The 191,814-nt window shown below is 58.4% G+C and carries 184 protein-coding genes, 2 tRNA genes and 1 other annotated feature (1 of these 187 running past the window's edge); of the genes, 107 read left to right on the top strand and 79 right to left on the bottom strand.

The features are described from left to right. Positions 1-772 (bottom strand): IS5 family transposase gene (locus D6858_RS11975; protein WP_120106682.1). Its coding sequence is split into 2 segments (ribosomal slippage), with 773 coding nucleotides annotated over them: positions 1-454 and positions 454-772; the frame shifts between segments, so codons are not numbered across the junction. This gene is flagged as partial in the annotation. 90 nt (positions 773-862) lie between these two features. Between D6858_RS11975 and D6858_RS11970 the strand changes: the two genes are divergently transcribed. Continuing rightward, positions 863-1,591 carry a hypothetical protein gene (locus tag D6858_RS11970; protein WP_120110640.1) on the top strand — a complete coding sequence of 243 codons (729 nt, stop codon included), beginning with the start codon at positions 863-865 and terminating at the stop codon, positions 1,589-1,591. On the opposite strand, the gene D6858_RS11965 is transcribed toward D6858_RS11970, so the two are convergent. Next, positions 1,555-2,783, bottom strand: a protein-coding gene (locus D6858_RS11965) for an IS3 family transposase (RefSeq protein WP_120110636.1) whose coding sequence is annotated in 2 segments (ribosomal slippage) — positions 1,555-2,495 and positions 2,495-2,783 — 1,230 coding nt in all. Because the reading frame shifts where the segments join, the coding sequence is not laid out codon by codon here. The genes D6858_RS11970 and D6858_RS11965 overlap by 37 nt on opposite strands. Next, positions 2,386-2,502: a sequence feature (AL1L pseudoknot), on the bottom strand. It overlaps the preceding gene by 117 nt. Before the next feature lie 82 nt (positions 2,784-2,865). Between D6858_RS11965 and D6858_RS11960 the strand changes: the two genes are divergently transcribed. Then, on the top strand, positions 2,866-3,366 hold the full coding sequence (locus D6858_RS11960) for a hypothetical protein (RefSeq protein WP_120110633.1): 501 nt from the start codon (positions 2,866-2,868) through the stop codon (positions 3,364-3,366). An 8-nt stretch (positions 3,367-3,374) separates the two neighbouring features. Here D6858_RS11960 and D6858_RS11955 read toward each other — a convergent pair whose 3' ends face one another. The 6 genes from D6858_RS11955 to D6858_RS11930 all read right to left on the bottom strand — a co-directional run bounded on the left by D6858_RS11955 (position 3,375) and on the right by D6858_RS11930 (position 8,971). Continuing rightward, complete coding sequence (locus D6858_RS11955; RefSeq protein WP_120110631.1) at positions 3,375-3,839, bottom strand: MaoC family dehydratase; 465 nt, start codon at positions 3,837-3,839, stop codon at positions 3,375-3,377. A gap of 17 nt (positions 3,840-3,856) precedes the next feature. Continuing rightward, positions 3,857-4,615 carry a MauE/DoxX family redox-associated membrane protein gene (locus tag D6858_RS11950; protein ID WP_120110628.1) on the bottom strand — a complete coding sequence of 253 codons (759 nt, stop codon included), beginning with the start codon at positions 4,613-4,615 and terminating at the stop codon, positions 3,857-3,859. A 49-nt stretch (positions 4,616-4,664) separates the two neighbouring features. Next, complete coding sequence (locus D6858_RS11945; RefSeq protein ID WP_120110626.1) at positions 4,665-5,468, bottom strand: DUF1206 domain-containing protein; 804 nt, start codon at positions 5,466-5,468, stop codon at positions 4,665-4,667. Between the two features lie 63 nt (positions 5,469-5,531). Continuing rightward, complete coding sequence (locus tag D6858_RS11940; RefSeq protein WP_120110623.1) at positions 5,532-6,806, bottom strand: alkaline phosphatase family protein; 1,275 nt, start codon at positions 6,804-6,806, stop codon at positions 5,532-5,534. Between the two features lie 62 nt (positions 6,807-6,868). Then, entirely contained in the window at positions 6,869-7,969 is a 1,101-nt protein-coding gene (gene ychF / locus D6858_RS11935) for a redox-regulated ATPase YchF (protein ID WP_120110620.1), read from the bottom strand. 108 nt (positions 7,970-8,077) lie between these two features. Further along, positions 8,078-8,971 (bottom strand): LysR family transcriptional regulator, encoded by an 894-nt coding sequence (locus tag D6858_RS11930; protein ID WP_120110618.1) that lies wholly within the window; start codon positions 8,969-8,971, stop codon positions 8,078-8,080. 112 nt (positions 8,972-9,083) lie between these two features. On the opposite strand from D6858_RS11930, the gene D6858_RS11925 reads away from it, so the two are divergent. Continuing rightward, positions 9,084-10,172: a YeiH family protein gene (locus D6858_RS11925; protein ID WP_240623824.1), complete on the top strand. Its 1,089-nt coding sequence runs from the start codon at positions 9,084-9,086 to the stop codon at positions 10,170-10,172. Between the two features lie 100 nt (positions 10,173-10,272). Here the strand turns inward: D6858_RS11925 and D6858_RS11920 are convergent, their stop codons facing one another. From D6858_RS11920 to D6858_RS11890, 7 genes are all read right to left on the bottom strand, one after another. Next, positions 10,273-10,491, bottom strand: coding sequence for a PEP-CTERM sorting domain-containing protein (locus D6858_RS11920; RefSeq protein WP_120110613.1), 219 nt, complete (start codon positions 10,489-10,491; stop codon positions 10,273-10,275). 241 nt (positions 10,492-10,732) lie between these two features. After that, complete coding sequence (gene pth / locus D6858_RS11915; RefSeq protein ID WP_120110610.1) at positions 10,733-11,302, bottom strand: aminoacyl-tRNA hydrolase; 570 nt, start codon at positions 11,300-11,302, stop codon at positions 10,733-10,735. Positions 11,303-11,450: 148 nt separating this feature from the next. Continuing rightward, positions 11,451-12,113 (bottom strand): 50S ribosomal protein L25/general stress protein Ctc, encoded by a 663-nt coding sequence (locus D6858_RS11910; RefSeq protein WP_120110606.1) that lies wholly within the window; start codon positions 12,111-12,113, stop codon positions 11,451-11,453. Positions 12,114-12,260: 147 nt separating this feature from the next. Next, positions 12,261-13,148 carry a TraB/GumN family protein gene (locus D6858_RS11905; RefSeq protein WP_120110603.1) on the bottom strand — a complete coding sequence of 296 codons (888 nt, stop codon included), beginning with the start codon at positions 13,146-13,148 and terminating at the stop codon, positions 12,261-12,263. Next, entirely contained in the window at positions 13,145-14,107 is a 963-nt protein-coding gene (locus D6858_RS11900) for a TraB/GumN family protein (RefSeq protein WP_165859701.1), read from the bottom strand. Before D6858_RS11900 ends, D6858_RS11905 begins: the two co-directional genes overlap by 4 nt. A 28-nt stretch (positions 14,108-14,135) precedes the next feature. Continuing rightward, entirely contained in the window at positions 14,136-14,564 is a 429-nt protein-coding gene (locus D6858_RS11895) for a hypothetical protein (RefSeq protein ID WP_120110597.1), read from the bottom strand. Beyond that, complete coding sequence (locus tag D6858_RS11890) at positions 14,548-14,745, bottom strand: helix-turn-helix transcriptional regulator (RefSeq protein WP_102153937.1); 198 nt, start codon at positions 14,743-14,745, stop codon at positions 14,548-14,550. Before D6858_RS11890 ends, D6858_RS11895 begins: the two co-directional genes overlap by 17 nt. Before the next feature lie 177 nt (positions 14,746-14,922). Here D6858_RS11890 and D6858_RS11885 point away from each other — a divergent pair, with 177 nt between their 5' ends. Genes D6858_RS11885 through ppdK form a run of 3 tightly spaced genes read left to right on the top strand, consistent with a single transcriptional unit; the run spans position 14,923 to position 20,921 of the window. Further along, positions 14,923-15,834 carry a glycine--tRNA ligase subunit alpha gene (locus tag D6858_RS11885; RefSeq protein WP_120110595.1) on the top strand — a complete coding sequence of 304 codons (912 nt, stop codon included), beginning with the start codon at positions 14,923-14,925 and terminating at the stop codon, positions 15,832-15,834. Then, the gene (gene glyS, locus D6858_RS11880; protein WP_120110592.1) at positions 15,831-18,188 is read left to right on the top strand and encodes a glycine--tRNA ligase subunit beta; all 2,358 of its coding nucleotides are present in this window, start codon (positions 15,831-15,833) and stop codon (positions 18,186-18,188) included. The genes D6858_RS11885 and glyS overlap by 4 nt, the downstream gene beginning before the upstream one ends. 60 nt (positions 18,189-18,248) lie before the next feature. Next, positions 18,249-20,921, top strand: coding sequence for a pyruvate, phosphate dikinase (gene ppdK / locus D6858_RS11875; RefSeq protein WP_120110589.1), 2,673 nt, complete (start codon positions 18,249-18,251; stop codon positions 20,919-20,921). Here ppdK and D6858_RS11870 read toward each other — a convergent pair. Then, a complete protein-coding gene (locus D6858_RS11870; RefSeq protein ID WP_120110782.1) occupies positions 20,918-21,673 on the bottom strand; it encodes a methyltransferase domain-containing protein in 756 nt (251 codons plus the stop codon). The two genes, ppdK and D6858_RS11870, sit on opposite strands and share 4 nt — an antisense overlap. Positions 21,674-21,727: 54 nt before the next feature. Here D6858_RS11870 and D6858_RS11865 point away from each other — a divergent pair, with 54 nt between their 5' ends. The 4 genes from D6858_RS11865 to D6858_RS11850 all read left to right on the top strand — a co-directional run bounded on the left by D6858_RS11865 (position 21,728) and on the right by D6858_RS11850 (position 25,562). Next, the gene (locus D6858_RS11865) at positions 21,728-22,471 is read left to right on the top strand and encodes a ComF family protein (protein ID WP_120110587.1); all 744 of its coding nucleotides are present in this window, start codon (positions 21,728-21,730) and stop codon (positions 22,469-22,471) included. Between the two features lie 382 nt (positions 22,472-22,853). Further along, positions 22,854-23,231: a phosphoribosyl-AMP cyclohydrolase gene (gene hisI / locus D6858_RS11860; protein ID WP_120110584.1), complete on the top strand. Its 378-nt coding sequence runs from the start codon at positions 22,854-22,856 to the stop codon at positions 23,229-23,231. Positions 23,232-23,263: 32 nt separating this feature from the next. Beyond that, complete coding sequence (locus D6858_RS11855; RefSeq protein WP_120110581.1) at positions 23,264-23,707, top strand: MerR family transcriptional regulator; 444 nt, start codon at positions 23,264-23,266, stop codon at positions 23,705-23,707. A gap of 49 nt (positions 23,708-23,756) precedes the next feature. Beyond that, entirely contained in the window at positions 23,757-25,562 is a 1,806-nt protein-coding gene (locus D6858_RS11850; protein ID WP_120110579.1) for an acyl-CoA dehydrogenase C-terminal domain-containing protein, read from the top strand. Between the two features lie 87 nt (positions 25,563-25,649). Here D6858_RS11850 and D6858_RS11845 read toward each other — a convergent pair whose 3' ends face one another. The 4 genes from D6858_RS11845 to D6858_RS11830 all read right to left on the bottom strand — a co-directional run bounded on the left by D6858_RS11845 (position 25,650) and on the right by D6858_RS11830 (position 29,914). Then, complete coding sequence (locus D6858_RS11845) at positions 25,650-26,747, bottom strand: PA0069 family radical SAM protein (RefSeq protein WP_120110780.1); 1,098 nt, start codon at positions 26,745-26,747, stop codon at positions 25,650-25,652. Between the two features lie 64 nt (positions 26,748-26,811). Continuing rightward, positions 26,812-27,339, bottom strand: coding sequence for a molybdenum cofactor biosynthesis protein B (moaB, locus tag D6858_RS11840; protein WP_120110577.1), 528 nt, complete (start codon positions 27,337-27,339; stop codon positions 26,812-26,814). Between the two features lies 1 nt (position 27,340). Next, on the bottom strand, positions 27,341-29,146 hold the full coding sequence (locus D6858_RS11835; protein WP_120110575.1) for a lytic transglycosylase domain-containing protein: 1,806 nt from the start codon (positions 29,144-29,146) through the stop codon (positions 27,341-27,343). A 6-nt stretch (positions 29,147-29,152) separates the two neighbouring features. Beyond that, positions 29,153-29,914 (bottom strand): uracil-DNA glycosylase family protein, encoded by a 762-nt coding sequence (locus tag D6858_RS11830; protein ID WP_120110572.1) that lies wholly within the window; start codon positions 29,912-29,914, stop codon positions 29,153-29,155. A 93-nt stretch (positions 29,915-30,007) separates the two neighbouring features. Between D6858_RS11830 and D6858_RS11825 the strand changes: the two genes are divergently transcribed. From D6858_RS11825 to D6858_RS11795, 7 genes are all read left to right on the top strand, one after another. Further along, the gene (locus tag D6858_RS11825; protein ID WP_120110777.1) at positions 30,008-31,657 is read left to right on the top strand and encodes an electron transfer flavoprotein-ubiquinone oxidoreductase; all 1,650 of its coding nucleotides are present in this window, start codon (positions 30,008-30,010) and stop codon (positions 31,655-31,657) included. A 33-nt stretch (positions 31,658-31,690) separates the two neighbouring features. Next, the gene (locus D6858_RS11820; RefSeq protein WP_120110569.1) at positions 31,691-32,500 is read left to right on the top strand and encodes a 4-(cytidine 5'-diphospho)-2-C-methyl-D-erythritol kinase; all 810 of its coding nucleotides are present in this window, start codon (positions 31,691-31,693) and stop codon (positions 32,498-32,500) included. Beyond that, positions 32,497-33,240, top strand: a complete 744-nt coding sequence (locus tag D6858_RS11815; protein ID WP_120110567.1) for an N-formylglutamate amidohydrolase — start codon at positions 32,497-32,499, stop codon at positions 33,238-33,240. The genes D6858_RS11820 and D6858_RS11815 overlap by 4 nt, the downstream gene beginning before the upstream one ends. A gap of 140 nt (positions 33,241-33,380) precedes the next feature. Continuing rightward, positions 33,381-35,237, top strand: coding sequence for a dihydroxy-acid dehydratase (gene ilvD / locus D6858_RS11810; RefSeq protein WP_120110564.1), 1,857 nt, complete (start codon positions 33,381-33,383; stop codon positions 35,235-35,237). Beyond that, positions 35,234-35,596, top strand: a complete 363-nt coding sequence (locus D6858_RS11805) for a hypothetical protein (protein ID WP_120110560.1) — start codon at positions 35,234-35,236, stop codon at positions 35,594-35,596. The genes ilvD and D6858_RS11805 overlap by 4 nt, the downstream gene beginning before the upstream one ends. Then, positions 35,583-36,983, top strand: a complete 1,401-nt coding sequence (locus D6858_RS11800; protein WP_120110557.1) for an NAD(P)H-hydrate dehydratase — start codon at positions 35,583-35,585, stop codon at positions 36,981-36,983. Before D6858_RS11805 ends, D6858_RS11800 begins: the two co-directional genes overlap by 14 nt. Continuing rightward, the gene (locus D6858_RS11795) at positions 36,980-38,170 is read left to right on the top strand and encodes a class I SAM-dependent RNA methyltransferase (protein ID WP_120110555.1); all 1,191 of its coding nucleotides are present in this window, start codon (positions 36,980-36,982) and stop codon (positions 38,168-38,170) included. The genes D6858_RS11800 and D6858_RS11795 overlap by 4 nt, the downstream gene beginning before the upstream one ends. A 3-nt stretch (positions 38,171-38,173) precedes the next feature. Here the strand turns inward: D6858_RS11795 and D6858_RS11790 are convergent, their stop codons facing one another. The 4 genes from D6858_RS11790 to D6858_RS11775 are packed head-to-tail and all read right to left on the bottom strand — an operon-like array spanning position 38,174 to position 40,941. Further along, positions 38,174-38,947, bottom strand: coding sequence for a hydrolase 1, exosortase A system-associated (locus D6858_RS11790; protein ID WP_120110553.1), 774 nt, complete (start codon positions 38,945-38,947; stop codon positions 38,174-38,176). Continuing rightward, positions 38,944-39,636, bottom strand: a complete 693-nt coding sequence (locus D6858_RS11785; protein ID WP_240623823.1) for an alpha/beta hydrolase family protein — start codon at positions 39,634-39,636, stop codon at positions 38,944-38,946. Before D6858_RS11785 ends, D6858_RS11790 begins: the two co-directional genes overlap by 4 nt. Next, positions 39,633-39,923: a phosphopantetheine-binding protein gene (locus D6858_RS11780; RefSeq protein ID WP_120110551.1), complete on the bottom strand. Its 291-nt coding sequence runs from the start codon at positions 39,921-39,923 to the stop codon at positions 39,633-39,635. Before D6858_RS11780 ends, D6858_RS11785 begins: the two co-directional genes overlap by 4 nt. A 31-nt stretch (positions 39,924-39,954) precedes the next feature. Further along, on the bottom strand, positions 39,955-40,941 hold the full coding sequence (locus D6858_RS11775; RefSeq protein ID WP_120110548.1) for a GNAT family N-acetyltransferase: 987 nt from the start codon (positions 40,939-40,941) through the stop codon (positions 39,955-39,957). 25 nt (positions 40,942-40,966) lie between these two features. On the opposite strand from D6858_RS11775, the gene D6858_RS11770 reads away from it, so the two are divergent. From D6858_RS11770 to D6858_RS11710, 13 genes are all read left to right on the top strand, one after another. Then, positions 40,967-42,481, top strand: a complete 1,515-nt coding sequence (locus tag D6858_RS11770; protein ID WP_120110544.1) for an acyl-CoA ligase (AMP-forming), exosortase A system-associated — start codon at positions 40,967-40,969, stop codon at positions 42,479-42,481. Next, positions 42,478-43,704 (top strand): pyridoxal-dependent decarboxylase, exosortase A system-associated, encoded by a 1,227-nt coding sequence (locus D6858_RS11765; RefSeq protein ID WP_120110541.1) that lies wholly within the window; start codon positions 42,478-42,480, stop codon positions 43,702-43,704. The genes D6858_RS11770 and D6858_RS11765 overlap by 4 nt, the downstream gene beginning before the upstream one ends. Positions 43,705-43,872: 168 nt before the next feature. Continuing rightward, positions 43,873-44,517, top strand: coding sequence for an XrtA/PEP-CTERM system exopolysaccharide export protein (locus tag D6858_RS11760; protein ID WP_120110538.1), 645 nt, complete (start codon positions 43,873-43,875; stop codon positions 44,515-44,517). A gap of 16 nt (positions 44,518-44,533) precedes the next feature. Beyond that, positions 44,534-46,039, top strand: a complete 1,506-nt coding sequence (locus D6858_RS11755) for an XrtA system polysaccharide chain length determinant (protein WP_120110534.1) — start codon at positions 44,534-44,536, stop codon at positions 46,037-46,039. Between the two features lie 12 nt (positions 46,040-46,051). Further along, on the top strand, positions 46,052-47,080 hold the full coding sequence (locus D6858_RS11750) for a P-loop NTPase family protein (protein ID WP_120110531.1): 1,029 nt from the start codon (positions 46,052-46,054) through the stop codon (positions 47,078-47,080). 4 nt (positions 47,081-47,084) lie between these two features. Then, the gene (locus D6858_RS11745; RefSeq protein WP_225081467.1) at positions 47,085-48,719 is read left to right on the top strand and encodes a preprotein translocase subunit YajC; all 1,635 of its coding nucleotides are present in this window, start codon (positions 47,085-47,087) and stop codon (positions 48,717-48,719) included. Positions 48,720-48,738: 19 nt separating this feature from the next. Beyond that, the gene (locus tag D6858_RS11740; protein WP_120110526.1) at positions 48,739-49,872 is read left to right on the top strand and encodes an XrtA/PEP-CTERM system-associated ATPase; all 1,134 of its coding nucleotides are present in this window, start codon (positions 48,739-48,741) and stop codon (positions 49,870-49,872) included. A 28-nt stretch (positions 49,873-49,900) separates the two neighbouring features. Further along, positions 49,901-50,773 carry an XrtA system polysaccharide deacetylase gene (locus tag D6858_RS11735; protein WP_120110523.1) on the top strand — a complete coding sequence of 291 codons (873 nt, stop codon included), beginning with the start codon at positions 49,901-49,903 and terminating at the stop codon, positions 50,771-50,773. Beyond that, entirely contained in the window at positions 50,770-51,834 is a 1,065-nt protein-coding gene (locus D6858_RS11730) for a FemAB family XrtA/PEP-CTERM system-associated protein (RefSeq protein ID WP_120110520.1), read from the top strand. Before D6858_RS11735 ends, D6858_RS11730 begins: the two co-directional genes overlap by 4 nt. Continuing rightward, entirely contained in the window at positions 51,768-53,063 is a 1,296-nt protein-coding gene (locus D6858_RS11725; protein WP_338067306.1) for a TIGR03087 family PEP-CTERM/XrtA system glycosyltransferase, read from the top strand. Before D6858_RS11730 ends, D6858_RS11725 begins: the two co-directional genes overlap by 67 nt. Next, on the top strand, positions 53,053-54,600 hold the full coding sequence (xrtA, locus tag D6858_RS11720) for an exosortase A (RefSeq protein WP_120110514.1): 1,548 nt from the start codon (positions 53,053-53,055) through the stop codon (positions 54,598-54,600). Before D6858_RS11725 ends, xrtA begins: the two co-directional genes overlap by 11 nt. A gap of 9 nt (positions 54,601-54,609) precedes the next feature. Beyond that, positions 54,610-56,508, top strand: coding sequence for an XrtA/PEP-CTERM system amidotransferase (locus D6858_RS11715; RefSeq protein WP_120110512.1), 1,899 nt, complete (start codon positions 54,610-54,612; stop codon positions 56,506-56,508). Between the two features lie 194 nt (positions 56,509-56,702). After that, complete coding sequence (locus D6858_RS11710; RefSeq protein WP_120110509.1) at positions 56,703-57,659, top strand: crotonase/enoyl-CoA hydratase family protein; 957 nt, start codon at positions 56,703-56,705, stop codon at positions 57,657-57,659. A 51-nt stretch (positions 57,660-57,710) separates the two neighbouring features. Here the strand turns inward: D6858_RS11710 and zapE are convergent, their stop codons facing one another. From zapE to D6858_RS11690, 4 genes are all read right to left on the bottom strand, one after another. Continuing rightward, positions 57,711-58,835 (bottom strand): cell division protein ZapE, encoded by a 1,125-nt coding sequence (gene zapE, locus D6858_RS11705; RefSeq protein ID WP_120110506.1) that lies wholly within the window; start codon positions 58,833-58,835, stop codon positions 57,711-57,713. Between the two features lie 7 nt (positions 58,836-58,842). Beyond that, positions 58,843-59,298 (bottom strand): PaaI family thioesterase, encoded by a 456-nt coding sequence (locus D6858_RS11700; protein WP_225081471.1) that lies wholly within the window; start codon positions 59,296-59,298, stop codon positions 58,843-58,845. Positions 59,299-59,300: 2 nt separating this feature from the next. After that, positions 59,301-60,083, bottom strand: a complete 783-nt coding sequence (locus D6858_RS11695; protein ID WP_120110503.1) for a succinate dehydrogenase iron-sulfur subunit — start codon at positions 60,081-60,083, stop codon at positions 59,301-59,303. 447 nt (positions 60,084-60,530) lie between these two features. Continuing rightward, the gene (locus tag D6858_RS11690; RefSeq protein WP_120110499.1) at positions 60,531-63,356 is read right to left on the bottom strand and encodes an Rne/Rng family ribonuclease; all 2,826 of its coding nucleotides are present in this window, start codon (positions 63,354-63,356) and stop codon (positions 60,531-60,533) included. A 540-nt stretch (positions 63,357-63,896) separates the two neighbouring features. Here D6858_RS11690 and D6858_RS11685 point away from each other — a divergent pair. From D6858_RS11685 to D6858_RS11660, 6 genes are all read left to right on the top strand, one after another. After that, positions 63,897-64,682, top strand: coding sequence for an N-acetylmuramoyl-L-alanine amidase family protein (locus tag D6858_RS11685; RefSeq protein ID WP_338067305.1), 786 nt, complete (start codon positions 63,897-63,899; stop codon positions 64,680-64,682). 47 nt (positions 64,683-64,729) lie between these two features. Further along, positions 64,730-67,252 carry a penicillin-binding protein 1A gene (locus D6858_RS11680; RefSeq protein ID WP_120110494.1) on the top strand — a complete coding sequence of 841 codons (2,523 nt, stop codon included), beginning with the start codon at positions 64,730-64,732 and terminating at the stop codon, positions 67,250-67,252. A gap of 58 nt (positions 67,253-67,310) precedes the next feature. Beyond that, positions 67,311-67,856 (top strand): peroxiredoxin, encoded by a 546-nt coding sequence (locus tag D6858_RS11675; protein WP_120110491.1) that lies wholly within the window; start codon positions 67,311-67,313, stop codon positions 67,854-67,856. Between the two features lie 96 nt (positions 67,857-67,952). Then, positions 67,953-69,080 carry a peptide chain release factor 2 gene (prfB, locus tag D6858_RS11670; RefSeq protein ID WP_120110488.1) on the top strand — a complete coding sequence of 376 codons (1,128 nt, stop codon included), beginning with the start codon at positions 67,953-67,955 and terminating at the stop codon, positions 69,078-69,080. After that, on the top strand, positions 69,077-69,835 hold the full coding sequence (locus D6858_RS11665; RefSeq protein ID WP_120110485.1) for a class I SAM-dependent methyltransferase: 759 nt from the start codon (positions 69,077-69,079) through the stop codon (positions 69,833-69,835). The genes prfB and D6858_RS11665 overlap by 4 nt, the downstream gene beginning before the upstream one ends. 17 nt (positions 69,836-69,852) lie before the next feature. Further along, on the top strand, positions 69,853-71,259 hold the full coding sequence (locus D6858_RS11660) for an NAD(P)H-dependent flavin oxidoreductase (RefSeq protein ID WP_120110482.1): 1,407 nt from the start codon (positions 69,853-69,855) through the stop codon (positions 71,257-71,259). A gap of 181 nt (positions 71,260-71,440) precedes the next feature. On the opposite strand, the gene D6858_RS11655 is transcribed toward D6858_RS11660, so the two are convergent. Beyond that, positions 71,441-72,448 (bottom strand): 2-hydroxyacid dehydrogenase, encoded by a 1,008-nt coding sequence (locus tag D6858_RS11655; protein WP_120110478.1) that lies wholly within the window; start codon positions 72,446-72,448, stop codon positions 71,441-71,443. Between the two features lie 93 nt (positions 72,449-72,541). On the opposite strand from D6858_RS11655, the gene D6858_RS11650 reads away from it, so the two are divergent. After that, positions 72,542-73,024 carry an SH3 domain-containing protein gene (locus D6858_RS11650; protein WP_338067302.1) on the top strand — a complete coding sequence of 161 codons (483 nt, stop codon included), beginning with the start codon at positions 72,542-72,544 and terminating at the stop codon, positions 73,022-73,024. Positions 73,025-73,100: 76 nt separating this feature from the next. Here D6858_RS11650 and D6858_RS11645 read toward each other — a convergent pair whose 3' ends face one another. Next, complete coding sequence (locus D6858_RS11645; RefSeq protein ID WP_120110474.1) at positions 73,101-74,297, bottom strand: acetyl-CoA C-acyltransferase; 1,197 nt, start codon at positions 74,295-74,297, stop codon at positions 73,101-73,103. A gap of 161 nt (positions 74,298-74,458) precedes the next feature. Between D6858_RS11645 and D6858_RS11640 the strand changes: the two genes are divergently transcribed. The 24 genes from D6858_RS11640 to D6858_RS11545 all read left to right on the top strand — a co-directional run bounded on the left by D6858_RS11640 (position 74,459) and on the right by D6858_RS11545 (position 95,715). After that, entirely contained in the window at positions 74,459-75,889 is a 1,431-nt protein-coding gene (locus D6858_RS11640; RefSeq protein ID WP_120110470.1) for a coniferyl aldehyde dehydrogenase, read from the top strand. 99 nt (positions 75,890-75,988) lie between these two features. Next, complete coding sequence (locus D6858_RS11635; protein WP_120110467.1) at positions 75,989-76,363, top strand: NADH-quinone oxidoreductase subunit A; 375 nt, start codon at positions 75,989-75,991, stop codon at positions 76,361-76,363. Continuing rightward, positions 76,354-76,905 carry a NuoB/complex I 20 kDa subunit family protein gene (locus D6858_RS11630; RefSeq protein ID WP_120110465.1) on the top strand — a complete coding sequence of 184 codons (552 nt, stop codon included), beginning with the start codon at positions 76,354-76,356 and terminating at the stop codon, positions 76,903-76,905. Before D6858_RS11635 ends, D6858_RS11630 begins: the two co-directional genes overlap by 10 nt. Before the next feature lie 14 nt (positions 76,906-76,919). Continuing rightward, positions 76,920-77,843: an NADH-quinone oxidoreductase subunit C gene (locus D6858_RS11625; protein WP_120110461.1), complete on the top strand. Its 924-nt coding sequence runs from the start codon at positions 76,920-76,922 to the stop codon at positions 77,841-77,843. Continuing rightward, positions 77,840-78,406 carry a hypothetical protein gene (locus D6858_RS11620; protein ID WP_120110458.1) on the top strand — a complete coding sequence of 189 codons (567 nt, stop codon included), beginning with the start codon at positions 77,840-77,842 and terminating at the stop codon, positions 78,404-78,406. Before D6858_RS11625 ends, D6858_RS11620 begins: the two co-directional genes overlap by 4 nt. Further along, a complete protein-coding gene (locus tag D6858_RS11615; RefSeq protein ID WP_102153984.1) occupies positions 78,403-79,617 on the top strand; it encodes an NADH-quinone oxidoreductase subunit D in 1,215 nt (404 codons plus the stop codon). The genes D6858_RS11620 and D6858_RS11615 overlap by 4 nt, the downstream gene beginning before the upstream one ends. Continuing rightward, positions 79,614-79,796 (top strand): hypothetical protein, encoded by a 183-nt coding sequence (locus D6858_RS15650; RefSeq protein WP_133305288.1) that lies wholly within the window; start codon positions 79,614-79,616, stop codon positions 79,794-79,796. The genes D6858_RS11615 and D6858_RS15650 overlap by 4 nt, the downstream gene beginning before the upstream one ends. Next, entirely contained in the window at positions 79,789-80,457 is a 669-nt protein-coding gene (locus tag D6858_RS11610; protein ID WP_120110454.1) for a complex I 24 kDa subunit family protein, read from the top strand. Before D6858_RS15650 ends, D6858_RS11610 begins: the two co-directional genes overlap by 8 nt. After that, positions 80,457-80,627 (top strand): hypothetical protein, encoded by a 171-nt coding sequence (locus tag D6858_RS15880; RefSeq protein ID WP_165859699.1) that lies wholly within the window; start codon positions 80,457-80,459, stop codon positions 80,625-80,627. Before D6858_RS11610 ends, D6858_RS15880 begins: the two co-directional genes overlap by 1 nt. Next, positions 80,624-80,764, top strand: coding sequence for a hypothetical protein (locus tag D6858_RS15875; protein ID WP_165859698.1), 141 nt, complete (start codon positions 80,624-80,626; stop codon positions 80,762-80,764). The genes D6858_RS15880 and D6858_RS15875 overlap by 4 nt, the downstream gene beginning before the upstream one ends. Further along, positions 80,764-82,053, top strand: coding sequence for an NADH-quinone oxidoreductase subunit NuoF (gene nuoF / locus D6858_RS11605; RefSeq protein WP_120110451.1), 1,290 nt, complete (start codon positions 80,764-80,766; stop codon positions 82,051-82,053). The genes D6858_RS15875 and nuoF overlap by 1 nt, the downstream gene beginning before the upstream one ends. Continuing rightward, positions 82,050-82,742 carry a hypothetical protein gene (locus D6858_RS15645; RefSeq protein WP_133305287.1) on the top strand — a complete coding sequence of 231 codons (693 nt, stop codon included), beginning with the start codon at positions 82,050-82,052 and terminating at the stop codon, positions 82,740-82,742. Before nuoF ends, D6858_RS15645 begins: the two co-directional genes overlap by 4 nt. 34 nt (positions 82,743-82,776) lie before the next feature. Then, complete coding sequence (gene nuoG / locus D6858_RS11600) at positions 82,777-84,783, top strand: NADH-quinone oxidoreductase subunit NuoG (RefSeq protein ID WP_120110447.1); 2,007 nt, start codon at positions 82,777-82,779, stop codon at positions 84,781-84,783. Continuing rightward, positions 84,780-85,832 carry an NADH-quinone oxidoreductase subunit NuoH gene (gene nuoH, locus D6858_RS11595; RefSeq protein ID WP_120110444.1) on the top strand — a complete coding sequence of 351 codons (1,053 nt, stop codon included), beginning with the start codon at positions 84,780-84,782 and terminating at the stop codon, positions 85,830-85,832. Before nuoG ends, nuoH begins: the two co-directional genes overlap by 4 nt. Next, positions 85,829-86,314 (top strand): NADH-quinone oxidoreductase subunit NuoI, encoded by a 486-nt coding sequence (nuoI, locus tag D6858_RS11590; protein WP_120110441.1) that lies wholly within the window; start codon positions 85,829-85,831, stop codon positions 86,312-86,314. Before nuoH ends, nuoI begins: the two co-directional genes overlap by 4 nt. Positions 86,315-86,329: 15 nt before the next feature. Then, positions 86,330-86,950: an NADH-quinone oxidoreductase subunit J gene (locus D6858_RS11585; protein WP_120110437.1), complete on the top strand. Its 621-nt coding sequence runs from the start codon at positions 86,330-86,332 to the stop codon at positions 86,948-86,950. After that, on the top strand, positions 86,947-87,252 hold the full coding sequence (nuoK, locus tag D6858_RS11580; protein ID WP_102153991.1) for an NADH-quinone oxidoreductase subunit NuoK: 306 nt from the start codon (positions 86,947-86,949) through the stop codon (positions 87,250-87,252). The genes D6858_RS11585 and nuoK overlap by 4 nt, the downstream gene beginning before the upstream one ends. 4 nt (positions 87,253-87,256) lie before the next feature. Next, entirely contained in the window at positions 87,257-89,248 is a 1,992-nt protein-coding gene (gene nuoL, locus D6858_RS11575) for an NADH-quinone oxidoreductase subunit L (protein WP_120110433.1), read from the top strand. Beyond that, on the top strand, positions 89,245-90,828 hold the full coding sequence (locus D6858_RS11570; protein ID WP_120110430.1) for an NADH-quinone oxidoreductase subunit M: 1,584 nt from the start codon (positions 89,245-89,247) through the stop codon (positions 90,826-90,828). The genes nuoL and D6858_RS11570 overlap by 4 nt, the downstream gene beginning before the upstream one ends. Next, positions 90,828-92,291: an NADH-quinone oxidoreductase subunit NuoN gene (nuoN, locus tag D6858_RS11565; RefSeq protein ID WP_120110427.1), complete on the top strand. Its 1,464-nt coding sequence runs from the start codon at positions 90,828-90,830 to the stop codon at positions 92,289-92,291. Before D6858_RS11570 ends, nuoN begins: the two co-directional genes overlap by 1 nt. Continuing rightward, positions 92,288-92,995 (top strand): biotin--[acetyl-CoA-carboxylase] ligase, encoded by a 708-nt coding sequence (locus D6858_RS11560; RefSeq protein WP_120110425.1) that lies wholly within the window; start codon positions 92,288-92,290, stop codon positions 92,993-92,995. Before nuoN ends, D6858_RS11560 begins: the two co-directional genes overlap by 4 nt. 12 nt (positions 92,996-93,007) lie before the next feature. Then, entirely contained in the window at positions 93,008-93,784 is a 777-nt protein-coding gene (locus tag D6858_RS11555; protein ID WP_120110422.1) for a type III pantothenate kinase, read from the top strand. Continuing rightward, complete coding sequence (locus D6858_RS11550; protein WP_225081484.1) at positions 93,781-95,427, top strand: ribonuclease J; 1,647 nt, start codon at positions 93,781-93,783, stop codon at positions 95,425-95,427. The genes D6858_RS11555 and D6858_RS11550 overlap by 4 nt, the downstream gene beginning before the upstream one ends. 3 nt (positions 95,428-95,430) lie before the next feature. Beyond that, positions 95,431-95,715 carry a DUF1467 family protein gene (locus D6858_RS11545; protein ID WP_120110418.1) on the top strand — a complete coding sequence of 95 codons (285 nt, stop codon included), beginning with the start codon at positions 95,431-95,433 and terminating at the stop codon, positions 95,713-95,715. A gap of 9 nt (positions 95,716-95,724) precedes the next feature. Here the strand turns inward: D6858_RS11545 and D6858_RS11540 are convergent, their stop codons facing one another. After that, on the bottom strand, positions 95,725-98,370 hold the full coding sequence (locus D6858_RS11540; RefSeq protein WP_133305286.1) for an ATPase: 2,646 nt from the start codon (positions 98,368-98,370) through the stop codon (positions 95,725-95,727). Positions 98,371-98,442: 72 nt separating this feature from the next. Here D6858_RS11540 and D6858_RS11535 point away from each other — a divergent pair, with 72 nt between their 5' ends. From D6858_RS11535 to D6858_RS11520, 4 genes are all read left to right on the top strand, one after another. Then, positions 98,443-98,742 (top strand): Hpt domain-containing protein, encoded by a 300-nt coding sequence (locus D6858_RS11535; protein ID WP_120110412.1) that lies wholly within the window; start codon positions 98,443-98,445, stop codon positions 98,740-98,742. Positions 98,743-98,812: 70 nt separating this feature from the next. Then, positions 98,813-99,985 carry a hypothetical protein gene (locus tag D6858_RS11530; RefSeq protein ID WP_133305285.1) on the top strand — a complete coding sequence of 391 codons (1,173 nt, stop codon included), beginning with the start codon at positions 98,813-98,815 and terminating at the stop codon, positions 99,983-99,985. Positions 99,986-100,043: 58 nt separating this feature from the next. Next, positions 100,044-100,982, top strand: coding sequence for a hypothetical protein (locus D6858_RS11525; protein ID WP_133305284.1), 939 nt, complete (start codon positions 100,044-100,046; stop codon positions 100,980-100,982). A 3-nt stretch (positions 100,983-100,985) separates the two neighbouring features. Beyond that, positions 100,986-102,371: a sensor histidine kinase gene (locus tag D6858_RS11520; protein WP_120110403.1), complete on the top strand. Its 1,386-nt coding sequence runs from the start codon at positions 100,986-100,988 to the stop codon at positions 102,369-102,371. A 224-nt stretch (positions 102,372-102,595) separates the two neighbouring features. Here D6858_RS11520 and D6858_RS11510 read toward each other — a convergent pair whose 3' ends face one another. Then, on the bottom strand, positions 102,596-103,882 hold the full coding sequence (locus tag D6858_RS11510) for a citrate synthase (RefSeq protein WP_120110397.1): 1,287 nt from the start codon (positions 103,880-103,882) through the stop codon (positions 102,596-102,598). 14 nt (positions 103,883-103,896) lie between these two features. Further along, positions 103,897-105,327, bottom strand: coding sequence for a glutamate--tRNA ligase (gltX, locus tag D6858_RS11505; RefSeq protein ID WP_120110393.1), 1,431 nt, complete (start codon positions 105,325-105,327; stop codon positions 103,897-103,899). Positions 105,328-105,356: 29 nt separating this feature from the next. Here gltX and D6858_RS11500 point away from each other — a divergent pair, with 29 nt between their 5' ends. Continuing rightward, entirely contained in the window at positions 105,357-107,540 is a 2,184-nt protein-coding gene (locus D6858_RS11500) for a ComEC/Rec2 family competence protein (protein ID WP_120110389.1), read from the top strand. A 15-nt stretch (positions 107,541-107,555) separates the two neighbouring features. Here D6858_RS11500 and lexA read toward each other — a convergent pair whose 3' ends face one another. From lexA to D6858_RS11450, 10 genes are all read right to left on the bottom strand, one after another. Beyond that, complete coding sequence (gene lexA / locus D6858_RS11495; RefSeq protein WP_120110765.1) at positions 107,556-108,236, bottom strand: transcriptional repressor LexA; 681 nt, start codon at positions 108,234-108,236, stop codon at positions 107,556-107,558. A gap of 69 nt (positions 108,237-108,305) precedes the next feature. Further along, the gene (locus D6858_RS11490) at positions 108,306-109,511 is read right to left on the bottom strand and encodes a molybdopterin molybdotransferase MoeA (RefSeq protein WP_120110386.1); all 1,206 of its coding nucleotides are present in this window, start codon (positions 109,509-109,511) and stop codon (positions 108,306-108,308) included. Next, positions 109,508-109,981 carry a cyclic pyranopterin monophosphate synthase MoaC gene (gene moaC / locus D6858_RS11485; RefSeq protein ID WP_120110761.1) on the bottom strand — a complete coding sequence of 158 codons (474 nt, stop codon included), beginning with the start codon at positions 109,979-109,981 and terminating at the stop codon, positions 109,508-109,510. The genes D6858_RS11490 and moaC overlap by 4 nt, the downstream gene beginning before the upstream one ends. Before the next feature lie 188 nt (positions 109,982-110,169). Then, the gene (gene trpC, locus D6858_RS11480) at positions 110,170-110,958 is read right to left on the bottom strand and encodes an indole-3-glycerol phosphate synthase TrpC (protein WP_120110383.1); all 789 of its coding nucleotides are present in this window, start codon (positions 110,956-110,958) and stop codon (positions 110,170-110,172) included. A 28-nt stretch (positions 110,959-110,986) separates the two neighbouring features. Beyond that, entirely contained in the window at positions 110,987-111,979 is a 993-nt protein-coding gene (gene trpD, locus D6858_RS11475; RefSeq protein WP_120110381.1) for an anthranilate phosphoribosyltransferase, read from the bottom strand. Beyond that, positions 111,976-112,560 (bottom strand): anthranilate synthase component II, encoded by a 585-nt coding sequence (locus D6858_RS11470; RefSeq protein ID WP_120110758.1) that lies wholly within the window; start codon positions 112,558-112,560, stop codon positions 111,976-111,978. Before D6858_RS11470 ends, trpD begins: the two co-directional genes overlap by 4 nt. Before the next feature lie 54 nt (positions 112,561-112,614). After that, the gene (gene pip, locus D6858_RS11465) at positions 112,615-113,571 is read right to left on the bottom strand and encodes a prolyl aminopeptidase (RefSeq protein WP_120110378.1); all 957 of its coding nucleotides are present in this window, start codon (positions 113,569-113,571) and stop codon (positions 112,615-112,617) included. 21 nt (positions 113,572-113,592) lie between these two features. Then, a complete protein-coding gene (locus D6858_RS11460; protein ID WP_225081491.1) occupies positions 113,593-114,450 on the bottom strand; it encodes a phosphodiester glycosidase family protein in 858 nt (285 codons plus the stop codon). After that, a complete protein-coding gene (trpE, locus tag D6858_RS11455; protein ID WP_225081492.1) occupies positions 114,447-115,952 on the bottom strand; it encodes an anthranilate synthase component I in 1,506 nt (501 codons plus the stop codon). Before trpE ends, D6858_RS11460 begins: the two co-directional genes overlap by 4 nt. 21 nt (positions 115,953-115,973) lie before the next feature. Beyond that, complete coding sequence (locus D6858_RS11450; RefSeq protein ID WP_240623822.1) at positions 115,974-117,980, bottom strand: peptidylprolyl isomerase; 2,007 nt, start codon at positions 117,978-117,980, stop codon at positions 115,974-115,976. A 158-nt stretch (positions 117,981-118,138) separates the two neighbouring features. Between D6858_RS11450 and tpiA the strand changes: the two genes are divergently transcribed. The 3 genes from tpiA (at position 118,139) to D6858_RS11435 (ending at position 121,072) form a co-directional block, all read left to right on the top strand. Beyond that, entirely contained in the window at positions 118,139-118,903 is a 765-nt protein-coding gene (tpiA, locus tag D6858_RS11445) for a triose-phosphate isomerase (RefSeq protein ID WP_120110366.1), read from the top strand. A 91-nt stretch (positions 118,904-118,994) separates the two neighbouring features. Further along, positions 118,995-119,345 (top strand): preprotein translocase subunit SecG, encoded by a 351-nt coding sequence (gene secG / locus D6858_RS11440; protein ID WP_120110362.1) that lies wholly within the window; start codon positions 118,995-118,997, stop codon positions 119,343-119,345. A gap of 92 nt (positions 119,346-119,437) precedes the next feature. After that, positions 119,438-121,072: a CTP synthase gene (locus D6858_RS11435; RefSeq protein ID WP_120110358.1), complete on the top strand. Its 1,635-nt coding sequence runs from the start codon at positions 119,438-119,440 to the stop codon at positions 121,070-121,072. A gap of 441 nt (positions 121,073-121,513) precedes the next feature. Here the strand turns inward: D6858_RS11435 and D6858_RS11430 are convergent, their stop codons facing one another. Then, positions 121,514-121,981 (bottom strand): Hsp20 family protein, encoded by a 468-nt coding sequence (locus D6858_RS11430; RefSeq protein WP_120110354.1) that lies wholly within the window; start codon positions 121,979-121,981, stop codon positions 121,514-121,516. 165 nt (positions 121,982-122,146) lie between these two features. On the opposite strand from D6858_RS11430, the gene grxC reads away from it, so the two are divergent. The 3 genes from grxC to D6858_RS11415 are packed head-to-tail and all read left to right on the top strand — an operon-like array spanning position 122,147 to position 123,726. Beyond that, positions 122,147-122,413 carry a glutaredoxin 3 gene (grxC, locus tag D6858_RS11425; protein WP_120110750.1) on the top strand — a complete coding sequence of 89 codons (267 nt, stop codon included), beginning with the start codon at positions 122,147-122,149 and terminating at the stop codon, positions 122,411-122,413. Then, entirely contained in the window at positions 122,410-123,225 is an 816-nt protein-coding gene (locus D6858_RS11420; protein ID WP_120110350.1) for a carbon-nitrogen hydrolase family protein, read from the top strand. Before grxC ends, D6858_RS11420 begins: the two co-directional genes overlap by 4 nt. A gap of 9 nt (positions 123,226-123,234) precedes the next feature. Further along, complete coding sequence (locus D6858_RS11415; RefSeq protein WP_120110347.1) at positions 123,235-123,726, top strand: DUF1178 family protein; 492 nt, start codon at positions 123,235-123,237, stop codon at positions 123,724-123,726. A gap of 99 nt (positions 123,727-123,825) precedes the next feature. On the opposite strand, the gene D6858_RS11410 is transcribed toward D6858_RS11415, so the two are convergent. From D6858_RS11410 to D6858_RS11400, 3 genes are all read right to left on the bottom strand, one after another. Further along, positions 123,826-123,902: transfer RNA gene (locus tag D6858_RS11410), tRNA-Arg, on the bottom strand. A gap of 61 nt (positions 123,903-123,963) precedes the next feature. Beyond that, positions 123,964-124,830, bottom strand: a complete 867-nt coding sequence (locus D6858_RS11405) for a mechanosensitive ion channel family protein (RefSeq protein ID WP_120110343.1) — start codon at positions 124,828-124,830, stop codon at positions 123,964-123,966. Between the two features lie 147 nt (positions 124,831-124,977). Beyond that, positions 124,978-125,325, bottom strand: a complete 348-nt coding sequence (locus tag D6858_RS11400) for a hypothetical protein (RefSeq protein ID WP_133305283.1) — start codon at positions 125,323-125,325, stop codon at positions 124,978-124,980. Positions 125,326-125,501: 176 nt separating this feature from the next. Between D6858_RS11400 and D6858_RS11395 the strand changes: the two genes are divergently transcribed. The 5 genes from D6858_RS11395 (at position 125,502) to D6858_RS11375 (ending at position 129,835) form a co-directional block, all read left to right on the top strand. Continuing rightward, positions 125,502-125,846, top strand: a complete 345-nt coding sequence (locus D6858_RS11395; protein WP_120110336.1) for an FtsB family cell division protein — start codon at positions 125,502-125,504, stop codon at positions 125,844-125,846. A 142-nt stretch (positions 125,847-125,988) separates the two neighbouring features. Beyond that, a complete protein-coding gene (gene pdhA / locus D6858_RS11390) occupies positions 125,989-127,137 on the top strand; it encodes a pyruvate dehydrogenase (acetyl-transferring) E1 component subunit alpha (RefSeq protein ID WP_120110332.1) in 1,149 nt (382 codons plus the stop codon). A 1-nt stretch (position 127,138) separates the two neighbouring features. After that, positions 127,139-128,548 (top strand): pyruvate dehydrogenase complex E1 component subunit beta, encoded by a 1,410-nt coding sequence (locus tag D6858_RS11385; RefSeq protein ID WP_120110330.1) that lies wholly within the window; start codon positions 127,139-127,141, stop codon positions 128,546-128,548. Between the two features lie 99 nt (positions 128,549-128,647). Beyond that, complete coding sequence (locus D6858_RS11380) at positions 128,648-129,328, top strand: hypothetical protein (RefSeq protein ID WP_120110327.1); 681 nt, start codon at positions 128,648-128,650, stop codon at positions 129,326-129,328. A gap of 45 nt (positions 129,329-129,373) precedes the next feature. Next, entirely contained in the window at positions 129,374-129,835 is a 462-nt protein-coding gene (locus D6858_RS11375) for an EF-hand domain-containing protein (RefSeq protein WP_120110323.1), read from the top strand. A gap of 12 nt (positions 129,836-129,847) precedes the next feature. Here the strand turns inward: D6858_RS11375 and trmFO are convergent, their stop codons facing one another. Further along, positions 129,848-131,200: a methylenetetrahydrofolate--tRNA-(uracil(54)-C(5))-methyltransferase (FADH(2)-oxidizing) TrmFO gene (gene trmFO, locus D6858_RS11370; RefSeq protein WP_120110320.1), complete on the bottom strand. Its 1,353-nt coding sequence runs from the start codon at positions 131,198-131,200 to the stop codon at positions 129,848-129,850. 100 nt (positions 131,201-131,300) lie between these two features. On the opposite strand from trmFO, the gene D6858_RS11365 reads away from it, so the two are divergent. Next, a complete protein-coding gene (locus tag D6858_RS11365) occupies positions 131,301-131,948 on the top strand; it encodes a lysoplasmalogenase family protein (protein WP_120110316.1) in 648 nt (215 codons plus the stop codon). 159 nt (positions 131,949-132,107) lie between these two features. On the opposite strand, the gene gyrA is transcribed toward D6858_RS11365, so the two are convergent. Next, positions 132,108-134,825: a DNA gyrase subunit A gene (gene gyrA, locus D6858_RS11360; protein ID WP_420823833.1), complete on the bottom strand. Its 2,718-nt coding sequence runs from the start codon at positions 134,823-134,825 to the stop codon at positions 132,108-132,110. Between the two features lie 279 nt (positions 134,826-135,104). On the opposite strand from gyrA, the gene D6858_RS11355 reads away from it, so the two are divergent. Further along, positions 135,105-136,514 (top strand): hypothetical protein, encoded by a 1,410-nt coding sequence (locus D6858_RS11355; protein WP_133305282.1) that lies wholly within the window; start codon positions 135,105-135,107, stop codon positions 136,512-136,514. Positions 136,515-136,639: 125 nt separating this feature from the next. On the opposite strand, the gene D6858_RS11350 is transcribed toward D6858_RS11355, so the two are convergent. Together D6858_RS11350 and D6858_RS11345 are read right to left on the bottom strand one after the other, a co-directional pair. Continuing rightward, a complete protein-coding gene (locus D6858_RS11350; RefSeq protein WP_120110305.1) occupies positions 136,640-137,350 on the bottom strand; it encodes an NYN domain-containing protein in 711 nt (236 codons plus the stop codon). A 49-nt stretch (positions 137,351-137,399) separates the two neighbouring features. Then, complete coding sequence (locus D6858_RS11345; protein WP_120110301.1) at positions 137,400-138,053, bottom strand: carbonic anhydrase; 654 nt, start codon at positions 138,051-138,053, stop codon at positions 137,400-137,402. A gap of 60 nt (positions 138,054-138,113) precedes the next feature. Between D6858_RS11345 and lipA the strand changes: the two genes are divergently transcribed. Both lipA and D6858_RS11335 read left to right on the top strand, forming a co-directional pair. Further along, positions 138,114-139,040, top strand: coding sequence for a lipoyl synthase (lipA, locus tag D6858_RS11340; RefSeq protein ID WP_120110297.1), 927 nt, complete (start codon positions 138,114-138,116; stop codon positions 139,038-139,040). Beyond that, positions 139,040-139,501: a type II toxin-antitoxin system RatA family toxin gene (locus D6858_RS11335; RefSeq protein WP_120110294.1), complete on the top strand. Its 462-nt coding sequence runs from the start codon at positions 139,040-139,042 to the stop codon at positions 139,499-139,501. The genes lipA and D6858_RS11335 overlap by 1 nt, the downstream gene beginning before the upstream one ends. Here D6858_RS11335 and D6858_RS11330 read toward each other — a convergent pair. Genes D6858_RS11330 through D6858_RS11320 form a run of 3 tightly spaced genes read right to left on the bottom strand, consistent with a single transcriptional unit; the run spans position 139,462 to position 141,664 of the window. Beyond that, positions 139,462-139,962, bottom strand: coding sequence for a CinA family protein (locus D6858_RS11330; protein ID WP_120110290.1), 501 nt, complete (start codon positions 139,960-139,962; stop codon positions 139,462-139,464). The genes D6858_RS11335 and D6858_RS11330 overlap by 40 nt on opposite strands. Continuing rightward, the gene (locus D6858_RS11325) at positions 139,959-140,495 is read right to left on the bottom strand and encodes a hypothetical protein (protein ID WP_120110286.1); all 537 of its coding nucleotides are present in this window, start codon (positions 140,493-140,495) and stop codon (positions 139,959-139,961) included. Before D6858_RS11325 ends, D6858_RS11330 begins: the two co-directional genes overlap by 4 nt. Positions 140,496-140,515: 20 nt before the next feature. Next, complete coding sequence (locus D6858_RS11320; protein WP_120110282.1) at positions 140,516-141,664, bottom strand: bifunctional 2-C-methyl-D-erythritol 4-phosphate cytidylyltransferase/2-C-methyl-D-erythritol 2,4-cyclodiphosphate synthase; 1,149 nt, start codon at positions 141,662-141,664, stop codon at positions 140,516-140,518. Positions 141,665-141,736: 72 nt separating this feature from the next. Between D6858_RS11320 and dusB the strand changes: the two genes are divergently transcribed. From dusB to hflX, 7 genes are all read left to right on the top strand, one after another. Then, the gene (dusB, locus tag D6858_RS11315) at positions 141,737-142,753 is read left to right on the top strand and encodes a tRNA dihydrouridine synthase DusB (RefSeq protein WP_120110278.1); all 1,017 of its coding nucleotides are present in this window, start codon (positions 141,737-141,739) and stop codon (positions 142,751-142,753) included. Beyond that, positions 142,750-143,814, top strand: coding sequence for a two-component system sensor histidine kinase NtrB (locus D6858_RS11310; protein WP_225081501.1), 1,065 nt, complete (start codon positions 142,750-142,752; stop codon positions 143,812-143,814). The genes dusB and D6858_RS11310 overlap by 4 nt, the downstream gene beginning before the upstream one ends. 12 nt (positions 143,815-143,826) lie before the next feature. Next, on the top strand, positions 143,827-145,236 hold the full coding sequence (locus D6858_RS11305; protein WP_120110747.1) for a sigma-54-dependent transcriptional regulator: 1,410 nt from the start codon (positions 143,827-143,829) through the stop codon (positions 145,234-145,236). A 96-nt stretch (positions 145,237-145,332) separates the two neighbouring features. Continuing rightward, positions 145,333-147,546, top strand: coding sequence for a sensor histidine kinase (locus D6858_RS11300; RefSeq protein WP_120110270.1), 2,214 nt, complete (start codon positions 145,333-145,335; stop codon positions 147,544-147,546). Between the two features lie 22 nt (positions 147,547-147,568). After that, positions 147,569-148,945, top strand: coding sequence for a nitrogen assimilation response regulator NtrX (ntrX, locus tag D6858_RS11295; RefSeq protein ID WP_102154091.1), 1,377 nt, complete (start codon positions 147,569-147,571; stop codon positions 148,943-148,945). A 167-nt stretch (positions 148,946-149,112) separates the two neighbouring features. After that, on the top strand, positions 149,113-149,661 hold the full coding sequence (hfq, locus tag D6858_RS11290; protein ID WP_120110745.1) for an RNA chaperone Hfq: 549 nt from the start codon (positions 149,113-149,115) through the stop codon (positions 149,659-149,661). 17 nt (positions 149,662-149,678) lie between these two features. Then, the gene (hflX, locus tag D6858_RS11285; protein WP_120110266.1) at positions 149,679-150,980 is read left to right on the top strand and encodes a GTPase HflX; all 1,302 of its coding nucleotides are present in this window, start codon (positions 149,679-149,681) and stop codon (positions 150,978-150,980) included. Between the two features lie 10 nt (positions 150,981-150,990). On the opposite strand, the gene mazG is transcribed toward hflX, so the two are convergent. The 10 genes from mazG to D6858_RS11240 all read right to left on the bottom strand — a co-directional run bounded on the left by mazG (position 150,991) and on the right by D6858_RS11240 (position 159,934). Further along, complete coding sequence (mazG, locus tag D6858_RS11280) at positions 150,991-151,746, bottom strand: nucleoside triphosphate pyrophosphohydrolase (protein WP_120110263.1); 756 nt, start codon at positions 151,744-151,746, stop codon at positions 150,991-150,993. Positions 151,747-151,846: 100 nt separating this feature from the next. After that, positions 151,847-152,017: a hypothetical protein gene (locus tag D6858_RS15870; protein ID WP_165859697.1), complete on the bottom strand. Its 171-nt coding sequence runs from the start codon at positions 152,015-152,017 to the stop codon at positions 151,847-151,849. Further along, positions 152,014-152,781 (bottom strand): MBL fold metallo-hydrolase, encoded by a 768-nt coding sequence (locus D6858_RS11275; protein WP_120110259.1) that lies wholly within the window; start codon positions 152,779-152,781, stop codon positions 152,014-152,016. The genes D6858_RS15870 and D6858_RS11275 overlap by 4 nt, the downstream gene beginning before the upstream one ends. After that, positions 152,778-153,551 (bottom strand): TatD family hydrolase, encoded by a 774-nt coding sequence (locus tag D6858_RS11270; protein WP_120110255.1) that lies wholly within the window; start codon positions 153,549-153,551, stop codon positions 152,778-152,780. The genes D6858_RS11275 and D6858_RS11270 overlap by 4 nt, the downstream gene beginning before the upstream one ends. Continuing rightward, entirely contained in the window at positions 153,551-155,113 is a 1,563-nt protein-coding gene (gene metG, locus D6858_RS11265; protein ID WP_120110251.1) for a methionine--tRNA ligase, read from the bottom strand. The genes D6858_RS11270 and metG overlap by 1 nt, the downstream gene beginning before the upstream one ends. After that, a complete protein-coding gene (locus D6858_RS11260) occupies positions 155,106-156,068 on the bottom strand; it encodes a DNA polymerase III subunit delta' (RefSeq protein WP_120110247.1) in 963 nt (320 codons plus the stop codon). The genes metG and D6858_RS11260 overlap by 8 nt, the downstream gene beginning before the upstream one ends. Next, a complete protein-coding gene (tmk, locus tag D6858_RS11255) occupies positions 156,065-156,703 on the bottom strand; it encodes a dTMP kinase (protein ID WP_120110243.1) in 639 nt (212 codons plus the stop codon). The genes D6858_RS11260 and tmk overlap by 4 nt, the downstream gene beginning before the upstream one ends. After that, a complete protein-coding gene (locus D6858_RS11250) occupies positions 156,703-157,902 on the bottom strand; it encodes a D-alanyl-D-alanine carboxypeptidase family protein (protein WP_276308690.1) in 1,200 nt (399 codons plus the stop codon). The genes tmk and D6858_RS11250 overlap by 1 nt, the downstream gene beginning before the upstream one ends. 18 nt (positions 157,903-157,920) lie before the next feature. Beyond that, positions 157,921-158,931, bottom strand: coding sequence for a septal ring lytic transglycosylase RlpA family protein (locus tag D6858_RS11245; RefSeq protein WP_120110235.1), 1,011 nt, complete (start codon positions 158,929-158,931; stop codon positions 157,921-157,923). Continuing rightward, positions 158,915-159,934, bottom strand: coding sequence for a lytic murein transglycosylase (locus D6858_RS11240; protein WP_120110742.1), 1,020 nt, complete (start codon positions 159,932-159,934; stop codon positions 158,915-158,917). Before D6858_RS11240 ends, D6858_RS11245 begins: the two co-directional genes overlap by 17 nt. A 120-nt stretch (positions 159,935-160,054) precedes the next feature. Between D6858_RS11240 and D6858_RS11235 the strand changes: the two genes are divergently transcribed. Both D6858_RS11235 and ribH read left to right on the top strand, forming a co-directional pair. Further along, a tRNA-Ser gene (locus D6858_RS11235) sits at positions 160,055-160,144 on the top strand. Between the two features lie 28 nt (positions 160,145-160,172). Next, the gene (ribH, locus tag D6858_RS11230; RefSeq protein ID WP_120110231.1) at positions 160,173-160,592 is read left to right on the top strand and encodes a 6,7-dimethyl-8-ribityllumazine synthase; all 420 of its coding nucleotides are present in this window, start codon (positions 160,173-160,175) and stop codon (positions 160,590-160,592) included. A 12-nt stretch (positions 160,593-160,604) separates the two neighbouring features. Here the strand turns inward: ribH and D6858_RS11225 are convergent, their stop codons facing one another. Both D6858_RS11225 and eno read right to left on the bottom strand, forming a co-directional pair. Next, a complete protein-coding gene (locus D6858_RS11225; protein WP_120110229.1) occupies positions 160,605-162,689 on the bottom strand; it encodes a M13 family metallopeptidase in 2,085 nt (694 codons plus the stop codon). A gap of 118 nt (positions 162,690-162,807) precedes the next feature. Next, the gene (eno, locus tag D6858_RS11220; protein WP_120110226.1) at positions 162,808-164,094 is read right to left on the bottom strand and encodes a phosphopyruvate hydratase; all 1,287 of its coding nucleotides are present in this window, start codon (positions 164,092-164,094) and stop codon (positions 162,808-162,810) included. Between the two features lie 140 nt (positions 164,095-164,234). Here eno and D6858_RS11215 point away from each other — a divergent pair, with 140 nt between their 5' ends. The 5 genes from D6858_RS11215 to D6858_RS11195 all read left to right on the top strand — a co-directional run bounded on the left by D6858_RS11215 (position 164,235) and on the right by D6858_RS11195 (position 166,562). Continuing rightward, positions 164,235-164,843, top strand: a complete 609-nt coding sequence (locus D6858_RS11215; protein ID WP_240623820.1) for a hypothetical protein — start codon at positions 164,235-164,237, stop codon at positions 164,841-164,843. A 25-nt stretch (positions 164,844-164,868) separates the two neighbouring features. Next, positions 164,869-165,276 carry a phage holin family protein gene (locus D6858_RS11210; RefSeq protein WP_165859696.1) on the top strand — a complete coding sequence of 136 codons (408 nt, stop codon included), beginning with the start codon at positions 164,869-164,871 and terminating at the stop codon, positions 165,274-165,276. Continuing rightward, positions 165,273-165,626, top strand: a complete 354-nt coding sequence (locus D6858_RS11205) for a hypothetical protein (RefSeq protein ID WP_120110221.1) — start codon at positions 165,273-165,275, stop codon at positions 165,624-165,626. Before D6858_RS11210 ends, D6858_RS11205 begins: the two co-directional genes overlap by 4 nt. Before the next feature lie 50 nt (positions 165,627-165,676). After that, the gene (locus D6858_RS11200) at positions 165,677-166,204 is read left to right on the top strand and encodes a hypothetical protein (protein ID WP_120110218.1); all 528 of its coding nucleotides are present in this window, start codon (positions 165,677-165,679) and stop codon (positions 166,202-166,204) included. A 115-nt stretch (positions 166,205-166,319) separates the two neighbouring features. Continuing rightward, the gene (locus D6858_RS11195) at positions 166,320-166,562 is read left to right on the top strand and encodes a DUF4170 domain-containing protein (RefSeq protein WP_120110215.1); all 243 of its coding nucleotides are present in this window, start codon (positions 166,320-166,322) and stop codon (positions 166,560-166,562) included. Between the two features lie 54 nt (positions 166,563-166,616). On the opposite strand, the gene greA is transcribed toward D6858_RS11195, so the two are convergent. From greA to carA, 3 genes are all read right to left on the bottom strand, one after another. Then, the gene (gene greA / locus D6858_RS11190) at positions 166,617-167,093 is read right to left on the bottom strand and encodes a transcription elongation factor GreA (protein WP_120110213.1); all 477 of its coding nucleotides are present in this window, start codon (positions 167,091-167,093) and stop codon (positions 166,617-166,619) included. A gap of 101 nt (positions 167,094-167,194) precedes the next feature. Beyond that, positions 167,195-170,518: a carbamoyl-phosphate synthase large subunit gene (gene carB, locus D6858_RS11185; RefSeq protein WP_120110210.1), complete on the bottom strand. Its 3,324-nt coding sequence runs from the start codon at positions 170,516-170,518 to the stop codon at positions 167,195-167,197. Positions 170,519-170,600: 82 nt separating this feature from the next. Then, on the bottom strand, positions 170,601-171,782 hold the full coding sequence (carA, locus tag D6858_RS11180; RefSeq protein ID WP_120110208.1) for a glutamine-hydrolyzing carbamoyl-phosphate synthase small subunit: 1,182 nt from the start codon (positions 171,780-171,782) through the stop codon (positions 170,601-170,603). A 149-nt stretch (positions 171,783-171,931) separates the two neighbouring features. On the opposite strand from carA, the gene D6858_RS11175 reads away from it, so the two are divergent. The 4 genes from D6858_RS11175 (at position 171,932) to D6858_RS11160 (ending at position 177,122) form a co-directional block, all read left to right on the top strand. Further along, positions 171,932-172,384 carry a GatB/YqeY domain-containing protein gene (locus D6858_RS11175; protein ID WP_120110206.1) on the top strand — a complete coding sequence of 151 codons (453 nt, stop codon included), beginning with the start codon at positions 171,932-171,934 and terminating at the stop codon, positions 172,382-172,384. A 74-nt stretch (positions 172,385-172,458) separates the two neighbouring features. Next, positions 172,459-174,354, top strand: a complete 1,896-nt coding sequence (dnaG, locus tag D6858_RS11170; protein WP_120110203.1) for a DNA primase — start codon at positions 172,459-172,461, stop codon at positions 174,352-174,354. Positions 174,355-174,365: 11 nt separating this feature from the next. Continuing rightward, the gene (gene rpoD / locus D6858_RS11165; RefSeq protein WP_120110201.1) at positions 174,366-176,402 is read left to right on the top strand and encodes an RNA polymerase sigma factor RpoD; all 2,037 of its coding nucleotides are present in this window, start codon (positions 174,366-174,368) and stop codon (positions 176,400-176,402) included. A 174-nt stretch (positions 176,403-176,576) separates the two neighbouring features. Next, positions 176,577-177,122, top strand: coding sequence for a DUF2059 domain-containing protein (locus D6858_RS11160; RefSeq protein WP_165859695.1), 546 nt, complete (start codon positions 176,577-176,579; stop codon positions 177,120-177,122). Between the two features lie 3 nt (positions 177,123-177,125). Here D6858_RS11160 and D6858_RS11155 read toward each other — a convergent pair whose 3' ends face one another. Beyond that, positions 177,126-177,830: a helix-turn-helix domain-containing protein gene (locus D6858_RS11155; protein ID WP_165859694.1), complete on the bottom strand. Its 705-nt coding sequence runs from the start codon at positions 177,828-177,830 to the stop codon at positions 177,126-177,128. A gap of 286 nt (positions 177,831-178,116) precedes the next feature. Here D6858_RS11155 and rpiB point away from each other — a divergent pair, with 286 nt between their 5' ends. From rpiB to D6858_RS11130, 5 genes are read left to right on the top strand one after another with little or no spacing between them, the layout of a single operon-like run. Continuing rightward, positions 178,117-178,557 (top strand): ribose 5-phosphate isomerase B, encoded by a 441-nt coding sequence (gene rpiB, locus D6858_RS11150; protein ID WP_120110194.1) that lies wholly within the window; start codon positions 178,117-178,119, stop codon positions 178,555-178,557. 14 nt (positions 178,558-178,571) lie between these two features. Continuing rightward, positions 178,572-179,891, top strand: coding sequence for a serine hydroxymethyltransferase (glyA, locus tag D6858_RS11145; protein ID WP_120110191.1), 1,320 nt, complete (start codon positions 178,572-178,574; stop codon positions 179,889-179,891). Between the two features lie 5 nt (positions 179,892-179,896). Further along, a complete protein-coding gene (locus D6858_RS11140) occupies positions 179,897-180,109 on the top strand; it encodes a hypothetical protein (RefSeq protein WP_120110189.1) in 213 nt (70 codons plus the stop codon). Positions 180,110-180,118: 9 nt separating this feature from the next. Next, positions 180,119-180,595, top strand: coding sequence for a transcriptional regulator NrdR (gene nrdR, locus D6858_RS11135; RefSeq protein WP_120110187.1), 477 nt, complete (start codon positions 180,119-180,121; stop codon positions 180,593-180,595). Beyond that, a complete protein-coding gene (locus D6858_RS11130) occupies positions 180,585-181,304 on the top strand; it encodes an RNA methyltransferase (RefSeq protein WP_120110735.1) in 720 nt (239 codons plus the stop codon). Before nrdR ends, D6858_RS11130 begins: the two co-directional genes overlap by 11 nt. A 35-nt stretch (positions 181,305-181,339) precedes the next feature. On the opposite strand, the gene D6858_RS11125 is transcribed toward D6858_RS11130, so the two are convergent. Further along, complete coding sequence (locus tag D6858_RS11125; protein ID WP_120110184.1) at positions 181,340-181,654, bottom strand: chorismate mutase; 315 nt, start codon at positions 181,652-181,654, stop codon at positions 181,340-181,342. A gap of 209 nt (positions 181,655-181,863) precedes the next feature. Here D6858_RS11125 and rpsD point away from each other — a divergent pair, with 209 nt between their 5' ends. Next, complete coding sequence (rpsD, locus tag D6858_RS11120; protein WP_120110181.1) at positions 181,864-182,478, top strand: 30S ribosomal protein S4; 615 nt, start codon at positions 181,864-181,866, stop codon at positions 182,476-182,478. A 69-nt stretch (positions 182,479-182,547) separates the two neighbouring features. On the opposite strand, the gene tgt is transcribed toward rpsD, so the two are convergent. From tgt to D6858_RS11085, 7 genes are all read right to left on the bottom strand, one after another. Continuing rightward, positions 182,548-183,675, bottom strand: a complete 1,128-nt coding sequence (gene tgt, locus D6858_RS11115) for a tRNA guanosine(34) transglycosylase Tgt (protein ID WP_120110178.1) — start codon at positions 183,673-183,675, stop codon at positions 182,548-182,550. 1 nt (position 183,676) lies between these two features. Beyond that, positions 183,677-184,648, bottom strand: coding sequence for a DUF481 domain-containing protein (locus D6858_RS11110; RefSeq protein WP_240623819.1), 972 nt, complete (start codon positions 184,646-184,648; stop codon positions 183,677-183,679). 114 nt (positions 184,649-184,762) lie between these two features. Next, positions 184,763-185,800, bottom strand: coding sequence for a tRNA preQ1(34) S-adenosylmethionine ribosyltransferase-isomerase QueA (gene queA, locus D6858_RS11105; protein WP_120110176.1), 1,038 nt, complete (start codon positions 185,798-185,800; stop codon positions 184,763-184,765). 52 nt (positions 185,801-185,852) lie between these two features. Beyond that, a complete protein-coding gene (locus D6858_RS11100; RefSeq protein WP_120110174.1) occupies positions 185,853-186,551 on the bottom strand; it encodes a peptidylprolyl isomerase in 699 nt (232 codons plus the stop codon). A 98-nt stretch (positions 186,552-186,649) separates the two neighbouring features. Beyond that, entirely contained in the window at positions 186,650-187,162 is a 513-nt protein-coding gene (gene coaD / locus D6858_RS11095) for a pantetheine-phosphate adenylyltransferase (RefSeq protein ID WP_120110172.1), read from the bottom strand. Then, a complete protein-coding gene (locus D6858_RS11090) occupies positions 187,162-188,073 on the bottom strand; it encodes a polyprenyl synthetase family protein (RefSeq protein ID WP_120110169.1) in 912 nt (303 codons plus the stop codon). The genes coaD and D6858_RS11090 overlap by 1 nt, the downstream gene beginning before the upstream one ends. Beyond that, positions 188,066-188,317: an exodeoxyribonuclease VII small subunit gene (locus tag D6858_RS11085; RefSeq protein ID WP_120110730.1), complete on the bottom strand. Its 252-nt coding sequence runs from the start codon at positions 188,315-188,317 to the stop codon at positions 188,066-188,068. The genes D6858_RS11090 and D6858_RS11085 overlap by 8 nt, the downstream gene beginning before the upstream one ends. A 143-nt stretch (positions 188,318-188,460) precedes the next feature. On the opposite strand from D6858_RS11085, the gene D6858_RS11080 reads away from it, so the two are divergent. Then, entirely contained in the window at positions 188,461-189,051 is a 591-nt protein-coding gene (locus D6858_RS11080) for a hypothetical protein (RefSeq protein ID WP_318286432.1), read from the top strand. Between the two features lie 33 nt (positions 189,052-189,084). Further along, entirely contained in the window at positions 189,085-191,337 is a 2,253-nt protein-coding gene (gene purL / locus D6858_RS11075; protein ID WP_120110163.1) for a phosphoribosylformylglycinamidine synthase subunit PurL, read from the top strand. 112 nt (positions 191,338-191,449) lie between these two features. On the opposite strand, the gene D6858_RS11070 is transcribed toward purL, so the two are convergent. Next, positions 191,450-191,814 carry the 3' portion of a Coq4 family protein gene (locus D6858_RS11070; RefSeq protein ID WP_338067297.1) on the bottom strand. Its footprint extends 232 nt past the window's final position, so only the last 365 of its 597 coding nucleotides appear in the window; its start codon lies off the right edge, out of view; its stop codon occupies positions 191,450-191,452.

Here is a 191,814-nt window from a genome sequence, read left to right as displayed (position 1 = left end):
TAGGCCGTAGACTCATTAGCTGCGATCCATAACCGTGCTGAGAAGAGCTTGATGGCGGCGAGGAAGTTATCGGCGCGTTTGTCGTAGCGTGTCGCCAATCCTCTGGCGTGTTTGAGTTTTCCGAAGAAGCGCTCGATCAGGTTGCGATAGCGGTAGAGGAAGGCGCTGAAGGCGAAGCCCTTTCGTCGATTACGCTTTGCCGGGATGTTGGCGAAGCCGCCGTTGCTTTCGATCCGTGCGCGGATAGCATCGCTGTCATAGGCCTTGTCAGCCAGGAAAGTGCTGCCGGGTGGTACGACATCAAGCAGCGCTACAGCCTCGCGGCAATCGCTGGCTTGTCCTTCCGACAGATGCAGGCCGACCGGTAAACCCCGGCCATCAACCAGCGCATGGATCTTGGTAGTCAGGCCGCCCCGGGAACGTCCCATGCAGCGATTGGGGTCCCCCTTTTTAGGGTCGCACCATGCTGGTGGACCCGGATCGAGGAACTGTCGATCATGACCAGTTCGCCATCGAAAGCGGCGCTGACGGAGGACAGAAGCCGGTCCCATACGCCAGCTTTGCGCCAACGCACGAAACGGTTGTAGCACGTCGTGTATGGCCCATAGCGCTCCGGGATATCCGCCCAGGGGCTGCCTGTGCGAAACCGCCACAATATCCCATTGATCACCCGACGATCATCAACACGCGGAACACCGCGCACCTTGTTCGGCAACAACGGCTCGATCACCGACCACTCGAAATCCGTAAGCTCAAATCTGCGACGGCTCATCCAAGGATCCTTCAAATGCCTTGAATCAATCCAATCTACATCGCGCAAGCCAGTTTATGAGTTTACCACCTAGGACGCTCGCAAGCGACCTTGGACTTTGTAGATGTGGACGTCTCCACCGATACGAAGCTCTTCGTCAGCCCACGAGCATTCACGCTTCTTCATTCGGAATGGGCCGATAGCTGTGTCTCATCAATCCAGAATTTCTTCGGGACTGTGCTTGCCCTGATTAAAGAAGATAAGGGTGATGAAGCGGAGCGGCTCCTGCTTGAATTGCGCGAGCCAAACGAAACACACCTTGGGAATTCGCGCGGCAAGTCACGAGGACGCGCTCTCGGTGAAGGTTCGGCTCATGATGTTTGGGAGGCACTCAGCCAAAGTCAGGCCGCAAAATCTGGCCTGATTAATGACCTTGAAGACACTGTGTTGCTTATCATGGGTATCGGCGTCGATATCGTTTCCGATATCACAACGAATATCGTGCGCTCTCAGCTAATTGCATACACGCAGGAGCAATGTCGGCAGCTTGATATTCCGCTTGAGCAGGGAATCGAGTCAGGCCCGATTTGGAATTCGGTAGCCAAGCGGTGGGAAACAAAATCGGTGGAGCTACCTCTAACGTCAAAGGGAAAGCTTTTGCTTGTCCCTAAGGCAATCGTGCGCCGAACGTCTGCTTACGACCTCAATGAGTATTATCGGCACTATATGTTGGAATTCCTAATCGAGGAAGAGAAACGAGCAGGTGAACCGCCCCGGGATTGCCGGAGGCCATTCGGCTTAAATTATGCGGCCATGGGCGTGTCGTCCAGCATGGCGTAGTATCGTTCCTCGGCTTCGGCAGGCGGGATGTTGCCGATGGGCGCGAGCAATCGCCGGTTGTTGAACCAGTCCACCCATTCGAGCGTGGCATATTCAACGGCTTCAAAGGACCGCCACGGTCCCCGCCGATGGATGACCTCGGCCTTGTAAAGGCCGTTGATCGTCTCAGCCAAGGCGTTGTCGTAGCTGTCGCCAACACTCCCTACCGATGGCTCGATCCCGGCCTCGGCAAGTCGCTCGGTATACTTGATCGACACGTATTGGCTGCCGCGGTCGCTGTGATGGATCAGGCCACCTCGATGGACAGGGCGCCGATCATGGATCGCCTGATCGAGGGCATCCAGCACGAAGCTGGCATGCGCCGTCCTGCTCACCCGCCAGCCCACGATATAGCGGGCGTAGACATCGATCACGAAGGCCACGTAGACGAACCCTGACCATGTCGCGACGTAAGTGAAGTCCGACACCCACAGCATGTTGGGCGCCGGCGCGTGGAACTGGCGGTTGACCTGGTCGAGCGGACACGGTGCCGCTTTGTCGCTGATCGTCGTCTTCATCGGCTTGCCCCGGATCACGCCCTGCAGGCCCAGATCACGCATCAGCCGTTCGACCGTGCAGCGGGCAATGTCGAAGCCCTCCCGCTGCATCTGCCGCCACACCTTGCGCACGCCATAGACCTTGAAGTTGGCATCGAACACGCGCCGAACCTCGGGCTTCATCGCCTCGTCGCGCTGGACACGTGCCGACAGGCGCGACGGATCGCGGCGCTGTGCCACTCGCTCATGGTAGGTGGATGGGGCGATCGGCAGAACCCGGCAGATCGGCTCGACCCCATACTCACCCCGATGCTCATCAATGAAGCTGGTCATCGCTTGAACGGGCGGTCGAGCTCCGCCTGGGCAAAATATGCGGAAGCCTTGCGCAGGATCTCGTTGGCCTGCCGCAGCTCGCGGTTCTCGCGTTCCAGTGCCTTCAAGCGGTCGGCCAACTCGGTGGGAACGCCGGCGCGCTTGCCGCTGTTCACCTCAGCCTTCTTCACCCACTCCAGAAGCGTGTGCCCCGAGCAGCCGATCATGGCGGCTATGGATGTGATCGCTGCCCAGCGGGATGGATGCTCACCTTCCTGATCCAGCACCAGGCGAACTGCCCGCTCACGAACCTCAGGGGAAAACTTGTTCGTCGTCTTGCTCATCGTAGACCCTTCCTCTCAGGAGTTAGGGCCTCCGGCAATCCCGGGGCGGTTCAGACGTCGAAAAACTGTTTGGGAGGCATTGATGCGTTTGTGGGTTGTGCCGATTCTGGCGTTGCTGGCCACTGGGTGTGGCAAAGAGGAAATGACCCCGGCTCAGCGCGCGGCGCAGGATGCGAAGGACGTAGCCGCGGTGAAGGCAGCAAGCACCCCTCCGCCAGTGCCGGTCAATCCGCAGGCGATCCTCTATCCCGATATCGAGAAAGCGGGGATATACGGCGCTTCCTGTAGCTTCGCGCCCGGTAAGGAGCTGGGCGCGGTGGCCATCGCGATGGACGATCATGGTTATATGAAAATCGATGACAAAATGATGATTTTCGCTGCCGACAAGGGGAGCGGAAAATTGCCGGGCGAGGCCTGGGGGCGTTACGATGGGCGTGAATACAATTTTATGATCGACGTAGCGAAGGACGAGGGGGAGAAGACCGGCGGCGAAACGGTCAATTATCCCGCGCGAATGGTGCTGAAAAACTCTCGCGATCAGATCGTTTATGAAGCGAATGGCACCGCGCAGTGCGGTGCCTGATCCTGAGCCTAACTCTCTATCGGTGCATCCGGGTCGCGAACGGCGATCAGTCCGTTGGACACCATGCTCATCACCGGTTCGTCGTGTTGATTGAAAACGGTCGCCCGGCTCTTGAAAATGCCCATTTCCGGGCGTGACTGGCTGCGGCGTTTTTCCAGCACTTCGCTTTCGACGCGCAGGGTGTCGCCGGGATATACCGGCTTGATCCAGCGCAGGTTGTCAACGCCGGGGGATCCAAGCCCTGCTTGCTTGTGCTCTTTCATATTCTCGACCAGCATCGCCATTGTCATCGCGCATGTGTGCCAGCCACTGGCAGAGAGCCGCCCGAAATGCGTTTGAGCCGCTGCATCGTCGTCAAGGTGGAAAGGCTGCGGGTCGTACTTGCTGGCGAAGTCGATGACTTCTTCCCGCGTTACCTCGTAATGGCCGAAAGACGACTTTTTCCCGACTGCGATATCTTCGAAGTAATCCATGTTCGCTCCCGTGATTCTTAAATCACGTAGCGCACGATCATCCAGATCGCCATTGCGATCATAGCAAGGTTCTCTGTCAGCGATACGAAGCCGAGCGGGACGTTGCCAGAGCCGCCGACGCAAGCGCATTTGATGTCCCGCTTCTGAACATAGACCGCGTAAAACACACTGGCGGCGCCGATTGTGCCGATGAACAGCGACACTGGAATGGACAGCCACATCGCAGCATGGCTGGCCATTAATACGCCAGCCAGCGCCTCCAGAAACGGATAGAGATAGGAATAAGGAACAAAGCGGCGCGCCAGCAGGTCATAGCCGACAAACATGCTCGAAAACTTCTCGACATCCTGCAGCTTGAGCATTGCGAGAATTGCCATCGAAAATGCCAGAAACCATTCACCGGTCCGCACGGTGAAGGCGTTGCCGAAGGCCGAGTAGCTGACAGCCAACGCCAATGCCGCTGCGATTCCAAACACGGCGAGCACAGGTTTATAGCTGGTCCTTCCCTCCGGTGGTAATGGCTTGCCAAAGAACGCGCGAAGATCGGTGTAGCCGCCGATCCGCTGGCCATCGATGAAGGTTTGCGGTGTGGTTTCGACATTGTTTTCGCGCTTGTACGCGTCTGTCTGCTCACGCGTGGTCAGATGGTGGTCTTCCACCTGATAGCCGTTCCGTTCCAGTAGCCATTTGGATTTGATGCCGTAGGGGCAGACGTGCTTGTCCATCACCATACGATAGATTTTGGCGGTCTTGGCAGAGGGGGCAGCGTTGCTCATGACGAGCCATATGGGGCCGCGAACGTTCCGATCAACGGAAGGCTACGTATCAGGCCCGAAATCTGGGTTTGAGGCCGGATGCATCGAAATCCGGTATGATGCGATAACGTGAGACAATAAAACTGAACAGCCCGAACAGAATGAGCCCGCACGCCACCAGCGCATAAATTATACCCATGTCTCTCAGGGACAACAGTGCCTCGCCTAAGCCTTTGACCTGTGTAGAGGAATCGAGCCATGCTGACTTTATCAGCGACCATCCTATCAAGCCGAAGGTCACCGTGCGTGCTGCCGATCCCACACGCCCAAGCGGTTCGATCCAGGTTGGCGCATGCGGACTGATGCGATCCATGAACCCGGCGGTGATCGCTTGCTTCGCCTGCATGGCGGCGGCCGCGACAAGGCCCAAACCGATCAGCCCGATCACGATGCCACCGACTTGCCATGCCAGGACCGATTGCGCCATCTCCTGACTGTTGCCGCTGGCAGTTTCGCGAGTGCCATTGGCGAACTGGAATGCGGCGAAAGATAATATCAGATAAACCACACAGCTACCGACATCACCGATCCGCTTTGCAATGCCCATCGCGTCGCGGCCCCGGTGTTGAATATCGGCGACGCCCGACGCCAGCTTAAACAAGGCGTAGGCCAGCAAACCAAAAGCCATCAGGTTCAGGATCGGAGTGCCAAGCGGGACCTGATCGATATAATCGTATGCCGACTTGGCGCCGCCTTCCGCTTTGCGAGCGGTCGTCAAAGCGAGATAGCCGAGCAGCATGTAGGTAATCCCCCGCGCGGCATAACCAACCCGCACCAGAGCGATAAAACTTTGCGATTTGTCGACGTTGGGCATCGATACTCTCCATTGTTGGGAGAGTAACGGGTGTATTGGAAAAAAGTGCCCTTTTGCCGATACTTAGTTTTGCAAAGCGGGCCTGAGCGGATCGATCTCCCCGTCCAGATCCGCGATATCGGGCAAGCCGAGAAGGTGCCGCAGAAGCGGAGCAATATCGACATTCGCAAAGGGGGCGAGGGTAATGCCGTGCCGGAACGCAGGGCCGTTGGCGATGAACAGTGCGCGCATTTCGGGAGCCTGATTGTCATAGCCATGGGTGCCGCCGGCGAATTCGCTTGTCGCCGCTTTCGGCAGGATAAGCCACCCGATGTCGGCAAGGCAGAAAACCGGCGGAACGCGCGGATTGGTGCCGTATTGCAGACGCGCGGGAATCTCCGTCTTGCGCCAGCATTCCATATGGCCGTGCTTTCCAACCAGCGCCTTCTCCAGCGCGATCTCGTTACCGTCAGTTGGCTGGAGCGCGGCGAAAGGGCCGCTTTCTACAATACGATAGAGCGAAGGATCGGCAATCGTGTCGAGAGCGATCACGCGCTCATTGCTGGTCGCGGCCATGCCGTGGTCGGATGCAATGATGAGGTTGGCTGGCTGATGCAGAGCCTTCAGACCCTCGACCAGATTGCCGATATGGCGGTCCACATCGGCAATCGCTTCGTTGACCGCCGCCCCATCGGGTCCGCTCTGGTGGCCCGCCGTATCGACTGTGTCGAAATACAAGGTCACGAACTGCGGACGAATGCTTGGCGGTCGGCGTATCCAGTCGAGCACAGCATTCACCCGTTGGGTGTTATCGATCTGCTGATTGAACTGTTGCCAGTCTGCAGGGCGTGTGCCGCCTTCGACAGCGCCCCAGCCATGCGGCACCAGCTTGCCACCCCAGCCGACATTGGAACCGGGCCAGAACATCGTAGCGGTACGCACTCCGGCCTTTTCCGCTGTCACCCAGATCGGTTCGGCTTCGTTCCACCAGAATGGGTCGTCGCTTGCCATGGTGAATACTTCGCCGGGGCGGCGGGGATCCTCCATCTTATTGGCCACGATACCGTGGTGATCGGGGACTTTGCCAGTCACCAGAGTCCAGTGGTTAGGGAAAGTCTTACTGGGGAAAGACGGCGCCATCGGGCCCCGCGCACCATCGCTGGCGAGTGCCGAAAGCGTGGGCGTAATACCCCGGTCGAGATAATCGGCGCGAAATCCGTCGATGGACACGAGGATCGTCACCGGTGCTTTATTCTCCACCGGTGGAGTGTGTGCCACCGGCATAGTCGGGGCTGGGGTAGTGCAGGCGCCGACCAGGGCGAGGGCGGCAATGGCGATTGTGCGAACAAAGAATTTCATAGCCGCCCCCATGTCATGCGAATTTGTCTGAACAGAGACAATCGGGTTCAGAAAGCCCGATGTCAGACGTTGAACTTGAACAGCATGATGTCGCCATCCTGCACCAGATATTCCTTGCCTTCCTGACGCAGCTTACCTGCTTCGCGCGCGCCATGCTCGCCTCCCAGCGCGACGTAATCGTCGAATGCCATCGTTTCTGCGCGGATAAAGCCGCGTTCGAAATCGGAATGGATTTCGCCAGCAGCCTGCGGTGCCTTCGCGCCTTTCGGGAATGTCCATGCACGCGCTTCCTTAGGACCAACAGTGAAGAAGGTCTGCAGGCCGAGCAGGTCATAACCGGCACGGATAACGCGGGCGAGGCCGGTTTCTTCCAACCCTAGTTCCGCGAGATATTCGCTGCGTTCCTCGGGCTCCATGCCCACCAGTTCCGCTTCGATAGCGGCGGAAACGACCACCGCCTGCGCCCCTTCGGCAGCAGCCTTCTCGAATACCTTCGCAGACAGGTCATTGCCGTTGGCGGCATCTTCTTCCGCAACGTTGCAGACATAGAGCACGGGTTTGGCAGTCAGCAGTTGTGCCTGCCGGAAAATGCGCGCTTCTTCGTCATCCTTCGGCTCGGTCAGTCGTGCGGGCTTACCTTCTCGCAGCAGTTCAAGCGCCTGCCCCAGAACGCTGGCAGTCAGTTTGGCTTCCTTGTCGCCTGCAGTCGCCTTTTTCGCAGCGGCAGGCACACGCTTTTCCAGGCTTTCGAGGTCGGACAGCATCAGTTCGGTTTCGACCACTTCGGCATCCGCAATCGGATCGACCTTGTTGGACACGTGCTGAATGTCGTCATCTTCGAAACAGCGCAGGACGTGGACGATGGCATCGACTTCGCGGATATTGCCGAGGAACTGGTTGCCCAGACCTTCGCCCTTGCTCGCGCCTTTCACCAGTCCGGCGATATCGACGAAAGCGAGCTGCGTCGGAATAATCTTCGCGCTGCCGCCGATGGCAGCGATCTTGTCCAACCGCGGATCGGGCACAGAAACCTGTCCGACGTTCGGTTCGATCGTGCAAAACGGATAGTTCGCCGCCTGCGCCGCCTGCGTTTCAGTCAGCGCGTTGAACAGGGTGGACTTGCCGACATTGGGCAGCCCGACGATTCCACAACGGAAACCCATCGAATACTCCGGACAGTTTGGTGTTTGCGCGCGGATAGGCGCTGTGTGATCGAAAAGCTAGGCCACGCTGAACGGTGTGTGCGATCATTGTCCACCATAAAACAGCGATCAGCGAGATCGAGCGCTCTTTCGTGGTTCATCGAAATGATCGGTAAAGGCATCGGATGCTTTCGTGCGATACCGTTCTTTATGACGCATGCCGAAGAAACGCCGTATCGGGAAATCGATCGGAGCGCTGTGCAGCCTCCCTTCGGATATTGCCGGATCGACCACCAGTGAAGAAAGCACTGCCACACCGGCGCCCGCCTCCACCGCGGTTCGCACGCTTTCGTTCGAGGGTAGGACGAGCGCAACTTTCAGGGATGCGGGATCAATGCCCATCTGGCGCAGATTGCGATCCAGAGTGGATCGTGTGCCCGATCCCTGCTCTCGCATGATCCAACTGGCACGTTTCAGCCATTTGGCATCGATCCGCTTATCTTCAAACGGTTCGGCGCTGACCAGTTTCAGGCGATCTTCCCCCATTGGCCAGCTGGCGAGGGCAGGATCATCGATCTCCCCCTCTACAATCGCGAGGTCGGCGGCCCCCTCTCGCAAACGATCTGCCGCCTGTTCGGTATTGCCGATTGCCACGTCGATCTCAATTCCAGCATAAGCCTGTCGGAACGACGCAAGTTTCGGCGGCAGCCAGTATGCCGCGATGGTTTGGCTGGCGACGATCCGAAGTGTGCCTCGTTCCAGCCCTCGCAGTTCCTGTAGAACCGTTTCGGCTTCCTTCGCACGCGCCAGAACGCTACGTGCTTCGCCCAGAAATATCCGCCCGGCTTCGTTCAGGCCAATACCGCGCCCTACGCGGTGGAACAGCTTCGTTGCATGGCGTTCTTCCAGTGCGGCGATGGCAGATGAAACTGCGGATTGTGTCATGTTCAGCTCGCCCGCGGCGGCTGTCATATGCTGCCGCTCCGCCACGCAGACGAAAATGCGTAATTGCTCCAGAGTCATAGGCGCCTGATAAAACAATCAATAAGCAAAATCGATTAAAATAATAAAACCTATCAGTTGGATCGTTTGATTTCCGGTTCATAAAAGTTGTGGCGAAAGGAATTTCGCTCTGATGAACACTGGAATCTCAATACTCATGGGCGGGGAAGGGTGGCTACCCAAATTGAAAATGCCAATCCCCGGCATCGCTATCTGTACAGCGATTTCTGTCGCTGCCTTCCTCGTCGAACATGCCGAAGTCGCGCTGGCTGGCCGGGCGTGGGTGGAGGCGCTTGTTCTGGCAATCCTGATCGGTACGGCGATCAGGGCTGTCTGGACCCCGCCCACCCGCGTTGAAATCGGGATCGATTTCAGTGCCAAGTACCTGCTGGAAATCGCGGTGGTGTTGCTGGGCGCATCGTTGAGCGCGCGGATGATTGCGGAGGCAGGGCCGGGGTTGATCATCGGCATCGCTGCTATCATTGCCGTTTCCATTGCAGTCAGCCTTGCGATTGCGGCCGCTCTCAGGTTGCCGCTTCGAATGGCAATCCTGATTGCGTGCGGGAACTCGATTTGCGGCAACTCCGCTATCGCAGCCGTCGCTCCGATCATTGGAGCGGACAGTGATGATGTTGCCGCGTCGATTGCGTTCACCGCCGTATTGGGCATCGCGGTTGTCGTTGGGTTGCCTGTAGTGGGGGTGACATTGGGTATGAGCCAGCTTGCCTTCGGCGCGCTCGCAGGGCTTACAGTCTATGCAGTTCCACAAGTAATTGCCGCAACGTCTTCATACGGATCGATCGCGGTTCAGGCCGGTACTTTGGTCAAGCTGGTGCGAGTGCTGATGCTCGGCCCGGTATGTGTGGTGCTATCGCTGATCGCACCGCGCATGGCTCGCCCTTCGGAATTGGCGGAGACGGCAGGGGGCGTTGACACCGCACTCGCTAAACCGAGGCTGAGTCAGCTAGTTCCGTGGTTCATCGTTGGCTTTGTTGTTCTCGCCTTATGCCGTTCAGCCGGTCTGATTCCGCGCATGGCGATTGAACCGATCCGTCACATCGCCACGCTTTTGACAGTGGTTTCGATGGCTGGCCTGGGTCTGGGAGTGGATGTGCGATCAATCGTCGGTGCAGGCGCGCGTGTTACAACGGCAGTTATACTGTCATTGATCGGATTGTTCGCGATGAGTTTTGCGCTGATTGCGGTGCTGCACATCGCATAAATGGTCAAAATGTCGCGACGAACGGCAAAGCTGCCCCGGCGGGGGAGATCATCCCACCGGGGCTGCAACAGTTAGCTTGGGAAAGTGATATAGCTGGACGTCAGCTCTTGCGCCGACGACGGGCGATCACAACGCCCGCCAGAGCAAGGCCCATGATTCCGAACATGCCCGGTTCAGGCACCGCGGTTCCACCGCTGCTGCCGGAACCACCACTGGAACTTCCGGTGCCGGGTTCGGTCGGCGGAGTGGTCATCGCGAGTGCAGGTGCGGCGACCGTGGCAAGAGCAAGGCCGGCGAGCAAATTGCGTGCAAGGCGCATATAGAATTCCCTGTTGAACTGGCGTTACGGAGTCGTTCGGGCACACCCTTCCACAAATATCGACAGATACCAGCAATTCGAGCTGGCCGTTTCGCGATGGGACACTTCCCTGTCGCAGTCTTAATTGGACTGTGTTGGCAATAGCCGGGAATCCGCAACGCCAGTGGCGCGATGCTGCGTAATGCGTTGGGCCTGACGATCGGATGCGAATGCGAGAAATGCCTGCTTGCTGGCTTGTCTTTCAATCCTGCATCCGCAGGGCAAATTCGCTCATGAAGCGGGCATCGTCGCCATTGGCGAGCCATTCCGCTTCTGCCCCGATCGCGCCGAGCATCTGAACCAGATCGTCCATTTCTGCTTTGGCGAAATTGCCCAGCACGTGCCCGGTAACGCGATCCTTGTGGCCGGGATGCCCGATGCCGATCCGCACTCGCCGAAATTCGGGGCCGAGATGCTGATTGATACTTCGCAGCCCGTTGTGCCCGGCCAGACCGCCGCCTGTCCGAACCTTTACCTTGAATGGGGCGAGATCGAGTTCGTCGTGGAACACCGTCAGGGCGTCGGTTTCCAGCTTGTAAAACCGCATTGCTTCGGCAACCGCACGGCCACTTTCGTTCATATACGTAGCGGGCTTGAGGAGGAGCACCTTTTCCCGTCCGATGCGCCCTTCCTGCACCCATCCGGAAAACTTCTTTTGCACTGGCCCGAACCCGTGCATTTCCGCGATCACGTCGCACGCCATGAAGCCGACGTTGTGCCGGTGCATCGCATATTGCGGACCGGGGTTTCCAAGACCTGCCCAGATTTGCATCGCGTCTCTCTAGCCACGATCGCGCCTGACGCAAGGGCGGAGAGGCGGGAGAGGCGAGAGCGGATCGATCTCGTCTTTCCAAAACAAAACGCCGACCCATTGCTGGGCCGGCGTTTCGATTGTGCGCTGAACGCAGGAAGGTGGGCAATCAGCCTTCGCTCGAACCTTCGTCCGAACCCTGTTCGGTGGCTGCAACGCCATCGGCAGGTACTTCGTCGCCGCTTTCGCTCTCGCTCTTCTTGAGAGCGGACGGAGCGACCAGCGTGGCGATGGTGAAATCGCGATCGGTGATCGCGCTTTCCGCACCGGCGGGAAGCTTCACTTCGCTGATGTGGATCGAATCGCCCACGTCCTTGCCGGTGACATCGATTTCGATCTCGCCGGGGATCTTGTCCGCTTCGCAGACGAGGTCCAGTTCGTGACGGACAACGTTGAGCACGCCGCCCTTCTTGAGGCCCGGGCTGGCTTCTTCGTTGGTGAACACCACCGGAACCTGCACATCGACCTTCGCGCCCTTGGCAAGGCGCAGGAAGTCGGCGTGGACCGGACGGTCGGTGACCGGGTGGAATGCGACGTCCTTGGGAAGAGTACGCAGCTTTTCGCCACCGACTTCGATCATCACGATCGAGTTCATGAAGTGGCCGGTGTCGAGCTGACGGATCAGTTCCTTGGCTTCGACGTGGATCGTTACAGGTTCTTCCTTGCCGCCATAGATCACGGCGGGGACACGGCCATCGCGACGCAGTGCCCGGGAGGCTCCCTTGCCAGCCCGGTCGCGCGTCTCGGCCGGCAGGGTCAGAGCGTCGCTCATCGGTAGTGCCTTTCGAAATGCGTTAGAATGTTTCGGTCCGCCACGCCTCCAGGGATGACCATGACGCCGAAGCGCGCGCCATTAAGCGGAAGAACGGCAAAAGGCAAGGGCGCACGACAGGTGTGCGCCCCCTTCGCCCCGTGGGTTTCACTTCACCCGCGTTACTTCGTACCCTTTCGCCCGCAGGAGTTCGGGCAGACCGGCAGGTGGGGCAAGGTGTGCCGCCCCGACGGCCACCAATGGCATTTTGCCTGTGTCCAGCCGTTCAGCGATCATGTCGACCCAGCGTTCGTTGCGATCGGTCAGCAGCGCTTTCCGCAGTTCGGGATCGGCCAGCATGCCTTCGTCGCTCTCTTTGGAAATTGCCTCCATGTCCCCGGCGAGCCATAGTTTGGCAAGGCGGGCGGTATCGCTGGTGGTCATGGTATCTTCTTCCAGAACCGCACCGAGAAGATCCTGCTGATCCTTTTCAGGCAGTTTGTCGAAGATGGAGAACTGGCCCTCCACGCCCTCCAGCTCTTCAACCGGGCGGGCATGGAAATCGCGGATCAGCGCCTTATCCACTCCGTTCTCGCCGCTCGAATTATCGGCAAGTTGCGCCAGCATAATCGCCGCGCCCCAGGTTTCGATCGCTTTGAAATCCGCCTCGCGATAACCGCCTTTCTTCAACAGTTCCGCCAGTTTGCCGCGGAGGCGGGGTGAAACCCGCTCGCTGAGCGGTGGCAGGCCATCGGTATGCGACATGCGGGTGAAAGTGGCCGCCAACTTGCTCTGATCGTCTAGATCCTTGACCTCCACCACCAACTCGCCTGCATCGACGATGGCTTTGTCGATTGCAGGCGTGCGCCACTGGGTGCCGTCGGGAAGCGCATGGATCGTCCCGAACAGCCAGCCCAAAGTCCTGCCGCTTTCATCCGAAACCGACCACAGGGCAGGGGAGGGGGCAGGGGCTGCCGGGGGCGACGCCTTTTCGCCGCACCCCGCGCTGGCCAGCAATGCAATTGTGGCCAGCGCACCCAGAAACCAACGTATCATTGTACTCTATCTACCTTGATGCCCATTTTCGTCAGGTCTTCCTGAACGCTGTTCTGCCCGGCTAGATGGCCCGCGCCAACCGCGACAAACACTGTGCCGGGGATGTCGAGCCGCTTCTGAAGCCACTGCGCCCAGTTACGGTTGCGCTGGTAAAGAAGGCGTTCAAGCAGAGCGGGTTCGTCGATGCTTTCATTCATCAACCTGGCCAGTCCGTCGGCATCGCCTGCCAGCCAGTCGGCAATCATCGCCTCAAGCTGTTCGGCAACTTTGTCCTGCCCGTCGATGGTTTTCATCATCATGTCGATTTGCGATTCTTGCGAGAGGCTGTCGAACAGCGAAAGCTGATACTCGGCCGTCTCCAGCGCCTCGCGCTTCACTTCGGGGCGGGTACTGGCTTCGAGCGATTTTTCGACGCCGTTGGCAACATCTATCCCTTGCTGAGCGAGCGGTATCATCGTGAGCAGCAGTGAAGCGTACCACGGTTTGAACCGGTCGAAGGCATTGGTGGGCAGGCCGAGCCCGGTCATCGCTGCGTCGTATTTTGCACGCTGATCGTCATTCAGCAGTGCACGCAAGGTCTGATCGGCAGGCAGCATCCCTTTCGCCGCGACGATTTTCTGCATCTCTGCGGTGTTGCTGTCGCTGACGACCACTTCGGTTACGAGCGTATCCGCCGTTTCGAGAGCTGCGCCGATCTGGCCTGTTTTCCAGTCGAGATCGTCGGGCAGGGCATGGACCGTGCCGAACAGATAAATCGTCGTGTCATCGTCGGCGATCTTCCACAGCGCCGGACCTGCAGGCGTCTCCGACGGGGCGGCGGTGGTGACCGGCGCGGGCGCGCTGGTGACTTGCTCCGCCTGGGCAGTGGCACAGCCGGCGGTTGAAAACAGCACCGCGAATGATGCCAGCGTAGAAGTCGATTTTTTCAGCAGATTTCGCACGTAGTTGATCCTTGTCACAGAACGAATGTGTGGTGATGGGTGGCGTTCAATTCCAGCGCAATTTGCGCCAGCCGTATGTCAGCACGAGAGCGAGCATCGATATTCCGAGCACAGCGATGTCATCGGGCGGCGGCGTCAGTCCGGCGCGGTTGAAGAGCAGCCAGCATATTTCGAGCGCGAAATAGACGTAAAATCCGACCGTGGTGGCCCAGAGATTGTCGAGCAGATCGAGTTCGTCGATCCGCCGAAAATAGTCGTAGCTGAACCATGCGAAGGCGATCAGCGCAGCGCCTGTCAGGGGATAGAGAACCCAGGCGGGCACCACCCCTTTGACCGCGAGAATGGCCAGCACGCCGCCGACGGTCCCCGCGACAAAGGCGATCCCCATCGCCCAGCCGATATATTTCCAATAGGCCCGGCGGCGGTTCTTCAGGCGTTCTTCGCCGGACAGGCCTGCGCTATTCGTGTCCGTCATCGAATATCTCCTCGATGGTCATTTCAAACAGGCGGGCGATGCGGAAAGCGAGTGGCAGCGACGGATCGTGCTTGCCAGTCTCGATCGCATTGATCGCCTGCCGCGATACGTCGAGCTGCCCGGCCAGCTCAGCCTGGCTCCAGTTCCGCTCGGCGCGTAGTACTTTGAGGCGGTTGTTCATCGCACCTCCAATTTCAATCCAGGTACCCGACTCGATGTCAGGTATGCCTGACTAAATGTCGCATCATGCTGACTATGTCAACACTACCTGACATTTTGTGCGGTTTTCCTGACTTTTCGCGCTTGCGCGCACCTCGGACATTGACCGCCTCAAGGCCATACGCCAAAGGCCGCGCCTATGACTGCCGTGGCTCAACGTGACCCGAAGAACAGCTTTCAGGATATGATCCTGGCACTCCATGATTTCTGGAGTGCGAATGGCTGTCTGATCCTTCAGCCTTACGATATGCGGATGGGGGCGGGCACGTTTCACACTGCCACTACGCTGCGCGCGCTGGGACCGGAGCCGTGGAATGCGGCCTTCGTGCAGCCGTGCCGCCGCCCGACCGACGGGCGCTATGGCGAAAACCCCAACCGGTTGCAGCATTACTATCAGTATCAGGTGATCCTGAAGCCGAACCCGGATAATATTCAGCAGCTCTATCGCGACAGTCTGGGCGTGATCGGGATCGATCCGCTCAAACACGATATTCGTTTCGTGGAGGATGACTGGGAAAGCCCGACGCTGGGCGCGTGGGGGCTGGGCTGGGAAGTCTGGTGCGACGGGATGGAAGTGACGCAGTTCACTTATTTCCAGCAGATGGGCGGATTTGACTGTAAGCCGGTGGCGGGCGAGCTGACCTACGGTCTGGAGCGGCTTGCGATGTATATTCAGGGCGTGGACAATGTGTACGACCTGAACTTCGACGGGCGCGGAGTGACTTATGGCGACGTGTTCCTCGAAAACGAGAAACAGATGTCGAAGTGGAACTTCGAAGTCGCTGACACCGATGCTCTGTTCGACCTGTTCAACAAGGCCGAGGCGGAATGCCGCAACTGTCTGGCAAATAACGTCCCTATCGCGGCTTACGAACAGGCGATCGAGGCGAGCCACGTGTTCAACCTGTTGCAGGCGCGCGGAGTGATCTCGGTGCAGGAACGGGCGAGTTATATGGGACGGGTGCGCGATCTGGCCCGCTCAAGCTGTGAGAAATATGCCGAGCATATGGCCCCGAGATGGCAAGAGAAATTCCCGGAGTGGTCGCTATGAGTGATTTCCTCCTCGAACTGCGCAGCGAAGAAATCCCCGCCCGTATGCAGGCCGGTGCGCGCGCCGATCTGGAGCGGTTGTTCCGCGCCGAGATGGCGGCGGCGGGTGTCTCGCCCGGCGCGGTCAGCGTATGGTCCACCCCGCGCCGCCTCGCGCTGATCGCATGCGATCTGCCGCTGGCGACCGAAGCGGTCAGCGAAGAGGCGAAGGGGCCACCCGAAGGCGCGCCGGATCAGGCGATCGACGGGTTCTGCCGCAAGAACGGCGTCACCCGCGATCAGCTGGAGCTGCGCGATGTGAAGGGGCGCAACACCTATTTCGCTGTGATCGAGAAGCCGGGCCGAGCGGTGGCAGACGTGTTGGCGGAGGCGATCCCCGCTATCGTCCGCGCGTTCCCCTGGCCGAAATCGATGCGCTGGGGCGAGGCCTCGCTGTCCACCGAAAGCCTGCGCTGGGTGCGTCCGTTGTCGGGTGTGGTCGCATTGCTCGACAGCGACGTCGTCGAATGCGAAGTGGGTGGTGTGGCCAGCGGGCGCCTGACCCGTGGGCACCGGTTCCATTCGAACGGGGATATCGCCATCGCTGGCGTGGCCGACTATGCCGCGACTTTGCGCGAAGCCCATGTGATCGTCGATCAAGAGGAACGCCAGAACCTGATCCGCGAACAGGCGGCGAAAGTTGCCGCCGATGCCGGGCTGACACTGGTGGCCGATGAAGGGCTGGTGATTGAAAACGCCGGACTGACCGAATGGCCGCAACCGCTGCTCGGCCGGTTTGACGAGGAATTCCTCGACGTGCCGCCCGAAGTGATCCAGCTCTCGGCGCGGACCAATCAAAAGTATTTCGTGTGCGAAGACAGCGCGGGCAAACTCGCCAACGCCTTCGTCTGCACCGCCAATATCGCCAGCAGCGACGGCGGCGCGGCGATTGTCGACGGCAACCGCAAGGTGCTCGCCGCAAGGCTCAGCGATGCGCGGTTCTTCTGGGAGCTGGATCAGAAGACCAGTCTTGCGGACCACGCCAAGAAACTCGAGCGGATCACCTTCCACGAAAAGCTGGGCACCGTAGCCGACAAGGTCGAACGGGTGGCGAAGCTGGCCCGGTGGCTGGTGGAAGAGGGGATCGTGACGCCTTCACCGAGTTCCCGCGAAGGCGGGGACCGTGGGCAACCCGGCGCTCCATCGCCTGAGGCCCCCGCCTTCGCGGGGACTCGCGAGGAGCTGGCTGATTTGGCCGAGCAGGCTGCGCGGCTGTGCAAGGCCGATCTGGTCACCGAAATGGTTGGCGAATTCCCCGAATTGCAGGGCCTGATGGGCGGATACTACGCCTGCGCCGAGGGCCTGCCCGATGCCGTGGCCGACGCAATCCGCGATCACTACAAGCCCGTGGGGCAGGGCGATGACGTGCCGACCGCGCCGGTGACGGTGGCGGTTAGCCTGGCGGATAAGCTGGATAGCTTAGCTGGTTTCTTCTTTGAAGCCATGCCTCCGTCTGGATCAAAGGACCCTTATGCTCTTCGCCGTAGTGCGTTTGGAACATTATCCATCATTACTAAAAAAGGGCTAAGATTAAACCTTAGATCGCTCTTTTTGCGCACGGCTCTCCCGTTTGCAGTTAGAAAGGTGCATGCACCATCACCTTTTAAGCTTCATCGCTCAAAAGTCATGCTGGATCAGATTTTGATTGATCAGAATCTGGCACAGAAAAATGGTGGTGATGTACAAGATCTAAAGAACCGCATTGCAGCCACGCGGGACAGTCTCCTCGACTTCTTCGCCGACCGCCTCAAAGTCCAGCAACGTGAGGCAGGCGTCCGCCACGACCTGATCGACGCGGTGTTCGCGCTGGGCGGGGAGGACGATCTCGTTCGCCTGCTTGCCCGCGTTCATGCACTCCAGTACTTCATGGACACCGAAGACGGCACCAACCTCCTCGCCGGATACAAACGCGCGGCGAACATCCTTCGTAAGGAAGGGTGGGAGGATACCGCCGAACGCATCGCCCGCACCGGCGATGAAGACCCGATGGAAAACGTCGACGATCCGCAGATGCGCGCGATATACGCGCAGCGCGGAGCAAACGGGGGGCTTTCCTACACGCCCGAAGCGGCGGAAAAGGCGCTGATCGACGCGCTCGACGCTGCCGAGCCGCAGGCTGCCACCGCTATCGAAGCGGAAGACTTCGCCGCGGCGATGGCGGCACTGGCTAGCCTGCGCGCGCCGATCGACCGTTTTTTCGAAGAAGTCACCGTTAATGCCGATGAAGAAATCAAACGCACGACACGCCTCGGTCTGCTTGCACGGTTCCGTGCTGCGGTGCACAACGTCGCTGACTTCTCGCGTATCGAGGGGTAACTTTCTTCCTATTGGACTGTGTAACATGCGGTCCATGTCTTCAGATAAGCAGGGATGAACATGAACAATTCGGTCTATACCTTCGGTGGCAATGCGCCGCATTCGGACCCACGTCAGAAGGACAAGACCATTACCGGCGGCAAGGGCGCGAACCTTGCCGAAATGGCCAGCATCGGCCTGCCGGTGCCTCCCGGCTTCACGATAACCACTGAAGAATGCGTGCGCTATCTGCGCGATGGCGGCGACTTCTCCGATGCCTTGCGCGCCGATGTGGCCACGGCGCTGACCCATATCGAAGGCGCCGTTGGCAAGCGGTTTGGCGATGCAGCCGATCCGCTTCTGGTATCGGTCCGATCCGGTGCGCGGGTGTCGATGCCGGGCATGATGGATACCGTGCTCAACCTCGGTCTCAACGATAAAACCGTTCAGGGGCTGGCGGCAACCAGCGAAGACGCGCGCTTCGCATGGGACAGCTATCGCCGGTTCATCCAGATGTATTCGGATGTCGTGCTCGGCCTGGATCACGGCCTGTTTGAAGAAGCGCTGGAAATCGCGAAGGAAGACAAAGGCTACTTCGCTGACACCGAGATGGAAGCGGATGACTGGCAGGCGCTGGTCGACGAATACAAGGGTATCGTGGCGCAGGAACAGGGCACCCCGTTCCCGCAGGATGTGAACGAACAGCTCTGGGGCGCGATCCGCGCTGTATTCGATAGCTGGGACAGCGACCGGGCGAAGGTTTATCGCCGCCTGAACGACATTCCGGGTGACTGGGGCACCGCCGTAAACGTGCAGGCGATGGTGTTCGGCAATATGGGCGATACCAGCGCCACCGGCGTTGCCTTCACCCGCGATCCCGCGACCGGCGAGCGTGCGTACTACGGCGAATGGCTGGTCAATGCGCAGGGTGAAGACGTGGTGGCGGGCATCCGCACTCCGCAATATCTGACCAGGGCGGCGCGTGAAGCGGCCGGGGCCAAACCGCTCAGCATGGAAGAGGCGATGCCCGATGCTTACGGGCAACTGGCCAAAGTGTTCGACCTGCTCGAAAACCACTACTGCGATATGCAGGATATCGAATTCACTGTGGAGCGCGGCAAGCTGTGGATGCTGCAGACCCGCAGCGGCAAGCGTACTGCCAAGGCGGCGCTGCGGATGGCGGTCGAAATGGCGAGCGAAGGTCTGATCGACGAAGAAACCGCTGTGCTGCGGGTCGATCCGATGGCGCTCGATCAGTTGCTGCACCCGACGCTCGATCCCAACGCGGCGCGCGATGTACTGACCACCGGCTTGCCTGCGTCGCCCGGTGCGGCCAGCGGCAAGATCGTGCTCGATGCCGATACCGCCGAACAATGGGCGGGGCGGGGAGAGAAGGTGATTCTCGTGCGCGTGGAAACCTCGCCAGAGGATATTCACGGTATGCACGCGGCGCAGGGCATCCTGACCGCGCGTGGCGGCATGACGTCGCACGCGGCGGTGGTGGCACGTGGCATGGGGCGCTGCTGCGTCTCCGGTGCGTCGGCGGTGTCGATCGATATGAAGGCGCGCACCTTGCGGATCGGCAACCGCGAACTGGCGGAAGGCGATACGCTGACGCTGGATGGCGGCAATGGTCAGGTGATGGCTGGCGAAGTCGCGACGATCGAACCCGAACTGGCGGGCGATTTCGGCACGATCATGGATTGGGCCGACCGTCACCGCCGGATGAAAGTGCGGACCAACGCCGAAACCCCGGCCGATTGTAAGATGGCGGTGCAGTTCGGCGCGGAAGGCATTGGCCTGTGCCGCACCGAACACATGTTCTTCGATGCCAACCGCATCAGCGCGGTACGCCAGATGATCCTGGCCGAAGACGAAGCGGGCCGGCGCAAGGCGTTGGCCAAGCTGCTGCCCGAACAGCGCGCGGATTTCCGGGCGATTTTCGAAGTGATGGCTGGACTGCCGGTAACCATCCGCCTGCTCGATCCGCCGTTGCACGAATTCCTGCCGACCGGCGATGCGGAGTTCGAAGAACTGGCGGAAGTGACCGGTTATGGCGTCGATCACTTGCGGCGTCGTGCAGATGAATTGCACGAATTCAACCCGATGCTGGGCCATCGTGGATGCCGTCTGGGGATCACTTATCCCGAAATCTACGAGATGCAGGCGCGGGCGATCTTCGAAGCGGCTTGCGAAGTGGCCGATGCCAGCGGAGAGGCGCCGGTGCCCGAAGTGATGATCCCGCTCGTCAGCACGCGTCGTGAAGTGGAACTGATGAAGGCGCTGGTCGACAAGACAGCGGGCGAAGTGTTCGCGGAAAAGGGGCGGACGCTCGAATATCTCGTCGGGACGATGATCGAACTGCCGCGCGCTGCACTGATGGCCGGGGAAATTGCCGAGCAGGCGACGTTCTTCTCGTTTGGAACCAATGACCTGACGCAGACAACTCTGGGTGTTTCGAGGGATGACGCAGGGCGGTTCCTCAGCACTTATGTCGATAAGGGCATCTTCGCGCGCGATCCGTTCGTCAGTCTGGATGTCGATGGTGTGGGCCAGTTGGTCCAACTGGCGGCGGAGCGCGGCCGGGCAACCCGGCCTGACATCAAGCTGGGCATTTGCGGCGAACATGGCGGCGATCCCGCCAGTATTGCGTTCTGCGAAGAGGTCGGGCTCGATTACGTCAGCGCCTCGCCTTATCGTGTGCCGATTGCACGACTTGCGGCGGCGCAGGCCGCCTTGCGTGAAAAAAGCTAGTTTCGCCAGCCTGTCAGGGTGAGAACCTCGACAGTTTCGATGACTTTGCCGTCCTTGTCCGCGCCATCCAGAAACACGGCGTGCGCACGGCCCAGCCCGTCGCGCGTCAGCGGCGGGGCGGTGTCGGTGAGCGCGCTGTTCAACCCCTGCGCCCGCAAATCAGCCACCAGCGCATCGAGCGATCCGTACCGCAGGTGCAGGGTCCAGCTGTCGGACACCTGCTGCGAAAAGCCCGCCCGCTGTAACAGCGCCGCACCGGCCTGTGCATCGACAGTGGGGTGCAGTCGGGCGGCAGGTCGCTCTCCATCTGCGGCAAACATCGCGGTGCGCAGGCGGGGGAAACTGCCCGCGCCGATCATGCTCGCCATCGCGATACCGCCAGGGCGCAGCGCATTGCGAAGGTGGATCAGCGCGCCGGGCAAGTCGTTTACGGTTGCCAGCGTCCCAAGGCTGGCAATCAGATCGAAGTCGCCAGTCGGCCACGGCTGTTCATGGTTGAGTGCCAGCGGATCAGTGACCACCACACGCGCGCCCTGCACCTCCAGCGATGCGCCAAGGCGTTCTGCCCCGATGCCGACAGCGAGTGCGCGCCTGGGCTCCAGCCGCATGAAATCGATCCGGTCGAGCATGTCCTCGATCAGCGATTGCGCCAGCCAGTCTGCTGCCTTGGGTGCCTGTTGCAGGGATCGCGCGCGGACTATGCGGGCTTCCCGGCGGGCCGGGCTGAATATCGTCGGCGGGCCTTCAGTCATGGCATCGCCTTTGCGCGTACAGCGGCGGCGACACAAGGGCATTGCGCGATAAGCATGGGCAAAGTCCGTTCCTGTGTCGCAGAGGTCTTTGCCCCGCTGGTGGACCTGATCTATCCGCCGCGCTGCCCGGTGTGCGGATCCGGCATTCGGTCGCAGACCGGGCTATGCGCCGATTGCTGGGCCGATCTGCGGATACCGGGCGAACCGGCCTGCGCCAGTTGCCAGCGACCGTTGAAAAGCGAGGACGTGGGGCAGGGTGCGATTTGCGCGGTATGTATGGCAAACCCGCCCATGCATGACGGAATCGCCGCGGGCACCCTGTATGGCGACATCTCGCGCAAACTGGTGCTGTCTTACAAGCATGGCCGCAAAACCGCGCTGGCGCCGCTGATGGCTCGCCTGATCTGTGCGCGTCTGCCGCGGCTCGACGGGCAATGGATCGTGGTCCCCGTTCCGCTGCATCGGTGGCGTCTGTGGTCGCGCGGCTTCAATCAGGCCGCGCTGCTTGCGCGGGAGATTGCGCGTTCGACCGATAGCTCGGTCGTGGTCGATGCCTTGCTGCGAACCAGACGCACGCCGAGCCTGGGCGGGTTGGGGCAAAAGGCGCGGGCACGCGCGCTGTCGGGCGCGATTGCGCTAAACCCGCGCCGAGCAGGAAAGATCGCAGGCGCGCAAGTGATCCTGATCGACGATGTGCTGACCAGCCGGGCGACAAGCGATGCCTGTGTGCGTGTGCTTAAACGCGCAGGTGCCAGCAAAGTAGTGATTGCGTGTTTCGCCCGTGTTCTCGATGAGTAGAAGAGAAGGGCGATCGCCTGGAAAATGCCCGGGCCTGAAGCGGAAACGCCCGGGGCGTTTAAACCCCGGGCGTGCCGTGACGAAATTCTCGGGACCCGCCTTGCGGCAACGGCAACCACCCCCTTGTCGGTCACCTGGGTCCGATCCCTCATCGTCGATCGGTGCGTCGCGTTTGGCGCGTTGCGCTTCCCGATCTTTCCCTGAACCTGGCGCTCTTGCTGGCACCGGCGTTCCGGTTGGCGGCCCCCTTTCGAACCGCTGCTAAGCTATTCCCACTTTTGATCCATTCAACAAAGTGCGATGTGCACTCTGCATGGATTTTGGCACCTGCATGTGGTTATCGTGCAACAACGATCCCTTTACCTAATAAGAAGAGCAATAAATGAACGCGACACCTGAATTAGACCGGGAACAAGGCTCCGCTTTCCAGCCCAAATTCGATGCTGCAGGGCTGCTCAGCGCGGTTGTGGTCGATGCGGAAAGCAAGGCTGTACTGATGCTCGCCTTTATGGATCGCGAAGCCTTGGATGCCACGATTGCCACTGGAGAGGCGCACTTTCACTCACGTTCTCGTGGGCGGCTTTGGAAGAAGGGCGAAACATCGGGCCATGTGCTGACAGTGAAACGTATTTTGGTGGATTGCGATCAGGATGCGCTGGTCCTCGAATGCGCGGCGGCGGGCCCGACATGCCACACCGGTGCCGTCAGTTGCTTTTACCGAACGCTTCGTGACGGTTCTCTCCAAAACGTCAAGACTTGACGCAAACGTAAGGTAATGCGATCAAGGTAAGTATGAACCAGCCCGCTTCCGAACCAGAACGGCGCCACGGCGGCGCTCATATCGAACGGCCCGATGAACGCGGGCGCGATCAGTATTCGATTTCCGACCTTACGGAAGAATTCGACTGCACCGCGCGTGCGTTGCGCTTTTACGAAGATGAAGGTCTGATTGCGCCGCGTCGGGTCGGGCTTGCCCGGATCTATTCGAAACGGGACCGGGCGCGGCTCGCGTGGATTATGCGGGCCAAAAATGTTGGCTTCAGCCTGTCCGAAATCCGCGAGATGATCGATCTCTACGACCTCGGAGATGGGCGGGCCGAACAGCGCCGCGTGACCATTGAAAGATGTCGCGCACATATCGCCAAGCTCAGGCGTCAGCGCGCAGATATCGATTCCGCCATCGCGGAGCTTACCGATTTCATCACTCAGGTCGAACAGGTGATCGACGAGGGGTGATGCCCTTGTGCGAAGCCAGTATTTAAGACCAGTTATCTAAGGACCGCCCATGCCTACTTACACTGCCCCTACGCGTGATGCCCGCTTCATCGTGAACGAAGTGCTCGATCTTGCCAGTTACAGCAATCTGCTCGGTTTTGAGAGCGCGACGCCTGACATCATCGATACCGTTATCAACGAATGCGGCAAGTTCGCTGCGGAAGTTCTGCAACCGATCAACCAGCAGGGCGATGCGGAAGGGTGCACCCGCAATGCCGATGGCTCTGTCACTACGCCCAGTGGTTTCAAGGCGGCGTTCGATCAGTACCGTGAGTCTGGATGGGGCACGATTTCCTCGCCGGAAGAATTCGGCGGCCAGGCGATGCCGCATGTGCTCGGCTTTGCCGTGGAAGAATTCATCTCCACCGCCAACCATTCGTTCGGTATGTATCCGGGCCTGACCAATGGCGCGGTCAATGCGATTTACGCCACCGGCAGCGAAGAGCTGAAGACGAAATATCTGCCGAATATGATCGCCAATAAGTGGCTTGGCACAATGAACCTGACGGAGCCGCAGTGCGGCACCGATCTTGGCCTGATCCGCACCAAGGCGGAGCCGCAGGCCGATGGCAGTTACGCGATCACCGGGACCAAGATCTTCATTTCCGCAGGCGAACACGATCTGACGGAAAACATCATTCATCTGGTGCTGGCTAAAACGCCGGGCGCACCGGATTCGAGCAAGGGTATCAGCCTGTTTCTGGTCCCCAAAGTGCTGGTGAACGATGACGGCTCGCTGGGCGAACGCAACGCGGTGCAGTGCGGTTCGATCGAACACAAGATGGGCATTCACGGCAACGCAACCTGCGTCATGAACTACGACGGCGCGAAAGGCTGGATGGTCGGTGAAGAGAACAAGGGGCTGGCCGCCATGTTCATTATGATGAACGCTGCCCGCCTCGGTGTCGGCATTCAGGGGCTGGCACAGTCGGAAGTCGCCTATCAGAACGCCGTGGCTTACGCGAAAGATCGCCGTCAGGGCCGCGCGTTGACCGGGCCTGCCGATCCCGAAGCGAAGGCCGATCCGATCTTCGTTCACCCCGATGTGCGGCGGATGCTGATGGACGCCAAGGCCTTCACCGAAGGTATGCGTGCGTTCTATCTGTGGGCCGCGCTGCTGGTCGATCTGACGCACAAGGCGCCGACCGAGGAAGAGCGGGCAGAGGCCGATCTGCTGCTGGGTCTCATCACCCCGGTTCTGAAAGGTTACGGCACTGACAAGGGGTTCGACACTGCGGTCAACATGCAGCAGGTGTTTGGTGGCCACGGCTATATCAAGGAATGGGGCATGGAGCAGTTCGTGCGCGATGCCCGCATTGCCCAGATATATGAAGGCACCAACGGTGTGCAGGCGATGGACCTGTGCGGTCGTAAGTTACCTGCAAAGGGTGGCGCTGCTGTGCAAAAATTCTTTGCCGTGTGCGACGAAGAAATCGCCGCCGCCAAGGGCGATGAATCTCTGGCTCCTCTGGCGGAAAAGCTGGAACGGGCGCTCTGCGAACAAAAAGCTGCGACGATGTGGTTCATGCAGAACGCGCTGGCCAACCCCAACAATCTGGGGGCGGGCGCGCACCACTACATGCACATCATGGGTATCGTGACGCTTGGCCTGATGTGGCTGCGTATGGCGAAGGTCGCTTCGGCCAAGCTGGCCGATGGTGCCGACGACAAGGCCTTCTATGAAGCCAAGCTCGCCACTGCGCGCTATTTCATGGATCGGTATGTGCCCGATGCAGGTGCCTTGCGCCGCAAGATCGAAACCGGTGCGGAATCGATGATGGCGCTGGACGAAGCGGCGTTCGAAACCGCTGCCTGATCCGGTTGTAATCAGGCCCGGCGCGGGATGGTCGCGCCGGGCTCTTGCCCGATTGCGCTGCTGCTGCGGGTGTCGTTTCGCTTCGCGCTAAAACAGCGGCAATTGTCCGTCGAGCGATGGCGGGTGGAACTGGCTCTGGTCCAGAATGAAGCGCGACTTGCCGATACCCGCGCGCTTGCACGCGAGTTTGAAGCGGGCGCGGAACAGGTCCGCCCACACGCCCGATGGCTTCATCCGAGTAAAGAAATCGGGATCGTTATCCCGGCCGTTGCGGATCGATCGGACGATCGACATCACTTTGCCCGCCCGATCCGGGAAGTGAACCGCCAGCCATTCGCGGAACAGTGGCGCGACTTCGTGGGGCAGGCGCAAAGCGATCCACCCGGCTGAGCGAACTCCTTGCACAGCGGCGGCTTGAATGATCTCTTCCATGAATTCATCGGTAATTGCGGGGATCACCGGTGCAACCGAACAATGGGACGGGATGCCCGCTGCTGTGAGTTTCCCCAATGCAGCAATGCGTTTGGCCGGGGCCGCGGCGCGCGGTTCGAGCTTGCCCGAGAGCATCGGATCGAGAGATGTCACCGAAATCGCCACAGCCACCAGATTGCGTTCGGCCAATGCAGCAAGCAGATCGATATCGTCCAACACACGGTCGGATTTGGTGGTGATCGTGACCGGATGGCGGGTTTCCAGACATATCTCCAATAACTGGCGCGTGATGCGATAGCGCCGCTCTATCGGCTGATAAGGGTCGGTATTGGTGCCCATTGCGATGGGGGCCGGGCGATAACGGCGGCGCGCCAGCGTCTCCCGCAACAGGCGCGGAGCATCCGGCTTGGCAAACAGCTGCGTTTCGAAATCAAGCCCAGGCGACAGATCGTGATAGGCGTGTGTAGGCCGGGCAAAGCAATAGATGCAGCCATGTTCGCATCCGCGATAGGCGTTGATCGAACGGTCGAACGGAATATCGGGTGAGGAATTAAAGCTGACGATCGTTTTCGGGAATTCGTCCGTCACCGTTGTTCGCAATTTGGCGGATGGAGCCCCCTCCAGATTCGCGAGCGATTCCATATAATCGCGCCAGTCGCCGTCCAGTTCTCGCTGCGCCAGCCCGAACCGGTCGGGAACCCGCGCCGATTGCGCGCCGCGACCGTGTGTTTTGGGAGGGCGGGTATGATCCATTTGCTGGAACATACACAGAACAAATGTCGCGATCTAGCGAGAAATCGTCTCGGTGATCATAATGCTAACGTTCCTGCAGACGAGGGAGAAGCTGCACGAAATTACAAGGTCGGTTCCGGCTGTCGAGTTGCTCCGCCAGAATGCCATCCCAGCCGTCTTTTACCGCACCGTTCGATCCGGGCAGGGCGAAGACATATGTCCCGCGCGCGACGATGGCGCAGGCCCGGCTTTGCACGGTGCTGGTGCCGATGGAGCGATAGCTGATCCAGCGGAACAATTCCCCGAAACCGGGAATGTTTTTCTCTTTCACCCGGTCGAGTGCTTCGGGGGTGACATCGCGGCCGGTCAGCCCGGTTCCCCCTGAAGTTACGATCACGTCGATTTCGGGCTGGCCGATCCAGTCGTTAAGCTGTGCGGCGATGCGGTCGGCATCGTCACGTTCGATCTTGCGGGCGATCAGATTGTGCCCGGCATCGGCAATCCGCTGCGCCAGAATGTCGCCGCTGGTATCATCCGCCAGAGTGCGGGTGTCGGAAACGGTGAGCAGGGCAATATTGACCGGAGTGAATGGCCGTGCGGGGTCAACCGCCATATCAGGGTTGCGAGGCCATCGGTACATCGTTGCGGGTCAGGCGCACGGCGCGGCTGCCGGACAGTTCGGGGAACGTAGGCCACATGCCTTGCGCCAGTGCCTTGCGGCTATCGGATGCGCCGCCCGCCTGCCGTTCGTACATCCAGTAATTTCGCATGACGATGGCGACATAACCGCGCGTTTCCCAATAAGGGATGCTTTCCATGTAAAGCAGCGGATCACCCTGATCGTTCACTTCGCTGTTCCAGCGCGTGATAGGTGAAAGCCCTGCATTATACGCCGCCATGATTTTCGGCAGCAGCCCCCCGGTCGCTGAAGAATCACGCAACATTTCGAGGTTTTCCTGCCCAAAGGCGAGGTTGGTGCCCGGATCGTTGAGGTTCACGTAGCTCGCACTCATGCTCAGCCGGGGGGCGTGTTGCTTCACTGTGATCGGCGTAATCTGCATCAGGCCACGCGCCTGTGCGGGACTGACCGCATTGGTGCGAAAGTTCGATTCCTGTAGCGCATGGGCATAGGCCAGCGCCGGATCGACCTGCCATCCCGTGACCGGTTGCCAGCGCGGCGCGGGATAACGCAGCGCGGGTTCGGCCTTTGCCCCGCGGGGGGCATTATGCGCCATCCAAAGCTGTGTGGAAGGGAGGCCCAGTTCGCGGGCAAGGCGCGACAGTGCGCCATATTCGCCCGGATCGCCAATCTTCGCTTCGTGGCGGAGCACTTCGTCCGCGAGTGAATCGCGGCCGATTTCCGCCAGTGCGACGGCGGTTCGCACATTGGGTACTTCGCGCAGACGCTTCCAGTCGGACATATCGAAATCCGGCCCGCGGTTGGCGCGGGGCAGATGTTCGCCCAGCTGTTCGCGCGCAAGCATGCCATAGAGTGTTTCATCCCGCGCTGCCGCACCGCGTAGCAGTTCGGCGGCCTTTTCCGGCATACGGCAACGAACCAGCGAACGGCTCGCCCAGTAATAGGCCGCCGCGACAAGTTCGGGATTGCGGGCGGAGCGGGTCGCATTCTGGAAAGAGTCAGCGGCTTGCGCGCAAGAACCCAGCCGCCATGCAGCCAGCCCCGCCGCCCAGTCGCCTTCACCGACCCAATCGCCTGCGCCGCCCTGACTGACGGTCCGCGCCATAGCCAGAGCTTCGGCATCGCGGTTTTCAATGTAATACGACCAGGCAACCCGCTGGCGCCATTCAGCGCGTGATTCCGGAGATAGCCCGGCATCGACCCCGTCGAGCAGGAGACGCGCACCATCCGGATCGTCTGAGGAAATCTTCTGGAGGATCGCGCTGCTAATCTCATTGGGCATTGTGCCATCGTTCACGCTGCGCGGCAGAGTGCGCTTTGGCGAATAAGGCTGGCTGACGAGTTGCTGTGCACTGGGCAGCGCCGGCGGAACCTCCAGACCGCGTTTCAGTCCAAGCCGCACGATCTGATCCGCCTGTGGCAGATTGGTGCCGTTGGCCAGCCATGCCTGAATCGCAGGCAGCTCCACCTTCGGGCTGCTTGCGTCGAGATAATATTCGGCCTGCGCGATGTGGTGCAACGGGCCGTCGGGCCGTTCTGTGAACATCGCATCGACACTGGACCAGTCGTGCTTGTCGATCGCGGAGAACAGTCGCTTGTACCAGTCTTTTTCCGATTGGTTCAGCAGTTCGGGAACATTGGTGGAATTGGCACGCGCCCGGAAATATTCCGCGGCGCTGGCATTGGCGTGAGCAGGGGCGGCGGCGATCAGGCAGGATAGCGTTGCCACCGTGCCAGCCGCAGCGATTGACCACGATTTTCCGAATTTCCCCCGCATCATACCGATTTACCTGTCCGTCCAGTCCAACCATCTTTGCCAAAGGCGGGCGCGGGATGCGGCATTTGCCAGCAATCGTTCGGGCCCCACTTCGGCCATAGCCGGTATCTCTCCACGATCATGGTTAAAAATTTGTAACGTGGCAGCACCTTGCGCCAGATCGTGCCCGCAAAGCGGCAAAATGTTGCGTCCCAGAATCAACATGCGTTTTGGCGCATACAAACTGACGTGATAGCTAAGTAATTTCCCCAGTTCCCGATCGGCCAGACCGCGCCAGTCGGGCACCGGCGTATGGCGCGGCAATGCAGCGACGACGGCGGCTTTATCGCGATCGATCCCTGCCGCATTGAAGAACCCGTCAAGCAGCGCTCCCGTCGGGCCGGACAGGAGGCGTTCGGTATCACTTTCCTCCGGCTGAGCGATCAGCACCATCAGCTCCGCGCCCACATCCCCGCGAGATGCAACACGCGGAGCAATTCCCCCTTCGTCCAGCGACGGATCTGCCAGCCACCATTGGCGGAACTCTGGCAAAGTATCGGGCCAGTTGGCTGAATCGCCGCCAACCGGCTGCACGGGCGGCGGTGGGGGCGGGGCGGTTTCGACTATTCGGCGTGGTGGTTCCTCGCGAGAGTTGCCGGTCGTTGCCGCAACCGGATCGGCCAGCCAGCCCGCGGCATTGTCGGCAAAATCGGCATCGACGCCAGCTTCCCGCCACCAATCGAATGCGGCGGCAACCTGCGTAGCGAGCGGAAGAGGCGGTTTGGTATCCATGCGATATTCTTGAGAGGGTCTTGACCTGCCACGCGGCTGCAATCAAGCACATCGACACATTTTGCTGGAATTGAACAGGGACGGGTGAAGCTGATGGTCGAACGTGAATCGATGCCGTGTGACGTTGTAATCGTCGGGGGTGGGCCCGCTGGCCTGTCCGCCGCGATCCGTCTCAAGCAGCTTAACGACAGCCTTGAGGTTATCGTACTCGAAAAAGGTTCGGAAATCGGGGCGCATATCCTGTCTGGCGCAGTGGTCGATCCCAAGGCACTGGATGAACTGCTGCCCGAATGGCGCGATCAGGGATGCCCGCTGGCGGAAACTCCCGTCACCGATAACTGGCACTGGGTACTGACGAAGAACGGGCACCATTCCATTCCGCATATCCTGATGCCCCCGTTCATGTCGAACCACGGCACCTATACCGGTTCGCTCGGCAATCTTTGCCGCTGGCTTGCCGAACAGGCCGAAGCGCTGGGTGTGATGGTATTCCCCGGCTTCCCCGCCGCCGAAGTGATCGTTGGCGAAGACGGGGCCGTGGGCGGTGTGATTACACAGGACATGGGCGTGGCAGCCGACGGTTCGCACAAGGGCGATTTCCAGCCGGGCATGGAAATCCACGCGAAATATACCCTGTTTGCAGAGGGCGCGCGCGGCAATCTGACCAAACGGATGAAAGCGAAATACGATCTGGAGACAGACTGTCAGCCGCAGGTCTATGGCCTTGGCATCAAGGAATTGTGGGATATCGATCCCGATAAACACGTTCCGGGGCGCGTACTGCATACGCAGGGCTGGCCGCTGACCGAAAGCGATAGCTGGGGTGGGGGTTTTCTGTACCATCAGGCGAACGGTCAGGTTGCGCTCGGTTTTGTGACCGCGCTTGATTACAAGAACCCCTGGGTCAGCCCGTATCAGGAATTCCAGCGCTGGAAGCAGCACCCCTCGATCCGCGAATACCTCGAAGGGGGCAAGCGTGTTGCTTATGGCGCGCGGGTCATCAACGAAGGCGGGTGGCAGTCCGTGCCCAAGCTGGCCTTCCCCGGCGGCGCGCTGATCGGGTGTGCGGCGGGCTTCGTCAACGTGCCGCGCATCAAAGGCAGCCACACCGCGATGAAGAGCGGGATGCTCGCTGCCGAATCGATCGCGGCTGCGATCGGTCGCGGTGAAGAACGCAGCGAACTGATGGATTACGATGCTGCTGTCCGCGATAGCTGGATCGCGACAGAGCTGAAGAAAGTGCAGAACGCACAGCCCGCCGTGGCCAAGTTCGGTGGTGAGCTGGGCACGGTTATCGCCGGGATCGACATGTGGATGCGGCAGCTCAAAATTGGCCTGCCGATCGCGATGAAGCATGAGCCGGACTATGAGCTCACAGGCCGCGCCGATCTGTTCCCCAAGATCGATTATCCCAAGCCGGACGGCGAAATCACCTTCGACCGGCTTACTTCGGTCAGCTTCAGCTATACCAATCATGCCGAAGATCAGCCGTGCCACCTGATCGTGAAAGACCCCGAATTGCAGGTGACGAGCGAACTGGGCGTCTATGGCGGGCCGTCGAACCGCTATTGCCCGGCCGGAGTGTACGAATGGCTGGAAGATGAAACGACGGGTGAGCCGAAGTTCCAGATCAATTCGCAGAACTGCGTCCACTGCAAAACCTGCGATATCAAAGACCCGAACCAGAACATCACATGGACGACGCCCGAAGGGGGCGGAGGGCCGAACTATCCCAATATGTAAGATAATGCGCCTCCCCATCGCGGGGCGGGTCGCATGAAAGAAACCGCCTACGCCAAGATCAACCTCGCGCTGCATGTTCGCCAGCAGCGCGAGGATGGGTATCACGAACTCGAAACGCTGTTTGCATTTGTCGATGCGGGCGACGTGTTGAGCGCGCGCGCGTCGGAGCGGGATGAACTGACAACCGTTGGTGAATTCGCACAGGCATTGTCCGATCCGTTCGCCAATATCGCGATGCAGGCTCTCAACACGTTGACGCATCCGGGGGGCGTAGCGATTACGCTGGAAAAGAACCTGCCGGTGGCGGCCGGGCTGGGGGGCGGTTCGGCGGATGCCGGGGCGGTGTTCCGCCTGATCGAATCCCTGCACGGCCTGCCCGACGACTGGCGCGAACGAGCGGCGAAGCTGGGCGCGGATGTTCCCGCCTGTGTCGAAAGCCGCGCTTGCCTTGGCATTGGGACAGGCACCGAACTGGCCCCGGTTGAAAACGATCTGGCGGCCACCCCCGTACTGCTGATCAACCCGCGCGTTCCGCTCGCTACCGGCCCGGTGTTTCGCGCGTGGGACCGATCGGATCGCGGGCCATTGCCGCAAGGTCCGGCATCGCGGATCGCGGCGGAGGGGCGCAACGATCTGGAAGCCCCGGCTATCGCGCTGTGTCCGCCGATTGCCGATGTGTTGACGGCGTTGAGCGGAACAGACGCATTCCTCGCCCGTATGTCCGGTTCCGGGGCGACATGTTTCGCTCTGTTTCATACCTCTGGCGAACGAAATGCGGCGGCCGATTTCCTCGCCCGTGCGCAACCCGACTGGTGGCAGATGATTGGAGAATTACGTCCGTGAACGAATGGCAGCCTTTCCGTCAGCTCGGCCTTGGCGATGAACCGCGCAAAGGCGGGGTGGTATGCGTGGCGGACCATGCCTCAAACTATGTGCCGGGTGATCTGCCGCTGGGGATCGCACCCGAATTGCTGAGCGATCATATCGCGGTCGATATCGGGGTGGAAGGAACCGCCGAACGTCTCGCACTACGTCATCATATCCCCGCGCATCTGGCCTGCATCAGCCGTCTGGTGATCGACCTGCATCGGGAGGAGGATCATCCCGGTGTCGTGCCGACGACCAGTGATGGGCATCTGATCCCCGGCAATATCGGGGCCGATCTGGCCTTGCGGATCGAACGGTTCCACCGGCCCTATCACGCCGCGCTGGCCGATTTCATCACCACGACCGCACCGCGACTGATCATATCGCTCCACTCGTTCACGCCCGCGCTGGCGAGCAAGCCGGGGGAGCAACGCCCGTGGGAAGTCGGTCTGCTCTACAATACTGACGACCGCGCTGCCCGCCATGCGATCCGTCTGTTCGCGGAACAGGGACTGACCGTTGGAGACAATGAACCCTATTCAGGCAAACAGCTCAACGCGACGATGAATCGCCACGCAGAAAGCGCGGGCATCCCCTATCTGGCGATAGAGGTTCGCAACGATCAGATCCGCACCGAAGCAGGGCAAGCCCGCTGGGCGGCGATGATCGCCGATATCGCGGGCCGGGTCGCTGTGATGGTGGATGCGGCGGGGTAGGCCGGTCAGGCGCAGCGCTCCACACTCATCGCGCGCCGATCTTCGTCCAGACCTGTAGCCGCCTAAAGATTTTAGCGTTAGACCTGCGAAGTCTCTCCGCGCACGGCGGGGATATCCGTAATCATATTTGAGTGAAGACCATGCCCGATTATCGTTCACGCACATCGACACACGGCCGCAATATGGCGGGCGCGCGCGGATTGTGGCGCGCGACGGGGATGAAGGATGGCGATTTCGGGAAACCGATTATCGCCGTGGTCAACAGCTTCACGCAGTTCGTGCCGGGCCACGTCCATTTGAAGGATCTGGGCCAGCTGGTCGCACGACAGATTGAATCCGCGGGCGGCGTTGCCAAGGAATTCAATACCATCGCCGTCGATGATGGCATCGCGATGGGCCACGATGGAATGCTCTATTCGCTGCCCAGTCGCGATCTGATTGCCGACAGCGTCGAATATATGGTCAACGCCCACTGCGCCGATGCGATGGTGTGCATTTCCAACTGCGACAAAATCACGCCGGGTATGCTGATGGCAGCGCTGCGGCTGAATATTCCCGCGGTGTTCGTCAGCGGCGGGCCGATGGAAGCGGGCAAAGTGGTGCTGAACGGCAAGGAAGTCGCACTCGATCTGGTCGATGCGATGGTTGCCGCCGCTGATGAATCTTATTCCGACGCAGAAGTGGCCAGCATTGAAGAGTCTGCCTGCCCGACATGCGGGTCGTGCTCCGGCATGTTCACCGCCAATTCGATGAACTGCCTGACCGAAGCCCTCGGCCTTTCGCTGCCGGGCAACGGTTCTGCACTGGCGACCCATGCCGACCGGCAGGGCTTGTTCGAACGGGCAGGGCGCCTAGCGGTCGCAATGTGCCGCCGGTATTACGAAGATGGCGATGCAAGCGTTCTGCCGCGCTCTGTCGCCAGCTTCTCCGCGTTCGAGAACGCGATGAGCCTCGATATCGCGATGGGCGGGTCGACCAACACAGTGCTTCACCTGCTGGCCGCCGCGCACGAGGCAGGGGTCGATTTCACGATGGCCGATATCGACCGGCTCAGCCGCAAGGTGCCGTGCCTGTGCAAGGTCGCTCCGGCCAAGTCCGATGTGCATATGGAAGATGTCCACCGTGCAGGCGGGATCATGGGCATTCTGGGGGAGCTTGATCGCGCTGGCCTGATCAACACCGCGCTGCCCACGGTGCATAGCCCGACGATGGCCGACGCGCTCGATGGGTGGGACGTGGCCCGCACCAACAATCCCGCGGTGCAGGAATTCTTCCGCGCCGCACCGGGCGGTGTGCCGACGCAGACCGCGTTCAGCCAGAACCGCCGGTGGGACGACCTCGACCTCGACCGGCAAAGCGGCGTGATCCGCAGTGCCGAACACGCATTCAGCCAGGATGGCGGGCTGGCAGTGCTGTTCGGCAATCTGGCTGAAGATGGCTGCATCGTGAAAACCGCCGGGGTGGACGATTCCATTCTCAAGTTCTCCGGCCCGGCGAAAGTGTACGAGAGCCAGGATGCCGCCGTCACAGCGATCCTCACCGACCAGGTGGTCGAAGGCGATGTCGTGGTGATCCGTTACGAAGGGCCGCGGGGCGGGCCAGGGATGCAGGAAATGCTCTATCCCACGAGCTACCTGAAATCGAAGGGGCTGGGCAAAGCCTGCGCGTTGATAACCGACGGGCGTTTTTCCGGTGGCACCTCTGGCCTGTCGATCGGTCACGTTTCGCCCGAAGCGGCGGAAGGCGGCACGATTGCGCTGGTGCAGGAAGGCGATATAATCGAAATCGATATCCCCTCGCGCACTATCGCAATCGCCGTGTCCGATGCCGAACTGGCTGAGCGCCGTGCGGCGATGGAGGCGAAGGGCGATGCCGCGTGGCAACCGGTGAAAGAACGCCCGCGCAAGATATCCACCGCCTTGCGCGCTTATGCCGCGATGGCGACCAGTGCCGCGCGCGGTGCGGTGCGTGACGTGGATCAGCTGTACCGCAAATGATCCGCGCCTGCGCCTCGCTCGGGCTGATCGTCATGCTCGCCGCGTGTGATCGCGGCGCGGTGCAGCCGCAGGCCGATCCGGGCGCGAAACGGATCGATTGCGCCATTGGCGAGGGCAGCGATTTCGGCCCGGATTGTCTGGTGGAGAAAGTCTCTGGCGAACAGGGGCCTGAATTCATCGTCCGCCATCCCGATGGCGGGTTTCAGCGATTGCGGATCGCCCCCAACCGCAGCGGGATGATTGCGATTTCGGGGGCCGACGATGCGGTCAATGAACTCGTCGGTGAACCCAAAGTGCTGCAAGTGACGGTTGGCGAAGATCGCTATCGCTTCCCGGCGGATCTCGATGCCGGGAAATGAGCCGGTTCTGACCGCCGCGCAGATGCGCCAGGCGGAACAGGCGCTGATCGCGCAAGGTGTCTCGGTCGACGAACTGATGCGCCGTGCGGGGGAAGGGGCGGCGGAATGGGTCTGGCGCATGGCGGCCGGTGGTTCGGTCACTGTGCTTTGCGGCCCCGGCAATAACGGCGGCGACGGTTATGTGATTGCCCAGACATTGCATGCGCGCGGCCTGTCCGTCCGGGTGATCGCCCCAATGGAACCGACCACCGATGCCGCCCGCAATGCGCGCGCGCGATGGACCGGCGATGTTATAACAGATGCGGACGGCGCTGGCGGGCGGGTGCTGGTCGACTGCTTGTTCGGCTCTGGCCTGTCGCGCCCGCTGCTGCCCGAACACGCGAGCCTGATTGCAGAGCTGGCGGCACAGCATCAGCGGATCGTGGCGGTCGATCTGCCGAGTGGGGTCGCGACCGATGACGGGGTCTTGCTGGGCGATGTGGTTCGCTGCGATCTGACGCTGGCGTTGGGCGCGTGGAAACCCGCTCACTTCCTGATGCCCGCTCTTTCGGTGGTGGGAACGGTGAAACTTGTAACTATCGGCGCGCTGCCCGATGAGTTTGGTGCCTTATTCGTCAAATCGGCCCCACGGCTCTCTGTCCCGGAGCGGGGAGCGCACAAATACTCCCGTGGTTTCATGGGGATAGTTGGCGGGGAAATGGCGGGCGCCGCGCAATTAGCGAGTAAAGCGGCAGTGTACTCAGGGGCCGGATATGTGAAACTGTTCGCTGCCGAGGCACCCCCGAATGTCCCCTCTGCTCTGGTTGTGGAAAGCGGTGATCTGGCACAAGCGCTTGGCGACAAACGCCTTTCTTCGCTGCTGATCGGGCCGGGACTGGGCCGCAGCGAGGCGGCGCGGAATAAGTTGGCGATTGTTCTGGGAACAAACGTCGCCACAGTGATCGATGCCGACGCTCTGCATCTGCTGGACGACGACCTTCTGGAAGGTGTCGACACCACCCGATTGCTGATAACCCCGCATGAGGGGGAGTTGAATAGTCTCTGCAAAGCATTTGGAATTGAAGAAAAAACCAAACGCAAGAAGGCGGAGGAGCTGGCTGCGCGAACAGGGATGACGGTGCTCGCGAAGGGGCCTGACACGGTGCTCGCAACGCCGGATGCCCCCACGATGTTTTTCCCGCCTGCGCCCACCTGGCTGGCCAGCGCCGGAACAGGAGATGTACTCGCGGGAATCGTCGCAAGCCGTTTATCTACCGGGAAAAACTCTCTTGAAGCAGCGAGCGAGGCGGTCTGGTTGCACGCCGAAGCGGCCCGTGTTGCAGGGCCAGCCCTGATTGCAGACGATCTTGCCGCCGCGGTACCTAAAGCCTACGCGCGCTTGTTGTGAACGAACCTGAAGAGATCATCCGTGTCGCCGCCAAAGGCGATGGTATCACCTTGAGCGGACGGCATATTTCCCGTGCTGCGCCCGGCGATACGGTGTTGCCCGATGGCTCCATCCAGCCCGGCCCGCATCACGTCGAGCCGCCTTGCCCCCACTTTGGCAAGTGCGGCGGTTGCCAGTTGCAGCACCTTGATGCGGCTTCATTGGCCGATTTCGTGCGCGATCGGGTTGTGAACGCTGCGGAAGGACAGGGATTGTCGGCGGAAGTTATTGCGCCTGTTCATCTTTCTCCCCCGCATAGCCGCCGTCGGGCCAGTCTTATGGCGGTGAACGGAGGCGGTAAGCCTTTGATCGGATTTAGGGAATCCGGATCGCACAAAGTTGTCGGGATCGGGCGGTGCGATGTGTTGCGGCCAGAATTGTTCTCCCTTCTCAATCCGTTGCGAAGTTTGATCGCGACGCAGGGCAAGCGCTACGCAGTTGAGATCGAACTTAGCGCGACAGACCAAGGGGTTGACTGTGCTCTCAAGAATTTTTCGATGGATGGGCTGGAAGCTACTGAAGCTGCACTCGATTTTGCGCGAGAGTATGGGCTTGCCCGGCTATCTGTCGATATGGGCTATGGTTCCGAAGCTGTGTGGGAGCCGGAACCGGTCACAGTAACCCTCGGTTCCGTCCCGGTAGCTTTCCCGTCCGGCGCATTTCTGCAAGCGACCCAGGATGGTGAACAGGCACTATCGGGCGCCGTAAGCGATTGGTTGAGTGAGAGGAATCTCATAGCAGACCTGTTTTCCGGCCTTGGCACATTCTCGTTTGAGGTTGGCAAGCCAGTGGCGGCCTACGAAGCCGCGCGCGATGCCCATCTCGCTTGCCGGGTAGCTGCTGGAAAGGCGCAATTGCCGGTAGAGGCGTTTCATCGCGACTTATTCCGAAATCCAGTCAGATCGGATGAACTGGCTCGTTTCGACGGGATAATCCTTGATCCCCCGCGTGCGGGGGCGCGGGACCAAGTCGCTCAGATAGCTGCAAGCCCCTGTGATCGCGTGGTTTATATCAGTTGTAATCCGGCGAGTTGGGCAAAAGATGCCCGCATGTTGGCCGACGCGGGATTTCATCTGGCGGAACTAAGGCCCGTGGGTCAATTTCGCTGGTCCACCCATGTGGAGCTGGCGAGCCTGTTTGTCCGCTGATCTCTAAGCCTTTAGTGCAGCGAGGATATTTCGATCAAGAAATGCCTGAGCGTGTGGTTCGACCCATGCGTGGCTGGCGCGTTCGCAATGGGCGACACGCCGGTCATCCTTGTCCCACTGTTCGACGAAGGCCTGTGCGGTGCGATCGGCGCTCGCGAGAAGAATTCGAACTTCGCCATCGAACGCGTTGAGTCCATCGGCCATTTCTCCCGCCAGAGAGGTCGGGCGGGCCTTCACTTTGCTGGCCTGCAACAGCCCGCGGGCAAGCTTTCCGAAATGGACGCCCCCGGTTATCAGGCGCCCTACCTCTTTGGGATTTTTTAGCTTTTCCCAATATCGAGCGCGAACGGCCGAAGGAGGAGGGGGCTCGTCGGTGCCTTCGATGGTCCACGGGTTGGCGAGCACCAGCGCATCGCAACCCGCGCCGCTCGCCAGCATCAGTGCGCTGGCGGCATCGCAATTGCCGAGGCCGACAACGCGATCAACATATGGGGCGATCGCCTTAAAGGCTGCGAGGGCTGCCTCTATGTCCCTCTGGCTTTTGCGAAAACCCCGGTTCTCTCCGCCGCTGTCGCCAACCCCGCGCCGGTCGAAACGGAATACGGGATAACCTGCTTGCGCCACACGGGCGGCGAGCGCCGCTTGACCGCTGAATGCTCCGGACCGTACTTCATTTCCGCCAGTTACGATCAACAACCCGCTCGTGCCTTTTGCGGAATCGAGCGTTCCCGCAAGCATCGAATCCACGCATTCAAATGTCATGTGCAGTCGCGTCATGGATTTAATTCCAAAGCGATAGACAGGATTGCTGCCAATGATTCCGCCTGGCTGGCGTCTTCATCAGGTTCGGCCCGGAGCCAGAGGCCGGGGCCGCCCAGATCGGATTGGGGAATCTCGATAAGGTGATCCGCTGGATTGGCCGTTTCCAGATCGCGGAACATGGTGGCCCCGATCCGCCAACCGGCAAGTTCAACCCCTTCGCTTCGGCCAAGGGTCTGGATATCCTCGGTCTTTTCCGGGCGACCGGCTTCCTTCGCGGCAATGGTTCGGGCCCGGATCATGCCACGCAAGGCCTGCCTACCGCCGGTTGGCGCCCATGCCCATCCGGGTAGTCCATCAGGGGCGAGAATAGCGGAAGCGCGCACCGTAAGTGTATGAGTTGCCTTGAAATGCCGCGACGCATCGGCAGTGGCATCTCGCCAAATTGCCAATGTCTGCTGGGGGAGTGAGGCGGCGCTTTCGTTGCAGCCGGGGAGGTCCGGTGCGAAAGTATCGACGCCTGCCAAATCCAGACGGCGCATCACATTTATTGTCTGCCGACGGAGCTTGTTCGCTTCGTCGAACAGAGCGGGGATTACCAGCAGCCGAATGGTGCGGCCCCTGTCAAAAGTCAGCGCCATTTCGCTGTGATCGTTGCCGCATCCGACGGCACGACACGGCCAGTTGACGAGAGTGAAAGGTGTCACGCCTCGACCGCTTTAGCCTCGGCAAAGGCGAGCAATCCGCCGTATGTTTCCAGCATCTCGCCATCGACATCGTCGTCTTCGATAATGATGTCGAGCTGATCTTCCATTTCGGTCAGTAAACCGGCGACTGCCATCGAATCCAGTTCGGGCAAGTGGCCGAAAAGGCCGGTGTCGGCATCGAACGCCGCGACATCATCTGCTGCCAAACCAAGTACATCGGACAATATCTTACGAAGTTTCGCGTCGATCGCGGCGCGGCTTGGTGCGAGATCGTGACCATTCGACATGCGTGAGTGTCCCTTAACAAACGCGCGCGGCCTAGCCGCGAGTTGAACCCGGCGCAAGTTTGCGAATGTACTGCTTCGCCCAGACTGGCCATGCGGATGGCTGCTTAAGATCAAGACAATCGATCATAAATCGAGGGCGAACTGCTTCCATCCAATCTGCCTTGTAAGGATCGTTACCTGTTCCGAAATCGATCCAGTCGACATGATCGCGGTCAATAGCCTGTTCGAAAAGTGCCGCGCTAAGCGTTGTGCCAGCCGACAATGCCTTCATGCTTTCGAGGTGAGCGAGCTTGTGAATGTAAGCCACCCCATTCTCGACAGTCCAGAATTGCGCTGCGACGGCCTGCCCCTCATGACGGGCGATTCCCAACCGAATGCGTCCCGCAACCCCCTCTTGTTCGGCAAACCGGCGGAGCAGATCGGGATCACCCTCGCTTGGCTTCCAGCTGTCTGCATAAATGCGTTCGTATTCGCGCCATGCCGCCGGATCAAAGCGAACCAGAACTTCGATCGCGACCTTTTTTGCCTTTCGTTTCAGGGTCGTTCGCATCTTTCCCGGACGAGAGGCCCAATATTCGGCAAACGTGCGGCCACCAACTTCAAGTACATGGTTATAGTCGCACTGCGTTCGGGTGACCGACCATCCAGCAGTCTGAAAAGCTTGTTCCAGCCGTGTAGCCGATCCGTCCTCATCGGGTATCGGCCAGAGGGTCAGACGATGCGTCTGGCGCTTCAAATCGCGTGCAATCGCAGTGAGCAATTCCTGCCCCCGGCTGTTGTCGGGGGCCAGTTGTCGCCAGGTGAAAGAATACCAGTTACGTAGCGGTTCGATCCGACCGTTTGCTCGAGTCAGGGCCAGCGCCGCCCTTTCATCACCGTTCGACACGAGGGCGATGAGGGGCTGCTGCCCTGCATGGGCCAACAGATCGAACCATTCGGCCCTGTCGAACGGGCCGGAATGGTTTGTGTGTGTCCCTTGCAAGACGTTAACTGTGTCGTGATAGCTGGCTGCGATCACAGATGCTGTTCCTTTCGGAGTTTACATGTTCTCTGCGCCCGATTCGCACCCCTGGCCGCTCGATCATCTCGCTGAACGTGGCGAGCCGGATGCAGCGGCGCTTGTCTTGCGCGATCGGGTCATTACCCATCAGGACTTAAGAACCCGTGTCGGCCAGTTGGCAACGTGGTTGCTGGAACATGCAGCAAAAGGTGATCGCGTTGCCAGTTGGGCGGCGAAAGGAGAGGCAACCTGTCTGTTGCCACTGGCATGCGCGCGCGCCGGAATCGTTCACGTGCCGATCAATCCCTTGCTCAAAAGAATGCAGGTCGCCCATATCCTGTCGGATAGCGGCGCAGTTCTGTTGATCGCCAACAATGGCCGTTTGCGTTCTCTGGCGGATGGGGACGTTCCCGATAACTGCACCGTTGTTGCGGAAGAAGATCTGTTTACACAGGTCGAACTGTGCGCCCGACTGGGGCCATCCGATCATAACCCGGATGAACTTGCCGCGATCCTTTACACATCGGGTTCGACCGGTCGGCCGAAGGGGGTTATGCTCAGCCACGCGAATATGTGGCTGGGGGCGGTCAGCGTGGCGACTTACCTCGGTGTTGAGAGTGACGATGTCGTGCTGGCGGTGCAACCACTCAGTTTCGACTATGGCCAGAACCAGTTGCTTTCAACCTGGTATGCCGGGGGCAGCGTGGTGCCGCTCGATTATCTGCTGCCAAGGGATGTGACGAAGGCATGCGCCAGACATCGGGTCACCACGCTGGCATGTGTCCCTCCGCTGTGGATTCAACTGACTGAAATCGATTGGCCGCAGGAGGCGGTCGCATCGATGCGTCGCCTTACCAATACGGGGGGTGCATTGACCGTTGGCCTTGTCCACGATCTGCGACGGATATTCCCCGATGCCCGCTTATTCCCGATGTACGGGCTGACCGAAGCATTCCGTTCGACATATCTCGACCCCTCGCTGGTCGATAGTCACCCGACATCAATAGGCAAGGCGATCCCGTTCGCGGAAATTCTAGTGGTCAACGATGAGGGGGCAATTGCCGCTGCCGGTGAAGAAGGGGAACTCGTGCATTGTGGCCCACTGGTCGCGCATGGATATTGGCAGGATCCGGAGCGAACGGACGACCGGTTCAGGCCTGCGCCGAAGGACTCAATGTGTGGCGGAATGGCCGTTTGGTCGGGTGACAGAGTGAAGCGCGATGAAGATGGGTTGCTGTATTTTGTCGGTCGACGCGATTCGATGATAAAATCGTCGGGCAATCGCATCAGTCCGCAAGAAGTGGAGGATGCCGCGATTGCCACCGGGCTTGTCGCAGAGGCGGTCGCGGTGGGTAAGCCCGATCCTAAATTGGGACATGTTGTGTGCCTCGCGGTGCGTCCGGCAGCCGGGTTTTCGGAAGATGTCCTCAGAAATGCGTTATCTCAGTCGCTGCCCAATTTCATGCAGCCACGGCACTTTCGCGTGTACGACGCGATGCCACGCAATCCGAACGGGAAGCTGGATCGCAATGCAATCGCACTGGAGTTTGCCCAATGAAGCCGCTCGGCCCCATCCCTGCGGGATACACCGCGCTTGACGGTGAATTGGCAATCGCCGGTGTGAAAGCCAGCACGCTGGTTGAACGGGCCGGGGACACCCCGCTCTTTGTCTATTCGCGCGATTTGCTCGATCGCCGCGTGGCCCAACTACGCGCCGCGATGCCTGAACGGCTTGGCTTGCACTATGCCGTGAAAGCCAACCCTTTCGTGCCTTTGTTGAAACATATGGCGGGGCGGGTAGATGGGTTTGACATCGCCTCTGGCGGCGAACTGGCACTTGTGAGGGATGCAGGGATCGATCCGTCACTGGTCAGCTTTGCCGGGCCGGGCAAGCGCGATGCCGAACTGGAAATGGCAATATCGGCGGGCGTCACTCTTAACTGCGAGTCGGAAAACGAGGGGCATCGCGCGCTGGCCATCGGGGAAAGGCTTGGCATCACGCCCCGGCTCGCCATTCGTGTGAACCCCGATTTCGAATTGCGCGGTTCGGGCATGAAAATGGGCGGAGGGGCCAAGCCTTTCGGTCTGGATGCGGATCGTGTGCCCGCGCTTGCCAAGAATTTGATCGCGGCAGGGGCAGACTGGCGTGGATTGCATATTTTCACGGGCAGTCAGGCTCTCGATGCCGAAGCGATTGCCGAAACACAGGGGAATGTCCTAGATCTGGCCGACAGGCTGGCACAGGAAATCGGTGTCCCTTTGCCAAAACTGAACATGGGCGGCGGATTGGGGATACCGTACTTCCACGGGGATACACGGCTCGATCTGGAGATGGTTGGCAATCGGCTTGCCGAACGATGTGCCGCGCTTCCCGACACGTTGCAGGATACGCGTTTCTGTATCGAACTGGGCCGGTATCTGGTTGGGGAAGCCGGAGTCTATCTTTGCAGGATCGTGGACCGCAAGGACAGTCAGGGGGAAACCTATCTGATCACCGATGGCGGATTGCATCATCAGCTCGCCGCGTCGGGCAATTTTGGCACGGTGGTGCGGCGTAACTATCCGGTGGCAATCGCATCGCGCTTCGATGCAGATCCAGATGAAGAGGTGAATGTCGTCGGCTGCCTGTGCACACCGCTCGATCGTCTTGCGGACAAGGCGATGCTACCCGGTGCCAAGGTAGGCGATCTGGTGGCGGTGTTCTGCGCCGGTGCGTATGGTGCCAGCGCCAGCCCCGCGATGTTTCTTGGTCAGGGGCCAGCCCGCGAAATGCTGGTTTAACCTCTTGCTCTTCAATGTCCCATCTTGGGACTGGGGTGAAGAGACCGTCCAAGCCTAACGGTATATTCACCAATTTAGATCAGATGATTGCCTGATACCGCAGAAGCGGAAGGACCGGTTCGCGCCCACCTTCCGACAGTCCTGCATAAAGACCAAGGATGTGCATCGATGTTGAAGTCCCGGATTCCTGCCATGTTTGCGAGCTGTGCAGTCGCCGCGCTCGCCCTGACCGGCTGTGCCTCGACCACAGGCGGGCAGCTTCCGCCGGCCTCTTTCGTCGCGATGCAGGAAGGGCCGGGCGAAGATTATGTGATCGGCCCTCTGGACGAGCTGACGATCAATGTATGGCGAAACCCGGAACTGAGTGCGCAAAAAATTCAGGTCCGCCCCGATGGGCGCATCACTACGCCGCTGGTCAACGATATGCCCGCTGTCGGGAAAACTCCCGCTATGTTGGCGGAAGATATTCGCCTGCAGCTGTCGCAATATATCGAAGATCCGCTGGTCAGCGTGATCGTGACGAACTTTGCCGGGACCTTCAGTCAGCAAGTCCGCATCATCGGCGCGACAGAGAAACCGGCCAGCATCCCATACCGCGCCAATATGACCGTGCTCGACGCGATGATCGCTGTCGGTGGATTGAGCGAGTATGCATCTGGAAACAAGGCAAAACTTATCCGCTTCGACAAGCAGGCCGGGCGCCAGAAGGAATATCGCCTGCTCCTCGGCGATCTGCTCAAGAAGGGCGACAGCAAGGCGAACGTCATGCTCCAGCCGGGGGATGTCATCATCATTCCTGAAAGCATGTTCTGAGGAAGGCTGACGGTCGATGAACGAAGTCTTCGAAGAATTACGCGCGTTGGCGTGGTCTGCCTGGCACCGGCGATGGCTGGTGCTGGCTGTTGCCTGGGGGGTGTGCGTGCTGGGCTGGCTCGCAGTTGCCATGATCCCGAACAAGTACGAATCCAGTGCTCGAATCTATGTTCAGCTTGATGATGTGCTGACCGATCAACTCAAGATCGCGAACGGCGGGAAAGATGAAATCGAGCGGGTGAGGAAGACCTTGGCCGGGGCCGTAAACCTCGAAAAGGTTATCCGCAGTACGGATCTGGGTAAAGAAATTACCTCTCAGCGCCAGATGGATCGTGCGGTTCAATCCTTGTCGGAAGACGTGAAGGTTGTGAGCCAGGAAGATAACTTGTTCACCATCACCGCGACGGTCGGCAAGGGCAACCTCTCGGACGCGGAAAACGCCAAATTATCGCGTGACGTCGTCCAGAAGCTGCTGGATATTTTTCGAGAGGAGAACATCGCCGGAAACCGCGGCGAAGTTGCAGATACGCTTGTTTTCCTCGATCAGCAGTTGGATGCTCGCAAAGCAGAACTGGATGCCGCAGAGCAGAAGATGTCCCGCTTCGAGGCGGAACATCCCGAATTGATCGGCGGAAGCAGCGCGATATCTGGGCGCATTGCCGCGACACAAACCGAACTGCGTGGCGTTGACGCTGATCTTGCCGCTGCACAGAGTTCTCTGGCGGCGATCAATGGTCAACTTGCCTCTACGCCGCGCACACTCGCCATTGGCGGCGATGGGGGTGGATCGGCTTTGGCGCAGGCGCAGGGCCAACTCGCGGCAATGCAGGCGCGTGGCCTGACCGACAGTCATCCCGATGTAATCGCGATCAAGAAGCAAATTGCTCTGCTGGCCCGTGCCGGTGGCGGTGCCGCTGGGGGCATGCCAAATCCAGCCTATTCTTCGCTCCTCGCGACTAAAGCAGAGCGTGAAGCAGCCGTGCAGGCGTTGCTTTCACGAAAGGCGGCGTTGCAGTCGGAAATGTCGCGCGCAATGGCCGACCAGTCGACCGAACCCGCTGTTTCTGCGGAAGCAACGCGGATCAGCCGCGACTACGATGTTTTGAAGAAGAAGTACGACGACCTTCTCCAGAACCGCGAAGAGATGCGACTGAGAGGCCAAGTCGAGAGTGAACGATCAAGTTTCAAATTCGATGTTGTCGACCCCCCGACCACACCACGTAAACCGGCATCGCCCAATCGGCCGTTGCTTCTGTTTGCAGTTCTCATTGTCGGCATTGGCGCGGGTGTCGGGGCAGCTTTCGCACTTGGACAATTGCGTTCTACCTTTGCTACCGCACACGGGTTGGAGCGGGCTCTCGACCTTCCTGTCGTTGGGACGATATCGGAAAGCCTGAGTGATGGCGCACGCAAGCTTCGGGCCAAAAGGATGAAGCTATTTTATGCCGGTAGCGCTTCGCTTGCCGGATTATTTGTAGTGCTGTTGGCGACAGAGTTCCTTCAGCGCGGCATGGTGGCTTGACAGGAGCGGGCAATGACAGACCAAAGCAATCCCCCGCGTCCCCATGATGGGGAAGAAACAACCGACAGCTCCCTGTTTGAGCGGGCAAGTTCCACATTTGGCTTTGACCCGTTTCGTCCGGCACCAGTCCCTGGCAAGCTGGACGATCTGACGATGAAGCGTGCGCGTGCCGTCAGGCGTGCCGCTGTCCCAGACGATGTAAGAACCGAGCCGGAAATTGCGCGTACTCACGACGCCGAAGATCGCGGCACCAAATCCGTGCCTGTTGCTCCAGTCCCGACGGTCATTGAAGGTCCAGGCGCAGCCGTTCGTTTTTCAGGCGAGGCGCACCCGATTGATCGATCTCGCCTGCGTGAGAGAGGGCTAATCGTACCGGAAGCGAAGAACAGCGCACTGCTCGAAGAATTTCGCATTGTTAAGCGCCAGCTTCATGCAGTGGCGGATCAGCGAGGCACGGCAATGTCGCGGCGTGTACTCGTTTGCTCACCGCTGCCAGGCGAAGGCAAGACGTTCTGTTCGGTCAATCTCGCGCTCGCCATGGCAAATGAGCGGGATAGCGAGGTTTTGCTGGTCGATGCCGATTTCGCAAAGCCTTCGGTACTTTCTGCGCTTGGTTTACCGAAAGGGCCGGGATTGCTCGATGCGCTATCAGACCCGTCGATCAATGCCGAAGACCTGGTCATGGGGACTGATATTCCTGGCCTTTGGATTCTTCCAGCGGGCAACCCGACCGACGCCGACAGCGAGTGGCTCGCCAGTGCGCGCACTACAGACGTGCTCAATCGCCTGACGATGGGCGCTCCCCATCGGATGGTCATATTCGACAGCCCTCCCGCGCTGGCGGCATCTCCGGCTGCCGAACTGGCGAAACATGTCGGGCAAGTATTGCTGGTGGCCCGTGCCGATCAGACCGGGCGCAGCGCATTGGAGGATGCTGTCGATCTGCTCGGCGCGTGTCCGGATATCAAACTGCTGCTGAACGCAGCACACTTCAGCCCGAGCGGTCGACGTTTCGGGACATATTACGGTTACGAAGGGTAATCTCGTGAAACGCTATACGTTTCTCATGTTCGGCAGTGCAGCGGCGATCACAGTCGCTATCCCCGCTTGGGCACAAGACGATACCGCTGCCGTGCGCCGCTCCGGCCCGGTGACTATCACACCATATATCGAGGCGAGTCAGGTCGTCACAACGGAGCTGTCGCCCGCTAGTGACACAGTAACCTACACACAACTGGCAACGGGTGTGGATGCAATGGTCACAGGGCGGAACACAGGTGGCTCCGCCTCCATCAGGTATGAGCGCACCTTCGGTTATGACGACAAGGTATCCGATAGTTCAACACTAAGCGGAGTGATCCGGGGCTACGGTTCGATAGTGCCGCAAGCGGTTACGATTGAGGGCGGGGCGCTTGCCACACGCGTGCGGGTTCGCGCCGATGGCTCTACAGCGTTGGCAGGGTTGGGAGACCGGGCTGCTGAAAGTCGGACATATGCCGCCTACATTGGCCCGAATGTCCATACCGAACTGGGCGATGCGCAGGTCAATGCGAACTATCGACTTGGCTATACACGCGTCGATGCGCCGGATGTGGCTCCGCTCGCTCCGGGTGCTCAATCGCCTGACATTTTCGACGACAGCTGGTCTCAGAGCGCCAACATTCATATTGGTACCCGTCCTGGCCAGCCACTGCCCGTGGGCATTGGGGTTGGCGCAGGATATACACGCGAGGATATTTCGACGCTCGATCAGCAGGCAGAGGACTTTCACGCGCGCGCAGATGTGACTGTTCCTCTGTCCTCGAGTCTGGCTGCAGTAGCTGGGGTCGGTTATGAAAACGTGCAGGTTTCGAGCCGAGATGCACTGCGCGATGCCAACGATGTGCCGGTCCTCGACGGCGCGGGTCGGTATATCACAGACGGCAACTCGCCACGGATTATGGCCTACGATGTCTCCGGTCTGATCTGGGATGTGGGTGTCATGTGGCGCCCTTCGAGCCGCACGTCTTTCGAAGCTCATGTCGGTCGCCGATATGACTCTACGACATATTATGGCAGCTTCGCCTGGGCCCCGAACAGCCGCAGTGCGCTCAATGTCTCAGCTTATGACGGTATAACTGGATTCGGAGGACAGCTGACGAATGCGTTGGCTGGCCTTCCGACTGATTTCTCTGCCAATCGAAACCCGATCACAGGCGACATGACAGGCTGCGTCGCCAGCCTTCAGGGTGGCGGATGTCTTACGGGCGCACTTGGTTCCGTCCGATCGGCAACTTTTCGCGGTCGTGGAATTGCCGCGACATATTCAGAACGCGTAGGTCGCACTAGCGCAGGAATCGGTGCAGGCTACGACCGCCGCACATTCATTGCCGCACCGGGAACGGTACTCGCATCGGCAAACGGCGTGGTCGATGAAAGCTATTGGGCTTCGGTCTATGCATCGGCTGAGATTGATCGACGTTCGTCATTCATGGTCAACGCTCATGTGAACTGGCTGAAAAGTGGATTCAATAATGGCGCAGATGCAACAATTTACGGCGCATCAGCTGCTTATCGTCGATATTTGATTCAAGGTCTTTCTGCCAACGCCGCCGTCGCGGTGGATCGGATTGATAGCGATGTCGTCGGTGAAACTCTCAGCACTGCAGCAGCCCGTCTGGGCCTGCGGTACGATTTCTGACGTCGGGAGAAGAACAACAATGTTTGATGACTTCTACGGACTGACTGGCCGCCCGTTTCAACTGACGCCAGACCCCGCATTTTATTTTGAAAGCGCAACGCACCGCAAGGCGCTGTCGTATCTCGGCTACGGGATGGCGCAGGGCGAAGGCTTCATTGTTATCACTGGCGAAGTGGGGGCTGGTAAGTCCACGCTCGTGGCTCACCTGATGAAGAAGATCGATCCCGCACAGATGACAGTGGCGCAGATCGTCACCAGCAATCTGGATGGTGACGAAATGATTCATGTCGCAGCTCAGGCTTTTGGCCTTGAGGTGGAAGGACATGATAAAGCATCTGCAATCGGTGCGATCGAAGGCTTTCTTCACGAAGAAGCTCGGGAAGGTCGGCGGTGCCTGTTAATCGTCGATGAGGCACAAAACCTCAGCATAGAGGCGCTGGAGGAGTTGCGAATGCTCTCCAACTTCCAGCTTGGCTCGCACCCGCTGCTGCAAACCCTTTTGTTGGGGCAGCCGGAATTCCGGCAAGTCTTGGCGGCACACCCTGATCTTGAGCAATTGCGTCAACGCGTTATCGCCGCTCATCATCTCGACGCGATGAATGCCGAAGAGATTCAACCATATATTGAACATCGCCTCGAATGCGTCGGATGGGACGGCAACCCTGCGTTCGATCAGCGCGTTTTTGCAGAACTGCACCGGGCGACCGGCGGAATTCCACGCCGGGTCAATCAGGTCATGACCCGGCTGATGTTGCTGGGCGCCGTGGAACAGCGGACGCGCATCGATTCCGCCATGCTCAACGTAGTACTGAGCGAGATGCAGAGTGACGCGACCTTTCCGGTGGAGGCACCAAACCCGCTCACGAAAACGAAGGGTACGGCTGCTCCCGGCCCTGTCAAATACGTGGCTTCGCAGGACAATGCTGTTGGAGAACGTATGCTCAGTGAGCGCGATCGTCAGATTGAAGAGCTTCAGCACGCCATCCAGGGACTCGCTGAAGCAAAGAATGCAGACGCGGACCTGCCCCGCGAATTGGCAAGCCGTCTGGCAGACCTTGAATTGCGGATTAGCGAGCAGGATCAAGCCGTTCGTCAGGTGCTGACGTTGTTGATCGAATGGTTCGAAGACGGGGCACAGCGCAAGGCTGCCTGACATGTCGGGGATAACGGCACACACAAATATGTCGAATGAGTGCATCGTCAACGGCCTCTCCGTCGACGTGGAAGACTGGTATCAGGTCGGCGCGTTCGAGAAGGTTATTGAACGCGATACGTGGGACAAACTGCCCGATCGGGTATCGGAGAATGTTATCCGCATTCTGGATATGTTCGCCGAGGCCGACGTAAAAGCAACATTTTTCACGCTAGGCTGGGTCGCTTCAAGACACGGCCCTCTGATGCGTCGTATCGTCGATGCCGGGCACGAAATGGCTAGTCATGGATGGGATCATGCGCGGGTACATGGAATGGATCGGAAGGCGTTTGCCGAAGATCTGCACCGCGCCAGAACGACGCTGGAAGATGCGACAGGTGAAAAGGTCGTGGGCTATCGTGCGCCCAGCTTTTCGATCGATCAGCGCACCCCCTGGGCATACGAGGTTTTGTCCGAACAGGGCTATACCTACAGTTCGTCCGTCGCTCCTATAGTGCACGATCATTATGGCTGGCCCGATGCACCGCGTTTCGCGTTTAGGCCTTTGGCTCAGAGCGCACTGCTGGAAATCCCGGTAACTACGGCCATTCTTGGTGGTCGCAGGGTCGCGGCCGGTGGGGGTGGGTTCTTCCGTGTGCTGCCCTATGCCTTTTCCAGATGGGCCATCAGGCAGGTCAGTCAACATGAACGTCGCCCCGCGGTGTTTTATTTTCACCCGTGGGAGATAGACCCGGATCAGCCGCGCGTTTCCAATGCACCTATGCGTTCTCGATTACGGCATTACACCAATCTTGATGGAATGGCATCCAAGCTAGAGAGGTTGGTCCGCGATTTCGACTGGTGCCGTATGGATGAGATCGCCCATCGAGAGGCAGGTCGCACACAGCCGGTGGCGGCATGAACGCACCGTTTCCAATTGCTCCCGAAGCAATCGGGTTGGTCGATCTGAGCGATTCAGATTCGGTCAGCCGCATTGATCGCTTTGTCATAGAAAATGGCGGCAGCCCGTTTCATCGGCCTTTGTGGTTGCAAGCGGTGGAACGTGGGACGGGCCAGCGTGCTATGGGGCTGGTGACCGAGTGTCGAGGCAACATAGTGGGTTGGTTGCCACTCACTGAGGTGCATTCGCCGCTTTTCCCACGTGCGTTGGTGTCGAGTGGGTTTGGCGTCTCGGGTGGCCCGCTGGCTAAACGAACAGATGTCGCTCATCGGTTATGCGAAGCGGCGGCGGAGTTGGCTGTGCGAAGATCGTGTGCATCGGTCGAACTGCGCGGTGGCGCGATCCCTTCAGGCTGGCATATCCGAACGGATAGCCACGCAAATTTTCGTGCTCCACTCGCGCATGACGATGATGCCCAGTTGCTTGCCATTCCGCGCAAACAGCGGGCCGAGATTCGCAAGGGGCTGCAACAGGATCTGACGGTCAGTTTTGGTCGTGACGAATGGCATCGCGTATCGCATTACGCGGTCTATGCGGAAAGTGTCCGCAATCTTGGCACGCCGGTATTCCCGCGCTCATTGTTCGACGCCGTGCTCGACGCGTTCGGAGACGATGCAGACATCCTTGTGGTGAGTCAGGATGATGTGCCTCAGAGTGCGGTATTGACGCTCTATCACAATGGCGTGGCGATGCCGTATTGGGGTGGCGGTGTCTGGGATGCGCGCCGGACGCGGTCGAACGAAGTGATGTATTATCGGCTGATGTGCAACGCGCGCCAACGTGGCTGCTCGCAGTTCGACTTTGGCCGTTCCAAGGTCGGAAGTGGCGCATTTGCATATAAGAAGAACTGGGGCTTTGAACCGGAACCTCTCGCATATGGGGCCTGGACGGCGAGTGGGGCAACGGCGCGGGATGTCGATCCCACAAGCACGGCCTACTCATCCAAAATCGCGCTGTGGAAGAAGCTGCCGCTGGCGGTGTCAAACCGGCTTGGTCCGATCATTGCCCGTGGACTGGCGTGATGGGCGAGGTGCTGTTTCTGGCCCACCGGATTCCCTTTCCGGCAGACAGAGGGGATAAAATCCGCTCCAGTCAGTTGCTTAAGGCGCTTTCGAAGATTGGGCCGGTTCATGTCGGCACTCTGGGCGAGACGGAGGCGGACTTTGCCGCCGAGCCGCAGCTGGCGCGGTATGCCGCCAGTTATTGTCTGGCCCGCCGTTCGCTCAATCTGCCGCTGGCCGGGATGAAAGCGTTGGTGCGTGGCTTGCCGGTCAGCCTGACGGCGTTTGACAACTCTGAATTGCGGGCGTGGGTGGCGCATACACTTGCGACCCGACCTGTCGATTGCATCTTCGTATTTTCGGGGCAGATGGGGCAGTATATTCCGGCGGATTACTCCGGCCGGGTTGTGATCGATTTGTGCGACGTCGATAGCGCGAAGTTCGAAGCATACGCGCACGATGGTCGCGGTCCGCGCGCGTGGATAGATGCGCGCGAAGGCAGGTTGCTGGCTGTCGAAGAACGCAGGCTCGCGCAGCGCGCCGATGCTACTTTGTTGATCACCGATGCGGAGGCGAACCTGTTTCGCGCGCGCATCGGCGATGTCGAAGCAAATGTGATGACGGTGTCGAACGGGATCGATACCGACCTGTTCGATCCGAAAGCGTCGCGGCCTCACCCGGCGCTGATTGGCGGCAATGGTCCGCATATCGTCTTCACGGGGCAGATGGACTACCCGCCCAATGTTGCTGCGGCACTTCGGACGATCGACCGCTTGCTGCCCGGCATTCGCCGCGGGTTTCCGTCTGCGACGTTCCACGTTGTCGGGCGTGCGCCCGTGCCTGCATTGACGCAGCGCGATGGGGAGCCCGGCGTGCGCGTATGGGGCGAAGTGCCCGATGTGCGGCCGTTTCTGGCGGGGGCTGATCTGGCGATCGCACCATTGAGCATTGCGCGCGGTGTGCAGAATAAAGTGCTGGAAGCAATGGCAATGGCACGCCCTGTTCTGGTTACCCCGGAAGCGGCCACCGGCATCGATGCGATCGATGGCGAACATATCGCTATCGAACCGAACGACGGGCGATTGATCGACCGGGCCTGTACGCTTCTGACCGATGGCCCGGCGGCACAAAGGATGGCCACCGCTGCCCGCAATTTCGTGGTGGAGCACAAGGGGTGGGATGCCGCCATGGCACCGCTTGCCGACCTTATCGGGCGAAGTGGCATAAGCGAAACGCGCGATGCAGCGTGACGCATTGCTTGATCGCTTTGCGGTAAGCGGGCTGGCCGAACGGATCGCACCCGAATGGCGTGCACCGTTGCTGAATCTGGCGATTGTGTGGGCTGTCCTGTTCGCTCTGACAGTGCGCGATTGGGTTGCGATGGCGCACCAGTGGTGGGATATCTCCACCTATAACCACATTCTGTTTGTGCCGCCGATCATCGTGTGGGTCGTTTGGCAACGGTGGGAGGAACTGGCCAAGATCGCACCGCAGGCGTGGTGGCCGGGGTTGGTGGCGCTGTTCGGGGCGCTTGCCCTTTGGATGCTTGGCACAGTGGCAGGGATGAACATTGCCAGTCAGCTTGGTGCCGTTGGCGCTTTGGTGGCCAGTGCTATTGTCGTGCTGGGGCCTAAGGTGTTTGCGGGCCTGATTTTTCCGCTGGCTTACATGGTGTTCCTCGTTCCCATCGGTGACGAACTGGTTCCGGTGCTCCAGATGATCACGGCTAAACTGGTGATTGGCCTGATCCATCTGAGCGGGATGGAGGCGCACATCGAAGGTGTGTTCATCGATACACCTGCAGGCTTGTTTGAAGTGGCCGAGGCGTGTTCCGGAGTCATGTTCCTTGCCGCGATGGTCGCGCTTGCGACACTGGTCGCAAATGTCTGCTTTGTGTCGTGGAAACGACGGGCGGTGTTCCTGTGTGCGGCGATACTGTTGCCGATCGTCGCCAATGGGGTTCGTGCATGGGGCACGATTGTTATCGCGCAATGGCAGGGAATCGAATTTGCCGCCGGGTTCGATCATATTTTTTATGGCTGGATATTCTTTGCCATCGTGGTGGCCGCACTGCTTGGCTGCGCCTGGCGCTGGTTCGACCGTTCGCCCGATGATCCGGGGATCGATGCGGATGCGATAAAGGCATCTCCACTGCTTGGTAAGCTTGAACGTTTCAGCTTCCGCCAAAGCTTTGCGTCGTTGTCTGTTGTCGCGCTGGCGCTGATGTTCGGGGGCTGGGCATTCGCGGCCGATCATGTGGAGGCGGATTTGCCACCGACACTCGCCGCGCCCCATGTTCCCGGTTGGCATATCGTTGCGGGGGAAGTGCCGAACTGGACTCCGCTCGCGACGGGGGCAGACCGCAAGCTGCGGCTTCATTATCATGATGGCAATGGCTATGCGGTGGACGTGAGTATCGCGGTTTACGCAGGGCAAGGCCCGGATCGCGATGCGGCCGCAGCGGGGCAGGGCGCCTTGCCAATGGGCAGCGACTGGCGCTGGCTGGAACCGGGCGTTTCCGGCAACAGCTGGTCAGCTGACTGGCTGTATAATCATGGAATTCGTCGCTTAGCTCAGACCAGCTACCGGATTGGCGAGGTGACGACGGGCAGTGCCAGCCGGTTCAAACTGGCAGCGATGCGGGACCGGGTATTGATGCGCGGGCGACCTGCCATCGCGATGATCCTTTCGTCGGAAGAACCCGGCGCGGACGCAGCGCTATCCCGGTTCCGTGCGGCCATGGGCGATCCTGCGCTGGCGATGGACCGCGCTGCCGGGCTGCGGTAAGCGCGCCGCATGTGCGGAATTGCGGGAATTTTTCATTGTGGCACGCCCAAGCCGGTCGACCCTGCGCGGGTCGAGCGGATGTGCGACGCTCTTGTCCATCGCGGCCCGGATGGCGGCGGTGTCTGGACGGCACCGGGCGTCGGACTTGGCCACCGTCGGCTGTCGATCATCGATATTGCGGGATCGCCGCAACCGATGCAATCGGCCGACGGACGGGCGATGATCATCTTCAATGGCGAGATATATAATTTCCGTGAATTGCGGAGGGAGCTGGAACTGGGCGGCGCGCAGTTTCGCACCGATGGCGATACCGAAGTCATTCTGGCCGCTTATCGCAAGTGGGGCGTGGATTGCCTTTCCCGCCTGAATGGAATGTTCGCGTTCGCGATTTACGATCTGGACAAGCACACACTGTTTCTTGCGCGGGACCGGTTCGGGGTGAAACCGTTGTTCACCGCGATGTTAAGCGATGGAAGTCTGGCGTTCGCGTCGGAACTGAAAGGGTTGCTGGCGCATCCCCTGTTGCGCCGTAAGGTCGATCCGCTGGCGATTGAGGATTATCTGACGTGGGGCTATGTCCCCGATCACCGCTCCATCCTCGACGGGGTGGAGAAGCTGCCCGCCGGCCACTTCCGTTTGTTGCGCCACGACAGCCCTGCTGCGGCACCGGTACGGTGGTGGGATATCTCGTTTGCGGAACGGGCGCGGGGCAAGCCCGCCGATCTCGAAGCCGAATTGCTGTTCCATTTGCGCGAAGCGGTATCGAGCCGGATGGTGGCCGATGTGCCGCTTGGCGCGTTCCTGTCGGGTGGAGTGGACAGTTCCAGCGTGGTCGCTCTGATGGCAGAGGCCAGCTCCAACCCGGTGCAGACATGTTCGATCGGGTTCGATGTCGCTGCGCTGGACGAAACATCTTACGCGCGTGAAGTGGCGCGGAAATTCGGCACCGACCATCGTGAGCGGATCGTCGATCCAAACGATTTTGCCGAAATCGGCCGCCTTGCCGATATGTTTGACGAACCGTTTGCCGATGCATCCGCCTTGCCAACATGGCGCGTGTGCCAGCTGGCGCGGGAATCGGTGACTGTCGCGCTGTCGGGCGATGGCGCGGACGAAGCATTTGCAGGCTATCGGCGGCAGGTTTTCCACGCCGCGGAAGAGCGCGCCCGCTCGGTACTTCCCGCCAGCTTGCGCACACCTCTGTTCGGCACGCTTGGCCGGGTGTGGCCAAAGGCCGACTGGGCCCCGCGCCCGTTGCGCGCGAAGAGCACATTTCAGTCTTTGGCGGAAAGCGGGGAAGAGGGGTACGCACGGGCTCTATCGATCGTCGCGCCCGAATTGCGCGGTACCCTGTATTCGCCCGAATTCCGCAAGATACTGGGCGATTATCGGGCGGAACAGCCACTTCTGGCGATGATGCGGGGCGCGCCGGCACGTAGTGGGCTGGATCGGGCGCAATATGCGGATCTCAAGTTCTGGTTGCCGGGCGATATTCTGACCAAAGTCGATCGGACCAGCATGGCCGTCAGCCTGGAAGCGCGCGAGCCGCTGCTCGATCATCGGCTCGTCGAATTTGCGGCCCGGTTGCCGCATCATCTGAGGATCAGGCGCGGGCAGGGCAAATGGCTGCTCAAACACGCGATGGAGCGATATTTGCCCAACGACGTGCTTTATCGACCCAAGCAGGGTTTTGTAACGCCCGTATCGCAATGGCTGCGCGGGCCATTGGCGACAGAGGCACGCGCGATAGGCTCTCGTACAACGATTGCTGGCACCGGTTGGTTCGATGGGGAGCGGATCGGCAAGCTGGCGGACGACCATATTGCCGGGCGCAGCGATCACGGGCGACTGTTATGGCAGCTCCTGATGCTGGATAAAACGCTTGGAAAATTGGGGGTTTGCTGTTGATAGCCTGTGGAAAATACTAGCCGCATTTAGCGGCATACGATCCATTTACAGGCCAACAGTATACATCAGAGCAGAACCAGTTTTCCAGCTAATTAACCATAAAATATAGTTAATTTATCGTTTGCCATATATCTTAATCATCGCCTACACTCCGCCCGATCGCACGAAGGACACTTCAGCGAAAGGGGGCGCTCATGGATCGTTACAATGATGACCTGGGAGAGAGCGAAAACCCGATTTCGGTACATGGCCCCGCTTTGCCATTGCCGGATGACGATGAGGCACTGGTTGCGCGGAGCACTATCCACGCTGCCATTCCGGAAGGGCTGTTCCGTCTCAACGAATTGGAATGCCTTTACGAAGACGATAGCGAAACGTTGTGGACCTATATGGCGCCGCGCGGTCGGCCCAGCTTCACGCCGCCAATGCTCGGCGATTTCGAAAACTGGCAGAAATATATCGGGCAGGGCTTTGGGCCGGGACGGGTTCCGCTCAAATTCCTGGTGCTGGGCAGCCGTTCTCCGGGCGTCTTCTGCTTCGGTGGCGATCTCGCGCTGTTTCAACGCTTGATTCAGGATGAAGATCGCGATGGCCTGGTCCGTTACGGACATCGGTGCTGCGCGATCCTTTACCGAAATCTGCATGCGCTGGAGAAGCCGACGCTTACGATTGGTCTCGTCGAAGGGGCTGCATTGGGCGGTGGTTTCGAGGCGCTGCTAAGCTTTGATTATCTGATAGCCGACCGCGATGCGACATTCGGCTTGCCAGAGGTGCTGTTCGGGCTGTTCCCTGGAATGGGTGCTCATGCATTGCTTTCGCGCAAGCTGGGCACTGCGATGGCTGAACGCATCATCCAGTCGAACGATACATATACCGCTCAGCAGATGTATGATCTGGGTATCGTCCACCATCTTGCCGAACCGGGCGAGGGGCTGGCTGTCTGCCGGGAATTCATCAAACGCGCGACCCGACGCCATGCCGGCCTTGTGGCCGAACGCAAAGCTATGCGGACAGCCGCTCCGCTCACGCTGGATGAGCTAAACCGGATTACGGAGCTGTGGGCCGAAGCGGCGCTGCAATTGCGCGATCAGGATTTGAAGGTGATGAATCGTCTCGCCAATGCACAGCGTAAACTGGCGCGGGCGGCCTGATCGAAACAAGAGAAATGGCCCGGTATCGGTTGCCGCCGATATCGGGCAGTTTCAGTGCGCGCCGTGCCCTTTCGCCAGATAGTCGGCGCTTTGCATCTCTTCCAAACGGCTGACTGTACGGGCGAATTCAAAGCTGCCATCGCCGGTGGGATATAAAGCGCCGGGCTCGGCGTTGGCGGTGGCAAACAGGATGACGTTGTTTTCGTAAAGTGCGTCGACCAGCTTGGTAAAACGGAGCGCTTCATTGCGGTTTTCCGGCCCCAGAATGGGGATGCCGACGACAATCACCGTATGATATGCCTGAGCAATCGCCAAATAGTCCGCAGCCCCCCGGTTCTCGCCACACAGCCGCTTGAAGCTGAACACGGCAACGCCTTTAAGACTCTTGGGGACATGCATTGTCCGCCCGCCGCCAAGGTCGAGCTCAGCGCTCGGCACGTGTGCGGCATCTTCCGGTTTGTAATCGGTCAACCGATAGAACGCCTCGCGTACTTGCGCGGTAGAGTTTTCACCAAGCGGCGTGTGCCATGTTTCAATCCCGCCCAGTCGGTCCAGCCGATAATCGACAGGACCATCAAGGGTGGTAACGTCCATTTCAGCTTCGACGAGGTCGATGAAGGGAAGAAACAGCGACCGGTTTAGCCCGTCCTTATATAAATCGCGGGGAGGGCGATTGCTGGTGGTGACGACGATCACCCCTTCATCGCGGATCAGAGCAGTGAAAAGACGGCTCATGATCGCTGCATCGGCGGTGTTGGTCACCACCATTTCGTCGAATGCCAGGCAGCGGATGCCCTGTGCCAGTCGCGCCGCCACAGGGGCGATCGAATCACCGCTTTCTTTCGCGCGTTCATCGCGGATCAGACGGTCAACCTCCAGCATAAAGGCATGAAAGTGGACACGCCGTTTAGCCGAAATGCCGAGGGTATTCACGAACAGATCCATGAGCATGGATTTTCCGCGCCCGACACCGCCCCAGATGTAGAGGCCGCGCGGGCGTACCGCCTTCGATTTTCCGAACAACCTGCTTAAAAAGCCGGTGCTTCTTGCGTTGCTGGCGGCTTCTAGCGAATGCTGGAGGGCATCCAGCGCCAGAGCGGCAGCGCGTTGATCCGGGTCCGGCCGCAGCTCATTGGCGGCCACAAGCGCTTCGTAGCGCGCGAGCATACCAGTCATCGATTGATCACTTCTCGCTGGCTTTGCGAACAATTCCGGTAAATCCGGCCACAAGATTATCGCCCTGAACTACTTCGCCCCGGACAAACAACAGCCGCCGCGTTTCACGGAGAATTTCCACCACGGCATCCAGCGGTCGGTCTGGCTGGCCTGCGCCAATGAACTGAGTGGACAATTCCAGCGTTACAGAACCACCCGCATCGCCCGAACTGAGGGTGCGAAGTGCAGCGAACATGGAAATATCGATCAGTCCAAGAGTGACCGCGCCGTGAATCATGCCGAGCAAATTCTGATGCTTGCGCGCTGGAAACATCCGTAACCGACACTTGCCGTTTTCCGTGCGGACGAGCATTTCGCCCATCACTTGCGCGTTGAACAGTGTGTCGTCACGCAACCGCCAGCTATGCCACCCGGGGTGTTCCGGGTGTGGTTCGTAGATGAAGTTCGGGCTTGCGCCGTCCACGATCAGATTTGCCGTTCGGCCTGCATCTTCTTGATTTCGGCGATGGCACGAGCCGGGCTGAGGCCTTTCGGGCAAACGTTCGAACAGTTCATGATCGTGTGGCAACGATAGAGACGGAAGGGATCTTCCAATGCATCGAGCCGTTCGCCGGTCATTTCATCACGGCTATCGGCCAGCCAACGATATGCTTGCAGCAAGATAGCCGGGCCAAGGAACTTGTCGGAATTCCACCAGTAACTGGGACACGAGGTCGAACAACAGGCGCACAGAATGCACTCGTACAGGCCATCCAGTTTGTCGCGCTGTTCCGGGCTTTGCAGGCGTTCCTTTCCGCTCGGCGTCGGGGTCACAGCTTGCAGCCAGGGACGGATCGACGCATATTGTGCGTAGAAATGGGTGAAGTCGGGAACGAGATCCTTCACCACTTCCATGCTGGGCAATGGCGTGATGCGGATTTCACCCTTGAGGTCTTCCATTGCTGTGGTGCACGCGAGGCCGTTGCGGCCATTGAGGTTCATCGCGCATGATCCGCAAATGCCTTCGCGACACGACCGGCGGAATGTGAGAGTCGGATCGATCTCGTTCTTGATCTTGATAAGTGCGTCGAGGACCATCGGGCCGCAGTTGTCGAGATCAACTTCGAACGTATCGTAGCGCGGATTTTCCCCGCTGTCGGGATCATAGCGATAGATTTTGAACTTCTTGATCCGGCTCGCACCATCGGCAGTGTGGCGCTGCCCCTTGCCGGTGATCCTGGAGTTTTTGGGGAGAGTGAAGGTCGCCATCGCTTCCGATCCTGTTTGAGCTTTGCGTCGCCTCTCTAACGCGTTGAGCGTCGAGAGCAAGCGTGGGCGCAAATTCAGCGGCGCGAATGCCTTCACTCTGATGCGATAATAGCAGCGATGCGTTTTGGCGGAATGATGGAGGAGGGAGCTATGCGAGCGGGGGTGCTACATGAAAAGTGCATTATTCCCCGGAGGATAACTTGCCCGGGGCGCCGAAAATCACGATGGCTGCGCTAAGCTTGGCGGAGCCATTGGCGCATGGCGATACCCCGCAATGTCGATAGGGTGGGGACAATCAACGGTGTGATGCAACCGAAACGGCAATCAATTTCGGCGGGATTGGCCCGAGTCCAAGGCGCGATGGCTTTCCCGCAGCGGCATTGAAAGAATAAGCCCCGGTCTTCACGAACGAAAACCGGGGCTTATTTCTTGGTATTTCAAGCGCTGCTATTCTCCGAAGGTGCGCTGCCACCATCCCCGACGCGGTTTGGCATCTGGTTTGTTGGCTTCTGCAGGCGCAGACTCGGCGGGTTCTGACGCAACCGGTTGCTCTGGCGCAGATTCCTCTTCCTGCGTTTCCTCAGGAGCGGCCTTCGCAGTGGCGGGCGCTTTCTTCCTTCTGGGAGCGCGAGCAGGTTTCTTGACCGTGGGCGCTTCTTCTTCCGCGGGCGCTACCTCTGCCGATTGCGCTTCGTCTACCTCGGTTACCGCCTTTGGCTCCGCCTTCTTACGGCGGGTGCGCTTGGGCTTCTCTTCAGCAGGCGGTGCCACTGTTTCCGCAGCGGCCTCTGCTTCGATATCCGCCTTCTTGCGTCGAGTGCGGCGCTTAGGCTTCTCGTCGGGAGCGTCTTCACTCGCGGTCGCTGCTGCTTCTGCTTTCGCAGCCTCGGTCTTCTCGGCTTCTGGCTCTGCCTTTTTCCGGCGGGTGCGGCGCTTTGGCTTGGGCGTAGGATCGGTCTCGGCTTCACCAACGACTGCGATGTCGTCTGTGAGTTGTTCGCCAATCTGCTCGGCCACCTCGTCCGCACTGGCTTCGGAGATGACCTCTTCAGCGGTATCTTCGCTGTCGTTGCCACCCTCTTCGCCAGCTTCGTCCCGGTTGCGCCCGCGACGGCGACGACCACCACGGCGGCGGCGCTTCTTAGGCTTTTCATCGTCGTCCGAGGTCGCCTCATCAGAGCGATCTTCGTCGTCCGAAGTATCGCTTTCGCCTTCGGAGGCTTCTTCATCGTCGCGCGTGTTCGCATCGCCAGCGTCACGCTTGCGGCCCCGACCTCCACGACGCCGCCGACGCTTCTTGCGCGGACGATCGTCATCGCCGTCGCGCTCGTCGTCATCGCCTTCCATCTCGCTATCGTCGAGATCGTCTTCGTCGTCGCTATCGTCGACGATGGGATCGAAGCGGGGTGCGGAAGTCGGACGTGGGCCAGAGCTGGTGACGCGCATTTTTGCGCCTTCGTCCTCACCTTCGGGCAGCACCTCAACCGACACACCATAACGCGCTTCGATTTCAGCGAGATCGGCGCGCTTTGCGTTGAGCAGATACACCGCAGCTTCGGTCGATGCGTAAAGGCTGATAATCGTGCCTTTGCCGCGTGCGGCCTCATCTTCGATCAGGCGCAGTGCGGAAAGGCCGGCGCTCGATGCCGTACGTACCAAACCTGTGCCATCGCAATGAGGGCATTCGCGCGTTGTGGCTTCCAGCACACCGGTACGCAGACGCTGGCGGCTCATTTCCATCAGGCCAAAGCCTGAAATGCGCCCCACCTGAATGCGAGCACGATCATTTTTGAGTGCATCCTTCATCGCGCGTTCGACCTTGCGGATATTTCCGCTGCGCTCCATGTCGATGAAGTCGATCACGACAAGGCCGGCCATGTCACGCAGGCGCAACTGGCGGGCGATTTCCTTGGCCGCTTCGAGGTTGGTCGATAGCGCGGTCGCTTCGATTCCATGTTCTTTGGTCGAACGACCGGAGTTGATGTCAATCGATACCAGTGCCTCGGTCGGATTGATGACGAGATAGCCACCGCTCTTCAATTGCACTTCGGGGTCGTACATCGCCCGAAGCTGGTCTTCCGCGCCATAACGCTGAAACAGCGGCACCGGGTCGGAATAAGCCTTCACCCGCCGTGCGTGGCTGGGCATGAGCAGCTTCATGAATTCCTTGGCCGAACGATAGCCCTCTTCACCTTCGACCACGACCTCTTCGATCTCGCGGTTGTAGATGTCACGGATGGCACGTTTTATCAGGTCGGAATCCGAATGGATCATCGCCGGAGCCGAAGATCCGAGGGTGCGTTCGCGAATTTCATCCCACAGGCGGGCGAGATAATCGAAATCGCGCTTGATTTCGGTTTTCGTGCGGCTGAGCCCCGCAGTACGCACGATCAAACCCATCGAACGCGGCAAAGAGAGATCGGAAACGATCGTCTTCAATCGCTTGCGATCGGCAGCCGAACTGATTTTCCGGCTGATGCCGCCGCCGTGGCTGGAATTCGGCATCAATACGCAATAGCGGCCTGCGAGGCTGAGGTAGGTCGTAAGGGCCGCACCTTTGTTGCCACGCTCCTCTTTCACGACCTGAACGAGCAGAACCTGGCGGCGCTGAATGACGTCCTGAATTTTGTAGCGACGACGCAGTGCAAGGCGCTTGGCACGAACTTCGTCGACTTCCTTCGCCCGGCTGCGGTTGCCACCGCGCGACTGCCGGCGGCCACGGCCTCGCCCACGGCGGCCGCGCGACTGATCTTCGCTATCGTCGTCGTCTTCGTCAGAATCGTCGTCCGATTCGTCATCGCCCTGAAGCTGACCTTCTTCGATGGTGGCGACATCATCCTTCTCGGACGTGTCGATTTCCTCGACACCATCTTCAGCGATTTCTTCGACTAATGCTTCACCTGTTTCATCGTCGGCGTCATATTCATCACCGGGGGTGTGGCCATCTTCCTCTTCCTGCGCGCGCAGGGCGGCCTCTTCCTCCGCCGCGGCAGCTTCTTCAGCCAGCAACGCCTCGCGGTCTTCCTTCGGGATCTGATAATAATCAGGGTGGATTTCGCTGAACGCGAGGAAACCGTGCCGATTGCCGCCGAAATCGACGAAGGCGGCCTGCAGAGAAGGCTCTACACGGGTAACTTTGGCGAGATAGATATTGCCCTTGATCTGCTTGTGATCTGAGGACTCGAAATCGAACTCCTCAATCCGGTTGCCTTTGAGCACCGCCACCCGGGTTTCTTCCGAGTGGCGCGCATCGATAAGCATGCGCGTTGCCATTATGAATTCTCCGTGCGCGACCGGGCGGGGCCAGGCATTTGAGCCGGGCGCGGCCAAAGGTGCGCGCTATTGCTAGATTGCCGCCGGGGACCGTGCGCCCGGCGGCGGATACGAACCGAACCGAGCTTTGAAGAAAGCCGGATCGGAATGACGTGTCTGCAACACATGACTTGCACACATCGTGCGCGGCCCGGCCGACAAGCGCGGCGATGGCGCCGTGGGGCGTCATCGGCGATTGCAGGGAGGGGGTGGCCATGAGTTGCGTCAACCTGTTTATGAAACCGGGCGGTGCCCGATTGAAAGGCCCGGATCGCCTGTCGCAAGTGCTTGCATCGAAACATACGATGCCGCTTCGCCATGGTCAGGAACCCGATCGCGAATATTGCTAGCATTGAGAGATTAACGGAGCAACCATATTGCGCTTCATCAATCGTTGGCCCTACCTAGCGCGCAATGTCCTTGCGCGCGCAGCTATGGTTGATCTTTCTTGCACCCGTCGTTTTGATGGGCGCTTTGTTTGCTCTTGGTTTGACATTGCCCATGCCTGCGCTGGGGCGCGGCTATGTCATCAGGATCACATTGCCTCCCGCTGGGGAGCCAGCTGATCTGCCGCAGGTTCTTGGCCCAAAAGATAAATCCCGCCCCCTTATCGTAATCGACGCGGGGCATGGCGGGCATGATCCGGGGGCAAGTGGCAACGGGATTGAGGAAAAAAATCTAACTCTCGGACTTGCAAAAGCCTTGCGGGACGAGATCGTAAAGGAAGGGGGCATTCGTGTCGCTTTGACCAGAAGCGACGATCGATACCTCGTGCTTGCCGAGCGGTTTGGCATCGCGCGGGCGCTAGGCGCCGATCTGTTTCTCTCGATTCATGCCGATAGCGCAGGCGATGCCGATGGCGTTTCAGGCGCGAGTATTTACACTTTGTCAAACACGGCGTCGAGCGAAGCGGCATCACGCTTCGCAGACCGTGAAAATAGCGCAGACGTCATTAACGGCGTAGCGCTGGATGGCCGAAGCGACATGATCAACGCCATTCTGGTGCAACTGTCGCAGCGCAAAACGCAGGAAGACAGCAATGTATTTGCCGGCCTCATTCTCAGGGAAGGAAAGGATAGGCTGAAATTTCATTCGCAACCGCTTCGTTCGGCGGAACTCGCTGTTCTGAGAGCGCCCGATTTACCATCGGTGCTGTATGAAGCCGGGTTCGTGACAAATCCCCAGGAAGCAGAAGCATTGACATCGCCGCAGGGTAGGGCTGCCTTTGCCAAGGTTATGGCGAGGGCGATCCGCATCTATTTTGCGCGTCAGTCGGGGGATGGATAGCCATTGGTTCTGGCGCAGCCGGAAACGCGTGCTAATAAGCCCCGCTCATGGTCGACACATCGCCCCTCGAACACATTCGTTATCGAATCCGGCGCGACGCGCGTGGCGTCGCTGCATGGTTTATGCGAAACTGGCGCGCGCGGTGGTTTTTTCGTTGGCTGATGATCGCAATCGGCGTGGGTGCGCTTTCATTCGTCGCTTTGTGGATTGTGTTAACACGGGATCTGCCTGGCGCGGAAACTCTGCTCGAATACGAACCTCCACTGCCGACCGTCGTGCGCGGGATCGATGGCCAGATAGTTCATTCTTATGCGCGCGAGCATCGTGTCCAGCTTCAGTATCAGGATTTTCCGCCCAAACTGATTGAGGCATTTCTGGCTGCGGAGGACAAGACGTTCTTCACGCACGGCGGGGTGGATATCACTGGCACGTTGGGTGCGGTGATTGACTATGCCGCGAAATATGGATCGGGCGAGCGTGCGGTGGGTGGTTCGACGATTACCCAGCAGGTCGCCAAAAACATTCTGTTGGGAGACGAGTATTCGGTCACGCGCAAGCTGAAGGAGATGATCCTCGCTCGCCGAATCGAAAGTGCTTTGACTAAGCAGCAAATCCTGTCGCTGTATCTCAACGAAATTCCTTTGGGCCGCCGCAGCTTCGGCGTTCAGGCGGCGGCGCGTGCATACTTTAATAAGGACGTTGGTCAGCTCGATCTCAACGAAATGGCATTTCTCGCCATTCTGCCAAAGGCTCCCGAGCGCTACGGGCGAAAGAAGTACGAGGATATGGCAGTTGCCCGCCGTAATTTCGTGCTCAAGCAGATGGTGACAAACGGCTTCATTACACAGCAGCAAGCGAGTGCAGCCGAAGCCAAGCCGCTGGGGCTCCAGGCCTCTCGCACCAGCCTCAACTCAGTCGACGCAGGTTATTTTCTGGAAGAAGTGCGGCGGCAGTTGATTGGGAAGTTCGGGGAAACTGCGGAAGACGGTAAGAACAGCGTCTATGCTGGCGGCCTGTGGGTGCGCACCTCGCTCGATCCTGAATTACAAAAGGCGGCTCGCGATGCGCTTCGGAACGGGATCTTCCGTTATAACTCAGGTCGTGGATGGAAAGAGCCATTTGCCACGATCGATTTGTCGAAGGGCGACTGGCAATCGCAGCTGGCATCTTCGCCGCTTGGTATTTCTTACAAAGATTGGCGGATCGGTGTCGTTACAGAACGTGCCGGATCGCGTGGCACGATCGGCTTTTCGGACGGCAGTACCGGTCCTCTTTCTGGCATGCCCAATGGGCTGAAGGCAGGCGATGTTATAGCGGTGGCTCCCTCTGGTAATGGCTATGCGGTGCGTACCGTGCCTGAAGTGTCGGGCGGGTTCGTCGCTGCTCAGCCCCACACTGGGCGTGTGCTTGCCATGCAGGGCGGGTTCGATTCCCGGTTGTCCAATTTCAATCGTGCGACACAGGCGCTTCGCCAGCCGGGTTCGACCATCAAGCCATTTGTCTATGCCACCGGCCTCGATAACGGGATGACACCGGCCACACAGGTGCCGGACCAGACGTTCTGCTTCTATCAGGGGGCTGCCCTAGGTGAAAAATGCTTCCGCAACTTTGGCGGAGGCGGCGGCGGTATTCATACGATGCGCTGGGGGCTGGAGCAAAGCCGTAACCTGATGACTGTGCATATCGCGATGGATGCAGGGATGCCCAATGTAGTCGGCACTATCAAACGCATGGGTATCGGGGATTATAAACCCTATCCCGCCTTTGCGCTGGGGGCAGGGGATACGACGGTGCTGAAAATGGTCAACGCTTACACGGCGCTGGCCAATTTCGGTCGACAGCATAATCCCACGGTCATCGATTTTGTGCAGGATCGGCGGGGTAAGGTGATCTGGCGCGCTGACCGGCGCGACTGCACCGGATGCAATATGCCGCAATGGGATGGGAAGCCGATGCCGCGCATCGCAGATGGCGGTAAACAAGTGCTTGATCCCCGCACGGCTTATCAGGTTATCCATATGCTGGAAGGAGTTGTACAACGCGGCACTGCTGTCCGTTTGCGCGCTCTCGATCTTCCGCTGTTCGGCAAGACGGGGACGACCTCAGGCCCCACCAACGCATGGTTCGTGGGCGGTAGCCCGGATATCATCGCGGGTATGTATCTCGGTTTCGATAAGCCGCGTAACATGGGGGGCTGGGTTCAGGGCGGTAACACTGCTGCGCCAATGATGATCGATTTCGTGAAGGCGACACGTGAACGATGGACGGACGAACCCTTTATCGCTCCGGCCGGTATCCGCATGGTCCGCATCGACCGTCAGAGTGGCAAGCGCGTGTTCGATGGCTGGCCGACGGACGATCCGAAGGCCTCGATCATCTGGGAGGCGTTTAAACCCAATACCGAGCCGCCCCGCGCTACACGACAGGATGAAATTGCGGCCAAGCGTAACCAGATCCTTGAACTGATCCGCAAGGGGCGTCAGGCGCAGAGTGACGCAGCCTCCAATGCGCGGAAAGACGAGAATAAAAATCAAGGCAGTTTCGTGGAGGAGCAGGGCGGTCTTTATTGACGCGGCCGCTAGTTTCCTGTCGCGAAACGCTGAGCGTTCTGAGAAAGGATCGCTGAGAATGAAAAGGTATGTCTGCACCGCGATCGCGGCGATTGTATTTGGCACTGCCCCGGCAGCGGCTGAACTGCCGGTCGGCGCTAAAGCGCCTATGTTTGCCACAAAGGGGGCGCTGGCCGGAAAGGAGTTCGGGTTCAACCTGCGCGCTGCACTCGCCAAAGGGCCGGTGGTGCTCTATTTCTATCCGAAAGCCTTCACACAGGGATGCACGCTTGAGGCACACGCTTTTGCCGAGGCGACACCTGAATTTGCGAAACTGGGGGCAACGGTCGTTGGTATCTCGAACGACGATATTGCGACGCTCAAACGATTTTCCACCGAAGCATGTCGCGACAAGTTCGCCGTTGCGTCAGCTACGCCCGCGATTGTCGATGCATATGACGTGCGGCTTGTGCGTGATGGCAAAGACACCGGGTTAACCGACCGTACGAGTTATGTTATCGATCGGTCGGGCAAGATCGTGATGGTCCATTCCGATCTGAGTTATAAGGAACATGTTTCCTTGACGCTGGCCGCTGTTAAAAAGCTTGCTCACAAGCGTCACTGACCACTGCCGACAGGCGTGCGAGACTCGCACACCGCTCTTTCCTCTGCCGCCCGGAAGGTTTAGTCGGGCGGCAATTCGTGTTTGGAGAACTGCAATATGCGTGCCGAGGGGCAGGCCTATATCGATCGTATAGAAGCTGCGCTGGCGCTGGTGCGCCAATCACTCGATTGGGAGCGCGCTCTGCGCCGTCTCGATGAGTTGAATGCGCGCGTGCAAGACCCGACGCTGTGGGACAATCCCAAAGAGGCTCAGGCAATTGGTCGTGAGCAGAAGCAGCTTGAAACCGCCATTGGCACGGTGAACGAAATTTCACGGGAAATGGCCGATGCGATCGAATTCGTCGAGATGGGCGAATTGGAAGGCGAAGACGATGTCGTGGCAGATGGGCTTGCCAGTCTTGAACGGCTCGCCAATCGCGCCGATGCCGACAAGGTTCAGGCACTCCTGTCAGGGGAGGCCGATGGCAACGATACCTATCTGGAAATCCACGCGGGAGCGGGCGGCACGGAAAGCCAGGATTGGGCCGAGATGTTGCTGCGTATGTATGCGCGCTGGGCAGAACGCAAAGGCTTCAAGGTCGAAACGGTCGAATATCAGGCCGGCGAAACTGCGGGTATCAAGTCTGCCACGCTGCTGCTGAAAGGCGAAAACGCCTATGGCTATGCCAAAACGGAGAGCGGGGTCCACCGCCTCGTTCGGATTAGCCCTTACGACAGTTCGGCGCGGCGGCACACGTCTTTCAGTTCGGTATGGGTCTATCCGGTGATCGACGACGATATCGATATCGATATCAACCCCGCCGACCTCAAGATCGATACATATCGCGCAAGTGGTGCCGGTGGGCAGCATGTTAACACCACCGATTCCGCCGTCCGCATCACCCACCAGCCCAGCGGCATTGTCGTGGCCAGTCAGGTGGACCGTAGTCAGCACAAGAACCGCGATATTGCGATGAACATGCTCAAGGCGCGTTTGTTCGAAGAAGAAATGCGGAAGCGTGAAGAAGCTGCCAGCGCAGAGCACCAGAGCAAAAGCGATATCGGTTGGGGGCATCAGATCCGCAGCTATGTTCTGCAACCATATCAACAGGTAAAAGATTTGCGGACCGGCGTCGTTTCGACATCGCCCGACGACGTGCTGGACGGGGCCATCGATCCTTTTATATCGGCTGCACTGGCTCAACGGGTTACCGGTGAAGTGGTAGAGGTGGCAGACGACGAATGATCTCCGCGCGCGGAATCGCTGTTTGCTTATTGGCGGTTGCCAGCTTGGTGACCGGTTGTGAGCGCGCTGATCCCGATGCCGACCGTGCTGTAACCGCGCGCGATTTCCCGCGAGCAAATCGCCCGGTTTCGGGAATGGCGGGCAGCCCGTTCACCACTGAAAATCAACGCGATAGCGTCGGTGAGGCACAGCGGGTCATGGATCTGGCAGAAATAAAACCGGGGATGACGGTGGCTGATATCGGTGCCGGTGAAGGGTATTATACCGTTCGACTGGCAGAGAAAGTCGGCCTAAAAGGCCGCGTTCTCGCGGAAGATATCGATAGGGCCGCGTTGGAGAGATTGGGGCAGCGCATCGAGCGGGACAGGCTGGACAATGTTTCGGTCAAACTGGGAACTCCCGATGATCCCCGCTTGCCGGATCGTAGTTTCGACCGCATTTTCATGGTCCATATGTTTCACGAAGTGGAGGAGCCATATGCGTTTCTCTGGAGACTGTGGCCTGCGTTAAAGCCTGACGGGTTGGTCATCGTGGTCGATATCGACCGCCCAAGCGGGCAACACGGCATTGATCCCCTGTTGCTGAGTTGCGAATTTGAACGCGTTGGGTTCAAGCTAGATTCGTTCAAAGATGCACCAGAGCTTGCGGGGTACTATGCACAGTTCAAGCGAACGGCTAACAGGCCGCAACCACATGAAATAAAGGCTTGCAACATGGACCGCGGTGCGGGCTCGCAAGCTGAAAAAAAACGTTAAATGAAAGAAGTCTCGTAATGTCATTCAAGGGGTTGAAGTCTATCCTTTACGGCGGTCGCGAAGTGTGGCCGTTGATCGAAGGGGGCAAGGGGGTTGCAGCGACGAACCATGCCAGTTCCGGCGCGTGGGCCGCTGCGGGCGGGATTGGCACCATTAGTGCGGTGAACGCCGATAGTTACGACGCCGAAGGTAAGATCGTACCACAAGTGTACGATGCGCTGACGCGTAAGGAACGGCACCAGCAACTGATCCAGTACGCGATCGATGGTGCGGTCGAGCAGGTGAAGCGCGCGCACGAGATCGCCGGGGGCAAAGGCGCGATCAATATCAACGTCCTGTGGGAAATGGGTGGCGCGCAGGAAGTTCTCGAAGGTGTGTTGGAACAGACCCGGGGCATGGTCACTGGCGTAACTTGCGGTGCAGGTATGCCCTATAAGCTGGCTGAAATCGCAGAGCGCTTTAATGTGCACTATCTGCCGATTATCTCCTCCGCGCGGGCATTTCGCGCTTTGTGGAAGCGTAGTTATCACAAAGTGGCCGACCTGATGGCTGCTGTGGTTTACGAAGATCCGTGGCTTGCCGGCGGTCACAATGGACTGTCGAATGCCGAAGATCCAACCAAGCCCGAAGATCCTTATCCGCGTGTCGCTGCATTGCGCGAGACGATGCGAAAGGAAGGCGTTAGCGACACTGTGCCTATCGTCATGGCAGGTGGGGTCTGGTTTCTGAGAGAATGGAACGACTGGATCGATAACCCGGAACTCGGTCCGATCGCGTTCCAGTTCGGCACGCGACCGCTGCTGACCGAAGAGAGCCCGATCCCTCAAGGGTGGAAAGACCGCCTGCGCGAGATCGAGCCGGGCGACGTGTTGTTACATAAGTTCAGTCCGACGGGGTTCTACTCATCGGCCGTCAAGAACCCGTTCCTGTATGACCTGATACATCGTTCGGAGCGCCAGATCCCTTATTCAAGGGTAGAGGCTGGCGAACATACGGTTCAGCTCGACGTGGGGGTTAAGGGCAAAAACTTCTGGGTCGTTCCGAAAGACCGCGAACGTGCACGAGGCTGGGTTGCCGAAGGATATACCGAAGCGCTGAAGACCCCGGACGACACCGTTGTTTTCGTGACGCCGGAAAGCCGCGCGCAGATCCGCGAAGATCAGGCGGCCTGCATGGGATGCCTCTCTCACTGTGGGTTTTCGTCATGGAAGGACCATGATGACTATACCACCGGACGGCTTGCCGATCCCCGCAGCTTCTGCATCCAGAAAACGTTGCAGGATATCGCACACGGTGGACCAGTAGATGAAAACCTGATGTTCGCCGGCCATGCGGCGTATCGCTTTAAGCAGGATCCGTTCTATTCCAACAACTTCACTCCTACGGTGAAGCAATTGGTGGATCGTATTCTGACAGGGGACTGATCTGGGCGGCCCGTGCCACATTCAGAATGAGTTTCTGACGATTGATGTGGGAAGAGAGGCGGGTTAGCCTGCTTTGCCATGTGTCGCGCCATACGCCCGGCAGTCATGCTGTCTGAAATAAGACGTCGGATATCGCTCTGACCTGGCGGAAACTCGACTTGGCCTACGGCAGTAAGGTGAGCTACACTAACCCTTCGAGTACCTGATCGGGAGGGCGGTGGCCATCGGCCCAGAACTGGATATTTGCGATAACCTTCTCGCCGGATGCCTCTCGGCCTTCGCGGGTTGCGCTGCCGATATGGGGCAGGGTCATCACGTTAGGGTGATCAATTAGCCGGCGATCCACTTGCGGCTCGTCGGGATAGACGTCGAGACCCGCGCCAACCAACGAGCCGGCGTCGAGCGCTGCGATCAATGCATCCTGATCTACGAGATCGCCTCGCGCCGTGTTGATCAGGCACGCTGTCGACTTCATCAGAGAAATGCGTCTCGCATCGATAAGATGGCGTGAATCTTTGGTGGATGGGCAGTGCAACGTCAGAATGTCGCTACGCACGATCAGGTCGTCGAGGTCTTCGACATAAGTCGCGCCGTGCATGTTCTCTACGGCTTGCGGAAGACGATGGCGATTATGGTACAGGATGTTGAGCCCGAAGGCACGAGCGCGATGCGCCACAGCCTGTCCGATGCGCCCCATACCCACGATGCCCAGCGATTTGCCGCCGAGCTGCCATCCCAGCAAAGCCGATGGTGCCCAACCTGTCCATTCGGAACGGCGCACCAAGGCAATGCCTTCGCGGACGCGCCTTGGGACGCCAATGATCAGCATTACGGCGAGATCGGCCGTGTCGTCGGTAAAGACACCAGGCGTATTGGTAACAATGATCCGCGCCGCTCGCGCAGCGGCAAGGTCGATATGATCGACCCCTGCGCCGAAGCTGGCAATCAGGCCCAGGTTCGGTCCTGCTTGTCGAATCAGGTCGGCGTCGATCCGGTCGGTAACGGTGGGAACGATAACGTCCGATTTCTGCATCGCAATCGTCAGTTCTTCGCGAGACAATGGCCGGTCGTCATGATTGAATTGTGCATCGAATAGCTCGGACATGCGGGCTTCGATCATCGGCATCAGTTGTCGGGTTACGACGATCTTCGGCTTGCCGGTACGCGGTGTTGGTGTTGACTCGCTCATTGCCTTGCAGCGCTACGTTGTGGAGGGCGGGATGGTCAAGCGAAGGTGAACTGCCTGAGCTTGATAGTTACGACCGGATGGCAGTAATAGGCGATGATGCGTCTGACTTCGATTGTATTCCGGGCGATTACCGCGCTCGCATGTTTAACCATGCTCCTGCCCGTCCATACACAGGCTCAGGAGAGGGAGGTTCCGTACTGGGCTTCGATCAGAGCCGAGGTTTTGAATATGCGTGCAGGGCCCGGACGTGCGTATCCGGTCAGATGGACTTACAAACGTGCTGGCTTGCCTTTAAAGGTGGTGCGGGTGCACGAGGGCTGGCGATACGTTCGCGATCCTGATGGTGACGAAGGCTGGGTTATCGCAAGCCTCCTCTCCCCTGACCGCGCTGCCATAGTTGTCGGGAAAGGGCTGGCTGATATGCGTGAATCGAACGATGGACGATCACGGCTTATGTGGCGGGCAGAGCCAGGGGTCAGCGGCAAATTGGGGAAGTGCGACGATGGCTGGTGCCAGTTCGATGTCTCGGGGCGAAAAGCCTGGATAGAGAAAAATCGACTGTGGGGTGCAGAGTGACAGCCCGCATCGCATCGTGAAAGGCCGGTGCAGCTTTGCCAGACGGCGTAACTGCACCGACTCCAAATTCAGTTACCTAAACGAGCTCAACTGCAATCGCGGTTGCTTCGCCGCCGCCGATGCAGAGGCTGGCCACACCGCGCTTGAGTCCTTTCTGTTTGAGTGCATTCAACAATGTTACGAGAATGCGGGTTCCGCTTGCGCCGATCGGGTGGCCGAGTGCGGTAGCGCCACCATGAACGTTGATTTTGTCATGCGGGATGCCAAGATCGTGCATCGCGAACATCGCGACACAGGCAAATGCTTCGTTCACTTCGAACAGGTCGACTTCGTCGATTGACCAGCCTGCTTTTTTCAGCACTTTGTTGATTGCACCGACAGGAGCGACTGTGAAATCCTTTGGTTCCTGAGCATGTGCCGCCATGGCGACTACTGTTGCGACCGGAGACAGGCCTTTGGATTTTGCAACGCTGTCGCGGGTGAGCACGACAGCAGCCGCGCCATCGCTGATCGAGCTGGATGTGGCTGCGGTGATCGTGCCATCTTTGGCAAATGCGGGACGAAGCTGACGAATTTTGTCGGGATTGCCCTTCGGCGGCTGTTCGTCGGTATCGACAGTGACTTCACCCTTGCGAGTGGTGAATGTGACCGGGGCGATTTCGTCAGCGAAAGCGCCCGAAGTGATTGCTTCGTTCGCGCGACGAAGCGACTCCACTGCGTAATCATCCTGAGTATCGCGGGTTAGCTGATATTCGTCCGCAGTATCCTGAGCGAAGGTGCCCATTGCACGGCCAACATCGTATGCGTCTTCCAGGCCATCAAGGAACATATGGTCATACGCAACGTCATGGCCGATGCGAGCGCCTGAACGGTGTTTCTTCAGAAGGTATGGTGCATTTGTCATGCTCTCCATACCTCCGGCAACTGCAATATCCATGGTCCCGGAAGCAAGGGCTTCACTTGCCATAATCACGGTCTGCATCCCACTGCCGCATACTTTGTTGACGGTGGTTGCCTGAACCGACTTTGGCAACCCGGCCTTCAAAGCGGCCTGACGTGCTGGCGCCTGCCCCAGACCTGCCGGGAGAACGCAGCCCATATAGATTCGCTCGATATCGTCGCCCGCAACGCCCGCACGCTCCACTGCCGCTTTCACGGCCGTCGCACCAAGGTCTGTGGCAGCAACATCTGCCAGAGCGCCCTGCATTCCGCCCATCGGGGTGCGCGCATAAGAAACGACGACAACGGGGTCGTTTGCGGAGAAAGTGGCCATCTGACGAACCTTTCAATTTTCTGAAATGATTTGCGTTCGACTGCGATCTAGTGCTGCACTTCGGCAAACGCAATCAAACGAACAGCTATGCTTGCCAAGCGACGCTTTATGGCCGACATCAGTGGCAAAGCAAAACGCATAACTGCTCTAGGAGAGTGACGATGGCTGATGATCGCAAAACAGAACTCGAAGCGATGCTGTTGCAGCAGCGAACGGCATTTACGTCTGCGCGGCCCGAGCCGTTGTCCGCCCGTAAAGACCGGATCCAGCGTGCGATCGCCTTGCTCAAGGAAAATGGTGACGCGCTGTGCCGGGCAATGAATGTCGATTTTGGCAATCGCAGCCCGATGCAATCGATGATTACCGATATCGCCGGAACCATCGGTTTCGGCAAATATTGTCTGAAAAATCTGTCTAAATGGTCTCAGCCTGAAAAGCGCAAAGTGCAATTCCCGCTCGGGCTGCTGGGAGCGAAGGCGGAGGTTCGCTATGAACCAAAGGGCGTGATCGGTATCCTTGCGCCTTGGAATTTTCCGGTAAACTTGTCTTTCAATCCACTCATGCAGGCGTTCGCTGCTGGCAATCGGGCCATGATCAAGCCGAGCGAGTTCACTGAGCGAACCTCCGCTCTGATGGAGGAACTGGTCGCCAGATATTTTGACCCGGCGGAATGCGTTGTGGTGACCGGTGGCCCCGAAGTGGCCCATGCATTCTCTTCGCTCCCGTTCGATCACCTTGTTTTCACCGGATCGACTGCGACAGGGCGCAAGGTGATGGAGGCCGCAGCGCGGAACCTTGTCCCGGTGACGTTGGAATTGGGTGGCAAATCGCCCGTATTCCTGGGCCGTAACGCGGATATTGCAAAGGCAGGGGAACGGATCGCGCTAGGGAAGATGATGAATGCGGGGCAGATCTGTCTTGCGCCGGATTATATGTATGTTCCGGAAGAAACGGAGGACGGCGCGGTGGCTGCGGTACAGCTCGGTGTGCACACCATGTACCCGACGTTGCGCGACAACGAAGACTACGCTTCCGTTGTCAGCGACCGTCATTTCGAACGCCTGCAGGGATTGGTAGCAGATGCGAAGGCCAAGGGTGCTGAGGTAATCGAAGTCAATCCCGCTGGCGAGGACTTTTCCGCGACGAACACGCGCAAAATGCCGCTGACCATTCTGCGGAATGTAACGGATGACATGAAAGCGATGCAGGAGGAAATCTTCGGCCCGGTTCTTCCTGTGAAAACCTACAAACACATCGATGAGGCAATCGATTACGTCAATGCACATGATCGTCCGCTGGGGCTGTATTATTTCGGTGACGATGAAGCTGAGCGTGAAAAGGTGCTCACCCGCACGATTTCCGGCGGGGTCACGGTAAACGATGTGATTTTCCATGTCTCGATGGATGATCTGCCGTTTGGCGGGGTGGGGCCATCGGGTATAGGTTCATATCATGGAGTCGAAGGCTTCCGCGAGTTCAGTCACGCCCGCAGCATTTACACCCAGCCTAAGATCGACATCGCAAAGTTGGGTGGATTCAAGCCTCCATATGGGGCTGCGACCGAGAAAGCGGTCAAGGGAATGATGAAATAAGGCGCGAATGCGGGGATTTTTGCATCCCCGCACCCTTGCACCAATCGGGAGCGGGGCCTAGAGGCGGGCACATTCACAGGCCCCCAAAGGGAATCATTCGTGGTCGATCTCAGCCAGTATCTCCCAATCCTGATTTTTCTCGCCATTGCCCTCGGACTCTCGGCTCTGTTCGTGTTTCTGCCGATGGGCGTTGCCCGGCTGACGGGTGCACATAACCCGACTTCCGACAAGTTGAGCGAATATGAATGCGGTTTTCCCGCGTTCGAAGATCCGCGCAGCCAGTTCGACGTGCGCTTTTATCTCGTCGCGATCCTGTTCATCATTTTTGATCTGGAAGCAGCATTCCTTTTTCCGTGGGCTGTCAGTCTCGACATGACGGGATGGCCGGGCTGGATCACGATGATGGTGTTCTTGGGTGAACTGGCAATTGGCCTTGCTTATGCGTGGAAGAAGGGAGCCCTGGAATGGGAGTAGATCAGAGCCTTCCTGCCGCCGCGCAGCCGGGTGAATTCCGTACCCCGGATCAGGATTACTTCCACGCGTTGCAGACTGAAGTGAATGACAAGGGCTTCCTCGTCACCAGCACTGAAGAGCTGTTTCAATGGGCGCGCACCGGCAGCTTATGGTGGATGACGTTCGGCCTCGCTTGCTGTGCGGTCGAAATGATTCACGTGAATATGCCGCGTTACGATATGGAGCGGTTCGGCGTTGCCCCCCGCGCCAGCCCGCGCCAGAGCGATGTGATGATTGTTGCCGGAACGCTGTGCAACAAAATGGCCCCTGCGCTTCGCAAGGTTTACGATCAGATGTCGGAACCGAAGTACGTCATCAGCATGGGGAGCTGCGCCAACGGCGGTGGATATTATCATTACAGCTATTCGGTCGTGCGTGGATGCGACCGGATCGTGCCGGTTGATATCTACGTGCCCGGGTGTCCGCCGACTGCTGAAGCGCTGCTCTATGGTGTAATGCAGTTGCAGCGGAAAATTCGCCGCTCCGGTACGATCGAACGGTAAGGCTTGCGCTGATTATGACTCAGGTCCTTCATCCCGCTCCCCGGTTTGCTTCGAACCAAGGTGTCAAAGACGCATTGGCCGCTGCGTTGGGCGACATGCTCATCACTGCGAAAGAGCAGCATGGCGAGGTTGTTCTCACTGTCGTGCGAGATCGCGTGGAAGACGCGTTGCGCCTGCTTCGTGACGAACACGAATACCAGCAACTGATGGAAATGGCCGGGGTCGACTTTCCTGACCGTGTCGAGCGGTTTGAAGTCGTTTACATGCTGCTCTCGGTGACGAAGAATCATCGCGTGATGGTCAAAGTTTCGGCCAGCGAAGCGACGCCCGTCCCCACCGTCACCACGCTCTGGCCAAACGCCGGGTGGCTCGAACGTGAAGTGTTCGACATGTATGGCGTTGTGTTTGCGGGTAATCCGGACTTGCGCCGTATTTTGACCGATTATGGTTTCGAGGGGCATCCTTTCCGAAAGGATTTCCCGCTCACCGGCTACGTCGAACTTCGCTATTCGGAAGACGAGAAGCGCGTTGTGTATGAGCCTGTCGAACTCGCACAGGATTTGCGCCAGTTCGATTTTATGAGCCCGTGGGAAGGCGCGAATTACGTGCTTCCGGGTGATGAGAAAGCTGGTGCTGACACTCCGGCGGCACCCACGCCGAAGTCGACGGAAAAGCTATCTGAAACAGGGGCTGGGAAGGCAGCGAACAAAAAGGCAGCAGAAAGCGAGTCTGCTCCGGCGCCGGCTAAGGATAAAGGCGCAGAAGAGGCTGGCGCGCCGAAGCCCACCGAAGATCGCCCGGCACGCAAGCCAAGGGCGGCATCGGCGCAAGATACGAAGCCAGCAACCCAGCCGAAGAAGGCGGCAGAAAAAAAGCCCACCGCAAAGAAGTCTGGTGCAGGCAAGTCTGCTGCACCTAAACCGGCGGGCGACAAATGAAGCGAACCGCTATCTGTCTTTGTCTGACGGCCCTCGCAGCTGGAGGTTGCTCTAAGAGCAACGACGCCTCTACGGGTGAGGGCGCCGACGATTATGCGGCCCGTGCAGGTGTATCCTCGCTCGGTGCGAACGATGCAGGCGCGTCATCCGTCGCAGAAGTCAACGCGCAGCCTGTTCTGGCGAGCGAGGGCAGCACCAGACTCATGCCACTTGCCAGCGATGCCCCAATGGCTTTGGGCAAGGTCGCTGGCGGGTGCAGCTTTATCTATCAAGGGCGTTCCTTGCTGGTGGCGGGCAGCGAAAACGATGCCGACGACAAAGGCAAAGGTGTGCTGGTGATCGATGGACGTCAGCTCATGTTGCCCGGTGTCGAAGCTGGCGGTCTGCAAGTGATAGAATCCGGCCCGATACTGGCTGGTGATGGGTTTACGGTTTCCGTCCTGCGCGGCGAAGACGAGCCTTCCCGTGCGAATGGAAAGAGCGAATGGGGCGCTGACCTTCGGGTGAAGGGCCCAACGGGCGAGACAACATTCTCGCAAGGAAAATGGAGCTGCACAGCATGAGCGGCCTTCAACTCGAACAATCACCCACAACAGGTGACGAGGTCATCAGTAACTATACGATCAACTTTGGCCCGCAGCACCCTGCGGCGCACGGAGTGCTCCGGATGGTTATGGAGCTTGATGGCGAGATTATTGAGCGGATCGACCCGCACGTTGGCCTGCTGCATCGTGGCACCGAAAAGCTTATTGAGCACAAGACCTATTTGCAGGCTTTGCCATATTTTGACCGGCTTGATTACTGCTCGCCATTGGGGATGGAGCACAGTTATGTGCTGGCGATTGAGAAACTGCTCAATCTGGAAGTTCCCCTGCGCGGACAATATCTGCGGGTGCTGTTTGCGGAACTGACCCGCATCTGCAACCACATGCTCAACATCGGCAGCCACGTGATGGATGTCGGCGCGATGACGCCGAACCTCTGGGTGTTCGAAATTCGCGAGGATTGCCTCAATTTCTTCGAGCGCGCCAGCGGTGCACGCATGCACAGTGCGTGGTTTCGTCCGGGTGGCGTCCATCAGGATGTTCCGCTCAAACTGCTGACCGATATCGGTGACTGGCTCGACAACCGGCTTCCGCGTTTGTTTGAAGACGCGATGAGCCTGGTGATGGACAACCGCATATTCAAACAGCGGAATGTCGATATCGCAGTGGTGAGCAAGGAAGACGCTCTGGCATGGGGCTTCTCCGGCCCTATGATCCGTGCGGCGGGCATCCCCTGGGATATTCGCAAGAGCCAGCCTTACGATGTTTACGACCGAATGGATTTCGAAATCCCCGTCGGTACCAATTCTGACTGCTACGACCGGTTTATGGTCCGTGTTGAAGAAGTGCGTCAGTCGGCACGCATCATGCGCCAGTGTCTCGCTGAAATGCCGGAAGGCCCGGTGAGCAGCACCGATCGCAAAGTCGTGCCGCCGAAGCGCGGTGAGATGAAGGCTTCAATGGAAAGTCTGATCCATCACTTCAAGCTATATACCGAAGGCTTCCACGTTCCCGCGGGTGAAGTCTATGTCGCTACTGAAAGCCCCAAGGGCGAATTTGGCGTCTATCTGGTCAGCGATGGCAGCAACAAACCTTATCGTTGCAAGATTCGGCCGACTGCTTTCAGCCATCTTCAGGCGATGGATTTCATGAGCAAGGGCCATATGCTGCCGGACGCGACCGCTATTCTTGGCGCGATCGATGTGGTGTTCGGGGAGTGTGATCGGTGAGCAAGGAAGTGAGCGCATATGTCTCAGGACTGTGTCTTTGCGTTGTCCTCTTAATCATGGATTCCACTGGCGTCCTTGATCTGGGCAGCTTCGTCATTGGTCTGGCGTTGATGGTTGCTGTGTTTGCTATCCTGACATTTTCCTCCACTTTGAAAAACAGGAAGGCCAAAAATGGCTGACCGCGCACTCGCACCCGACACCCCCGAACTGCGCGCCGCATGGGGTGATTTCGCATTTGCACCTGCATGGGAAGAGAAGGCCAAGGCCGCTATCGCCCGTTATCCTGCAGGGCGGCAGAAGAGTGCTGTTATGGCGCTGCTCGATTATGCCCAGCGGCAGGTGGGGGAAGCAACCAACACGCAAGGTTGGTTGCCAATCCCGGTGATCGAATATGTGGCGACCTATCTCGACATGCCGGTGATCCGGGTGCTCGAAGTTGCGACGTTCTACACCATGTACAACCTCGCGCCGGTGGGGCGTTTCCATGTGCAGGTGTGCGGTACCACGCCTTGTATGCTGCGTGGATCCGACGATATATTCGCTGTCTGCGCTAAGCGTGGAATGAAGCGCGGGCACACTACCGATGACGGTATGTGGACGCTCACCGAGGTCGAGTGCATGGGCAATTGTGCCACCGCGCCGATGGTTCAGATCAACGATGGCAACTACGAAGATCTCACCCCGGAACGGTTTGAAGCTGTACTCGATAAACTTTCGGCGGGTGAACTACCCAAGGAAGGTACGCAGGAGCCGGGGCGGCATACCAGCGAGCCAAGCGGCGGTCCGACGACTTTGACCGCTATGGTTGGTGAAAACCACGACTACCGGGGGGAGTGGTGATGCCAAAGCCGGTAGCCAAAGGCTTGCCGATCATCGGCATTATATTTCTGACGCTAGCTGTCGTGAAATTTTTGCAGGGCGAGGCATGGGTTGTCTGGGCGATCCTTGGTTTCTTGCTTGGGGGATTCGGAATTTTCGGGGCGAAGGCTTCGGAAAGGCAAGAGCCATGAGCATCGCCACAATCGTTATCGCTCTTATACTTATCGTCATCGCCTGGAAGGTGCTGATGGGGGTAGTCAAGTTTGGCGCCATTGCGGTAATCCTATTGGTTGCCGTCTATTTCCTTGCCAATGGAGGGCTCGGCTGATGCTCGCCGATAAGGATCGCATTTTTACCAACCTTTACGGTTTCCAGTCGTGGCACCTCGACGCTGCGCGGGCACGTGGTGATTGGGACAACACCAAAGATATTCTCGCCAAGGGGCAGGATGCCATTATCGATGAGATTAAGGCATCCGGGCTGCGTGGTCGGGGCGGCGCCGGATTTCCAACCGGAATGAAGTGGTCGTTCATGCCGAAAGAAAGCAAGGACGGACGTCCTAGCTTTCTCGTCATCAACGCTGATGAGTCGGAGCCGGGCTCGTGCAAGGATCGCGAAATCATTCGCCACGATCCGCACAAGTTGATCGAAGGCGCTCTTGTTGCTGGTTACGCGATGCGTGCACGCGCAGCATATATTTATATTCGCGGTGAGTACATTCGCGAAGCAGAAGTGCTGTTTGCTGCCGTTCAAGAGGCATATGATGCCGGTCTTCTGGGCACGAACGCTGCGGGTTCCGGTTACGATTTCGACGTATTCGTGCATCGTGGAGCGGGCGCGTATATCTGCGGCGAAGAAACCGCGATGATTGAAAGCCTTGAAGGCAAGAAAGGGCAACCTCGACTGAAGCCTCCATTCCCGGCGGGGGCAGGGCTGTATGGTTGTCCGACGACTGTGAACAATGTTGAATCGATCGCGGTTGCTCCGACTATTATGCGTCGTGGTGCTTCGTGGTTCTCCAGTTTCGGTCGGGAAAACAATAAGGGTACCAAGCTTTTCCAGATCAGCGGGCACGTGGAAAATCCGTGCGTCGTTGAAGAAGCGATGAGCATCCCCTTCAGCGAATTGATCGAAAAACATTGTGGCGGGATTCGTGGGGGCAAGGATAATCTGCTTGCGGTGATTCCTGGCGGTTCGTCCGTTCCGTTGGTCCCTGCGGATCTAATCTGGGATGCGCCGATGGATTTCGATGGCTTGAAAGAGGTCGGCTCCGGCCTAGGGACCGCAGCGGTTATTGTGATGGACAAGTCCACCGATATCGTTCGGGCAATCAGCCGTTTAAGCCACTTCTACAAACACGAGAGTTGCGGCCAGTGTACGCCTTGCCGCGAGGGTACAGGCTGGATGTGGCGCATGATGAAACGCCTCGAAACAGGAGATGCGGCTGTCGAGGAAATCGACATGCTACAGCAGGTCACCAAACAGGTGGAAGGGCATACAATTTGCGCACTTGGCGACGCAGCAGCGTGGCCCATTCAAGGTTTGATACGCCACTTTCGCCCGGAAATTGAGCGCCGTATCGCGGCTGCTGGCAACATGGCAGAGGCAGCCGAGTGATTCGTACCGTGCTATCTGTGTTGGGAATCCTAGGACTGGTTTGTGCGACTGGCGCACAGGCCCAGTCGACATCCGAACGGAGTTCGGTAACTGGCTCACGGTTTTCCAAAGAGAAATTCAACAACGTACGTGACGCGCGATCAACGCTCAGTTTCTTTGGGCGTTGTGTAGCGACATATCGATCTGATCGAATTAAAGATTATTTGCTCAATCCAGTTCCGGCCAAGATACAAGATCTCATCACGTTCCCAAACAGCGAGACGCATTGTGTGAATGGTTACGCCGCCTTGAAGTCAGGTTATCGCGAAATACGCGGTTCGCTTTCTGAGGCGTGGTATCTTAGAACCTTCCCGGACTCGCCACCGGCGTGGTTTGCTGACGATCCTGCTGCTGCCCCTTCTCAAGAAGAAGTGGCCAAACGAATTATAGAAGCAGATGTAGAGGATCGGGCGGACGTGATTGTTGAAGAGTTCGCTCGTTGTTTCGCTGCGATCGCTCCGGTCGAGACTGATAGAGTTCTTCGAACTCCGGTTGCAACAAAAGATGAGCGAGTTGCGATAAACCGTCTGGCTCCGAACTTCGGGCCTTGTGCGTTTGAAGGGCAGAAATTGTCGTTCGACGAAGCCAGCTTACGTTCAGCCCTTGCCTATGCACTCGCCGCACATGCAGCTCGCGGGAAGCTTTCATGACAGGTTGGTTCTTCAATTCAGTGGTGCGTAACTAATGCCTAAGGTCACCGTAGACGGACAGGAAATCGAGGTTCCCGATGGGGCCACCGTGCTGCAGGCATGTGAGCTTGCCGGTAAGGAGATTCCGCGTTTCTGCTATCACGAGCGGCTTAGCATTGCGGGCAATTGCCGCATGTGTCTGGTCGAAGTGAAGCCTGGCCCTCCCAAGCCGCAGGCATCTTGCGCGTTGCCTGCAACAGAAGGTCAGGAAATTCGCACCGATAGCGAGATGGTCAAAAAGGCGCGCGAAGGTGTGATGGAGTTCCTCCTTATCAACCACCCGCTCGATTGCCCGATTTGCGATCAGGGCGGGGAATGCGATCTGCAGGATCAGTCGGTGGCTTACGGTCGCGGCGGTTCTCGCTATCATGAAAACAAGCGGGCCGTGACCGAGAAGTACATGGGACCGCTCATCAAGACGGTCATGACCCGGTGCATCCACTGCACACGGTGCGTTCGTTTCAGCGAGGAAATCGCCGGGGTTGATGAAATCGGTGCGCTTTATCGCGGCGAAAGTATGCAAATCACGACGTATCTTGAGCATGCAGCGAAGCATGAGATGAGCGCGAACGTCATCGATCTTTGCCCCGTCGGCGCGCTGACTTCACGTCCTTATGCTTTCGAGGCACGCCCTTGGGAGTTGAAAAAGACGCTGAGCATCGATGTGAGCGATGCGATCGGCGCAAATATACGGCTCGATAGTCGCGGTCGCGAAGTCCTGCGCGCATTACCCCGCATCAACGACGATGTGAACGAAGAGTGGATTTCCGATAAGGCTCGCTATCAGGTCGACGGCCTCACGCGGCGACGGCTTGATAAGGTGTGGATCCGCAAAAACGGCAAACTGCAAGCAGCAAGTTGGGAAGAAGCATTTAAGAAGATCGCTGCGGTCAAGCCTGGCAATAGCATTGCCGCCATTGCGGGTGATTTGCTCGACTGCGAAACGATGTATGCTGCCAAGGCGTTACTGAAGGCGATGGGTTCCGATCTTCTTGAAGGACGACAGACGGGGATGGACTACGATGTGTCCAGCCTTGCAGCAGTCAGTTTCAATTCAACTCTTGCAGGGATCGAAACTGCTGATGCAATCCTGATTGTCGGCAGTCATGTCCGCTGGGAAGCCCCACTGGTCAATGTACGGCTTAGGAAGGCTGTTAAGCGCGGCGCAAAGGTATTCGTAGTCGGACCTGAATGGGAAACAACCTTCCCCGCAACATTTCTTGGCAATAATCTATCCGTGCTTTCCAAGTTGCCGACGGACGTGCTGGACGCGTTTGCCCAAGCCCAACGCCCGGCGCTCATTCTTGGCGGCGCAGCCCTCGCGAAAGGAGCGCTTTCCGCGGGCCTTTCGCTCGTCGAACCGCTTGGGCTGGTCAAAGGCGACTGGAACGGCTTCAACGTGCTTCACTTTTCGGCCTCGCGCATGGGCGGGCTCATGCTCGGATATGCGCAGAAAGGTGGGATGGCGGATATCGTTGACGCCCAGCCTAAAGTGGTTCTCGCACTTGGTGCAGACGAGGTCGACTACACACCATTCGCGGATTCACTTAAAGTGTACATCGGCCATCATGGCGACAAGGGGGCTCATGCGGCAGATGTGATCCTCCCCGCCGCCTCGTATGCTGAAAAAGACGGTACGTACGTCAACACCGAAGGCCGCGTGCAATTTGCGGAAAAGGCGGTATTCGCTCCAGGAGATGCGCGGGAAGACTGGACAATCCTGCGTGCGTTGGCCGATGCGTTTGGTGTCTCGGTCGGATTCGACAACTTCGCACAGCTGCAATCGGCCATGATCGCGGAAATGCCTGCGCTGGGCCAGGAGGGGTTGGCTGGTTATGGCGCGTTGCCAAAAGTTAAGGCGGCCAAGGTTTCGGGAACGATCGATGCCTATCCGATCAAAGATTTCTACCTCACCAACCCAATCGCCCGAGCAAGCACGGTGATGCAGCAATGCAGTGCTGAGCTGCTTCATGGCGGTGAACTGGCGGAGGCTGCGGAATGACCGAATTCTTTATGAACCTCGGCATGAACTACGAATGGGCGTGGTTCGTAGCCACGATTTGCGGGATCTTGTTGATTGCGCTGCCTCTGATGCTGGGCGTGGCGATGATTATCTATGCCGACCGCAAGATATGGGCGGCGATGGCATTACGCAGGGGCCCAAACGTGGTTGGGCCGTTCGGTCTGTTGCAATCATTTGCCGATGGGTTGAAGGTGTTTCTGCAGGAAACAATTATTCCCAGTGCCGCCAACAAGGGCTTGTTCCTGATTGCCCCGATCATAACGTTTACGGTCGCATTGTTGGCGTGGGCGGTTATCCCGTTCAATTCCGGCGCAATACTCGCTGATATCAATGTAGGGCTGTTGTATGTTCTGGCAATCAGTTCGCTGGGCGTATACGGGGTCGTCATCGCGGGCTGGGCCTCAAACTCAAAATACCCCTTCTTCTCCGCCATGCGGGCTGCCGCACAAATGATTTCGTATGAAGTCTCAATCGGATTTATCCTGATCTGTGTGGTGCTCTGGGCAGGGTCGTTCAACATGAACGAGATCGTGCAGGCGCAAAAAGGGACCGTGCTTGGGTTTATTAATGGATTTGTCGCCAACCCGCTCCTTTTCCCGATGTGGGTGCTATTCCTGATTTCAGGAATGGCGGAGACTGCCCGCGCTCCTTTTGACTTGACCGAAGCTGAAAGCGAGCTCGTTGCCGGTTATCAGACGGAATACAGCTCGATGGCGTTCGCGCTCTATTGGCTGGGCGAATATGCCAACGTTTTGCTGATGTGCACGTTGAATGCGGTGCTTTTCTGGGGGGGGTATCTGCCCCCGTTTGACTGGGGCCCGCTTTACGTCGTGCCGGGATTTGTCTGGCTGCTCGTCAAAATCCTGTTTTTCTTTTTTATATTCAGTTGGGTGAAGGCAACTGTGCCGCGCTACCGGTATGATCAACTCATGCGCCTTGGCTGGAAGGTATTTCTGCCGATGAGCTTGTTGTGGGTCGTGCTCGTATCTGGCTGGTTGATGCTTACTCGTTATGGAGGCGCTGTATGAGCGTCGCTCACCTCATAAAGTCTTTCACTCTTTGGGAGTTCGTGAAGGCGCATTGGTTGACTTTGAAGTACTTCTTCAAACCCAAGGTGACGATCAACTATCCCTTTGAGAAGAACCCTTTGTCGCCGCGTTTCCGTGGGGAACACGCGCTGCGCCGTTATCCCAATGGGGAGGAGCGGTGCATTGCCTGCAAACTGTGTGAAGCCACTTGTCCAGCTCTGGCCATCACGATTGAGAGCGAACCGCGGGAAGACGGCAGTCGTCGCACCACGCGTTACGATATCGATATGACCAAATGCATTTACTGTGGTTTCTGTCAGGAAGCCTGTCCGGTTGATGCGATCGTCGAAGGGCCGAACTTCGAATACGCCACGGAAACGCGTGAAGAACTGCTGTACGACAAGGCGAAACTACTGGCTAACGGGGACAAGTGGGAGCGGGCGATCTCCGCGAACCTTGAAGCCGATGCGCCGTATCGATAGAGGGCGCGGCAATCCATGATTCAGGTTTTCTCCTTTTATCTGTTCGCGGCACTGACGATCCTGTCGGCGGTGTTTGTCATTATGTCCCGCAATCCCGTGCATTCGGTTTTGTGGTTGATAATGGCGTTCTTCAATGCTGCTGGTCTGATGGTACTGGTGGGCGCTGAATTCATCGCGATGCTTCTGGTCATCGTCTATGTCGGTGCAGTCGCAGTACTGTTTCTGTTTGTAGTCATGATGCTCGATATCGATTTTGCGGAATTGCGGGCAGGATTTGTCAAAAACTTCCCTCTAGGCTTGGCTATCGCGCTGGTTCTTTTAGCCGAACTTGTGCTTGGCATTGGTGCTTACAGTGCGGGTGCGCTTGAGATGGGGCATGCGGCAGCCGCCGCCTCACCGCAGATTGATGGTGCCAGTAACATCGAGAGTATCGGCGCGGTACTTTACGGTAAGTATCTTTTTCTGTTCGAAAGTGCAGGAATCATTCTTCTCGTAGCGATGGTTGGCGCAATTGTGCTGACCCATCGTGAGCGTAAGGATACGCGGGGCCAAAACATCGGCAGACAAATTCGGCGTCGTCCGCAAGATGCGACCGTCAATGTTCGCCCCGAGGTGGGCAAGGGGGTTCAGCTGTGATCGGCGTCACGCATTATGTCATCGTGGGCACGATCCTGTTCGTGCTGGGCGTTCTGGGGATATTTCTCAATCGGAAAAACGTGATCGTTATTCTGATGGCGATTGAGCTGATCCTGCTCGCGGTGAATATCAACCTCGTTGCATTCAGTGCATTTCTGAACGACTTGACCGGGCAGATTTTTGCTATGTTCGTGCTGACCGTTGCGGCTGGTGAAGCGGCGATCGGTTTGGCAATTCTCGTCATCTATTTCCGTGGCCGCGGCACGATCGCTGTCGACGATGTCAACCGGATGAAGGGATAGCACCTTGCACCCGATCCTTCTTATCGTATTCCTGCCGTTATTGGCGGCAGTTATCGGCGGGCTTGGTAACAAGGCGCTTGGCAATCTCGCGGTCAAGTCGCTGACCACCGCTTTTCTGTTTGTGTCGTGTGGTTTGAGTTGGCCGATCTTTATTGGCTTTTTGACAGGTGCGGAAACTGCCTCGGTCATTCCGGTGCTGCAGTGGGTTCACTCTGGCAGCATGACGTTCGATTGGGCATTGCGCGTTGACACACTGACTGCGGTCATGTTGGTCGTCGTCACCACTGTGTCGGCGCTCGTGCACCTCTATTCATGGGGGTACATGGCAGACGAGCCGGATCAACCACGGTTCTTCGCTTATCTTAGCCTGTTCACCTTCGCGATGCTTATGCTCGTGACCGCAGACAACCTTGTCCAGATGTTCTTCGGATGGGAAGGGGTGGGCCTTGCCAGTTACCTTTTGATTGGGTTTTGGTTTCGCAAACCAAGCGCGAGCGCGGCGGCAATCAAAGCGTTTGTAGTCAACCGCGTCGGTGACTTCGGCTTCATGCTCGGCATTTTCGGCACCTATCTGGTGTTTCAGACGGTTTCGATTCCCGAGATTCTGGCGGCCGCTCCGGGCATGGCTGGCAGTACCATTGGCTTCCTTGGGCATCGTGTCGATACCATGGATCTATTGTGTATCCTGCTGTTCATCGGAGCGATGGGTAAATCCGCGCAGCTTGGATTGCACACCTGGTTGCCTGACGCGATGGAAGGGCCGACCCCCGTGTCCGCGCTCATTCACGCGGCGACGATGGTCACGGCAGGTGTATTCATGGTGTGCCGCCTTTCGCCCATGTTCGAAGCGGCACCCGCTGCACTGATGTTCATGACATTCGTCGGCGCGGCGACATGTTTCTTTGCTGCAACGATCGGCACCACGCAGTGGGATATCAAGCGCGTGATTGCCTATTCGACGTGTTCGCAGCTTGGATACATGTTCTTTGCTGCAGGTGTTGGCGCTTACAACGTTGCGATGTTCCACCTGTTCACGCATGCCTTCTTTAAGGCGCTCCTGTTCCTTTGTGCAGGCAGCGTGATCCATGCGATGCATCACGAACAGGATATGCGTTATTACGGCGGTCTGCGGAAACATATCCCAATCACGTTTTGGGCAATGCTTGCCGGCACTCTGGCGATCACCGGGGTCGGCTTGGCGGGCGTGTTCGGTTTCGCTGGTTTCTATTCGAAGGACGCCATTCTTGAGGCTGCGTTTGCGCGTGGCACCAACCTTGGCAATTTGGCATTCTGGATGGGAACGATCGCGGCATTGCTGACGAGCTTCTATTCGTGGCGTCTGGTTTTCCTGACGTTTTATGGAAAGCCGCGTTGGATCGAGAGCGAACACATCCAGCATTCGGTCCACAAAACGGCAGAACAAGCCGGAGAGGATACCACCGGCGGATATCATCCTCATGAAAGCCCTCTGCCAATGCTCGTCCCTCTCCTCGCACTGAGTGTAGGCGCAGTGTTCGCTGGTTTCGTGTTCGCCCCCGCGTTTGTTGAAAGCGCCGAATTCTGGCAAGGCTCGGTGTTCTTCAATGAAGATCTGATGCACGCCATGCATGGTATTCCGGCATGGGCCAAATGGTCTGCTACTGTCGCGATGCTGATCGGGTTGGCGATCGCGTTCCAGGGCTATATTCGCGATAAGGAGCTGCCTGCTCGCATTGCCGGGCAGCTCGGCCCTGTCTATCGCTTCGTATATAACAAGTGGTACTTCGATGAACTGTATCATTTCCTGTTTGTGAAACCGGCATTCTGGCTGGGGAACAAATTCTGGAAGTGGGGGGACATCGGTATAATTGATCGCTTCGGGCCTAATGGTGCGGCGTGGCTGGTCACTCAGGGGACAGCCGCCGCCAAGAAGGTACAATCCGGATATCTCTATAGTTATGCGCTCGTCATGCTTATCGGCGTCGTGGTCGCGATCTCTTGGGTGATGGTGCGATGAACGGCTTTCCGATCCTTTCGTTAATGCTTCTTGTGCCCCTTCTGGGCGCGGTGGCGTGCTTTATGCTTGAGGCCAAAGCAGCGCGATCGGTCGCGCTGCTTGCCACTCTCGTGGACCTTGCTCTCGGGGTAGTCCTTTGGACAGGCTTTGAGACGGGTGGTGCCCGGTGGCAGTTTCAGGAAAGTCATGCTGTTTTTGCCGGTTTTTCCTATGCACTCGGCATTGATGGAATTGCGTTGATGCTGATTGCGTTGACGGTATTTCTGATGCCGATCTGCATTCTGGCAAGCTGGGATTCGGTGCAGAAGCGCGTTGGCGAATACATGGCGGCGTTCCTGTTCATGGAAACCCTGATGATCGGCGTGTTTGCGGCGCAGGATCTCTTGCTGTTCTATATCTTCTTCGAAGCGGGCCTGATTCCGATGTATCTGATCATCGGTATATGGGGCGGCGATAACCGGATATACGCCAGCTATAAGTTCTTCCTTTATACGCTGCTCGGCTCGGTCCTGATGTTGATTGCGATGTTGTGGATGATCCACGACGCGGGAACGACTTATATCCCGACTTTGATGCAGTATGATTTCCCGGCGCAGGCGCAAACGTGGCTGTGGTTGGCGTTCTTCGCCAGTTTCGCGGTTAAGATGCCGATGTGGCCGGTTCACACCTGGCTGCCGGACGCACACGTTCAGGCGCCGACTGCAGGTTCCGTAATTCTGGCTGGCGTTTTGTTGAAGATGGGTGGCTACGGCTTTATTCGCTTCAGTTTGCCGATGTTCCCGGACGCGAGTGCACAGTTGGCGTGGCTCGTTCTCGGATTGAGCATGGTGGCGGTCGTATATACCTCGCTGGTTGCGCTCGTGCAGTCTGACATGAAGAAGCTAATTGCTTATTCTTCGGTTGCCCACATGGCGATCGTCACCATTGGGCTGTTTGCATTTAACGTGCAGGGGCTTGAAGGTTCGATGATGGTGATGTTGAGCCATGGGCTCGTGTCCGGCGCGCTGTTTCTTTGTGTCGGTGTCATTTACGATCGTTTACACACGCGTGAGATTGATCGTTACGGCGGCCTCGCAATTAATATGCCGAAATACGCATTGTTCTTCATGTTGTTCACAATGGGCAGTATTGGCTTGCCCGGAACAAGTGGGTTTGTCGGCGAATTTCTCAGCCTTGCCGGAACGTATCAGGTTTCGACCACGGTGACTCTGGTCTGCACCACCGGCATTATTCTTGGCGCTGCTTACATGTTGTATCTCTATCGCCGGGTTGTGTTCGGCGAGCAAAAAAATGCCGACGCCGCTGCGATGCCTGATCTCAACGTGCGCGAATGGTTTATGCTTGGCCCCATTGCGGCAGCTGTGTTGTGGATGGGCGTTTATCCTGAGAGTTTTCTGGCTCCGATGCGTGCCGACATTGCAGCTTTGGACGCGCGACTTGCAAGCGCGGCCCCCAAGGGGGATTCGCGACCGACTGCACCGACCGAGGCCACTCGTCGGACCCATGCAGCAAATGCGATGGAGCATCACGGTGAAGCGGGAGAAGGCCCGGCAAATGAAGCAAGTGAGGGAGGCCACTGATGGACTTTTCGGCATCCCTGTCGCTTGTCGCGCCTGAAATCGTATTGTCGCTCGGCGGCCTGTTGCTCTTGCTGTGCGCCGCGTGGATGGGTGACAAAGCTAGCCGTGCAATCTCGATTGCCGCAGTGATCGTCATTGGTGCTGCTGCGGCGCTGACCATTCCTGTCTTATGTGGCGGAGCAATGGGTGCGGGTACGTTTGCATTTGGTGGCCAAATGCGCGTCGATGCATTCGCGGCTTTTGCAAAGTTGCTCATTTACGTTTCGGGGGCGACCTGCCTGATGGTCGCGCCGCGCTTCTTCGACCGTTGGGGGGCGATGCGTGCGGAATATCCGGTGCTGGTGCTTTTTGCCGTACTCGGCATGGGCATAATGGTGTCTGCAGGCGATCTGCTGACGCTTTACATCGGTTTGGAAATGAACAGCCTCGCCGCATATGTGCTCGCAGCGTTTCTTCGGGTTGACGGTCGTTCGGCTGAAGCCGGGCTTAAGTATTTCGTGCTTGGCGCGTTGGCGAGCGGCATCCTGCTCTATGGGATGAGCCTGACTTACGGGTTTACGGGATCGACCAGCTTCGACGTTATCCGTGCGGCACTCGCAGGAGATATTTCAACCGGGGCGCTGATTGGCCTGATATTCGTTCTGGCCGGCCTTGCTTTCAAGATTTCGGCGGTGCCGTTCCATATGTGGACTCCTGATGTCTACGAAGGTTCTCCCACTCCGGTGACGATGTTCTTTGCAACGGCTCCCAAAGTGGCTGCAATGGCGTTGACAATGCGTGTGGCGCTCGATGCGTTCGGCGCGCAGGCGGCCGCATGGCAGCAAATTGTTGTGTTTGTATCGCTAGCTTCGATCGTAATCGGTGCTCTGGGGGCAATCGGACAGGATAATATCAAGCGGTTGCTTGCATTCTCCTCAATCAACAATGTCGGCTTCATTCTCGTAGGTTTGGCGGCGGCGACACCAGAAGGTGCCAGCGCGATGTTGGTTTATCTCGCGATTTATGTTGCCATGTCAGTCGGCAGTTTTGTGGCAGTTCTGATGTTGCGTGATGCGAACGGCGATTACGTAGAATCGATCTCCGACCTTGCGGGGCTTTCTCGTACTAAGCCGTTGATCGCGTGGTGCCTTTTGCTCATCATGCTGAGCCTTGCCGGCATACCGCCTCTGTTCGGTTTCTGGGGTAAATTGGTAGTGTTTCAGGCGGCAGTGGACGCCGGAATGATCGCGATTGCCGCAGTCGCTATCGCCGCATCGGTCATAGGGGCGTTCTACTACCTTAAAGTCGGTAAAGTTATGTTTTTTGATGAACCCGCAGATAAGGTGGCAGGAGGCAACGATTGGGCACATTGGGCCCTGCTGATCTTGTCGACGGCATTTATTTCTCCGCTCGGCTATCTACTCACCGGATGGCTTGGTGAATTGGCCGACAAGGCCGCTACAGCATTGTTCCTCGTCACTTGATCCGTACGGTAGCAGAAACCGGATCGACCAATGCCGACCTCGTCTCACAGCTGAATGCAGGCGAGTACGTTGCGGAGGGCGATTGGCTGGTGGCGGATCGACAAGTCGCTGGCCACGGACGCCAGGGGCGTGCGTGGTTTGATGGGACGGGGAACTTCATGGGCTCTACCATAGTGCGGGTATGCCCGTCGGATCCGCCCTCTCCGACCCTCGCGCCTCTGGCGGGGCTGGCCTTGTACGAGGCGGTTACGCCATTTCTCGCTGAACCTGCAGCGCTTTCGCTCAAGTGGCCCAATGACCTGCTTCTCAGGGGCGCCAAGCTGGCGGGTATACTGCTGGAAGGCACCTCCCACGCGGTCGTCATTGGGATAGGCGTCAACCTTGTTAAGGCTCCGGAAGTCACTGGGCGCGAAACCATCGCTTTGTCGCAGATCGGCCCTGCACCTAATCGCGATAGCTTCGCGACTGCATTGGCATCGTCTTTTGCTCGGGAATTGGAACGATGGCGTAGTTTCGGCACGGAACCGATGTTTCGCCGCTGGAAGGCTGTCGCGCACCAGATCGGAACTGTTCTAACCGTGCATGAGCCGGGAGGCGATGTCGTTTCCGGTCGCTACCAAGGGTTGAAGCCCGATGGATCTTTGTGTCTGGCGTTGGATAGCGGGGAAATCCGTGTCATCCATGCAGGCGATGTTGCAATCTGATAGGATCGTATCATGCTGCTTGCTGCTGATGTCGGTAACACCAATGTCGTATTTGCTCTGATTGAGGGTCGTGAGATCAGGGCACGTTGGAGGATTGCCACCGATCCCCGTCGAACAGGTGATGAGTATGCAGTTTGGCTTCTTCAACTTCTGAAGATTGAGGGAGTGGCACGAAAATCGATCGATCAGTTTATAATCGGTTCGGTTGTGCCCAGAGCGATTCACAATCTCACTGTTTTTGCTGAAAAGTATTTTGGAAAGACTCCGCTGATTGCAGGTGAGGGAGGCGCAGAGTGGGGGGTAGCGATTGATGTCGATGAACCGCGCTCTCTCGGAGCGGATCGAGCACTGAATACAATCGCCGCCCACGCCAAATATGATGGCGATTTAATCGTCGTCGACTTCGGAACGGCCACGACATTTGATGCTGTCGATTTCAACGGCGCATATAAAGGGGGCATTATCGCACCCGGCATCAATCTGTCGCTGGATGCACTCGTTGGAAATACGGCAAAACTTCCACGCATTGCGATCGAGGCGCCGACGAATGACAGCGTAATCGGCACCAATACCGAAGATCAGATGCTGATCGGTGTTTTCTGGGGGTACGTTGCAATGATGGAGGGGCTGATCGCGCGAATGAAAGCGGAGATCGGCCGTCCAGCCAAAGTGGTCGCGACGGGAGGGCTCGCCATCCTTTTCGATCAGCATACTGAAATTTTCGATGCCGTCGACCCTGACCTGACACTCGAAGGCCTTGCCATTCTGGCAGAACGAGCAAACGCGTGAAAAAAGATTTAACCCCTGAAGACGAATTGCTGTTTCTCGCCCTTGGGGGATCGGGTGAGATAGGGATGAACGTCAACCTCTATGGCTGTCAGGGCCGGTGGTTGATGGTTGATCTTGGGATGACTTTCAGTGGGAACGAATATCCTGGTGTCGATCTCGTGTTCGCTGACCTCTCCTTTATCGAAGATCGTGCCGAACGCCTTGATGGTATTGTCCTCACCCATGCGCACGAAGATCATATCGGGGCGGTGCCATACTTTGCGGCCGATCTGGGGGTTCCGCTCTATGCGACGCCTTTCACTGGCGAACTGGTACGGAGGAAGCTTCAGGAAGCTGGTCTGGAAGACGATGTCGAGCTGATTATCGTCGAAGGCACTGATAAATTTGACGTAGGCCCGTTCGCGATATCCTATGTTCCGCTCGCTCATTCGATTGCCGAAGGTAATGGGCTTCTGATCGATACGCCTTTCGGACGCGTGTTCCATACTGGCGACTGGAAGCTCGATGAAGAGCCGATTATCGGCGAACCGACTACCGAAGAAGAACTTTGCGAAATTGGCGATGCGGGAGTGCTCGCCCTCGTTTGCGATTCAACTAATGTTTTCAATCCGGCTGAAAGCGGGTCTGAAGGCGCGGTTTACAAGGGTTTGCATGAGGAGGTCGCGCGTTGGCATGGCAGGCGAGTAGTCGTTACCACATTTGCCAGCAACGTGGCCCGTCTTCACACTTTGGGGGAAGTCGCGCGGGCAACCGGGCGCCAGCTATGCGTGGCGGGTCGCTCGCTCGACCGGATTATCGAAGTTGCGCAAGATAACGGTTATCTGGAAGATTTGCCACCGTTGGTCGATTTCGACACGGCAATGGGTTTGCCTCGTGGAGAAGTGCTGGTGGTGGCAACCGGGGGGCAGGGGGAACCGCGTGCGGCACTTGCCCGCATGGCAGATGAAAACCATCCTATCGAGTTGGTGAAGGGCGATGTAGTGCTGTTCTCAAGTCGCCAGATTCCAGGCAATGAAATAGCTATTGGACGCGTGCAAAACCAACTCGCGCAGCGTGGAATTGTCATGGTGACCGATCGGCAGAGCGCCATCCACGTATCTGGCCACCCCGGTCGACCGGAGCTGGAAGCGCTCTACACATGGTTGCGACCCGAGATTCTTGTCCCGGTTCATGGCGAGGCACGCCATATGGCAGAGCAAGCCCGCTTGGGTTCCAGCAGAGGTATCCCGCATACAATTTTCCAAATGAATGGCGACATCGTCCGTATTGCGCCAGGCAAACCAGGCAAGCTGGCCGAAGTTGAAAGCGGTCGTCTCGTGCTCGATGGTGACATCATTGTTCCGGCAGATGGCGAAGCAATCACCATGCGTCGCCGTCTTGCGCGTGAAGGAGTTGTTGTCGTGGCGCTGGATGCACAGGGGAGGGCTACCATCGAAGGGGTCGGACTTCCTCTCGATGAAGATTACGACGCCTTTGTGTCTGAAACGAAAGAGGATATCGCGACCGCACTGGGTAAGCTGAAAGGTGCGGCACGACGAGATCGCAGCGAAGTTTATGAGGCAGTTCGTTTGGCTACCCGTCGTGCAGCGACCCGTTGGAGCGGCAAACGCCCGCAAGTCCGGGTCTTGTTACCGGAGAATTGAGATATGGCATGGACGTCTGTTCTTGCGATCTACCTGCTGTTCTGGGTGATGGCTGCTTTTCTCCTGCTCCCTTTCGGAGTTCGCACGCACGATGAAATGGGTGTTCAGAAAGTTCCGGGCCAGGCCGATAGCGCGCCAGCAAACTTTCGCCCGAGACGTCTGGTGGTGCGAGCGACCGTTTTGGCGGCCGTGCTCACTGCGCTCTATGTTGCAAACTACGTCAATGGCTGGGTCACGCTCGATAGTTTGAGCTTCATCCCCACCCCGGAGGTCAACGAACACCCGTGATATGGTCTTTTAGGTGCGGAGGCGTTCGATCGCCTGTGCCAGCGCCACATAGAGCTTGCCCATATCGGAACTGAGTAAGGTGACGCCGATCGCGTGACCATCGCGTGTCGAGAGCATCGACCGCAGCATTGCCTCAAAGTCGTGGATGTAACGATTGACGTGCTCGCGGAAATCTTCGTCGGCTTCGTAAATACCCATCAGTTCGCGAGTCTCGGAATTATCGAGCAAGCGGACTGCCCGACGGGTGAATATGCCGCGATCCCCTTTGAGATAGCTTGCCCAGGCGCTATCCGTGACGTCAGCCGACAACGCTTTGGCAATATCGATCGAATGGGAATTGAGGCTTTCGGTGATCAGAGCAACGCGGCGCGAAAAATCATTATCGACCTGCTCCTCTGCGCGCTGCCGGGCGAGGGCGACGCGATTTTCCAGATTGCCTGCCAGTTCGTTGATCCGCGCCAGTTGATCGCGCAATTGGATAGCTGTTTCGCGGCTGGCGTTATTGACCCGGTCGGTGGCCGTTTCAACAGAGCCTAGCGCATCAGCGGTCCGTTGCCGCACTGCGCGCTCGATGTGCTCGGCAGCATCAGCACCCACCTTTTCCGCGATTTCCTGAATACGGTCGGTGCTTCCGGTATCGATCGAATCGACGGCCTTGCGGACCGAATGTTCAAGTACGGCAATCGCATCGCGCAACCGGCCTTGTGCATCGGCAGAGACCGCGGAGCTATCTTCCGAAAGAGCAGACAGACGATCACGCAATGTGTCTAGCTGCGACAGGTGCGCCTGATGGGTTTCCCGAATACGAGAATGGAATTCCGTGATATCCGTCATCGCGCCCGCGCTTTCAGACTGTGCCGCCAACACGTATTCGTACAGTTCACGCCCTTTGTCATTTGCCGCCGCGAGCATCAGGCCAAGTGTTTCTCCGTGTAAAGCGACTTGATTGACACTCTCGCTGGCCGCTTCGATTGCTTCGGGCAATTCGCTACGGCTGCGTTCGATGCTGGCCTGCAGCAATTCGAGCAGGCGTACGCTCGCTTCGGTCAGCTCGCTAACGGTTTGGTCGGTTTCTGTCAGTGCAACTCGACTACCCGACAGGCGTTCTTCGAATGTGGCGAGCACCGATGACAGCGTCGTTTCTGCTTCGCGGCCCTGCATTGCCGCGCGTTCCATTTCACCGACGAGATTATCGATATGGCGGGCTACATCGGCACTCTGTTCAGCAATCAAGCTCACACGCTCGCGGTGTTTCTCAACCCGTTCAGCAATGCTGGCATCAAATGATGCCAATTGCGCGCCGACTTCCTCGACCCGAGATTGGTTGTCCCGATCTGCAGCGGCGCTAAGAGCATTCAGTTCCTGCATTAACTCGGAATGGGCTGCACCGAGTTGTTCCATAATTGCGGTCGTGTTGCGACGCACCTCATCAACACGCTCATTGGCACCATCGATTGCAACGCGATCGATTTGTTCAATTTCGGCGACTGTTTCGGCCATCTGACCTTGCAAAGCCGCGATCCGGTTTTCCCAGCGGTTAAGCGCCGTTTCTTCGGCATCGGTCAAGCTGCGGCCGACTGACGTTGCGCCGTCTCGAATGGCTGTGATCCGCGCTTGCAGCGACTGGAGTAGTTCAGCTTCCCGTTCTTCCAGCCCGTCGCTCGCTTGGGCAATCTCTTCGCGCAAACGATCGGCCCGCATCCTCATCGCGGCCAGCACCTGAACCTCACGGGTGTCCAGATCGGTGCGGAAATCTTCGATCCTATCGCGCAAAGCGATGAAGCGGGTGGAGGTTGCTTCTTCGATTTGTTGAGATTGGGTTCGCAGCACAGCCAGCGTCTCATCGACTTTAGTGCGGAGCGCTTCCACTTGCTGGCTGCTGGCGCTGCCAAATTCGTTCAGCCGTTCAAACCCGGCAATAAGTTCTCCGAGCTGATCTTGGGCCGATCGACCGACCGCTCCTATCTGGTTGGTCATGTCGCGGGTGGAATTGGCCACGACTGGCAAGTCGTCTCGCAGCCGATCCATATTCTCAGTCGCCTTGCGGCTGACCGTTTCTATCGCGTCGAGTTGCGCCCCATTATCGCGGATCAGTGATTGAAGATAGTCGGCGTTTTCGCTGAGCCGTGCAGTTGCCACGCGTCCGAGAGTTTCCAGTTCGCGCGTTTCGGCAGCAAGAAATTCTCGGGCAAGGCTCAGTTCTCGATTGATCGTGCTCAATCGGGTTTCGAGCGTAATTGACTGCGCAGCCAGATCTCGCCCGACATCGACAAAGCGCGACATTTCGCGGCGGCTCGTCCGCATGACCAACAACCACAGAGCAATAACCAGCAGCACCGGCACGCTCCACTGCACGATCATTTGAGAGGCAAAAGCTGGATCGATGGATAGATTTAGCCTTCCGCGATGGGCCCAGATAAAGAACCCTGTCCATACGAGGATTACACAAATTGCCAGCGCTGGAGCCAGCCATCCGGATTTTTGGCGTTGTGCGTCATCCTCAACCCAGTCGGCATCGTCAGCAACGAGATCCTCTTCCGCCAAGTCATCCTGTAACGAAAGGGGGCTTTCCCCTTCGGTGTTTGCATGTGTTTCAACGGGCGCATCAGCGCCGCCATCGTGGCCAACGGCCCGAATGTGCTTTCCCCCGGTCATCCATCAAACCTACCACGAAATGGGTCGCAATAAACCCTCCTTTAACTACGTATCGGCTAGCTTCCATGTACTATGGCCCACGAACACGGTGACTTTGACGCGACCCTTGCCGCCGCTGCAGGGGAGGATCCGGCGCTTTTTGCCGAGCTCCGTTTGGCGTTTGTTGAGAGCCTGAGCGGGCATCTCGATCTGCTCAAGCGCGCGCGTTGTGATGGAAACTGGACAATCGCTGCATTGCGTTTGAAAGGCCTTGCTGCGAGTTTCCATTCGTCTGAACTTATCGAGCTTGCGGAAAACGCTCTGGCCAGCGCCCCCGGCGAACCGACAGTTGTGCGAAAGATCGAACGTTACCGCGACGAATTCGCATGTTAAGCGTCGTGTCGCTTGGCACTTCAGTTTGTAATCCCTAGATCGTTTTCTCCTGCATGGAGGAGATTAAGGCGTGCGCGTTGCATTGCTGTCTGCCTTGGGCGAAAGATTTGGTGAGCCGGGAATAGGGCTTCAGCCTTTCGCCGGGCGCAGAGTGCTGGCATTGCAAATCGACGCCGCGCTGGCGCTGGGTTGTGAGCGGATCGTTTGCCTTGCTGAGAGCGCGAGCCCGGAAATTGCCGAGCTTCAGAGGCAGGCCGAAAATGCGGGGGCGCGCTTTAATGCAATCACAGCTCATCGCAGTCTTTCAGGCATGGTCAGCGCCAATGACGAGGTACTTGTTCTGGCGCCAGGATTGCTGGTCGATGGCAACTGGCTGGTAGACCGTTTCTCTCAAAGGCCGGGGCTGGCGGTATTGCCGATCGAGATCGGTCTTGAGCATGGTTTTGAACGAATAGATCGCGATCGGGCATGGGGCGGCGCTCTGCTCGTGCGCGGGGATGCAGTAGAAGCACTGACTGCGCTGCCGCCGGATGGGGACGCAGTGGCAGGCCTGTTGCGGATTGCTCTTCAACGCGGGGTGCGTGCCATTCCGGTTCCCGAATCTTCGCTGGATGACGGTCGATGGTCGCTGGTGCGAAGTGCGAACCATGCGCGACGATTGGAGGCACTATGGCTTGGGCGCCATGTTCCGTCGCCAGGGTTCAGCGCGCCCGGCGAGGTGGGTGGTTATGCGGCTGCCCGGTTCCTGTCGGGCAAATCGCGTTCGCAAATATGGTCAGTTGCTCTCGGCATGATAGCAATTCTGCTGGCCGTTGGCGGCGGAGTTGCAGGCTGGTCCGGCCGAATCGCGGGTGGGTTGCTTGCTCTGGTTGCGTCCGCTGCTGTCGGGAGCATCGCATATCACTTTCATCGTTTCCTTCGTGCGGGCCAAGCAGGTGGGCTGACCCGCGCATTCCCCGCCATTCGGAACTCCATTCTCGATATTGCGCTCGTCGCACTGTCGCTTGGAACGAGAGAAGGCGAAGAATGGCACGGGGTGTATGTGGCGCTGGTGCTAGTGGCTGCCATGCGCCTGTCCGAAGAGGCGGCAGCGCCGGTTTGGGTGCGCCCGTTATCCGACCGGGCGCTGGTGCTCCTTCTGGCCTTGATTGCCACCCTTCTCGGTTTTCCTGTTGTGGGAATGGCAATTATCGCATTGCTTTTGCTTTTCTTGCGTCTCGTCAAACCCTTCATTCGAAGCTAACGTCGGTTTAACCAACATCGGCTAGGGCCGAGCGATGACCGAATCTGGCACGTCACAATTGCAGGCGATCCCTGTTGTATCGATGCTCCGCCAAGAGCTTGCGACGGGTGATGCGTTGCTTAGTTCCATTGAACCCATTCTGGGCTATCTTCTGACAGACCACGATCATGCATTATTCAGCGATGAGATCGTCAGTCGCGTACGGGGTATGTCTGCCGATCTGGCGCAACAGATGTTGTCGGTTCTGGCTGAAGCGATGGATTCTTCTGAAACCCACGCCTTCTCCGAGGAGGCAGTTGGTGCTTTGTCGGAAGCTCTGACCGGAGATCGTGACATTGCATGTCATTGCCATGCTCTGGCGGTCGAAACGCAGCTTACCGGCCGACTTGAAAGGCGCCACGGGATTGATCCAGTGTTGAGCCCGTTGCTTCAGGCACTTGTCGCCTCGGATAATGATCAGGTGGCTTCGCTGGCAATGTCGGTTCTGACTACTCAGGCGCGCTTCATTCAACGCCAACGGCGCATGGAACTGGTGCTATCCGATCTGCCTGCGAATCTGTTCCATCGCGCCGTTGAAAAGTTCAGTCAGTTTGCTGAGGGTGTTTCGGCGGAGCATGCAGCCGTGGCGGCGGGGAAATTGCGGCAAAGCTATGACGAACGCGCCTGCCGTCCTGCCCTTCTCGAACGTCTCGTAAATGAGATGGGAAATGGCTCACGTGCCGCTTTATTCGTGAGCCATGCAGGTGTTGCGATTTTCCTGTCGGCACTGGCATCGATGGCAAAGCAGCCACGGGACACAGTGATCCTCTCGACCAATGAACAGCAATCTGCGCGCCTCGCACTGGCGCTGTTGGCGGCGGGTCTGAAACATGCCGAAGTTGAGCAGCAACTGATATACTTTAATCCCGAATTCGCGCTCCCAGCGGATTTTTCGATGGTGAGGGCGGATCAGGCCGCGTCTTTGCTTGCCGAATCTGATCGTGCAGTGAGAGGCTGAGCGATGCCTGCGTCCAATGGAATAATCGCTAATGCACGGAGTGACCGGGATGACCGGTTGATCGAAGCAGATGAACCTCTTGCGGGGCTGCAAATTCGCTGCGGTGGCGAATTGCCCGGAAAAATCGCAATTCCCGAATTGCTCGAACACGTCCGTAAAGCGCGCTCCTTGGGTTTACGGCTTGCGCGTACGATTCATGCGCTCGATGGTAACGAGATCGTTCGGGCATGGGTCGAGATCGCGCCTGATCCAGATCCGCAACAAGGCGGCTGCACGATTTCTGTTGGCACCTGGCATACGGCCAATCCGCCCAGCGAAAGTGATACGCAGTCAGCGGCCCGACGCATCGCGATCGACCGCGAACTTGCAGAACTGACAGCGCGGCTTGATAGCGAACAGCGTGTTGTCGCCGTCGATGCGCGTGCGGCTGATTTACAGCAACTCGCAGAAACGATGAGAGAACGCCCCGCTGCTCAGTGGACTGAACTGGTCGTGTTCCCCGGATTGGAGCATCGTTTGCCTTTGCACTGGCGCTTGCTCGATGGCGCAATGTGCCGGATCGACGGGTCCGATCGGGAATGGATGGTGACCATTGTTCCGCTGGGTGAGCCAACGCCGGGAAGAGCGGGTTTTGAACTGATGCTGGTGGCCCAAACGCCATTGGCGACACAAACCCAGCAACCACAAAGCCCGACACTCGAAACGCCAATTCCCGCCATCTTCGGTCGGGAGCTGACGCCCGCGTTGCGACAACCGATCACGCGGATCATCGCCAATGCGGAAACGATCCGGGCCAAGCTGGCGGGGCCGCTGGCAGAGGAATACAGTGCCTATGCCGCGGATATTGCGTCAGCCGGGCAGCACCTTCTTTCGCTGATCGAGGATCTCTCAGATCTCGAAGTAGTCGAATCCGATCAGTTTTCGACCGCTCCCGATCATATCGATCTGGCGGATGTCGTGAGGCGGGCCAGCGGGATACTCGGTGTGCGGGCGCAGGAACGACGGATCACTATCGTTCCCCTGGACTCAGACGCGCATTTGCCTGCAACAGGTGAATTCCGCAGGGTATTACAAATACTCCTGAATTTGCTCGGCAATGCGATCAGATATTCGCCCGAGGGATCCCGTGTGACGCTCAGCCTTTCGAGGGCTGATGGAATGGCACAAGTTGCTGTGATGGATGAGGGCCCGGGTTTAACCGAAGAGCAGATCGCATCTGTGTTTGGCAAGTTCGAGCGCCTTGGCCGCAGCGGGGATGGGGGTTCCGGTCTCGGACTCTATATTTCGCGGCGTCTGGCACGGGCAATGGGGGGGGACCTGATTGCTGTAAGCGCGCCGGGGCAGGGGGCCCGGTTTATTCTCTCGATCCCTGCGAGGGATGCGCCTTAACCGGCATCATGCCGTCGGGGGATTGTCAGCCCCGCCCCAAGCACAAGGACACCCGTTGCGCCAATAATCGCGCCGTTGGCAATCCAATTGCGATTGGCGAGCATGAAGCTTTCTGGCGGCCACATAACTATTCCTGCGCCTTGAAGCGCGAAGAAGCCACCGAACACGGCCAGGAGGCCGCCCATCGAGATCAACAAAGTCCGAAGGGCGGCCACGATAGCAGGTTAGCGCTTGTCGACTGGCACATAATCGCGCTGCGTCGGGCCGGTGTAGAGCTGACGCGGACGGCCGATCACCTGACCGGGATCGGAAATCATTTCGTTCCACTGCGCGACCCAACCCACGGTGCGGGCGAGAGCGAACAGGGCGGTGAACATAGTGGTAGGGAAGCCGATGGCCGACAGGATCACGCCGGAATAGAAATCGACATTGGGAAACAGTTTTTTCTCGATGAAATAGTCATCGTTGAGAGCCATTTCTTCAAGACGCAGTGCGGTTTCGAAGACCGGATCGTTGACCTTGAGCGCATCGAAAACCTCGCGCACGGTCTTTTGCATCACAGTCGCGCGCGGATCGTAATTCTTGTAAACGCGGTGGCCAAAGCCCATCAGGCGGAACGGGTCGTTCTTGTCCTTTGCACGTTCGATATAGTGCGGGATCTTGTCCGGTGTGCCAATCTCACGCAACATGTTGAGAGCCGCTTCGTTTGCGCCACCATGAGCGGGGCCCCACAGGCAGGCGATGCCTGCTGCGACACAGGCAAACGGGTTTGCGCCAGATGAGCCGGCGAGGCGCACGGTCGATGTCGAAGCGTTCTGTTCGTGATCGGCATGAAGGATGAAGATGCGATCCATCGCCTTTTCAACCGCCGGGTGGACCTCATATTCCTCTGCCGGGACGCCGAACGTCATCCGCAGAAAATTGCCGGTATAGCTGAGGGAGTTGTCGGGCTGCATGAACGGCTGCCCGATCGAATATTTGTAAGCCATCGCCGCGATCGTCGGCATTTTCGCGATCAGCCGGTGGCTGGCAATCTTGCGCTGTTCCGGGTCGGAAATATCGGTGCTGTCATGATAGAAGGCGGACAGAGCACCGACCACGCCGCACATCACCGCCATCGGGTGAGCGTCACGACGGAAGCCCTGATAGAACTGCCGCAGCTGATCGTGCAGCATCGTGTGGCGAGTGATTGTGTAGTCAAATTCGTCAAGCTCAGCCTGTGACGGCAGTTCACCGTTCAACAACAGATAGCTGACTTCCATAAAGCTGGATTGTTCTGCAAGTTGGCCAATAGGATAACCGCGATGGAGCAGGACGCCTTCTTCACCGTCGATAAAGGTCAGCGCGCTTTCGCAGCTGGCGGTGGATTTGTAGCCGGGATCGTAAGTGAACGCCCCGGTAGATCCGTAAAGCTTTCGGATATCGATCACGTCCGGCCCAAGGCTGCCCTCCAGAACCGGAAAATCGTACCCGGTACCACCGAGTTCCAGTTTAGCTTGCTTGTCCGCCATGATCGGTCTCCTTGTTATGTGTTATCCGCCCCGGAAGTCGCGACAGCGGGATCGATCTGATCGTCTATCCGCGCCAGCGCCTCGTCTCTTCCGAGAAGGACCAGTACGTCGAAAATTCCGGGCGACGTGGTCGTCCCCGTTAGTGCTGCGCGCATCGGCTGCGCGAGCTTGCCGAAGCCAACATCAAGCTGCTCGGCGAGTGATTTACTAGTGGCTTCAAGAGCTTCGATTGTCCAGTCGTTTTCCCCGTGCAGCGCCTGCGATACACGGGTGAGATATGCGCGCCCATTGTCGTCAAGCAGCTTGGCTGCTTTCTCATCGATCGACAGAGGGCGGGACTTGAACAGAAACGCGGCGCCATCCGCGAGTTCATCGAGATTCTTTGCGCGAAGCTTCAACTGGGGCATCGCCTTTTCAAGAAGTGCGATATCGACCTTGCCTTGCATTCGCGGTGCGACGAGCATGGCGAGGCGGGCGTCGTCCGCCGCGCGAATATAATGCCCGTTGAGGTTTTCCAGTTTCTTCAGATCGAAGCGAGACGGGCTCTTGCCAACGCCGTCTAGATCAAACGCAGCAATCGCTTCTTCTTTGGTGAACTCTTCCCTGTCGCCGTGCCCCCAACCGAGGCGCAGCAGATAGTTGAACAGTGCCTCGGGAAGAATGCCGTATTCATCGCGATAGGTATCCGCGCCAAGGGCCCCGTGGCGCTTCGACATTTTGGCGCCATCGTTACCGTGGATCAGGGGAATGTGGGCGTATACCGGTTCTTCCCAGCCCATTGCGCGATAGATCGGCAACTGGCGGAAAGCATTGTTCAGGTGGTCGTCTCCTCGGATCACATGGGTTACACCCATATCATGATCGTCAACCACCACGGCGAGCATATAGGTCGGTGTGCCGTCTGCCCGAAGGAGGACGTAGTCGTCGATCTCCGCATTCTGAACAGTTACGCGCCCTTGCACCGCGTCATCGATAACCGTTTCGCCATCTTGTGGCGTCTTCAGGCGGATAACGAACGGTGCGCCATCGGGCGCCTCTGAAGGATCGCGATCGCGCCAGCGCCCGTCATAGCGCATCGGTTGCTTGTTTGCGCGCTGTTCGGCCCGCATCGCTTCCAGCTCTTCCGGTGTGGCAAAGCATTTGTATGCGTGCCCCGATTCGAGCAGTTGATTGGCAACTTCGGCGTGCCGGGCCGCGCGTTGAAACTGATAAGTGGGTTCGCCGTCGAAATCGAGACCAAGCCAGTCCAGCCCGTCGAGGATTGCGTCGATCGCCTCGGTCGTGCTGCGCTTGCGATCGGTATCTTCAATCCGCAACAATACTTTGCCGCCGTGATGACGGGCGAAAAGCCAATTGAACAACGCGGTCCGCGCGCCACCGATATGGAGGAATCCGGTCGGCGAGGGAGCGAAGCGCGTGACAACTGCTCCGCTACTGCTTGTCATGCGACGGCGTTTCCTTATCCAAACAATTCATGATCGCCCATATGGTGTCCGATGTGCCCCAGGAGAAGGGGCGGGAACCGGGGGATGCTGCACTGCAGCGTCCTTGGCGGAAGGCGGTGGAATTGTCCAGTGTGCTGGCATCAGCCAACGAATTCCTCGCCACCAGAGGCTTTGAGCGTGTGCCGTGGCTGGCCATCGCGCTGGGGTCCGGGATTTCGTTGTGGTTCTTTCTGGGACAACCCTGGCAATGGGGCGCAACGATTGCTCTCGCGATGCTTTGCGCCGCATCGGCCCACTATTGCTGGCGGGAAAAGCAGGGGCGCGAATACCTGTCTGTGGCGATCACGGGCATAGGTATCGCGATCGCGATGGGCGTGGCCCTCATCTGGGCCCGATCCGAACTGGTCGGGGCAGATCCCCTATCCCGCCCGGCAGTAGTCACCATCGATGGGCGAGTGCTGGGACGTGAAGATCAGCCAGCGCTCGACCGCACCCGGCTGACACTCGCCTATCGCGATGCGGACGGTGGTGCACCGCGAAAAGTGCGGGTCAATGTGCCGACGTCGGCCATGTTGGACGATATCGAGGATGGCGCGCGAATCTCACTGCGCGCACGCCTGATACCGCCGTCGCCGCCGCTTCTGCCGGGAAGCTACAACTTCGCGCGTACCGCGTGGTTCAGCGGACTGGCGGCGACCGGGTCCCTGATCGGAGAGATCGAACTGGTGGAGGCGTCACCGCCCGATCGATGGAACCTCAGCCAACTCCAGCGCGCATTGTCGCAGCATGTGCGCCACCAGCTCGACGGTGCGCCGGGCGCAATCGCGGCGACTTTCGCCAGCGGGGATCGCAGTGCGATTGGCGCCGGCGACGAGGTCGCGATGCGGGATGCCGGGCTCACCCATTTGCTTTCGATCAGCGGATTGCATGTCAGTGCAGTGATGGCGGCCGCTTATCTGCTACTGATCCGTTTGCTCTCCCTGTGGCCATGGCTGGCGTTACGGGTGCGCTTGCCGCTGGTTGCCACCGGCATCGCCGCCGGGGCGGGCGTGGGATATACCTTGCTCACAGGCGCGCAAGTGCCCACCGTGCGTAGCTGTGCGGCAGCTCTGCTGGTGCTGGGCGCGATGGCATTGGGGCGAGAGCCATTATCGCTGAGGATCGTGGCCGTTGCGGCGGTATGTGTCATGCTTTTGTGGCCTGAGACGGTTGTCGGTCCCAGTTTCCAGATGAGCTTTGCTGCAGTGGTCGCCATCGTAGCGCTGCATCGAAGCGTTCCGGTGCAACGCTTCATGGCCCCGCGGGAGGAGGGCGTGATAAGGCGTAGTGGGCGCAGGATCACGATGCTGCTGATTACCGGGCTGGTGATCGAAATTGCCTTGATGCCAATCGTGTTGCTCCATTTCCACCGTGCCGGAATATATGGTGCGATCGCCAATGTGTTCGCCATTCCATTGGTGACCTTCGTTTCCATGCCGCTGATCGCTGCGGCTCTGCTGTTCGATATATTCGGGCTGGGCGCTCCCTTCTGGTGGCTGGCAGGCCGTTCGCTCGATTTGCTATTGGCCATCGCCCATTTCACGGCGGAGCAGCCGGGGGCGGTCAGGCTGATGCCGCAGATGGGGGCGATGACTTTCGCGTTGTTCCTTGTCGGCGGATTATGGCTGGCGCTGTGGCAAGGGCGGGTTCGGCTGTACGGCCTTGTTCCGGCAGCGGCAGGAACCATTGCTTTGCTCGCGACCCCAACCCCGGACTTGTTGATAACCTCTGATGGGCGGCAGGTCGGTATCGTGGGGGAGGGGGATCGGCTATTGCTTCTGCGCGACAGCAAGAGCGCGTTTTTGCGAGACAACCTCCTCGAAATGGCTGGCACGGAAGGCGAACCCTTGCCGCTGGATCGCTGGCCTGGTGCGCGATGCAGCCGTGAGTTCTGCACCGTTACACTCCGTCGTGGAGAGCGCGACTGGCACCTGTTGCTGGCGCGCGGCCGGACGCTGGTGGCGGAACGTGCGCTGGCTGCGGCCTGTGCGCGTTCGGATATCGTGATTGCCGACCGCTGGCTGCCAAGATCATGCAAGCCGCGATGGATCAAAGCCGACAGGCGATTGCTAAGCCGGACAGGCGGCCTGACGATCGATCTGAAGACCGGCACAGTGACAACTGTTGCCCAATCTCAGGGCGCGCATGGCTGGTGGCCTCAGAGCAGACGATAGCGCGCCAGCCCGCTATCAGTGATAACGACGCAGCAGACCGGACAGACGCCCCTGCACCACGACTTCATCGGGGCGATAGATCTGCGGTTCGTATGCACCATTGGCCGGGTCGAGCCGAACCATACCGTTTTCGCGCCGCAGATACTTGAGAGTCGCTTCCTCATTACGGACCAGCGCGACGACGATTTCCCCGTCGCGAGCAGTATCCGTGCGCTTTATGAGCGCGAAATCGCCATCGAAAATGCCCGCCTCAATCATCGAATCGCCGGAAACTTCCAGCGCGTAATGATCACCCGGCCCCAGCAGCGCGGCAGGCACAGGCAGAGTGCTGTGGCTTTCCAGAGCCTCTATCGGTGCGCCCGCTGCGATCCGGCCGTGTAGCGGAATTTCGATTACATCGTTTGCCGGTTCGGGGCGGGCAGGTGCCTTGTTCAGCGGCACGACATTATCGTTCTTCGCCTTGCGCGGAACCGAAACCGAATCTTCGGGCTGTTTTATCACTTCGAGCGCGCGCGCGCGATTGGGCAACCGGCGAATGAAACCACGTTCTTCCAGCGCCGAGATGAGGCGATGAACACCGGACTTGCTCTTCAGGTCGAGCGCTTCCTTCATTTCCTCGAATGAAGGCGAAATGCCACTTTCTTCAAGGCGGCGCTGGATGAACTGAAGCAATTCATGTTGCTTGGCGGTGAGCATCGCGTTCTTCCCATAGCGTTCCATAAAACGGAACGAACGCGGAACAAGTAGGCAACCTTTTTGGCGGGGTCAAGCATTTCCGCCATTTTTCAGCACCAGTACCCGGACGCTGTCGCCATGCAGCGCCGCAGGTGCGCCAATTGGCCGCTCGATCAGCACGTCAGCGTTCGCCAGTGCGTGCAATGCGCTGCTGTCGCGCTCTGCAATCGCCGCCACCCCGCCTTCAGCCCACACGCCGCGCATGAATTCCTGCCGCGCACCGCCGACCGGCAGCGAGCCAGACAAGCGGGCATCGATGAAGCGGGGCAGGGGATCGCCAGCCCCGCCCATCCGGCGCAGAAGAGGGAGCAGGAAGAGGTGCGCGGTGACGAATGCCGACACGGGGTTTCCGGGCAAACCCAGCACGATAATCCCGCCCTTGCGCGCGACAAGCAGCGGCTTGCCAGGGCGAATGGCCACTCGCCAGAAATCGATTGTCGCGCCCCAGTCTGCCAGTGCGGTTCGCATGTGATCGTGATCCCCGACCGACGCCCCGCCAGTCGTGACAATCACGTCTGCGCCCGCGGCAGCCTCCAGTGATTCGCGGAGAGCGCGGCGGCTATCGGCAACAGGGGGTTGCACGAGGGCTCTCGCGGCCAGCTCGCTGCACATCGCGGCGAGCATCGGCCCATTACTCGCTGGCAGAGCATCGGGCCGGGCGGGATCGGCATGGGCAGTCAATTCATCGCCCGAATCGATTATAGCGACAACGGGCCTGCCGCCGACTTTGAGCTGCCACACGCCGGCGGCCATTGCGAGCGCCAGACTTGCGGCATCGATCCGGGTTCCACCGTTCAGGAGCGTGTCGCCCGCAGTGAAGTCGAAACCCTTGCGCCGGATATAGCGATCTGTCGGGCGGTCCCCTTCGGGGTCTGCGACGCGCACCGTGCCAGCGTCTGTGCAGGCGTTTTCCTGCAACAGAATCGCACCCGCGTCCGTCGGCATATGCGCGCCGGTGGAGATGCGAACTGCCTCTCCACGGCCCAGCGTACCGGCAAACGGATGACCGGCGGCGCTCTCTCCCACCAGTTGCCACGGCCCGCCTGTGTCGTCGGCCCGCATCGCATAACCATCCATCGATGACAGGTCGGCCACCGGTTGGGTGCGGCGGGCAACAAGCGGTTCAGCCAGATATCGCCCGCATGCCGCCGCCGTCTCGATCGTCTCGCTTCCCAGCGGCACGACATCCTGCAACAAGCGCGCCTGCGCCTCGTTCAAAGGGATCGGTGGCGTCATGGCTCCGCGCGCCACGGGCCAGACTTGCCGCCATCTTTGGCGATCAGGCGAACCTGATCGATCACCATGCCCTTATCGAGCGCCTTGGCCATATCGTATATTGTCAGCAATGCCACGCAAGCTGCTGTCATTGCCTCCATTTCAACCCCGGTCTTGCCGGTGAGCGCCGCCGATGCGGTCACCGAAAGCGCGCCCTGTTCGAACGCGAAGTCGATTGTGACCGTTTCCAGCGGCAGCGGATGACACAGCGGGATCAGGTCCGCTGTCTTCTTTGCCGCCATGATCCCGGCAATCCGCGCGGCGGCCAGAACATCGCCCTTTGGCGCGTCACCATCGCTGATCGCTGCCAGCGCGGTTTCTGACATCGTGATGCGGCCTGAGGCAACGGCCTTGCGCGCGGTTTCGGGCTTGCCGCCAACGTCCACGATTCGGGCCGCGCCGTCGGCATTCAGGTGAGTCAGACGCGCCATTGCCAACTCCTTGATATCGCTCGATCCAGCAGGAGACATGGACCGCATGTTACACTGTCCAGAAGAAGAAAAATCCACCTGCCCATTTCGCCGCTGAAAACGGGTGCCGAAATCAAGGGGGCGAGGTGAGCCATAACCGCCTTCTGCCACAGCGAGGGCAGGTAGGACAGAGGATCGGTCGGTGGAGGTTATCCTTCCAGCAAAGTGCGGGTTGCCGCTTCGACGTCGGCTTGTCGCATCAGACTTTCGCCCACCAGAAATGTGCGGACGTTGCACCGGGCGAGCCGTTCGATATCCGCGTGGGTGTTGATCCCGCTTTCCCCGACCAGCAATGCTCCCTCTGGCGCAAGCGGCGCGAGTTGTTCGGTCGTGGCAAGATCGGTGCGGAACGTCTTGAGATTTCGGTTGTTCACACCGATCAGGCGGGATTGCAGGCGCGCGGCCCGCTCCATTTCCCCCTGATCGTGGACTTCGACCAGCACGTCCATTCCGCGCTCAATCGCCGCAGCTTCGATTTCCGCCATCAAACTATCGTCGAGCGCGGCGACGATAATCAGGATGGCATCGGCCCCGATCGAACGCGCTTCGGCCACTTGCCAGGGATCGACCATGAAGTCCTTGCGTAACACCGGCAGCGAGCAAGCGCGGCGCGCATCGGCAAGGTAATCCTCATGTCCCTGAAAATAGGGGGCATCGGTCAAAACCGAGAGGCACGCAGCGCCCCCGGCCTGATAGGCAGCCGCATGTTCGGCAGGGCGAAAATCAGGGCGGATCAGCCCCTTGGAGGGTGATGCTTTCTTGATTTCCGCAATCAGCGCGTAACCGTTTGCCGCCTTGCGTTCGAGCGCATTGCGAAAACCGCGTGGCGCGGTCTGATCGCGGGCGGTGCGTTCGAGGTCGTCGATAGTGGCCAGCGCCTTGCGCGCGGCAACCTCTTCACGCTTGGTCGTGCAGATTTCAGCGAGTTTATCGCTCATGACTGTCTGATCCGCTGGCTGGGTCGCATTATCGTGCCATCTCGATCCAGCGTTCGAGCAAAACGCCCGCTCTGCCAGAGTCGAGCGATTCCACCGCCATCGCCGCCCCTTCGGCATAATCCGACGTTTTACCCGCCACCACGAAGCAGGCGGCCGCGTTCAGCAACACAGCATCGCGATAAGGGCCGGGCGTTCCCATCAGCAGCGCCCGCAGCGCCTTGGCATTGTGAGCCGCATCGCCGCCCCGGATCGCTTCGATGGGGGCGTGGGGCAGGTTTGCCTGCGCGGCATCGACGCGCCGCATCTCGAAATCGTTGCCTTGTACCACGGCCACTTCGTTGCCGCCTGCCAGGCTCAGCTCGTCCAGCCCTTCGTCGCCCGATACAATCATCGCGCATTTTGTGCCGAGGCGGGCAAGTGCCTCCGCATAAATTGGAACATATGCGGGGCGGGCAATCCCGATAAGCTGCCCCTGCACCCCCGCAGGATTGGAGAGCGGCCCCATCAGGTTGAAAATGGTGCGCCGGGCAAGCCGTTGGCGGATCGGTTGGATGCGCGCCATCGCCGGATGATGGTTCTTCGCGAACAGGAAGCAAATGCCCAGTTCGTTCAATGTCTTCTCAGCGGTTCTTCCCGCTGCGTCCATATCGAGCCCGAGCTGTTCCAGCGTATCGGCGGCCCCGGCTTTGCTGCTGGCGGCGCGATTACCGTGCTTGGCCACCGGAACGCCAGACGCGGCCACCACCAGACTAACTGCGGTCGATACATTGAGCGTGTGGTGCCCGTCGCCGCCCGTGCCGCAGCAGTCGATGGCATCGGCAGGCGCGTTGATCGGGATCAGCCGCGAACGCAATGCCCGCGCGGCCCCGGCGATTTCGGCAGCGGTTTCGCCCCGGTCAGACAGCGCGCACAGGAAACGGGCGATCTCGTCTTCGCTCGTTTCACCGTCGAGCACCCATCCGAAGACCTCTTCGGCTTCGCTCTCGCTCAGGTGCGGTTCGGCCTGTGGCAGCGTTCTCATGCCACGTCCTCCCTCTGGAGGCCGCACAGGTTTACGAAATTGGCCAGCACGGCGTGGCCATGTTCGGTCGCGATGCTTTCCGGGTGAAACTGCACCCCGTGGATCGGCAGGGTTTCGTGGCGGAACCCCATGACGTGGGTATCCTCGCTCGTCGCGTTGACCTTCAGCACCGCGGGAACGTTTTCCACCACCAACGAGTGATAGCGGGTAGCGGTGAAGGGGGAGGGTATCCCGGCGAACAGACCGGTTCCGTCATGGCTGACAGACGATGTCTTGCCGTGCATCAATCCCCCGCGCACAACGCGCCCGCCGAAATACTGGCCGATAGACTGATGGCCAAGGCAGACGCCCAGCAACGGCCTTTCCGCGTCGGCACAGGCCGCCACCAGATCGAGGCTGATGCCTGCTTCGTTCGGGGTACAGGGGCCGGGAGAGATCAGGAAACCGCTGGCGCCGGTCGCAATCGCCTGTGTCGCAGTCAGCGCATCGTTGCGCTCCACCCGCACCGGAGCGCCCAGTTCCATCAGATAATGGACCAGATTCCAGGTGAAGCTATCGTAGTTATCGATGACGAGGATCATATCGGGCGATCCCTTGGCGCGTTGTGCGGCGCGGGGCAAGCCCCGCCGGGCTGGTCAGCTCTTTCCGGCAAACCGATCGGTGGCGCGTACCAAACCATCGGTTATGCCGGGTTCCGAGAAAAGGTGACTGGCATCGGGCACGATTTGCAGCTCGACCTCCGGCCACGCCTGTTTCAGTGCCCATGCCGCGGCGGGGGGTGTGCAGCAATCGTGCCGCCCCTGAACGATCACGCCGGGGATACCGCGCAACTTCGCCGCCCCTTTCAGCAACTGGTCCGGTTCGAGCCAGCACATGTGGCGGAAATAGTGGTTCTCGATCCGCGCGCAGGCGATCGCATGGGCTTCGTCGGTGAAATCGGCCAGCATTTCGGGATCGGGCAGCAGGGTAACGGTGACGCCTTCCCACCGGCTCCACGCCTTGGCGGCGGCAACGCGGGTTTCACGGTCTTCGCTTGTCAGCAATTCACCATAAGCGGCCAGCAAATCGCCCCGGCGGTCTTCCGCGATATGGCTGCGAAAAGCGTCCCACTCTTCCGGGTAGAGTTCGCTGGCACCGTAGCGGTACAGCCAGTCGTATTCGCTCTGGCCGCCAAGAAAAATTCCACGCAGAACCAGTTCGCTGGTCCGCTCAGGATATGTTTGGGCATAGGCGAGCGAGAGTGTTGAGCCCCAGCTGCCGCCGAACACCATCCATTTGTCGTGGCCGCACATTTCGCGCAGCCGCTCTATATCGCTGACCAGATCCCACGTGGTGTTGTGATCGAGGCTGGCGAACGGGGTCGAACGCCCGCAGCCGCGTTGGTCGAACAACAGAATATCATACAACGCAGGATCGAACTGCCGGCGATGATCGGGGCTGCATCCGCCACCGGGGCCGCCATGGAGGAATACTACCGGCTTTCCGCCCGGTGTGCCGCAACGTTCCCAATAGAGCGAATGACCGTGGCCAACATCAATCATCCCACTGTCATAAGGTTCGATCGGCGGATAGAGCGTGCGGCGTTCGGTCATGGCAACTTCCTGATCGGTGGATTATTTCTCGCTTACCACCACGAGGGGGCCAAGCGGGCCTCTGCTATCCATGCGCTCGCTCGCGGGATCCCACAAGGCCGAGACTCCGCCATCGAGATAGAGGGCCTCCTGCGCTTTCACCACATCGCGATAGTAGCGCGCCAGTTTGCCGAAGCTGATGGCTTCGTCGGAAATCACGAAATGGGCCCGGCCCTGCGGATCGATACCGACCCCGTTTCGCACTGTGCGGCTTGGCCCGTCTTCGGTGATTTCGGGATGGAGTTTGCCGCGGATCAACAGCATCGGGCCACTCTGCGTGCCAAAGTCAGGGCGGTCCGCAACGCTGTGATAGAAATCGTTGCTCGTGCGGATATGCCAGTCGCCTTTGCCGCCGTAGAAAACGCCGTTGGGCTGCATATGGAAGTTACCGGGGCCGTCGTTGCGGTTGAGTTCCTTCAACCGGTTGCCGCCCTGCACATAATATCCGATGGGCTTGCCTTCACCATCGAACATGCCTGCGTTCATCGCGAACAGAACAGGTGGTGCATCATCCGAACGCTTCGCTGCCAGTTGAGCGAAGCCACGATAAGGCGCCCCATCTCTGGGGCCGAGCACCAGCGCGATGCGATGCTTTGCCGGATCGGCAATGCAGTCCGTCAGCTTGGCGCCATCGAATGTGACCTGTTTGCACACGGAAGCGACACTCCCAGTCGGCGTCGGACTGGGCGCATCGCTGGCCTTGGCCTTGTCCTTGCCCGTGGGGAGGGCCTTGCCTCCACCGTTCGGCCCTATGGCCATCCGTTCGACGGGCTCGCCCTCCTGCTGCGATCCACATGCAGCCAGTGCGAACAGCAACGCCAGTGGCAATCCGCGCTTCACTGGCCGAAACCCGGCTCGCTGGCGATCCGTGCAGCTTCACGCGCGGCAGCGAACAGAGCGCCTGCCTTCGCCTCGCATTCCCGCTGTTCATATGCCGGGTCGCTATCGGCCACGATACCGGCGCCGGCCTGTACGTTCATGATCCCGTCTTTGACGACTGCAGTACGCAGCACGATGCAGCTGTCGACCGATCCGTCGGGCGCGAAATAGCCGACGCCGCCAGCATAGGCACCACGGGTTTCCGGCTCCAGCTCAGCAATGATCTGACAGGCACGTACTTTCGGCGCCCCGCTGACTGTGCCTGCCGGGAAGCCCGCAAACAGCGCGTCGAGAGCATCTTTTGACGGATCCAGTGCGCCGATCACATTGCTGACGATGTGCATCACATGGCTGTAACGCTCTATCGTGAAGCTGTCGGTGACCTGTACACTGCCGCGCGAGGCCACCCGGCCAACATCATTGCGGCCCAGATCGAGCAGCATCAGATGCTCCGCCCGTTCCTTGGCATCGGCCAGCAGGCTTGCTTCGGCCTCCCGATCGGCCTCCGCCGTTTTACCGCGCGGACGGGTGCCAGCAATCGGGCGAATGGTCACTTCACCGTCGCGCACCCGGACAAGGATTTCAGGGCTCGATCCGACGACCGCAAACCCAGGCAGGTCAAGGAAATAGAGGAACGGAGAGGGATTCACGCGCCGTAACGCGCGGTAGAGCGCAATCGGCGGCAGAGGGAACGGGCAGGTGAAACGCTGCGCCAGCACGACCTGAAACACATCGCCCGCCTCGATATAGGCTTTGGCGCGATCGACCATCGCTTCGTATGCGCCCGCCGCCATTGTCGGTGTGAGCGCCATATCCGGCAGATCGTGTGCCACCGGAGAAGACGGGACGGTGCTTTCCAGTTTCCGCAGCGTTTCGTCGATCCGTTCCTGCGCGTCGTCAACGGCCCGATCAGGCACGGCGGCACTCGGCCACACGGGGGCGACGCAAGTCAGCTCTTCCCCCAGTCGGTCGAACACCAGCAGGACTGTAGGGCGCACGAACAGCATATCGGGCAATTGCAGCGCGGAATCGGGGGCGCGCGGCAGCTTTTCCACCAGGCCAATTGTTTCGTACCCGAAATAGCCGACCAGACAGGTGAGGGCAGGGGGTAAACCCTCTGGTACGTCGATCCGACACGACGCGACCAGCGCGCGCAATTCCTCCAGCGCCCCACCATCGCAATCGTGGAAAGCCTCGCGGTCTGTTCGCCAGTCAGCATTGATCGCTGCCCGGTTGCCTTGTGCCCGGAACACGAGATCGGGGTCGAGCCCGACCATGCTGTAACGCCCGCGTACCTCGCCACCTTCGACCGATTCGAGCAGGAAGTCGCCCCGGCCCGGCTCGATAAGCTTCAACGCTGCGCCAATGGGGGTTTCCGTGTCAGCGAGGACCTTGCGCCAAACGAGCGCAGGCTTGCCCGCTGCAAGAGCGTCACGCGCCGCGCGGGCGTTATCGGGAGCCAATTCGCTCAGCTCGCCCTCCTGTCAATTTGCGTTGTTGGCGCCGGTGAGTTGCTTACGTACCGCGTCGATCGCCTTCTGGTTGCGTTCGACTTTCATATCGGCCCGGATGGCGGCCCGCAGAGAATCGGCATATTCACGACCGAGCATCTGGCCGAGTGTCTGCTGAGCCGCTGCGATCTGCGGATCCTTCGCATCGATCTTGCCCGGTTCAATGTCTTTCAGGGAAACGACGAACCAACCGGCATTGTTGGGCCCTTCCAGTTTCTTGCTCGTGCCTTTCGCCATCGAGAACATCAATGCCAGCGGAGGCGGGACACGCTGTCCTGCTCTCGCGAGTTCTTCGCGGGTCAGGTTGAGATCGTCGACGGCAGGAAGTTTAACCTTCTCGGCAGAGATTGCCGCTTGCAGGCTCTGCCCCTTTTTCACCCGATCCAGAACGCGCGTTGCCGCAGCTTTGGCCGCCTTGCTTCCTTCGCTGGCGCGCCATGCAAGAGTGAGATCGTCGGTGATCTCTTTCATTGGAGCGGCCGCGGATTCGGTAATCTGCGACGTTTCGAAAATGATATAGCCACTGTGATCCGCAGTCGCGGCAATTTGCGGCTGACCTTCGTCCATTTCGAACGCGGTTTGCAAAACTGGACGGATTACTTCGGGAGCCATATCGCCCGGTGTTTCGCCATATACACGGCCATCTGCGACAAGTGGCTGGGTCGATTTCACGTCTGCTTTCAGAGTCTTGGCAACGTCAGACAGAGATTCACCGTTGTCGAACCTGTCCTCGATATCGCTCGACATTTCGGACAGCGCCTGTGCCCGCTTTTCATCGCGGAGCGCAGTTGCGATTTCCCCGCGCACCTGATCGAGCGTGCGCGAAGGGATGGTTTTCACTTCGTCCACCCGCACAACATACCATCCCAAGCTGCCGCGCGCCGGCGTCGCAACCTTGCCGCGAGGCGCGGAAAAAACAGCCTTGGCCACTGCATCGGATGCCTGCGAAGCGAGATCCTTGCTATCAATGGCATCGACGTGACTGACTTCGAATCCAGCCTGACGGGCCGATTGTTCGAGCGAACCACCCGCATCGACCTTCTTGCGAATATCTTCTGCAGCCTGTTGGGTGGGAACGATCAGCTGAGTCAGCTTGCGCTGCTCGCCCCCGGCATACATCGACGCCTTATTCTTTTCATACCGCGCCTTGATCTCGGCATCCGTCGGTTCGACATTGCCCAGCGCTTCGTCACCGAAAACTGCGTATCGCAGAATCCGGCGCTCGGGGCGGATGAAATTCTTTTTGTTCGCTTCGTAATAGGCGGTGAGCTGCTTTTCCGTCGGTTTACCCTTCGGTGCGAAAAGGTCGCTTGGCAAAATGGCGACGCTGCCCTTGCGCCGTTCCTTGATAAGCGCGGCATAGCGAGCCGCGATCTTCGAAGGCATTTTGGCGCCGAATGCAGCCGGCACCAGCACTTGTTCCGCCAGCAACCCTTGCGCCAGATCGGTGCGGACCTGCTGGTCGGTCAGTTTGCGCTGTGCCAGCATCTGGCGATAGAGAGAATCGTCGAATTCGCCATTGGGCCCGGCAAAGGCCGGGATACGGCGTATTTCACTGTTCACCAGATTATCGCCCGCGCGCAGCCCGATCGAGTTGGCAAACTGAGACAAGGCTTTGCGGTCGATCAACTGGTTCAGCACATCGTCCATCGCCCCCTGTTCAATCAGGGAAGCCATCGATTCAGTGGGGTTCTGCTGGCGAACATTATCGAGCGCGCCTGTCATCGCCTGGCTGAATTCCGCGCTGCCGACCTTTTCGCCGCCGACTGACGCGACGTTATCGCCCCCGGCTATTCCACCGAAAGCGGCGTTGCTGGCGACATCGCCGCTGGCAAATGCGACTGCGATAAGTGCAAGGAATGCCAGCGTAAAAGCGACACCGAACTTCGTTTTGAAGACATTGCGAAAAGATTGGAGCATAGTGGCGGTTAACTTCTTCCACTGATAACAGGTCAGCGCGCCATTGGCGCATACAGACACGCGCTTTAGAGGGCCTGCGTATTTGTCGCAACAGGTCCAATCCGTTTTGACCGATTTACAAACTCGGACTAGCCGGATCGGTATTCTGCATCCTATAGGGATGCTCCCATTCAGGGAGCATCCCTCCTATCGCATTCAACAGACGTGAGGATTTCGTCATGGCCCTCCGGCCGTACATCGTCGGTAACTGGAAAATGAACGGCACACGCTCGATGCTTTCCGAAGCTCGATCGATCGATCGTTCGGCGCAACGACTCATGAAAGTGGAGGTCGCGCTTGCGCCGCCATACACGCTGATTCATCCGGTTCACCGCGAGGCGGAGCAGATCGGCGTTGGCGCGCAGGATTGCCATCACGAAGTGGAGGGGGCGCATACTGGCGATATCTCCGCGACGATGCTGGCCGATGCCGGTGCGAAATTCGTTATTCTGGGACATAGCGAACGGCGCCAGAACCACGGCGAAACCGATGAATTGGTAAATGCGAAATGTCATGCCGCCATTTCTGCCGGGCTGAAGCTGATAGTTTGCTGCGGCGAAGCGGAGGAAACCCGCAACGCAGGAAATGCAGAGCCTTTCGTGATTGCCCAGCTACGCACCTCGCTGCCTGAAACGCTGGATGATGCAGCAGAGCGACTCGCTGTCGCTTACGAACCGATCTGGGCTATCGGCACCGGCCGCACTGCGACCACCGACGATATTGCGGCAATGCATGGTGCCATTCGGGCATTGCTGGTTGAGCGTTTTGGCGAGGAGCAGGGCGGGGCGGTCCGCATCCTTTATGGCGGTTCGGTCAAACCGGAAAACGCCCGCGAAATCCTCGAAACCGCCGATGTCGGTGGTGCGCTGGTGGGTGGTGCCAGCCTGACTGCGGAAAGCTTCCTCGGCATCGTTGCCGCGGGCGCCGACGTTCAGGAAAGCTAGCGGCACGGGCAGAACATAACAGCCCGTACCCTTGCCCCGGCGCACATGCGCGCTTAGATGCGCGACAACCTGTTGTTAGAGTATCCGTTCGATGTCCTCACTTTTTCTGTTCCTCATTGTCGTTCAGGCGATCATCGCCGCAGCCCTCGTCGGGGTTATCCTGATGCAGCGCTCGGAAGGGGGCGGGCTGGGTGTCGGCGGCAATCCCACGGGACTGATGAGTGCGCGCGGCGCGGCGGATTTCCTGTCGCGTGCAACCAAGTGGCTGGCGATTGTTTTCGTGCTACTGTCGATTGTGCTGGCGGCGATGGCCGCTGAAACCAGCACCGGCGGGTCAAGCATCGAATCGACCCTTGACCGCTCGGCACCGGCCTCGGCTCCTGCGGCGCCCGCGCAACAGGCTCCTGCTCAGGACGATCCGCTGTCCGGCGCTGCCGGCTAACTTTTTTGTTCAATCGCCGCTGTGGATTGCGGCGCGAGCGGTGCGTATTCCGCTTGCGCCGACTCCTGAATGCGGCTTAAGGCCCGACCCCCATGGCGCGGTACATTTTTATCACCGGCGGCGTGGTTTCCTCGCTCGGCAAAGGTCTCATGGCAGCGAGTCTCGCGGCTCTGTTGCAGGCGCGTGGATATCGCGTTCGGATTCGCAAGTTTGATCCGTACCTGAACGTCGATCCCGGCACGATGAGCCCCTATCAGCACGGCGAAGTCTACGTCACCGACGATGGTGCTGAAACCGATCTCGACCTTGGGCACTACGAACGCTTCACTGGCGTTTCGGCGCATCAGGGCGATAACATCACCTCGGGTCGAATCTATCGCGATATCATCGCGAAGGAACGGCGGGGCGACTACCTCGGTGCAACGGTGCAGGTTATCCCGCACGTGACCGATGCGATCAAACAATTTGCACAGGCTGATACCGACGATCTCGATTTCGTATTGTGCGAAATCGGCGGCACAGTCGGCGATATCGAAGGGCTGCCCTTCATCGAGGCGTTGCGCCAGATGCGTAACGAACTGGGCCGGGACAATACCTGCTTTGTCCATGTAACCCTCGTGCCCTATATCGCGGCGGCGGGTGAACTGAAGACGAAACCGACGCAGCATTCTGTGCGCGAATTGACCGGGCTGGGCATTCAGCCGGATGTTCTGCTGTGCCGTTGCGAACATCCGTTGCCGGATAGCGAACGCGCGAAGATCGCGCTGTTTTGCAATGTCCGCAAGGAAGCGGTCATCCCCGCACTCGATGCCAGCAGCATCTATGCGGTTCCTTTGCAGTATCATCATGAAGGGCTCGATTCCGAAGTGCTGCGCCACTTCCTCATCACCGACGCGCCGGCACCCGATCTGGCGCGGTGGAATGACATTATCGATCGCTACGAGCATCCGGAAGGCGAAGTGACCATTGGCGTTGTCGGCAAATATGTCGGCTTGCCAGATGCCTACAAGTCGCTGAACGAAGCACTGATCCATGGCGGCATGGCCAACCGTGTGAAGGTCAATATCCGCTGGATCGATGCCGAGATATTCGAAGGCGACGAAGACGATATCGCAGCCCGTCTTGAACCGATGCACGGCATTCTGGTGCCGGGCGGGTTCGGGGAACGCGGCAGCGAAGGCAAGATCGCATCGGTTCGGTTCGCGCGTGAACGCAATGTTCCGTTCCTGGGCATCTGTCTCGGTATGCAGATGGCGTGCATCGAAAGTGCGCGGGCCGCGGGGCATGAACATGCCAGCTCGACCGAATTCGGTGACACTGATGAACCGGTTGTCGGCATCATTACCGAATGGATGAGCAAGGAAGGCCTCCAGCAGCGTAGCTCTGAGGGCGACCTTGGCGGCACGATGCGACTGGGTGCATACGAAGCGAGACTTTCACGCAACAGCCGTGTCAGCTCGATCTATGGTGGTGCCGAGTCGATCAGTGAGCGTCATCGCCATCGTTACGAGGTCAATTCCGCGTATCGTGATGCGCTGGAAGGGGATGGGCTGGTGTTCTCTGGCATGTCTCCCGACGGACTCCTGCCGGAAATCGTCGAGCGACCCGATCATCCGTGGTTTATTGGCGTACAGTTCCACCCAGAGCTGAAGTCCAAACCTTTCGACCCCCATCCGCTGTTCGCCGGTTTTATTGAGGCGGCACTTCGGCAGGCTCGTTTGGTCTGACTCAAATTCAACCCCTGAAGCTGCGGTCAGACACTTTCACCTCTGTTTTGCAGCGAATTTATACAAGTATTTCTGTGCATTAGCTGCTAAGATTTGCTTTATGATAAACGACTGTCCACAAAGGCAGTTCGAATCATTCGACGTAATTGTTGTACGCTGGTGTATTCACTCACACGATCAGGGGGAGAGGGGCTTTTTCGTCATCTTCATCCTGACAAAAGTACAAGCTCCGACCGGAGATGATCGTCTTCTGCGACCCGGACGATCACTTTCGGAAAGAGGCGGCGTTATCGCCGTTGGGGGCGGGTCTTTGGGCCCGTCCCCTAAATTTTATCAGGAGCCGGAGTGATCAGCGGTTTTTCCGGTTGGTGAGAGAGCCGCGATGCAAAAAGGGCGACCTGTGCAGGCCGCCCTTGAAAAATGCGATGAATACAATCGCGATCAGGCTGCGTCGGCTTTCTTGTCATCCTTGACGACTTCGAGCGCTGGCTGCCCGCCAATGGCGATTTTCTTGGGCTTCATCGCTTCGGGCACTTCTCTCACGAGATCGATCACCAACAGACCATCAGCGAGATCAGCATTATCGACGCGGACATAATCGGCCAGTTCGAAACGACGTTCGAACCCGCGATTTGCGATGCCAACATGCAACATTTCGCCGTCGGGCGCATCGTCGCGCTTGCGGCCCTGAATTACCAGCAAGTTCTGTTGCGCGGTAATATCGATATCGGCCGGACGGAAACCGGCGACCGCCAGAGTGATGCGATATTCGTCATCACCACGGCGTTCTATGTTGAACGGTGGATAGTTATCTCCCGAATTATTGCGGACTTGCCCTTCGAGCAAATCGAATAAACGGTCGAACCCGACGGTGGTGCGACGATAGGGGGTGAAATCGAGACGTGACATGGTACAAATCCTCCTACGAGCAATTTGAATGACGTGCCGGACCCGCATCGGGCGCCCGGCGTTTCTTTCATTGCTGCCCGGTGAAACGGCGCAGCAACGGATATGAGATAGGGTTGGCCCAACCGCTTTCAAGAGCGTGGCGCGCACCCGGATGAAAGGATGGAAATGGCGGTACCAACTGTCGAAATTTACACGAAATTCGGATGTGGATATTGTTCACGCGCGAAAGGCCTTCTTAAGAGCAAGGGTGTCGAATTCACCGAATATGACATCACGCTGGGCGGGCCCAGGAAGGCGGAAATGCTGGAACGCGCGCCTGATGCGAGAACGGTCCCGCAAATCTTCATTGGCGAAACCCATGTGGGTGGCTCGGACGATCTCGCCGCTCTTGATCACGCCGGAAAATTAGACGCTTTGCTGGCGGGCGAATGACGCGCATCGCCTTGCTTCAGATGACAGCCGGGATCGATCCGGAAGAAAATGCCGCTGTCGTTGCCGAAGCTGTTACCGAAGCGGCGCTGGGCGGGGCAAAAATCCTGTTTACCCCCGAAATGAGCGGACTGCTCGATCGCGATCGGGTGCGGGCTGCTCATCATATTGTGCCTGAGACAGACAATCCGGTTCTCGCCGCTGCGCGAACGTCCGCAGATATTCACGGCATCTGGGTTGCGATCGGTTCTCTCGCCTTAAAGGGCGATGGCGAAAAATGGGTCAACCGTTCGCTTCTGATCGATGATTCAGGCCGGATCGTTGCCCGCTATGATAAAATTCACATGTTCGATGTTGATCTCTCCACAGGTGAGAGTTGGCGGGAATCGAATGCCTATACTCCCGGCAAGAAAGTCGTTGCCGCTGATAGCCCGGTCGGGAAACTGGGCCTGAGCATATGTTATGATTTGCGCTTCCCCGCCCTGTTCGAAGCGTTGGGGCGAAAATCGTGCGATGCAATCGCCGTGCCCGCTGCTTTCACCGTAACTACTGGCAAGGCCCACTGGCATGTATTGCAACGCGCGCGTGCAATAGAGGCAAGCGCATATGTGATTGCGGCCGCGCAAGTAGGTAAGCACGCGGACGGACGCGAAACATATGGACACAGCCTCGTGGTCGATCCGTGGGGCGATATCGTGCTCGATATGGGTGGGAGTGATACGGGAATTGGCTTTGCCGAGATCGACCCGGCACGTATTTCGGAGGTGCGTTCGCAACTGCCTAGCCTTGCCAATCGCCGTGAAATCTCCATGTAGGCGCCCGTTATGATTGTTTTCGACTTACATTGCGCCAATGGGCACCGGTTCGAAGGGTGGTTCGGTTCCTCCAGCGATTTTATGGATCAGCAGGAATGTGGCCTGGTCATTTGCCCGGAATGCGATACCAGCGATGTTGCCAAGGCACCTATGGCTCCAGCAGTTCCTGCGAAATCCAACCAGCGCTCTGAAATCCGGCAGTCCTCTGACATGTCGGATAACTCCGATGTGGAGAGGGCGCCGGTCAAAACCGGTCCATTGCCGCCTGAAGTCGAAAAAGCGATGGTGGCCTTGGCGCAAGCTCAGGCAGAAGCGCTCAAGAAAAGCACCTGGGTTGGCGACCGCTTCGCTGAAGAAAGCCGGGCGATGCATTATGGTGAAAGGGATCAGGCCCCGATTCACGGGCAAGCGTCACGTGAAGAAGCTGAATCCCTTATGGAGGAAGGGATTGCCGTGGCCCCGCTACCCTTTCCTGTTGCCCCGCCGGAAGAGTTGAACTGACGCTGCCGAAGTGGCGAAAAAGGTGAGGGCCTCGGTGGCGAGACAATAGTCTGACCTGCCCCTCATACCCAGAGTGCAGCAGCCCGATCGAAGACTGAATGGTGCGCCCGACAGGATTCGAACCTGTGGCCCCCAGATTAGGAATCTGGTGCTCTATCCTGCTGAGCTACGGGCGCACCGGGCGCGATCCATAGTCACGCGACCCGGCGCTTGCAATTGCTGAAAGCGCTATACGGGTCAATTGGCAGAGGCCAATGGCGCAAGAGGCACGGGCTCTTTGAAGGTATGGGTGACGTAAGGAAACGGTATTTCAATCCCAGCCTCATCCAGCGCCTTCTTGATGGCTTTGATCGCTTCTGCCTTTGTCTTGCGTAAGTCGCGTGAAGCAGACTGAGCATACCATTGGACCAGAAAATCAACCGAACTCGCGCCGAATTCCTGTGCATACACTACCACCGGGCGATCCGAAACGATGGCCTCGACCGTGCCCATCGCTTCTAAAATCACCCGTTCGGCCATTTCCAGATCGGTGTCATATGCCACGCCAACGATCAGATCGTTTCGCCGTATTGTGTCATCGGTGAGGATTTTGACCGGATTCTTAAATAAGATGGAGTTGGGCATGATCGTCAGTTCGTTAGACAGCTGGCGCACATGCGTTTCGCGCAGTGTGATTTTTTCGACTTTGCCGAGCACACCTTCCACTTCGATCAGGTCGCCGATCCGCATTTTATCGCGCAGCATGATGAGAACGCCCGCAAGGAAGTTCTCAAAAATGTCCTGAAATGCAAACCCAATAGCCAGCGCGCCGATACCCAGGCCGGCGATTGCGCTGCCAGGAGTAAATCCGGGCAGCACGATTGCAGCTGCGATCAAAAGGCCAACCAGCCACACCCCAAGCCTGACCAGCGTTTGAACCAGTTGCTTGAGACTTTCTCGCAATCGTGCACGTTCAACTGCTTTGCGAGCCAGACGCGAAATGAATCGCGCAATTCCCCATGTAGCAACAAGAACGATCAGGGCTATTAACAGTTGCGGCAATGTTGCCACAAAACCTTCTGCCATAGCAATCACTTGTTCTTTGAGGACTTCCGCGTAATTCACTTTTAAATATTCCTGATTAATGTTTGTGATATTAGACTCTTACCGTGTGGAGTTTCATGCCTGAATTTCGATGTGCTTTAAAGGCATGAACCTGGCGCGCATTTGAAAAGCCAACGCCTGCCAGACCGCGACGGTTCCACTAATCGGCTAAGGTGGCCGTTTCATTTCGGAAATCGCGCGAACCAAGGCGAGATCATTCTCTTTTGCCTGCTCGCCGTCCGCAGTGGCAATCGAAGCACCATCCCTTTGCAGGCGCAGATGCCAGCCGCCGCGTTCGTTGCAGGCGATTCCCGACAGATCGTCGCGCACAAAGCCAGCGCAGTTGATGCTATCCCGATCCCGAAATCGTTCTACAATCCGGGTGTTCAGATTGCTTTCCGAAGATGACAGCGCCTCCAGTAGCTCGCCAGACGCAAAACTGAGGCCTTCGTGTTCGGTTACGACCGTGTCGGTGCGCCAGCTCGACCAAAGGACGAAGCCAAGGATGATCAACATCAGAAGCGGCAGCGGACGCAGGGCGTGACGAAAACTGGAGGAAGCCATATTCTCAGTCAGCTAGCAGCAGTCATGGCCATTGGACAAAGGCATCTTGCGCCTGCCAGCGCCCGATCTGTCGCATATTGCAAAGAAACTCCTTGAATAGCTGATTCATTTGTGATTCTGTCAGCCTTATGACGCACGAAGGCCACCGCATTACATCTCCCAAGGAGCGGGCAGTACAAGCAATCGCGCTTGGGTGCCTGCTCGTGCTGGGCGGTTTGGCAATTGTGGGCCCCAGCGGGCTTCTGGCGTGGAGTGAAAACCTGCGTCAGCTCGATCAGCGGCACGCTCAGATTGCAAAGCTGAAGCACGAACGCGACGAGCTCAAGATCGTTGTGGATGCGCTGAATCCGAATCATGCGGATCCCGATCTCGTGGGGGAGCTTATCCGCCGCGATCTCAATGCGGTTCGTCCCGATGAAGTGGTTATTAGTCTGGATAGTAAAGACGGTCACGGAACCGACACCGGAAACTGACCCCCAGCAGAGCATACGGTTCCGTAGCGTCGAAACAGCGATTTCGTATGCAGAGCGTTGCGCCACACGGCGCCTTGGGCCATAGCGGGCCGGTATCGGACAGAGGCCTGTCCGGCAGAGAAAACCATACGAGGATAGCGAATTGGCCAAGCCCGCCAGCAAGCGAAAGACCCCGGCTGCTTCCACAGTGCAGTCCGCCCCGAAGGCAGCAGTAAAATCCGTTGCATCCAATCGTTCCCGTGCCGCCAAGAATGAGGCAGAACCGGACAACGATTCTGCCTTGCGGAGCCTGCAGGAAGAACATCAGAAGCAGCCACGCTATGAAGCCAGCGACGAGGAGTTGTTGCGGTTTTATGAGCAGATGCTGTTGATTCGCCGGTTTGAAGAGCGGGCAGGGCAGCTTTACGGCCTCGGCCTGATTGGTGGCTTTTGCCATCTATATATCGGTCAGGAAGCAGTCGCGATCGGCTTGCAGAGTGCGCTCGACAATGATCGCGACAGCGTGATTACCGGTTATCGCGATCACGGGCATATGCTCGCTTATGGCATCGATCCCCGGATTATCATGGCCGAACTGACTGGGCGGGAAGCTGGCATTTCCAAGGGGAAGGGCGGCTCGATGCACATGTTCAGCACGGAGCATAACTTCTACGGCGGTCACGGTATCGTCGGCGCGCAGGTTTCGCTCGGAGGGGGGCTCGCTCTCGGACATCAATACCGGGATGACGGGGGTCTTTGCCTTGCCTATTTCGGGGACGGCGCGGCCAACCAGGGGCAAGTTTACGAAACTTTCAACATGGCCTCGCTCTGGAAGCTGCCGATCGTGTTCGCGATTGAAAACAATCAGTATGCGATGGGTACTGCGGTTAAACGTTCGAGTGCGGAGACCGAATTTTACCGTCGCGGTACTGCTTTCCGTATTCCCGGCATGGATGTGAACGGGATGGATGTTCTGGAGGTGCGCCAGGCAGCCGAGGTCGCATTCAAGCACGCCCGCGAAGGCAATGGTCCGGTCCTGCTTGAACTCAATACTTATCGCTATCGCGGGCATTCGATGTCCGACCCGGCGAAGTACCGTACACGTGAAGAAGTGCAGGATCAGCGTGAACATAACGACCCGATCGAACGCGCGAAAAAGGAGTTGGTCGAACGCGGGAAAACAGAGGACGAATTGAAGGAAATCGACAAGCGCATCCGTGCGACGGTTTCCGAAGCGGCAGACTTTGCCGAAAACTCGCCCGAGCCCGAAGCGGCCGAACTCTATACCGACGTGCTGGTGGGAAAATACTGAGATGGCAATTGAGCTGAAGATGCCGGCCCTTTCGCCGACGATGGAAGAGGGCACGCTGGCCAAATGGCTGGTAAAGGAAGGCGATAGCGTTTCTGCTGGCGATATCCTTGCCGAAATCGAAACCGATAAGGCGACGATGGAGTTCGAAGCGGTCGACGAAGGCACGATCGGTCAGATCGTTGTCCCGGAAGGGACCGAGAACGTGAAGGTGGGTGAAGTTATCGCCACTATGGCGGGTGAGGGTGACGATGCTGCGTCCAAGCCTGCGGCGAGCCAGAATGCCAATTCGGATAATGTCGCGGGAGAAGGCAAAGACGTCGGCCGTGGCAGCGAACCTGCTACCGGTGGCGCGAAGGCAATTGTCGCTTCGAATGAAGCAAATGCACCTACCCCCGCCCATGATCCAGAGGTGCCCGAAGGCACCGCGATGGTAACGGTGACCGTTCGTGAAGCATTGCGCGATGCGATGGCGGAAGAAATGCGCGCAGACGACCGCGTATTCGTGATGGGTGAAGAAGTCGCCCAATATCAGGGCGCTTACAAAGTCACTCAAGGCTTGCTTGATGAATTCGGCCCGAAACGTGTCATTGACACCCCGATCACCGAATATGGTTTTGCCGGAATCGGCACCGGTGCGGCAATGGGCGGTCTGCGACCAATCGTCGAATTTATGACGTTCAACTTCGCGATGCAGGCGATTGACCACATTATCAACTCTGCTGCCAAGACAAACTATATGTCTGGCGGCCAGATGCGTTGCCCGATCGTCTTCCGTGGGCCCAATGGCGCTGCTAGCCGGGTCGGGGCGCAACATAGCCAGAATTATGGACCGTGGTACGCCAGCGTCCCGGGATTGATTGTGATCGCACCGTATGATGCGGCCGATGCAAAGGGCCTGCTCAAGGCTGCAATCCGGTCTGAGGATCCGGTAGTGTTCCTCGAAAATGAGCTGGTTTACGGGCGCAGTTTTGAACTGCCGGATATGGATGATTTCGTCCTGCCGATCGGCAAGGCACGGATCGTACGCGAAGGCGGCGATGTCACGATTGTCAGCTATTCGATAGGCGTCGGTTTCGCGCTTGAAGCAGCGGAGAGGCTGGGAGAAGAAGGTATCGATGCGGAAGTCATCGATCTGCGGACCCTTCGGCCGCTCGACAAGGAAACCGTTCTGGCAAGTTTAGCGAAGACAAATCGCCTGATCGTTGCCGAGGAAGGCTGGCCAACCTGTTCGATCTCATCCGAGATCGTTTCCATCTGTATGGAGGAAGGGTTCGATTATCTCGACGCCCCCGTGTTGCGGGTGACCGACGAAGATGTGCCGCTGCCTTATGCGGCCAACCTTGAAGCGATGGCGCTGATCGATGCGGACAAGATTGTCACTGCGGCTAAGAAAGTATGCTACCGCGATTGAACTGAGATGAGCGCTGCTGCCGATGTGCTTTATCGGCGGCAGCAGCGTTTATCAGTCCAATAGTGGGATCGATATCTTCCGCGTGTTGTGGGATGCATCATGGCAAATGACAATACATCGGTGCTTGACCCGCTCGCCGCAACTACCTTTCCGGAAGAACGCACTCTGGCGCTGGCCCATATGGCGCCAGCTTTGCGTCGCGCGCTGAAGCTCTACTTCGCGCTTGATGCTCGGTTGGCCCGACAGGTCGCTCAGGCACGCGAACCGATGCTCGGACAAATCCGGCTGGCATGGTGGCGCGATCAATTGAAGCTTCCCGCAGTCGAACGCGCACAGGGCGACCAAATACTCGATGCAGTTGAGGTTATGTGGGGCTCTGATACGAACGCGTTGCTCGCATTGGTCGATGGGTGGGAAGAACTATTGGGTGAAGCGCCGCTGTCAGCGGCTGCAATCAGTCAGTTTGCCGCAGGCCGGGCGCAGCCGTTGGCCGCTTTTATCCCACAGACAGGAAAAGAGGCGCTGGTTGACCACGTGACGCGGGCCGGAAAACGCTGGGCTTTGGTCGATTTCGCCTGGAAAACCAGCGAGCCTGTCGAACATGAGGCGGCCCTTGATCTGGCGCGGCAGATTGAAGGCACTGTAATCCTCCCGCGCTCACTCCGGGGTATTCAGGTGCTTGATCGGCTTGCTTGCCATTCGCTCAAAACCGAAACCCCTCTGCTCGTCGGACGTAGCGCTGCATTTGTCGCGCTGCGGGTTGGTTTGATCGGCAGGTAGGTTATCGGCCGAGGCGATCGCGCCCTTGAAATGGAATGATTGAAAATGAAACGGGTCGCGCTCGGCGCTTTTGCGGCATTGGCCTTATCCGCAGTTGGTCTGTTCTGGTGGCAAGGAAAGGCAGAAGTGCAACGCAATGCCCCGCCGCCATCGACCGAGCCCCCTTTGCCAGCTTCTAGTGATTTGCCGACGGATGCTCCCGCGAATATGCGCGGACCTGCACCGCCGGAAGCTACCGAACTGACTCGCGAGCAGCAGCGCTTTTTCCGTTATGATCGCAATCGCGATTTGCGGATCACACGTAACGAAATGCTTTCGACACGCTCGGATGCGTTCCGTAAACTGGATAAAGACGGCAACAACCTCCTTTCATTCGAGGAATGGGCTCATGCCACCGCCGATCGGTTTGATAAGGCCGACCGCAATGGTGATGGAATTCTGGATCAGGCCGAATTTGCGACTACCGCTCCTAAGCGCCACAATAAAAAGTCGCAATGCAAGTGTTAGGCCAGCGAAGAGTCAGGTGGCGGCGCTTTTCATAGAGGCGAGCCATTCACCGAAGTCCGCCTTCGCACGATCGGTATAAGCTTCTTTGCGGGCCTTCTTTTTGACGTCGTGAAGTGGAGGGAACAGTCCAAAATTGACGTTCATCGGCTGATAGCTTTCCGCTTCCGCATCGCCGGTAATGTGCGCCAGCAAAGCACCCATCGCGGTGGTGCGCGGTGGTGGTGACCACGGTTTACCCGTCAGTTCGCTTGCCAGCATGAGACCGGCGAGCAATCCGACCGCAGAGCTTTCGACATAACCCTCGCAACCGGTGATCTGACCGCCAAAGCGGATATGTTCCGCACCGCGAAGACGCAGTTCGCGATCGAGGACCACAGGCGAGTTGATGAAAGTATTGCGGTGCAGCCCCCCAAGTCGTGCGAATTCTGCATTTTCCAAACCTGGTATCGTGCGGAACAGTTCAACCTGTGCCCGGTGTTTCAGCTTCGTCTGGAAGCCCACCATGTTCCACAATGTGCCGAGCTTGTTATCCTGCCGCAACTGGACCACAGCATAAGGCCACCGGCCTTGCGGAAAATCTGGCGTGGTGTCGTGCGGATTGTCCAGGCCGACCGGCTTCATTGGGCCAAAGCGGAGTGTTTCCGGTCCGCGCGCTGCCATCACTTCAATCGGCATACAGCCTTCGAAATATGGGGTATCCGCTTCCCACTCACGAAACTCGGTTTTCTCGCCGTCGATCAGGCCTTGCACAAATGTGGCGTATTGCTCCCGATTCATCGGGCAGTTGATGTAGTCCTTACCATCTCCTTTGTTCCAGCGGCTCTGGAACCAAGCCACTTCCATATCGATGGAATCCCGATGGACGATAGGAGCAATGGCATCGAAGAACGCCAGGCTATCCGCACCTGTTGCCTTCGCGATGTTTTGCGCCAAGGCACTGGCAGTTAAAGGACCGGTGGCGATCAGGGTGGGGCCGGAAGCGGGCAGGGCGTCGATTCGTTCGCGCACGACAGTTACGTTCGGGTGCTCCTCCAATGCGCGCTGCACGCCGGCGGAAAAAACATCGCGATCCACGGCCATCGCCGAACCAGCCGGAACACGCGCTGCCTCGCCTGCTTGCATAATGATCGAATCGAGCCGCCGCATTTCATGATGCAGCAAGCCGACAGCATTTTTCGTGTCGTCATCCGAACGGAAAGAGTTCGAACAAACCAGTTCGGCCAGGCCATCGGTCTGGTGAGCAGGGGTCATTTCTCCGCTGCCGCGCATTTCCGAGAGGCGCACTTTGAAACCGCGACGGGCAAGCTGCCATGCCGCTTCGCTTCCCGCTAAACCGCCGCCGATAATATGTACGTGATGTGTCATGTCACCGCGCGCCTAGTCTCGCTATCCCCATGCGGCAAGGGGTGTGCGATTGCATAGCACCCAGCATTGGGGCAAGCGGGGCGGGGAGAATGACCTGACCATGCCAAGACGCACTCTAATCGAAGATCGCCCATGGTTGTTGGCTAGCCTTGCCGCTTCGATTGCATTTTATTTCTTGCCTGAACCGTGGATCGGCAGCGTTTATGCCATGATGCTGAAGGGCCTCTCGGTCGGTTTTCTGGTGCCATATGCACTTGTTCGGCATCATTCGTTGGATGCAAGACTGTTGGCGATCATTATGGCCTTCGGTGCGGCGGGCGATGTGGGGATGGAGCTCGACACGATTGTCGGTGGAGCGATCTTCTTCATCGGCCATCTGATCGCGATCGGACTCTATTGGCGTAACCGTAGAACGAACGTCACCGGGGCACAGCGCGCGGCGGCGTTGACGATGTTGGTTATGGTGCCGATCATTTCATGGCTTCTGTCAGGCGATGCAGGTGTTGGCATATACGCCATTGGATTGGGTGCTATGGCGGCAAGTGCATGGCTTAGCCGGTTCGGTCGATATCATGTCGGGGCTGGGGCCATACTGTTCATTGTTTCCGACTGGCTGATTTTCGCACGCATGGGCGGGGCGTTGCCCGAGAGCGTGACCTCGTGGTTGATCTGGCCGCTGTATTACGCGGGACAGTTCATGATCTGCACCGGCATTATCCAAGGCCTGCGACGCGATCATCGCGCCTGACTATTAGGGGTAATAAGGACGGCATCGCGGCAGCCAATGCCCCCGGTGCGTTACAGGAACCACATTCCTGCAAATTCCGCATCACCATAATCGGTGATGCGGAATTTGCGAATGCTTAAGCCCAAAGCCCGAGCTGGATTCAGCTTTCCGCCTGGCAGATTATGCGTCGGGCTCGTCGCCGTCTATATCGCTATCGCTTTGCGGAGTGGTGTGAGGCGCAGTCTGTTCCGTTCCACGGCCGACCATTTCCTCGACAATGGCTTCCTCAGCATCGCTTTCCGGCGCTTCGTCTTCGTCGATCCGTACCGCGCTGACGATAGTTTCACCCTTAGCCACGTCGAACAGCTTGACCCCTGCCGAACCGCGACCAATTACACGCAAACTATCCAGACCGATGCGGATCAACTTTGCCTGATCGGTCACCAGCATCAACTGATCGGCCTGTGTAGCAGTGAAGCTGGCGACAACCGGGCCGTTCCGCTTGATGTTGTCGATATTGGTGATGCCTTGCCCACCACGACCGATGCGCCGGTATTCGTAGGCGGACGAGAGCTTGCCAAACCCGTTGGCGCAGACGGTAAGGATGAACTGTTCACGCTCTGCCAGTTCGGCAAATCGTTCGGGTGTCAGATCGGGTTCGCCTTCTTTCTCTGCCTTCCAGGGAGCGAAGCGCAGATATTGCTCCCGCTCCTCGGAATCGGTTCCCACTTTGTGCAGGATGGACAGCGAAACGACCTCATCCCCATCCTTCAGGTTCATCCCGCGCACACCGGTAGAGGTGCGACTGGTGAACTCGCGAACGTCTTCGCCCGCGAAACGGATCGCCTTGCCATTGCGACTGGCGAGCAAGACATCGTCGGTCGCATCGAGCAGGGCGACACCAATCAGCTTGTCGTCGGACCCATCTTCGAAACGCATCGCCAGTTTGCCGTTTGACGGGATATTCGCGAATGCATCCATTGAGTTGCGGCGCACACTTCCCCTGGCGGTAGCAAAGACGACCGAAAGTGCGCCCCAGCTATCTTCGTCTTCCGGCAAAGGCAGGACTGCGGCGATCGTTTCGCCGTCGTCGAGTGCAGGCAGCAGGTTGACGATGGGGCGTCCACGCGTGGTCGGACCGCCTTCGGGCAGCTTCCACACTTTGAGACGATAGGCTTTGCCTGCAGTTGAGAAGAACAACACCGGATTATGGGTGCTGGTGACGAACATGTTCGACACGGCATCCTCATCCTTCGTTGCCATCCCGGCACGGCCCTTGCCGCCGCGATGCTGTGCCCGGAAACTCGAGAGAGGCGTGCGCTTGATGTAACCGTCGAGGGTGACAGTGACCACCATATCGTCCCGTTCGATCAGGTCTTCATCGTCGAGACCATCCCACGCCGGAGCGATTTCACTGACGCGCGGAGTGGCATAGAGGTCGCGAATCTCCTCAAGTTCACCACGCATGACACCGTAGAGTTTCACTCGGTCAGCAAGGATCGAGAGATATTCCTCGATCGCAATGGCGAGTTCTTTCAACTCGCCCCCGATTTCATCGCGGCCTAGTGCCGTCAGGCGGTGTAGGCGCAATTCGAGGATCGCACGCACCTGACGCTCGGACAGGCGATAGGTGCCCCCGCTTTCATCGGCAGACGGTTCGATCGCCTCAACGAGCGCGATATACTGAGCGATATCGCCAATTGGCCATTCCTTCGAAAGCAGACGGCCGCGTGCTTCCGCAGGGTTAGACGATCCACGGATCATCGCCACCACTTCATCGAGGTTTGAGACTGCAACAACCAAGCCGAGCAAGACGTGCGCTCGCTCACGCGCCTTGTTCAGTTCGAACTTGGTGCGCCGCGTGATGACCTGTTCGCGGAAATGGATGAACGCCTGAATGATATCGCGCAGGCTGAGCGTTTCAGGGCGCCCACCACGGATCGCCAGCATATTCGCCGGGAAGCTGGCTTGCGCAGGGGTATGCCGCCAGATCTGATTAAGCACGACCTCTGCAGTGGCGTCCCGCTTGAGATCGATGACCACCCGCACACCCTCGCGGTTAGACTCGTCGCGAATGTCCGAGATACCTTCGATCCGCTTGTCTTTGGCAGCTTCGGCGATTTTCTCGACCAGACCGGCTTTGCCGACCTGATAGGGGATGGAGGTAAATACGATCGATTCGCGATCCCCGCGCGCTGTTTCAATGGTATGCCGCGCGCGCATAAGAATAGAGCCGCGGCCAGTGGTGTACGCCGCTTTCGCACCAGACTGACCGAGGATCAGCGGAGCAGTCGGGAAATCCGGCCCCGGAATGATTTCGAACAGTTCTTCGCTCGTGATATGGGGATTTTCGATGTAAGCGAGGCACCCGTCGATCACTTCCCCCAGATTATGCGGAGGGATATTGGTCGCCATGCCGACCGCGATGCCCCCCGCACCGTTCACCAACAGGTTGGGGAAGCGTGCAGGAAGAACTGTGGGTTCCTGCCGCGAACCATCATAGTTATCCGCGAAATCGACCGTATCCTTGTCGAGATCGTCGAGCAAGGAATTGGCGACCCGTGCGAGGCGCGCTTCGGTATAGCGCATCGAAGCCGGCGGATCGGGGTCCATCGAACCGAAGTTACCCTGACCATCTATCAGCGGCACCCGCATCGACCACGGCTGCGTCATGCGCGCCAGTGCGTCGTAAATCGCGCTGTCGCCGTGCGGGTGGTAGTTACCCATCACGTCACCGACGATTTTCGCGCTCTTGCGATAAGGGCGCCCGGCGACAAAGCCGCCTTCCTGACTGGCGAACAGAATGCGGCGATGAACCGGCTTGAGACCATCACGCACATCGGGAAGCGCGCGGGATACGATCACGCTCATCGCGTAATCGAGATAGCTCGTTTTCATTTCGTCGACGATGTCGACGCGGGCGTAATCATCCGATGGGGTCGGCGGGGTCAGGTTCTGGGTATCGTCGTTCAAGGTTTTTGTTCTGACAGTTTCGCGCCATTCGCGCAGGGTAGGAAAAGCCTAGGGGAAGGGCGCGCGAGAGACCAGTTTGATCGAACGGAGGATCCCCGGAAACGCGCCGTTTTCCACATATGATTGGTCCTGGCCGGGCGACTTTTCTGACTCAAGGGCATCAACTGCGTTCAAAGCGCATTCACGCGAGGATCGATATCGGGTTTGCAATGTTCCATTCGACACGGCAGTAGCACTGCGAGACCGAAGCCCGTGCCATTTTGGCCGGGTCAACCACTCACTCTAATTACCTCCTGGGAGATCACATCGATGCCCTTGCATTCCATCCGCCGCCCCGCCTCACGCCTTGCTATGGCTATCGCCCTTACCACCGGCGCAGCCTTCGGTTTGACGGCAACTGCCACGCCGGCTTTTGCGGCCAAGAAGAAAGAAAAAGAAAGCGCGCCGAAGGCCAATTATTCGAAGGAATTTGTTGGCGCCTATCAACCCTTCGCTCAAAAGCTGCAGGACGATAGCACGGACATTGCCACGCTTCAGGCCGAACTGCCTCAGGTGGTTGCCATGGCCAAAACGCCGGATGACAACTTCGTTGCCGGCCAGATCACCTATTCGGTCGGAACGAAGGCAAAAGATCTCGCCACTCAGCGCAAGGGCCTCGATATGATGCTCGACAGCGGCAAAACGCCCGCTGAATCGCTGGCGACCAACCTGTTTGCTGCATCGCAACTCGCGTATCAGGCGAAAGACTGGAATGCGGCGATTTCTCGTGCGCAGCAGTCGATCGATGCCGGCAATAACAAAGGCGATCCTGAACTTCTGATCGCAGAATCGTGGTTCGCGCAGAAGCAACCGCAGAAGGGTATCGACGCTCTCCAACTGGCGATTTCCAAGAAGCAGCAGGCTGGCGAAGCAGTGCCTGAGGCATGGATCAAGCGCGCCGTGGCGATGTCTTATGAAGGCGACCTGAAAGAGTCTGCTCTCAAATATGCCGGGCTTTACGCGGAGCTTTTTCCTTCGGTGAACAGCTGGGGAGACGCGATCGCTATCGAACGCAATTTCTACGATTTTGAAGGTCAGTCGCTTCTTGATCTGATGCGTCTCTCCATGCGGACGAATTCGTTGCGTAACTCTCGGGATTACGTTGAATATTTCACTGCCGCAGACGCCCGTCGCCTGCCAGGTGAAACGCTGAAAGTTATTGATGCAGGTATCGCCGCAGGCCAACTCTCGGCAAGCGATGTTACCGTTTCGGAAGCGAAGTCGATCGCTACTTCCCGCCTCTCAGCGGACAAATCGAGCTTGCCGTCTCTCGCGAGCGATGCCGATAAAGCTGGTGCTTCTCTCGCCACCATCAATGCCGCTGGCGATGCGTTCCTTAGCTATGGCGAGGCTGCCAAGGCGGAAGGTTATTACAAGCGCGCTTTAGACAAGCCCGGTGTCGACACCCCGCGTGTATTGACACGCCTTGGTATCGCTCTCGCCGACCAAGGCAAGTATGCAGAGGCACAGCAGACTTTTGCGAAGGTGCAGGGCGAGCGTCAGCCGATTGCATATCTGTGGTCGATCTACGCCAAACAAAAGGCTGGCGGCGCGACTGCGGGCAATAATCAGTAATCCCACCTGAAACATTGCCAAAATCAGAGACGCGGCGCGACCATTCAGGGTTGGCGCCGCGTTCTCTTTTTACGAGGGCCCGTCGTCAGGATAATCGGCTAGCGTATGAATAAACGCGCTGACATTCAACGTAGACGTTTGACCCACAACTGCCCATCATCACGCCGCTCAACCTTGTAATTGTCGAGCGAGCGGAACAGGTCGGAAAGGTTCTTGAACCCGTAGTTTCGAACGTCGAAGCTTGAACGGTTGCCGGCGATCTGACCGACTTGCTGGAGGCGAGCGAAGCCTTCGTCGTCCCGCTTCGCCTCTTTGTAGGCAGCGCCGATCAGATCGAGCAAGTCAGCGTCAGCTGCCGCTGCCGGGTTAGCTGTCTTTTCATCTTCCTTCGCGTTACGGATCAACTGATCGATATCGATGAATCGTGTGCAAACCGACTTGAATGCATCCGGCGTTTTTGCACCGCCAAAGCCGTACACAACGATACCATCCTGACGTAATCGTGTGACCAGCGGCGTAAAATCGCTATCTGAACTCATGATGCCGAAGCCATCGACCTTGCCCTGATAAAGTAAGTCGATCGCGTCGATCGTCATTGCCATATCGGTGGCGTTCTTGCCTTTCGATACATCGAATTGCTGTTGTGGCCGAATGCCATATTTATTGGTGATTCGATCCCATTTGGACAAACCCTGCTTGGCGAAATTGCCGTAGGCGCGTCTGATATTGACCTGGCCCAGTTCGGCCATCACCGTCAACACTGGATCGATGCCCGCGGGCGTGGTGTTGTCGGCGTCGATCAGCAGGGCGATATTCTTGAGGTTTTCTGAAGTCATAGCCGGTTAAATGGGCCGGATGAAGCAGGTCCGCAACCTTGGATCGCCGTTATTCGACCGGCGAGAACTCTCCACTTTCCTCATCCAGCACGTGCAACAGCCCATCGGAAATCGCAAAGAATGCTCCACGCAAAGTGAGCTTACCCCGGCTTTCCAGTTCAGAAACACAAGGAAAAGTTCGCAGGTTGGCTAGGCTAACCTTCACCCCGGCCAATTCCATCGCTTTTTCTGCTTCGCGCCCTTGGGTGCCGTGCTTGTGCACCACTTCTTCGCGTGCGCCATCGAGAAGTTCGATCCAGTCGGCGATAAAGCCACCTTTGCCGGGTTCGGTCCCAGCCAGTTCCTGTGTCAATGCCGCCTTGCACCCGCCGCACATTCCATGACCCATTACCACAATTTCGCGAACTCTCAGAACCTGCACGGCAAATTCCAAAGCCGCAGAAACACCGTGATGTCCGGGACTGGTTTCGAACGGAGGAACCATCGCGGCGACATTGCGAACGACGAAAATCTGCCCCGGATCGACATCGAAAATTTGCGCCGGATCGACTCTGCTGTCGGAGCAGGCGATAACCATTACGCGCGGCTCCTGCCCTTCGCGTAATGCGGCCCATCGTTCGCGCCGTGGGTTCCACCCATTGGCACGAAAGCGACGGTAACCCTCTATGAGGCTTGCGAGTTCTAGGGACGGCTTTGTATTCATCGCGTGTTGGATTGCCGCATGGCATTGCCTCTGGCAAGCCCCGATACTAAGTGCACGGTCATGAACGACCTTTCATCCGCACCTCGCCCGGAACGTCAGCGCAAGCCAGACTGGATTCGCGTTAAGGCCCCCACCAGCAAGGGGTACAACGAAACGCGTAAACTGATGCGCGATCTCAGCTTGCATACGGTTTGCGAGGAAGCGGCGTGTCCGAATATTGGCGAATGCTGGACCAAGAAGCATGCGACAGTCATGATTCTGGGCGACACTTGCACCCGGGCATGTCGGTTTTGCAACATCAAGACCGGCATGCCGATGCCAGTCGATCCGTTTGAGCCGGAAAACACCGCAATCGCCGCGGCGGAGATGGGATTGGCGCATATCGTTATCACCAGCGTCGACCGCGACGATCTGCCCGATCGCGGGGCAGGCCAGTTCGTGAAAGTCATCAAGGCTTTGCGGCGCGAGACACCGGACACAACGATTGAAATTCTGACTCCCGATTTTCGCGGAAGGATGAAGCAGTCGATTGAGGAAATCTGCGAAGCCGGGCCCGATGTGTTCAACCACAATCTGGAAACGATTCCGCGACTTTATCCCACCATTCGCCCCGGTGCGCGGTACTATGCTTCGTTGCGTTTGCTCGAAGAAGTGAAGGCGCATAATCCGCTGATTTTTACGAAGTCCGGTATCATGCTTGGATTGGGTGAGACGCGCCTGGAAGTTCATCAGGTGATGGATGACATGCGCAGCGCGGACATCGATTTTATAACGATGGGACAATATCTTCAGCCCACGCCCAAACACGCAAAGGTGGAGGAGTTCGTCGAACCCAAGGCCTTCGCAGCCTATGGATCGAACGCACGCGCGAAGGGGTTTTTGCAGGTAGCAGCCACTCCGCTGACCCGCTCAAGCTATCATGCAGGTGATGATTTCGCAGAAATGAAAGCAGCCCGCGAAGCAAAACTGGCCAAGCGGCAGGCCTGATGCCGGGCATTCGCGAAGTACGGCGCCTGCCTTACAGTGCCGCCCAGATGTTTGATCTGGTCGCTGACGTTGGTGATTACAGCGAATTTCTGCCTTGGGTGGTTGCCACGCGTATCCGGTCAAACAGTGAAACTGAAATGGTTGCCGACATGCTCGTTGGGTTCAAGGCATTGCGGGAAAAGTTCACTTCGCGCGTGAGCAAAGATCGCCCACATCGGATAGAGGTCCAGTATATCGACGGTCCGATGAAGGATCTGGATAACGTCTGGACTTTCACGGATTTACCGGGGGGCGGGTGCGAAGTCGATTTTGCAGTCGATTTCACATTTCGCAACAGGATGTTCGAGGCACTGGCTGGCCAGTATTTCGATCGCGCCTTTCGCAAAATGGTCGCTGCATTCGAAGCTCGCGCCGATGCCCTTTATGGCAACAACAGTTCGAGCGCGCAGAGCGTTGCCTGACGGCGGACCTCACCGCGCGATTGTCCGTCGAACAGCTTCATTTCACCCTCTGGCTCACCGTCTTTGCCGCGAAGTGCGCGGGCAAAGACAACTGTGCCGACAGGTTTCAACTCGGTTCCGCCGTCTGGCCCGGCAACTCCGCTGATTGCCACCGCCACATCGGCTCCGCTTTTTGCCAAAGCTCCCTGAGCCATCGCCCAGACACATGCGATGGATACGGCGCCAAACGTTTCGATCAGTTCGCTCGATACACCAAGCGTTTCTTGTTTTGCTTGATTTGAATAAGTCACAAAGCCGCGATCGAGGACAGCGGAAGATCCGGGTATCTCAGTAAGGGCTGCGGCGACCAGGCCGCCGGTGCAACTTTCCGCAGTGACCACTTTGCGCCCGAGACGAGCATTTTCGTCCACCACCTTCTGGGCGAGTTCGACAATCTCGTCAGGCAAAACAGATCCGGTCATTCCTGCGGCTCCTTACAAACCGATGGATTTTCAACTTTCACCACCGATGCAATGAACGCCACAAGGCTGGCTACGTCGTGCGGTTCGATGGGTGAAAAAACCTGCAGGGCTTCTTCATAGTTCGCGCAGTCGTCAACTTTGATCGCATTGCGAATTTTGGTTCCGAACATGGCAGTGGCAAGTGGCCTTACCGCCTCGTCCGGAAGGGCCGAGAAGTCGAATGGATCATCGGCTTCGGCAGGTCTTCCGTTCCGTGCAAACTTGAACAATGCGCGTCGTGCGTTGGGCCATTCTTTATCTGACATAGCTGCATAACGCTCTCGCATCCCGGCTGCGCCGCTCGCCAGAAAGCCGTCTGGCGAGAGGTGGGTACTGCATGCCTGATCCACGCTGTCGATCGCAACAGGCATCATATACATCACCAAACTGCCAACTTCTTGCTTGGTGATGCATTCCTGCGCCAGCGAGACTTGCGGTTGCGCCAAAGCAATCAAAGCGACCGCACCACCGATCAGCCGGGTTCGGACATTCATAAAAATTCCCTTCACAGGCTCTAAAAAGCCAAAACTGTCGCGACTGCTTGCACAGCGATTCCTTCGCTGCGACCTGTAAAGCCAAGCCGCTCAGTCGTTGTGGCCTTTACACTTATCAGGCTGGCTTCCACGCCCGCAATTTCCGCAAGCTTGTCTCGCATGGCAAGGCGGTGTGGCCCGATTTTCGGTTCTTCGCAAATCAGCGTAAGATCGATGTTGCCGATCCGGTATCCGGCCGCAGCAACCTGCTCGACAGCGTGTTCGACAAAGCGGGAGGAAGGCGCGCCCTGCCATTGCGGATCGCTTGGTGGGAAATGGGAGCCAATATCGCCGGCACCAACAGCCCCTAGCAAGGCGTCGACAACAGCATGGAGCGCCACATCGGCATCGCTGTGCCCGGCCAGCCCTCTAATATGCGGTATCTGTATGCCGCACAGCCACAGATCCTCGCCGTCGACCAGCCGGTGTACGTCGAATCCTGTGCCGGTACGCACGGGGGGAGGTGCGCTTAAAAAATCTTCGGCAAAGGTCAATTTGGCCAATCTTTCATCCCCTTTGACCAAGCGGACCGTTCCACCATTGGCACGCAAAACCTGTGCGTCATCCCCGGCAGTGGGTTCTCCTTGCCAAGATGCATGGGCATCGAGAATATCGAGGTAGCGGAATGCCTGCGGAGTCTGCACCCGACGGAGCACGTCGCGATCCGCCGTACCAGCCATTGTCCGGCCTTCATCGACAACCAGGCTGTCCACCACCGGCAGAACCGGAATCGCACCGGGATGATCCGCTATTTCCTGTAAAAGCCATTCGATGACGGGGCGCTGTAAGTCGGGGCGCGCAGCATCATGGATCAGAACGCGCTCTGGATTGTCAGGTCTTAAAGCCTGAAGGCCCGCGGCAACTGACTCCTGTCGCGTGGTATCGCCCGAAACGAGACGATAACCATCAAGGCCGCGCAGCGCATCTTCCGCCAGAGCTTCGCAATCGGGCGGGATCACGACAATAACCGGCGCAGCCCCGTTGGCGAGAAAAGCTTCAACCGAATGCCGTACGACGGGTTTGCCTCGCCATAAAACAAACTGTTTGGGAATTGGCTGGCCGGCACGATGGCCTTTTCCGGCGGCAACCACGATCGCCGCATATGAGGGGAGGGGGGCAGCTTCGGCCATCACTCATCGCGCTAACGCCTTGCACGCAAATGGGCAATCCACTATGCGCTGCCTAAATTTTAGGCACGCCATATGACGAATGCTCCACCTCCTTTAACGCTTAAACCGATTCAGGTCGGGTCGGTGACAATTGAATCCCCTGTCGTCCTTGCTCCGATGACGGGTGTGACCGACTTGCCTTTTCGCGCTCTGGTGCGTCGGTACGGTTCTGGCCTTAACGTGACCGAAATGATCGCAAGCGAGGCGGCGATCCGCGAAACACGCCAGTCGATTCAAAAGGCAGCCTGGGCGCCTATCGAAGATCCCGTTTCCATGCAGCTTGTCGGTTGCGACCCTTATTCAATGGGCGAAGCCGCGAAGCTTCAGGAAGATAGTGGTGCGGCGATCATCGATATCAACTTCGGTTGTCCGGTTCGAAAAGTTGTCGGCCAGCTCGCCGGATCTGCGCTGATGCGGGAAGTGCCGCTTGCCACCCGCCTGATGGAGGCGACCGTCAAGGCAGTCGATGTCCCTGTGACGGTCAAGATGCGGATGGGGTGGGATCATAACAGCCTCAACGCACCCGAACTCGCCCGGATTGCCGAAGATCTGGGCGTGAAGATGATAACGGTTCACGGGCGCACGCGGAACCAGATGTATAAGGGCAGCGCCGACTGGGCTTTCGTGAAAAAGGTGAAGCAGGCGGTTTCAATCCCGGTCATCGTGAACGGCGATATTTGCACCATCGAGGATGCTGACAGGGCCTTGCGGCAATCGGGCGCCGATGGCGTGATGATCGGGCGCGGAGCCTATGGCAAACCGTGGCTGCTGGGGCAGATAATGCATTGGCTCCGCACAGGAGAGGCGCTTGCGGCCCCCGATCTGGTGGAACAGCACGGGGTACTGCGAGAGCATTATGATGCCATGCTCGAACATTACGGAGATGATGTCGGCGTAAAAATGGCTCGTAAGCATCTGGGATGGTACACGAAAGGGTTGCACGGGTCGGCTGAATTCCGCAACAAAGTCAACTTCATCGACGATCCCAAGCAAGTGCGTAGCGAGATCGACCGGTTCTACGAACCTTTCTTCGAACGCAGAGCGGCATGACACCGCCTATGGCGCCGCCTCCAAGCTTGCGTTCGCAGGTCAACGGGCTGGTGTTTGCAATGTTCTTGCTGGACCCGGATATGCAGATTGCCGAGGCAAATCCCGCAGCGGAAGATATGCTTGGGCAGAGCGCGCGGCGGCTGGTTGGCAAACCGATATACGATGTCCTGACAATTCCCGACCCGCGGGTTGCTTCTCATGCGCGGCAGCCGGAGGGGCGACTGGTTGCGCGAAGCGTGGCGATTTCGACTGCGACGGGGGAAAGGCGAGTCAATCTGACGCTGTCCCCGCTGGTCGCGCATAAGGGGTGGCGCGTGCTAACCCTTTCAGATTCCGGGCAAGATGACATGGGGGAGGACGATCCACGCGAAGCGGGTTTGCGTGCGCCCGCGGTGCTGGCGCATGAGATCAAAAACCCGCTGGCGGCGATCCGGGGGGCGGGGCAGTTGCTGGCCCGGAAACTCGATCCGAAGGACCGCCCGCTGGCCAATGTGATATCGAACGAAGTCGATCGCATCGCGTCATTAATCGATAGAATGCAAAGACTTGGCAGCGCATCTTCAGAGCCCAACGCCCCGTTGAATCTGCATATCGCCATCCGCAACGCGCTTTCGACGGTACGGGCGGCGGATCGCACCGCTGTTCCCATTCGCGAAGAGTTCGATCCATCGTTGCCGGCCGTGATGGGCAATGAAGATGCGCTGGAACAAGTAGTTATCAATCTTGTCAGCAATGCGTGCGATGCCTGTGCCGCAACCGATCACCCACAGGTTATCGTCCGTACGCGTTACATAAGTGGTTTAATTTTCAACGCAATTCGCCCCGGAAGGTCTGTCAGGCTGCCAATTGAACTGACAATCACCGATAACGGCCCCGGAATTGATCCGAAACTGCGCGAATTCGTGTTCGAACCGTTCGTTACCTCCAAAAAGAGCGGGCAGGGGCTCGGTCTGGCTCTGGTGCGAAGGCTTGTGCGGGACATGGAAGGCCGCATTACGCACGAGCGGGACGAGCGTGAGGGCCTCACTCATTTCCGCGTCCATCTTCCGGTCGCCAGGTAAAGGGTCTTGCACGTGGGACAGAAAATTCTGCTGGTCGAAGACGACGCCTCGATCGCCACCGTGATTACTGCCGCGCTGGAAGAAGAGGGCTTCGCCGTCGATCGTACTGAGAGCATCGTCGGGCGCGATCGGTTGCTGGCGCAGCACCGCTATGCTGCGATGCTGACCGATGTGGTGCTGGAAGATGGCGATGGCATCGCCAGCCTCGATCCGGCGCGTACCGACAATCCCGACTTGCCGATCATCGTGCTGTCGGCGCAAAACACGCTCGATACCGCCGTGCGTGCAACGGACATTGCCGCCTTCGAATATTTTCCCAAGCCGTTCGACCTCGATGAACTCGTCCATGCGGTGAAGCAGGCCGCCCGGCAATCGGGGGTTCTGAACACGCCTGACGCCAGCGAGCAGGACGGGGGCCTGCCGCTGGTCGGGCGCAGTCAGGCGATGCAGGGCGTCTATCGCATGATTACCCGCGTTCTGCGGAACGATCTGACCGTTCTGGTGCTGGGCGAGTCGGGTACGGGCAAGGAGCTGGTGGCAGAGGCCATTCATCAGCTTGGCCATCGCAAATCGGGGCCATTTATCGCGGTCAACGCCGCTGCGATCCCGCACGAGCTGATCGAAAGCGAGCTGTTCGGTCACGAGAAAGGCGCGTTCACCGGCGCGGTCAGTCAGGCCATCGGCAAGTTCGAGCAGGCGAATGGCGGTACGCTGTTCCTCGACGAAATCGGTGACATGCCGCTGGAGGCGCAGACGCGTTTGCTGCGGGCGCTGCAATCGGGCGCCATCCGGCGGGTCGGCGGGCGTCAGGAGATTGCGACCGATGTTCGCATCGTCGCAGCGACCAATCGCGACCTGGAGCCGATGATCGCCGCCGGTCGCTTCCGCGAAGACCTGTATTACCGGCTGAACGTGGTTCCGATCACTCTGCCGCCGTTGAGAGAGCGGCGGGACGATATTCCCGCGCTGGTCAATCACTTCCTCGCGCAAGCTGCGGCAGAGGGGCTTGCCCGCCACAAGATCGACGATGACGCGCTGGCCCGGTTGAGCCGGTTCGGGTGGCCGGGAAATGTCCGGGAACTGAAGAACGCCGTCTATCGGCTCGCTCTGATGGCACGGAACGAGGAGATCGATAGCGAAACGGTCCTGTCCGTCCTGGGCGAACCGCGAGAGGCAACTCCGGTGAATGCGGAATCGGGTTTCGCCACGGTGCTGGGCGACTGGTTGCGGTCGACCGAATTGCCCTCTGGCACGCTCTATCATGCGGCGGTTGCCGAAATCGAACGGCCTTTGTTCGAACATGTCCTGTCGCAGACCGGCGGCAATCAGGTTCAGGCCGCGAGAATCCTCGGTATCAACCGCAATACTCTGCGAAAACGGCTGACCGATCTGGCCATCGATCCCGACACTTGCGGCGACTGACAGGGCGTTGAGAGGCACGCGGCCGGGCGAGAATCCGGCCCCTACCAGCGAAAACTTCTTGCAAAATTGCAACAGTGCTATTGTAAGCGAGCAACGATGGCCGATTTGCCAGCTTACACTTCCCAGAAAAGTCCGCGCTGGCGGCGACGGCTGCTTGTCGCGGCGGGCCGCGCGAACCTGTTCGGAATTCTGGAAATTATCGCCGCGCTGGCGACTATCGCGATGGTCTGGGTCGACTGGCTGACGTTCTCGCAGGCACCCGAATCCAATCAGGCACCGCCCATCGGCAACGTCGCGCTGCTGCTGATCGCAACACTGATCCCGGCGATGGCGCTGCTGGTCCTGTTGGGCAGGCGGCTGGCATTGCGACGCGCGGCGGGTGGCACCGCGCAGATGCATGTGCGGCTGGTGTTCTTCTTCTCGCTGATCGCCGCTGTGCCGACCTTGTTGGTCGCCGGTTTTGCCGCGGTTCTGTTCCAGTCGGGGGTGGATTTCTGGTTTTCCGATAATTCGCGCGGCCTGATGCAGAATGCCGATGCTCTGGCGCGGGGGTATTACGAACAGAACCAGCTGCAAGTGGCGAACAACACCGTCACAATGGCATCGGATATCCGCTATTATCTCGAAAGCCTGAAATTGACCGACCCGGATTTCGCGGACGCCTATATCCTTCAGGTACAGGGGCGCGAACTGAACGAATCCGCTATCCTCCAGCGAATGCCCGACGGTTCGTTACGCACCGCGGCGATTGCCGGTCTGCAACCCGATAACGAACCGCAGAAACTGGCCAAGATCGCGCTGCCCCGCCTCGAAAAGGGGGAGCCGGTGGTGGTGCGCGGCAACCCGACCCGGATAGAGGCGATGGTTCCGGTCGATCTGAAAGCCGGGATTTTCCTCTACAACGCGCGCAATACGCAGGCGCTGGCATTCAGCCAGTGGCGCCACGCGCAGGCAGTGGCAACCGGTTATGACGCGTTGACCAAGCGGGCGCAGACGATCCAGTTGCGGTTCAATCTGGCGCTGTTTTTCGTCAGTCTGTTTCTGGTGGGGCTGGCGGTGTGGTTTGCCTTGCGGATCGCGGACCGTCAGGTGAAGCCGCTGACGCGACTGGTCGATGCTGCCGAAAAGGTCGGCGCGGGCAATTTCGCCATGCGGGTGGAAGGGCGCACCGGGACCGATGAAATCGGGATGCTCAACCGGGCATTCAACCGGATGACATCGCAGCTTGAAAAGCAGACCGACGCGCTGGTGTCCGCCAATCGCCAGCTCGACGAACGCCGGGCATTTATCGAAGCGGTGTTGGAATCGATCACTGCCGGGATCGTCACGGTGGACGATAATGCGCGCATCCTGCTGATGAACAGTTCGGCCAAGGCGCTGTTGCTGAACGGCGAAACGGGCGAGGGCACGCCCTTGTCGCTCGACGAAGTGGCCCCGCAAATGGCGGCCCTGATCGAAGCGCGTCTGGCGAGCGGGATCGTCAGCTATAACAAGAATGGCGATCTGCTGACGCTGGCGGTGAAAGTGGCCGAAGCGCCCGAAGGGCGGGTGATTACGTTCGAAGATATCACGCGCCAGCTGCTCGATCAGCGGCAGGCCGCATGGTCGGATGTGGCGCGGCGGATCGCGCACGAAATCAAGAACCCGCTTACTCCGATCCAGCTTGCGACCGAACGGCTCAAGCGGCGTTACCGCAAGCAGATCGAAACCGATGGCGAACTGTTCGATGAACTGACCAGCACGATCGTTCGTCAGGTGGGCGATTTGCGGAAAATGGTGGACGAATTCTCCAGCTTCGCGCGCTTGCCCAAGCCGGTGTTCCGTTCCGAAGACGCGCTCGATCTGGTGCGCCAGTCTCTGTTCCTGCAGGAAGTGGGGCACCCGGAGATTACCTATTCGCTGTCGAGCCAGCCCGAAGGGCCGATGCAGGCAGCGTGCGACCGGCATCAGCTTGGCCAGGCGATGACCAACGTACTCAAGAACGCGGCAGAGGCGGTGGACGCTCGCGCCCGTTCGGCAGAGCCGGATTACCGGGGCCGGATCGCCGTCGATGTGACCGCCACCGACGATCGGATCACGATCGTCGTTACAGATAACGGCGTCGGTCTGCCGCAGGATCGGGAACGGATCGTCGAACCTTACGTCACTACGCGTGACAAGGGCACCGGTCTCGGCCTCGCCATCGTCAACAAGATTGTCGAGGAACACGGCGGAGAGATGACATTCTCCAGTGTGCCCGGCGGCGGCACGGCGGTGACCATGCGCTTCGTGCGCGATCCGCGCATATCCGGGCCGGCGGAAGAAGAATGATAAGATTTAAGGAGACTGCGTCATGGCGCTCGACATTCTGATCGTCGACGACGAACGCGATATCCGCGAACTGGTCGCGGGCGTATTGAGCGACGAAGGCTACGAATGCCGCACTGCGGGCGACAGCACCAGCGCGCTCAAGGCCGTGGACGAACGGCGGCCCAGCCTCGTCCTGCTCGACGTGTGGCTCCACGGCAGCCCGATGGACGGGCTGGAAGTGCTCGACGAAATCAAGAAGCGCGAACCCGAACTGCCGGTGCTGATTTTCTCCGGCCACGGCAATATCGACACCGCCGTCAGCGCGGTGAGCCGGGGCGCGGTGGATTTCATCGAAAAGCCGTTCGAAGCGGAAAAGCTGCTGCTGCTGGTTCAGCGTGCGACCGAAACCGAACGACTGCGGCGTGAGAATACACGGCTGCGTCAGGGATTTTCGCGCGGAGAGGAATTTACAGGCAATTCGTCTGCCATCAACGTCGTCCGCGCGACATTGAAGCGCGTGGCGGGAACTGGCAGCCGCGTGCTTATCAGCGGCCCTGCCGGCGCAGGGAAGGAAGTCGCCGCCCGGCTGCTGCATTCATGGAGCACGCGGTCGGATGGCGCATTCGTCATCGTCAATTCCGCCCGCATCACGCCGGAACGGTTCGAGCAGGAGCTTTTCGGAGAGGAGAGCGATGGCAAGCTGGTCAGGCCGGGATTGCTGGAAATGGCGGACGGCGGCACGCTCTATCTGGACGAAGTGGCCGACATGCCGCTTTCGACCCAGGCCCGCATCCTCCGCGTTCTGACTGAGCAGAGCTTTGTTCGGGTCGGTGGCAACCGCCAGATCGGTGTCGACGTGAGAGTGGTGTCCTCCACCTCACGCGATCTGCAACAGGAAATGGAGGAGAAGCGTTTTCGGGAGGATCTGTTCTACCGCCTCAATGTCGTGCCGGTCGCGATCCCTTCGCTGGCGGAGCGCCGCGACGATATCCCTGCGTTGGCGGAACATTTCTTCACCCGCTACGCCGCCGAACAGGGGATCGATCCGCCCGACATCAGCGAAGAAGCGATTGCCGCGCTGCAGGCGTATGACTGGCCGGGCAATGTCCGCCAGCTTCGCAATGTGGTCGAGCGCACGATCATCCTCACCCCGCGCGAAGATTTCCGCACGGTGGAGGCAGAGATGCTGCCAAGCGAGGTGTCGGGCGGGAAGCTGGGTGGTGGGGGCAGCCTCGGCACGCTGATGGGCCTTCCGCTGCGCGATGCGCGCGAGAGTTTCGAACGCGAATATCTCACCATTCAGATCCGCCGGTTTTCAGGCAATATCTCGAAAACGGCGACCTTTATCGGGATGGAGCGCTCTGCATTGCACCGTAAACTCAAGCTTCTCGGCCTGACGGACCGGCGCGGCGAGGAGTAGCGGGCGACCGGCTGCGCGGATTGCGGGAACGCCGTGGCAGCAAAACGGTTGGCATTTGCAGCCGGATCGTCATAATCGTTCGCGATACATCGGCTTTGCCCGGAATCCGGGCCGGCCAGATCGCGCCTTTCCATCGGGACAGGCGCCAAAAAGAAGGAGATAAGATAATGACAACCTCCCGCACATTGAGCGCGCGACCACGGCCCCCCAAGGCACCCGAACCGGCGCCGGAGCCGCAGGGCAAGCAGACCAGCTTGCAGGATGCCTTCCTCAATCACCTGCGGAAGAGCAAAATCCCCGTGACCATGTTTCTGGTTAAAGGTGTGAAACTTCAAGGCATTGTCACGTGGTTCGATAATTTTTCGATCCTGCTGCGTCGCGACGGCCAGTCTCAGCTGGTGTACAAACACGCGATTTCGACCATCATGCCAAGCACGCCGATCGATGCCAGCCAGTACGCCAGTCAGGATACCAACCGTAAGCAACGCCTGTTGCAGGACGTGTTCCTGGGCCGCGTGCGCGAGGCGGAAGTTCAGGTGACGATGTTCCTCGTCAATGGCGTGATGTTGCAGGGGGTGATTGCCGCTTACGATCTGTTCTGCGTTATGCTCGAACGCGAAGGTTATGTGCAGCTGGCATACAAACACGCTGTCTCGACCGTCCAGCCCGCAACCGCGGTGGACCTGTCGGAAGAGTGGGAAGGCGACGAAGACTGAGCTTCGATGACGACCTGATGGGCGAGGTGTCGCGCGGTGCGCGCGCCCTCGTCGTGTGCCCCGACATTCGCGGCCGCCACCACGATCTCGATGCAGAGGCGCGGTTGGAGGAGGCATGCGGGCTTGCTCTCGCCATCGGCATTGTCGTGGCGGAAGGTTTCGTGCTGCCTGTGCGCGATGTGAAGCCGGGCACGCTGTTTGGTTCGGGCCAGGTCGATTCGATCCTGACCAAATGCGAACTGGAACAGGCGGAACTGGTTGTTATCGACGGCGCGCTCAGCCCGATCCAGCAGCGCAATCTGGAAGACAAGCTGAAGCGGAAAGTGATCGACCGGACGGGCCTGATCCTCGAAATCTTTGGCGAACGTGCCGCCACGGCGGAGGGGCGATTGCAGGTCGAGCTTGCCCACCTCGATTATCAGCAAAGCCGCCTTGTCCGTTCGTGGACCCACCTCGAACGGCAGCGCGGGGGCTTCGGCTTTCTGGGCGGGCCGGGTGAGACCCAGATCGAGGCCGACCGGCGGATGATCCGCCAGCGCATGTCGCGGCTGCGGAAAGAGCTGGAATCGGTCCGCCGCACCCGTGCATTGCATCGCGATCGGCGGGGCAGGGCACCTTGGCCCGTGATCGCGCTGGTGGGCTACACCAATGCCGGGAAATCTACCTTATTCAATAAGTTGACCGGGTCCGACGTCATGGCGGAAGACCTGCTTTTCGCCACGCTCGACCCGACCATGCGCGCCATCAGTCTGCCGGGTGTTGAAAAGGCGATCCTGTCTGACACCGTCGGGTTCATTTCCGATTTGCCGACCCAGCTCGTCGCCGCGTTCCGGGCCACGCTGGAAGAGGTAACCGGGGCCGACCTGATCCTGCACGTGCGCGACATCGCCAATCCATCCTCCGCCGCCCAAAAAACACAAGTGCTGGAAGTGCTGGCCGATCTGGGCGTTACCGAAAACGAGAGCGGGGAAGGGGCCATCCCCATTATGGAGGTGTGGAACAAGGTCGATCTGCTGCCACCGGACGACGCGGCAGAATTACGCGCGGTGGCAGAAGACGATCCGATGGTGCAGGCGATCTCCGCAGTAACCGGGGAGGGTGTCGACGATCTTCTAACCCGGCTTGGCGAAGTCCTCACTGCCGGTGCGCGGGTCCATGAACTGGTCATTCCGGCCAGTGCGGGACGCCGGATCGCCTGGCTTCATGCCCATGGCGAAGTGTTGAGCGAAGTTGATGCCGGCAATGGCCCGCAAGGTCCGTTGCGGCGATTGACAGTGCGGCTCAACCCCAAAGAATTTGGCCAGTTTGAAACGCTTTAAGCTGCGAACTTCATCCGCGTTCTGCGCGTTTGACTTCCTGCCATAAGGCTTCTTGCTGATCGAGAGAGAGGCTGTCGAACTGCCCCTCTGCCAGATATTCCATCGCCCGATATCGTCGTTCGAACTTGGCATTTGCCGCGCGAAGCGCCTCTTCCGCGCCGATGCCATACGATCGCACCAGATTGACGGCCGCGAACAGCAAATCGCCCGCTTCCTCAACCTGCTCTTCCTCCGGCGCGGCGGTCAGTTCGTCGATTTCCTCGTGCAGCTTTGCCCGCGGGCCATCGTGGTCGGGCCAGTCGAACCCGTGGCGGGCCGCGCGTTTCTGCAATTTTTCCGCGCGGAGCAATGCGGGAAGGGCACGTGCCACACCGTCCATCGCGCTGGTTGCGCCATCGGATTGCCGCTCCGCCGCCTTGATGTCTTCCCAGCGGCGCTCGCTCATCTGGCCGGTTTCCTCGCCAAAGATATGCGGATGGCGCGCCTCCATTTTGTCACAGATAGCGCGAGCGACATCCTCGAACGCGAAATGGCCGGCTTCTTCGGCCATCCGACTGTGGAATACGACCTGAAACAGCAAATCGCCCAGTTCGCCGCGCAGTTCATCGAACGCCTCACGCTCGATCGCGTCGGAAACTTCGTAAGCTTCTTCGATCGTGTATGGCGAGATCGTGGCAAACGTCTGCGCCCGATCCCAGTCGCAACCGCGCACCGGATCGCGCAGGGTCGCCATAATCGAGAGGAGGCGGCTGATCTGATCGGTCACGGTTCTGTCGATACCCTACAGCTATTGGCGTGATAATATATATTATGTTAAATGAGAAGTCGCGCCGAACGAGGTTTCACGCCCTGACGGCCCCTCTCGCTCATCCCATCGCCAGCGAGAACACCAGTCCCACTGCCACGAAAATACCGGCCCATAGCAATGCCATTCGCACGCTTTCCCGCCAGTTGAGCCGATAAGATGCAAATGCGCTGCCAGCCAGGATCAGCCAGCCGAACAGCGCCACCAGTTGAATCCAGCTTCCTTCGGTCACAGCACAATCTCCAGACCATCGTAACCAACGGTGACATTATCTGGCACTTCGTCACACAGCGTCGCGTAATCCATGCTTTTATCGAGATGAGTCAGCACAGTTTGCCCGGCGCCGCAGCGTTCGGCCAGTTCCAGCGCCATCGCCAGATGAGCATGTGTCGGATGCGGCTGGCGGCGCAGGCAATCGCAGACCAGCAAATCAACGCCCTGAAACATTTCCACTACGCCGTCGACAATCTCGCTGAAGTCCGTGGCGTAACCGATTGTTTTACCGTCCGCATCGAATAAATAGGCCGTCGATTGAGCGGGCCCGTGCGGCATCTGGCACCATTCGACGCCAAACCCGGCGCACATCCGCAGCCGGTCGAGCGGCTCCAGTTCGACAATCGTGTGATAGCCATGCTGGCCTGCGAACACATATCCGAACCGCTGGCGCAACCGCCGCGCGGTTTCGTCGGCCGCAAAGCCAGCCAGCGGTCCGCCACGGCCATAGCGCAACGCCCGCAGATCATCGATGCCGTGACAATGATCGGCGTGATCGTGCGTCCAGAACACCGCATCGAGAGAGTCGATTTCGTGTGCGAGCAACTGCGCCCGCAAATCGGTCGAGGTATCGACCAGAAGCCGTTTGCCGGCATTGTTTTCGACCATGATCGAAACGCGGGTGCGGCGGTTGCGCGGCTCGTCAGGGTCACAGGCGCCCCAGTCATTCCCGACCCGTGGCACACCGGTTGATGTGCCGGAACCGAGCATCAGCAGCTTCACAGCGACTTCCTGAACAACGCGTGGAAATTCTCTGTCGTCCGCTCAGCCAGTTGGTCGAGCGTTTCCCCGCGCAATGTCGCGACAAATGCAGCGGTGTCGCGCACGAACGCTGGCTCACACGGTTTGCCACGATGCGGGATCGGCGCCAGAAATGGGCTGTCGGTTTCCACCAGCATGCGTTCACCGGGGAGTTTTGCTGCAATTTCCTGTAGTTCGCGGGCGTTCCTGAACGTCACAATACCAGACAGCGATATTGTCAGACCCAGATCGAGCACGATCCGGGCAAATTCCGCCGACGCAGTGAAGCAATGGATCAGCGCGGGAAAAGCCCCCCGCTCCATCTCGTCCTTCAGAATGGCTGCTGTGTCTTCCTCTGCATCGCGGGTATGGATAATCAGGGGCAGCCCGGTTTCACGCGCTACGCCGATATGCATCCGGAACAGCGCCTGCTGCACCTGCCGGTCGGATTTATCGTAGTAGTAATCCAACCCCGTTTCACCAATGCCGATCACTCTGGCATTGTTGGTGGCGGCCCGCAGTACTTCTCGCCCCAGATCGGCATGGCCATCGGCCTCGTGCGGGTGGATGCCGACGCTGGCCCACACGTCGCTTTCGCGCTCTGCGGTGGCGACCACCCGGCCCCATTCGCTCTGACGAGTGGAGATATTCAGAAAGCCGCCAACCCCCGCAGCCCTCGCCCGTTCCAGCGCCGCCTGCTGATCGTCCACCAGTCCTTCGTATTCGAGATGGCAATGGCTATCGATCAACATCAATCGGTGGCTTCTTCAGGCAATTCGAGGCGTGGGAACACCGGATTCGGTTTGGCCACAACATGCCCCGATGCAACCAATGCGTTGTACCAGCCTTCGTCGTGCATATCGGCAGATCCCGCCTGCCCTTCCGCAACCCCGAGCTGCCGGAGCACAGCGTCGGCCCTAGTCGGGATAACCGGGCGGATCGCCAGTGCCAGATCGCGGATGGCGATATACAGCGTTTGCAGGACGACCTTCATCCGCTCGGGGTCGGTCTTCCGCAGAGTCCACGGAGCTTGTTCGTCGACATATTGGTTGCAGGCGTACACCGCGCGCAACCAGTTCTCTATCCCAACCGAAAACGCCAGTCTCTCGAAAGCATGTGGCAAGCCCTGACGGCAGGCATCCTGCACGATCGTCAGCAACGCCTTATCCTCACCGGCGGTTTCAAACCGTTCAAGTATGCCGTCCATATTCTTGTTAATCATGGACAAAGTGCGCTGAACCAGATTGCCGAAGCTATTCGCAAGTTCGGCATTGGTTTTGGTAATAATCGCTTCCGGGGAATAGCTGCCATCTTGCCCGAAGTTCACTTCGCGCATGAAGAAATAGCGCAGCGTATCCACGCCGAACTGATCCGCCAATGCCAGCGGATCGGTCACGTTGCCGAGCGATTTCGATTCCTTCTGTCCGCGGTTAAGCAGGAAGCCGTGGCCAAACACTTTCTGTGGCAATGGCAGGCCCGCACTCAACAGAAATGCAGGCCAATAGACCGTGTGGAACCGGACAATGTCCTTACCGATAAGGTGAAGGCTGGCAGGCCAGAACTTGCGGTAATTCTCAGTATCTTCGGGATAGCCGAGGCCAGTGATGTAATTGGTCAGCGCATCGACCCACACATACATCACATGGGTGTCGCTGCCGGGGACTTTAACCCCCCAGTCGAAGCTCGTCCGGCTGACAGAAAGATCACGCAAGCCACCAGAAACAAAAGCAATCATTTCATTCCGGCGGCTGTCCGGCTGAATGAAATCCGGATTGTCGCGGTACAGCGCCAGCAGAGGTTCCTGATATTTCGACAGGCGGAAGAACCACGATTCTTCCACTGTCCATTCAACCGGGGTTCCTTGCGGAGAAAGGCGCTCGCCCCCTTCCCCGTCAACCAGCTCGCTTTCATCGTAATAGGCTTCGTCGCGGACCGAGTACCAGCCCTCGTACCGATCAAGATAGAGATCGCCATTCGCCTCCATCGCGCGCCAGAGCGCCTGGCACGAACGATGGTGATCCGCTTCCACGGTGCGGATAAAGCGATCGTACTTTACATTAAGAGCATCGCACATCTGCTGGAAATAGCCCGACATTTCGTCGGCCAGTTCACGCGGTGTGCGGCCTTGCTCTTCCGCCTTGCGGGCCATTTTCAGGCCGTGTTCGTCCGTCCCGGTCTGAAACCGGACGTCCTTCCCCTGCTGACGTTGAAAGCGTGCGATGACATCCGCGGCAATCGCCTCGTATGCATGGCCAATATGCGGCCGCCCGTTGGGGTAGCTGATCGCGGTGGTGATATAGAATGGTTCAGACATTGGTCCGCTCGCTAGCCCCGGCAGCCCCGGCGAGCAAGCCGCCGATATGCATCACCAGTAATCCGGGGTCGAAATTATAGGTCGGCACTTGCCCGGCAAGCCGGACAATCTCCGCATGGGCATCGGCAATGGCCGGTAACGCCAGCGGTGGTGCATCGTTCGCCTGCGCCGCAATCGTCGCGCGGGCAAGATCGAGCACCGCTGCGATCCGGGCGCGATCCGGGCGCGATCCGATTTCACCGGCCAACTGACCACGCAAGGAGAAGTCGCGATCGCCATTCCGGGCAATCTGCTGCATCAGCGCATTGAGCTTACCGAGATCCTGCGCGACAAATTCCAGAGCCGCCCCCGGCGATCCTGCGGCAGCCGCGATTGCGGCTTCGCGGGTGTGCGGATCGCTATCGGGCATTTTTTCCGCCAGCAGTCGCCCGATCGCTGCGTCGTCGAGTGCGGGAAAGCGTAACAGTCTGCACCGCGAACGGATTGTTGGCAGCAATCGCGCAGGCCGATGCGCGATCAGCAGGAAGAAGGTGCCAGCCGGTGGTTCTTCCAGACTTTTCAGCAGGGCGTTGGCAGAGCCTTTCTCCAGATCATCGGCCGGATCGATAATGATTGCCCGCCTGTTGCCGAGCGTGGGCCGGGTTACCAAGCGCGACTGCATCTGGCGGATCTGATCCACCGCGATGTTGCGCTTCGCCTCGTAAGGCTTGCCCTCTTCGCGCTTACGTTCCTCTTTTTCGTCTTTTGGCAAGTTCGTCAGAACGATTATGTCGGGATGCGGCCCGTCGGGTTGCGGGATGCCTGGCTCTGCCACCAGCTTGCGCGCGGCGGCCATGGCGAAGGCCATTTTGCCCAGCCCCTTCTTGCCCGCCAACAGCCATGCGTGGTGCATCCGGGTGCCATCCAGCGCCTCGTCCCATTCATGCCACGCAGCTTCATGACCGATCAGCGTCATTGGCTTCGTTCGATCAGAGGTTCGATTACAGAGAGGATTCGTGCGTGGACTTCATCCGGGGAGGCCGAGCCATCGATAATCGCGAACGCATCGGGATTTTCCGCTGCAATCCGGCCAAAGGTTTCGGCCACCGCTGCATGATAGGCAATGCTGCGCCCGCCGATGGCATCGCTCCGGTCACCGTCGCGGACCTTTAGCCGACGTGTCACCGCAGCCGGATCGACGGTGAGCAAAATGGTGATATCGGGCGTCAGGCCACCACTGCCGATCTTGTGTAGCGTTTTCACCGCCTCGTCACCGATGCCCCCTGCCCCTCCCTGATAGGCGCGACTGGAATCGACAAACCGATCGCATATCACCCACTTGCCCGCATCCAGCGCGGGGCGGATCAATCGCGCGACATGATCGGACCGGGCCGCGGCAAATAGCAAAGCCTCCGCCTCCGCCTTCCACCCTTCGCCGGGGGGATGCAGCAGCAGTTCACGGATTGCTTCTGCGCCGGGCGTGCCACCCGGCTCCCGCGTCAGCACGACATCTGTCCCGCGCGATATCATCGCGTCGGCCAACAGACGGGCCTGAGTGGACTTACCCGCCCCCTCCCCGCCTTCCAAAGCTATGAAGCAGCCGCGCGTCATCACAGAATTCCCGCTATTCCGTTCGTCAGGCGATCAAGCAGGTTTGCTTGCGCGACATCGTCGCGGGCGGTCAACGGAACACGCGACGTGGGCATTCCGGCAGCCTCTATAACAAGTTCGGCAACCGGTTCCCCGGCACGGATCGGAGCACGCAAAGGCCCTTCGTAACGGATCGACAGTTTTATATCTGGACGCGTTCCCTGCGGCATCGCCGCGCTGATCGCCTGAGGCGCAACCAGCGCCACGTGGCGGCTATCGCCATCCTGCACAGCAGCCTCCCCGACTACACTGCCTTTGGCGAACAACGGCTGGCTGCCAAATGCTTCGAAACCCCATTCGATCAGGCTGCGCGCTGCTTCGTTTCGGGCGCGCCCGGTTGGAGAGCCTGCGACAACCATGATCAGCCGCCGCCCGTCACGCTCCGCGCTTCCCAAAAAGCCATAGCCCGCCTGATTGGTGAAACCGGTTTTGATCCCATCGGCACCGGGCACCACACCGGTGATCGGATCGTGATTGACCTGCTCAAACCCATTAAATCGCAGGCGCCTATGGCCAAAGTACCGGCGATAGAGATCGGGATGATCGAGGATTAGCGCGGCGCCCAGAGTCACCAGATCGTGTGCCGTCACGAATGTCTGACCATCGTCCATCCATCCATTGGGACGGCCATAATGGCTGTCTTTCATCCCGATCCTGCGAGCGGCCGCATTCATCATAGCCACCCACTTTTCCGTGCTGCCGGCAAGTCCCTCTGCCAGAACGACAGAGCCATCGTTGGCCGAAACCGTAGTGATGCCGTGCAATAGCTGATCGACGGTAACCCTTTGATGTTCCTTGAGGAACATGGTCGATCCCACTGCATGCCAGTGTTTGTATGCATCGCTGCTCATCATCACTGTCTGGCCAGGATCGATCTTGCCCGAATCGATCATTTCGAACGCGACGAATACTGTCATCACTTTGGTGATAGATGCCGGAACGAACCGTCGGTCCGGGTCACGCGAAAAGAGGGTCTGGCCTGATGACAGATCCACCAGAAGAGCGATCGGCGCATCGGTAGGAGAGGGTGGCGATGCAATTCCTGTTTCGTGCAATACGGGGTTTGCCGGGGGAACGGCAGGCGTTGCCGACGTGCCCGTCAACCAGACGAAGGCTGCGGCCAATAAAGAAAAGCAAGCTTTCAAGCGAACTCCCGCCACCGGACGGGAGCCGGCGGATCAGCTGGTAGGAATGACTCGTGCGTCGCTATAACCGGCAGCCCTCACCTTGACGAGAGCCGCTTCGGCCTGTCCACGGGTGCGATAGGGCCCGCTGCGGACCAGATAGAGATTTCCCGAACGGGTGACGGAACCGCCAACCGAACGAGCCGCGCGATCGGCATTGCCTTTGACCGAAAACGCTCCCGCCTGAATCAGAAAGCCATCGGATATATCGGCTTTCGATTTCTCGGTCGGCGCAGGCTTTTGTTTGGCGGCAGAGGATGACGCAACTGGCGGAGCGGCAGGAGCGGTTGCAAGTGGCTTCAGCGCGTAACCTTCCGCCGGCGCTTTATCGACAATCGGTGGTTTCTTCGGCCCCTTGGTCTCACGCGGCGCTTTCACAGATGTCGCAACCGGATCGGCCGGTGAGACGGTACTCCGCAAACTCGCCTCTCCGCTTGGCGGTAGCTTGCGTTTCAGCACTTCGACCAGTGATTTGGGAGTTTCCAGCCGTTCGCCTGCCGGGCGACCGGTGCGCAGCTCTGCGCGTTCAATTTCTGGTGGATTGACCCGGCGAACCCGCACGGGAGTCCCGTCCGACGCGGCGAGCTGACTGGCGGCATCGGGCGACAAAGCGACCAGCCGTGAATTCGTCATCGGACCGCGCCGCTCCACGCGAACGAGAATTGTCTTGCCGGTTTCGAGCGAAGTAATTTCAACGTAGGAGGGCAGAGGAAGCGTCTTACTGGCCGCAGTGACGCCGTCCCCCTGATCGAGCGCGGCATATCCGACCCGATCATAATTGAGCGTATCGCTGGGAGTGTAGGTTTCGCCGTCGATCGTAAATGGATCGCCCAGCACCATTGGGTAGTCCGCTGCGGGACCCCGCTTGACGACGCTGTCCTGCCCAACCGGCGCGATGCCTGCCGACTTGGGATAGCCGGAACTGCCACCGGCTCCACAGCCGGTAAGCAGCACAAAACTCAGCGCGGCAAGCGCACCGAAACGAACATCACCGGGCAATCTCATCTGCAAGCAACCCCACACTCATCGCGTAGTAATTCGAGCAGTTATATTCGAGGATAACCCGATAATTTGAGGTTAACAGCCATGCCGGTGTCCCGGCGCCGTCTGGCTGAAAGAGTGCCGTCATTGTTGAGTCGGGAAGGTAAACCTGCGGTTGCACACCAAGCCGTTTCCACTCGGCGACTGTCTTCCAGCGGCTCTGTCGTTCATGAACGCGTGGGCATACCGGCGAATTCAATTTGCTGGCAACAGATGCCCAGTCAAAGCCTGCAGGGACACTCGCCCGCACGCCCCATGGTTGCCCGGCGCGCCATCCGGCATCGCGGAAGTAGTTGGCGATAGAGGCCAATGTGTCAGCTCGGCTGTTCCAGATATCCCGATGGCCATCACCGTCACCATCCTGAGCCAGACGGAGGTAGATGCTGGGCAGAAATTGCGGGTTCCCGAACGCCCCGGCCCAGCTCCCTTTTAAAGTGGAGCGGTTGACACCGAGATCGGCGATTTTGAGTAGATCCACGAACTCGGTTGCAAACAATTCGCGACGGCGGCCTTCCCACGCGAGAGTCGCAAGGCTGCGCGCAAGATCGAAATCGCCGGTGTAGCTGCCATAATTCGTCTCATGACCCCAGATCGCGACCAGTATCGATGCCGGAACGCCATACCGCTGCTCGATCCGGTTCCGTAAACTGCCCAGCGCAGCATATTCACGCCGTCCGCCTGAAATTCGGGCGCTGTCGACGTGGCGATCGATATAGGGAGCAAGCGGCGGATAGCCACTTCGCGTGGGTGTTCCGGGCTGACTTTGATCCAGTGAAATTACCCGCGGATTGGCGGTGAGGTCGAAGGTCATCCGCTGGATCGTCTGCTCGCTTACGCCTTCCGCTCTCGCTCTGGCGATCAGTAGCTGGAGATAGGCGTCGAACGGCATATCCTGTGCAGACGCGGGAACGGCCGAACAAAACGTGGCGGCAATCGAAAGCAGGATAGCTGAAAATCTGAAACGCATAATCTCTGTCTTTTCACAGCCGATCCGATTGTTCAAACACCAATCGTCATATTGCCTTCATGGTTCCGCAAACCGATAGGTGACAAGTGGCTTTCATGCAGCTAGCGGGGGTGCCCGAGCGGACAGGTGGCAGAGTGGTTGAATGCACCGGTCTTGAAAACCGGCGTGGGTGCAAGCCCACCGTGGGTTCGAATCCCACCCTGTCCGCCATCTGCCCCTTGTTGACCGGAGTATTCCCGTGGCCCGCTTCCTGATCGTCGAAGCCCGATTCTACGAACATCTCAACGATATGCTTGTTGCTGGTGCTCGCAACGCTCTGGAAGCGGCCGGTCATGCGGTTGAAGTGCTCACTGTTCCAGGGGCGCTGGAAATACCCGGCGCGATCTCACTGGCAGCGGAAAGCGGTCAGTTCGATGGCTTCGTCGCGATCGGCGTTGTGATCCGTGGCGAGACCTACCATTTCGAAATCGTGGCCGGGGAAAGTGCGCGCGGAATCATGGCGCTCACGATGGATGGCATCGCTATTGGCAACGGAATCCTGACTGTCGAGGATGAACAACAGGCTCTTGTTCGGGCCGATCCGCAACAGAAGGACAAGGGCGGGGAAGCTGCGAAAGCCGCCATCGCCCTGCTCGATCTGCAACAGAAGTTCGCCTGATCGCTGACGGCCTTACCAGACGGTAACCCGCTTTTCAGGCGGCAAGTACAGCTTGTCGCCCGGCTTGACGTCGAACGCCTTGTACCAGGCCTCCAGATTGCGGACGGTGAGCGCACGGTATTGTCCCGGTGCGTGACCATCGGTGGCAATGCGTTGCCGCATCGCCGCTTCACGCATCTTTGTCGCCCATGTCTGACCAAATGCGATGAAGAAACGCTGGTCACCGGTGAAACCATCAATCGTCGGCGCTTCTTTCCCGCCAAGCGATTTGCGGTACGCCTGATAGGCGGCCTGTAAACCCGCCACATCGGCGATATTTTCACCCAGTGTCAGCTTACCGTTCACATGGAGACCCGGGTACGGCGAATACTGATCGTATTGTGCCGCCAGTGCCCTGCCCGCCTCTGCGAATTTTGCCTTGTCCGCGTCGGTCCACCAGTTCCGCATCGCTCCGGTAGAATCGAATGCGGCACCGTTGTTGTCGAAGCTATGGCTGATTTCGTGGCCAATCACCGCACCGATCGCACCATAGTTATACGCCGGATCGGCCTTCGGGTCGAAGAACGGTGGTTGCAAGATCGCCGCCGGGAAATTCAGCGCATTCTGCACCGGCAGGTTGACCGCGTTGACCAGCTGGGCATTCATCCACCACTCGCCGCGATCCTGCGGTTTGCCGATTTTGGCAAGCTGCTGAGCGTAACGCAGGCGGCGCGCAGCCTGAAGATTGTAATATGGCTCCCCAGCCTTCAGGCCCAGCGATGAATAATCAGTCCACTTGTCGGGATAGCCAACGCCGACGACGATCCCTTTGACCTTCTTTTCAGCCTCTTGTTTTGTTTCCGGTGCCATCCAGTCAAGCTTGCCGATACGTTCGGCAAATGCCTGCTTGATATTTGCCACCATTCCTTCGATTTCGGCTTTGGACGACGCCGGGAAGAATTTCTCGACGTAAAGTTTGCCCAGCGCATCGCCGAGATATGTGTTGACGGATTCGAGCACGCGCTTGTCGCGGGGGCGCTGCTTTTCAGCGCCTGAGAGCTTCTGGCCGTAAAATTCGAAATGAAGCTGGTCGAGCTGCGTCGGCAAGGCTTCGGTGCTCGAATTGATCTGGTGAAACAGCAGCCAGTCTTTCCACGCATCCAGCGGCTCAGACGCGACCAGCGCTGAAATTTTGGCGATCGCTGTCGGGTGGTAAGCGTCGAACGAATCGAATGAAGCAAGCTTTGCACCCTGGAAAAAGGCATCCCAGTCGATCCCCGGTGCGTTTGTTTTGAAGTCGTCCTTCATCCAGATATCGCTCGCCTTGGTCCAGTCTTCGCTATCTTCGCGCGACGCATGGGCAGCGGCAATTTTCATTTCGAGCCTATAGATGCGCCGGGCCTTCGCATCCGCATCATCGATATGCGCGGCGTCGAGCAAATTGGCGATATATTTGCGATAGTCCTGGCGCAAAGCGGCCATCTTCGGATCGGAGGAAAGGTAATATTCCCGCTCGGGCATGCCCAAACCGCCTTGCAGGATATAGGGCACGACATCGCCCCCCTTGAGTGCCTGCGTCACGAACACACCAAAAAGGTTCTCGGTCCAGAAATTGGTGGCATTGAGCGGGTCGACATCCGCCCGTACCTGACTGCCAAGAACCTCGGCGAGAGCCTGCTTATCCGTTATTGCGTCGAAACGCGCGACATCGTTTTCCGCAGGGCGCATGCCGGCCGCGTCAATCGATTTGGTATCGAGCAAACTGTCGTAGAATGTTTTAACACGGCCCATATCGCTATCGCCATCGGGCTTCGATTTCTGGATATCAGCGATCAGCTCGGCCAGATTTTTTTCGGTTTGTTCGCTGGCAATCGTGAAACCGCCAACGCTGGAGCGATCTGCCGGGATGGTTGTTGTTTCCATCCACTTGCCATCGACATAACGATACCAGTCATCGCCCGGTTTGGCCTTGGTATCCATCCAGTCGGTACGGATCCCAATTTCGCCAGTCGTGCCTTTCGTCTCTGCAGGCTGCTCAGCGCTCATCTTGCAGCCAACCGGCCCTAATGTAGCAGTCGCTGTGCCAAGCAGGAGAGCTGCGATCAGGCGAGTATTCATACACGAATCCTTGTCGCAGATACGGACGCAGACAGCCCGCGCCCGTATCTGGCTAAAGGTGCGTGTTATCGTTCCGGTAACCGCTCTGCAATCACATGGTCACGGTTGGCCGCATGCCTCAGGCGGTCAGTCGCCCAAAGCAGCCCTTGCCGGCATAAATCGCGCTATCGCCCAGCTCTTCCTCAATACGGATCAACTGGTTGTACTTCGCCAACCGGTCCGAACGGGCAAGGCTGCCGGTCTTGATCTGTCCGCAATTCGTGGCAACGGCGAGATCGGCGATAGTCGCATCTTCAGTTTCGCCCGAGCGATGGCTCATCACGCATGTATAGCCCGCACGATGAGCCATATCGACGGCTTCCAGCGTTTCGGTCAGCGATCCGATCTGGTTCACCTTGACCAGCAGCGAATTGGCCATGCCCTGTTCGATACCCATGGCAAGCCGTTTCGGGTTGGTCACGAACAGATCGTCACCTACCAGCTGAACCTTGCGCCCCAGCAATTCGGTCACAGCCTTCCAGCCTGCGAAGTCGTCTTCCGCCATGCCGTCTTCAATCGAACGAATGGGATAATCGTTGCACAGATCGGCAAGATATCGCGCCATCTCCTCGGGTGAGAGTGAGGCCCCCTCCCCCATCAGTTCGTACTTTCCGTTCACGAAGAATTCGGTCGATGCCGCATCGAGCGCCAGCGCGATATCCTCACCCGGCTTAAATCCGGCCTGCTCGATAGAAGCCATGATGAAATCGAGTGCAGCGCGCGTGCTCGCGATGTCAGGGGCAAAACCACCCTCATCCCCCACCGATGTGGAAAGCCCCTTTTCCGAAAGGCCTTTTTTCAGGGTATGGAACACTTCTGCGCCCCACCGCACTGCTTCGGTAAGGCTTGGTGCCCCGACCGGCATGATCATGAATTCCTGAATATCAATGGGGTTGTCGGCATGCTCCCCCCCATTGATGATGTTCATCATCGGCACCGGCAGAACATGAGCCGATACTCCACCGATATAGGAATAAAGCGGCAAGCCGCGCGCGTTCGCGGCAGCTTTGGCAACGGCGAGGCTCGTGCCGAGGATCGCGTTTGCACCGATGCGCCCCTTGTTCTCAGTCCCATCGAGAGCGATCATCGCCAGATCGATGTCGCGCTGATCTTCGGCATCGAGGCCAAGCACGGCATCGGCGATTTCGGTGTTCACCGCATCAACAGCCTTGGTCACACCTTTACCCAGATAACGCCCCTTGTCGCCATCGCGCAGTTCGACAGCCTCGTGCGCACCGGTCGAAGCGCCGGAAGGCACCGCGGCGCGGCCAAAGCTGCCGTCTTCCAGCAGAACGTCGACCTCCACCGTCGGGTTGCCCCGGCTGTCGAGGATTTCGCGGCCGTGGATATCGATAATGGCGGTCATATCAAACTGCTCCGTTGCAGAGGTGTTGTAAAAGCCTAACACACTCCCATATCGGGGATGCACGCGCCCTGTATGCGGCGGAACAATGTCGCGCAAGTTGCGTTGCAACATGGAGGCATTTGTCCCACAATCGGGGGCAGATGGATTCTTTATTCGACCGTAAAGGAAATCGACTGATGGCCGAAGCGACCAAGACAACCAAGAAACCGGCTCCGCGCAAGAAAGCTGCCGCCGCTGCGGCCGCAGCTGAAGTGGTTGCCGCAGGTTCGGACAACACTGCAGAAGCGAAAAGCCGCTTCAACGCTGCACTGGAAGAAGCGAAAGCTGGCGCCGCCGCGCTCAAGACCGAAGCTGGCGAACGGGCCAAAGCCTATCGTCAGCAGGCCACCGAACGTGGCGATGACTGGGCCGCCGAGGTCAAGCAATATGGCGAGCAGGCCAAAGGCAAGGCAGGCGAACTGGCCACCGAAGGCAAAGGCAAAGTTGCTGAAGCGCTCTCCGCTCTGGGCAAGGCGGTGTTCGATACCGCTCCAACTGTCGATGACAAGCTGGGCGCAAAATATGGCGATTACGCCCGCACTGCTTCACGCTCGTTGCAGGAAACCTCTGCCAAGCTAGACGCTAAAAGCGTTGACGAACTGGGCGAAGATGCCCGCGAATTCGTTCGTAAGAGTCCGGGGCTGGCGGTCGGTCTCGCCGCGGTGAGCGGATTCCTGCTCGCGCGGTTGTTCCGCGGTCGCAAAGACTGAGCCGCCTGTATTGGGGGGCGGAAAGTTGGCTGAACGAGATCCGCAGATAGATTTGCCCGCCGATGAGGAATCGGCGGGCAATCAATACGAACAATCTGCTGAAGAGCGGTCCCTGGCGGACGACATCCTCGATCTGATTGAGGATGGAAAAACGTATGCCGAAGCTGAATTGCAGTTTCAGAAGTCTCGAGTGGCGTTTGTCGCTGATAAAGGGCGCAAAGGGGCGGTGCTGGCAATTTCGGCGCTTCTGCTTTTGCATCTCGCGGTTGTGACGCTTGCGCTCGGTGCTGTGATTGCATTGTCTCCCACGCTCACCCCGTGGGGCGCGACCGGCTTGGTCGTCGGCGCCCTGATATTTATTGCGATCCTTCTGGGCGTTGGTGCCAGACGCTATTTTTCGCGCCTTGGCGATGCTTTTGGAGGCGGCAAATGAGCGGCTCCATCGACGACCGCATGTTTCAGGACCGTATCATGCGCGATGCCGCAAAGGCGGTGGTTATGACAGACATTGCCAATATCAAAGCCGATTTGGCAGCGCGAAGCGTGGGAGACCGCGTCGCCGATCGGATTAGCGATAGCGCACTGGGCGTGTTTGAAGAGGCAATAGAGGTTGCCGATAACAACAAGGGCGCTCTCGCCGCTCTGCTAGGCGCGATTGCGCTATGGTTTGCGCGTAATCCGATTGTCGCCCTTTTCGTTGGTGAGGAGGACGGCGATAACGAGGACGAAGGCGACGATGATATTCTGGTGGAAGAGGAACAATCGTCTGACCACACTCGTTAAATTGAAACCACTCGCTTTTTATTGAACTCGCTTAATCAGGAACGATCCCGATGTCTGACGATGCCCTCCCAAGCGCGCCTGCCATGACTCCCGAAGAAAAGCGGGCAGAATTGCGCGAAAAGATCGAAGCTGCCGAAGCCCGCAACGAACAGCGTACTCTCGCAGATCAGGCGAAGGCCGCTCAGCAAACAGCAACCGATTTCGTTAAAGCCCATCCATTGGCGACTGTTGCCGGTGCTCTTGCCATTGGCGCAACAATCGCAGCGATCGTTCCCGGTCCGGGTCGTCGGCTGCGTAAGAAAGCGACCAGGCGCGGTTCGGCACTTGCTGGCGCATTGGCGGAATTGGGCATCGCTTATGGCGCTCAGTTATTGGACAGTGCCAATCAGGCTGCTCGTGTCGGACAGGATCGTCTTGAAGATATAGGCGATTCTATCGGAGATAGCGCGCGCAGTGTGCGCCGCGAGGCGGGTTATCTGGCCGGTGAAGTTAGCGATACCGCGCGCATATTGAAGCGCAAAGGTAGCAAGAAAGCTAATCGTATTGCGCGCAAGGTTCATGAACGGCTGAACCACTAACGCGCAACTTGCCTCTACGACATACGACCATTTTACGGCACGTCGGGCTTTTCCTGACGTGCCGTTTTGCTTATGGGCGAGACCTCTCTCCCTCTCCCAAGCAACAGGTTTCAATATGAGCCAAGGTACAACGTCCAAACAGTTACTCCATCTGGTAATGGGTGGTCGGGTCACCGATCCTCGTACGCTCGAATTCGAAAATCCCGAAGAAATTGACGTAGTCGGCGTATTTCCCAGCTACACAGCGGCGGTGGACGCATGGCGCGGCGCGGCGCAGCGCACTGTGGACGATGCAGAAATGAAATATGTGATTGTGCATCTGCACAAACTGCTCGACCCGGAAGCCGAGGGGGTCTGAGCCAACCATGTACAAGATGGGTGGCGGGGCAACATGCCCCGCCCACTCAATCGATCAGATGAATTCGATCTTGTCGACGAGGTAAAATTTGTCGCCAGAAGGAACGGTGACCTCGATTTCATCACCCACCTGTTTGCTGATCAACGCGCGACCGAGTGGTGAGTTGTAGCTGATCCGGCCGACCTTTGCGTCTGCTTCGGTCTGCCCAACAATCTGATACTTCACCGGTTTGTCGTTTTCATCCAACAAGGTAACGGTAGCGCCGAACACGATCTTGTCACCTGACATCGATGTCGGATCGATAATCTGTGCACGGCTAACGCGATCTTCCAGCTCTGCGATCTGCGCTTCGACCTGACCTTGCCGCTCTTTAGCAGCGTGGTATTCGGCGTTTTCCGACAGATCGCCGTGTGCACGCGCCTCTTCGATCGCGTCGACAATTTTGGGACGCTCTGCACGCAGGGTTTTAAGATCGGCAGTCAGCCGCTCGTAGCCCTCGGCAAGCATCGGAACTTTTTCCATCGTGGCCATTCCCTGTTTCCTTCGACTTCCCCGAGGACAATTTATCGCTGGGCCGCTTCGGAGAAACGGCAACAAACCAGTCTGAATGTCTGGGGAGGAGTGCGGTTGTTTCAGTTATAATAGTCTTGCAACGGTCGCACTTCAAGCTGGCTTGCTCTCACCTGTGTAATTGCGCGTGCCGCAGCGAGGCTGGCCGCTGCTGTGGTATAGTATGGCGTCCTCGATTCAAGAGCCGACGCACGGATCGATTTGGAATCGAGCAACGATTGCCATCCTTCGGTCGTATTGAAGATCAGCGCGATTTCGTGATCAACGATCCGGTCCACAATATGCGGCTGCCCTTCCGCGACTTTATTTACCCGCTCGACCGCAAGGCCCTGCTCCTCCAGATAACGCTGCGTTCCGCCGGTTGCTATTACTGAAAAGCCATGCTCGATCAGGTCTTTGACGGCAGGAAGAACGATCGCCTTGTCGCTATCCTTTACCGATACGAAAAGTACCCCGCTATCAGGCAATGTCGCACCTGATCCAAGTTGCGATTTAAGGAACGCGGTTGGAAAGTCGCGGTCAATCCCCATCACTTCGCCGGTTGACTTCATTTCCGGTGTTAAAGCGGGATCGGACCCGGCAAAGCGGGTGAAAGGAAATACAGCTTCCTTGACTGCCATATAGTCCAGATTGCGGCGGAAAGGTTCGAAATCGGCCAGCTTTTCGCCTGCCATTACCCGGCTGGCGATTTTGGCGACCGGCTGCCCTATCGCCTTGGCGACGAATGGGACCGTGCGGCTTGCACGCGGGTTGACTTCGATCAGATAGACTTCGTCGTCTTTTACGGCAAACTGCACGTTCATCAAACCGCGAACGCCCAATGCCAGCGCCAATGCCTCCGCCTGTCGTTCCATTTCGGAAACGATATCAGGCGAAAGCGAATAGGGCGGCAACGTCGCGGCGCTATCGCCAGAATGCACACCGGCTTCCTCGATATGTTGCATAACACCGGCAACGCGAACTTCCGTTCCATCGCACAGGGCATCGACATCGGCCTCTATCGCATCGCGCAGATATTGATCGACCAGCACCGGGCTGTCGCCCGAAACATTCACCGCGGTTGCAATATAGTCGTCAAGCTGGGCTTCGCTGTCGACGATTTCCATCGCCCGACCACCCAGCACATAACTGGGGCGCAACAACACCGGATATCCGATACGCGCAGCCACCGCGGCAGCTTCGTCCCGGCTTTTGGCAATACCGTTCAAGGGTTGCCTGAGGCCAAGTTGACCAACCAGTTTAGCGAAACGTTCGCGGTCTTCCGCCAGGTCGATGGCATCGGGGCTGGTTCCGAGGATCGGAATCCCCTCGTCTTCCAGCGCCTGCGCAAGTTTAAGCGGAGTCTGTCCGCCAAACTGGACGATCACGCCGACTAACTCGCCGTTCTGTTGTTCGACCCGCAAGATCTCCAGCACGTCTTCCGCGGTCAGCGGCTCGAAATAGAGGCGGTCCGAGGTGTCGTAATCTGTGCTGACCGTTTCCGGGTTGCAATTGACCATGATCGTTTCGAAACCCGCCTCGCTCAGCGCGAAACATGCGTGTACGCAGCAGTAATCGAACTCGATGCCCTGACCGATACGGTTCGGTCCACCGCCAAGAATAACGATTTTGCGCCGATCGCTCGGTTCAGCCTCGTCTTCGGGTTCGCCAAAGCTCGGGGCTTCGTATGTCGAATACATATAGGGGGTGATGGCTTCGAATTCCGCTGCACAGGAATCGATCCGTTTGAACACCGGCAACACGCCGAGTTTGTGGCGCAATGCGCGCACTTCTTCTTCGCTGGTTGCCCCAGCCATTGCTCTGAGCGTGTCATGCAACAACCCTGAGCGCCGGGCCTGTGTTTCTCCCAGACCTCCGGCAACACCGACTGAGCGCACCGCGAGGGTCGCGAGCCGCTTGTCGGAAAAGCCCATCGCCTTCAAGCGGCGCAATTGAGCGGCGTCACTCGGCAAGCCGCGTTCCATCACGACATTTTCGCAAGCGATAATCTCTTCGATCTGGCGCAGGAACCAGGGATCGTAACCGGTGATTTGCTGAATATCTTCTACCGTGAAGCCTTCACGGAACGCCTGCCCGACATTCAAAAGACGATCGGGCGTCCGCTTGGCAAGCGCAGCGGTGATGGCATCCTTCGTTGCGCCTTCCAGATCGATCTGACGATTGAACCCATCCAGCCCCGTTTCCAGCCCACGAAGCGCCTTTTGCATCGATTCCTGAAAGTTGCGCCCAATCGCCATCACCTCACCGACCGATTTCATGGCCGTGGAGAGCGAGGCGTCAGTGCCCTTGAATTTTTCGAAAGCAAAACGCGGGATCTTGGTCACGACATAGTCGATGGTCGGCTCGAAACTCGCCGGAGTGGCACCGGTGATTTCGTTGGTAATTTCATCCAGCGTATAACCAACCGCCAGCTTTGCAGCGACACGCGCAATTGGAAAACCAGTGGCTTTCGACGCCAGAGCGGACGAACGCGAAACCCGCGGGTTCATTTCGATCACGATCAGGCGACCGTCTTTCGGGTTGACCGCGAACTGTACGTTCGATCCACCGGTCTCCACCCCGATCTCGCGCAGAACCGCAATACTTGCCGAGCGCATGATCTGGTATTCTTTGTCAGTCAGCGTCAGTGCGGGGGCGATGGTAATCGAATCCCCGGTGTGCACGCCCATCGGATCGACATTTTCGATCGAGCAGATGATAATCGCGTTGTCGTGCCGGTCGCGCACGACCTCCATCTCATATTCTTTCCATCCAAGCAGCGATTCCTCGATCAGCACTTCGGTGGTGGGGCTGGCATCCAGCCCTTCGCGTACGATCCGCTCGAACTCGGCCTTGTTATAGGCGATACCGCCGCCAGTACCGCCGAGCGTGAAGCTGGGGCGAATAATCGAAGGCAGACCGGTGCGTTCGAGGACGGCAAATGCCTCATCCAGCGTGTTGGCCACACCGCTGCGCGCCGACTCCAATCCGATCTTATCCATCGCTTCGCGGAAACGCTGGCGGTTTTCTGCTTTGTCGATCGCATCGGCATCGGCGCCGATCATCTGCACGCCAAACTTTTCCAGAGTGCCATCGTTGAAAAGAGCCAGCGCACAGTTCAACGCAGTCTGCCCGCCCATCGTCGGCAGCACAGCATCAGGCCGCTCTTTCTCGATGATCTTGGCCACAATTTCGGGTGTGATCGGCTCGACATAAGTGGCGTCGGCGAATTCTGGATCGGTCATGATCGTCGCCGGGTTGGAATTGACGAGGATGACGCGATAGCCCTCCTCCTTCAAAGCCTTGATCGCCTGCGTGCCCGAATAGTCGAACTCGCACGCCTGACCGATAACGATCGGCCCGGCACCGATTACGAGGATGGATGAGATATCAGTGCGTTTGGGCATTTGTTTCGTACTCAGATTTTCGCGCTGATAGAGCGCACGGGCCGGTTGTAGTCTGGGGCAGTCACGATACGATCGGACATTATTACCCCAACATCCTCACGAATTTCTCAAACAGATAGAAACTGTCCTGCGGGCCGGGGCTCGCTTCGGGATGATACTGCACACCGAATGCCTTCTTGCCACTGATAGCGATGCCGCAGTTCGATCCGTCGAACAGCGATATGTGGGTTTGCTCCACCCCGGCGGGGAGACTGTCAGCGTCGACGGCAAAGCCGTGGTTCATCGAGGTAATCTCGACCAGATCACGGGTTTCGCCCCAGCTTTCCCCGACACGCTGGACCGGATGGTTGGCCCCCCGGTGCCCCTGATGCATCTTCACCGTTTTCGCGCCCGCCGCCAGCGCGAGCATTTGATGACCAAGGCAGATGCCGAACAACGGAATATCCCGCTCCAGCAAAGCCTGAATCACCGGCACAGCATATTCACCCGTCGCCGCCGGATCGCCCGGCCCATTAGAGAGAAACACCCCGTCGGGCTTGAGGGCAAGAATAGCCTCCAGCGAAGTTTTCGCAGGGACAACAGTGACTCGCGCGCCAGCCTTCACCAGATTGCGAAAAATATTATCCTTCGCGCCATAATCGATGGCGACGACATGCGGGCGATTGTCCCAGGCGGCGCGGGCATAGCCCGTACCTAGCGCCCACGGGCCCCCGCCCCACTTTTCATCTTCATGGCGCGTAACACGGGGGGCGAGATCCATACCTTCAAGCCCCTGCCATTCCTGCGCCCGCTTAATCAGCGCAGGAACATCGAACTTCCCATCGGGTGCATGTGCGATCACCGCGTTGGGAGCCCCGTTCTGGCGAATGCGCCGAGTCAGCGCGCGGGTATCGATCCCGGACAAGCCGATCTTGCCGTTCTTCTCCATCCATTCGCCAAACTGTTGTTCAGCGCGGAAGTTCGAATGCGGGGTCACCGTTTCGCGCACCACACAACCGACCGCACCTTCAACGTGCGATTCAATATCTTCCCCGTTCGCACCGACATTGCCGATATGCGGAAAAGTGAAAGTCACGATCTGCGCGGCGTAGGAGGGGTCTGTCATAACCTCCTGATATCCGGTCATCGCCGTGTTGAAGCACACCTCGCCAACTGCGCTGCCCGTCGCGCCAAAACCCCTGCCCCATATTACTGTACCGTCAGCAAGAACGAGAACTCCCGTGGCTCCGTCAGGTTGCACACGAGAAGTTGCGGGGTCGGCCATAGGGGGCGCTCCGAGTCAGGGGGTTTCCGGCGATGTCGCTAAGACCCAGCCGCTAGGCCTGCTTGCGTGCCTCGTCAACCTGTCCAAGTGCGTTTATTCCGGCTAAGCGCGTGAACAACACCCCTCATTCCACAGGAAAGACCGACACAATGCTCCGCGATGATCTCAAGCAGGCCCAGATTGCAGCAATGAAGGGTGGCGAGAAAGACCGCCTCGCCGCAGTACGCCTGATCCTCGCCAAAGTGAAAGATCGCGATATCGAACTGCGGACCGGCAAGGCTGCTGGCGATGACGATACCGTGATTATCGATGTGCTTCAGAAAATGGCCAAGCAGCGCCGCGAATCGATCCAGATGTATCGCGACGGCGGGCGCGATGAATTGGCCGATAAGGAAGCGTCTGAACTGGCCGTCATTGAAGAATTCCTCCCCGCCCAAATGGGTGAAGAAGAAACGAAGGCGAAGATCGAAGCTATTAAAGCCGAACTTGGGGCCGATAGCATGAAGGATATGGGCAGGGTTATGGCCGAACTAAAGGCGCGCCACGGAACCCAGCTGGACATGGGCAAAGCAAGCGGATGGGTGAAAGATTCGCTGAGCTGATCGCCATCCGTCTGCCCGGCGAAATTTTCTGGTCCCGCTCGACTTCCTGAAACGGGTAGCGCAATACTGCTTGCATGCTTTCACCCCAATGGCTTGACGAACTGCGTGCGCGGATAACGCTATCCAGCGTTATTTCGCGCACGACCAAGCTGCAGAAAGCCGGGCATGAATGGAAAGCGTGCTGTCCATTCCACAATGAGAAGTCGCCAAGCTTTACCGTTTCCGACCAGAAGGGCTTCTATCACTGCTTCGGATGTGGAGCGCATGGCGATGTCATCCGCTGGATGACCGATCAGCGCGGCCTGTCATTCATGGATGCGGTGAAGGAACTGGCCGCGGAAGCCGGGATGGAAGTCCCCGCCCCTGATCCGCGCGCCGCGCAACAGGCTGAACAGCGCGCCACGCTTAACGATGTTTGCGAAGCGGCACAGCAATGGTTCGTTGCCAATCTTGCAGGCGAGCGCGGAACCAAGGCGCGCGATTATTTGGCTTCGCGCGGTTTCAATTCGCGCACGGTGGAGCGCTTCGGTTTCGGCTACGCGCCGGTCGATCGGCAAGCCATGAAAGCGGCCTTGTCCCATTTCGAAGAGCCGCTGCTGATCGAATCCGGCCTGCGTATCGCTGTCGATGACAAGGAGCCTTACGACCGTTTTCGTGACAGGCTCATGCTGCCAATTCAGGACGCACGTGGCCGCGTGATCGGATTTGGGGGGAGAATTCTCGACAGCGACACGAAAGCCCCGAAGTATCTCAACAGCCCTGACACGCCGTTATTCGATAAAGGGCGCACACTATACAATCTGCATCGCGCCGGTCCCGCCAGTCGCCAGACCAATCGGGTTATCGTTGTCGAAGGCTATATGGATGTGATCGCGCTGTCCGCAGCCGGGATAGAGGACGCGGTTGCCCCGATGGGCACGGCCCTGACCGAACGACAACTTGGCTTATTGTGGCGTATGGTCGACACGCCAGTCCTGTGTTTCGATGGCGACAGCGCGGGCCAGCGGGCGGCTATGCGCGCAATTTCCAGGGCTTTGCCCTTGTTACAACCTGGTAAGACACTGGGGATCGTTCATTTGCCAGCAGGGCTCGACCCAGACGACCTGATAAAGCAAAGCGGCGTTCAGGCGATGGAAGACCTGCTTGTTTCTCCGAGCACACTCGTCGACACCTTGTGGAATGCCGAACGCGACGCCCACCCCCTCAATACGCCGGAAGACAAAGCCGGGCTGAAAGCCCGCCTGATGGCGCATGTCGATGCTATCGAACACTCGGATATCAAGGCACTCTATCGCCGCGAGTTGCTGGAGAAATTTTCTGCGTTCGCTTTTCCTCCCCGAGCACCCCGCCCTGCCCGCGCGAAACGCGATTGGAAAAGCGGGTTTGCCAAGTCAGCGCCACCGCCCCTTTCGCCAGAGGCAGCCAACAGGCTCCGCAAAGTAATCGAAGGTGGTTCGCGGGATATACTCGCTTCGGCTGTTCTTGCCGGATTACTGCGCTTCCCCGATCAAATCGCTGCCCACGCTGACGAACTGTCACGCTTTGCTGTTGTTGACAAAAAGATCGGCCCCGCCCTGGATTCGTTGATAGAAGCTGCAGAGATGCTTGATCCCAGCGCAAAAACGCCCATATCAGCACCCGCTGGTCTATCCGCGCCACTGGATAAAGCCCGTTTTGCCTTCCTTAGAGAAGGAACCGATCCGCACGAGGCGCGCGAAGTCTTGGCCGAAGCCATATCGTTGCTGGTCGAAAGGCCTGCGCTGGAAGCCGCCATTTCCGCGGCAACTGCGCGATTTGCTATCGATCCCGAGGGCGCGTTTGCCGAACAAAAACGCCTGAGGGAACGAATGCTGGAAAATCAGCAGCGACTCGGGCAAATGGCAAGCAAGCGGGCCGCCGGCGCGGCTCATGATAATTCAGGCGATCCGCAAGCTGGCGGGAACAGCGAAGCGGACGAGACAACGGATTGATACGGAACCAGATGGCAAGCGACGACGGTAACGGCAAAGACGACGCCCCCCTCATCGACCTCAACGAAGCTTCGATCAAGAAGCTCATCACGCGCGCCAAGCGTCGCGGATACGTGACAGTCGACGAGCTTAACGAAGCTCTCCCGCAGGATCAGCTTTCGTCAGAGCAGATCGAGGACGTCATGTCCGCCATCAGCGAAATGGGCGTCAATATCGTTGAAAAAGATGAAGACGCCGAAGAGGATAGTGACTCCGACGAAGGTGTCGACGCACTCGATTCTTCTGACGATAGTGATGACAGCGATGATGGCGGTGCTGCCACCAAAGCAAAACCCGCCGCTGCGAAGAAGAAAGAAACTGTTGAGCGCACCGATGACCCGGTGCGAATGTACCTGCGCGAAATGGGCGCGGTGGAATTGCTCAGCCGCGAAGGCGAAATCGCTATCGCCAAACGTATCGAGGCTGGGCGCGACACGATGATCATCGGGCTTTGTGAAAGTCCGATTACATTTCACGCGATCATTCAATGGTCCGAGGCTCTCAATGCCGAGGAAATGCAGCTGCGCGAAATTCTCGATCTCGATGCCATGCTCTCCAAGGAACCTCCCGTCGATAAGATGGAAGAGGGTGCCGAAGACGACGACGATGGCGAAATCTCCGAAGAAACAGCCGGCCCCACCATTCGCGACGATGATGACGAAGACGAGGATGCCGATGCTGACGATGAGGACGGCGAAGAAGGCTCGTCCAAGCGGCGCGAAGAAGAGGATGACGAGGACAACACCTTGTCGCTCGCGCAGATGGAAGCTGCGCTTAAGCCGGACGCTCTCGAACGCTTCGCGCGCATTACCGACCTGTTCAAGAAATTCGAAAAGCTTCAGGCGGAGCGCGTCGACGTGCTCGGCCGGGGAGAAGATTTTCCGGCAGCGAAGGAAAAGAAATACGAGGAACTGCGCGAACAGCTGACCGCAGAGGTTGAAAGCGTTCAGTTTCACGCGAGCAAGATCGAATTCCTGGTCGATAATCTCTACGCATTTAACCGCCGCCTGACCGCCCTGGGCGGCCAGATGCTGCGCCTTGCGGAGCGCCATAAAGTTAAGCGGGTCGACTTCCTCAATGCCTATATCGGCAACGAGCTGGACGATAACTGGCTGACGGATAACGCCAAGAAGGATAAAAAATGGGCCGCTTTCGCAGAGAAAGAGGCTGACGCCGTCGAGCGTATCCGCGCTGAAATCGCAGACATTGCCAGCCAGACCGGTATGGCTCTGCCAGAGTTTCGCCGAATCGTTAACATGGTCCAGAAGGGCGAACGCGAAGCGCGTATCGCCAAGAAGGAAATGGTCGAGGCGAACCTTCGGCTGGTGATTTCGATTGCCAAGAAATACACCAATCGAGGCCTGCAATTCCTGGATTTGATTCAGGAAGGGAACATCGGCCTGATGAAGGCGGTCGATAAATTCGAATACCGCCGCGGCTACAAATTCAGCACTTATGCCACCTGGTGGATCCGTCAGGCGATCACGCGCTCGATTGCAGATCAGGCACGTACGATCCGCATTCCGGTGCATATGATCGAAACGATCAATAAACTTGTGCGAACGAGTCGACAGTTCCTCCACGAACAGGGCCGCGAACCGACACCGGAGGAAATGGCCGAGCGCCTTTCCATGCCTCTGGAAAAAGTTCGCAAAGTTATGAAGATCGCCAAGGAACCGATCAGCCTGGAAACGCCGATCGGGGATGAAGAAGATTCGCACCTTGGCGACTTCATTGAAGACAAGAACGCCATTATCCCGGTGGATGCGGCGATCCAGTCCAACCTCAAGGAAACGGTTACGCGCGTGCTCGCCAGCCTCACCCCGCGTGAGGAACGTGTGCTTCGTATGCGGTTTGGCATCGGCATGAACACCGATCACACGCTGGAAGAAGTCGGTCAGCAATTCTCGGTGACACGTGAACGTATCCGGCAAATCGAAGCAAAGGCTTTGCGTAAGCTGAAGCACCCGAGCCGCAGCCGGAAAATGCGTAGTTTCCTCGATCAATAAGGCGCATATCGGCGAGGCAATGTGGAAGCTTTGCCCCGCCTATTTGATGTGAGGCCAGGCATCCATAACCGGAATATTCTTGTGGTTCGTCACACCTTCGCGGCCTGTGCTGCGTTTACATTCGCATATTCTGCCGCAGTTGCTCACAGTACCGAATCTGCTTCACCTGCCCCGGTGACTGCTGCTGAATCCACGAGGCATTCTGACGCAACGGCATTGGAGCAGGCACAGGCGATCGTTCGGATCATGTTCCCGCCAGAAACCCGTGAACAAACGTTTGCCAAAACTATCGACGATATGCTGGGACAGTTTCGGCGGGCGATGAAGGTCGACAGTGTACCGGATGCCGGGCTTCGAAAAATGCTGAACGATCAGTTCGACGCGATGCCCGGCTTGCTGATGCCTACAGTCAGGGAATATTTGCCACAGATTCTCGATGCCACTGCACTGGCATATACACACGAGTATTCGCTGGATGAACTCAGGCATATTCGCGCTTTCGCCGAAACACCTGCCGGAAGCCGCTACTTACAAACTTCGATGAAGCTGCTCGGCGACCCAGCTGTCGCCAAAGTTAATGAAGCCTATTTGGAGGCTATTCAAAAGGTTCAGCTTGCCGAACGTGAGCGTATGCAAGCTGAAATCGTTGACTACCTGAAAAAGCACCCAGACGTCGCCGCTAAATTGCAGGGCAACCGTGTCCCGTCCTCGAACGAGTAATTATCAGTTGCCGAATGAAATAGTTATCGCCACATCTTCGGTACTGACGCCAGCCACCGCCGCGATCTTCGTCTTATAAAATTCTAATGCTTCACGCAGCGAACCCCGCTCTCCATCATCTGGAAAAAGGCTGGCGTCATTTCCAAACAACAACTCTCTAACCGAGCATTTGAAAATCTCGGCGAGCTGCTCCAACGATTGACTGCGTGGCACTGATGAATCCTTCTCCCAGTTCCACACTGTGACCTTGGAAACACCCAGTTGCCGCGCAAGATGGGATTGGCTCATTGCACGATCAGTCCGCAATCGCCGAAGTCTCTCCCCAAACGTTTCCTTATGAGAAACATCAATCTGTTCGTTTTTCAATGCTGTTCCACCCAATCTGAAGGTATTTGGGAGACGCTGAAATTCAGTATCGCTCAATGGGTGATCGAATTCACAGCCATGCATTAAGCCATTAACCCAAACGACCTTGGCTCGATGCACAACATCGTCAACAAGACAGAGGTCAATGGTCTCACCCTGGACCATCTTATCTTGTGTTTCCAATATGATAGCTGTCTGGGAAATCGAGCGAACAGCACAACATTCGCTGCCTTCTCCCTGCCAGTTTTCATTGGCGTGAAAAACAAGCGGACGGCACACTTCTGTCTGTCCGCAATTATTGCGAACATCCTTGTCCCATTCCCGAGCATTCGACTTGTCCATCTCAGGTGCGTCCCACCACTTATTTACAGCAGTGTGTATAGGGTAATCCATGATGAACGCAAGATAACCATAAACTATGTCTATTTATCATGTACTTAAATTGATTTCATAAGAAAAATGGCCGTTTTCGTTCAATTCTTCCTAACGATAACGCCGCAAAATCACTCGTGATTCCGTGCCAAAAATCCCGCAAAAACGAACACGCATCGCTGTCCAATCCAGCATGGGTCGTTGAAATGCCACAGAAGGGGTGGAGAAGCCGACAAGAGTTGCCTATGCGCCACGCATGAGAATCGCCATCGCCTCCGATCACGCCGCGCTCGATATGAAAGCTGCTTTGTACGAGTGGCTCATTGAGCAAGGGCATGAAGTTGCCGACCTTGGGCCCTATGACGGGGAAGGTGTCGATTACCCTGACTATGGATACAAACTGGCGTCAGTCGTCGCAGATGGAACCGCTGACAGAGGGATTGCGCTCTGTGGGTCCGGCATTGGGATATCAATTGCGGTTAATCGAAACCCTGTCGTTCGGTGTGCGCAGGTTTCGGAGCCTTTGTCGGCAGGGCTGGCTCGTGAACATAATGACGCTAATTGCATTGCGATGGGTGCCCGGCTGATTGGCATTGAAATGGCTAAAGCCTGTGTAACATCCTTTCTTGGCACCGATTTCGCAGGTGGGCGTCACCAGCGCCGTGTCGATAAGCTTTCCTCTCCCGCCCTGTCTTGATTGAAGGAACCGGCATGACCACCACTATCGCTGACAATCTCTCAAGCACAACAGACATGACCCGCTTTTGGGGCGATGATCTGGCAACTGCCGATCCCGATATTTATGCCGCCATCCAGAACGAACTGGAGCGTCAGCGTACCAAGATCGAATTGATCGCAAGTGAGAATATCGCCAGCAAAGCGGTGCTCGAAGCGGCGGGCAGCGTGTTCACCAACAAATACGCCGAAGGGTATCCCGGCAAACGCTATTATGGCGGCTGCGAGTATGCCGACGTTGTGGAAACGCTGGCAATCGACCGCGCGACGAAGCTGTTCGGCTGCAATTTCGCCAATGTGCAGCCAAATTCCGGCAGCCAGATGAACCAGGCAGTGTTCCTCGCGCTGTTGCAGCCAGGCGACACATTTATGGGGCTTGACCTTAATTCAGGCGGCCACCTGACGCATGGATCGCCCGTTAATATGAGCGGCAAATGGTTCAACCCTGTCAGCTATGGTGTGCGGCAGGACAATGAACTGATCGATATGGACGCTGTGATGGCCACAGCGAAGGAGCATAAGCCGAAGCTCATAATCGCTGGCGGCACCGCCTATTCGCGGGTCTGGGACTGGGAAGCTTTCCGCAAGGTCGCGGATGAAGTCGGCGCCTATCTCATGGTGGATATGAGCCACATTTCAGGCCTGGTGGCCGGCGGCGCTCACCCCTCGCCGTTTCCCCATGCCCATGTCGTCACCACAACCACTCACAAGAGTTTGCGCGGCCCTCGTTCCGGCGTGATCCTGTGGAACGATGAAGAGCTGACCAAACCGATCAACATGGCGGTATTCCCCGGAATGCAGGGCGGCCCGCTGATGCACATCGTTGCCGCCAAGGCAGTCGCCTTTGCGGAAGCCTTGCGCCCCGATTTCAAAGATTACGCAGCCCGCGTCGTTACCAACGCCCGCGCGCTGGCGGAAGGAATCGAGGCTGGCGGCCTGCGGGTCGTTTCAGGCGGGACGGACAACCATTCCATGCTGGTGGATCTCACCGCTAAGGACGTCACAGGCAAAGATGCCGAGAAAGGTCTCGATCGCGCATGGCTGACCTGTAACAAGAACGGCATCCCGTACGACACGCGTAGCCCGTTTGTGACCAGCGGCATCCGTTTGGGCACACCCGCCGGAACCACGCGCGGCTTTGGCCCGGACGAATTCCGCACGATCGGCGGCCTCATTGCCGAGGTGGTCGATGGGCTCGCCAAAAACGGCGCGGAAGGGGATGCACAGGCGGAAGAAAGCGTCCGTCGGCGCGTTTCGGAGCTGTGCGTCGCGTTTCCCGTTTATCCCGGAAGGTAATAACGATGACCGATCCCAACCGGCAGGACTGGGTTGAAGACCTGAAATCCGAAGTGTCGGGGATGGCTAAGGACGGGATGCACCACCCTTCGACCAAACCGGTTCTGACGGGCGCCGCGATAGGTGCAGTTGTGGGCTTGTTCGTGCCGCCGCTGTCGTGGCCACTTGGCCTTGCTGCAGGCGCGGGTATTGCGCTCTACAACCGCATCAAGAAGTAAGTCAGACGAATGCGCTGCCCTTTCTGTGCCCATGACGATTCTCAGGTGAAGGATAGTCGTCCGACCGAAGACAACACTGCGATCCGTCGCCGCCGCCAATGCGAAGGCTGTGGAGCGCGCTTCACCACTTTCGAACGGGTCCAGTTGCGCGATGTGATCGTGGTCAAGGCGGGGCATGACGGGGAAACCGTACGCCGCGAACCGTTCGAACGCGCCAAGATCGAACAATCCGTCGCTCTGGCATGTCGTAAGCGCGGGATTGAGCAGGAACGGATCGATCAGCTTGTTTCCGGTATTCAACGACAAGTCGAAACCGCTGGCGACAACGAGATCCCTTCTGCCCGGATCGGAGAGATGGTGATGGACGGATTGCGCCACCTCGACAGCGTTGCCTATATTCGATTTGCGAGTGTTTATCGCGATTTTTCGGAAGCAAAGGATTTCGAAGAATTTGCCAGCACAGTGCGCGATGTCGGTGCAGGCTGACCTCCCGGTTATCGTTCTCGTCCGCCCTCAACTGGGCGAGAATATCGGCAAAGCGGCACGGGCTATGCTCAATTTCGGGCTGACCGAAATGCGGCTCGTTGCTCCGCGCGATGGCTGGCCCAATCCATCGGCCGGTCCTGCAGCATCGGGCGCAGATATCGTTCTGGAAAATGCCCAGATATTCGAGAGCGCTGCCGATGCGGTGGCCGATTGCGCGAACGTATATGCCACAACGGTTCGCAAGCGGGGGGTGACCAAACCAGTGGTAACCCCCGATGTTGCCGCACACGAAATTCATACCCAGCCGGGGCGCAGCGCGATCATGTTCGGGCCTGAAAGATCCGGGCTCGAAACCTCGGACGTTGCCCTTGCCCGCTCAATCCTGACGGTGCCGATCAATCCCGAATTTGGCTCTCTCAATCTCGCGCAGGCGGTGATTCTCTGTGCTTATGAATGGTCCAAGGGGGCAAAGCTCGAAACGCCGACCATTGAGGAGCTGCTTCCTCCTGCCCCACAAGAAGATTTGGAAGGGTTGATTGGTCATTTTGAGGCATTGCTGGAGCCAAAGCGTTACTTTTTTCCAGAATCCCGTTCAGAAGCGACCCGCCGTACATTACGCAATGTACTGACCAAGCCGGGCTGGAACCACCTCGAAATCCGCACTTTGCGCGGCGTCTTGAGTGCGTTGGAGCGACCAGCCCGTGATTAAAATGGCTATATTGACCAGTTTCCGACTGCGTCCCCTCAGTCTCGCCTGGTGCTGTCCCACCGGTGAAGTTCATAAGCAATCGAGCATTCCACCAGCTGATCCCAGATATCAGCCAGTTCGGATGCGGGAAGCCCGCGCTCTTCCGCGTCCGTGCGCGCGTTATTTATCACTTCTGCCTTGCGCCCTTCATCACGCACCGCTTCGCGGTCTGCCTTGATCCGAGCAGCGGCGCGCATGTAACCGAAACGTAGATCGAGCAGTTCCATCAAGGCGCGATCAGTCGCATCGACACCGGCCCGCACATCAGCCATAGTTTCGCAAACATCCGGCAGTTTAATAGCGTCTTCCATGATCGGGGCCCCTGCCCTGCCCCGCGGATTATGTCGAGCACCTATTGCGTAGCTTGACCTGTCACGACAACCTGCTAAGCGCGCCGCTTCGCATTTGGTCCCGCATCCCGGTGAAGCGGAGGCCGCGTTTGGTGATTGACCATACGGGCGATGCCGGGTTGAAGCGCGGCCGCTGGGGCACGCGACACGCAAATTGAAGGATACGACATATGTCGAAGCGCAAGAGCGCCAAGCACAAACTCGACCGCCGGATGGGCGAAAACATCTGGGGTCGTCCGAATTCTCCAGTAAATCGCCGTTCTTACGGCCCCGGCCAGCACGGTCAGCGTCGCAAGGGCAAGATGAGCGACTTCGGCCTTCAGCTTCGTGCCAAGCAGAAGCTGAAGGGCTACTATGGCGATGTGACTGAAAAGCAGTTCAAGCGCACCTATCAGGAAGCGTCGCGTATGAAGGGCGATACCGGTCAGAACCTGATCGGTCTGCTCGAACGTCGTCTTGACATGGTGGTCTATCGCGCCAAGTTCGCTCCGACGATTTTCGCTGCACGTCAGATCGTTTCGCACGGCCACATCCGCGTGAACGGCGTGAAGTGTAACGTGGCGAGCCGCCGTATCAATGTCGGCGATGTCATTTCGCTGGGCGACAAGGCCAAGGAAATGGCGCTGATCATCGAAGCGCAGAGCCTGCCCGAACGCGATATCCCCGACTATGTATCCGCCGATGGTACTGACAAGGTCACTTACAGCCGCGTTCCGACGCTGGACGAAGTGCCCTATCCGGTGACGATGGAACCGAACCTGGTTGTCGAATTCTATTCGCGCTAATTGGGTATCCAGTTATGAAAAAGGGCGGCCCTGCAAGGCCGCCTTTTTTATCTGATTTTCAGGCAGTTTCTAACTGCGCGAAAAATAGTCTCGTCGAAAATCGGATGCGAACAAGGCAAAGTGCCCTTTCACAATTGCATTCCGCATTCCAAACATGAGCTGCTGATAAAAGGACAGATTATGCTCGGTCAGCAGCATGGCACCGAGCATTTCCCCCGACTTGATAAGGTGGTGAAGGTAGGCGCGAGAATAAGTGCCGCACACAGAGCAGGAGCACCGCGTATCCAGTGGCTCCGTATCTTCGGCATGCCGGGCATTTCGCATGTTCAGCGGGCCATTCCACGTAAAAGCTTGGCCATTTCTGCCAGATCGAGTGGGCAAAACGCAGTCGAACATATCGACCCCGCGTTCGACCGCCCCCACCAGATCGTCCGGCTTACCAACGCCCATCAAATAGCGTGGCGCATCTTCAGGCAGTTGTTCGGGTGCAAAGTCGAGTGTAGCGAACATCGCCTCTTGACCTTCTCCAACCGCCAGCCCGCCAATGGCATAGCCATCAAAGCCAATTTCCTTCAGAGACTCTGCAGAGCGGGCACGAAGCCGTTCATCCAGCGCGCCTTGCTGAATCCCGAACAAAGCAGCCCGTTCAGCATGTTCGCCGCCACTATCAAATGCATCGCGACTGCGCTTAGCCCAACGCATAGAAAGCTCCATTGACGCGGCAATCTCTGCCAATGGACGATCAGCTCTGGGACATTCGTCGAATGCCATGACAATATCCGATCCAAGTAGACGCTGAATCTCCATCGATCGTTCGGGGGTCAGCATGTGCTTCGACCCATCAATATGGCTGCGGAAAGAAACCCCTTCCTCGGTCAGCTTGCGTAATTCGGACAGGCTCATCACCTGATAGCCGCCGCTATCCGTCAGAATAGGGCGATCCCAATTCATAAAGCGGTGCAACCCACCAAGGCGCGCCACTCGTTCCGCCCCCGGTCGCAACATCAGGTGATAGGTGTTGCCCAGAATGATGTCCGCCCCAGTTGCGCGAACGGCCTCCGGCTTCATAGCTTTCACTGTGGCGGCTGTTCCGACAGGCATGAAAGCAGGTGTGCGGATTTCGCCACGGTTCATGGCAATACGGCCAGTCCGCGCCTTACCATCGGTGGCAAGGATAGAAAACGCGAAACGATCCACCTTAAAATCCGTAAACAAGTGTAAATCGGCTAAGCGTATCAGTATTCACCGATCCCACCGGAGGGTTGCTGTTATAGTCGATCGTGTAGGAAAATCGCGTAGATAAACGATTGCTAACCTTGGCCTCCAGCCCGCTCACCAGACTGACGGAGGTGTTGCTGGAATCGATAACCGCAACCACGGAGCTGCCACTTTCGGCAACCGCATTCGCGCCTTGAGTGAACTTCAGCCGTTTCGTGATCGACCAGTCAAAATCAGCGCCAAACAGAGCAGCAAGACGGGCTTCCTCGGTTCCATCCCGATAATCCGTCAACCGATATGCCGGACCGGCTTTGATCGAAAGATGTACGTTGGGCTGATCGATGATCTGATACCCAATACCCCCCGAAACAGCGTATCGCCCGGAGTAACCTTGAATCCGATCACGCTCGTATTGTAGCAGGCCGTATGCAAACACCTGCTTACTGATCTTATAATTGGGCTCGTAAGAGGCAAAGAAGCGTTCTCGCGAAGTCTTCCCATTGGATCGTTGATATTCCGCTCTAGCGGTTATCTTCTGATCCCAATCGATCCCCGCGCGCTTTAACGAGAGAGAGCCGGTTAGACCGGTATCATCCCCATTGCCTGTAGATCGAAAAGCGCCAAATTCACCCTTTCCTTTCCACCGTTGAAATATTCCAGCGGTTCGAACCGCCTCCAGATCACGCGCTTTCTTCTCCTCAGCCAGGCGCTTCTGATGGTCGAGAAAGGCATTATTCAAGGCATCGATTTCACCAACATCATCAGGGTTGGTCTTCTTCGCTACCTCGACAACTGCCGCGACTTTATCTTTATTGCCCGTAGCAATTGCCGCCTCGATCATGGCGCGCACCGGTTCGGCAAGCTCAGCGTGTGCAGGAACAGGAAGCCCCACAATCGCGAGGGCACCGATAGCATGACGGAATAAACAACGTGCCTGAATCATAACCGCCATAGAGTAGCGCCTTGACCCTTGGTTCGCCAGTCACTGTAAAGCGCGAAAGGCCGACAAATTGGCTTGAATACGAACGCAGATCAGGCCGTTTGCATGCGGAAAATCACGCGGCAGCTAGCGTTGCGGCAACAGTAAGGAAGAATCGCCGTAGCTGTAAAATCGGTAGTGGTTTGCAATCGCATGAGCGTAAACGTCCATCATTCGCTCTCGCCCCATCAAGGCGCTCACCAGCATCACAAGGGTCGACCGCGGGAGATGAAAATTTGTCATCAGCCCGTCAACCGCGCGGAAGCGGTAACCCGGCGTAATAAAGATCGCGGTATCGCCTTCGAAAGGCTGAATGGTCTCGTCTCCATCCGCGGCGCTTTCAAGCAGGCGTAGCGAAGTAGTCCCAACCGCGATCACCCGCCCACCAGCAGCGCGCGCACCATTGAGCCGCGCTGCTGTTCTGGCGTCGATCCGCCCCCATTCCGAATGCATGGCATGGTCGCGGGTGTCGTCGGCTTTGACTGGCAGGAAGGTTCCGGCCCCCACGTGCAGCGTCAGCGTTTCCCGCCCAATGCCGCTTGCGTCGAGGGCGGAGATCAGTTCCGGCGTGAAGTGCAACGCTGCGGTCGGGGCCGCAACGGCACCTTCCTCTCGCGCAAACATGGTCTGATAATCTTCACGATCCGCCGCGTCTGTGGGGCGCTTGCCTGCAATATAGGGCGGCAAGGGCATCGTGCCCGCGCGTTCGAGCAGTACTTCGACCGGCTCCTCGCCTAAGAATGAAAGCGTCCAACTTCCGTCCGGGTGCCGTAGTTCCGCAATCGCCGCAACACTGTGCGGGAAAGCGATCCGATCCCCTTCCTGCAGACGCTTGCCATTGCGAACGAATGCCTGCCACCGTCGCAGATCGATCCGTTTGTGGAGCGTTACCCCAATCGTGGCATCGCCACGTTTTCCCGTAAGTTGTGCTGGAATGACGCGGGTGTCGTTGAACACCAGAACGTCACCTTCGCGCAGCAAGCCCGGCAAATCGCTGACCACACAATCCGAGAACGGATTTTCCGAACCGTCAACGACAAGCAGACGGGCGGAATCGCGCGGACGTGCCGGGCGCAGCGCAATCAGATCTTGCGGCAGGTCGAAATCGAACAGGTCAACACGCATGACATGCGCCGTAATCAGACAAAGAACCGATGGAAAGCCGGTTACTGGTTAATCAGTTCTGCGCCGCATTATCTGCTTGCGGCGCGTTGAGCATGTCGACCGTAACCGGAGATTCCTCTGTTGCAGCCTTCGGGGCGGCAAACTTTTGCGGCTTGTTGTCGGCTGCGATGGAGGCCTGAACAATATAGGTTGGATCGGCAGGCGGCTCACCACGATGAATTGCGTCAACGGCATCCATGCCCGCTATGACACGCCCAAAATTGGTGTAGTTTTTGTCGAGGCTAAATCGCGGGAGGAACATGATGAAGAACTGGCTGTTCGCGCTATTCGGATCGCTCGCGCGGGCCATCGACACCGTGCCGCGCAGGTGAGGCATGGGATTGAATTCCGCCACAAGATCCGGCAGTTCCGAACCACCGCGCCCTGTACCAGTTGGATCACCGGTCTGCGCCATGAAGCCTTCGATCACACGATGGAAAATAATCCCGTCGTAAAACCCCTCGCGAGTCAGCGTTTTGATACGTTCTACCGCCTGTGGAGCCCAATCCGGCTTCAACCGGATGGCGACCCGTTTGCCATTCGACAGGTCGAGAAGCAGTATATTCTCAAGATCGTTCTGAACGTTGAAATCAATCGGAGAATATACCTTCGGCTTGGCGGGTGCCTCCTCGGCAGCGTCCTGAGCGAAAGCAGTGGATGAGGTCAGGGCCAGCGCTGCGAGCGCACAGGAAGCAATCAGGCGTTTGAACATCGGGTTTCCGTCAAAATATGGAAAGTGGCGCGGCACTAGCGCGGGCGGTCTGTCGGATCAATGAATGACAGCAACAACGACGAATGCCGCATTCACAGTCAGAGATCACCCAAACGCCCCAGTTTGCTCACACGGGAGATCACATCCTCCCGTACAGACTGGCTGACGAATGGCGCAATCTCCCCGCCAAACAGCGCGATTTCTTTCACCAGTTTGGAAGCGATCGGCTGTAGTGAAACATCCGCCATCAAGAATACGGTTTCGATATTCTCGTTAAGCTGCTGATTCATCCCCGCCATTTGATATTCGTATTCGAAATCAGCGACCGCGCGCAGACCACGCACGATCACACTTGCCCCCATCTTTTCCGCCCAATGCATGAGCAAGGCATTAAATCCGACGATTTCCACATTGTCGAGGCCAAGCGCAGTCACTTCGCGTTCCACCATTGCGATGCGCTCTTCCGGTGAAAACATCGGATTTTTGCTGGGATTGGTCGTTACGCCAATAATGAGGCGATCAACCAGCTTGCAGCCTCGCCGGATAATGTCGGCGTGGCCAAGCGTAATCGGGTCGAATGTGCCAGGGTAAATACCGATGCGTTTTGTCATTATCGATCCCTATTCTGGATAAATCGAGCCAGTGCCCGCAGCAAGTCCGCTTCGCTGCCATATATTGCCAGATGGCCGATCGCCTGATCTATCAACGCCCCGACCTGCCTGCGTGCATCATCGGCCCCCATCAGCGAAACAAATGTTGCCTTCCCGGCCTTGTCATCCTTCCGCAATGCCTTGCCCGCAGCGTCTTCGTCGCCTTCGACATCGAGCAGGTCATCCGTAATCTGAAAGGCAAGACCGATATCACGCGCGTAATTGCGTAGGTTTCCCCGTGATTCGTCAGGCAGTCGGCCGAGAATCGCGCCTAACTCAACAGCCGCCCCCAGCAAGGCGCCGGTTTTGAGTTGCTGGAGCCGTGTAATGGTGTGCAGATCAAAATCCGCCCCCTCAGCCGCTATGTCCATCATCTGGCCACCAGCCATACCGCTAAAACCGCTGGCCTCAGCTAACGCGGCTACCATTTCTGCTCGCACAAACGGATCCCCGCTCGTCTCTGGCATTGAAAGAACTTCAAACGCAAGCGCATGGAGGGAATCGCCGGCGAGTACCGCCGTTGCCTCGTCGAATGCCAAATGGACGGTTGGCTTACCATGCCGCAATGTATCGTCATCCATGCACGGTAGGTCGTCATGTATTAATGAGTAGGCGTGGATCGCCTCTACAGCACAGCCGGCCCTCACTGCTGCATCGCGACTGACATTGAAAAGCGCCGCAGTCGCCACGGTGAGCAACGGGCGGACCCGCTTTCCGCCGCCGATCGTGGCATATCGCATCGCCTCCACCAGACGGGCGCGGGAATCCGAAGGGATGGGCAAAAAAGCATCGAATCTGACGTCGACATCCTGCTGGATGCGAAGAAATGCCCGTTTCAGCAGATCGTTGTCAGCCAAAGTCAGATCAGCCATCGGCGTCGAACGAAACGGTCCCAGCGGGGCGGCCATCCGTACCGCTAACGATCTTTTCAATCCGTGCCTGAGCCGAGTCCAGCCGGGCCTGGCAATGCTTACGCAATGCCTCTCCGCGTTCGTAAAGGCCTATTGATTCGTCCAGCGGCACATCCCCGCTTTCGAGCCGACGGACGACATCTTCCAAAGCACGCAGAGCGTCTTCGAAAGTCATCTGCGAAATATCGGGGATTTCCTCTGCCATGGTGAACCATGCATTGACCGCCTGCTGCCACGCGGTCAAGTTGTCAGTCGCAACCAAGGGGGTTTTGCAAGATGTTCATTGGCCATTGGTCCGCCGCATTTGCCGCGCGCGCGATGTCTGAACGATCACCCAGACTAGGCACCTTGTTCGTCGCGGCACAATTGGTCGACTGGGCATTTTTCACATTTGTTCTGCTCGGCATAGAACACATGCGCGTCGTTCCGGGAATCACAGCGATGAATCCAATGGACTTGTACGACATGCCGTGGACGCACAGCTTGCTTGGCACATGTGGCTTCGCTTTCACATTCGGCGCAATAGTATGGCTTGGTATGCGAGAACTGTTCCCGGCGCTCATCACGGCAATGGTTGTGGTTTCACATTGGCTGCTCGATTTTATTGTGCATCGACCCGACCTTACTCTTGCCGGGTTTCCTCCAAAACTGGGAATGGGTTTGTGGAACATCCCTTCGGTCGAAGCTCCCCTCGAACTCGCGCTGACTTTTGGAACGATGTGGTGGTATATACGGCGGACCGATGGGCCGCCCGTGCCGCCGCTTATTCTGGCGATCATGTTAATTGCATTGCAGCTGTTCAACTGGCTTGCTCCATCACCGGCAACTGGTGCCCCGGTCGCCCCGATGGCGATGATGGCACTGGCGGCTTATCTTCTGACGACCATCGTCGCATGGTGGGTGGGGACAACTCGCCGCCATCGGTGTAAGATAGACTAGCGACATTCGTTCGCCGTCGCTAAGGGCGGCGATATGGCCGAAATCACACCCGATATCGTGGAGGCTCATGGCCTCAGCTCAGAAGAATACGATCGCGTGCTTAATGCGCTCGGGCGTGAACCCAATCTTGTCGAGCTCGGCATATTCTCGGTAATGTGGAGCGAACACTGCTCCTACAAGTCGAGCCGTTTGCATCTGAAAAAGTTACCGACTGAGGCACCGTGGGTTATCTGCGGGCCGGGTGAAAACGCAGGCGTAATCGATATTGGCGATGGCCAGGCCGCAATCTTCAAGATGGAGAGCCACAACCACCCGAGTTATATCGAACCCTATCAAGGTGCCGCGACAGGCGTAGGCGGTATCCTGCGCGACGTGTTCACGATGGGGGCACGCCCCGTGGCGAACGCCAATGCCCTCCGCTTCGGTCGTCCCGACCACCCCAAGATGAAACATCTGGTGCAAGGCGTAGTCGCTGGAATCGGCGGCTATGGCAACTGCGTGGGTGTTCCAACTGTATGTGGAGAAACCAATTTCCATCCGGCTTACGATGGAAATATTTTGGTCAATGCGATGACCGTGGGTGTCGCCGATGCTGACAAGATTTTCTACTCCGCGGCGACCGGCGTTGGCAATCCCATCGTCTATGTCGGCTCTAAAACGGGTCGGGATGGCATTCATGGCGCGACGATGGCCAGTGCGGATTTCGGCGAAGATGCCGAGGAAAAACGTCCTACCGTTCAGGTGGGTGATCCGTTCACCGAGAAGTTGTTGATCGAAGCATGCCTCGAACTGATGGCGACCGATGCGATCGTCGCGATTCAGGATATGGGCGCAGCAGGCCTTACCTCGTCCAGCGTGGAAATGGCGACCAATGGGAAAGCCGGGATCCGCCTCAACATGGACAATGTGCCATGCCGCGAAGAAGGCATGACACCCTACGAAATGATGCTGAGCGAAAGCCAGGAGCGGATGCTCATGGTGCTGAAACCCGGCAAAGAAGAAATGGCGGCGGAAATTTTCCGCAAATGGGAGCTGGATTTCGCTGTTATCGGTGAGGTAACCGATACGCAGCACATGGTGCTCGAATTTGGCGGTGAGGTGGTGTGCGACATCCCCCTTGGCCCGCTCGCGGCGGATGCCCCCGAATATGACCGCCCTTATCTTTCCAGAAATGATTACAAGACATGGGCGCAAATCAAGCCTCTGGATAAAGCGCCCAAGAGCGCAGACATCGGCGCCGATCTTCTCAAGATGATCGCCAGCCCTGCCCTTGCCAGTCGCGCCTGGATCGCCGGGCAATACGACAGCCAGGTCGGTGCAGACACGCTCCAGACAGGTGGCGACGCTGGTGTTGTGCGTGTGCATGGCACGAAGAAGGCACTCGCCATCACCACCGATTGCACTCCCCGCTATGTTTACGCCGATCCATATGAAGGCGGTAAGCAGGCGATTGCAGAAGCATACCGGAACCTCTCTGCTGTGGGTGCGCAGCCTCTGGCGGTAACCAACTGTCTCAATTTCGCGAATCCGCAACGCCCGGAAATCATGGCGCAATTCGTTCACGCATTGGACGGAATGGGAGATGCCTGCCGGGCGCTTGATTTTCCGATCGTGAGCGGAAATGTCAGCCTGTACAACGAAAGTAAGGCGACCGGCGGTGGCTCTGCGATTTTACCAACCCCGGCGATTGGTGGTGTTGGGCTTATTGATGACTACGCTCAGCTTGCCTCAATCGGCTTTAAAGATGGCGCGCAGAAGATCATACTGCTGGGTGCCGACCCGCAGGCCGTGCCAGAGCTGGGCCAGTCAACCTGGCTATCGGTTTGCCACGGTATCGAGGCCGGCCTGCCGCCACGAGTTGATCTGGAGAAAGAGCGTAAGCACGGTGAATTCGTCCGCTCGTTGATCGAAGATGGGCGCGCTACCGCCGTTCATGACGTGTCCGATGGCGGCATTCTTGTCGCCGTGGCGGAAATGGCTTTGGCCAGCGGGATTGGGGCCCACCTCATCACCGGTGCGTTCGAAGAGTATGTTGACCGGGAGAAAAACCACCACGCATGGTCGATGTTCGCCGAGAATCAGGCGCGCTATCTGGTGACCGAACCGCATGACGCACACGTGATCGAGAAGGTGGCCGAAGAGGCTGGTATCGGTTGCTGCGTTATCGGCTGGACTGGCGGCGATGTGATCCGCATCGGCCCCGATGATCAGGCAACCATCGCCACGGTTTCGATCGATGAATTGCGGGAAGCGCACGAAAGCTTTTTCCGAAAATGGATGGACTGATCGGGCCATGGACTGATCGGGCCGTTGCGATCAGTTTCAGATCGTCCAGTGCAGTCCGGTTCCTGTAGCGGCGAGAGCGATAGCCCGGCCCTCGCCGCCGCCACACGCCGCGCTATTGCGCCTTAGCCAGCAGATCGTAAGGATCGATACCCTCGGCCTGCCATATCCGGTGGCATTCCCGATACCATCGATGTTCCGCAATGCCGAACTGCTTGCGGACCTGTAGCAAGTCCATAGCCAACAATTCGCGAATCGACATCTCGGCAATCGGCGGACACGCTTTGCCCAATCTATGGGCCTCACGCACGGCGCGATAGACGGGAGCCGCGCTTTTTACCTGCTTCTTGATATTGGCCGCCCCCGCATATCCTAACAGCAGGTGCCCGGCGCTGGGGCTCTGGCCATGAGTGAACAGCAGCACGCATTGTTCGCCCAATGCATCGCGCCCGTAGCCAGTCAGAACATGCAGCAAATCAT

The sequence above is a fragment of the Tsuneonella suprasediminis genome, assembly GCF_003605755.1.
GTDB lineage: Bacteria > Pseudomonadota > Alphaproteobacteria > Sphingomonadales > Sphingomonadaceae > Tsuneonella > Tsuneonella suprasediminis.
The sequence above is the reverse complement of the archived record's forward strand: the minus strand, read 5'-3'. Positions and strand labels throughout refer to the sequence as shown.

Bases quoted from the DNA above. Each gene is read 5' to 3' on its own strand.
- D6858_RS11960 (WP_120110633.1), top strand. From the start codon at position 2,866: ATGCGTTTGTGGGTTGTGCCGATTCTGGCGTTGCTGGCCACTGGGTGT.
- D6858_RS11955 (WP_120110631.1), bottom strand. From the start codon at position 3,839: ATGGATTACTTCGAAGATATCGCAGTCGGGAAAAAGTCGTCTTTCGGC.
- D6858_RS11950 (WP_120110628.1), bottom strand. From the start codon at position 4,615: ATGAGCAACGCTGCCCCCTCTGCCAAGACCGCCAAAATCTATCGTATG.
- D6858_RS11945 (WP_120110626.1), bottom strand. From the start codon at position 5,468: ATGCCCAACGTCGACAAATCGCAAAGTTTTATCGCTCTGGTGCGGGTT.
- D6858_RS11940 (WP_120110623.1), bottom strand. From the start codon at position 6,806: ATGAAATTCTTTGTTCGCACAATCGCCATTGCCGCCCTCGCCCTGGTC.
- ychF (WP_120110620.1), bottom strand. From the start codon at position 7,969: ATGGGTTTCCGTTGTGGAATCGTCGGGCTGCCCAATGTCGGCAAGTCC.
- D6858_RS11930 (WP_120110618.1), bottom strand. From the start codon at position 8,971: ATGACTCTGGAGCAATTACGCATTTTCGTCTGCGTGGCGGAGCGGCAG.
- D6858_RS11925 (WP_240623824.1), top strand. From the start codon at position 9,084: ATGAACACTGGAATCTCAATACTCATGGGCGGGGAAGGGTGGCTACCC.
- D6858_RS11920 (WP_120110613.1), bottom strand. From the start codon at position 10,491: ATGCGCCTTGCACGCAATTTGCTCGCCGGCCTTGCTCTTGCCACGGTC.
- pth (WP_120110610.1), bottom strand. From the start codon at position 11,302: ATGCAAATCTGGGCAGGTCTTGGAAACCCCGGTCCGCAATATGCGATG.
- D6858_RS11910 (WP_120110606.1), bottom strand. From the start codon at position 12,113: ATGAGCGACGCTCTGACCCTGCCGGCCGAGACGCGCGACCGGGCTGGC.
- D6858_RS11905 (WP_120110603.1), bottom strand. From the start codon at position 13,148: ATGATACGTTGGTTTCTGGGTGCGCTGGCCACAATTGCATTGCTGGCC.
- D6858_RS11895 (WP_120110597.1), bottom strand. From the start codon at position 14,564: ATGACGGACACGAATAGCGCAGGCCTGTCCGGCGAAGAACGCCTGAAG.
- D6858_RS11890 (WP_102153937.1), bottom strand. From the start codon at position 14,745: ATGAACAACCGCCTCAAAGTACTACGCGCCGAGCGGAACTGGAGCCAG.
- D6858_RS11885 (WP_120110595.1), top strand. From the start codon at position 14,923: ATGACTGCCGTGGCTCAACGTGACCCGAAGAACAGCTTTCAGGATATG.
- glyS (WP_120110592.1), top strand. From the start codon at position 15,831: ATGAGTGATTTCCTCCTCGAACTGCGCAGCGAAGAAATCCCCGCCCGT.
- ppdK (WP_120110589.1), top strand. From the start codon at position 18,249: ATGAACAATTCGGTCTATACCTTCGGTGGCAATGCGCCGCATTCGGAC.
- D6858_RS11870 (WP_120110782.1), bottom strand. From the start codon at position 21,673: ATGACTGAAGGCCCGCCGACGATATTCAGCCCGGCCCGCCGGGAAGCC.
- D6858_RS11865 (WP_120110587.1), top strand. From the start codon at position 21,728: ATGGGCAAAGTCCGTTCCTGTGTCGCAGAGGTCTTTGCCCCGCTGGTG.
- hisI (WP_120110584.1), top strand. From the start codon at position 22,854: ATGAACGCGACACCTGAATTAGACCGGGAACAAGGCTCCGCTTTCCAG.
- D6858_RS11855 (WP_120110581.1), top strand. From the start codon at position 23,264: ATGAACCAGCCCGCTTCCGAACCAGAACGGCGCCACGGCGGCGCTCAT.
- D6858_RS11850 (WP_120110579.1), top strand. From the start codon at position 23,757: ATGCCTACTTACACTGCCCCTACGCGTGATGCCCGCTTCATCGTGAAC.
- D6858_RS11845 (WP_120110780.1), bottom strand. From the start codon at position 26,747: ATGGATCATACCCGCCCTCCCAAAACACACGGTCGCGGCGCGCAATCG.
- moaB (WP_120110577.1), bottom strand. From the start codon at position 27,339: ATGGCGGTTGACCCCGCACGGCCATTCACTCCGGTCAATATTGCCCTG.
- D6858_RS11835 (WP_120110575.1), bottom strand. From the start codon at position 29,146: ATGATGCGGGGGAAATTCGGAAAATCGTGGTCAATCGCTGCGGCTGGC.
- D6858_RS11830 (WP_120110572.1), bottom strand. From the start codon at position 29,914: ATGGATACCAAACCGCCTCTTCCGCTCGCTACGCAGGTTGCCGCCGCA.
- D6858_RS11825 (WP_120110777.1), top strand. From the start codon at position 30,008: ATGGTCGAACGTGAATCGATGCCGTGTGACGTTGTAATCGTCGGGGGT.
- D6858_RS11820 (WP_120110569.1), top strand. From the start codon at position 31,691: ATGAAAGAAACCGCCTACGCCAAGATCAACCTCGCGCTGCATGTTCGC.
- ilvD (WP_120110564.1), top strand. From the start codon at position 33,381: ATGCCCGATTATCGTTCACGCACATCGACACACGGCCGCAATATGGCG.
- D6858_RS11805 (WP_120110560.1), top strand. From the start codon at position 35,234: ATGATCCGCGCCTGCGCCTCGCTCGGGCTGATCGTCATGCTCGCCGCG.
- D6858_RS11800 (WP_120110557.1), top strand. From the start codon at position 35,583: ATGCCGGGAAATGAGCCGGTTCTGACCGCCGCGCAGATGCGCCAGGCG.
- D6858_RS11790 (WP_120110553.1), bottom strand. From the start codon at position 38,947: ATGACGCGACTGCACATGACATTTGAATGCGTGGATTCGATGCTTGCG.
- D6858_RS11780 (WP_120110551.1), bottom strand. From the start codon at position 39,923: ATGTCGAATGGTCACGATCTCGCACCAAGCCGCGCCGCGATCGACGCG.
- D6858_RS11770 (WP_120110544.1), top strand. From the start codon at position 40,967: ATGTTCTCTGCGCCCGATTCGCACCCCTGGCCGCTCGATCATCTCGCT.
- D6858_RS11765 (WP_120110541.1), top strand. From the start codon at position 42,478: ATGAAGCCGCTCGGCCCCATCCCTGCGGGATACACCGCGCTTGACGGT.
- D6858_RS11760 (WP_120110538.1), top strand. From the start codon at position 43,873: ATGTTGAAGTCCCGGATTCCTGCCATGTTTGCGAGCTGTGCAGTCGCC.
- D6858_RS11755 (WP_120110534.1), top strand. From the start codon at position 44,534: ATGAACGAAGTCTTCGAAGAATTACGCGCGTTGGCGTGGTCTGCCTGG.
- D6858_RS11750 (WP_120110531.1), top strand. From the start codon at position 46,052: ATGACAGACCAAAGCAATCCCCCGCGTCCCCATGATGGGGAAGAAACA.
- D6858_RS11740 (WP_120110526.1), top strand. From the start codon at position 48,739: ATGTTTGATGACTTCTACGGACTGACTGGCCGCCCGTTTCAACTGACG.
- D6858_RS11735 (WP_120110523.1), top strand. From the start codon at position 49,901: ATGTCGAATGAGTGCATCGTCAACGGCCTCTCCGTCGACGTGGAAGAC.
- D6858_RS11730 (WP_120110520.1), top strand. From the start codon at position 50,770: ATGAACGCACCGTTTCCAATTGCTCCCGAAGCAATCGGGTTGGTCGAT.
- xrtA (WP_120110514.1), top strand. From the start codon at position 53,053: ATGCAGCGTGACGCATTGCTTGATCGCTTTGCGGTAAGCGGGCTGGCC.
- D6858_RS11715 (WP_120110512.1), top strand. From the start codon at position 54,610: ATGTGCGGAATTGCGGGAATTTTTCATTGTGGCACGCCCAAGCCGGTC.
- D6858_RS11710 (WP_120110509.1), top strand. From the start codon at position 56,703: ATGGATCGTTACAATGATGACCTGGGAGAGAGCGAAAACCCGATTTCG.
- zapE (WP_120110506.1), bottom strand. From the start codon at position 58,835: ATGACTGGTATGCTCGCGCGCTACGAAGCGCTTGTGGCCGCCAATGAG.
- D6858_RS11695 (WP_120110503.1), bottom strand. From the start codon at position 60,083: ATGGCGACCTTCACTCTCCCCAAAAACTCCAGGATCACCGGCAAGGGG.
- D6858_RS11690 (WP_120110499.1), bottom strand. From the start codon at position 63,356: ATGGCAACGCGCATGCTTATCGATGCGCGCCACTCGGAAGAAACCCGG.
- D6858_RS11685 (WP_338067305.1), top strand. From the start codon at position 63,897: ATGCCTGCGCTGGGGCGCGGCTATGTCATCAGGATCACATTGCCTCCC.
- D6858_RS11680 (WP_120110494.1), top strand. From the start codon at position 64,730: ATGGTCGACACATCGCCCCTCGAACACATTCGTTATCGAATCCGGCGC.
- D6858_RS11675 (WP_120110491.1), top strand. From the start codon at position 67,311: ATGAAAAGGTATGTCTGCACCGCGATCGCGGCGATTGTATTTGGCACT.
- prfB (WP_120110488.1), top strand. From the start codon at position 67,953: ATGCGTGCCGAGGGGCAGGCCTATATCGATCGTATAGAAGCTGCGCTG.
- D6858_RS11665 (WP_120110485.1), top strand. From the start codon at position 69,077: ATGATCTCCGCGCGCGGAATCGCTGTTTGCTTATTGGCGGTTGCCAGC.
- D6858_RS11660 (WP_120110482.1), top strand. From the start codon at position 69,853: ATGTCATTCAAGGGGTTGAAGTCTATCCTTTACGGCGGTCGCGAAGTG.
- D6858_RS11655 (WP_120110478.1), bottom strand. From the start codon at position 72,448: ATGAGCGAGTCAACACCAACACCGCGTACCGGCAAGCCGAAGATCGTC.
- D6858_RS11650 (WP_338067302.1), top strand. From the start codon at position 72,542: ATGATGCGTCTGACTTCGATTGTATTCCGGGCGATTACCGCGCTCGCA.
- D6858_RS11645 (WP_120110474.1), bottom strand. From the start codon at position 74,297: ATGGCCACTTTCTCCGCAAACGACCCCGTTGTCGTCGTTTCTTATGCG.
- D6858_RS11640 (WP_120110470.1), top strand. From the start codon at position 74,459: ATGGCTGATGATCGCAAAACAGAACTCGAAGCGATGCTGTTGCAGCAG.
- D6858_RS11630 (WP_120110465.1), top strand. From the start codon at position 76,354: ATGGGAGTAGATCAGAGCCTTCCTGCCGCCGCGCAGCCGGGTGAATTC.
- D6858_RS11625 (WP_120110461.1), top strand. From the start codon at position 76,920: ATGACTCAGGTCCTTCATCCCGCTCCCCGGTTTGCTTCGAACCAAGGT.
- D6858_RS11620 (WP_120110458.1), top strand. From the start codon at position 77,840: ATGAAGCGAACCGCTATCTGTCTTTGTCTGACGGCCCTCGCAGCTGGA.
- D6858_RS11615 (WP_102153984.1), top strand. From the start codon at position 78,403: ATGAGCGGCCTTCAACTCGAACAATCACCCACAACAGGTGACGAGGTC.
- D6858_RS11610 (WP_120110454.1), top strand. From the start codon at position 79,789: ATGGCTGACCGCGCACTCGCACCCGACACCCCCGAACTGCGCGCCGCA.
- D6858_RS15880 (WP_165859699.1), top strand. From the start codon at position 80,457: ATGCCAAAGCCGGTAGCCAAAGGCTTGCCGATCATCGGCATTATATTT.
- D6858_RS15875 (WP_165859698.1), top strand. From the start codon at position 80,624: ATGAGCATCGCCACAATCGTTATCGCTCTTATACTTATCGTCATCGCC.
- nuoF (WP_120110451.1), top strand. From the start codon at position 80,764: ATGCTCGCCGATAAGGATCGCATTTTTACCAACCTTTACGGTTTCCAG.
- nuoG (WP_120110447.1), top strand. From the start codon at position 82,777: ATGCCTAAGGTCACCGTAGACGGACAGGAAATCGAGGTTCCCGATGGG.
- nuoH (WP_120110444.1), top strand. From the start codon at position 84,780: ATGACCGAATTCTTTATGAACCTCGGCATGAACTACGAATGGGCGTGG.
- nuoI (WP_120110441.1), top strand. From the start codon at position 85,829: ATGAGCGTCGCTCACCTCATAAAGTCTTTCACTCTTTGGGAGTTCGTG.
- D6858_RS11585 (WP_120110437.1), top strand. From the start codon at position 86,330: ATGATTCAGGTTTTCTCCTTTTATCTGTTCGCGGCACTGACGATCCTG.
- D6858_RS11570 (WP_120110430.1), top strand. From the start codon at position 89,245: ATGAACGGCTTTCCGATCCTTTCGTTAATGCTTCTTGTGCCCCTTCTG.
- nuoN (WP_120110427.1), top strand. From the start codon at position 90,828: ATGGACTTTTCGGCATCCCTGTCGCTTGTCGCGCCTGAAATCGTATTG.
- D6858_RS11555 (WP_120110422.1), top strand. From the start codon at position 93,008: ATGCTGCTTGCTGCTGATGTCGGTAACACCAATGTCGTATTTGCTCTG.
- D6858_RS11545 (WP_120110418.1), top strand. From the start codon at position 95,431: ATGGCATGGACGTCTGTTCTTGCGATCTACCTGCTGTTCTGGGTGATG.
- D6858_RS11540 (WP_133305286.1), bottom strand. From the start codon at position 98,370: ATGACCGGGGGAAAGCACATTCGGGCCGTTGGCCACGATGGCGGCGCT.
- D6858_RS11535 (WP_120110412.1), top strand. From the start codon at position 98,443: ATGGCCCACGAACACGGTGACTTTGACGCGACCCTTGCCGCCGCTGCA.
- D6858_RS11520 (WP_120110403.1), top strand. From the start codon at position 100,986: ATGCCTGCGTCCAATGGAATAATCGCTAATGCACGGAGTGACCGGGAT.
- D6858_RS11510 (WP_120110397.1), bottom strand. From the start codon at position 103,882: ATGGCGGACAAGCAAGCTAAACTGGAACTCGGTGGTACCGGGTACGAT.
- gltX (WP_120110393.1), bottom strand. From the start codon at position 105,327: ATGACAAGCAGTAGCGGAGCAGTTGTCACGCGCTTCGCTCCCTCGCCG.
- D6858_RS11500 (WP_120110389.1), top strand. From the start codon at position 105,357: ATGATCGCCCATATGGTGTCCGATGTGCCCCAGGAGAAGGGGCGGGAA.
- lexA (WP_120110765.1), bottom strand. From the start codon at position 108,236: ATGCTCACCGCCAAGCAACATGAATTGCTTCAGTTCATCCAGCGCCGC.
- D6858_RS11490 (WP_120110386.1), bottom strand. From the start codon at position 109,511: ATGACGCCACCGATCCCTTTGAACGAGGCGCAGGCGCGCTTGTTGCAG.
- moaC (WP_120110761.1), bottom strand. From the start codon at position 109,981: ATGGCGCGTCTGACTCACCTGAATGCCGACGGCGCGGCCCGAATCGTG.
- trpC (WP_120110383.1), bottom strand. From the start codon at position 110,958: ATGAGCGATAAACTCGCTGAAATCTGCACGACCAAGCGTGAAGAGGTT.
- trpD (WP_120110381.1), bottom strand. From the start codon at position 111,979: ATGAGAACGCTGCCACAGGCCGAACCGCACCTGAGCGAGAGCGAAGCC.
- D6858_RS11470 (WP_120110758.1), bottom strand. From the start codon at position 112,560: ATGATCCTCGTCATCGATAACTACGATAGCTTCACCTGGAATCTGGTC.
- pip (WP_120110378.1), bottom strand. From the start codon at position 113,571: ATGACCGAACGCCGCACGCTCTATCCGCCGATCGAACCTTATGACAGT.
- tpiA (WP_120110366.1), top strand. From the start codon at position 118,139: ATGGCCCTCCGGCCGTACATCGTCGGTAACTGGAAAATGAACGGCACA.
- secG (WP_120110362.1), top strand. From the start codon at position 118,995: ATGTCCTCACTTTTTCTGTTCCTCATTGTCGTTCAGGCGATCATCGCC.
- D6858_RS11435 (WP_120110358.1), top strand. From the start codon at position 119,438: ATGGCGCGGTACATTTTTATCACCGGCGGCGTGGTTTCCTCGCTCGGC.
- D6858_RS11430 (WP_120110354.1), bottom strand. From the start codon at position 121,981: ATGTCACGTCTCGATTTCACCCCCTATCGTCGCACCACCGTCGGGTTC.
- grxC (WP_120110750.1), top strand. From the start codon at position 122,147: ATGGCGGTACCAACTGTCGAAATTTACACGAAATTCGGATGTGGATAT.
- D6858_RS11420 (WP_120110350.1), top strand. From the start codon at position 122,410: ATGACGCGCATCGCCTTGCTTCAGATGACAGCCGGGATCGATCCGGAA.
- D6858_RS11415 (WP_120110347.1), top strand. From the start codon at position 123,235: ATGATTGTTTTCGACTTACATTGCGCCAATGGGCACCGGTTCGAAGGG.
- D6858_RS11400 (WP_133305283.1), bottom strand. From the start codon at position 125,325: ATGTTGATCATCCTTGGCTTCGTCCTTTGGTCGAGCTGGCGCACCGAC.
- D6858_RS11395 (WP_120110336.1), top strand. From the start codon at position 125,502: ATGACGCACGAAGGCCACCGCATTACATCTCCCAAGGAGCGGGCAGTA.
- D6858_RS11385 (WP_120110330.1), top strand. From the start codon at position 127,139: ATGGCAATTGAGCTGAAGATGCCGGCCCTTTCGCCGACGATGGAAGAG.
- D6858_RS11380 (WP_120110327.1), top strand. From the start codon at position 128,648: ATGGCAAATGACAATACATCGGTGCTTGACCCGCTCGCCGCAACTACC.
- D6858_RS11375 (WP_120110323.1), top strand. From the start codon at position 129,374: ATGAAACGGGTCGCGCTCGGCGCTTTTGCGGCATTGGCCTTATCCGCA.
- trmFO (WP_120110320.1), bottom strand. From the start codon at position 131,200: ATGACACATCACGTACATATTATCGGCGGCGGTTTAGCGGGAAGCGAA.
- D6858_RS11365 (WP_120110316.1), top strand. From the start codon at position 131,301: ATGCCAAGACGCACTCTAATCGAAGATCGCCCATGGTTGTTGGCTAGC.
- gyrA (WP_420823833.1), bottom strand. From the start codon at position 134,825: ATGAAAACGAGCTATCTCGATTACGCGATGAGCGTGATCGTATCCCGC.
- D6858_RS11350 (WP_120110305.1), bottom strand. From the start codon at position 137,350: ATGACTTCAGAAAACCTCAAGAATATCGCCCTGCTGATCGACGCCGAC.
- D6858_RS11345 (WP_120110301.1), bottom strand. From the start codon at position 138,053: ATGAATACAAAGCCGTCCCTAGAACTCGCAAGCCTCATAGAGGGTTAC.
- lipA (WP_120110297.1), top strand. From the start codon at position 138,114: ATGAACGACCTTTCATCCGCACCTCGCCCGGAACGTCAGCGCAAGCCA.
- D6858_RS11335 (WP_120110294.1), top strand. From the start codon at position 139,040: ATGCCGGGCATTCGCGAAGTACGGCGCCTGCCTTACAGTGCCGCCCAG.
- D6858_RS11330 (WP_120110290.1), bottom strand. From the start codon at position 139,962: ATGACCGGATCTGTTTTGCCTGACGAGATTGTCGAACTCGCCCAGAAG.
- D6858_RS11325 (WP_120110286.1), bottom strand. From the start codon at position 140,495: ATGAATGTCCGAACCCGGCTGATCGGTGGTGCGGTCGCTTTGATTGCT.
- D6858_RS11320 (WP_120110282.1), bottom strand. From the start codon at position 141,664: ATGGCCGAAGCTGCCCCCCTCCCCTCATATGCGGCGATCGTGGTTGCC.
- dusB (WP_120110278.1), top strand. From the start codon at position 141,737: ATGACGAATGCTCCACCTCCTTTAACGCTTAAACCGATTCAGGTCGGG.
- D6858_RS11310 (WP_225081501.1), top strand. From the start codon at position 142,750: ATGACACCGCCTATGGCGCCGCCTCCAAGCTTGCGTTCGCAGGTCAAC.
- D6858_RS11300 (WP_120110270.1), top strand. From the start codon at position 145,333: ATGGCCGATTTGCCAGCTTACACTTCCCAGAAAAGTCCGCGCTGGCGG.
- ntrX (WP_102154091.1), top strand. From the start codon at position 147,569: ATGGCGCTCGACATTCTGATCGTCGACGACGAACGCGATATCCGCGAA.
- hfq (WP_120110745.1), top strand. From the start codon at position 149,113: ATGACAACCTCCCGCACATTGAGCGCGCGACCACGGCCCCCCAAGGCA.
- hflX (WP_120110266.1), top strand. From the start codon at position 149,679: ATGGGCGAGGTGTCGCGCGGTGCGCGCGCCCTCGTCGTGTGCCCCGAC.
- D6858_RS11270 (WP_120110255.1), bottom strand. From the start codon at position 153,551: ATGTTGATCGATAGCCATTGCCATCTCGAATACGAAGGACTGGTGGAC.
- metG (WP_120110251.1), bottom strand. From the start codon at position 155,113: ATGTCTGAACCATTCTATATCACCACCGCGATCAGCTACCCCAACGGG.
- D6858_RS11260 (WP_120110247.1), bottom strand. From the start codon at position 156,068: ATGACGCTGATCGGTCATGAAGCTGCGTGGCATGAATGGGACGAGGCG.
- tmk (WP_120110243.1), bottom strand. From the start codon at position 156,703: ATGACGCGCGGCTGCTTCATAGCTTTGGAAGGCGGGGAGGGGGCGGGT.
- D6858_RS11245 (WP_120110235.1), bottom strand. From the start codon at position 158,931: ATGAGATTGCCCGGTGATGTTCGTTTCGGTGCGCTTGCCGCGCTGAGT.
- D6858_RS11240 (WP_120110742.1), bottom strand. From the start codon at position 159,934: ATGCGTTTCAGATTTTCAGCTATCCTGCTTTCGATTGCCGCCACGTTT.
- D6858_RS11225 (WP_120110229.1), bottom strand. From the start codon at position 162,689: ATGAATACTCGCCTGATCGCAGCTCTCCTGCTTGGCACAGCGACTGCT.
- eno (WP_120110226.1), bottom strand. From the start codon at position 164,094: ATGACCGCCATTATCGATATCCACGGCCGCGAAATCCTCGACAGCCGG.
- D6858_RS11215 (WP_240623820.1), top strand. From the start codon at position 164,235: ATGGATTCTTTATTCGACCGTAAAGGAAATCGACTGATGGCCGAAGCG.
- D6858_RS11205 (WP_120110221.1), top strand. From the start codon at position 165,273: ATGAGCGGCTCCATCGACGACCGCATGTTTCAGGACCGTATCATGCGC.
- D6858_RS11200 (WP_120110218.1), top strand. From the start codon at position 165,677: ATGTCTGACGATGCCCTCCCAAGCGCGCCTGCCATGACTCCCGAAGAA.
- D6858_RS11195 (WP_120110215.1), top strand. From the start codon at position 166,320: ATGAGCCAAGGTACAACGTCCAAACAGTTACTCCATCTGGTAATGGGT.
- greA (WP_120110213.1), bottom strand. From the start codon at position 167,093: ATGGCCACGATGGAAAAAGTTCCGATGCTTGCCGAGGGCTACGAGCGG.
- carB (WP_120110210.1), bottom strand. From the start codon at position 170,518: ATGCCCAAACGCACTGATATCTCATCCATCCTCGTAATCGGTGCCGGG.
- carA (WP_120110208.1), bottom strand. From the start codon at position 171,782: ATGGCCGACCCCGCAACTTCTCGTGTGCAACCTGACGGAGCCACGGGA.
- D6858_RS11175 (WP_120110206.1), top strand. From the start codon at position 171,932: ATGCTCCGCGATGATCTCAAGCAGGCCCAGATTGCAGCAATGAAGGGT.
- dnaG (WP_120110203.1), top strand. From the start codon at position 172,459: ATGCTTTCACCCCAATGGCTTGACGAACTGCGTGCGCGGATAACGCTA.
- rpoD (WP_120110201.1), top strand. From the start codon at position 174,366: ATGGCAAGCGACGACGGTAACGGCAAAGACGACGCCCCCCTCATCGAC.
- D6858_RS11155 (WP_165859694.1), bottom strand. From the start codon at position 177,830: ATGGACAAGTCGAATGCTCGGGAATGGGACAAGGATGTTCGCAATAAT.
- rpiB (WP_120110194.1), top strand. From the start codon at position 178,117: ATGAGAATCGCCATCGCCTCCGATCACGCCGCGCTCGATATGAAAGCT.
- glyA (WP_120110191.1), top strand. From the start codon at position 178,572: ATGACCACCACTATCGCTGACAATCTCTCAAGCACAACAGACATGACC.
- D6858_RS11140 (WP_120110189.1), top strand. From the start codon at position 179,897: ATGACCGATCCCAACCGGCAGGACTGGGTTGAAGACCTGAAATCCGAA.
- nrdR (WP_120110187.1), top strand. From the start codon at position 180,119: ATGCGCTGCCCTTTCTGTGCCCATGACGATTCTCAGGTGAAGGATAGT.
- D6858_RS11125 (WP_120110184.1), bottom strand. From the start codon at position 181,654: ATGGAAGACGCTATTAAACTGCCGGATGTTTGCGAAACTATGGCTGAT.
- rpsD (WP_120110181.1), top strand. From the start codon at position 181,864: ATGTCGAAGCGCAAGAGCGCCAAGCACAAACTCGACCGCCGGATGGGC.
- D6858_RS11110 (WP_240623819.1), bottom strand. From the start codon at position 184,648: ATGGCGGTTATGATTCAGGCACGTTGTTTATTCCGTCATGCTATCGGT.
- queA (WP_120110176.1), bottom strand. From the start codon at position 185,800: ATGCGTGTTGACCTGTTCGATTTCGACCTGCCGCAAGATCTGATTGCG.
- D6858_RS11100 (WP_120110174.1), bottom strand. From the start codon at position 186,551: ATGTTCAAACGCCTGATTGCTTCCTGTGCGCTCGCAGCGCTGGCCCTG.
- coaD (WP_120110172.1), bottom strand. From the start codon at position 187,162: ATGACAAAACGCATCGGTATTTACCCTGGCACATTCGACCCGATTACG.
- D6858_RS11090 (WP_120110169.1), bottom strand. From the start codon at position 188,073: ATGGCTGATCTGACTTTGGCTGACAACGATCTGCTGAAACGGGCATTT.
- D6858_RS11085 (WP_120110730.1), bottom strand. From the start codon at position 188,317: ATGGCAGAGGAAATCCCCGATATTTCGCAGATGACTTTCGAAGACGCT.
- purL (WP_120110163.1), top strand. From the start codon at position 189,085: ATGGCCGAAATCACACCCGATATCGTGGAGGCTCATGGCCTCAGCTCA.